Below are 224,379 nucleotides of genomic sequence, written 5' to 3' on the forward strand. Positions count from 1 at the left end.
TACCTGGCTGGGCTGGTGCTGGGGAACCGGCCGGTGCGGGCCATCGCCTCCATCACCTCTTTCCTCGATACCGTCACCTGGCTGTGCCAGATCGTCATGTTCGTGATGCTGGGCATGCTGGTATCGCCGCACAAGATCCTCCAGTACATCCTGCCGGCGCTCGGGGTGGCGGGCTTCCTCATCGCCGTGGGGCGGCCGGCGGCAGTGTTCGCCTGCCTGGCGCCGTTCCATTTCTCCCTCAAGGAAAAGCTCTTCATCTCCTGGGCGGGCCTGCGCGGGGCGGTGTCCATCTTCCTCGCCACCATCCCCATGCTGGCGCACCTGCCGCAGGCGGAGGTGTATTTCAACGTGGCCTTCGCGGTGGTGCTGGTCTCCCTCATTCTCCACGGCTGGACCATGGTGGCGGCGGCGCGTCGGCTCGACGTGGCGCTCGCCGATCCCGCGCCCGGAGTCCGGCGCTTCGAGATCGACCTGCCGGGGCAGACTGACATGGAGCTCGTCGCCTATCCGGTCATGGCGGGGACGCCGGTGGCCGGCCAGATGCTGCTGCCGGACTGGGCGCGGCTCATCATGGTGGTGCGCGGCGGCCAGATGCTCACCCCGGAAGAGGCCGGCGCGCTGAAGGAGGGGGACTATGGCTATATCCTCTCGCCGCCGAAGCGGGTGCACCACCTGGACCGCCTGTTCCGTCCGCAGGAGGCGACGCCGCTGGACGACAGCGCCGCCTTTCCCTTCGTGGGCGAGGTGAAGCTCGGCGACCTCGCCGTCTTCTACGGCCTCGCGGTGCCGGTTGCGGAGCATGGCCTGACCATCGCCGACGCGTTTGCCGACCGCTCGGACGACCATCCCGCCCGCGGCATGCGGATCGCCTTCGGCGAGGGGGTGATCGAGGTGCGCGAGGTGGTGGACGGGCGGGTGACCTGGGCCGTGCTGCGGCTGGAGGCCGGGCGGCTGAAGCGCGGCATCGCCCGCGTGCGCGGCTTCTTCGGCCTCTCCTCGGCGGCTGGCGACGAGGAGGACTGAAGCCCCTTCACGCGGCATGCGGGCCTCAACGCGCGATCAGCGCGCCTGCCGGCACCCTCTGCCACGATACCGCCGCGAGAAGGCGGCACACACGCGCGTCCCGTTTCCGGCGGCGGAGGATCAGGATGAGGCTGTTCATGCGCAGGCGCGGCGAGGCGGGACCCGCCCGCGACGCGGCCCGTACCCTTGCGGACATGGTGCGCGCCACCCTCGGCCTGGAGGAGGAGGCGACCGTCTCCGTCTCCGAGATCTCCTGCGGCGATCCCGCCTGCGGGGGGGCGGAGACGGTGGTGCTGGTGATGCGGCCGGGCCGTCGCACGGAAGCGGCCAAGGTGCTCATGCCCATCGCCCAGGTGACCCCGGAGGCGCTGCTCGCCGCCCTCGCGCCCCTCGGCGCGCCGGCCCCGGCGCCCGCCGCTCTTCCGCAGGCGGGCGATAAGGGCTAAAGGGCGCGGGCCCATTCCCTTGTTCCGCGCTCCCGGCGCCCGTGTTGCGATCCTCCCATGCCCAAGCCGCTCAACCGCATCTATGCGGACCTTCCCACCACCATCTTCGAGGTGATGTCCCACCTCGCCCGCACCCACGAGGCGGTGAACCTCGGCCAGGGGTTCCCGGACGATCCGGGCCCGGAGGACGTGCGGCGCAAGGCGGCGGACGCGGTGGTGGACGGCTGGAACCAGTACCCGCCCATGATGGGCCTGCCGGAGCTGAGGCGGGCCGCCGCGGACCACTACCGGCGCTGGCAGGGGCTGGAGCTCGATCCCGACAGCGAGGTGATGGTCACCTCCGGCGCGACGGAAGCCCTTGCCGGCGCAATCTTTTCCCTGGTGGAGCCGGGGGACGAGGTGGTGCTGTTCCAGCCCCTCTACGATGCCTACCTGCCGCTGGTGCTGCGGGCCGGGGGGATACCCCGGCTGGTGCGGCTGGAGCCGCCGTCCTGGACCATCACCGCCGAGAAGCTGGAGGCGGCCTTTTCCGAGCGCACCAAGATGGTGCTGTTCAACAATCCGCAGAATCCCACCGGCATTGTGTATTCGCGCGCCGATCTGGCGCTGCTTGCAGACTATTGCGTGCGCTTCGACGCCTATGCCGTCTGTGACGAGGTGTGGGAACACGTGATCTTCGATGACGTGACCTTCACGCCGCTGATGTCCCTGCCGGGAATGCGCGAGCGCACGGTGAAGATCTCTTCCGCCGGGAAGATCTTCGGCATGACGGGCTGGAAGGTCGGCATGGTCTTTGCTGCCCCGCCGCTGATGAAAGTGCTTTCCAAGGCGCACCAGTTCCTCACCTTCACCACGCCGCCCAATTTGCAGGCGGCGGTGGCCTATGGGCTGGGGAAGGAGGACGGCTACTTCACCACTATGCGCGCCCAGCTCCAGCGCTCCCGCGACCGGCTGGCCCAAGGGCTTGCGGAGCTTGGATTTTCCGTCATCCCCTCCACCGGCACCTACTTCCTGTCCATCGATCTTGCCCCGCTCACCAACGCGCCCGACGACGAGGCCTTCTGCCTCGATCTGGTGCGCAACCAGGGGGTGGCGGCCATCCCCGTGTCGGCTTTCTATGCCGAGGATGCAGTGCGGAGCGTGGTGCGCTTCTGCTTCGCCAAGCACGATTCCACCATCGACCGGACCCTCGAACGCCTCGCGAAGATTCCGCACCTTCGGTGACATCGGTATCGGGGCCCCATTGTCGTTGCGGAAGAATTCGCCTGGGCGCCGCGAAATTTCGACGGGATCGATGAATTCGATCACGAATGCGTCAGGCGCCGTTGCCTGACGGACCGTGACGTGACCAATCGTTAATTGGACCTGGTCGTGGATTTCATGTTGCATCGCGATGCCGGCATGCGGCCCGCGTCCGACCTGGGGGACTGGTCGGGGGGCGCCCATGCCGGGGCAGCGACGCCACGCGGCGCTGCGAGGTGGGTCAAGTCCGACGTGTGAGGTGTCATGGCCGAGGGGAAGCCAGCGCGTTCCGGTCGCGTCGTCATTGCCGTCCTGATGCTCGCCGCCGTGGGCGGCGGGGCCTTCCTGTGGGAGCGCAAGCCCTGGGAAGGGACCCAGCCGAAGGCGGCGGCGCCCGCGCAAAGGGTGGTGGCGGTGCTGACCGGGCAGGCGGAGCGCACGGCGCTGCCGGTGCGGGTGGAGGCGCTCGGCACGGTGGAGGCCATCATCACCGTTCCCATCCGCTCGCGGGTCGCGGCGGCGGTGGAGAAGGTGGGCTTCGAGGACGGCGCCATCGTGCAGCAGGGCGACCTGCTCTTCTCCCTCGATGCCCGCGTGATCGATGCCGAGATCCGCCAGGCGGAAGCCACCCTCGAACGGGACAAGGCGCAGCTGGACAAGAGCCAGCGCGACGTGGACCGCTACGCCGGCCTCGCCACCCGCAATGCCGTGTCCCAGGTGCAGGTGGAGGACGCCCGCACCACCGTGGACGTGCAGAAGGCCACGGTGGCGCAGGACGAGGCCAACCTTAAATCGTTGCGGGTCCAGCGCGGCTATTACGACATCCGCTCCCCCGCCACCGGGCGCATCGGCGTTTCCTCGGTGCGGGCGGGGGCGGTGATCGGCCTCAACGAGACATTGGCGACGGTGCGGCAGCTCAAGCCCATCTATGTGGCCTTCGGCCTGCCGGAGCGCTACATCGCCGAGCTGCGGGCCGCCAAGGATGCGAAGGTCTCCTTTACCCTCCAGGGCTCGGGCGAGACCATCACCGGCGGCGCCGTCGCGGTGATCGACAACACGGTGGAAACCCAGACCGGCACGCTCACCGCCCGCGCCGTCTTCCCCAATGACGACGAGCGCCTGTGGCCCGGCACGCTGGGCGCCGTGACCGTGACGCTGCGGGTGGAGCAGAACGTGGTCGCCGTGCCCAGCGAGGCGGTGCAGACCGGACAGGCCGGCAATTTCGTATTCGTGGTGGCGGACAATGTGGCCAGGGTCCAGCCGGTGACGGTGGGCCGCACGGTGGACGGGCGCTCCATCATCACCAAGGGCCTCGAAGGGGGCGAGACCGTCGTCACCGACGGCCAGCTCTCCCTGCGCAACGGCATGAAGGTGAACGTGCGCAACCGCGCCGCGCCCGGCACGGGAGCCTGAGCCCATGCTTGCCGAACTGTGCATCCGCCGCCCGGTCATGACCACGCTGCTCATGCTGTCGCTGGTGGTGGCGGGCCTGTTCGCCTATCGCCAGCTGCCGGTGGCGGCCCTGCCGCGGGTGGACTTCCCCACCATCAACATCACCGCCACGCTGCCCGGCGCGAGCCCGGAGACCATGGCGACATCGGTGGCGACGCCCATCGAGCGCCAGCTGTCCACCATCGCCGGCATCACCTCGCTCACCTCGTCCTCGACGCAGGGCTCCACCTCCATCACGGTGCAGTTCGACCTCAACCGCAGCATCGATGCGGCCGCCCTCGACGTGCAGTCCGCCCTCTCCGTGGCGCAGCGCCAGCTGCCGGTGGAGATGACCACGCCGCCGTCCTTCCGAAAGGTCAATCCGGCCGATGCGCCGGTGCTGCTGCTGGTCATCTCCTCGCAGACCATGCCGCTCTCCAGCGTGAATGAATATGCGGACACGGTGATCGGCCAGCAGCTCTCCCAGCTGCCGGGCGTGGCCCAGGTGCAGATCTACGGCACCCAGAAATATGCGGTGCGCGTCCGCGTGGACCCCGCCGCCGCCGGCGCCCGCGGCATTTCGGCGGACGACATCCAGTCGGCGGTGCAGGCGGCCGCCTCCAACACGCCGCTGGGCATCATCTCCGGCCCCAAGCAGGCGCAGACCATCGACATGGGCACGCCCAAGGCCGATGCCGCCCAGTTCCGCCGGGTGGTGGTGAAGGCGCGGGACGGATCGGTGGTGCGGCTGGAGGAGATCGCCGCCGTCAGCGACGGCGTGGAGAACGAGCGCATCGCCAGCTGGTACAACGACACGCGCGCCGTGGTGCTGGCCATCGTCCGCCAGCCGGACGCCAACACCGTGACCGTGGTGGACGAGGTCCGCGACCGCCTGCCGGCGCTTCAGGCCCAGGTGCCGGGCTCCCTTGAGATCAACGTGCTGAACGACCGCTCCGTCTCCATCCGCGACGCGGTGGCGGACGTGCAGCGCACCCTGTTCGAGGCGGTGGTGCTGGTGGTGCTGGTGATCTTCCTGTTCCTGAGGAACATCCGCGCCACCCTCATCCCGTCGCTGGCGCTGCCGCTCTCCATCATCGCCACCTTCGCGGTGATGTGGCTGTTCGGCTATTCCATCAACAACATGACGCTGCTGGCGCTCACCTTGTGCGTGGGCTTCGTGGTGGATGACGCCATCGTGGTGCTGGAGAACATCTACCGCCACGTGGAGAATGGCGAGAAGCCGTTCCGCGCCGCCCTGCGCGGCTCGCGGGAGATCGGCTTCACCATCATCTCCATGACCATCTCGCTGGTGGCGGTGTTCATCCCCGTGCTGTTCATGGGCGGGGTGGTGGGGCGCGTGTTCCGCGAGTTCGCGGTGACCATCTCGGTGGCCATCCTGGTCTCCGGCCTCGTCTCCCTCACCCTCACGCCCATGCTCTGTGCCCGGGTGATGAAGGCGCCGGACCACCACAAGGCGCCCTCGCTGTTCTTCCGCATCACCGAGCGCATGTTCGACGCCTGGCTCGCCGCCTACCGGGTGAGCCTCGATTTCGTGCTCCGGCACCGGCCCTTCATGCTGCTGGTGACGCTCGGCACCATCGGCCTGTCGGTCTACCTCTACATCGTCATTCCCAAGGGCTTCTTCCCGCAGGAGGACAACGGCTTCATCACCGGCACGGTGGAGGCGGCCACCGACAGTTCCTTCGACGCCATGGTGGAGCGGCAGAAGCAGGTGGCGGCGGTGGTGCGCGCCGATCCGGACGTGGACTATCTGGTCTCCACCGCCGGCGCCACGGGCATCAGCCGCACCACCAACACCGGGCGGCTGTTCATCGCCCTGAAGCCGAAGGGCTCGGGCGAAGGGGAGCGCCGGCATTCCGCCAACGAGGTGATCCAGAACCTGCGCCAGCGCGTGGCGCAGGTTCCGGGGGTCAACGTCTTCTTCCAGCCGGTGCAGAACATCTCGGTGGGCGGCGTCGCCTCCAAGAGCCAGTTCCAGTACACGCTGCAGAGCGCGGATACGGCGGCCCTCTTCGCCGCCGCCCCGGACATGGAGCAGCGCCTCGCCAGGCTGCCGGGCCTTCGGGACGTGACCAGCGACCTTCAGGTCTCCAACCCGCAGCTCACCATCGAGCTCGACCGGGACAAGGCGGCCGCCCTCGGCATCTCCGAGCAGAAGCTGCGCGACGCGCTCTACAGCCAGTTCGGCACCCGGCAGGTGGCGACCCTCTCCACCTCCACCAACCAGTACCAGATCATCCTGGAGGCCCAGCCGCGCTTCCAGCGCGACCCCAACGACGTGGGTCGCGTCTACCTGCGCACCTCCTCCGGGGCGGTGGTGCCGCTGGAGACGGTGGCCAACATCCGCCGCACGGTGGGGCCGCTCTCCATCCAGCACCAGCAGCAGCAGCCGTCCGTGACCATCTCCTTCAACCTCGCGCCGGGCACCTCGCTGGGCCAGGCGGTGGAGGAGATCGAGGGCGCGGCGCGGGAGGCGGGGCTGCCGGTGTCCATCAGCACCGGCTTCCAGGGCACCGCCCAGGTGTTCCAGGATTCCCTCTCCAACCAGCCCTTGCTCATCGTCGCCGCGGTGCTGGTCATCTACATCGTGCTGGGCGTCCTCTACGAGAGCTTCATCCACCCCATCACCATCCTCTCGGGCCTGCCCTCCGCCGGCATCGGCGCGCTCATCACGCTGATGGTGGCGGGGATGGAGCTGTCGGTGATCGCCATCATCGGCATCATCATGCTGGTGGGCATCGTGAAGAAGAACGCCATCATGATGATCGACGTCGCCCTGGAGCGGCGGCGCGCCGGCGCGCCGGCGCTGGATGCGATCCGCGAGGCGGCGCTGCTGCGCTTCCGTCCCATCATGATGACCACGCTCGCCGCCATCTTCGGTGTGCTGCCCATCGCGCTCGGCGCCGGGGCCGGCTCGGAGCTGCGCCAGCCCCTGGGCGTGGCGGTGGTGGGCGGGCTGCTGGTGTCGCAGCTGCTGACGCTGTTCATCACGCCGGTGATCTATCTCTATCTCGACCGGCTGGACCGCATCGTCCACCACGCGGTCTCCGGCAAACATGAGGAGCCGGCGGCCAAGGCTCTTCCCGCGCCGGAGCGGCTCGCGGCCGAATGAGGGCAGGCCCCTCGCGCCCCGACCGGATCGGAGGGCCGCGAAAAGGGGGCGCCCAGCCCCTGGGAGACCATCCCCTGGGAGACACGGCTGCGCCCGCGCCTACCGCGCGGCGGCGCCGGCGCCGCGCATCACCAGCTTGTCGCCGCGGAACTCGAAGCCTTCGAGGCGCGAGAGGAAGCTCATGCCCAGGAGGCTGGTGCGCAGCATGCCGGGCGGGGAGACGAGGGCGCGCACCCGCCGCTCGGTGATGCCGCCCACCACCACCGCGTCGAGCACCACGGAGGCGGCCTTGGTGCGTCCGCCGGCGGTGTCCACCGGCACGTCGTATTTCAGGAAGTCCACCGGCAGGCCCGCCGCCTGCGCCGCCTCGTGGGTCAGCACCACGGAGGAGGCCCCGGTATCCACCAGCATGCTGAGCGCCGTGCCGTTCACCGAGGCGCGCACGCCGAAATCCCCGGACGAGGAGCGCGAGACCTCGACCGTGGCGGTGGAGCCGATCTGCGCGAGGTTCACGGCATAGCCGGGCGCGACTTCCGCCAGCACCTTGCGGCCCACCTGCTGCAGCGGCTCGCGATAGGTGTAGCCCACCGCCAGGAACCCGGCGAGCACCAGCCAGAACAAGGCCGCGAGCACGGATTCCCCGATTCGCCCGCGGACGATGGACCAGGCCGAGGCCCCCACGAACACGGCGATGGCGAGCGTGCCCAGCAGCGGCGCCGCCTGGTTGATGTCGAGGCCGGCGAACTGTCCCTGCTCGTGATGCACGGCCAGCACCACCACGCCCCCGAAGAGGCCCAGCAGGAGGATCCAGAGGAGGCCGTCGCCGCGCATGGCTTACTCCGGCTCGTGGTCGAGATAGGCCTCCGGCGCCATGGCCTTCAGCCGCTGGAGGCGTGCGGGAAGCGTGGCCATGATGGCGGCGCGGTCCTGCGGCGTATAGGAGGCCCAGGCGCCGATCTCCCGCAGGGAGCGCCCGCAGCCGATGCACAGGGAGCTCAGGGGCTCCACCACGCACAACTTGATGCAGGGCGTCGCGATGGCGGGCGCGGCCCCGGTCGGAACGGTATCGGACGGCGGCGGCTCGTTCGTCACGAGCGGGTTCGGCTTGGACATCAGGGCGCGGCACCGCGTCTTCGGGTTCGGCACGGTGAGGGGACGGGGCGACTCGCCGCCGCTCTCACCGTCCCGCGAAGATAAGCACGCCGATGAGGAAGACAATCTCCGCCACCTGCTGGGTGGCGCCGGCCACGTCCCCCGTCGCCCCGCCGATGAGCCGACCGGACAGGCGCGCCATCAGCGCCAGCGCGGCCACGGGGCCGATCAATCCGGCGAAGGCCGCGCCCACGCCGAAGCTGGGGACGAGGATGACCGCCACCGCCAGCGCCGCCACCAGGGCGCAGGAGAGCGCCGCGTCGGGAGAGGGCTGGCCGAAGGTCGCGCCGGCGCCGTCGGCCCGCGCCGGCGGCAGGGCCCGCAGCAGCAGGATGCCCGCGGCGCGGGAGATGGCGCCGGCGGCCATCAGCGTCAGCGCCGCCCGCAGCGGCCCGGCGGCCGTGACCAGCGCCGCAAGGGCGCCGATGCGCAGCAGCAGCGCCAGCATGAGGGCGGTGGCGCCATAGCTGCCGATCCGGCTGTCGCGCATGATGGCGAGCTTCTGCGCCCGGTCGCGTCCCCCGCCGAGGCCATCGGCGGTATCGGCGAGCCCGTCCTCGTGGAAGCCGCCGGTGGCGAGGGCGAGCGCCGTGACCGCCAGCGTGGCGGCGAGGAAGGCCGGCAGCTTCAACGCCAGCGCGGCCAGCAGGGCCAGCGCGCCCGCGAGGCCGATGACCAGCCCCGCCAGCGGAATGGCGTAGGCGATGCGGTCCAGGCTCGGCGCGGCATGAGCGTCCGCATCGCCGCCGGGCACCGGCAGGCGGGAGTAGAAGCGCAGGGCGCAGGCAATGTCCTTCGCGATCCGGTCGGTCTGCATCGGGCATCCGGTTGGTGGCAGGGGATCCCGCGCCGCGGCGGTTCCAGGTCGCCCTTGGGAGCCCGAATTGCCGCCCGGGTCAAGTGCGGGACCCGCCCCGCGCCAGAGCGCCCCACTGGCCAAACCGGGGGCGTTGCTCCTATATGCCCGCACGGACGGGCTTTTCGGCCCGGCCGACGCCGTGCTTTGGAGGCCTCCCGCTATGTCCGGCTCAACGAGGTCCAGCGACGGGCTGGACGAACGCCGCCGCCGCATCCTGTTCCGCGCCCGCCATCGCGGCATGCGGGAGATGGACCTGATCCTCGGCGGTTTCGCCGATGCGGAGATCGACAGCCTCTCGGATGCCGACCTCGCCGCCTTCGAGGACCTGCTGGAGCCCGAGGACCAGAAGGTCTTCTCCTGGGTGAGCGGCACCGAGCCCACCCCGCCGGAATTCGACACCCCGCTCTTTGCCAGGATCCGCGCCTTCCATTTCTCGGGCCGCGGCCTGCCGGGCTGACCGCGCCGCCGCCCTCCAAGCCGTTCTCCGGAGTTGTCTCGTGAAGCGTCCCTTGCCCCTCGCCGACGCGCTGGCCGAAGGCCGGCCGCTGACCCTCTCCCGTGTCGCGGACGGCATGGAGGGCCTGGTGGTGGCGGACCTCGCGCGGTCCATCGCCGCGCAGAAGAACGCGCCGTGGCCCAGCCTCACCGTGGTGTGCCGCGACGGGCAGCGCATGGCGGCGCTGGAGCGGGGCCTCGCCTTCTTCGCGCCGGAGCTGGAGGTGGTCTCCTTCCCCTCGTGGGACTGCCTGCCTTACGACCGCGCCTCGCCCAACGCCTCCATCTCGGCGCGGCGCATGGCGGCGTTGGCGAAGCTGGCGCGGGTGAAGGGCGGTGCGGCGAGCGTCCTCCTCACCACCGTCAATGCCAGCGTGCAGCGGGTGCCGGCCAAGGGGCTGGTGGCGGCGCAGTCGCTGGTGGCCGCGCCGGGCAACGCCATCGATCTCGACGGCGTGACCCAATGGGCGGAGCAGAACGGCTTCCTGCGCACCCCCACCGTGCGCGACACCGGTGAATATGCGGTGCGCGGCGGCCTCATCGACCTGTTCCCGCCGGGGCTCGACGCGCCCATCCGCCTCGATTTCTTCGGCGACACGCTGGAAAGCATCCGCGCCTTCGATCCCGAGACCCAGCGCACCACCGGGCAGCTCCGGTCGCTGGAGCTGGTGCCCATGGCCGAGTTCCAGCTGACCACCGACACCATGCGGCGCTTCCGCATGGCCTACGTGGCCGCCTTCGGCGCCGCCCGGAAGGGCGACACGCTCTATGAGGCCGTCAGCGAGGGCCGCCGCCACGCCGGCATGGAGCACTGGCTGCCCCTGTTCCACGAGCGGATGGACACGCTGTTCGATTATCTCGAAGGCGGCACCCTCCTGCTCGATCCGCTCGCGGAGGAGGCGGCGGGCGAGCGGATCGCCCAGATCGCCGATTATTACGACGCGCGAAAGCATGCGCAGGACCTGGCGGGCGGGCCCGTCTACAATCCCCTGCCGCCGGACAGGCTCTATCTCTCCGGCCCGGAATGGACCAAGCGCGTCGGCGCCATGCGCCGCGCCCGCCTCAGCCCCTTCGCCGTGCCGGACGGCGGGGAGGGGCGGGTGATCGACCTCGGCGGCGTGCAGGGGCGCTCCTTTGCCGCCGAGCGGGCGGACCAGGACGCCAATGTCTTCGATGCCGCCATCGCCCATGTGCGCGAGCTGCAAAAGGCGAAGAAGGTCATCCTCGCCGGCTGGTCGGAGGGCTCGCGCGAGCGGCTCGGCACGGTGCTCGCCGACCACGGGCTGAAGGGCGCCACCGCCATCTCCCGTTTCGACAGCCTCGCCGCGCTGGCGAAGACGCAGGTTGCCCTCGCCGTCTTCGGCGTGGAGGCGGGGTTCGAGACGCCGGACTTCGCCGTCATCGGCGAGCAGGACATTCTCGGCGACCGCCTCGTGCGCCCCAAGCGCAAGGCGCGCCGCGCCCAGGATGTGCTCACCGAGCTGACCGCCCTCACCGCCGGCGACCTGGTGGTGCATGTGGACCATGGCATCGGCCGCTTCATCGGCCTGAAGACCGTGGAGGCCATGGGCGCCCCCCACGATTGCCTGGAGCTGCACTATGCCGGCGGCGACAAGCTGTTCCTGCCGGTGGAAAATCTCGAGCTTCTGAGCCGCTACGGCTCGGAGGAGACCGAGGCCCAGCTCGACAAGCTGGGCGGTGGCGCCTGGCAGGCGCGCAAGTCGCGGATGAAGAAGCGCATCCGCGAGATGGCGTCCGAGCTGATCAAGATCGCCGCCCAGCGCCAGCTCGGCGAGGCGCCGAAGCTGGTGCCGGCCATGGGCCTCTACGACGAGTTCCGCGCCCGCTTCCCCTACGAGGAGACCGACGACCAGGAAGCCGCCATCGAGTCCGTTCTGGATGACCTCGCCTCCGGCCACCCCATGGACCGCCTGGTGTGTGGCGACGTGGGCTTCGGCAAGACCGAGGTGGCCCTGCGCGCCGCCTTCGCGGTGGCCCTCTCCGGCAAGCAGGTGGCGGTGGTGGTGCCCACGACGCTGCTCGCCCGCCAGCACTTCAAGACCTTCTCCGACCGCTTCAAGGGCCTGCCGGTGCATATCGCCCAGGCCTCGCGCATGGTGACGGGCAAGGACCTCACCGCCGTGAAGAAGGGCATTTCCGACGGCACGGTGGACATCGTGGTGGGCACCCATGCCCTGCTCGGCAAGGGCATCAGCTTCAAGGACCTCGGCCTCGTCATCGTGGACGAGGAGCAGCATTTCGGCGTCGCCCACAAGGAGCGGCTGAAGCAGATGCGCGCCGAGGTGCACGTGCTGACCCTCACCGCGACGCCCATCCCGCGCACCATGCAGCTCGCCATGACCGGGGTGCGCGAACTGTCCATCATCGCGACGCCGCCGGTGGATCGTCTGGCGGTGCGCACCTTCGTCACGCCGTTCGACCCGCTGGTGGTGCGCGAGGCGCTGCTGCGCGAGCGCTATCGCGGCGGCCAGAGCTTCTATGTGGTGCCGCGCATCGAGGATCTCGCCGAGGTGCGCGAGTTCCTCGCCGCCTCCGTGCCCGAGGTGAAGGTGGCGGTGGCGCACGGCCAGATGGCGGCGGGCGCTCTCGAAGACATCATGACCGCCTTCTATGACGGCCAGTACGATGTGCTGCTCTCCACCACCATCGTGGAATCGGGCCTCGACGTGCCCAATGCCAACACGCTGATCGTGCACCGGGCGGACATGTTCGGCCTCGCCCAGCTCTACCAGCTGCGCGGCCGCGTGGGCCGGGCCAAGGCGCGCGCCTATGCCATCTTCACCGTCCCGGCCAGCCGGCCGGTGACCACCCAGGCGGAGCGCCGGCTCAAGGTGCTGCAGTCGCTGGAGACGCTCGGCGCCGGCTTCCAGCTGGCGAGCCACGACCTCGACATCCGCGGCGCCGGCAATTTGCTGGGCGACGAGCAGTCGGGCCACATCAAGGAAGTGGGCTACGAGCTGTACCAGGAGATGCTCCACGAGGCGATCGCCCACATCAAGGCGGGCATCACCGACTTCGTGGACGACAAGTGGTCGCCCAACATCACCATCGGCACGCCGGTGCTGATCCCCGAGGACTATGTGGGCGACCTGCACGTGCGCCTCGCCCTCTACCGCCGCCTCGCGGACATCAAGGACGATGCCGAGCTCGACGCCTTCGGGGCGGAGATGGTGGACCGCTTCGGCCCCACGCCGGAAGAGGTGGGCCAGCTCCTGAAGCTCACCCAGATCAAGGCGCTCGCCCGCAAGGCCAATGTGGAGAAGGTGGACGCCGGCCCCAAGGGGGTGGTGCTGGGCTTCCGCGACAACGAGTTCGTCGATCCCTCGGGCCTCGTGAAGTTCATCGGCCAGGAGGGCCCGCAGGCCAAGGTGCGGCCGGACTTCAAGGTGGTGTTCCTGCGCGACTGGCCCACCGCCGAAGCGCGCCTGAAGGGCACGCTCACCATCCTGAAGAAGCTCGCGGCGCTGGCGGAAAAGAAAGCGCTCTGAGGGGCCGTTCCGGTGCCCGCGCCTGGATGCGAAAGACCCGCCGGGGTTCTGCCCCGGCGGGTCGTGTTGTTCTGCCGCTCCGGCGAGGCCGGTGGAGTCGAGGGGGATTCGTCCGGGCCTACTTGACGCCCAGCACGCCACCGACCGCGCCGCCCACGGCGCCGACCGTGCCGCCCACCACGGCGCCGACGGGGCCCGCGGCCTTCTCGCCGGCCCGGGCGCCTTCCTTCGCGCCTTCGCCGGTGCCCTTGACGCCGCCGGCCACGCCGCCGGTGACCGCGCCGCCCACGCCGCCGACGGTGCCGCCCACGGCGGTCCCGACCGGTCCGGCGGCCTTGTCACCGACTTCCGCGCCCTTGTTGGCACCCTGCTCGGCACCCTTGACCACGCCCTGCGCGAAACCCGCCGCCGGGACGAAAGCCAGCAGAAGGGCTGCCGCTACAATGGTCTTCCTCATGGCCGATCCTTTCTCGTGTTTCACCGATCCGTACCGGCGGACGCGGAACCCGCGTCGCTGCCGGTCCGCGATCCTCCAGAGATCAACGCCTCAACCATAGCGTGCCCGAAGGGGAGCCGCCATGGTGTCAGAGGAGGGATCAGCGGGAGTTGAAAAGGGGTGGGGCGGCGTCCCAGCACCGTTCCCGCAAACGAAAACGGCCGGGCGCTGGCCCGGCCGTTTCCAATTTCCGCTCCATTCGCCGGCCCAGCAAACCCGCTGTTGCCGGTTTGCGTTGCCCAGGGAGGCCGGGCGGCGTCGGGGGGTTCTATTTACCTCAGAAGTCCATGCCGCCGCCCGAGCAAACCGGCTGTTGCCGGTTTGCGTTTGCTCCAGAAAGCCGGGCGGCGTCGGAGGGTTCTACTTACCTCAGAAGTCCATGCCGCCGCCCGGCATGGCCGGGGCCGCGGGGCCGGACTTCTTCGGCAGCTCGGCGATGAGCGCCTCGGTGGTGATCAGCAGGCCGGACACGGAGGCCGCGTCCTGCAGGGCGGTGCGCACCACCTTGGTGGGGTCGATGATGCCGGACTTCACCATGTCCACATATTCGCCGGTCTGGGCGTTGTAGCCGAAGGCGTAGTCGGCATTCTCGAGGATCTTGCCCACCACCACGGAGCCGTCGTCGCCCGCGTTCTGGACGATCTGGCGGGCCGGAGCCTGGATGGCGCGGCGGACGATCTCGATGCCGGTCTTCTGGTCGGCATTGTCGACCTTCAGGCCTTCGAGGGCCGCGATGGCGCGCAGCAGGGCCACGCCGCCGCCGGGGACGATGCCTTCTTCCACCGCGGCGCGGGTGGCATGCAGGGCGTCGTCCACGCGGTCCTTCTTCTCCTTGACTTCCACTTCCGTGGAGCCGCCCACGCGCACCACGGCGACGCCGCCGGCGAGCTTGGCGAGGCGCTCCTGCGCCTTCTCACGGTCGTAGTCGGAGGTGGTGGACTCGATCTGCGCGCGGATCTGGGAGATGCGGGCCTCGATGTCGGCCTTCTCGCCAGCGCCGTCGACGATGGTGGTGTTCTCCTTCTCGATCACCACCTTCTTGGCGCGGCCGAGCATGGAGAGGTTCACGCTGTCGAGCTTGATGCCGAGGTCGTCGGAGATCACCGTGCCGCCGGTCAGGATGGCGATGTCCTGCAGCATGGCCTTGCGGCGATCGCCGAAGCCGGGGGCCTTCACGGCCGCGACCTTCAGGCCGCCGCGCAGCTTGTTCACCACGAGGGTGGCGAGGGCCTCGCCTTCCACGTCCTCGGCGATGATCAGCAGCGGACGGGCGGACTGCACCACCGCCTCGAGGACGGGCAGGAGCTCCTGCAGGCCGGTCAGCTTCTTCTCGTTGATGAGGATGTAGGGCTCCTCGAACTCAACGCGCATCTTCTCCGCATTGGTGACGAAATAGGGAGACAGATAGCCGCGGTCGAACTGCATGCCCTCGACCACGTCGAGCTCGGTCTCGGCGGTCTTGGCTTCCTCGACGGTGATGACACCCTCGTTGCCGACCTTCTTCATCGCCTCGGCGAGGAACTTGCCGACCTCGGCGTCGCCGTTGGCGGAGATGGTGCCGACCTGGGCGATCTCCTCGTTGGACGTGACCTTGCGCGAGTTGGCGGCCAGGTCCTTGACGATGGCGTCCACCGCCACGTCGATGCCGCGCTTGAGGTCCATCGGGTTCATGCCGGCGGCAACCGCCTTGGCGCCTTCCTTCACGATGGCCTGGGCCAGCACGGTGGCGGTGGTGGTGCCGTCGCCGGCGAGGTCGTTGGTCTTGGAGGCGACCTCACGCACCAGCTGGGCGCCGAGGTTCTCGAACCGGTCCTCGAGCTCGATCTCCTTGGCCACCGACACACCGTCCTTGGTGATGCGGGGGGCGCCGAAGCTCTTCTCGATCACCACGTTGCGGCCCTTGGGGCCGAGGGTGACCTTCACCGCGTTGGCGAGGATGTCGACGCCGCGAAGCACCTTGTCGCGCGCATCGATGGAGAATTTTACGTCCTTGGCAGCCATGTGGCCTGCTCCTTCAGATTGGGACGAAAGACTGGGTGTTGAGGTCGAAAGCCGCTAGGCCGCCTGCGCTCAGGCCGCCTTCTTGGCGCCGGCCGCGCCCTCGATCACGCCGAGGATGTCGCTCTCCTTCATGATCAGGAGATCCTGGCCGTCGATCTTGACCTCGGTGCCCGACCACTTGCCGAACAGCACGATGTCGCCGGCCTTCACGTCGAGGGCGACGATCTCGCCCTTCTCGTTGCGGGCGCCCGGGCCCACCGCGACGACTTCACCCTGCTGCGGCTTTTCCTTGGCGGTGTCGGGAATGATGATGCCGCCGGCCGACTTCTGCTCGGCCTCGATGCGCTTCACGACCACGCGGTCGTGCAGAGGACGGAAACCCATCGGGAAACCTCCGGTTTGTTGGTCTGGGGGGCAATGCTTCTTTTCAGGGCGCCGGGAGCCCCTCTGCCCGGCCCGATGGCGATCTAAGGGCCGCGTTTTCGTCCCGCAAGGGGGGCGGGTAAAAAATTTGGCACTCGACAGGATGGAGTGCCAGAAGCGCGAATACTTCTGGAAAATCAAGGACCCATCCGGATCGGCCAGTTCCGCGCGCGTTCGCGGCGGCTGGGATGCCCGTTGTCAGCAGTCTGCGGAGAAGGCTGCTAGCGCTTTGTTTTTGCAGGCGGAAACCAATCTTTAGCCTTGGCGGCGGGAAACTCTGGAGCCGACAATGGATTTGTCCGGTCCCCGATATCCCCCCTCGCCGGGGAAGCCTCGGGCGGCCGCGGATTGGAGGTGTGACCCATGGTATCCCAGTCGTCCAGGGTGTCGCGTGACTTCGTCCTGCAGATGGAGGGCTACGGCCTCGCCACGGCCGAGATCCTCTATCGGATGCCCGATCATCCGAGCTTTCTTCAGACCTATCTCTGGCAGGAATACGACCTCTGCCCGCGGTTTCCGGAGCTGAACAAGTTCCTGGAATTCTGGCAGCGGGAGCTGGACGGGCGGCTGCATTCGGTGCGTGTCGCCCATTCCGGCCTCATCAAGCCGGCCGAGCTGCGGTCGGTGGATGGGATGTTCCTGCTCAACTGAGGCCGCTGAAGCTCCCGGCCGTCCCTGTCGCAACCGGATAACACCCGGCGCGCGCCCGGCGTGCCTAGACTTTCCCCTCCATGCCGGCGGCCCCGCGCCACCGGCCAGCTGGGAGAGGACGGATGGCGGGCAAGCGCATTTTGATGATCGTCGGGGATTTCGGCGAGGACTACGAGATCATGGTGCCGTTCCAGGCCCTGCTGGCGGTGGGGCATGGGGTGGATGCCGTCTGCCCGGGCAGGAAGGCCGGGGACAAGGTGGCCACCGCCATCCATGATTTCGAGGGGCACCAGACCTATACGGAGAAGCCGGGCCACCTGTTCGCCCTCAACGCCACGTTCGCGGACGTGACGGCGGCGGACTACGACGCCCTGCTGGTTCCCGGCGGCCGGGCGCCGGAATATCTGCGGCTCGATCCGGCGGTGATCGCTGTGGTGCGCCATTTCTTCGAGGCTGGAAAGCCGGTGGCCGCCATCTGCCACGGGGCCCAGCTGCTCGCCGCCGCGCGCGTTCTGGAGGGGCGGACCTGCTCGGCCTATCCCGCGTGCCGCCCGGAAGTGGAGCTGGCGGGCGGCACCTATGCCGACATTCCGGTGGATGCCGCGGTCACCGAGGGCAACCTCGTGAGCGCCCCGGCGTGGCCCGCCCACCCGGCCTTCGTCGCGCAGTTCCTGGCCCTGCTGGGCACGCGCATCTCCCATTGAGGGGCGTTCTGCGGTATTGGGACGAAGGGGTGGCCACGGCATCTGCGCCTGCAAACGGCGCATATGCCCTTCGGTCGCGCCGGCGCGGACGCCGCCGGCGCGTGGACGCGAGGGTTGAAGATGTGCCGCTTGTTCATCGAGGCGGACCCGGCCCTGTGGGCCTGTGAGACGCGCGCGGTCCGCCTCAACGGCTTTTCCACCTCGGTGCGCCTGGAGGCTTTCTTCTGGACCGTGCTGGAGGACATCGCCGCGCGCGACGGGCTTTCCGTCGGCCGGCTGCTGGCGCGTCTCCACGACGAATTGACCCATGCGGGCGCGGACATCGAGAATTTCACCTCGTTCCTGCGGGTCTGCTGCGGCCGCTTCCTCGACCTGCAGGCCAGGGGGCTGCTGCCGGATGCGGGGGCGCTCGGAGGCCTCGACGTCAACGCCATCCTCGATGCGGAGGGGCGCTCGCGTCTCGGCCCGCAGCCGGCGAAGATGTCCGGCCGCCATCGCGGGGCGCGGCCGGCGGCATGACGATGGGGCAGGCCTATGCCCTGACACCGCCGCTTTCCCAGTGCTATGAGTGGGCGACCACCCAACGAGGTCGCCTTGGATCACCGAACGCCCCGAACGTCCGAACTGCTCGCCGCCGTCCTTGCCGCGCAGGAGGCGGACAAGGTTGCCATCGGCGATCTCGTGAACGCTTTGCGCAATCGTGCGTTCGGCATCCTGTTCCTGATCTTCGGCATTCCCAACTGCATCCCCATGCCGCCGGGCATCCCGGTGATCTGCGGCATCATCCTCGGCCTCATCGGCTTGCAGATGGCGCTCGGCCGGCAGGAGCTGTGGCTGCCGGAGATGATCGCGCGGCGCACCTTCTCCCGCTCCATGCTGGAGGCCATCGTCACCAGGTCGCGGCCCTGGATCGAGCGATTCGAGGGCTGGTCGAGCCCGCGCTATGAGCAGTTCGCCGGGCCCATGGCGCGGCGCATCGTGGGCGCCACGGTGGTGCTGCTGGGCTTCATCCTGCTGCTGCCCATCCCGTTTCTCGGGAATTTGCCGCCGGGCTTCGCGGTGTGCATCTTCGGCCTCGGCCTGGTGGAACGCGACGGCCTCGTGATCCTCGCGGGCTTCGGCGCCACCCTTCTCGGCCTGCTCGTCACCGCGCTGATGAGCTATGCCATCTGGTATGGCGCCGTCGCCATCTTCTGAGCGGTTCCTGCCCTTCCATGCGTGTCGACGCCTTCGATTTCGAGCTCCCCGAGGAGCGCATCGCGCTTCGTCCCGTCGAGCCGCGCGATCTCGCGCGCCTGCTCGTCATCCGCCCCGGCGGCGCTCCGGAGCTGGAGGACCGGCAGGTCCGCGACCTGCCAACCTTTCTGAAGCCCGGCGATGCGATGGTGGTGAACGACACCCGCGTCATCCCTGCCGCGCTCGAGGGCGTGCGCACCCGCCCCGGCGGCACGGACGTCCACGTGGAGGCGACACTGGTGAAGCGCCTCGACGCCTCCCGCTGGCGCGCCTTCGCCAAGCCCGGCAAGCGGCTGAAGGAGGGCGACCGCATCCGCTTCGGCGGGGAGGGGCGGGCCTGCCTCCTCGGCACCCTCGACGCGACCGTGGCCGGGAAGGAGGAGGACGGCTCGGTGCTCCTCGCCTTCGACCTTTCCGGTCCGGCGCTGGACGAGGCGGTGGCGGCGGTGGGGCACATGCCCATTCCGCCCTATATCGCCGCCCGCCGCGCCGAGGACGTCCGCGACCGCACCGACTACCAGACCCTGTTCGCCCGCGTGGACGGCTCGGTGGCCGCGCCCACCGCGAGCCTGCATTTCACCCCGGACCTGATGGCGCGGGTGAAGGGGCAGGGGGTCTCGGTGCACACCGTCACGCTGCACGTGGGCCCCGGCACCTTCCTGCCGGTGAAGGCGGACGACACCTCCGGCCACCGCATGCACGCCGAATGGGGCGAGGTGACGCGCGAGACCGCCGACGCCCTCAACGCCGTGAAGGCGAGCGGCGGGCGCATCCTCACCGTGGGCTCCACCTCCACCCGGCTCATCGAGAGCGCGGCGGGCGGGGACGGCACCATCCGCCCGTTCGTGGGCGAGACGGACATCTTCATCACCCCCGGCTACCGCTTCAAGGCGGTGGGCGGCATGCTCACCAACTTCCATCTGCCGCGCTCGACGCTGGTGATGCTGGTGGCGGCCTTCGTCGGCCACGAGGTGCAGAAGCGCGCCTATGCCCATGCCATCGAGGCGGGCTACCGCTTCTATTCCTATGGCGACGCGTGCCTGCTTCTGCCAGAAGGCGGGGCATGACCGTTCACACACCCGCCGACACCTTCTCCTTCGCCCTTTCCGCCACGGACGGCGCCGCCCGCACCGGCTTCGTCTCGACCCCGCGCGGCGTCATCCGCACGCCGGCCTTCATGCCGGTGGGCACGGTGGCGACGGTGAAGGGGCTCTATTTCGACCAGGTGAAGGCGGCGGGCGCGGACATCGTGCTGGCCAACACCTACCATCTCATGCTGCGCCCCGGGGCGGAGCGGGTGGCGAAGCTCGGCGGCCTGCACAAATTCATGCGCTGGGACGGGCCGATCCTCACCGATTCCGGCGGCTTCCAGGTCATGTCCCTCTCCTCGCTGCGCAAAATGAGCGAGAACGGCGTCACCTTCCGCTCCCACGTGGATGGCGCCATCCATGAGATGAGCCCCGAGCGCTCGGTGGAGATCCAGGGCCTGCTGGGCGCCGACATCCAGATGCAGCTCGACGAGTGCGTGCGCCTGCCCTGCACCGAGGAGGAGGCCGCGCGCGCCATGCGCCTGTCCCTGCGCTGGGCGGAGCGCTCCAAGCGCGCGTTCGAGGCGCAGCCGAAGGGCAGGGCGCTGTTTGGCATCGTGCAGGGCGGGGCGGTGCCGGCGCTGCGGGTGGAATCCGCGCGCGAGCTCGCCGGCATGGACTTCCCCGGCTATTCCATCGGCGGCCTCGCCGTGGGCGAGCCCCAGGAGGTCATGCTCGCCATGATCGAGACGGTGGAGCCGCATCTGCCTACGGCCAAGCCGCGCTATTTGATGGGTGTCGGCACGCCGGACGACCTGCTGGAGAGCGTGGCGCGCGGCATCGACATGTTCGACTGCGTGATGCCCACCCGCTCCGGCCGCCACGCGCTGGCCTTCACCCGCTTCGGCCGCATCAACCTGAAGAACGCCCGCCACGCGGAGGATCCCCGCCCCCTCGACGAGGAGAGCGACTGCCCGGCCCTGCGCGACTATTCCCGCGCCTATCTGCACCACCTCGTGCGCTGCCAGGAGATGCTGGGATCCATGCTCATCTCCTGGGCCAACATCCATTATTACCAGCAGCTCATGGCCGGGGCGCGAAAGGCCATCGCCGAGGGGCGGTATGGGGATTATGTGGCGCAGGTGAAGGACGGCTGGGCGCGGGGGGATCTGCCCGTGTGGGCGGGGTAGGGGAGCGGCGTTCAGGCGACCACCTGCGGCGGAGTCTTGGCGCTGGGTCCCGGCTCTCCTTCCACTGCGCTTTGCTCCGTTCCAGTCGGCCGGGACACGCGGGCACCATCACCCCATTGAATAAACGGACAACCGTTTTATTCTAACGCCGCCTCCCCGCGCCGCCCAAGGGCGCGACGAAGACAATCGGGGAGCGTGGGAGGGAAAACAAGATGCTGCCGAACAGCCAGGCCGGTTTCGATTTCGACCTCGGCGAGACCGCCGGGATGTTGCGCGACACCGTGCGCGATTTCTCGCAGGCCGAGATCGCCCCGCGCGCCGACGAGATCGACAAGACCAACACCTTCCCCCGCGATCTGTGGCCCAAGCTCGGCGCGCTCGGCCTGCTCGGCGTCACGGCGGAGGAGGAATATGGCGGCTCCGGCCTCGGCTATCTCGAGCACGTCATCGCCATGGAGGAGATCTCCCGCGCCTCCGCCTCGGTGGGCCTGTCCTACGGCGCGCACTCCAACCTCTGCGTCAACCAGATCAGCCGCAACGGCTCTCCCGCGCAGAAGGCGAAATACCTGCCGAAGCTGATTTCCGGGGAGCATGTGGGCGCGCTCGCCATGTCGGAGCCGGGCGCCGGCTCGGACGTGGTCTCCATGCGCACCCGCGCGGAGAAGAAGGGCGACCGCTACGTCCTCAACGGCTCGAAGATGTGGATCACCAACGGCCCCATCGCCGAGACGCTGGTGGTCTACGCCAAGACCGACCCCGCCGCCGGCCCGCGCGGGATGACCGCCTTCCTCGTGGAGAAGGGCTTCAAGGGTTTCTCCACCGCCCAGAAGCTGGACAAGCTGGGCATGCGCGGCTCCGACACCGGCGAGCTGGTGTTCGAGGATTGCGAGGTGCCGGAGGAGAACGTGCTGGGCGCCGTGGGCAAGGGCGTCAACGTGCTCATGAGCGGGCTCGATTATGAGCGCGCGGTGCTGGCCGGCGGGCCCACGGGCATCATGCAGGCGTGCATGGACATCGTCCTGCCCTATGTCCACGAGCGCAAGCAGTTCGGCCAGCCCATCGGCACCTTCCAGCTGATGCAGGGCAAGATCGCCGACATGTACGTGACCATGAACGCCACCAAGGCCTACGTCTACGCAGTGGCCAAGGCCTGCGACCGTGGCGCCACCACCCGCGAGGACGCCGCGGGCGCCATTCTCTACGCGGCGGAGAAGGCCACCTGGATGGCGCTCGAAGCCATCCAGACCCTGGGCGGCAACGGCTACATCAACGACTACCCGACGGGCCGGCTGCTGCGCGACGCCAAGCTCTACGAGATCGGCGCCGGCACCAGCGAGATCCGCCGCATGCTCATCGGCCGCCAGCTGTTCGACAAGACGGCGTGAGGGCAGGCGGGCCAGGTCGTGCCCCGGTCCATCCGGGGCCGCGATCTGCCCGCGATTCCTGCGCATGCGCGGCCGGGTCCCGATACCGGGCGACAATCGCCCGGGCGGGCCCCGCCGATGCCGCGCGCAGCAAGACCGGCCTGCCGCTGCGACATGCCGCCGCCTCCCGGGTGCCGTGTCGGCGGGGGTTCGCGCGCACGCCAAATGGGGCTATAAGAAGTGAGCCAGCCAATTCCGCATCGCGGGATCGCCCGCGGATACAGAACATTTTGATTGGTGACGCGAAATGCACTCCTGCTTTTCTTCGCGTGCACCGCTGCGGCGTGTCGGCATTCGCGCGTCCTCCGGTGTCGCTCTGGCTGGTCTTTTCATCCTTGCTTCCGCCGCCGGCGCATTTGCCCAGGGGGGAGATGCCTCCCCGGCCCCCGCCGCGTCTCCCGCGCTGACCGCGCCCGCCGCTGCCGTCCCCGCGGTGCCTGCGGCTGTTCCTGCGCTATCGGCCGTCAGCCCGGCGCCTGCGGATTCCGCGAGCGTGGCCGTCCCCGCCGTGCCTGCGGGCGAACCGGTATTGGCCGAGCCGCCGGCCGCCAATGCGCTGCTGCCCCATGACCTCTCCCCCTGGGGCATGTTCATGGCGGCGGACGTGGTGGTGAAGGCGGTGATGATCGGCCTCGCCTTCGCCTCCTTCATCACCTGGACCGTGTGGCTCGCCAAGTCGCTGGAGCTGCTGCTCGCCCGCCGCGCGGTGTCGCGCACCCTGAAAGCCCTGCGCGCCGCGCCGACGCTGGCCGACGCCGCGGATGCCCTGCCGGACGCCAGGGGCGCCTCCGCCGCCACCCTGAAGGCCGCTCTCGCCGAATGGCGGGCATCCGAGGGACTGCCGGTGGACGGCATCAAGGAGCGCGTGGCCGTGGCCCTCGGCCGGATCGAGGCCAAGGCCGGCCGGCGCATGATGGGCGGTACCGGCGTGCTCGCCACCATCGGCGCGACGGCGCCCTTCGTCGGCCTGTTCGGCACGGTGTGGGGCATCATGAATTCCTTCATCGGCATCTCGAAGGCCCACACCACCAACCTCGCGGTGGTGGCCCCCGGCATCGCCGAGGCGCTGCTCGCCACCGCCCTCGGGCTGGTGGCGGCGATCCCGGCCGTGGTCATCTACAATCTGTTCGCCCGCGCCATCTCTGCCTACAAGGCGAGCCTGTCCGACACCTCGGCGGAGGTGATGCGGCACCTGTCCCGCGATCTCGACCGCGCGGCCCAGGGCCACGACGTGCGCACGCTCAGGGCTGCGGCGGAGTAGGGCCGTGGCGGCGAAGCTCGACACCGGTGGCGGGGACGACCTCGCCGAGAATCACGAGATCAACGTCACGCCGTTCATCGACGTGATGCTGGTGCTTCTCATCATCTTCATGGTGGCGGCGCCGCTTGCCACCGTGGACGTGAAGGTGGATCTGCCCACCTCCAACGCCCAGCCCCAGCCGCGGCCCGACAAGCCGCTGTTCCTGACGGTGAAGAAGGACCTGACCCTCTCCCTCGGGGACGAGACGGTGCCGCGCCCCGCCCTTGGCGCGGCGCTGGACGGCGCCACCGGCGTCGACCGGCAGCAGCGCGTGTTCGTGCGCGCCGACAAGGCGGTGCCGTATGGCGACGTGATGGAGGTGATGAACCTCCTGCGCGGCGCCGGCTATCTCAAGGTCGCGCTGGTGGGACTGGAGGGTGAGGCGCCTGCGCAGGCCACGCTTCCCCAGGCGGCGCCTGTCGCCGGGACCGGTGCGGCAGCTCCGGCTGCGCCGGTGGCGGGAGCTGTGCGGTGAGTGCGGTTCATTGGCATGACTTCGACCGCACCCATGGGCGGGATACGGCTTTGCGCCTTGGCGTGGCGGTGGTGCTGATTCTCGCCGTGTATTCGGCGGGGGCCTATTTGTATCTGCACCTGCGCCAGGTGGATCCGGGCGATACGTCTCCGCCCGCCGCCGTCATGATCGAGCTGGCGCCCCTCGCCGTGAGCCAGGCGGCGCAGGACGACAACACCCCGGCGCCGCCCATGGCCTTCTCGCCGGAATCCGTGCCGGACGCCCCCGACATCCCCACCGAGGATGCCCCGCCGCCTGAGCCTGTGGTGGAGCAGATCGTGGAGAAGATGCCCGAGGTCGCGCCCGCTCCGGCCGAGGCCGAGGTGGTGCTGCCCAAGGCCGAGCCCGAGAAGAAGAAGGAGGTGAAGGAGCCTCCGAAGCCGGTGGAGCGGCCGAAGAAGGACGCCCAGCCTACCCGCCGCAAGCAGGCCCCCGCCACCGCCGCGCCGCCCCGCTCCGAGGCGCCGCGGTCGGAGACCACCAGGGCGCCGTCGGCGGGTGCTTCGGCGGAGCGCTCCGCCGCCATCGCCGACTGGAGCTCCAGGCTCAAGGGCCACATCGACCGGTTCAAGCGCCCGCAGAGCGGGCACTCGGGCTTGGCAAACATCCAGATTTCTCTTTCCGGGTCCGGAGCCGTGCTGTCCGTGAGTCTCACCGGCTCCAGCGGCGACGAGGTGCTGGACCGCGAGGCGGTGGCCATGGCCCGCCGGGCCTCGCCCTTTCCGGCACCGCCGAGCGGGCAGGCAACCAGCGTGCGGATTCCCATCCGTTTCTCCAGCCGGTGACCCGGGACGGGCGTGAGCATGTAGCCGGCGCAGCACTGCGCCGCTCATGCCGCATGCCCGCCCTTTGGACTTCATCTTCGCCCTGTGATAAGCGCAGGGTCCGCCCCGGCAGGCCGCCTCCAAAACCGCGTTCCGCCGGGGTCCCCGACATCACCGGAGACCTGTCATGGCCTCGCAGGACGCGAACCGCGCCTCCGTCACGGAGGAAATGAACCGCTTCTTCACCGCCCCTCTCGCCGAGACCGATCCCGAGATCGCCGGTGCGGTGACAGCGGAGCTGGGTCGCCAGCGGGACGAGATCGAGCTCATCGCGTCCGAGAACATCGTTTCGCGCGCCGTGCTCGAGGCGCAGGGCTCCGTGCTCACCAACAAGTATGCCGAGGGCTATCCGGGCAAGCGCTACTACGGCGGCTGCCAGTTCGTGGACGTGGCCGAGAACCTCGCCATCGAGCGCGCCAAGAAGCTGTTCGGCTGCGCCTTCGCCAACGTGCAGCCCAACTCCGGCAGCCAGGCCAACCAGGGCGTGTTCTTCGCCGTCATGCAGCCGGGCGATACCTACCTCGGCCTCAATCTCGCGGCGGGCGGGCATCTCACCCACGGCTCGCCGGTCAACATGTCCGGCAAGTGGTTCAAGCCGGTGCCCTATACGGTGCGCGAGGACGACCAGCGCATCGACTATGAGGCGGTGGCCCAGCTCGCCGACCAGCACAAGCCCAAACTCATCGTGGCCGGCGGCTCGGCCTACCCGCGCGTCATCGATTTCCCGAAGATGCGCGCCATCGCCGATTCCGTGGGCGCCCTGCTGATGGTGGACATGGCCCACTTCGCGGGCCTCGTGGCCGGCGGCGCGCACCCGAGCCCGTTCCCCCACGCCCACGTGGTGACCACCACCACCCACAAGACCCTGCGCGGCCCGCGCGGCGGCATGATCCTCACCAACGACGAGGATCTCGCCAAGAAGATCAACTCGGCCATCTTCCCCGGCATCCAGGGCGGCCCGCTGATGCACGTCATCGCCGCCAAGGCGGTGGCCTTCGGCGAGGCGCTGCGTCCCGAGTTCAAGATCTACGCGAAGAACGTGGTGGAGAACGCCAAGGCGCTCGCCGAGACCCTGAAGGGCCACGGCTTCGCCATCGTCTCCGGCGGCACGGACACCCACCTGATGCTGGTGGACCTCCGGCCCAAGCGCCTCACCGGCAAGACGTCGGAGGCCGCGCTCGGCCGCTCGCACATCACCACCAACAAGAACGGCATCCCGTTCGACCCCGAGAAGCCGTTCGTGACCTCCGGCATCCGCCTCGGCACGCCGGCCTGCACCACGCGCGGTTTCGGCGTGGCGGAGTTCCAGCAGGTGGGCGACATGATCGCCGAGGTGCTCGACGTGCTCTCCCAGAAGGGTGCGGACGAGGATTCGCTGGTGGAGGCCGCGGTCCGCGAGAAGGTGTCGAGCCTCCTCGGCCGCTTCCCCATCTATCCCTGAAAGGGATCGCCGAAGGGGTGAAGCATGCGGTGTCCCTACTGCGGCGGCCTTGAGACGCAGGTGCGCGATTCGCGGCCGACCGAGGACAACACCGCCATTCGCCGCCGCCGCATCTGTCCGGATTGCGGCGGCCGCTTCACCACCTTCGAGCGGGTGCAGCTGCGCGAGCTGATGGTGCTCAAGCGCTCCGGCCGGCGCGTGCCGTTCGAGCGGGAGAAGCTGGAGAAGTCGGTCAGCGTCGCCCTGCGCAAGCGTCCGGCGGACCACGAGCGGGTGGAGCGCATGATCAACGGCATCGTGCGCCAGCTGGAAAGCATGGGCGACGGCGACATCACCTCCGAGACCATCGGCGAGATGGTGATGGACGGCCTGAAGCAGATCGACGACGTGGCCTATGTGCGGTTCGCCTCGGTCTATCGCAATTTCCGCGAGGCCAAGGATTTCGAGCACGCCTTGGCCGAGCTTTCCAGCGAGGGTGACGTCCGGCCCGAGGGCGAGGACGGCGAAGCCCCGGAGGCGCCGGCGCGGGGGAAGGCCCCGCGGCCGCGGGGCAGCGAATGAACGTGTCCTCCTTGTCCGCACATCCCGTCGCCTCCCCCGAGGAAGACGAGTTTTTCATGGCCGAGGCCCTGAAGGTGGGCCAGTCCGGCCTCGGGCGCACCTGGCCCAATCCCTCCGTGGGCGCCGTGGTGGTGAGCCACGGGGACGGCCGCCCCCGCGTGGTGGGCGCCGCCGCCACCGCCGCCACCGGCCGCCCCCATGCCGAGCCGGTCGCCCTGGCCCAGGCCGGCGAGGCGGCGCGGGGCGCGACCCTCTACGTCACGCTGGAGCCCTGCTCGCACCATGGCCGCACGCCCCCCTGCGCCGATGCCGTGATCGCCGCCGGTGTGCGCCGGGTGGTGGCGGCCATCGAGGATCCCGACCACCGGGTGAAGGGCAGGGGCGTCGCCCGCCTGCGCGCCGCGGGCATCTGGGTCACGGTGGGCGTGGGCGCCGAGCAGGCCTTCGCCGACCATGCCGGCCACATCCGCCGCGTCACGGCGGGCCGGCCGCACGTGCTGCTGAAGATGGCGGTGTCGGCGGACGGCAAGGCCGCCCTGCCCGGGCCCCGGCCCGCCGTGATCACCGGCGCCGAGGCGCGGGCGCGCGTCCACCTCATGCGGGCCCATGCCGATGCCCTCCTCGTCGGCCTCGGCACGGTGAAGGCGGACGACCCCATGCTCACCACCCGGCTGGAGGGGTATGAAGGCCGCTCGCCGGTGCGCCTCGTGCTCGACAGCGGGCTCGACATTCCCCTCGACTGCGCCCTGGTGCGCACCGCCTGTGACGTGCCGGTGTGGGTGATCGCGGCGGAGGACGCTTCGGCGGAGCGCGCCGCCGCCCTCAACGAGCGCGGCGTCGAGGTGCTGCGCGCGCCGCGCGGCGGCGTGGAGGGGCGCCTGCATTTGCCCGCCGTGCTGAAGCTGCTGGGCCTTCTCGGCGTCACCCGCCTGATGGTGGAGGGCGGGCCAACGGTCGCCGCCGCTTTCCTCGACGCGGGGCTGGTGGACGAGGTGGCCATCTTCCGCAGCCCGGTCCTGCTGGGTCCGGACGCCTATGACGTGCTGGCCGGCCGCCCCATCGGCCGCCTGTTCGCCCCCGTGGGCTTCGCCGAGGTGGAGCGGGCCGAGCTCGGCGCCGACCATCTCGTGCGGCTCTGGCGGCGATAGACGGCGGCGGCCAGGTTCCGCCCTGCCGGAAGCATCGGAGGACGTGCCGCCGCGCGGCGGAGCGCCATCTTCCTGCGCGAGCGGGATGGCAGTCCCTCTCGCAGCGGGGAGCTTGCGGCGCCCGATCCGCTGGGCATGCCCGCGCTCCAGCGCTAAGGAGAAGGCGACAGGCCTTCCGCCCGGCGCGGATCGGCTGACCCCTGACTGAGGCCACCGGCGCCCGGACCTTTCCGCCGCCCGAGGAGAAGACAATGTTCACCGGCATCGTCACCGACATGGGCGATCTCGTCTCCGTGGAGACGAGGGGTGAGGTGAAGACCCTCACGGTCGCCACCGCCTACGAGGCCGCGGGCATCGATATCGGCGCCTCCATCGCCCATGCGGGCGTGTGCCTGACGGTCACCTCCGTCACTGCCGGCGGGCCGCGCGGCGCGCTCTACACGGTGGATGCGGCCCCCGAGACGCTGGCCATCACCACCATCGCCGGCTGGAAGCCGGGCCGGCGCATCAATCTGGAGCGCTCGCTCAAGATCGGCGACGAGCTGGGCGGCCACATGGTGTCCGGCCATGTGGACGCGAAGGCCCGCATCGTCTCGCGGGAGGATCTCGGCGTCACCACGCGCTTCGTGTTCGAGGTGCCGGAAGAGCTGGCCCGCTTCGTGGCGGTGAAGGGCTCGGTGGCGCTCGACGGCACCTCGCTCACGGTCAATACGGTGGAGGGCAACACCTTCTCCTGCCTGCTCATTCCCCACACCCTCGCGGTCACCAGCTGGGGCGGGGTGAAGGCGGGGGACGAGGTGAATTTCGAGGTGGACCTGATGGCCCGCTACGCCGCCCGGCTTGCGGAGTTCCCCCGGGCCTAGTACGCCTCGCGGCCAATTCAGGCGCCATCCGGCGCCGCATGCTTCTGGAGACTTCCCATGGTCACGACGCGCAAGGAAAGCGCGAGCGCGGACAACACGTCCCTCGAAGGGGCGCGGGTCCTCATCGTCGAAGGCCGCTATTACGAGGCGCTCGCCGACGAGCTGCTGGCCGGCGCCCGCGCGGTGCTGACGGCGGCCGGGGTGGAGGTGGAGGTGATCACCGTGCCCGGCGCCCTGGAAGTGTCGGTGGCGGCGGAGATCGCCCTCGATGCGGCGGAGTTCAACGGCACGGCGGTGGACGCCGTGGTCGGCCTCGGCGTGGTGATCCGCGGCGAGACCTATCATTTCGAGATCGTGGCGGGCGAGAGCGCGCGCGGCCTCATGGACCTGGGCATGGCCCATGCCCTGCCGGTGGGCAACGGCATCCTCACCGTGGACACCGAGGCCCAGGCCTGGGAGCGCGCCCGCATCACCGAGGGCAACAAGGGCGGCGGCGCGGCCGAGGCGGCGCTTTCGCTGCTGCGCCTCAAGCGGCGGCTCGAAGCATGAAGGATCAGAACGCCCCGGCCAAGCCCATGAAGAAGAGCGCGGCCCGCCTCGGCGCGGTGCAGGCGCTCTACCAGATGGACCTGGCCCAGACGCCGGTGAACGACATCTTCGCCGAGTTCGAGAGCCACTGGCTCGGCCAGGAAGTGGAAGGCATCGAGCTGCCGGAGGCGGACGTGAAGCTGTTCCGCTCGGTGGTGGAGGGCGTGCTCAAGGAGCAGCGCCGCATCGATCCGATGGTGGATGGCGCCCTCTCCAAGGGCTGGCCGCTGAAGCGGGTGGAGGCGGTGCTGCGCGCCGTGCTGCGCGCCGGCGCCTTCGAGCTGGCCGCCCGGCCGGACGTGCCGGCCCGCGTGGTGATCGCCGAATATGTGAACGTCGCCGGCGCCTTTCTCGACCGCGACGAAACGGGCATGGTGAATGCCGTGCTCGACACGCTCGCCCACGAGCTGCGGCCGGACGAGTTCTGACGCCGCACCACGCGGCAGGACCGGGGAGGGGCGGATGGAGGGCGGCGGATCGGCGGAGGATCGCTTCATCGCCCGGTTCTTCCGCCCCATTGCGCGCTCCGGCGCCGCCCTCGGCCTGCTGGACGACGCCGCGCTGCTCTCCCCGACACCGGGCACCGATCTGGTGCTGACCAAGGACGCGGTGGTGGCCGGCGTCCATTTCTTCCCCGATGATTCGCCCGCCTCCATCGCCCGCAAGGCGCTGCGGGTGAACCTCTCCGACCTCGCGGCCAAGGGGGCGGCGCCGGTGGGCGCGCTCCTCGCCATCGCCTTGCCCAAGGGCACGCCCGACGCCTGGATGGCGGCGTTCGCCGAGGCGCTGGGGGCGGATTCCCTCGCCTTCGGCTGCCCCATTCTCGGCGGCGACACCGTGTCCACCCCCGGCCCCGTCACCATCACCATCACGGCCCTGGGCGAGGTACCCAAGGGCACCTTCGTGCCCCGCACCGGGGCGCGGCCAGGGCAGGCCATCCTGGTCTCCGGCACCATCGGCGATGCGGCGCTGGGGCTGAGGCTGCGGCAGGACGCGCATCATCCCGCCTTTGCCGGCCTCGGCGAGGCGCAGCGCGCGCACCTGCTGGACAGGTATCTGCATCCGCAGCCGCGGCTCGCGCTGGCGCCGGTGCTGCGCGCCTGTGCCGCCGCCGCCATGGACGTGTCCGATGGCCTTGCGGGCGACGTGGCGAAGATGCTGAAGGCCTCAGGCTGCGGCGGGCATGTGGAGGCGCGCCGCGTGCCGCTCTCGGCCGCCGCCGCTGCGGTGGTGAAGGCGGACCCGTCCCTGTTCGCCGTGGCCCTTTCGGGCGGGGATGATTACGAGATCGCCGCCTGCGTCCCCCATGGCAGGGTCGCCGTTTTCACCGCCGAGGCCGCGCGGGCCGGCGTGCCCGTGGCCCTCATCGGCGAAACGCGGGATGAGGACGGACTGAGCGTGGTGGATGCCGGCGGCAATACCCTGGAGCTGGGCGCCGGGAGCTACAGCCACTTCTAGGGGCGGTCATTCCCCGAGCCCGCTCACCTTCCGCAGGGGCCCTTCCGTGGCCGGCCGGCGTTCGGCCGTGAGGCGTATCGCATCCACGCAGGCCGTTAATGTTCCGACGTTCCCCGAGTCACGCGGGCATCTACCTTGGCATGCCGGGGGCAGGGCCTGCGGAAGGGACGCGCAAAGGGGCCCGTCGCATCATGACCTGAAGCCGGACGGGGGCACGCCCGGAGAGGTGCCGGGCGCGGGCCCCCGGATGACCTGCCTCAGGCCGTCACCTCATAGGTGGCGGCGGCGACCACTTCGCCATCCCCGCCGCGCTGGGCGGTGACGGACCATGTGCCGGGCGTGTCGGCCTGGAAGGCGACACGCACCGTCGTCTTGGCCGGGACCGGAACGGTGTCGTGCCACCAGGGCTTCCAGCCATCGTCGAGCCCGTCGAGCAGGCGCGCGGGATGGCCGGCGATGTTCACCGAGACCGGCGCATCGAGGCTGTTGGCGAGCGCGAGCACCACGCTCCTGCCCACCTTCACCTTGCCGAGGGACGGCACCGGCTTCGCCGGCTTGTCACCGATGGGCAGCTCCACACGCAGCGCGTCCTTCAGGGGGATCTGCGCCGGCAGGGCATTGGCCGGCAGCGGCGCCGGTGGGCCGGATGGGGCTGGGCCGGCCGGGCCGACCGGCGTCACCACGGCGAGGCGGATGGGGTCCTGCGTGGTCTCGATCTCGATGATGGTGGCATCGGCATCATCCAGGGTTGCGGCCACGTCCGCCCGCCCGCCGGGGGCGAGCTGGATGCGCCCATCCTTCAGCTCGAACGGCTCGGACACCGGCTGGCCGTCCACTGCGATGGCATAGCTGGCCGGCCCCTTGAGGCGCAGGCGCAGGAACACCGGCGTCGCGTTCACGAAGCGCAGCCGCGTGCGGCCGCTGGCCGGCCCCTGGAGGGTGGGCGAGATGGAGCCGTTCACCGGGAAGATGGGCACCCCGCTCTCGGGCGGGAAGGACTGGATGAAGAGCACATGGTCCGAGGCATAGGCCGAGGACCCGGCCTCCTCCACCACCAGGGCCCCGGCCAGAGCCCGGCGGGCGAGGGCGGGGCTGGTCGCGTGGTACCAGAAAGTCCCGGCATCCTTGGCCGTGAAGCGGATGCTGGCGGTCTTGCCCGGCGCCACGGCGGCACCGGCGGCGGCGGCCGCGGCTGCCGGAAGGCGCACGCCCTGGAAGGCGAGGGAGACGCTCTCCGACAAGGCGTTGCTGACCGCGAGCGAGAGGTCCGCGCCCTTTTTCACCCGCAGCACCGGGCCGGGCAGGGCGCCGTTGAACAGGGCGAGCGGGCCCTGGCCGGCAAGCTCCGGCATGGTGCCCGGCGCCGCCGAAAGGGCGATGGGCGCAGGCGCGGCCGGGGCCTGGGCGAAGGCGGGTGCCATCGCAGCCGCCACGGCATCCGCCGCGCCGGCGAGGGAGAGGGCGGCAGCGCCCTTGAGAACGGTGCGGCGGGAGGGAATCGGCGTGGTCACGCGGCGTCTCCAGGCAAGCTCACCGGACCATCCAACGCCACTCGCAAAAGGGCAAGCGGGTTCCCGCGGGAGGGTGAAGGGCCGGTTCTCCGGCGAAGCGCGCGGGCGGTTCCCCCGGCGACGAGCGGAAGCGGGGCGCTTGCGTCCATGTGCCGGCTAAGGTTTTGCGCCCCTGCGCCGCCATGCCTCACGCCCCGGCCTGTTCCGGGCGTCGTCGAGGGCACCGCGAGCGGCCGGGGGACACCGGCCCGCCACGCCATTTTCTTGCTGCACGCGGGCGCGAGCGTGATATAAGCCGCGACCCGACCGATGTGTGCCGTCGCGTGCGCCAATGGTCGTGCCCGATGGCTCGTGCGGCCCGCGCCTTTTGGCGCAGGCGGCATGAAGGCGTTGCGGCGAGCGCCCTGCGGGCGTGGCGGAACTGGTAGACGCGCGGGATTTAGGTTCCCGTGACGCAAGTCGTGGGGGTTCGAAACCCTCCGCCCGCACCATGTCGCCAGCTCTGCGGGTCGTCGGTGCGCCAAGGCCCCGCAGCCCCATGTCCCCGGCGGACCGTGGCGCGGATGCCGGGCGCGGGGCACAGGTTTTTCAGGAAATTCCGCCGAGCGCGGGACAGGATGTGAAGGCAAGACGATGCAGGTGACCGAGACCCAGGCCGATGGCCTCAAGCGCGCGTTCCGTGTGGTGGTGTCCGCCGCCGACCTCGACGCCAAGGCCGACGCCCGGCTGAACGAGCTCAAGGGCCAGGTGAAGCTCAACGGCTTCCGCCCCGGCAAGGTGCCCACCGCGCACCTGAAGCGGGTCTACGGCAAGTCCGTCTATTCCGAGGTGATCGAGCAGACGGTCAACGAGACCAACGGCAAGATCGTCGAGGAGCGCGGCTTTAAGCTTGCCCTCCAGCCCAAGGTGAAGCTCTCCGACGGCCAGCAGGGTGAGACCCTGCTCGACGGCGGCAAGGACCTCGCCTACGACGTGGAACTGGAGATCCTGCCGAAGATCGAGCTCGGCAACTTCAAGGAAATCTCGGTCGAGAAGCCGGTGGTCGAGGTGACCGACGCGGAGGTCGACGAGACCGTCCAGCGCATCGCCGACGCCAACCGCCCCTTCTCCCCCAAGGAGGGCCCGGCCGCCGAGGGCGACCGCGTCACCATCGACTTCACCGGCTATGTGGACGGTGAGAAGTTCCAGGGCGGCGAGGGCCAGGACATCGACGTCCTCATCGGCTCCAAGGGCTTCATCCCCGGCTTCGAGGAGCAGCTGGTCGGCGCGTCCGCCGGCGAGAACCGCACCCTCTCCGTGACCTTCCCCGAGGCCTATGCGGCCAAGGAGCTGGCCGGCAAGGCGGCCAGCTTCGAGGTGACCGTGAAGTCCGTGGACGCCGCCGGCGCGGTGGCGCTGGACGACGAATTCGCCAAGACCCTCGGCCAGGAGAGCCTCGAGCAGCTCAAGGAGACGGTGAAGGGCCGCATCGTTCAGGAGCATGCCGGCGCCGCCCGCCAGAAGGTGAAGCGCGCCCTGCTCGACGCCCTCGATGCCCAGCACCAGTTCGAGGTGCCGGCGGGTCTCGTGGAGCAGGAGTTCAACGGCGTGTGGAGCCGGGTGAACGAGGATCTCGCAGGCCAGGGTCGCACCTTCGCCGACGAGGGCACCTCCGAGGAGGAAGCCCGCAACGACTACCTCAAGATCGCCGAGCGTCGCGTCCGTCTCGGCCTGGTGCTTGCGGAAATCGGTGAGCGCAACAATATCCAGGTTTCCGACGAGGAAGTGACCCGCGCGGTGGTGGAACGGGCCCGCCAGTTCCCCGGCCAGGAGCAGCAGGTGTGGGAGTATTACCGCCGCACCCCCGAAGCCCTGGCGTCCGTGCGTGCGCCTCTCTTTGAGGAGAAGGTCGTCGATTTCCTCCTGGAGCTCGCCAACGTGACCGAGAAGAAGGTCACCAAGGAAGAGCTCTACAAGGAGGAGGAAGACGAGAAGGCGGCCTGAGGCCCGGGTCGCTTTCGTCCTGCGACGATATCGCGCGGCACGCCGGGGACGGCGTGCCTTCACCCGCGCCCTGAGGACTGAAGATGCGTGATCCTGTTGATACTTATATGAATTACCTCATCCCCATGGTGGTCGAGCAGACCAACCGTGGCGAGCGCTCCTACGACATCTTTTCCCGCCTCCTGAAGGAGCGCATCCTGTTCCTTACCGGTCCGGTCGAGGACGGCATGGCCACCCTGGCGGTGGCCCAGCTGCTGTTCCTTGAGGCGGACAATCCCAAGAAGGAAATCTCGATGTACATCAACTCCCCCGGGGGAGTGGTGACGTCGGGCCTCGCCATCTACGACACCATGCAGTTCATCAAGCCTGCGGTGTCCACGCTCTGCATCGGCCAGGCGGCCTCCATGGGCTCGCTGCTGCTGACCGCGGGCGAGAAGGGCATGCGCTTCGCCCTGCCGAACGCCCGAATCATGGTCCACCAGCCGTCGGGCGGCTTCCAGGGCCAGGTGACGGACATCATGCTGCACGCGCAGGAGATCCTGAACCTGAAGAAGCGGCTGAATGAAATCTATGTGAAGCACACCGGCCAGCCGCTGAAGGCCATCGAGGATGCGCTCGAGCGCGACAATTTCCTCACCTCCGATGCGGCCAAGGAGTTCGGGTTGATCGATTCCGTGATCGACAAGCGTCCCACGGACGAGGCCTCCAAGGCGGCGTGATCGGGCACGCTGCGGGGGGCGTTCTCGAAATTCCCCCCCTTGCGTGCGGTGCAAGATCGCGCTTGCATGTCATTAAGCCGGCATCGGATGCCGCGTTGTCGGCCCCGCCCAAAAGGCGGGGCCGTGGCGTTTAAGGGGTCTTCACCTTCTGGGCGGACCCTGTGGCAGGCGAGACGGCGGACGGCGCGGTTAAGGCGCGGGTTTTTTGCCGGATGGTCATGTTTCCGGCACATCGGCCCTGGGGAATGTCGCTTCCCCGCCTTGATCGTGACGCCTAGGGGTGGTTGGCTCGCATGAACCGATCACCAATTCGGGATTGGCGAGCTTTTTGCTTAGCCTAATCCCCATATGTGATCCTAGCGAAACGGGGTCCGTAGCGGGTCCGCTTCGGTAGATCGTAGGAGACGAAGATGAGCAAGACCGGCGGCAGCGACAGCAAGAACACGCTTTATTGCTCGTTCTGCGGCAAAAGCCAGCATGAGGTCAGGAAGCTCATCGCCGGACCGACCGTGTTCATCTGCGACGAGTGCGTCGAGCTGTGCATGGACATCATCCGGGAAGAGTCCAAGTCCTCTCTGGTGAAGTCGCGGGATGGCATCCCGACCCCGAAGGAGATCCGCAAGGTTCTCGATGACTATGTCATCGGCCAGGACCACGCGAAGAAGGTCCTCTCGGTGGCCGTGCACAACCACTACAAGCGCCTCAACCACGCCACCAAGCACGGCGACGTGGAGCTCGCGAAGTCCAACATCCTGCTGATCGGCCCCACCGGCTCCGGCAAGACGCTGCTCGCGCAGACCCTGGCGCGCATCCTCGACGTGCCCTTCACCATGGCCGACGCCACCACGCTGACCGAAGCCGGCTACGTGGGCGAGGACGTGGAGAACATCATCCTCAAGCTGCTCCAGGCCGCCGACTACAATGTGGAGCGGGCGCAGCGCGGCATCGTCTATATCGACGAGATCGACAAGATCAGTCGCAAATCCGACAATCCGTCCATCACCCGCGACGTGTCGGGCGAGGGCGTGCAGCAGGCGCTGCTGAAGATCATGGAAGGCACGGTGGCCTCGGTCCCGCCCCAGGGTGGCCGCAAGCATCCCCAGCAGGAGTTCCTGCAGGTGGACACCACCAACATCCTGTTCATCTGCGGCGGCGCCTTCGCCGGCCTCGACAAGATCATCTCGTCGCGCTCGAAGGGGTCCACCTCCATCGGCTTCCAGGCCAAGGTGGCCCCGCCCGAGGATCGCCGTCCCGGCGAGGTCTTCCGCGAGGTGGAGCCCGAGGATCTGCTGAAGTACGGCCTCATCCCCGAGTTCATCGGCCGCCTGCCCGTGCTGGCGACGCTGGGTGACCTGGACGAGGAGGCCCTGAAGAAGATCCTCTCCGAGCCGAAGAACGCCTTGGTCAAGCAGTACCAGCGGCTGTTCGAGATGGAGAATGTGGACCTGACCATCCACGAGGAGGCCCTCGGCGCCATCGCCCGCAAGGCGATCGAGCGCAAGACCGGCGCCCGTGGCCTGAGGTCCATCATGGAGGGCATCCTGCTCGACACCATGTTCGACCTCCCCGGTCTGGAAGGGGTCGAGGAAGTGGTGATCTCGCGGGAGGTCGTCGAGCAGAATGCGCGTCCGCTGTATATTTATGCGGATCGCGTCGGCGACGCCGGCGCCAGTGCGTGACGGATCCGGCTCCACGCCTCTCCCCCGGCCTCAGGGTTCGGGGGACGGCGGGAGCTTGGTCCGACCAGGGGGGAAGACGGCCGGCGCCGCCGCATCGGTCCGCCCTCTCCCGAACTCCGTAAACGGGTTGCCCTTGAAACGGGCAGGTTGCGTGTCCATCTACTTTTCGAAAGCTCCGGTCTCGGGGGGCGGACTTCGTGTCTCCTGCGGCATCTGCCGCTTCAGCATTGACAATCCACGCCCGTCTCCGGCCGCGTGCACGCGCGGCAGCGTACAATTGCGTCCTGTTCCGGCGCGTGCACTTCTTGAAAGGATTGCGTCATGACGAGCCAGAAGCCGCGCCCGCCGCTCGTTGCCGGAGTATCCCAGACCTTCCCGGTTCTGCCCCTTCGGGACATTGTGGTGTTTCCCCACATGATCGTCCCCCTCTTCGTCGGCCGCGAGAAGTCCATCCGCGCGCTGGAAGAGGTGATGCGCGGCGACACCTATATCCTGCTCGCGACCCAGGAGAACGCCTCGGATGACGATCCGGCGCCGGAGGCCATCTTCTCCGTGGGCACGCTCGCCACTGTCCTGCAGCTGCTGAAGCTGCCCGACGGCACCGTGAAGGTGCTGGTGGAAGGCGTGAGCCGGGCCCAGGTGACCCACTACACCGAGCGTACCGACCTTTATGAAGCCGAGGCCATCTCCCTCTCCGACGAGGTGGGCGACGTGGTCGAGGGCGAGGCGCTCGCCCGCTCGGTGGTCAACGAGTTCGAGAATTATGTGAAGCTCAACAAGAAGGTGTCGCCGGAGGTGGTGGGCGTCGTCGGCCAGATCGACGACCACTCCAAGCTCGCCGACACGATTGCCTCGCACCTCGCCGTGAAGATCCCGGAGAAGCAGGCCGTGCTGGAGACCCTCAAGGTTTCCGACCGCCTGGAGAAGGTGCTCGGCCTGATGGAGAGCGAGATCTCCGTCCTGCAGGTGGAAAAGCGCATCCGGACCCGCGTGAAGCGGCAGATGGAGAAGACCCAGCGCGAGTACTACCTGAACGAGCAGATGAAGGCGATCCAGAAGGAGCTGGGCGACGAGGACGGCAAGGACGACCTGCAGGAGCTGGAAGACCGCATCAAGCGCACCAAGCTCACCAAGGAAGCCCGCGAGAAGGCCGCCCACGAGCTGAAGAAGCTCCGGCAGATGTCGCCCATGTCCGCGGAAGCGACCGTGGTGCGCAACTATCTCGACTGGCTGCTCTCCATCCCGTGGGGCGTGAAGAGCAAGGTCAAGAAGGACCTGCCGTTCGCCCAGGAGATCCTCGACGCCGACCACTTCGGCCTCGACAAGGTCAAGGAGCGCATCGTCGAGTATTTGGCGGTGCAGAGCCGCGCCAACAAGCTCACGGGTCCCATCCTGTGCCTCGTCGGCCCGCCCGGCGTCGGCAAGACCTCGCTCGGCAAGTCCATCGCCAAGGCGACGGGCCGTGAGTTCGTGCGCGTGGCCCTGGGCGGCGTGCGCGACGAGGCGGAGATCCGTGGTCACCGGCGGACCTACATCGGGTCCATGCCGGGCAAGATCATTCAGTCCATGCGCAAGGCCAAGAAGTCGAACCCGCTCTTCCTGCTGGACGAGATCGACAAGATGGGCGCCGATTTCCGCGGCGACCCGTCCTCGGCCCTGCTCGAGGTGCTGGACCCGGAGCAGAACCACACCTTCAACGACCACTATCTCGAGGTGGACTACGACCTCTCGAATGTCATGTTCGTGACGACGGCGAACACGCTGAACATCCCGCCGGCCCTTCTGGACCGCATGGAGGTGATCCGCATCGCCGGCTACACGGAGGACGAGAAGGTGGAGATCGCGCGCAAGCATCTCCTGCCCAACTCGCTCCAGAAGCACGGGCTGACGCCGAAGGAGTTCACCATCGACGATGCCGCGCTGATGCAGCTCATCCGCCGTTACACGCGGGAAGCCGGCGTGCGCAACCTGGAGCGTGAGGTGTCCACCCTCGCCCGGAAGGCGGTGAAGGAGCTGGTGCTCACCAAGAAGAAGTCGGTGAAGGTGACGGCGAAGAACCTCGAGGACTTCCTCGGCGTGCCGCGCTACCGGTACGGCGAGATGGAGACCGAGGACCAGGTGGGTGTCGTCACCGGCCTCGCCTGGACCGAGGTGGGCGGCGAGCTGCTCACCATCGAGGGCCTCATGATGCCCGGCAAGGGCAAGATGACGGTCACCGGCAACCTGCGCGACGTGATGAAGGAGAGCATCTCGGCGGCGGCGTCCTACGTCCGCTCGCGGGCGGTGGACTTCGGTATCGAGCCGCCGCTGTTCGAGCGTCGCGACATCCACGTGCACGTTCCCGAGGGCGCGACCCCGAAGGACGGCCCGTCGGCGGGCGTCGCCATGGCCACCGCCATCGTCTCCGTGATGACGGGCATTCCCGTCCGCCGGGACGTGGCGATGACCGGCGAGATCACCCTGCGCGGCCGGGTGCTGCCCATCGGCGGCCTGAAGGAGAAGCTGCTCGCGGCCCTGCGCGGCGGCATCAAGAAGGTGCTGATCCCGGGCGAGAACGCCAAGGATCTGGCGGACATTCCGGCCAACGTGAAGAACGCGCTGGAGATCGTGCCCGTCAGCCGCATGGACGAGGTGCTGGCGAACGCCCTGGTTCGCAAGCCGGAGCCCATCACCTGGGAAGAGCGCCCGGTGAATGCTCCGGTGGCCGGGGAGGAGACCCCCGGCGTCGTCGCCCACTGAGGCGAGGGGCGGACGGAAAGCGGGGGACATCCCCCGCGATTCCGCCCAAACCGGCACCAGACCTGAAAAAGTGAGGGCGTGCTGCCGCTTTTCCCCATCACGGCGGGGAAGCGGCGCACGCCCTCAGCGTTTTCAAAGACTTAAGCTTTCTTCCGATGCGCCGCCGCGGTCCGCCTGTTCGCAGGCGCACATGCGGAAATCGTGCATTGGTGCGGGTTTGACCCCGATCGCGCTTGCAAAAGCCGTATTTTCCGTGATGCTCGCGCCGTTCGTCGGGGCTTATCCCTCAACGATTCGCGTTCTGACAACGGAAGGAAAGGTCAGATGACCACCAAGAACGAACTGATCGCCGCGGTGGCCGAGGAAGCGAAGCTGACGAAGACGGCAGCCGCTGCGGCCGTGGACGCCACCTTCGACATCATCGCCAAGGCGCTGAAGCAGGGCGAGGAAGTCAAGCTGATCGGCTTCGGCAGCTTCTCCGTGGTGACGCGCGCTGCCCGTGAAGGCCGCAACCCGCGCACCGGCAAGCCGGTGAAGATCAAGGCCTCCAAGGCTCCGAAGTTCACGCCCGGCAAGGGTCTCAAGGAAGCGGTCAACGACTGATCGCATTTCCAGCGCGCTTCGCGGACGCTCCCGGCCTGCCCAAGATGCGGGCGGAGCGTCCACGGGGCAGCGCTCGCTCGATGCCGGTGCCCGCCTGTCGAGCCCGGATCGACGGTGTGGGCGGGACACAAGGCGGTCCATGCCACTCCCTTCAAGACCACGCCGCCGGGCACAAGGCCGGCCGCGCCCCTGAAGCGGCGGCCCCGGGAGGCCGAAGTCAGCGGCCGAAGTCAGCGCCCGCGTGAGCGCTCCTGACAGGTGCCTTTCCGCTTCCGCCGAATGGATGCGCCCGCGCCGTCGCGGACCGGCTCCACCCAGCCGCAGGGCGCGCCATGATCGCCGCGCGCTGATTCCCGCCGCGGCGGCGGGGCATTCTCCGCCACGCCCTTGCAGTGCGCGACAGCGCAGATTATAGCCCCAGCGCGCCGGGCCGGATCCAGACCGCACGGCGTGCGCGGCCGGCGGAACGACGCGGTCCGCTGATGGTTCGGGCGGTTAGCTCAGTTGGTAGAGCATCTCGTTTACACCGAGAGGGTCGGCGGTTCGAGCCCGTCACCGCCCACCAGATTCCCTCCCTTTCAGATGATCCGAATGCTCTTGAGGGGCGCGGCGGATTCGCCCGTTGCAGGGGGCGATGACCGGTCGTCCGCGTCCCCCGGGGCGGGCGGCCTGTGGATTGCGCGAGGCCTTGGCAGCACTTGATTTGCGAGCGGCTGTGGACAAATTCCCGGCAAAATATGCCGGTGTTGCTTGACTTGCGAAGAGGGGAACCGTATCACGCGGCTCTCTTCGGCGGCACGGTTCGCTCCGACGCCGGGTCCGAGGGGGTGTAGCTCAGTTGGTTAGAGCGCCGGCCTGTCACGCCGGAGGTCGCGGGTTCGAGCCCCGTCACTCCCGCCATCCAATCAAAGACATCTCAAAAATCGCTGCGCATGCGAGGTCCCTTGTCGAAGGGGTCCTGACGCTTTGCGTCGCCGCGCGGCGTGCGCGGGCATGGGCGTCTGTCGCCGTGCGCCTGGCTTGAGAGAGGCAGGGGCTCGCCGTCCCTGCGGCCTCCAACTGGATCGATGCCCCTCTCGGTCGCGGAGACGCTGTTCAGGCGCCCCCGAGGACAACCCGGTTTGGCCTGCTGGAATCAGGTGGGGAAAGACTGCGAAGCGCAGATGCGCGCCCGTGGCGGCGCGCCGCCAGGAGATGTGTTGGGGGATGTAGAATAGGAAGTCAGCGGGGCGTGAATGTAAGCTGGCTATATAAACCTATACATCGCCGCAGCCTGACAATGACTACGTACACAGGTTTCTTGTCACTGGTATGACAGTATGACTGTTTGAACTGTTGCCGCAAGGATACAGCCGCCGCCGGGGAGGTAAGCTATGAACCTCGCCTGAGAGTCTTCCCATAAGGGCGGGGGTTTGCCATGAAAAAGCGTTTGCTGGTTCTCAACGTTCTCGGCGCGGTCGCGCTGGCGGGTGCGGCGCAGGCCGCGGATCTCGCGACCAAGCCGATGGTCACCAAGGCTCCGGTGGCGCCGGCCTTCAGCTGGACCGGCTTCTACATCGGCGCCAATGCCGGCTACGGCTGGGGCCAGACCACCTTCTCCAATTCCTACGATCCGCTGAACCCGAGCACCCTGGTGAACGCGGATGCCGACTTCGGCACCGACGGCGCCGTGGTGGGCGGCCAGATCGGCTACAACTGGCAGATCAACCAGGTGGTGCTCGGCGTCGAGGCGGATGCGGCCTGGTCCGACATCTCCGGCTCCGGCTCCTATTTCAACGGCGTGGCGTCGAGCTGCGTGCAGAGCAATGACGCCTGCACCGCCAAGACCGAAGCTTTCGGCACCATCGCCGCCCGCCTCGGCGTCGCCTTCGACCGCGTGCTGGTCTACGCCAAGGGCGGCGCGGCCTGGGCTGTCACCAAGTACACCGCCGGCAACACCGACTTCGTGACGCCTGCCTTCTCCTACCAGGCGAGCGTGGACGAGACCCGCTGGGGCTGGACCATCGGCGGCGGCGTGGAATGGGCCTTCACCAACAATTGGTCGGCCAAGGTCGAGTACAATTACATGGACTTCGGCAGCAGCGACGTGACGTTCAACTTCGTGCCGAACACCTTCATCCACCCCTATGCCGCCACCGTGGGCCAGTCGCTCCAGGTGCTGAAGGGTGGCGTGAACTATCGCTTCTGAGAGCCAACGCGCCGCTGCGGCCGGTTCTTCCGCCGCAGCGGCGCCTCTTCGATCTCGCAGGCCCCGGCATCGTCCGGGGCCTTTTCTTTTGGCGGAGGGCGGGTCCACAGCGGCCGCGCAAGCTCCGGCGCCAAAGCCGGGCTCCAAAGCCGGCCCTTCACGTCCCGCGCGAAGGGCCGCTTCCCCGCTCCCGCCCGCTCTGGTGCACCGTCCCGGGGCGTCGGTGGCTGTGTCGCGCCGGCTGGCCCGGAAGGCGTCGGATGCGCCGGGAGCCGCGCCTCCACCAATGACCTCCGCCAATGAAAAGCGCCGCGCCCGATGTTCCGGACGCGGCGCTTTTCGTTCCTGGCTCTTTCCTGGAGCTCAAGCCGGCTCCACCTGCTCCGGTCTCACCGCTCCGCTCTCGGCGCGCCGTGGGGCCGATCCGCGGCGCCTGCCGGCGTCAGTGCACCACCGGCGTCACGAACTGCAGGCCCAGCACCATCAGCCCCACCGCCGCCACCCAGCTGCCGCTGGCGCGCAGGGCGATGGGGCGCCAGCCGCCCACCCCGCCCAGGAAGGCGATGGCGCCGCCCGTGCCCAGCGTGAGCGCCGCATAGCCCACCGCGGTCATGCCGGAGAGGAACAGGAGGCGGTCGGTGTTGGCCGCCATGGCCTCGCCATTCTGGAAGCCGTGCAGCAGCCCCATCACCGCCACCAGGGCGATGAGGGCGGGCAGCGGCAGCCGTGCCGCCGCGGCCAGCGCCAGCCCGGTCACGGCCACCAGCCCCACGTCCAGAACCGAGGCGCCGGGCAACGCCGTCACCACTTGCGACAGCAGCCCCCCGCACAGCAGCGCCAGCGGGAACACCGGCACCACCCAGCGCGCCCGCTGCGGCCCCTGGAAGGCCGCCAGCGCGGCGAGGGCGGCCCAGGGCAGCATCTGCTTCAGGTCCGTCAGCGGATGCAGCATGCCGCCGTAGAAATCGCCCAGCCGCGTCTCCACCAGATGGGCGTGGGCGGCCGTCGGCGCGACGACAGCGAAGGCCGCCGCCGCGAAAGTGCGGAAGGTCCGGCGCTTCATTCCACCACGCCCACCGCCGCCAGCAGGAAATAGACGCCGGCGCAGCCGATGGCGGCGCCGCAGCCGCGCACCAGCTTCGCGCCGGCCGGCCACTTGATGAGCTCGCCGATGAGGATGCCGACGAGGTGCAGCAGGCCGGTGGCCACCACGAAGCCCACCGCATAGGCCACCGGGTCCGCCGCTTCAGGCAGTTCCCGGCCGTGGGCGTAGCCGTGGAAGATGGCGAACACGCCGACGATGCAGGCGGCGATCGCCAGCGGCAGGCGCACGTTCATGAACACGAACAGGCCGAGGGCGATGCCGGAGACGGCCACGCCCTGCTCGATGAAGGGCAGGGGCACGTTCATCACGCCGAGCAGGCCGCCGAACGCCATCACCAGCGGGAAGGTGATGGGCAGCACCCAGATGGCCGGGGCGCCGAGCTGGGCGCCCCACAGGCCCACGGCCACCATGGCGATGATGTGGTCCGGGCCGAGCATGGGGTGCATGAAGCCGCTGGTGAGGCCGCCGGCCACGCCGACGCCGGTATGGGCGAGGGCGGAGCTGAGCGGCAGCGCCGCGAGGAGAAGGGCTAGGGGCAGGCGGAGCGCCGAATTGCCAGATGTCATGGCGGGTCTCTCGTGCTTGCGTTCAGAAGGGAGCGGGCGTCACACCCGCGACAGGAACCAGAAGGCGGCGACGCTGCCGACGGCATAGGCGGGCAGCGCCGCGCCCCAGCGCGGCAGCAGCGCCCCGGCCCGGCGTTGGGCCCAGATGAGCGCCAGCACCACGGCGACGAAGGTCAGCTGGCCGATCTCGACCCCCACGTTGAAGAACAGGAGGGCGATGGGCAGCGTCGCCTGCGGGATCCCCAGCGTGGTCAGGGCGGTGGCGAAGCCGATGCCGTGGAGGAGGCCGAAGGCGAAGGCCACGATCCACGGATAGCGCGCGCTCCAGCCGATCTGGCCGCGCTGCTTCTTCACGATCTCCACGCCGACGAAGACGATGGAGAGGGCGATGGTGGCGTTGAGCGGCCCGGGCGGGATGCCCACCCAGCCGAAGGTGGCGGCGGCGAGCGAGAGGCTGTGGCCCACGGTGAAGGCGGTGATGGTCTTCACCAGCGGCCAGCCGCCGCCCACCAGCCAGATGAGGCCGAGCACGAACAGCAGGTGGTCGATGCCCAGCAGGATGTGGTCGATGCCGAGGTTGGTGTAGGTCTGGGCCAGGTCGAGCCAGGCGGCGAGGTCGTGGCCCGGATCGCGCGCCACGGTCACGAAGGGGGTGGTCGCGCTCACCGTATAGGCCTGGGCCGGCCCCTCCCGCGGGATGATCCGGAAGGTGGCCACCGATTGCTTGCTGCCGAGCCCCATGAAGCTGATGCGCCCGGCCAGCCCCTTCTCGCCGCAGTTCAGCTCCGGCTGGCTCCAGGTGCAGTGGGCGGGGAAGATGGGCTGCAGCCGCATGTCCACCGGCGGCATGGTCCACTGGCCCATGTACCGGCCGGGACCGATCTCGCGCAGGGTGATCACCGCCATGGAGGCTTCGTGGGCGGCCGCCGGCCGGGGCCCGGAGGCGAGCACGCCGGCGAGAAGGAGGAGCAGCCCGGCGAGGGCCCGGCGCGCGGAGAGCGGGAACAGGGCGCTCATTTCGCCGCGTCCGCTTCGTCGCGGCGGATCACGTAGGCCTTGCCCAGCTCACGCGTGGCGGCGATGGCGAGCACGCGGCGCCGCTCGTCCTTCCACGCCTGCTCCACCTGCGAGCCGACCTCTTCCAGGGGCACCTTCCGGCCGGGCGTGAAGGTGTCGAGCCGCACGATGTGCCAGCCGGCGGTGGACGGCACCACGCGCCACGTGCCGGCGGGGCCGGCCATCAGCGCCGTCACGAAATCCTTGCCGAAGGAGGGCTCCAGCGTGGGGCTCGGGCGCTGGGCGTAGATATGCGCCCGGTTCTGGAGGTCCTCCGATTCGGTGCCGGCCTCGATCTGGGCGAGCGCGGCGCGGGCCGCCGCTTCGGCGTCGGGGCCGGAGAAGGGCACCTCGATGAAGCTGACCTGCTCCGGGATGTCATATTGCACGCGGCGCTTCTCGTACCAGGCGGCAAGCTCCTGCTGCTTGGGCTGGGGCACGTCCACGCCGCCGAAGATCAGCAGCCGCATCTTGTGGGTGACGCGGTCGCGAATCATCTCGTCGCCCTTGTCGAGGCCCTGGGCGAGCCCCTCGCGGAAGGTGATCTCGTTGAGCAGCCAGAGGTCGACCAGGCGGGCATATTCGTCCGCGCCCGGCTCGCGCTGCTCATGCGCGTTCTTGAAGGCGTCGACGATGGACTGGCGGACCTCCGGCGTCACCTCGATCAGCCGCTCCTTGCTCACGGACGGGGTGACGGCCGCGTGCACCGCGAAGATCAGCGCGCCGAGCGCCATGAACTGCACCAGCGGCTCGCGCACGATGGTCCAGACGAGCCCTTTCTTCCCCGGAGCCTCAGGGGCCGTCCGGCCGGCATCCGCCGACCCGCCCGCCGGCGTCTCACTCGACGACGTCACTTGCCCAACCCTCCTGCGAAAACCCGCGCGACCGGGGCGCCACGATCCGGGGTGCCCCGGGGCGCTTCCGATACCGCCGAAGCGGATCCACTAGTCGTTGGGCGGTGTCGCGATCATGACAGCCGATGCGGAATGCTGCGCCGGCGGAAGAAGAGAGGTCGGAAGGCGGGAGGACGCGAGCCGCGCCTGCCGTCCGCGGGGCCCCGGAACCGCCCTCATGTCCCCCCCTTGCACCCGCGTCACCGCCTTCCGGTTGATGGTTCGCCGGCTGAGCGCGCATGGGTCCCCAAAGGTCACAAAACTTTCACCTCCGTTTGGGAACGCGGTCACATAACACCGCTAAGTGCACCTCCTCCGCAGGATCACCACCAGAATCGGGGGTTGGGAAATGAAGGGCGGGAGTCTCTCGCAACAGATCGTTGCAGGTGCATCGGTCCTGGCCGTGGCGGCCGGGTCCGTGATGGTGTCGTCGGTGCCTTCGGTCGCCGACAGCTACATGGCCGGTGATTTCCATAATCACACGCCGTGCTCGGACGGCCGTTCGTCGGTCGCGACGATGGTGAACAAGGCCATCCAGAACTATGGCCTCGAGTGGCTCGGCGCTGCCGATCACGGCGGCTCCAGCCCGCGCGACTGCCGCGTGGACGATCCGGAAGGCGACGGCTCCACCACCGGAACCGGCAAGTTCTGGGACGTGGCCCCGGTCACCGAGGTGAAGGGCAACGTGGCCACCTCGCAGGGCCACCGCTCCATGTGGCGCTGGCAGAGCGCCGAGGAGATCATCTATCCGGAGCTCGTGCGGCTCGCGAAGAGCCTCAACAAGCCGATGCTCTATGCCGGCATCGAGACCAACGTGCCCGGCCACGAGCACACCTCCATGACCGTCATCGGCAACCAGAAGCCGGAGAGCTTCACGGTCGGCACCGGTGACGCCAGCGCGCTCGCCGAGTTCGAGTATCGCTTCGACCGCTCGGACACCGACACCAGCCTCGGCGCGCCGAACCACAACTGGACCGGCAAGGTGGCGACCGCCTCCGGCACCGGCTCGGGCACCGCGAACCACAACAACAAGGCCGTGCCCTCGGTGCAGTGGCTGCAGAAGTACTACCCGCTCGACAGCTACTACGTGCCTGCGCACGTGGAGCGTGCCGGCGTGTTCAACCCGAACGGCAACAACGGCTTCAACATCGAGCACTTCCGCGACTTCAACAACGCGGGCCCGACCGTCGCCGTCGGCTTCGAGAGCCAGCCGGGCCACCAGGCCTCCAACAACCGCGGCGAATACCGCGCCGGCTTCTGCGGCACGGGCTGCGACTCGGTGGGCGTGACCACCTTCGGCGGCACCGGCATCTATGCCGCCAAGGTCGGCGGCGTGTGGGACGCGCTGCTCGGCGAAGGCCGCAACTGGTTCTTCTTCGCCAGCTCCGACTGGCACAACCGCGGCCAGTTCTCCATCTACGAGGCCAGCTCCACCAACGACTTCTACCCGGGCGAGTTCCAGAAGCTCTACATCCCGCGCCCGGCGGCCGGCACCACCCTGCGCCCGCAGGTGGTCGTGGACGGCGTGCGCTCCGGCAACTCGTTCTCGGTGCAGGGTGACCTGATCACCGGCGAGCTGTCCTACAAGGCCGAGGTCATCGGCTATGCGGCCGCCGGCACGGCCAAGATGGGCCAGACCCTGGTGGTCCCGCGCGGCCGCTCGGTGAAGCTGACCCTCGAGGTGAACCTGCCCACCGGCACCAACAACTCGCCCTACAGCTTCGCCAATCCCTCCCTGAAGCAGATCGGCGTCACCGAGCCGCTCAACAAGCCGACCCTGCGTCACGTGGACTTCATCCGCGGCGACGTGACCGGCCTGGTGGCGTCCTCCAGCGCCGACTACACCAAGGGCACCAACAGCTCCGCCCAGATCATCAACTCGTTCAGCCCCAGCAACTGGACCGTGAGCGGGCAGAAGCGGACGATGGTCGTCACCATCACGAACGTGCAGAAGAACATGTACGTTCGCGCCCGTGGCTCCAACCTGCCGCCCTCCACTCCGGCCGAGACGGATGCCCAGGGCAACCCGCTCAACGACTGGGATCCGGAGAACACCGCGCAGGGTCCGTTCGTGCCCTGCACCGACGCCGCGTGCCCCTCGCACATGGCGGTGGTGAACGGCGCCAAGGTGTCGAGCTACGACGTCGCCGCCTGGTCGGACCTGTGGTTCTACGCCAACCCCATCTTCATCCGCGTCGCCGACCAGCCGAAGCTGCTGGTGGAGACCAACGGCGCCCTCGCGGTCGCCCTGAAGAAGTGAGACTGCCGGCCGGCGCGTCCAGCGCCGGCCGTTCCTCCGGTGGTTCCGCCGGATTGCTGCCGGGGGTCGAAACGACCTCCGGCTCTTTTTGCTTCAGGGTCCAGGTTTCATGATGTCCGAAGCGCGCGCGCGCCCCGCCGCCGAATCCGTCCTCGCCGCCGCTCCGGTCGAAGCCCCGCCGTCGCGCATCCGCGCCATCACCGCCGTGGCCTGCCTCTCGGGCTTCGCCGGGCTGGGCTACGAGATCGTCTGGTCGCGCATGCTGGCGGTGGCGCTGGGGCACGAGATCGTCGCCGTCCTCGGGGTGGTGTCGGCGCTGTTCGCCGGCCTGGCGCTCGGCAGCCTGACGCCGGGCCGCCGCATCGCCGCCAGCCCGCATCCCGCCCGCTGGTATGCGGGCCTCGAGCTCACCATCGGCCTGTGGGCGCTCGCCCTCATCCCGCTGACGCCGCTGGCCGCCGATCTCATGCCCTCTCTGGTGCCGGTGGACGCGGGCACGGCACGGCAATGGCTGGTCGCGTTCGCGCTGCCCTTCGTGCTGCTGCTGCCGGCGACCATGGCCATGGGCGCCACGCTGCCGGCGCTGGAGGCGGTGCTGGCGCCGCGCCTCGCGGCCGGCGGGGCGGTGGGGCGCGTCTATGCGGCCAACACCTTCGGCGCCGTGGCCGGCACGCTCGCCACCACCTTCCTCGTCATTCCCGCCCTCGGGCTTTCCGCGACCCTCGCCATCTGCGCCGCTCTCAACCTCGCCTGCGCCGCCGCCATGTGGGCGGGCGAGGGGCGCGCGCCCCGCGCCGTGCCGAAACCGAAGGGGCAGGGGCTCCCCGCGCTGGCACCGCTGTTCGTCACCGGCCTTCTGGGCATCGGCTATGAGGTTCTGACCATCCGCGTGGTCAGCCAGATCCTCGAGAACACCATCTACACCTTCGCCTTGCTGCTTGCCGCCTATCTGGCCGGAACCGCCATCGGCGCCGCCCTGTGGACGCGCTTCGGCCGCCGGGGAGCAGGCGAGGCGGCCACCACCGCCCTCGTCGCGGCCACCGCCCTGGCGTGTCTGGGGGGCGCGGCGGTGCTGGCAGGCTCGGATGGCCTCCTCCGTCTGGCGAAAGGCGCGCTGCCCGCCACCATGGCGGGGCGCCTGGGGGCGGAGCTGGCCATCGGCGCGCTGGCCTTCCTGCCGCCGACGCTCGCCATGGGCGCGCTCTTCACCCGGCTGGCGCAGCGGGCCAGCGACGCGGCGGGCGGCATGGGGGCGGGGCTCGCGGCCAACACCTTCGGCGCGGCGCTGGCGCCCATCCTGTTCGGGCCGGTGATGGTGCCCCACCTCGGCGCCAAGCTCGGCTTCGTGGCGGTGGCGCTGGGCTATCTGCTGGTGCTGCCGAACCTGCGGCGGGGCGCGCTGGCGGCGGGGGCGGTGGTCGTGGCGGCGACGGTGGCGCTGGTGGCCTCGCCCCTCTCCCTGCGCTTCGTGTGGGTGCCGCCGGGCGGGGCGCTGCTGTTCCACCGCGACGGCGTGATGGCGGCGGTGAGCGTGGTGCGCAACAGCGCCGGCGACCAGCATCTGCAGGTGAACAACCATTTCCGCATGGGCGGCAGCGCCTCCATTCGCTCCGACCACCGGCAGGCGCACATTCCGCTGCTGCTGCACCCGGATCCCCACCGCGCCCTGTTCCTGGGCCTCGGCACGGGCGCCACCCTCTCCGCCGCCGGGGATCATCCCGGCCTTCAGGCGGACGGGGTGGAACTGGTGCCCGAGGTGGTGGAGACCTTCCCGTTGTTCGCCGCCTCGGCGCCGCAGCTCGGCACGAATCCGGATATTCGCGTGCACATGGCCGATGCGCGACGCTTCGTGCGCAGCCCCGGTGCGCCTTATGACGTGATCGTCGCCGACCTCTACCACCCCTCCGTGGACGGCTCCGGAGCGCTCTATGCGCGGGAGCATTTCGCCGCCATCCGCGCGCGCCTCGCGCCGGGCGGGGTGTTCTGCCAGTGGCTGCCGCTGCACCAGCTGGACATCGAGACGCTGCGGGTCATCGTCCGCACCTTCCTCGAGGTGTTTCCCGAGGCGGATGCCTATCTCGCGCAATTGAGCGTGGAGACGCCGCTGGTCGCGCTCGTCGGCCGGGCGGCACCGCGCAGCTATCCCGCCGCCTGGATGGCGGCGCGCGTGCAGGACCGGGCGCTCCGCACCCGCCTCGCGACGCTGGATCTTGCGGACGACCTCTCCCTCTTCGGCCTCTATCTCGCCGGGCCGCAGGGGCTTGCCGCCTTCGCCGGCGCCGCCCCGCTCAACACGGACGACCGGCCCCATGTGGCCGCCCGCGCGCCGCGCGTCGCCTATGCGGCGGGCGATCGCCCCGCCGACCGGCTGGTCGCGCTGCTCCAGGCGCTGCCGCGCCGGCCCGAGGACGTGCTGGCCGGGGCCGACGCGCCCGCGCGCCGCCGCCTCGCCGCATATTGGCAGGCGCGCGACCGTTATCTGGAGATCGGTGCCGACATGCTGGCGGCCAAGGGTCCGCGGGACGTGGCCCGCACCCTGGCGCCGCAGCTGGTGGAGCTGGTGCGCACCAGCCCGGACTTCGCGCCGGCCTATCTGCCGGCGCTTGCCATGGCGCGGCAGCTGGCCGTCACGGACCCGGCTTCTGCACGACGGATCCTAGAAGCGCTGGATAGCGCAGCCCCTGGGAGGCCCGAAGCCCGGCAGGCGCTTGCGGGGCTTCCGCGGGGGTAGGGCCGGCGGCGGCCACCTTGAAGGGGATGGAGCCGCCGTCCGCGTGATAGTGGCGGCGAATGTAGCCGTTCCACTCGATCATGTAGTCGCCGGGGGGCAGGGGCTTGGTGGCGCGGAAGGCCACGTCCCGCACCTCGCCGGCGCTGCGCACCCAGTCGATGGGCCATTCGGCCTTGTCGGGGCCGAGCAGGCGCACCTCCTTCAGCTCCACCTCCACCATGAACTGGATGCTCATGGCCGGTTCCTGCTCGGTCACCACGTCATTGGCGTTGGGCGAGGACTGGTCGAAGGCGCACTGGGCGAAGGCCGGGGCCGCGAACAGGGCGAACGCGCCGGAAAGGGCGAGCGCGGCAAGGATGCGCGCGGAAGGGGCGGTGCGAAGGAGCATGGTCCGGTTCCGGATCAGGAGAAGCGCACGGCATAGCCGTGATTGTCGAGGCGGTCGGGGATGGCGTTGAAGGCGATGGAGATGCGCCGTTCCCCGTGGTTGGGCGGCACCTCGTGAAGCAGGTAGCTCGGGAACATCACGAGGTCGCCGGCGGAGGTCTGCGGCATCATCCATTTGCCGCCGTTGAAGGCGTTCACCCGCGCATTGGGGTTGGAATTGCCGAAGATGAAGCCCGCCCCGCCCAGCGCCTTGTGGAAGATGATGTTGGCGGAGGGGTGCGCGTCGGTGAGATAGACGACGCCGGAAATGAAGCTGTTGGCGTGGGTGTGGATGGCCTGCCGCCCGCCGGGCTCCAGCACGTTCACCCAGATTTCCTTGATCTGCCATGCGAGCGCCTCGCCGAACAGGACCTCGCCGAAGGCCGTCACGTGTGGCATCACCAAGGTGCCGAGCCGGGCGAAGGCGTCGTTGGCGCCGACGCCTGCCACCGGGGTGTGGGAGAGGTGGTCCGAGAAGGCATTGGCCAGGTTGGCGGAGCCGGTGACCTCGTCGGTCACCATGGCGACCGTCTCGGCATCCAGCAGCTTCTCGACGCGCATGACCGGGGTCGGAAAGAGGGGAATGACCTGGCTGGCGACCTGGCTCACGGCAATGCCCATCCGGAGAGAGAAACGACGCGGCCGCCCGCGGTAGTGGGCGTGACCTGCGGCCGGCACTCTCCCGGCCGCCCATGACCGGCCCATGACGGTCGGGTGAAGTGTCGATGACCGGTCGCGCGCATCTGCCGGCTCGGGCCCCGTGCTCGCGCTCAGTGGGAGGAGGGGTCGGGCTCGTTGGGGAAGGGCCGCTCGGCCGTGCGCCGCCGCCCGCCGCTCTGGGCCGGCACCGCGCCCTTCTCCGGCGGGGGCAGGGCCAGCTCGGCGCTGCGGCGGTCCATCTGAAGGAGCACCCCGCGCACGGTCACCTGCTTCAGGGTCCAGCCCCGGTGCACGTCGCCGGTGCGCAGCCGCATCACCGTGTTGGACGTCTGGTCGAGGAAGATGCCGAAGCCTTCCTTCGCCCCCACCACCGTGCCGATGAGGGCGAGGGGCGGGCGGGGTGCCGGGGCCGGCGCAGTCTCGGCCAAGGGCGCCACCGCCGCCGGGGCCGGCGCGGCCGAGGGCGGCGGCCGGCGCGACGGGGAGAACAGCGGCCGCTCACGGGTGGCGGTGAGGCTCTGCAATGGGATCCCCCACAGCGGATTGCCCCGCGGCGCGGCGGGCGCCGTCTGCGCCGGAGGCTCCCCGTCGAGGGATTGCGCCATCACGGGGCCGGCGAGGGCCGCCGCAAGACCGAGCATGGCGGCGGGAAGGGCGAGGGGAGACCGGGGGCGTCTCATCGCGTGCCCTGCCATTGGCCATAGACCGTGAGAAGCACGCGCAGGCGCGTATCGTCGTCGCCTCCGCCGGCGGAGGTGGAGGGGCCCTGCACCACCAGCTGGTCCACGAACAGGAAGGGCATGCCGGCCTCGATGTCATAGAGCAGCTTCTGCATCTCGCCCTGGGGGATCTCGAAATTGGCCGTGACGCCAAGGAAGCCGGGGCCGAATTCGCTGCCCTGCAGCTCCACGCGGGACGACATGATGCGTCCGTCATAGCGCGTCACGGCGGCGCCGACGCGCTGCATCAGGTTCGCGCCCGCGACCGTGACGGTGGGGCCTTCGAGGAAGGGCGAGCCGGCGGGCGGCCCGGCGGGCGCGGCCGTGCCGTCCGCCGCCGGCGGGCGGCGGCCCTGGAGACGGCCGAGGATCTCATCCGCCGTGGCCACCGCCTCCCGCTTCTCCAGGAGGCCGCCCACGGCGGAGACGGCCATGTGGGCGAGCAGCAGCACCGCGGCCCCGTAGCCGAGCGCGGCGAGCAGCGCGGGGCGGCGGGGCCAGGCCGCGCGAAGGGGCATGCTGCGCGGGGACGCGTGGCGCAGCGCGCGGGCGCGCCGCAGGAGCAGGGCGGGCAGGCGTCCGGCGTGGGTCGCCAGCCCGGACAAACGCTCCCGCAGCGGACCGAGGTGCGCGGGCTTCATGGCGTGCCTCCGAACGGCGTGCGGATCTGCGCCTCGATGTGGAAGCGCTCGCCCGCCTCCTCCGCCGCGCGGGTGGTGGGGGCGAAGAAGGTGGCGCGGGTGAAGCGCCGCGACTGCTCCATCAGCCGGATCAGGGCCGGGGCATCCTGCGATACGCCCATCACCTGCAGCTTCAGGCCTTCCACATGCATCTCCGTGACGAAGGTGTGGTCCGGCAGCACCTCGGCGAGGGCGTCCAGCACCAGCACGGTGGGGGCTCCTTCGTGCTTGCGCCGCTCCAGCGTGGCGAGGGCGCGGCCGGCCTCCCCGCCGTTCGAGGTGGTGAGGACGAGGCGGCGGGCGGCGATCTGCCGGTTGAGGTCGTCCAGCTCCCGGTCGAGGCTGCCGCCCGCCACGTCCGCCAGCAGCAAGGCGAGGAGGGCGGCAAGGCCGGCCCCGGCCAGCGTGCCGGTGAGGATGCGCCGCACCCGCGCCGGCTTGGGGGTGCCCGCGGTCGTGTGCGCATGCACCCGGATCGGCGCGTCGGCTCCCACGGGAAGGGTGGAGACGGCGATGGTCTTGGCGCCCAGCGTCTTCACCGCCTCCACCAGCGGCGCGATGCGCCCGCGGGCGGTGGCGGCGACGGTGAGGGCGATCCGGTCGTCGCCGAGGGGCGCGGGGGCGGTCCAGCCGAACACGGCGTCCGCCGCGTTCCAGGGGGTGAGGCGGTCGATCTGCGCGCGCACGATGCCGTCCAGGAACTCGCCGGCGCGCCGGGGCAGCTCCAGCGGGCGGAACAGGAAATGGCCGGGCTGGAGCGCAAGCTCCACCTCCTGCTCCTTCAAGGCCGCGGCGAGACCGGGCGGAAGGGGGCTTGCGTCCAGCCGGAACGGGGGCGGGGCGGGGGTGTCGCCGGCGCCTTCGAGGGTGAAGCTGCCGTCCGGCCCCTCCACCAGCCGCGTGGTGCCGGAGGCGTGGAGCAGGGCGCCGAGCGCCAGCACCGCCTCGGCCACGAGGTCGATGAATGTGGAAAAGGCGTCCGTGATGCGCTTGAGGGTCATCGCCGCGCCTCCGCGCGTGGGGGTGGGGGCGGCAGGTCGGGCGCGGCCGCGTCCGCCCGCCAGGAGAGGATGCGGTACGGGTCCTCGCCGAAGTCGCGCAGGAGGAGCACGGCCTCCGCCGTCCGGGTCCGCCCGCTGTCGAAGGTGACGCGGACGGTGACGCGCACGCTCTCCCCCGGCTCGGTGGTGGTGCCCGGCGGCACGGGGGGCGTCCCCTCCTGCGCGCCGTTGCCCGCGTCGGCGGCGGCGCCGGGCAGAGCGGCGAGGACGAGGGGGGAGGCCTCCCGCGCATTCACCTCGCCCCGGCCGCTGTAGACGGTGAGGAAGGGCATGGCCTGCGCCAGCAGCGCCGCGGGCAGGCCGGGCACGCGCCACACCTCGTCCACATGCACATAGGCCGCGCCGCGCGGGCCGTAGTCCAGGCCGGCGTCGCGATAGGCCTCGGGCAGCTCCTCCGAGCCGCCCGCCGGCGCGGTGCGCCAGCCGACGATGCGTCCGGCATAGTCCGCGGCCGCCTCCGGCTTCGCGCCGAGGGCGACGAAGAGGCCGGCGATGATGTCCTTGGAGGCGGCATTGAGGTCGATGCGCGCGCTCTCGTCCCGGAACAGCGCGAGCACCTGCGCCCGCCCCCGGCGGAAGCCGATCTCGCCCGAGGTGGGGCGGACCTCCTTCGGGGTGGCGATGAGCCGGTAGGCGGCAAGCTCCACCGCCCCTGCGGCGAGGCCGTCCGCCAGGATGTCCTCCTCCCGCGCCACGGCGGCCATGGCGCTCGCCGAGACATAGGTGGCGTAGATGCCCACGAGGGTGGCCAGCGCCGCCAGGATCCATAGCACCGCCACCAGGATGAAGCCGTCCTGCGCCTGCGGGCGGGCGGGCGGTTCGGGCGTGAGAGGCGCCGTCATTGGGCCGGGGTCTCCACGGTCTGGCCGGGCGGCGGGGCGCTGGAGCAGCCCTTCTCGGTCTTCTCGGAGACGCAGAGCTGCGGCACCTGCGCCCGCACCATCGCGGCGGTGGAAGCGGCGAGCGCGCGCCCGCTGGTGCCATCGCGCACCACGAGGCGCACCGCCCGGGGCAGCTCCTCCGCATCGCTCCAGTCGGGCCGCCATGTGCCGTCCCGCCCGGCATAGGAGAAGGAGACGTGGTAGGGCGCGTCCAGCAGCGGCACCGGCGGCCCGAACGCCCGGGGCGGGGCTTCCGGCGTGCGGGGCACGAACGGCACGGTGCTGCGCGCCAGCGCCGCGCCCTTCAGCCCGGAGGCCGGCGCCAGCTGCACGATCTCCAGCCCGGGCCGCGCATTGGGGCCGAGCGCCGTGCGCACGAAGATGACGGCGCTTTCCCCGCCTGCGAAGAAGGGTTTCTTGCTCTTGGTGTTCGCCGGCACGAATTCCGCCGCCGCGAGGTCCGCCGCCATGCGGTCGATGGCGAGGGCGAGGCGCTCCGTCTGCTGCACCCGGGCAAGGCCCCGGCTCCAGCCCGGCAGCCACTGGCCGGTGAGGAGGGCCAGGCCGGTGAGCACCAGCCCCATGAGCGTCATGGCGACCAGGGCTTCCACGAGGGTGAAGCCGGCCTGCGGGCGGGAGCGGGGGAAAGGGCGGGCGCGCGGGGTCATTGCGCCGTGCCTTTCGCGTCGGCGCGGGCGATGCGGATGGTTTCGAGCGTGAGGGTGGCGCCCGAGGGCGCGCGCACGCGGATGGTCACCGCCTGCGGCACCCAGTGCGGGTTGGCCGGCACGCCTTCCACCGCCAGCGGCCGCACGTCCATCTGCCAGCGGTGGCCGGAAATCTCCCCCTCGCTCTGGCCCGGCACGAGGGCCGCGCGGCCGGGAATGCCGGTCTCCACCGCCCGTGCGGTCTCCATGAGGGCGACGCGGTGGTCGAGGCTGCGCGAGGCCCGGGCGTTGGAGGCCACCAGGGCACCGATGGCGGCCAGCGAGCTTGCCAGCACCGCGAGCGCCACCAGCACCTCGATGAGGGTGAAGCCGGCGGTGGCGCGGGCCTCAGGAGGTGCGGCGCTGGACAATCTCCACCCCTCCCGTCAGCCAGTTGACCTTCACCTCGTAGCCCGCCCCGTTGCGGGTGAAGGCGACGACCCCGCCGCAGGAGAGGCCGCTCGGAAAGAAGGCGATGGCGCTGCCCGCCGGCCGGTCGTTGCAGAACTGGGGCAGGACGGCCTTCATCGTCACGTCCTTCGGCAGGCGCACCTCGCGCCGGCCGTCGCCGGAGCGCAGCACCCGGCCGGGGGCGTCAACGGTCGTCGCCACCGGGCGGCCGCGGCGCAGGGCGGCGGTGCGGTCCGCCTTCAGCAGCGCCGCCGCCTCCACCGCATAGGCTTCGAGCCGCGCGCGGGAGGTGCCCAATGGCAGGCGCGGCAAGGCGATGGCCGCCAGAGCCGCGACGATGGCGATCACGCACACCATCTCCACCAGGCTGAAGCCCGCGGCGGAAGAAGCGTCCATGTGCGTGGGGCGGGCCATGGGGCGGGCCTCAGCGCGCCCAGCTGGTGATGTCGGCCGCGGTGCCGCTGCCGCCCTCCTGCCCGTCCGAGCCGAGGGAAATGATTTCGTAGGGGCCGTGCTCGCTGGGGGAACGGTAGATGTAGGGCTTGCCCCAGGGGTCCGCGGGCAGGGTGCCGCCCTTCAGGTAGGGTCCGCTCCAGCTGGGGGCGCCGGCCGGGCGCTGCACCAGCGCGGCGAGGCCCTCGGCCGTCATGGGGTAGCGGCCCACGTCGAGATAATAGAGGTCGAGGGCGCTGGAGAAGCCCTGGATCTGGATGCGCGCCGTCTTCACCTTGCTGTCGCCCAGATAGCCGAGCACCCGCGGGCCCACCAGGGCGACGATGAGGCCGATGATGGTGATGACCACCAGAAGCTCCACCAGGGTGTAGCCCGCCTGCGCCCGCCGTCTGGCGTGGCGCCGGCGGAGGGAGGCGGCAAGGCTGGGCGAACAGCTTGGCGAACGCATGGAAACCCCTGTCTGATGCATGTCACTGGATGGATTGGCTGACGGACAGCAACGCCGTCATGACCGAGACGATGAGCCCGCCCACCACCACCGAGATGGTGACGATGGCGAGCGGCCCGATGATGCCCACCACCCGTGTCAGGGCGCGCTGGAGCTTGGTCTCGTAGAAATCGGCGATGCGGCCGGCGAGCATTGCGAGCTGGCCGGTCTCCTCGCCAAGGCGCAGCATGCGGATGGCCATGGGCGGCAGCACCGCGCCGGCCGCCAGCGCCTCCGACAGGCGCCCGCCGTGGCGCACCTTGTCGGCGGTCACGGCCCACACCGCCGAGCCGTCGGACACCGCCATCACCTCCACCACGATGCGCAGGGTGTTGGTGAGGGTCACGCCGTTGCCGAGGAGGATGGAGAGGTTGCGGCAGAACACGCCGGTGCGGTGGAACATGAGCATGCTCTTCAGCAGCGGCAGCTTCGCCAGCGCGTCGCGCAGCCTGCCGCGCGTCGCCGGCCGCCGCAGCACCAGCCAGCCGAGGACGGGGACGACGAGCGCGCCGGCGCCGATCTCCACCGCATGGGCCTGCATGAGGTCCGAGAGGTTGAGCAGCAGCTCCACCGAGGGGTCGAGCTTCGCCCCCATGTCCCGCAGGATGACCGAGAACTGCGGCAGCACGAACATGAGGAAGAACACCAGCACTGCCCCCGCCGCGGCGAGAATGAAGGCGGGGTATTGCAGCGCCTCGGTGAGCTTGCGCTTCAGCTCCTGCGACCGGGTGCGCTCGGCGGCGAGCAGCTCCAGGGTGCGGTCGAGGGTGCCGGAGGCCTCGCCCACCCGCACCAGCGCCACGAACACCTGCGGGAACAAGGTGGGATGGGCGGCGATGGCGTCGGCGAAGCTCTCGCCGGAGAGCACGCCGGCGCGGATCTTGCGCACCACCGCCCGCATGCGCCCCAGGTCGCCGTCGCCGGAGAGCAGCTCCAGCGCATCGTCGAGCCGGGCGCCGGCCTTCAGCAGCAGGGCGAGGTCGCGGGTGAAGACGGTGACGTCCTCCGCCTTCGGCCGGTTGAGGAAGGCGAGGTCCATCTGGAGCGGGGAGGTCTTCTCCGCCGCCGGCTTGGTCTCCACCGGCACGAGGCCGAGGAACTCGATGCGCTCGGCCACCTCGGCCGCGGAGGCCGCGGCGATGGAGCCAGTGACGAGCTCGCCCCCCTGGGTCAGCGCGCGATAATGGAAATGGGCCATGGCTCTCAGCGCACCGTGGTGACGCGGAGCACTTCCGCCGCCGAAGTGAGGCCGGCGCGGCACTTGGCGATGCCGTCGTCCAGCATGGTGGTCATGCCGGCCTTCACCGCCGCCTTGTCGAGCACGGTGGCGCCCGCCCGCTCGCCCATCAGGGCGCGGATGTCGTCATTGAGTGTCAGGATCTCGAACACCCCGAGGCGCCCGCGATAGCCCGCCCCGCTGCAGCGCTCGCATCCCACCGGCTCGTGCACGCTCTCGCCGGGGCGCAGGCCGAGGGCGGCATAGCGCGGGTCGTCGTCGATGTCGCGGCGGGTAAGGGTGCGCGGGCGCTTGCAGCGGTCGCACAGCTGGCGGACGAGGCGCTGGGCGATCACCGCCCGCAGGGTCGATTGCAGGAGGAAGCCCTCCACCCCGAGGTCGATCATGCGCGGCACGGCGGCGGCGGCGGTGTCGGTGTGGAGGGTGGTGAGCACCAGATGGCCGGTGAGGGCGGCGTGGACGGCGATGTGCGCCGTCTCCGGGTCGCGCACCTCGCCCACCATGATCACGTCCGGGTCCTGGCGCAGGAACGAGCGCAGGGCGGCGGCGAAGGTGAGGCCGATGGCAGGCTTCACCTGCGACTGGTAGACGCCGCGGATCTCGTATTCCACCGGGTCCTCGATGGTGAGGATCTTGCGCGTCGGCTCGTTGAGGATCGACAGGATGGTGGCGAGCGTGGTGGTCTTGCCCGACCCGGTGGGCCCGGTGACGACGATCATCCCGTGGGGCATGGCGAGCAGGCGCTTCAGCGTCGCGGCATCGGCGGCACCGAAGCCCAGCTTGTCCATGGTGAGCAGGCCGCGGTCCCGCGGCAGCAGGCGGATGACGGCGCTTTCCCCGTGCTGGGTGGGCATGATGGCGACGCGGATGTCCAGCTCCGTGCGCCCCACCTTCAGCCGCGCCGCGCCGTCCTGGGGCAGGCGGCGCTCGGCGATGTCCAGGCCGGCGAGGATCTTGATGCGGGAGATCACCGCCTGCGGCAGCACGCCGGCCGGCGCCGGCACCGGGCGCAGCAGGCCGTCCACCCGCATGCGCACCTCCAGCCCGGTGCGGAACGGGCCGATGTGGATGTCGCTGGCGCGCAGCTCCACCGCGCGCTCCATCAGGTCGTTCACCGCCCGCACCACCGGGGCGCCCGAGGCAAGGTCGCGCAGGCTGTCGATGTCGTCGGCGGCGCGGGCGGCGTCCGCCGCGCTGATCTCGGAAACGGCCGCCTCCTCGTCGCCGAGGCGCTCGGTGAGCGCGGTGGCGATGTCCTCGAAGGAGGCGATGGCGATGGCCACCGGTGCGCCGAGCACGATTTCCGCCGCGCGCAGGCCGGCGGCGTCCGTGGGGTCGCCCACGGCGAGGCGCGCCGTGCCGTCCGCCGCCACGTAGGGGAACACCCCCATCTCGCGCAGGAAGCGGGGGGAGAAGCGCTTGACCAGCGCCGGCGCCGCCATCAGCTGCGGCAGCCGGATGCGCTCCATGCCGAAGAAGAGCGCCACCTGGTCGGCGAAATCGCCGGCGGGCAGCTCGCTCGCCTCCCAGATGCGGCGCAGGGCATTGGCGCCGCCCGGCGCCTCCGCGCGCAGGGCCGCGGAGTCGGCATGGCCGGCCTCGGCGAGGTGCCTCAAGAAGTCGCCGGCACGATCGGCAGTCATCGGCGCTTTCCCGTCGTCGCTGGCCCGTGGTCGCAGGCCCGTGGTTGCGGGTCCGCGGTCGCTTCTGCGCGATCCTCCGCCCACGCCTCATGCATCCCGTCCGACATGCCGCCCCGCCCCGCGCCCCTTGCCGGGGGCGGGAACCGGGCGATGCCTCGGGCTGTGTTCTGGGCGCGCCACGACAGGCGCCGCGACCGACGCCCCGCTGCGGCACGGCGGGCGGTATATTTATCGCGGTCCATGAAGGTTTAGCGGCAGTTCGATGACGATCCCGCGACGCGGGGCAATACGTCCGGACGTTGAATTCCAACGCCCGTCCAACTTCCGGCAGGGCCTAATATTTGTGTCACATGATACCGTTATCTAGGCCCACCTCGCCGTTTGCCGGCGGACCTTTTCCTCGGCCTCCGGTCGAGCGGAATTCGAGACGTCAGGTGGGGTGTGGGCAGAGAACGGCGCGACTGGTCCGGATCCGTGCGGACCAGCATGAGACTTTTGGGCACGATGCTGGTCGCGGCCCTGCCGGTGGCATGCGGTGGCGTGCTGCCCGATGACACACGCCCGCCGGGCGTGTTCGACCAGGTGCGCCAGCTTGACCTGATGCCGCGCCAGACCAGCGCCGTCCCGCCGCCTGCCTCGCCCGAGGACAGCCGCGCCGCGGTGGAATATGTGGCGCCGGCCGCCGCGCCTGCGGTGGCCACCGGCAGCCTCGATGCTGCAGGGGCCGTGGCCGGCGTCGGCGGCGACGGCTACGATCTCAATTTCGACAATGCGCCGCTGCCCACCGTGGCCAAGGTGGTGCTGGGGGACATTCTCTCCCAGGCCTATGTCATCGACCCGCGGGTGCAGGGCACCATCAGCCTGTCCTCCGGCCGGCCGGTGCCGAGGTCCGAGCTGCTCTACGTGCTGGAGACGGCCCTGCGCACGTCCGGCAACGCCTTGGTGCGCGACGCCTCCGGCTACCGGATCATCCCCCTCAACGAGGCCGTGGGCACGGGCGCGACCGATTCCGCCGCCGCGCGGGCCGAGGCGGGCTACGGCCTGTCGGTGGTGCCGTTGCGCTACGTCTCGGCGCAGACGCTGCTGCCGCTGCTCGACGGCTTCGGCGTGCGCACCGGCGCGGTGCGGGTGGATCCCGGCCGCAACATCCTGCTCATCCAGGGCCCGGGGACGGAACGGCGCAGCCTCATCGACACGGTGCTGAAGTTCGATGCGGACTGGATGCGCGGCCAGTCCGTGGGCATCTATCCGGTGAAGAACAGCGCCCCGGAGCCGCTCATCGCGGAGCTGGAGAAGCTGATGGATTCCGGCGAGGGCGGCCTCAGCGCCAACCTCGTGAAGCTGCAGGCGATCAATCGGCTCAACGCCATCATGGTGATCACCGGCAAGCCCGAGATGCTGCGCACCGCCGCCACCTGGATCGCGCGCCTCGACCGGGCCGACACCACCACCGCCGTGCGCGTCTATCGCCTGCGCTACGGGGAGGCGAAGCAGATCGCCAAGGTGCTGAACGACCTGTTCCTCGGCCAGGGCTCCGCCGGCCTCGACCAGGCGTCGAGCCAGATCGCGCCGGGCTCCGGCGCCCAGGCCTCGGCGAGCGCGGACGGCGGCGGCCAGGGCCTCAGCGTGCAGCAGAAGCTGGGCGCTGCGCCCCTCAACACCGGGCAGAACGGCGGCGGCGCCAAGCCCGCGGCCTCCGAGCAGGATGCGCCGAGCCCGGCCGCGGCCGGCGGCGGCGGGGGGGCGCTGCTGTCGGGCGTGCGGATCACCGCCGACCAGGTGAACAACTCCCTGCTCATCTATGCGAGCCAGGAGAACTACCGCGTCATCGAGCGCACCATCGCCCAGCTCGACCAGCAGCAGTTGCAGGTGGCCATCGAGGCGACGGTGGCGGAGGTGACGCTGAACGACACGCTGGCCTACGGCGTGCAGTTCTACCTCACCTCCAAGGACCTGGGCCTCGGCCGCAACAACGGCTCGGCGCTCAACACCCTGTCCTCCGACATCACCGACCAGGCCATCAACCGGGTGCTGCCCGGCTTCAACCTGCTGGTGGGCCGGGAGAACCAGCCGAAGATGATCCTCGACGCCCTCCACACGGTCACCGATGTGAAGGTGCTCTCCAACCCGTCGCTGGTGGTGGTGGACAACCAGCCGGCCACCCTGCAGGTGGGCGACGAGGTGCCGGTCTCCACCGGCAGCGCCACCGTGCTCTCCTCGTCCAACACGGTAGTGAACACCATCGAGTACAAGAACACCGGCATCATCCTGCGGGTGGTGCCGCGGGTGAACGTGAACGGGCAGGTGCGCCTGGAGGTGGAGCAGGAGATCAGCAACGTCACGCAGGACACCACCACCAGCAGCTCCTCCAGCGGCTCCAGCTCCTCCACGACGCTCACGCCCACCGTCTCCCAGCGCAAGGTGAAGAGCACCATCGTCGTCACCAGCGGGCAGACGGTGCTGCTCGCCGGCCTCATCAACGAGCGCCACAACGGCAACCGCCAGGGCGTGCCGGGGCTGGACCAGATTCCCGTGGTGGGCGACGCCTTCTCCCACCGCACGGGCACCATCAAGCGGACGGAGCTCATCATCTTCATCCGCCCGCAGATCATCCGCGACGGCTTCGATGCGCACACGGTGGCGGAGGAGGTGCGCTCGAAGCTGCGCGGCTCCATCGCCGTCGCCCCCGGCGGGCCTCCAGCCCTGCCGCCCAATTTCCCGCGCAACTAGGAGCCGTCCATGGAGGCCATGCCGCTCCCCTCCCGCGCGCCGCAGCCGCATCTCGCCCGGCTGCGCGGCCATGCGGTGCCGGCGTTCGCCGCCGGCCTCGGCATCGCCGCGAGCCTTGCCACGGAAGCAGGGCCCGGCGGCATCCTGGCGGCGGGGCTGGCGGTGGCGACGGTGGCCATCGCCACCATCGATGCGCGACGCTTCCTCATCCCGGACGGGCTGAACGCGCTGGGCGTGGGGCTCGGCCTCGCCCATGCGGCGGCGCTGGCCCTGCCCGGCGAGGCCGTGCCGGCGGTGGCGCTGGCGGGACTGCGCGGGGTGGTCACCGCGCTCGCCTTCCTCGCCTTGCGCTCCGCCTATTTCCGCCTGCGCGGGCGGGAGGGGCTGGGCCTGGGCGATGTGAAGCTGGCGGCGGTGGCGGGCGTCTGGCTCGACTGGACGACCCTTCCCCTTGCCATCGACCTCGCCGCCCTCGCGGCTCTTGCGGCCATCGGCATCCGGCAGGTGGCGACGGGGCGGACGATGCGGGCGACGGGACGGCTGCCGTTCGGCCTGTTCCTCGCGCCGGCGATCTTCATCGGCTGGCTGGGCGAGCGCTGGCTCGCCGCCGGCATCTGAGGCGGGGCGGACAGATGGAGCATTATTTCCGGAACCCGGGCCGCCCCACCCGTCGCACGCTGCTGCGCGCCGGCGCCTTCGGCCTGATCGGCGTCGCGGTCCGCCCGGCGGCGGCGCGCGATCCCTTCGCGGAGGCCGCGGCGCTCTATGGCCGCAAGGATTATGTGGCCGCCGCGCAGATCATCGTGCCCCTCGCCGCTTCCGGCGACGCGCGGGCGCAGGGCCTGCTCGGCCTGATGTACGAATACGGCCAGGGCGTGCCGCAGGATTTCGCCCTCGCCGTGGAATGGTACAGCTGCGCCGCCAACCAGGGGGACGCGACGGCGCAATATCTGCTCGGCCTCATGTACGACCTGGGGCGCGGGGTACGCGTGGACGTGGTGCAGGCCCAGAAATGGCTCATCCTCGCCGCGTCGCGGGCCGGCAAGCGCGAGCGCGACGCCTATGCCCGGGTGCGGGATGCCATGGCCTCGAAGATGAGCCGGGCGCAGATCGGCGAGGCGCAGACCCTCGCGCGGGATTTCGTGCCGGTGGGGTTGCTGCCGCCGCGCTGACATCATGCCGTGCTTGCATTCCATGGGTAAAGCAACGCACCTTGCGTCACCTCATCTCCACCTCAGCTGAAGCTTGCCGCCGTCATGTTCCTGAAGATTCGCATGTTTGCCGCCGCGCGCCGGATCGCGTGGCTGTTCGCCGTCTCCGTCGTCACCGTGTCGTCGGCTGAGGCCGCGGGATGCTCCGCCTCGGCCGGGCCGTCACCGGCCCTCTCCATGCCCCGCGGCGCCCAGGCCCTGCGCGAGGGACGGGCCGTGCGCATCCTGGCCATCGGCTCGTCGAGCACGTCGGGGGTCGGCGCCTCGGCCGGCGGCAATTATCCCAGCCAGCTGGCCGGGCGCCTCGGCGAGGCCCTCGGCGAGGGCAAGGTGGAGATCACCAACGCGGGCGTGGGCGGCGAGAGCGCGCCCTCGACCCTCAGCCGCCTCAAGAGCTTCCTGGCCCAGCCGGCCGGCCCGGATCTGGTGATCTGGCAGGTGGGCACCAACGATGTGATCTTCGGCGGCAACCCCGCCTCGCTCAACGCTCTGGTTCTCGACGGGCTTGGCGCCATCCAGGCGGCCGGGGCGGCGGCCCTCGTGGTCGACCAGCAATATTTCCCCGGTATCGCCAATGTGGAGCGCTACGAGGAGTTCGTGGCAGCCGTGGACGGCGCGGCGCGGGCGCGGGGCGTGCCCCTGCTGAAGCGCTACGCCATGACCAAGGCGTGGGCGGCGCAGGACCCCCAGGGATTCCGCGCCACCCTGTCGTGGGACAGCTTCCATTCCAACGACGCCGGCTATTCCTGCCTTGCCGACCTGCTGGCGCCGCCCATCCTCTCGGCCGTGCGGGGGGCGGGCAAGCCCGCGTCGCCGCCCGCCAAGCCGGCGGCGACCAAACCGGCGGCAGCGCCGGCCAAGCCCGCCCCGGACCAGCCGGCGCGCTGACCCCTTCTCACGCGGCCGGGCGCGGGGTGTTCGCCTGGAACCAGGCGCGGGCCGCCGCCACGTCGGCCGGCGTCAGGCCGTGTCCGCCGGATAGCACCTTGTGCTCCACCTGGCCGCCGCGCCGGGTGAGCTCATCGGCGAGCCGCTCCGCATTGCCGCGGGGCACGATGGGATCCGCGGCGCCGGAGAGGATGAGCACCGGCGTGCCCGGCAGCGTTCCCGCCGGAGGGGCGGCCAGCGGCACCATGGCCCGCAGCAGGATGGCGCCGGAGAGCGCCTCCGGCCGCAGCATCAGCAGCGCGGCGGCGATGTTCGCGCCGTTGGAGAAGCCCACCGCCACCGGGGCGGGAAGGCCGTAAGCGGCCCGCGCCTCGGCGATGAAGTCGGCCAGCTCGTTGGCCCGGCGCACCACGTCCTGTTCGTCGAACACGCCTTCGGCAAGGCGGCGGAAGAAGCGTGGCATGCCGCCTTCACTCACCTTCCCGCGCGGGGAGAGGAGGGCGGCCCCGGGGGCCAGCATGCGGCCGATGGGCAGGAGGTCGTTCTCATCCCCGCCGGTGCCGTGCAGCAGCAGCAGCGGGGGGGCCGCCGGATCGGTGGCCGGGACGAAGCGATGGGTGAAGGCGAGCGCAGCCGCGCCCGCCACAGAGGCAGGGGCAGACATTTCAGATCTCCTGAAGAAGGCCCCGGCCGCGGGTGCGGCCGGGGGAATATTCCAACGGCCCGCGAGCCTCACTCACGGGCACCTGGTCGAGCCCGAGCGGCCCTTGGGCGTGCCCCCGGCTTCGGTCGGCGACCGGGGCCGGGGGACTGGGGGTCAGGCGACGGCGGGCAGCACCGCCTCGATCTCGGCCCGGTGCGGCTCGTACTGGGCCGGCAGCTTCAGCGCCTCGCCCAGATGCTCGGGCGCCTCGTCCACCGCGAAGCCGGGATCGTCGGTGGCGATCTCGAACAGCACGCCGCCGGGCTCGCGGAAGTAGACCGAGCGGAAGTAGTTGCGGTCCCGCTGCTCGGTCACGCGCATGCCGTGCCGGGTGACGAGGCGCTCCACCATCGCCGCCTGCTCGGCGTCGTCCGCCGCCCGGAAGGCGATGTGGTGGACGCTGCCCCGGCCCTGCCGGCCGGAGAGGAAACCACCGGCTTCCCTGATATCCACAAAGGTGCCGAAGCTTCCGCCGGACGCCGCGTAGCGGATGCGGGTGCCCTCGCGGCCGATCTCGGTGAAGCCGAACACGTCGGTGAGGATGGCGGCGGTGGCGCCGGCCTCCTTCAGCAGCAGCGTGACGGAATGCATGCCGCGGATGGCATGCTCTTCCGGCACCTCTCCGCCGGCCCAGGCGGCCTCGGATTCGATGCCCGGCACGCCGATGAGGGCGATCCGCATGCCGTCAGGATCCTTGAAGGACAACACGGTTGCGCCGAAGCGCTTCTCCGGCAGGTCCGGCGACAGGCCCAGGGAGACGAGCCGCTCGGTCCAGTAGGCGACGGACGCCTCCGGGATGCGGAAGGCCGTCTCCTGCGTCTCGCCCACGCCGGCGCGGCCGGTGCCCGCCTGCTCCCAGGGGAAGAAGGTGAGGATGCTGCCGGGGCTGCCGGCGGCATCGCCGAAATAGAAGTGGTAGGTGCCGGGGTCGTCGAAGTTCACCGTCTTCTTCACCAGCCGGAGCCCGAGGGTGCGGGTGTAGAAGGCAAGGTTCCGCGCAGCCGGGCCGGCGATGGCAGTGACGTGATGAAGGCCGTTGCTGGTCATCTCTGGATCCTCCTCGCCGGGGTGGTGACCGGCGTTGAGGTGAATTTAGGCAAGCAAACTGGAACTTGAAGTCCAAGTTTATTGCGTTAGTGCAAGCCAGAAATGCGCCTGCGTTTGTCCTGCCGGCGGGTGTGTTTTTTTCTTGAGCAGGAAAACCGCCGAGCGGTAGCGAGGTGGCGCACGAATGAAAATCCTGTGGCAAAAATGCTCTTAAGGTCAGGAAATATTCAGCATTCCGACGCTTTCCCAACGGAAGCGGATGCATTTTCCTTCGGTGAGATGTTAAGGAGGCCTTAAGGGCAAGGGGCGGGGCCTTGCCAGCAAACGCCGGAACATCAGGCATGCTGGTAAAGCGAGACATTTCTTCTTCATTCAACGCGGACCGCCGGGCGCGACAGGCGCTGCGGGTGGGATGGCGCGCGCTGCTGCTTGCAGGTGCGCTCGCGCTGTCGGGCGTCGGCGGCGCACAGGCGGCCGAGGCCACGGCGCTTGCCGATAGCGACGCGGAATTCAACGCACTTTTCCAGCAGTCCCTGAAGCGGCCTGCGGACGTGGACCTCGCCTTTCGCCTCGCCCGCCGGGCCATCGAGGTGGGAGATTACGAGGCGGCCATCGGCGTCTACGAGCGCATCCTCTTCTACGATCCGAAGCTGGTGCGGGTGAAGCTGGAGCTGGGGCGGCTCTACTACCGGCTCGGCGCCTATGAATCCGCCCGCGCCTACTTCCAGCCCATCTCCGACGCGGCGGCTCTGACGCCTGCGGAGAGGGAGAACATCGCCGCCTATCTCGTCGAGATCGACCGCCGGCTCTCGACCACCCAGTGGAGCATCTACGGACAGGTGGGCGTGCGCTACCAGTCCAATGCCAATTACGGCCCCTCCAACCGCCTGGTCATCGGCCAGGACGTGGGCGCGCTGCTGCCCCCGAGCTATGCCGCACAGGCGGACGGCAACGCCTTCGCCCTCGCCTCGATCCGCCATGTCTACGACTTCGGCAACCAGCGCGGCGATGTCTGGGAAAGCAACCTCAACCTCTATTATTCGCAGCAGTTCCAGCTGGAGCAGCTGAACCTCGGCTTCGTGGAGTTCAACACCGGACCCCGCTTCGCCCTGCTGCCGGACGCGCTGCCCGGCTCCTCCGTCCGCGCCTATGTGATCGCCGGCGGCGTGGCGCTGGGCGGGGAAGGCTATCTCGGCACCTATGGCGCCGGCGCTTCCATCTACGCGCCGTTCAGCCGCTGGTTCGGGCTGGAGCCTTTCGTGGAAATCCGCCAGCGCGACTACCAGAACACGGCCGATTATCCTACCGCCGGCTTCCAGACCGGCGAGATGTGGACCGTCGGCGCCAACGTGTTCGGCCGTGTGACCGACGACATCGGCTGGCGCGCGCGTCTTTCCTATAACGATGCGTCCGGCCAGCTGCCCTGGTATTCCTACAATACCTTCGCGGTGGACGTGGCCCTGCCCATCGAGTTCCAGGGCCTGTGGGGCGTGAAGCGCTGGGTGGCGATCCCGAGCGCAGGCTACACGCGCTACAGCTATGACGCGCCCAATCCGTTCATCTCCAAGTTCACCGCGCAGGTGGACAACCAGTATCGCGTCGGCCTCGCGCTCGACGTGCCGGTCCATGAGCAGTGGGGGCTGCTGACGCAAATCCAGTACAGCTGGTCGGACTCGACGTTGCCGAACTACGCCTTCGACAACTTCAGTGTCTCTGTCGGCCCGAACGTGCGGTTCTGAGGAGCGAAAACCCATGCCCATCAGCACCACCGCCCGGCTCCTCGCCTCCGTCGCCTCCCTCGCCATTCTGGCGGCGTCAGGCCCCGCCCTCGCCCAGCAGGGCCCGGCCGTCGGCACCGCTGCCGCCGTCAACCCGCGTTCCACCGGCTCGGCCGGCGGGGGCGCCCGTGTGCTGGAGCTCGGCGCCAGCATCATCCATCGCGAACGCATCGAGACCAGCGCCTCCGGCAGCGTGCAGGTGATGTTCGTGGACAAGACCACGCTCAACATCGGCCCCGGCTCGAGCCTGGTGATCGACGAGTTCGTCTACGACCCCAATGCCAAGACCGGCTCCATGGCCGTGTCGCTCACCAAGGGCGCAGTGCGCTTCGTGGGCGGCAACGCCAGCCATACCGGCGGGGCCGAGGTGAAGACGCCCGTCGCCACCATCGGCATCCGTGGCGGCGTGGCGGCCGTCATCCATCGGGACGGGGAGACGCAGGCCATCCTCCAGTTCGGCACCCTGACCATCGTGGGGCCGGGCGGGGAGACGGTGGTGGTGCGGCGCCCCGGCTTCATGGTCACGGTCGGCCGCGCCGGCATCGCCGGACCCTTGCGGGTGTCGCAGGCGCAGATCGACGCCATCATCGCCCAGACCCGCAGCCGCACGGGCCAGAACGGCGGCCGGCCGGACCACACACCGGACGTCACCGGGCTCGACAAGGCTGCGAGCCATCCCTGCGCTCTCCCGGTGCAGGGCCAGACGACCATGGACCTGTCCTCCGTCACCTGCCGCTATGTGAATACGGAGCTCCAGGGCGAGGCGGACACCATCGCCCAGCAGGCGGCGCAGCAGAACCAGCAGAATGTGCTCATCCCCGTCACACCGCCGCCCTATGGCTATGGCGGCGGAGGACCGGGCGGGTACGGCGGCTTCCCGGGCTTTCCGAATTTGCCGGGCCTGCCCGGTGGGCCGGGCAGCTACGGCGGCGGCGGGCTCCCGCACTTCCCCGGCTTCCCGAACCTTCCGGGCTTGCCCGGCGGTCTGCGCCAGTGACGCACGCGCCGGCGATGGCCGGCGCGTAGGCTTACCTTACATCAGTGCGCGGCAGCGCCGTGTCAGCTCGTCCAGGGGATCCATCGCGAGGGATGCCCTGTGCATGCGTCCGGCCGCGCCGGCGAGCAGCAGGGTGTCCTCGTCCGCGAGCATGTCCAGCACCTGCTCCAGGTCCGCGCGCGCGGCCGGATCGAACAGCGGGACATTGCGGCCCACGCCCGCCGCGGCAAGGGCCTCGCCGTTGAGGTAGTGCTCCACATGGACGCTGAGGGTGAATTGCGGCACCCCGGCGAGCAGCGCATCCGTGGCGACGCCGGCACTGCCCTGATGCAGCACCAGACGCGCGCGCGGAAGGACCTCGGCCATGCTGGCCGGGCGCTCGTGGACGCGGGCGCCGGTCGCCAGCAGGGGCTCGATGAAGCCCGGGCCGCCACCGGGAATGTGGATCTCCAGCTGCGGCCCAAGGGAAAGCAGGATGCGGGCGACCTCTGGCCGTGCGGCGACGTCGGGGTGGACGTAGGCGAAGATGCCGCGCGCGTCCGGCCGCTGTTCGGGAATGGGCGCCGCGAGGATGGGCCCCTCCGCTTCCCGCTCCCGGAGGTCGGCATAGGGATCGATGAGGGGGAAGGTGCGCACGAACACGTCGTCGCCCGCGAACAGGCTCCCCATGCCCGCGATCTCCGCCATGCCCTCCGCGCGGAGGGCGGTGTTGATGGCCCCCACGACATCCGCATCGGCGTGGAGCCGGGGCGCGAAGGCGTGGAGCTCCGGCATGTCGACGAGGTGGGCCGGAGGCAGGCAATAGGCCGTCCCTGCCTGCATCACCGGGCAGACACCCTGCGCTGCCGGGGCGGCAAGGGGGGCGTAGTCACACACCATGAGGTCCGGGCGCTCGGCATGAAGGATCTCGCGCCATGCGCGCAGGACCGTGCCGACGCTTTCGGGATCCCGCAGGCCGGCGCGGGCGAGGGTGTCAGTGAGGGTCACCGAGGCGGGAATGGCATCTTCAGGGCGGGGTGGCGGAGCGGGCCAGGGCGGTGCCTGAACCAGCCGGACGCCCACCTCCACCAGAGGACGCGACAGCTCGGGGTAGCGCACCGCGGCCACCACCTCCGCTCCGCCTTCCATGAGCCGGACGGCGAGCCGGGCAAGCTGCGTCGTATGCCCGAAGCCGGCACCCTGCTCCCAGGCCAGCAGCACACGCCGCTTTCCCATCACGCCTCCTCATCGGCTGAGCTTCGTTGCGTTTCGGATGGCGGACCCATCGCGGCTTGTCCAGCATCGGCGCATCGTTGCCGAGCACAATGCTCATAAAATGATCGAACTGCTCGTATCATCAGCAGTTTAATATGCCTTTTGGAGAGGCAATGCCGTCGCCAGGGACGTCCCGCAACGGGTACCTCGTCGGGGCCTCGTGGCATGGCGGTTGCAGCTGCCGGAGCGACACACAGTGACCGGCCCCGCACGGAGGTTCCACCCGATGAAGCTGATGCGTTGTGTCTTCGCTGCTGTGACCCTCGCGCTGGCTGCCGTGCCGGCCCTGGCGGAAACGGATGTGAAGTTCGCTCTCGACTGGAAGTTCGAGGGGCCGTCCGCCCCTTATTTCCTGGCGCTCGACAAGGGCTACTACAAGCAGGAGGGCCTGAACGTCACCATCGATTCCGGTCCCGGATCGGTGGCGGGCATCGCCCGGGTGGCCGCGGGCACCTATCCCATCGGCTTTTTCGACATCAACTCGCTGATGAAGTTCCGTGACCAGAACCCGGACAAGAAGGTCATGGCGGTGCTCATGGTCTATGACGAGCCGCCGTTTTCCATCGTCACCCTGAAGAAGACCGGGATTTCCAAGCCGAAGGACCTGGAAGGCAAGATCCTGGGCGCGCCCGCGCCGGATGGCGCCTTCGCCCAGTGGAAGGCCTTCGTGAAGGAGAACGGCATCGACGCCGAGAAGGTGAAGGCGGAGAACGTGGGCTTCCCGGTGCGCGAGCCCATGCTGGCGGACGGCAAGGTGGATGCCATCACCGGCTTCTCCTTCTCCTCCTACTTCAACCTGCGCCAGAAGGGCGTGCCGGCGGACGATATCGCGGTGATGCTCATGTCCAAGTACGGCCTCGTGCTCTACGGCAACGCCATCATGGTGAACCCGGACTTCGCCAAGGCTCATCCGGATGTGGTGAAGGGCTTCGTGAAGGCCACCGTCAAGGGCCTCATCGACACGGCGAAGGACCCGAAGGCCGCCATCCAATCGGTGATGAAGCGCAACGAGACCGCCGACGAGGCCATCGAGCTCGCGCGCCTCGAAATGGCGCTCCGGGACAACATCGTCACCGACTGGGTGAAGGCCAACGGCATCGGCGACGTGGACCCCGCGCGGCTGGCGAAGTCCATCGACCAGGTGGCCGTCACCTACGACTTCAAGGTGAAGCCCACGGCGGCCGACGTTTTCACCGGCGAGTATCTGCCGCCGGCGGCTGACCGGAAGATGTGAGGGGCGGGCCCTCTCCATCGAGCGCCACGAGATCCCCCTCCCGCGTCCGGGGGAGGGGGACCTTTCCGCACGAGGGGTGACCTCGAACCCAAAGGCAAGCCCCCAAAGCGCCCTCGGCCCCCCTCCAGCCTTTCCCGCACGCGGGAGTGGGGGTCCATGGCGAAGGCCCCCTTCAGGCAGGCTCAACCGAAAGGCCTCTCCAGTGATCGCCCTCGATGACGTGACCCTCACCTATCCCGGTCGCACCGGCCCCGTGACGGCGCTGGCGGGCACGACGATGCATGTGGCGAAGGGCGAGTTCGCAGCGGTGGTGGGCCCCTCCGGCTGTGGCAAGTCCACGCTCATGAAGCTGGTGACGGGCCTCATCCGCCCAACGGCCGGCAGCGTCAGCGTGGAGGGGCAAAAGGTGACCGGGCCTGTGAAGGTCGCCGGAATGGCCTTCCAGCACGCCAACATGCTGCCCTGGCGCACCGTGCTTCAGAACGTGATGCTGCCGCTGGAGATCGTGGAGCCCTACCGCAGGCGCTTCTCCCGCGAGAAGGGAGCATTCCGGGACAAGGCCATGGCGCTCCTCAACGTGGTCGGCCTCGGCGCGTTCGCCGATCGCTTTCCGTGGGAGATGTCCGGCGGCATGCAGCAGCGCGCCTCGCTTTGCCGCGCGCTGATCCATGAGCCGCGCCTGCTGATGCTGGACGAGCCCTTTGCCGCGCTCGACGCCTTCACCCGCGAGGAGCTGTGGGGCGTGCTCCGCGACCTCTGGCAGAAGCTGGGCTTTACCGTGATCCTCGTGACCCACGATTTGCGCGAGGCGGGCTTCCTCGCCGACACCATCCATGTGATGAGCGCGCGCCCCGGCCGCATCGTCGAAACCCGGCGGGTGCCGTTCCCGAGGCCGCGCGCGCTCGATGTCTGCTACCTGCCGGAATTCACCGCTCTGGTGCACGAGCTGCGCAACAAGATCGCCGAAGTGCGGCAGGCGGCATGATGATAGGGCACAAGGCACAGCTTCGCGAGCAGGCGCATCCGGCTCGCGGGCGGGGTGTTGCTGATTGCTCCCGGTCGTCCTTTGATGGCCCCGCTCCGGGCCGCATGGGGAGTCGGCAAGGGTCGTGGCGCTGGTGCGCCGTCCTTGTGCGGCGACCTTCCCCGTCCGACCGGATGCAGGGAGGCCCGATGAGCGATCTTTCTCTGTCCAGATACTTCGACCGGATCGGTTACGGGGGCTCGCCCCGCCCGGACCTGCCGACCCTCACCGAGCTGCAGGAGCGGCACGTGCGCTCGATCCCCTTCGAGGGGCTCGACCCGCTGGTCGGGCGCCCGGTGGAGCTGGACCTCCCGGTGATCGAGGAAAAGCTGATCGGAAGCCGGCGCGGAGGCTATTGCTTCGAGCACAGCCTGCTCTTCAAGGCGGTGCTGGAGCAGATCGGCTTTCCGGTGACCGGGCTGACCGCCCGGGTGCGCTGGATGTCGCCCCCCGACAGTCCGCTGGGGCCACGCAACCACATGCTTCTCAGCGTCGAGGCGGAGGGCGAGGCGCGCCTCGTGGACGTGGGCTTCGGCGCCTGCCTGATCGACCAGCCGCTCCGTTTCCTGCCCGATGTAGAGCAGCGAACCGAACTTGGCACGTTCCGCCTCGCTGAGGTGGACGGCCTGTTCCATCTGGCCGCACGGCAGCCCGCCGGCTGGCGCACCATGTATGCGTTCGATCTGGCGCCACAGATCCATGCTGACTACGAGCTGGGCAACTGGCACGCATCCACCAGCCCGCAGGTGCCGTTCGTCCACATCCTGATCCTTGAGCGCCTGTCTGGCGACCACCGCCACAAGATCATCGCCGACCGCTACATCATCGAGGCCCGTGACGGGCAAATTCTGGAAGAGCAGGCGATCTCGAGCGCGGCCCAGCTCGAGCGGCTGCTCGATGACGTCTTTGGAATATCTCCGCCGATCCCGGCCGCCGAACTCTACGCGCGCGTCTCCGGCCGGGGATGAGCGTGAGCGCGGGTGCGGTCGTCGGCCTGTCCGATGCGAGGTCATGACATGAAGTTCTCGAATGAAGACCTCGCCCCCGTCTATTTCACCGTAGGCCTCTTCGTCATCTGGGAGGCAGCCTGCCGCCTGTTCAGGATCGACACCTTCATCCTGCCGGCACCCACCGAAATTTTCGCGGCCATGGCGAAATACTGGTGGCCGCTCCTGAAGAATTCGTTCGTCACGCTCTGGACGACGATGGCGGGGTTCGCCATCGCCGTAGTGTTCGGCATCGCGCTGGGCATCGTGGTGGGCTGGTCACGCACCATCTACCGCGGCCTCTATCCGGTGATGATCGGCTTCAACTCCGTGCCCAAGGTGGCGGTGGTGCCGATCCTCATCATGTGGTTCGGCATCGGCGAGATCCCGGCCATCCTCACCGCCTTCCTCATCTCCTTCTTCCCCATCGTGGTGAACGTGGCCACCGGCCTCGCCACCACCGAGCCGGAGCTGGAGGACGTGCTGCGGGCGCTGGGCGCCTCCAAGCTCGACATCATGCGCAAGGTAGGAATTCCCCGCACGGGGCCCTATCTTTTCGGGGCGTTGAAGGTGGGTATCACCCTGGCATTCGTCGGGGCGGTGGTGTCCGAGACCATCGGCGCCAACGCAGGCGTGGGGCATCTCATGGTGCAGGCGGGCTCCAATTTCCAGATGCCGCTGGTGTTCGCGGGGCTGCTCGCGCTCGCCATCGAGGGCATCCTCATGTACGCCGTCTTCGCCGCCTTCGAGCGGCGCATGGTGGCCTGGGCCTTCCGCTCCACCAACAGCGCGGGGGGCTGACGGCGTGGCCGTCACCTTCGTGTTGAACGGGGAGTGGATCGCGGAGGAGGGGGCCGCCCCCTCCATGACGGTGCTCGACTATCTGCGCACCCGCCGCCGCCTCACCGGCACCAAGGAAGGCTGCGCCGAGGGCGATTGCGGCGCCTGCACCATCGCTATCGGCCGGCCGGAGCCGAGCGGCGCGGACGCCGGGGCGATGCGCTGGCAGGCGGCCAATTCCTGCCTGATGCTGCTCTCCCAGCTTGATGGCGCGGCGGTGAAGACAGTGGAGGGGCTGGCGCAGGGCGATGCGCTCCATCCGGTCCAGCGCGTGCTGGCGGAGAGCGACGGCACCCAATGCGGCTTTTGTACCCCCGGCATCGTCATGTCGCTCTATGTGCTGCAGCAGGAACGCGCGGCAGAGGCCGGTCCCCCGGATGACGGGGACATCCACGAGGCGCTGGCCGGCAATCTCTGCCGCTGCACGGGCTATCGCCCCATCGTCGATGCCGCCCGCATCCTGTGCGCCGAGCCGCCGCCCGCCGAGCCGCAGCTTGCGGTGCCGCGCGGCGGCGCGCGGCTGGAGGCGGCGGGTGAACTGCATCTCCTGCCCCCCACCCTCGCGGAGCTGGTGCGCCTGCGTGCCGTCTATCCGGACGCCGTGCTCATCGCCGGGGCGACCGATCTCGGCCTCATCCCGGCGAAGCAGCGGCGGGGCTTCCCGCGCGCCATCTCGACCCGCCGCGTCGCGGAGCTGAAGCGTATCGAGGTGGCGGAGGACAGCCTCATCCTCGGTGCCGCCGTCACTTATGCCGAGGGGCTTGCCGCCGTGGAGGAGGCGTTTCCGGCCTTCGGCGCCCTCGTCCGGCGCATCGGTTCGCGGCAGATCCGGGCCATGGGCACGTTCGGCGGCAATCTCGCCACCGCCTCGCCCATCGGCGACACGCTGCCGGTGCTCCTCGCTCTCGATGCCGAGGTGGAGCTGGCAGGTCCGGCGGGCCTGCGGCGGATGAAGGTGGCGGATTTCATCACCGGCTACCGCAAGACGGCGCTTGCCCCCGACGAGGTGATCGCCGCGCTGCGCCTGTCTTTGCTCACGGCGGGCGAAGGCCTCTTCGCCTGGAAGCTCTCCCGGCGCTTCGACCAGGACATCTCCACGCTCCTCGGCGCGTTCCGGGTGCGGATCGCGGATGGGGTGCTCACCTCCCTCCAGGCGGCGTTCGGCGGCATGGCGGAGCGGGCGAAGCGGGCGCCGGCCCTGGAGGGAGCCCTTGTCGGCCAGCGGTGGGAGGCCCACGCGCCCACGGGCATCGAGGCAGCGCTGGCGGCCGACTTCTCGCCGGTCGGCGACCACCGCGCCAGCGCGGCCTATCGCCTGAAGGCAGCAGCCAACCTGGTGCGCCGGCTGCATCTCGCCAGCACCCGGCCCGACGTGCCTCTGACCCTGGAGGCCCTATGAGCCGCGCGGTCCATGTTCCCGCCCGCCATGAGAGCGCCAACGCGCATGTGAGCGGGCGCGCCATCTACCTCGATGACATGCCGGAGCCCCTGGGCCTGCTGCACGCGACGCTGGTGCTGAGCCCCCATGCGCATGCGCGCATCGTCTCCATCGACCTGTCCGCCGCCCGCGCCCTGCCGGGCGTGGTGGCGGTTGCGGCGGCGGATGTTCCCGGCGTCAACGATATCGCGCCCATCCGTCCGGGAGAGCCGGCTCTGGCCGAGGGCGAGGTGGAGTATGTGGGCCATCCGGTGGTGGCGGTCGCCGCGCCGACCCTCGATGCCGCCCGCGCTGCGGCGGCGCTGGTGAAGATCGAATACGAGCCGTTGCCGGCGCTGCTGGACCTTGATGCCGCCATAGCGGCCGGCGCTCGCGTCGCCCCGGACCAGACGGTCGGTCGCGGCGACGTGGCCGCGGCGCTCGACGGCGCCCCCCGGCGTGTGACGGGGGAGGTGCGCTGCGGCGGGCAGGACCATTTCTATCTGGAAGGACAGATCGCCATCGCCGTGCCGGGGGAGGACCGCGACATACAGGTCTATTCCTCCACCCAGCACCCTACCGAGGCCCAGCATGGCGTCGCCCACGTGCTGGGCCTGCCGTTCGCCGCCGTGACAGTGGAGGTGCGGCGCATGGGCGGGGCGTTCGGCGGCAAGGAGAGTCAGGCGACGATCATCGCCGCCATCGCGGCCCTTCTCGCCCACCATGCCCGCAAGCCCGTGAAGCTGCGCCTTCCCCGCGACGTGGACATGGAGGCCACCGGCAAGCGCCATCCCTTCCGCATCCGCTGGGACGCGGGGTTCGACGACGAGGGCCGCATCGCCGGTCTCGACATGGAGCTGGCGGCGGACTGCGGGAATGTGGCGGACCTCTCCACCGCCGTGGTTTCCCGCGCCCTGTGCCATGCGGACAATTGCTATTTCATCCCGGCGACACGGTTTCGCGGCGTGCTGGCGAAGACCAATACCGTCTCCAACACCGCCTTCCGGGGCTTCGGCGCACCGCAGGGCATGCTCGCCATCGAATGCGTGATGGAAAGCATCGCCCGCCATCTCCGCCGGCCCCTGGAGGCGGTGCGGGCGGCGAACTACTATGGGGAGGTGCCGCGCAACGTCACGCCCTACGGGCAGGAGGTGGAGGACAACATCATCGCCGAGACGATGGCCGTCCTCGACGCGAAAGCGGACCTTGCCGCATGGCGACGCGACATCGCGGCCTTCAATGGCGCGAGCCCGGTGATCCGGAAGGGCCTCGCCACCATGCCCATCAAGTTCGGCGTCTCCTTCAACCTCACCACGCTGAACCAGGCCGGCGCGCTGGTGCATGTCTATACGGACGGCTCCGTGCACCTGAACCACGGCGGCACGGAGATGGGGCAGGGGCTGTTCGTGAAAGTGGCGCAGGTGGTGGCGGATGCCTTCGGCATCGGGCTCGACCAAGTGCATGTCTCCGCCACGAGCACGGCCAAGGTTCCGAACACCTCTCCCACCGCAGCCTCCTCCGGCTCGGACCTCAACGGCATGGCGGCGCTTGTCGCCGCGCGCGAGATCAAGGGCCGCATGGCGGGGGCGGTCGCGGAACATTTCGGCGTGCCGGTGGAGGAGATCGCCTTCGCGGACGGGCAGGTGACGGCCGGCAACCGGAGCCTCTCCTTCGGCGAGGCGGCGAAGCTCTCCTGGCAGAAGCGCGTGCAGCTCTCTGCCGCCGGCTTCTACAAGACGCCGAAGATCCACTTCGACCTCGCGAAGTCGGAAGGGCGGCCCTTTTACTATTATACCTATGGGGCCGCGGCGGCCGAGGTGGCGGTGGATACGCTCACCGGCGCCGTGCGCGTGCTCCGCGCCGAGATCGTGCAGGATTGCGGGCGCTCCCTGAACCCGGCCATCGATCTCGGGCAGGTGGAAGGCGCCTTCGTCCAGGGCATCGGCTGGCTGACCTGCGAGGAGCTGAAATGGGACGCGGCGGGCCGCCTCGCCACCCGCGGTCCCTCCACCTACAAGATCCCCGGCTCGCGCGACGTGCCGCCGGTCCTCCGCGTGCACCTCATGGACCAGCCCAACCGGGAGGAGACGGTGCTGCGCTCCAAGGCGGTGGGGGAGCCACCGCTGATGCTGGCCATCTGCGTGTTCCTCGCCATCCGCGATGCCGTCGCGAGCCTTGAAGGGCAGGGCCCCATCCACCTCGATGCCCCAGCCTCCCCGGAGCGCGTGCTCGACGCGGTGGCCCTGCGGGCCGGCACACGCGACGTGGGCTGACGCTGCGACCGGCGCAATTCCCGTTGCCACCTCCGGCCCGGGTCGGATATGTCCCCGACGACGTGCGGGGACAGGTCGCGACCCCTGCGGGTTGGCGCGGCCGTTCGGGCTGGCGAGAAGACGAGACGCAAAGGACGAAACAGATGGCGCTTTCCAGTCTCTTCCTGTCCCTTCCTTCCTTCCGCGTTCCCGCCTTGCCGGCGCTTGCCCTTTCCCTGACCTGCGCCCTGCCGGCCGCGGCCCAGACGGCGCCCGAGCCGCCCACCGAGACCAAGTCCGTCCATGACGACTGGACCGTGCGCTGCAAGGGCCAGGATGAGAAGCGCGCTTGCGAGGCGGTGCAGACCCTCCAGCCGGCGGATGGCAAGGGCATCCTCGCCCACATTGCCGTGCGGGCGGAGAAGAGCGGCCCGGTGCGCCTCATCGTCCTCACCCCGCCCGGCGTGTGGCTGCCGTCCAACGTCAGCCTGAAGGTGCCGGGCGTGGCGGACGTTGTGCTCACCTTCAAGCGCTGCGGCCAGCATTGCGTCGCTTCCACGGAGCTGAAGCCGGAGGAGCTTTCCGCTCTGAAGGCGAGCGCGGGAACGGGTGACCTGGTGTTCGAGGACGGCTCGCGCCGCCCCGTGGTCCTGCCGCTCTCCTTCAGGGGGCTGGGCGCCGCCATGCAGGCGAGCCTGAAGGGCTGACCGGGCTTTCCACCCGGAGGACCATACGCTGCCGACGACAGGCGTCCGTCCGCCCGTATCGCGGACGGACGGGAAATAGCCGTATCGATCGCAAGTCAGCGCCCCATTCCTGAAGCTGCCACGTAGACCGGGAGCCCTCAGTTCGCCGCCGGCGGCCGAGGCGCAGACGGCGCGGCGGCGGGTGCATCCGTCACCGTGTTGAGGGGCGGCTGGGCCGCGCCGGTGCGGCTCTTCACCGATTCGATCAGCGACTGCGCCGCCCCGGACCGCTCGATGAGGCTCAGCGGGTCCGCCATGATCGTGGGCGCGTCCCACGCGCCCTTGACGCTGAACGGCAGGGCCACAGGATCAGCCGGCTTCTGGTGCTCCGCGCCGGCGTCGGCTCCCGCCGCATCGGCACCCTTGGCCGGGGAGGGCGGGACGAGGGAGGCCTGGCCGGACAGATCGAGGCTGCGCCCGGCGATGGACACCTCGCCCTCGGCCGTGACGCGGACCTGCTGTCCCTCCAGCCGCATCTCCTCGACGGTGCCGATGCCGTCCTTGACGGCGAGACTGGTTTCCAGCGTGCTGAAGGCGGTGCGCCCCCAGCGCGCGTCCTGGCCGGCAGACAGGGGCCTGCGCTCGATGCGGTGCAGCAGTTGCGCCACGTCCAACCCGGAGAGATAGCCGTCGGTGCAGGAGAGGTCCGCCGCGCCCGAGAGGGTGCGGGCAATGTCGTGTACGGAGCGTCCGCTGCCTGCCACGTCGAGCTGGATGGAGCCCGTGCCCTCGAGGCGGCGCATGCCGGCCACTTCCTCCAGGGTCCGGGAGAGGTCGAGGTCGGTGGCGTCCAGCTGAAGGCGCACCTGCGCGCCGGTGGGCGCCGCCCCGGCAGCTGCCGCCGGAGCGAGGGTGAGGGACGCCTGAATCAGCCCGCCCCAGCCCCTCGCCTCACCGAGGGCGAGCACCAGCCGCCCGTCGGCGAGCACCGCGCTGGCGGCCACGGTCGAGAGCACGCTCTGGTCGGCCACCACCTTGCTGGCCGAAAGGCGCAGGTCCAGGTTCACGCTGCGCAGGAAGGCGAGGTCGAGAGGGCTGCGGTTCCACTCCCGCCCGCCGTCGGTGGTCAGCCGCAGGCCGCCGTAGGGGGTGAGGACGATCCGCTCGGCCGCGAAGGTGCCCTGCACGGTTGGCCGCCCGCCGTCCATCTTCACCAGCAGCCCGCCATCCCCGCGGTTGCCGTCGAGATCGAGCGAGGCGTCGTCCAGCGAGACCGCGCCGTCGGCCATCTTGAGCCGGGACGAAAGGGAGAAGGGCCCGAACCCACCCCGCCCCGGCAGCTCGGTCCCCATCCAGGCGGCGAGGTCGCGCAGGGAATCCGCCTCCGCGGTGACATCGCCGTCGAGCTCCAGCCCGTCTTCCCGGGCTGCCCGCCCCTGGAAGCGCGCCTTCGCGCCTTCGGTGGACACGACGAAGCGCGCCGGCGTGGGCGTTCCCGCAAGGAAGGCCGCGGCATCGTCGAGGAACAGGTTGGAGGACACCCGCTCGTCCCGCCAGTCGAAGGCGATGGATACGGCGATGCCATGCCCCTGCTTGATCCGGTCGAGGTTGGCGTCGAGGTCGCTGACCAGCTCGCGGGTCAGCCCCTCTTCCGTGCGCCAGGCGATGGTGCCGCCGCTGATGCGCAGCTCGGGAAGGTCCTTCACCGCGAGGAGGGGCGCCACGGCCAGCGCGGGCATGAGGCCGCCGTCTGCCAGCACCAGCGTCGGCCGCTCCACGACCACCTCGGTCACCTCCACCCGGCCGGTGAGCAGATGCCAGAGGTCGAGGCGCGCCACCACGTTTTCCGCATCCAGCGACTGGCCGGAGGGCAGCGGGAAGGAGACCTTGCCGAGGTGGACGCGCGGGGAGGGGAAGACGCTGAACGAGGGCTCGTCGAGGATGACCACCGGCTGGCCGGTGGTGCCCGCAAGGGCGTGGACCGCGGCACGGCGCAGGTCCGCCGGCGAAACCATCCGCGGCGCCGCGAGCATCAGGACCAGCGCCAGGACGACGCTTGCCCCGAAGAACGCGGCGGCTGCCACCCCGGCCCGTCGAGCATTGTCCCCGAAACGCACCATCGAGTTCCAGATCGCTCCGATCGTGAAGGGCCGCACGCCTGAGCCGACGCGAGGCTCCGAAGGCCTTCAGGCCGGCCAGCGAGGGTCGACTTCAGCCAGGAATTGGGTCCAGGACCAATCGGGAGGGGTCGGCGACCCCGCCGGCGACGCGTCTCCTCATGCACATGAGGCTGGCGCACCTCCGCCCGGACATTTCGTGCGGATTCGGCGGCACGCCTGGGAAGCGGCACCATTGCGGGGCTCTGTGTCGCTTTGATGGCTGGGGACGGGCCGCCGGGGGACGGCTCAGGCGCGGTTTGATCCGCGCGCGGAAAGGGGGGAATTGCGGATGGCCGAGGCGGACATGCGCGCCAGCAGAATCACCGGTCCAAGGCCCACCAGCAGGATGACCAAGGCGGCGAGCGCGCCATCCTCATAGGTGCCGCGGGCGGCTTCCCCATAGACGTGGGTGGCGAGCGTCTCCAGGCCGAGGGGGCGCAGCAGCAGCGTCGCCGGCAGCTCCTTCATGGCATCGACGAAGACCAGCAGGGCAGCCGTGGCCAGCGCAGGCCGCAGCAGGGGCAGAAGCACCCGGCTCACCGTGCCCGGCCCGGAGCAGCCGAGACTGCGGGCCGCCATGTCGAGGTGCGGGGAGAGCTTGGCGAAGCCGGCCTCGATCCCACCCACGGGAATGGCCATGAAGCGGATGGTGAGGGCCACGACCAGCGCGATCCCGGAGCCGGAGAGAAGGAGCCCGGTGGACAGGTCGAACGTCCGCCGCATGGCCGCGTCGATCATGTTGTCGAACCCGGCCAGCGGGCTGAGCAGGCCCACCGCCAGCACCGTTCCCGGCACCGCATAGCCGAGGCTGGAGATGCGGGCGAAGCCGGTCGCGAGCGGCGAGCGGCCGAGCCGCTGGGCCAGGGTCACCACGAGGCCGAGGCTGAGGGTGACGAGGGTCGCGGCCAAAGCGATGCCCGCCGTCGTCGCCGCCTCGCCGAGGATCCGCACGGGCAGGCCGGTCTCACTCATCCGCCGGAAGGCGGAGATGGACAGATGCAGGAAGGGCACGAGGAAGCCGGCGGTGACCGGAACCAGGCAGAACAGCATGGCTGCAACGCCGGCGAACCCGGATAGCCGGGTCGGCGCCTGGGGCCGGGCCGAGCCGGTGGCGACGAAGCGCTTCGCCCGCCGCGCCCAGCGCTCCACCAGGATCAGCCCCAGCACGAGGGCCAGCATCACCAGGGCGATCTGCGCCGCGCCGGGCAGGTTGGAGCGGTTCACCCAGGTGGCATAGATGGAGACTGTGAGGGTGCGCACGCCGAGGAATTCGGAGGCGCCGATATCGCCCAGCGTCTCCAGCAGCACCAGTGTCAGCCCGGCGACGATCGCCGGCCGCGCCAAAGGCAAGGCGACGCCGAGAAAGGCGCGGCCGCGTCCGGCCCCCAGGGTGCGCGCCACCTCCATGGCGGCGGCGGACTGCAGGGCGAAGCTCGCCCGGGCTGACAGGTAGACATAAGGGTAGAGCACCGACGACAGCACCAGGATGCAGCCGCCGGTGGAACGAATGTCGGGCAGGCGGAAATCGCGGGGGCTGGCGATGCCGAGCACGGCGCGCAGCGCCTCCTGCACCGGGCCGAGGGGATGCAGCACCTCGAGATAGGAGAAGGCGACGATGTAGCCCGGCACAGCCAGCGGCAGCAGCAGCGCCCACTCCAGCACACCTCGGCCGGGGAAGCTGCAGGTGGCGACGAGAAAGGCGCAGGGCACGGCCACCGCCAGCGTCAGCAGGCCGACGCCCAGGAGCAGCGTCCCGGTCTGCAGCAGGGCCGAGGGCAGCACCGTCTCGATGAGGTGGGGCCACATATCGCCGGAGCCCTTGGCGGCGATACCGAGGAGGGTGATGAGCGGGAGCAGGACGAAGAGCGCGACGAGCCCGGCCGCGGCGAGCAGCGGCGTCACCCCGGCCGGACGGAAGAGGCGCGACATCAGGTGGCGCAGGGGCAGGTGGCGCTGCCCGAGCACGGGGCGTGGGGGCAGGGCTGCATCGGCCACAGGCGGTGCCTCAGTTGTCGAAGCCCACCTTGTCCACCAGCTCGCTGGCGCGCTTGCGGTTCTTGGCGATGGCCACCAGCGAGGCGGGGTCCACCTTCAGCGGGCCGAGGTCGGCGATGATGGGGTCGATGCTCGCCTCAGCGATCACCGGATACTCCATGTTCTCCTTGGCGTAGACCGCCTGCATGGCGGGCGACACGGCGAATTCCAGGAACTTGATAGCGGCGTCCCTGTGCGGGGCGTTCTTCGCCACCGCGGCGCCGGAGACGTTCACATGGGTGCCGCCGCCCTCGAAGGTGGGCAGCAGCACGCCGATGCCGTCGCCCCACTTCTTCTGGTCCGCCCCGCCCTTTCCAGAGCGCATGAGGCCGACGTAATAGGAATTGCCCACCGCGATGTCGCAGATGCCGCCGAGGATATCGCGCGCGCCCTCGCGGTCGCCGCCGGCCGCCTTGCGGGCGAGGTTCGCCTTCACCCCGCGCAGCCAGGCCTCGGCCTTCTCCTCGCCGTGGTGGACGATGAAGGCGGCGACGAGGCCGATGTTGTAGGGGTGCTGGCCGGAGCGGATGCACACCTTGCCCTTCCACTTGGGATCCGCCAGCTCCTCGTAGGTGATGGCATCCTGCTTCACCACGTCCTTCGCGGTGTAGACGAGGCGGGCGCGCAGGGAGAGGGCGTACCAGTTGCCGTCCGGATCGCGCAGGTTGGCCGGGATGGCGGCCTTGAGGGCCGGCGTCTCCACCGGCTGGGTGACGCCGGCGTCCACCACGTCCAAAAGGTTGCCCACGTCCACGGTCATCAGCACGTCGGCGGGCGAGGTGGCGCCTTCCGCCTTCACCCGCTCGGCAAGGCCGTCCTTGATGAAGACGCTCTTCACCTCGATGCCGGTGGCCTTGGTGAAGGCCTCGAACAGCGGGGCGGCGAGGCCCGGCTCGCGGGTGGTGTAGATGTTCACCACCTGCTGCGCCTGGGCGGTCGTGGCGGGAAGTAGACCCGAAGCGAGAAGCAGCATGCCGCCGGCGACAAGACGGCGCGAAACGCGAGACTGGGCCATTCCTCTTCCCCCGCAATGAGGTGAGCCCGGTGCGGCCGAGACCTTGGTCTCGCCTCCGCCGCCCGAGACGCAGAAACAATCAGCATTGTGGCTAGCTGTTCGCCCACCGGCGCGTCAACGCATAAGCCGTTGAGCGGAAAACATTGGAAGGCGTCTAATTTTACTTTGAAATATCTCTAAACGATGCGGCCGGTCCGAAGAGATGGACCGGCAAGGTCGCCGGGAATGGGCCAGGAGCCATGGGCCAGGAGCCATGGGCCAGGAGCCATGGGCCAGGAGCCATGGGCCAGGAGCCATGGGCCAGGAGCCATGGGCCAGGAGCCATGGGCCAGGAGCCATGGGCCAGGAGCCATGGGCCAGGAGCCGCGGAAAGCAAAAAGCCCGGCGCTGGGCCGGGCTTCCTTTGTCGGTGCGATCGAAAGCGCGCGCTGCTCAGTCCTCGAGCTCACCGATGTGGTGCTGCGCGTAGAGCTGCAGGCCAAGCTTGGAGACGAGGTCGAGCTGCGTCTCGAGGAAGTCGATGTGGCCTTCCTCGTCCGCCATCAGCTCCTCGAAGAGGTCGCGGCTCGGATAGTCCTTCACCGAGTGGCAGTAGGTGGCCGCTTCCTGGTAGAGCGCGCGGGCGTCGAGCTCCGCGGCGAGGTCGCACTCCAGGATTTCCTTCACGTCCTGGCCGATCCGCAGCGGATCCAGCACCTGCATGTTCGGGAAACCGTCGAGGAAGAGGATGCGGTCGGTGAACTTGTCCGCGTGCACCATCTCTTCGATCGACTCGGCGCGCCACTTCTTGGCAAGCGCCTTGTAGCCCCAGTTGTCGAGCATGCGGTAGTGCAGCCAGTACTGGTTGATCGCGGTAAGCTCCGAGCGCAGGCCACGATTGAGGAATTCGATGACCTTAGGGTCGCCCTTCATTTTGTGCTCCTGATGCCCGTTGGCATAAACGCTAGTTTGGAAGCAGGATTAGACGAATTCTAACTCTCTCGCAACACTGGTCCTCTGATACCCCCGTCACCATTCCGTTGGGGCGCCTTCCGAAACGGAGTGTGGAGGACCTATTCGGCGGCCACCATGCCGGTGATGGCGGCGACGGGGCAATCCTCCGCGCAGCCGCCACAGTCGTGGGCCTGGGCCTGGTTCATGAGGTTGCGAATGGTCCGCGCGCACCGGCCGCACTGGGGAGAGCAGCCGAGGCAGCGATAGACCTCACTGGGGGAACGAAGACCCTGTGTGCCCGCAAGGGCGTCGAGGACCTGACGGTCTGAAAAGACATTGCATGAGCAAACGATCATGGCGAAGGTCCGCAACGCTAAATTGGAAGACTTCTAAAAACTTGTTTCTACTGCATTTTTTGTCATTAGAGCGGTCTTCGTCAACTCCGTGAAAACGCGACATGGTGGCTTTGCCGCTGTCTTCAAAGACATTCGGCGTCACATTCGAGCAATTCCATTTTGAAAAACGGCCTCAGGAGGTGCGCCAGCACCGAAACCGGCCGATGGGGTCACGCCAGCGGCAGTGTCAGCCGTGCGATCATGCCGCGGGTGACGTCCGGCCTGATCTCGAAAGCGCCGCCGAGGGCCTGCGCGTCGGCGGCGAGTCGCGCCGCGAGCAGGGGCTGGCCGGAAGCGCTGAAGCGATCCGCATCCGCTCCAGCCTCCACCGAAAGCGGTGCCAGCGCCGTGGCGCGAGAGACCTCGTCCAGGGACGCGCCGCCGTCGCACACCAGGAGGCAGGCGTGACCGGCCTCCTCGAACAGCGAGATGGCGACGGAGCCGCCGGCCGGGGTAGCGCGCAGCCCTTCCTCGATCATCAGCCGAACCAGGCGTGTCAGCCGCGGCGCGTGGGACGGGACTGAAAGGCGATCCGCAAGATCGGGGCGCAGGACCACCCGCCGCCGGCACGCTTCCGGCTGGAGGGCGGCGACGGCCGCGCGCGCCAGCGCGGCGAGATCACACGGGACGGGGGCTGCCTCCTCCGGGGGGGCCGTCAGGGCCGAAAGGTCGTCGAGGGAGCGCTGAAGGGTGGACAGCGCCTCGCGCACCTCGACGGGCATGGGCGAGGGCGGGGTTTCGCTCCGGGCATAGCCGAGGGCAGTGGCGACAGGCCGGCCGAGGCTCTCCATCAGCCGGCGGGCGAGGCGGGGAAGCTGGTCCGGCGGCTCCGCCACCGCGACAGGAGCGAGAGGAGCAGGCGAGGCCATGGGGGCGGGGGGTGGAAGGGCAGGGCCCACCACCACACAGAGCATCTGCAGGTCGGCGCCGGCCCGGGCGATGCCGATGCGCGTGGCGAAGGTTTCGCCGCTGCGGTCGCGCAGGCGCACATCGAGTTCTTCGGTCGCGGCGGCCGCCGCCACCCGGTCGAGCGCGGCCACGGCGGCGGCCCGGTCCTCCGGGGCAATGGCGAGGGTGAAGGGCTCGCCCGCAAGATCGAGGGGGGAGAAGCCGAAACGCGCCTCCGCTGCCGTGTTGCACAGGCGGATGGTGCCTTCCTTCTCGAGCAGGAAGACGGGCCAGGGCACCATGTCGAGCGCTGCCCGGCGGGCGGCAGCGCGGCTTTCGCGGGCATCCGCCGCATCGAAGGGGCGGATGACATGCAGCAAGGCGGGCCGGCCCATGAAGGGCGAGGCCACGAGGCGCACCTCCACCGGCAGGCGCCGGTCGTCGGCGGTCACAAGGAAAAGGCTGCCGTCCGCCTCCCGCTCCAGCATGCGGCCGAGGCCGCCCGCGGTGCGCAGGTCGTCGAGGCTGTCCCAGCCGGCAAGGGCGAGAAGGGTGCGGTTGGCATAGGTCAGCTCGCCTTCCTGCTGGACCACGAGGCCTACGGGCAGGCGGTCGAGCAGGCTCGCCTCGCGGCGGCCCTCCGCCTCTTCCGCATCCGCCGGGGCGGCGGGCGTCTCGTCGAGGCGGGGCTTGGGCCAATCCTCGATGGCGGCGGCCAGGGTCCGGGCGATCTCCCGGAAGGCGGAGCGCTCCTGCGGCGAGAGGGTCCCGCCGCGCAGCGGCACCACATTCTCCGCGAGATGGTGGTCTGGGGCCAGGTCGGGGATGAGCGGGAGGGCCGGCCTCGCCGCGCGGGCGCGCCTGGGCAGGGCGCGCAGCACGCCGAAGCCGCGCAGGAAGCGCCGCCGCCGCGCCGCATCGAGCACGGGCACGCCGCCGAGGTCGAGCTCCAGGGCCGCGTCCTCTGGCGTCCGCGGGGCAACGGTGGCCTTGACGTCGCTGAAGCTGCCGCCCGAGGCGAAGGCGGTTGCAAGCGCACCGCCGGATGTCAGGAGCCCGGCCTCCTCCAGCTGCGCGAAGGTGCGGCCGAGGAAGGTCTCGGCGCGCTGCCCCAGCGCCGCGGCAAACGGCGGGGAGAGGCGGGACAGGCGATCGTCCACATCCGTCTCGAAGGTGATGCGGACGGGTTGGAGGGCGGACGGACCCGGATCCATCGCCATTGGCGTCATCCCGGTCGGCGGCGGGACGGCCGGCACGGGGCGCGTGGCCGGGGCCTCAGCCGAGGTGGCCGGATCGGCGAACAGCACGGCCGCGCCGCGGGGCAGGGTCATGTGCTCATAGCGGAACAGGCGTGGCACGAAGGCGCCGGGCAGGCGCAGCCGGACGAGGCCGGACCGGCCGGAGAGCGCAAGCGCGGCCCGGGCGACATCCGCCGGCGCGCCGGTGCCCGCGATCAGGCCGCGTGCGGCGGCGGCGGGCGTCGCCTCGATGATGGTGCCGGCGGGGAGGGCGACAAGGAAGGACGGGAGGTCGGTCCTCCCCAGGGGCGAAAGATCCGCCGGAGGCAGAGCAACGGGGCGGGCGCTCGACTGCGACATGTCTTCGGTTTGATCCATACCACCCCGGCGTGCCGGACCTACGGCGGATGTTGGGACGTTCCTATGGGCTGTTATCGTCCGGATTGATTAACGTCAGTGCAATCCGGGCGATTTTTTGCCTTTCATATTGCCGAAGCGTCCCTGAGCGATACTAAGATCATCCCCGGTGCGGTCGCCTGCGCCGCCCCGACAACCCGAGGAGTGACGGCCATGACGACGAAATTCGGTCCGGACCTGGAGTTGCCTGCGGAGATGCGTGCCATCGCGGAGAAGAACGTGGCGCAGGCGCGCCAGGCGTTTGAAACGCTGTTCCATAACGCCCGCGAAGCCGTCGGCGACACCGAGGGACGCATCGAGGAAGTGCGCTCCGGCATCAACGACCTGCGCCAGAAGGCCATCGGCCTGATGGAGGCCAATGTGGAGGCCAGCTTCGACTTCCTGCACAAGCTGGTGTCCGCCAAGAACCCCCAGGAAATGCTGAGCGCGCAGGCTGAATTCCTGACCAGCCAGATGAAGTCGGTGGCCGAGCAGGCCAAGTCCTTCGGGGAAGAAGCCAAGTCGCTGGGCGAATCCACCGTCCGCACCTTTGACGAGCATGCCCGCGCCCTTGGCGAGCGCCTGAAGACCCTCGCTGCCTCCGCGGCCCAGAGCGCCCAGAGCGCCGCCCAGGACTTCAAGAACGTGAGTGAAACCGCCGTGCGCGACGCCAAGGCCACCGCCGACCATGCGGCAACCACGGCCGCGCAGGTCACGGACCCCAGCCAGGGCCACTGACACAACTTTTGTACAGTTGTGCAGCGCAAGATTTTCATTTTGCGCTGCATGCTTCCTGGGATATAAACAGAAAAGTCGGGGATACACGCTTACCAATTCATCGGTTTTTCCGCTGGGCGAAGGCGCGTTCGCAACCTGGCGGGAGACGGATGAGGTGGCGTGACTCGGCGCACGGACTGGCTCGCCCGCTTCACCGAGGAAGACATGAACGACACCTTCATCAAGGCCTACCAAGACCAGATCGAAGCCGCGAAAAAGGCGTTCACCACGAGTGCCGGTTCCGGCCTGGAGGTGCCCACGGCCGTCCGCGAGATCGCGGAGAAGGGCCTCGCCACCTGCCGCGAGAACTACGCCAAGCTGAAGGGCACCGCCGATCAGGTGAATGCCGCCCTCGAGGACACCTACACCACCGCCTCCAAGGGCGTGGCGCAGTACAATGCGAAGGTGCTCGAGGCCGTTCAGTCGAACGTGAACTCCTCCTTCGACTATTTCAACTCGCTGCTGACGGCCAAGTCCCTGGGCGAGGCGGTGGAGCTGTCCACTGGCCATGCCCGCAAGCAGTTCGAGGCCCTGACCGCCCAGGCGAAGGACCTGTCCGCCTTCGCTCAGAAGGTGGCCGCGGATTCCTCCGAGCCGCTGAAGTCCTCGGTGGAAAAGACCATCAAGCCGGCCGCCTGACAGCGCCATTTCCGGTCGATTTGCCCATGATCCGCCGCCGCGTCTTGCGTGAACACGCTTGACGCGGCGGTTTCGCCTTGCAATGACGCGGGCGTTTCTCCCCGCGAGCTTTTGCATGCGTGCCCTTGGTTCCGTTTCGCCCATCCTGCTCGTCGGCCCGTCCTGGGTCGGCGACATGGTCATGGCGGCGAGCCTGGTGGAAGTGCTGCGGATGCGCGAGCCCGGCCGGCCCATCGACGTGCTGGCCCCTCCGGCCGCCCTTCCCGTCGCTCGCATGATCCCCGGGGTGCGCCGCACCATCCCTCTCGGTTTCGGCCATGGGGAGTTGGGCCTTGTCGCCCGCTGGAAGGCCGGGAGGGCCCTGCGCGCCGAGGGCTACGGCAAAGCCATCATCCTGCCCCGCGCCTTCAAGGCCGCTATCGTCCCGCTTGCCGCCGGCATTCCCGAGCGCGTGGGCTACAAGGCGGAAGGCCGCAGCCCCCTGCTCACCGATGCGCGGCCCGATCCCAACCGCAAGACCGCCCGCACGCTGGACCGCTTCGTCGCGCTCGCCTTGCCGGCGGGCTCCATCGCCCGCGCGCCGCGCCCGCGGCTGATGCTGCCGGATGGTGCGGTGGACCAGGCGACGGCCAGGTTCCCGCTCTCCGGCGAGGGGCCGGTGATGGTGCTCTGCCCGGGCGCCGAATACGGGCCCGCCAAGCGCTGGCCGGCGGAGAAGTTCGCCGCCCTCGCCGCAATGGCGGTGAAGGAGGGCTACCGCATCCGTGTCCTCGGCTCGCCCAAGGATGCGGAGGCCGCACAGGCCATCGAGGCGGGAGCGGGGGTGCCGGTGGATAATCTGGTGGGCCGCACCACGCTCATCGACGCGGCGGCCATCCTCGCCACGGCCGACGTGGTGATCTCCAACGATTCCGGCCTGATGCACGTGGCCGGCGCCTTCGACCGGCGTCTGGTGGTGCTCTATGGCGCCTCGTCCGAGAAGATGACGCCGCCGGCCTCTCCCTTTGCCCGCGTGCTGGCGCGGGACCTGCCCTGCCGGCCCTGTCACCAGCGGGAATGCCCGCTGAAGACCCTCGCCTGCCTGGAAGGCATCGCCCCCGAAGAGGTTCTGGCCGCAGCCGAGCAGATGCGCCGATGAAGGTGCTTGTGGTCAAGCTGTCCTCGCTGGGCGACGTGGTGCACACGTTCCCGGCGCTGACGGACGCCATGGCCGCCGTCCCCCACCTCGAGTTGGACTGGGCGGTGGAGGAAGCCTTCGCGCCCGTGGCGCGGTTGCACCCGGCGGTGCGGCGGGTGATCGAGGTGCCGTTGCGGCGCCTGCTGCGCAAGCCGGTCCAGGCCCTGCGCGGCGCCGAGGCCGCCATGGTGCGCGCGGCGCTTCAGGCGGAACGCTACGAGGTGGTGATCGACGCCCAGGGCTTGCTGAAGAGCGCGGGCGTGGCGCTTCTCGCCTCCGGAGCGCGCCACGGCTTCGACCGGACGAGCGCGCGGGAAGGTCTTGCCGCCGTCAGCTACCACCAGCGGCACCATGTGCCGGAGGTGGAGCATATGGCGGTGCGAATCCGCAAGCTGTTCGCCGCGGCCCTCGGCTATCGGCTGGAGGGGCGTGCGGCGGATTCCGGGCTGCGGCCGGCGCCGGTGGCGGGGGCTGCGCCCTATCTCGTCTATCTGCACGGCACCACCTGGCCCACCAAGACCTGGACGCTCGCCGGCTGGCGGGCGTTGGCGGAACGCGCGGGCGGGCAGGGGCAGGAGGTTCTGCTCTTCTCCCATGGGGACGGGGAGCTGGCCCGCGCGGAGGCCATCGCCGAGGGGCTGCCGCAGGTGCGCCTGCTGCCGCCGCAGACGCTGGAGACCCTTGCCCCCGTGCTGGCCGGCGCCGCCGGGGTGGTGAGCGTGGATACCGGGCTCGGCCATCTGGCGGCGGCCTATGGGGTGGCGACGGTGGGCCTCTACGGCCCCACCAACCCGCGCCTTACCGGCCTGTTCGGCGCCCGCGCGGTGGAGCTTAAGGCCCGCCGGGCCTGCGCTCCCTGCGAGAAGGCCACCTGCCGCATCGCTCCGGAAACGCGGGAGGGGCCGCCGTGCCTCGCCGACCATTCCGCCGCCGAGGTCTGGCAGGCGCTGGAGCGGCTTCGGAGCTAGCGTCCGGTCCGGGCTGCGCGGTTAGGCTGCGTCCCTGAAGATGGACAAGAGGCGCAGGTGCGTGGCACACCGGGCCCGACAAACGGATGGGATGAGAGCGAGATGACGCGATCGGTGGCCATGAGCCGCGACCTCCTCCTCGTGACCGGCGGAGCAGGCTTCATCGGCTCCAACATCGCCCGCGCCGCAGCCGAGGACGGCTACCGCGTGGTGGTGGCCGACTGGCTGGAAGACGGCCCCAAGTGGCGCAACATCGCCGACATCGCCCTTCACGACGTGATCCGGCCGGAGACCGTGAACACCTTCGTGGAGCAGGAGGGCGGGCGGCTCGCCGCCGTGGTGCACATGGGCGCCATCTCCGCCACCACCGAACGGGACGCCGACAAGATCGTCGCCCGCAACATCCGCGCGACGCTGGACCTGTGGGACCTGTGCGCGCGCAAGGCGTTGGGCCTCGTCTACGCCTCCTCCGCCGCCACCTATGGGGACGGCACCAGCGGCTTCACCGATTCCGAGGAGGCCGCCGACCTCGCGGCACTGGCACCCCTCAACCCCTATGGCTGGTCCAAGCTGTTCGTGGACCGGCGGGTGATGGCGGATGTAACGGAAGGCCGGCCCCGGCCGCCGCAGTTCGCGGGCCTGCGCTTCTTCAACGTCTATGGCCCGGGCGAGGCCCACAAGGGTGACATGCGCTCGGTGGTGCACAAGATCTATCCGGCCGCCGAGGCGGGGGAGAGCGTGACGCTCTTCAAGTCCCACGATCCGCGCTACGCGGACGGCGGGCAGCTGCGCGACTTCGTCTATGTGCAGGATTGCGTGGAGGTGGTGCGCTGGCTTCTGGAGAGCCCGGACGTCTCCGGCATCTTCAACGTGGGCACCGGCGAGGCGCGCTCCTTCGCGGACCTGGCGAAGGCGGTGTTCTCCGCCCTCGGCAAGGATGCCGACATCGCTTACGTGGACATGCCGGAAAGCCTCCAGAAGGCCTACCAGTATTTCACGCAGGCGGATGTCTCCAAGCTGCGGGCGGCAGGCTACACGCGGCCCTTCACCTCGCTGGAGGATGGCGTCTCGGCCTATGTGAACGGCCACCTGAAGCCGCGCAACGCGGGGTGAGGACGAACCAACATGGGGAGTGAAGGCCTGGCGGGACCCATCGCCGTCATCGGCGACGTGATGGTGGACCGCTATATCGTCGGCTCGGTCAACCGCATCTCGCCCGAGGCGCCGGTGCCGGTGCTGGTGCACGGCAACGAGCGCATCGTGCCCGGCGGCGCGGCCAATGTGGCGGCCAATGCGGCGGCGCTGGGCGCCCGCGTGGTGCTGGTCGGCCTCGTGGGGGCGGATGCGGAGGCGGCCCAGCTCGCCGGGACGCTCGCCGCCTATCCTGGCATCGACCTCTCCTGCCTTGTGGCGGACGGGGAGCGGCCCACCATCACCAAGACCCGCGTCATGAGCGGGCGGCAGCAGATCGTCCGCATCGATGCCGAGACGCTGGCGCCGCCGGCGGAGGAGACGGTCGCGCGCCTGCTTGCGGCAGTGGAGGCGGCGGTGGCCGCGAGCACGGTGGTGGTGCTCTCCGATTATGCCAAGGGCGTGCTGTCCGATGCCGTCATCGCGGCGGCGGTCTCGGCGGCGAACGCGAAGGGCGTGCCGGTGATCGTCGATCCCAAGCGCCGCACCTTCGAGGCCTACCGGGGCGCCACCCTCGTCACCCCCAACCGGCAGGAGCTCGCCGCCGCCACCGGCCTGCCGGACACCACCGATGCGGAAGCCGCCATCGCGGCCGAGGCGGCGGGGCGGCAGTTCGGCGGCGATGTGCTCGTCACCCGCGCCGAGAAGGGCATGACCCTGTGGCGGCGCGACGGGCGGGTGAGCCATGTGCCGGCCCAGGCCCGGGAGGTGTTCGACGTTTCCGGCGCGGGCGATACGGCGCTGGCGGCGCTGGCGGTGTCGCTGGCATCCGGCCATTCGCTCGAGACGTCCATGCATTTCGCCAATGCGGCGGCGGCGGTGGCGGTGGGCAAGATCGGCACCGCGGTCGTGACGCGGGCCGAATTGAACGCCGCGCTCGACGCCAGCGTGCCCACGGGGGCCGAGCCCGGCGCGCTGCTCGATCCGGACCGGGCGGCCACCGTCATCGCTTCCTGGCAGGCGGCCGGGGCGAGGGTGGTGTTCACCAACGGCTGTTTCGATCTGGTGCACCCCGGCCATGTCTCCTTGCTGGAGGCGGCGGCGCGGGAGGGCGACCGGCTGGTGGTGGCGCTGAACACTGACGCATCGGTGCGGCGCCTGAAGGGTGAGAGCCGCCCGGTGCAGGACGAGGCGGCGCGCGCCCGTGTCATCGGCGCGCTGCGCTGCGTGGACCTGGTGGTGCTGTTCGAGGAGGACACGCCGCTTCAGATCATCACCGCCCTCGGCCCGGACGTGCTGGTGAAGGGCGCGGACTATCGCGAGGACCAGGTGGTGGGCGCGGAGGTGGTGAAGGCCCGTGGCGGGCGTGTCGCGCTCATCCCGCTGGTGGAGGGGCGCTCCACCACGGCGCTGGTGAAGAAGGCGAGGGGCTAGGTGAGCCTTGCGCAGTACTTGAAGTGCGCGCCGAAAGATGAGTCGGTGCAGAGTCTTGCGTGGATCTGCTGAAGTGATGCGCGAATCGCGGATCGAGCTGCCGGAGGCACAAGCCTCCTGCGTTTGCGCCGCGGCTGCCGCTGGGGGCGCAAGGGGGTGCCCCACCCGTGGGAAGACAACGATGGCAAACCTTTGTGCTGGCCTCTTCCGGACCGTTCCGGAGCCGGTCGCTTGAACGGCGGCCTCGTCCTCGTGCTCGGTGGCGCGCGCTCCGGCAAGAGCCGGTTTGCGGAAGCACTGCTGGAGCGTGAGCCGGAACCGCGGGCCTATATCGCCACGGCGGAGAAAGCCTTCGGCGGCATTCCGGATCCGGAGATGGAAGCGCGCATCGCGCTGCATCGCGCCCGCCGCGGCGCCGGCTGGGAGACGTTCGAGGCGCCGCTCGACCTCGCCGGCCTCCTCGCCACCCTGCCGCCCGAGCGGCCGGTGCTGGTGGATTGCCTGACGCTCTGGCTCACCAACCACCTCCTCGCCGAAAATGATCTCGACGCCGAGGTGGACGCCTTCGAAGCCGCACTGGCGGCGCGGCCGGGCCTTACCGTTTGCGTCGCCAACGAGGTGGGCTTCGGCATCGTGCCGGACAATGCGCTGGCCCGGCGCTTCCGCGACGCGGCGGGGCTCCTCAACCAGCGCCTCGCCCGCAAGGCGCGCCGGGTGGTGCTGGTGGTGGCCGGCCTGCCCCTGACCTTGAAGGACGAGACACCATGAGCGGCCCTGCCGACACCCCACCCGCAGCCGGCACCGTGGACGAGGCGGAGGCCGCCCGCCACCGCGCCAAGATGGAGAAGCGCAAGGCGGTGCAGGACCGGGAGGTGGCGGAGAAGACCATGGAGAAAGGCCTTCTCATCGTCCACACCGGCCCCGGCAAGGGCAAGAGCACCGCCGCCTTCGGCCTCGCCCTGCGCATGCTGGGGCGGGGCGGGCGCGTGGGTGTCGTGCAGTTCATCAAGGGCGCGTGGCAGACCGGCGAGCAGGAGGCCTTCCGGGCCTTCGGCGACCGGGTGTCCTGGCACACCATGGGCGAGGGCTTCACCTGGGAGACGCAGGACCTCGTGCGCGACAAGGCCGCCGCCGCCCGCGCCTTCGCCAAGGCCTGTGACCTGATGGCGGACGAGAGCATCGACCTGCTCGTGCTCGACGAGCTGAACATCGCGCTTCGCTACGATTACCTCGATCTCGCCGAGGTGGTGGCGGTCCTCCAGGCGCGCCGGCCCGGTCTGCACGTGGTGGTCACGGGCCGCAATGCCAAGCCGGAACTTCTGGCCGCAGCCGATCTCGTCACAGAGATGGGCCTGGTGAAGCACCATTTCTCGGCCGGCGTGAAGGCGCAGGCCGGCATCGAGTTCTAAGGCGGGGGGCGGGGGGAATGGCGCGCGCGCTCATGTTCCAGGGCACGGGGTCGGACGTGGGCAAGTCGCTCCTCGTCGCCGGGCTCGCCCGCGCCTTCACGCTGCGCGGGCTGAAGGTGCGGCCGTTCAAGCCGCAGAACATGTCCAACAACGCGGCGGTGACGGCGGACGGCGGCGAGATCGGCCGGGCCCAGGCGCTGCAGGCGCGGGCGGCGAAGGTGCTCCTCAGCGTCCATATGAACCCGGTGCTGCTGAAGCCCCAGGGTGAGACCGGAGCCCAGGTGGTGGTGCAGGGGCGCGTCCACGCCACTGCGAAGGCTGCGGCCTACCAGGGGATGAAGCCTTCGCTGATGCCCTATGTGCTGGACAGCTTCGGCCGGCTCAGGGACGAGGCCGACTTGGTGCTGGTGGAAGGGGCGGGCAGCGCCTCCGAGGTGAATTTGCGGGCCGGCGATATCGCCAACATGGGCTTCGCCCGTGCGGCGGGCGTGCCGGTGGTGCTGATCGGCGACATCGACCGGGGCGGCGTCATCGCCAGCCTCGTGGGCACCAAGGCGGTGGTGGACCCGGAGGATGCCGCCCTGATCCGCGGCTTCGTGGTGAACCGCTTCCGCGGCGACCCGTCCTTGTTCGCCGCCGGCATGGAGACGATCGCGCGGGCGACCGGATGGACGGCGCTGGGCCTCGTGCCCCATTTCGCCGAGGCCGTGCGCCTGCCGGCGGAGGATGCGCTGGCGCTGGCGGCCTCGCCGCCGGCGAAGGCAGGGGCGCGGATCACCATCGCCGTGCCGATCCTGCCCCACGTGTCCAATTTCGATGATCTTGATCCGCTGGACGCCGAGCCCGCCGTGGAGGTGCGCCGCATCCGCCCCCACGAGACCCTGCCGCAGCAGACCGACCTGGTGCTGCTCCTCGGCTCCAAGGCCACCATCGCGGATCTGGCGGCGCTGAAGGCGCAGGGGCTGCATCACGACATCCTCGCCTTCGCCCGGCGCGGGGGGCGGGTGCTGGGCCTGTGCGGCGGCTACCAGATGCTGGGCGAGACCATCGCCGACCCGGATGGCATCGAGGGAGAGCCGAAGATCGCCCGCGGGCTGGGGCTGCTGAAGGTGCACACCGTGCTCTCCGGCGAGAAGCGGCTGGAGGAGGTGAGCGGCACGGCCGCCGGCGCGCCGGTCTCGGGCTACGAGATGCACATGGGCGTCACGCAGGGGGCCGATTGCGCGCGCCCCTTCCTCTCCATCGGCGCGCGCGCAGAAGGCGCCCGGTCCACTGACGGGCGCATCGCCGGCACCTACGTGCACGGGCTGTTCGCCTCCGATGCCTTCAGGAGCGCGTTCCTGCGCAGCCTCGGCGGCGCGGACGCAGAGACCACCTACGAGGCCCGCGTGGAGGAGACGCTGGACCGCCTGGCCGCCCATCTCGAGGCCCACCTGGACCTCGACCTTCTGCTCACGCTGGCCAGATGAAGGGCACGGCCGCCCCGGCCAGGACGATGAGGACCAGCAGCGCATCGGCGCGCCGGTAGAGGCGCAGGGCGGCGCGGATGTCCGCCGCGGTCGCCTCGCGCCGGCCGTTCCCCATGTAGGCGTCCTCGGTGAAGACGCCGCCATAGACCTTCGGGCCGTTGAGCTTCAGCCCCAGCGCCCCGGCCATGGCCGCTTCCGACCAGCCGGCATTGGGCGAGCGGTGGCGCGGCGCATCGCGCAGCATGGCGGTGTGTGCGGCGCGCGCGTCGGCGCCGGGGGAAAGGGCGGCGGCGGTGATCAGCAGCATGCCGGCGAGGCGGGAGGCTGGCAGGTTGACGTAATCGTCGGCGCGCGCCGACGCCCAGCCGAAGGCGGCGTGGCGCTCGTTGAGGTGGCCGATCATGCTGTCGGCGGTGTTCAGCGCCTTGTAGGCGGCGCCACCTGCGAGACCGCCCACGCACATCCACAGCACCGGCGCGACCACGCCGTCGGAGAAATTCTCGGCGAGGCTCTCGATGGCGGCACGGGCGACGCCCGCCTCGTCCAGCGTCTCCGGGTCCCGCCCGACGATATGGCTGACGGCGGTGCGGGCCGCGGGAAGGCTGCCGGTGTCCAGAGCATCGGCGACCCGGGCCACATGCCAATGGAGCGAGCGCTGGGCAACGAGCGTGCTGCCGATGAGGCCGACGGCGAGGAGGCCGAAGGGCAGGGGCCGCAGCAGCGCCTCGATGGCGAAGGCGGGCACGGCCGCCGCCAGCACGATGACGCAGGCGGCGAGAACGCCCAGCACACGGCGCCGTCCGGCGGAAAATCCGGGCCGGTTGAGCCCGTGGTCGAGGAGGACGATGAGGCGGCCGATCCAGATCACCGGATGGCCGATGCGCCGCACCAGCGCGGCCGGATAGCCCAGCAGCGCCTCCAGAACCATGGCGAGCGCCGCAACCTCGAACGCCATCCTGCCGCCCCCTTCTTCGTCCACGCTTATTCTGAAGACGCGCCGGCCGGCCCGCGCCGGGCTGAGGGCCGAACAAGGCGTTCTCCGCCTTGGCGGTCACGCCGAAAGCCCCGGCTCCCGAGAGCCCTTCCGGCGGGTATGGGCTCTAGGGGAAAACCGCTCCGGCCTTTGATCACAGAACCGTGATCGGAGGTCCGGGAACCCAATTGGTCCCTGCGATAGACCTTGCTGCAATGCAATATTCATTTCGCAGGAATCAAAAAAGCATGTTAGCGTAATGTCTTCTAGCGGCTTGCCTAATGTGCGGGCAATTCGGGAAAGTGCATTGATGACGCTGCTGAAGCCTCGCCCCCCTGTGTTCGACGACGTGCTGCATGAGCCCGTGGCGCCCGTCGTGCCCGAGAACATGCGTGTCTATGCGATCGGGGATGTGCACGGCCGGCTGGATCTTCTGACCACGCTTCAGGAGCATATCGACGAGGACATGGGGACCAATCCGGGGCCCAACTGCATCGAGGTCTATCTCGGCGACTACGTGGACCGCGGGGCCCAGTCCGCCGGCGTGATCGACGCGCTCAGGGAGCGGATGCGGAAGCGCCGGGTGGTCTGCCTTTCCGGCAACCACGAATCAATGATGCTGGACGCGTTTGTCTCGCAGGACGCCTTCCCCCACTGGCTCCGCGTCGGTGGGCTGGAGACGGTGTTCTCCTACATCACGCCGACTCCGGGGCTCGACGAGGCCCAGATGTGGAAGAGCTGGCGCGAGGCGGTTCCCCCCGCGCATGTCGCCTTCCTGCAGCAGCTCCACTCCCATTTCGTCTGCGGCAACTATGCCTTCGTGCACGCCGGGCTGCGGCCGGGCGTGCCGCTGGAGCTGCAGCGGCGCGAGGACATGATGTGGATCCGCCGGGAGTTCCTGGATTGCCCGGACTGGTTCGGCCACTGCGTGGTGCACGGCCACACGCCCATTCGGGAAGCCGAGGTGCTGAGCAACCGGATCAACATCGACACCGGTGCCTATGCGACAGGTCATCTCACCTGCCTGATTCTCGAAGGCGCGGACCGGTACCTGATCGCCACGTGATGCGGCGCACAAACGCAAACTTCTGAAAATGCATCCATTTTGAAACGGATATGGCCCGGCCCCAGATTTTACCGCCGGACCAAAATCATTAACACATAGTAAATTGAGGTATTTTAGTACGATACCACCTGTTGCGAAGATGATACAAGGCCCCGCAAATGCCGATGGGCGCGTGATTCCCCAAGGTTTGCGAATTCCCCACTGAGCCGCCGCATGGTAATGCCGTGGGTGTGATTTAGCTGGGGTTAATCTTGTGCATACTTCACGGAAGACCTGGCTCTCGGGCCTAAAGATCGCTGGTTGCATTGCGGTGGCCGCGGTTCTTTCAGGCTGCAATCTGCTGCCCGCCTCGGGGCCCTATAGCGTCGAAGTACGCAATCCCCAGACGCAGGACACGGACGGGGTCGGCTACAAGCTGGTGCCGATGACGTCGAACGTCGTGAAGGTTCTCGCCCAGCTGGACTCGCAGGGCCTGATCGGCACCTTCCGCAACGACCGCGGGCCCATTCCGGACGTGAAGATCGGCATCGGCGACCTCGTCGGCGTGTCCATCTTCGAGGCCTCGTCGGGCGGTCTGTTCATCCCGGCCGAGGCGGCCTCCCGCGCCGGTAACTTCGTCGACATCCCGGTCCAGCAGGTGGACAGCAACGGCAACATCTCCGTGCCCTATGCGGGGCAGGTGAAGGCCGCGGGCCTGCGGCCCTCCCAGGTGCAGGACACCATCGTCGAGCGCCTGCGCAACCGCGCCATCGAGCCCCAGGCCGTGGTGACGGTGAAGGATCAGCGCTCGAACTCGGTGACCGTGCTCGGCGAGGTGAGCGCGCCCATCAAGTTCCCGCTCACCTCCAACGGCGAGCGCGTGCTCGACGCCATCAGCCGCGCCGGCGCCACGCCGAACAAGGATTACGACATGTTCGTGACCCTGCAGCGCGGCGGGCGCGATGCCACCATCAGCTTCCGCCGCCTGGTGCGCGAGCCGGCCAACAACATCTACCTGCAGCCCAACGACATCCTCTACATCTACGCCCGCGCCCGCACCTACCTGGCGTTCGGCGCGTCCGGCAAGCAGGGCCAGTTCCCCTTCAACGACGACTCCATCAGCCTGAGCGAAGCCATCGGCAAGGCCGAGGGCCTCAACGACGGGCAGGCGGACCCGCAGTCGGTGTTCCTGTTCCGCATCGAGACCCGCGAGACCCTGCGGCGCATGGGCGTGGACGTGGCGGACGTGCAGGAAGAGCGCGTGCCGACCATCTACACCCTCAACCTGCGCGAGCCGACCGGCTTCCTGCTGGCCACCAAGGTGCCCATGCGGAACAAGGACGTGGTCTACATCGCCAACGCCGGTTCCGTGGAGCTCACCAAGTTCCTCAATCTGGTGCTGCTGGGCGCCACGACCGTGGAATCCATGGCCAGCACCAATACCTACCTCTACGGGGCGAACTGACCCGGACGGCGTCCGCCCTCGCATAAGGTACAAGAGGCTCGAAACCGCCCCGGGTGCTCCGGGGCGGTTTTCTTTTTTCGGCCAGCGCGGCCTGCCCGGGGGCGGAGCCGCATGCCCAGGCGTTGGCGCCAGAGCGCGGAGGGGTGCGATGGCCCCGGCCTTTGCGCCGGAGGCCGGGCGCGCTATCGTTTCGGCCTCGCCATATCCACCCGCGTGCGCGCGGAAGAGGTTCGGGCTCGCATGTTCATCGCCTTCTTCGAGGCGCTCAAATCGGCCGGCGTTCCCGTGTCGGTGCGCGAATATCTCACCCTCATGGAGGCCATGGACAAGGACGTGGCCGGCCGGCAGGTGGATGCCTTCTATTATCTGGCCCGCGCCTGCCTGGTGAAGGACGAGCGCCACCTCGACCGCTTCGACCAGGTGTTCGGCCACTGCTTCAAGGGGCTGGAGGCGGTGGCGGCGGACGGACACGCCATCCCCGAGGATTGGCTGCGCAAGCTTGCCGAGAAGCACCTCACCGAGGAGGAGAAGCGGCAGATCGAGGCCCTGGGCGGCCTCGACAAGCTGCTGGAGACCCTGAAGAAGCGCCTCGAGGAGCAGAAGGGACGGCACCAGGGCGGCTCGAAATGGATCGGCACCGCCGGCACCTCGCCCTTCGGCGCCTATGGCTACAATCCCGAGGGCGTCCGCATCGGCCAGGACGGCAACCGCAACTTCCGCGCCGTGAAGGTGTGGGACAAGCGCGAGTTCCGCGACCTCGACGACCAGGTGGACCTCGGCACCCGCAACATCAAGGTGGCCCTGCGCCGCCTGCGCAAGTTCGCCCGCACCGGCGCGGCGGACGAGCTGGACCTCGACGGCACCATCCGCGAGACCGCGCGTCAGGGCTATCTCGACGTGAAGCTGCGCCCGGAGCGGCGCAATGCGGTGAAGGTGCTGCTGTTCCTCGACGTGGGCGGCTCCATGGACTGGCACATCGGCCAGTGCGAGGAGCTGTTCTCCGCCGCGCGCTCCGAGTTCAAGCACCTGGAGCATTTCTACTTCCACAACTGCGTCTATGAGAGCGTGTGGAAATCCAATGCCCGCCGCGCCTCCGAGCGCATCCCGCTCCATGACGTGCTGCACACCTTCGGCAGCGACTACAAGCTGATCTTCGTGGGCGACGCCTCCATGAGCCCTTACGAGATCACCTATGCCAACGGCTCGGTGGAGCATAACAACGAGGAGCCGGGCAAGGTGTGGCTCTCCCGCCTGCTGGCCACCTATCCCCATGCCGTCTGGCTCAATCCGGTGCAGGAAGCGAACTGGGGCTACACCGATTCCATCCGTCTCATCCGCCACATCATGGAAGAGCGCATGTTCCCGCTGACGGTCCAGGGCATCGACGCGGCCATGCGGGAGCTGACGTGAATTCTGCGGAAGGCGGGGCCTCCTATTCCTATCTGCCGCGGCTCGGCGGGGCGGGCGTGCGCCTCACTCTGGGGCCGGGGGTGCTGCTGTTCGCCGTGGGGGCGAAGGAGGGGCGGCTGAGCCTTGCCGATATCATCGAGGTGCGCCTGCGATTCCAGGCGGCCAAGTTCGCCGGCACCGCCTTCGAGATGGAGCTGAGGGGCCGCGACGGAACCCAGCTGAAGATCGGCTCCGCCTCGCGCACCTCGCTCACCGCCGTGCGCGACCAGGGGTCGGCTTATGCCGCCTTCGTGCGCGCCTTCCACGCGGCGCGGGGCGGGGCGGGCGGTGAATGCCGCTACATCGGCGGCTTTCCCGCCTGGCGCTTCCGGCTGATGGCGGTGCTGGGCGTGGCCACGGTCGCCGGGCTCGTCGCGGTGATCGGCTTCGCGCTGTCCGAGCGGCAGTGGAACGCGGCGGTGCTGCTCGCTGCCCTGTCCGCCGCCCTCGCCTGGCCCACGGGACAGATGGTGTGGCGCAACCGGCCCGTGCGCTACAGGCCTGAGGCCGTGCCCGCCCACCTATTGCCGGCGTGAGGCGGCCTCCTTCTCCTCCTCCTCGGCCTTTCGCAGCAGGCCCGTGGCCACGTCCGCGAGGCGGGGCGCGGGCAATGCGGTGAAGGGCAGGGGCCGCGTCACCGCGATGGCGGCAAGGCCGAGCCGCGCGGTGAGCAGCCCGTTCACCACCCCCTCGCCCAGCCGGGCGGACAGGCGGGCGGCGAGGCCCTGGCCGACGATCTGCTGCACCAGCGTATCCCCCGCCGCCATGCCGCCGGTGATGGCGAGATGGCCCACCACGTGCCGCACCAGCCGCAGCATGCCGAGCGCCCCCGGCCGCCCCCCATAAAGCTGGGCGAGGCGGCGCATGAGCGAGACCGCGCTGAACAGCACGAAGGCAAGGTCTACCAGCGCGCGTGGCGACACGGCGGTGACCACGGAGACGTTGCGGGCCGCGTCCGATACCATCTGCCGGGCGCGGGCATCGAGGCCGGCGAGCAGGGTACGCTCGGTGAGCCGCACCAGGTCCGCCCCGTCGATGATGCCGGAGAGATGGCCTTCGAGGTCGGCGCGGGCGCGGGCCAGCGTCGGAGCCGCGGCGGTCAGGCGCAGCATGTCCCGCGCCACGGCCTCGGCCGAGGCGCGGTCGTCGTCGGCGAGGGCGTCGGCGGCGCGTCGGCGGATGTCGTCGAGCTTCGCCAGCCGGGCGAGCCCTCCGAGCTCGCGGCCGAGGATGACCACGCCGGCCAGCACCAGCGCAGCCGTCACCGCGAGGCCCACGTAGCCGAGCCATTCGGCCCGAGCGAACAAATCGTCGATCAGGCGGGAGAGGCCCACATAGGCGGCAAGGCTGGTGACGCCACCCAGCGCCGACCAGAACAGCGCGCCCCAGGACAGGCCGGTGCGCCGGCGCGGCTCCAGCGGCACCGGCAGGGCGGCCTCGGCCTCCACCGGCTCGGGCGGGGCGAGGGTGATGGCCGCCTCGTCGAGGCGGAACACCTGCGGGCGTCGGGGAGAGATGCGCTCGTCGCTCATGGCTGGCACATGGCCCTCAAAAGTGGCGCCGGCAAGCCCTGCTGCCTATGCCAGCCGGTCGCCGAGGAGGAATTGCAGCGCCCGGTCCAGCCGGATGTGCGGCAGCGGGCCGGCGCCGATGCCGGCCGGCGGCCGGAACCGCAGGAAGCGGAAGTCCACGTCCCCGTCGGCCGCCGAGGCAAGGCCGCGGAAGCCCGCGCCGGAGGGATCGAACAGGCTGTCCGGGTCCGCCGGCAGGTCGCCGGGGAAGACGGCCATCTCCTCGGTTCCGTCGAAGACATGGCCGCTGGCCTCCTGCCCGGCTTCCGGGGTGCCGACGATGGCGTCGAGCTCATGGCCGTCGCGCCGCACCCGCGCCTCGCGGGTGGCGCGGATGGCGGCCAGCGCCACCACGTCGAGGGCCGCGCCGCGATCCTGCGCCCGGGCCTTCGCCCGCTCCACCAGGCGGGCGAGGATCGCCTCCAGCCGGTCGTGGCTCTGGCGGTGCAGATGGTCGGCCTTGGTGGCGGCGAACAGCACCTTCTCGATGCGCGGGCGGAAGAGCGTGCTGACGAGGCTGTTCCGCCCGGTGCGGAAGGCGGCGAGGATGCCGTCCAGCGCCCGCTCCAGGTCCGCCAGCGCGGCGGGGCCGGCATTCAGCGCGGCAAGGGTGTCCACCAGCACGATCTGCCGGTCCAGCCGGGCGAAATGGTTGCGGAAGAAGGGCCGTACCACCGCGTTCTTGTAGGCCTCGAACCGTCGCTCCATCATCGCCCCCAGCGTGCCGGCGCGGGGCGCATCCTCGGCCATGTCGAGGGGGGCGAAGGTGAGCGCCGGGGAGCCTTCGAGGTCGCCCGGCATGAGGAAGCGGCCCGGCGGCAGCAGGCTCATGGCCAGCTTCTCGGTCCGGCAGGCGGAAAGATACGCCGTGAAAAGCGCCGCCACCTCCCGTGCCTTCGCTTCGTCGGCGGGGCCGTTCGGCGGGGCGGCGTCGAGCGCCGCCAGCCAGGGCGCGGCCACCAAGGCGCGGGCCGGGGCGCGGGCCAGGGCGAGGCTCTGGCGGGCGAACGCGGCATAGCTCATGTCCAGGAGCGGCAGGTCCAGCAGCCACTCGCCGGGATAGTCCACGAGATCGAGGGTGAGGGTGCGCACGCTGCCGCGGGCCGTCGCGTAACGGATGGCGAGGCGCAGCTCGCTGACCCGCGTGGTGGAGGATGGCCACGCTCGCGCCTGCGCCAGCGTTCGCAGGTGGTCCTCATAGGCGAAGCGCGGCACCGCATCGTCAGGCTGGGGTTGGAGCTCGGCGCTGGCGATGCGGCCGGACTGCATGGCCTCGAACACCGGCAGCCGCCCGCCGCGGGTGAGGGCATGGATCAAGGCGGTTGTGAAGATGGTCTTGCCCGCCCGCGACAGGCCGGTGACGCCGAGGCGCAGGGTGGGATGGGCGAGGCCCTCCACGCGGTCGGCCAAGGTCTTCAGCGCGATGCGCGCATCGTCCACGGCGTCGGCGAAGAGCGCCATTCCTAGTCGCTTCCCGGCAGGTCGCGCGGGGTGACGAAGCGGTCGAGCCGCCCGCTCTCGGGGACGATCGCGCTCCAGTCGTCGATGGGAAGGTCGATGACGGCGAGGCTGCCGGTGGGAAATTTCTCGGCCATCTTCGCAAGATGGGGCGGGGGCCCGCCGGCTGCAAGCAGGTGCGCGATGTCCTCAAGGCCCGGGTTGTGCCCCACCAGCATCACCGAATGGGCCTCGCGCGGCTGGTCCCGCAGCACGGAGAGGAGGCGAGCGGCGGAGGCATCGTAGATGCGCGGCTCGCTTGCCACCACCTTGATCGGAGGCAGCTGGGCGGCCACGAGGTCCCAGGTCTCCCGCGTGCGGCGGGCGGGGGAGACGAGCACCCGGTCCGCCACCAGCTGCTCGCGGGCAATGTAGGCGCCGATCCGTGGCGCCGCGCTGCGGCCACGCGGCGCGAGGGGCCGTTCGGGATCGGCGACCCCGTCCGGCCAGTCGGACTTGGCGTGGCGCAGCAAAATGAGACGGCGCATGGAATCCAAACCGATCAGCGAAAAATGTGCGCCCTTATCGCAGAGGCCGTGTGTGCGGTGCAACGGGCCCGCCCCGCGCCCCAGCGTCACGCCAGGCCGGCCACCGCCGCGGCCGATGCCACGAGAGTGCCGCAAATAAACGGTTTCTCAAGGGCCAGGGGAGACGCTACCGGCGGCGCTGGCGGGATATTTTGGATGAGCGAACAGTTTTCTTCCCGCTCGGGGGCGCAGCAGCTGCCCGCCGAGGGACGGCAGAATGCGGTATCGAAGCGCACGCTCGACTGCGACATCTGCGTGGTCGGCAACGACGTGGCAGGTCTGGTGATGGCCGGCGACCTGGCCTCGCGCGGGCGGGACGTGGTGCTGCTTACCACCGGCGAAGGTGCCCGGCTCTCTCTCGACGGCACGCTGGCGCCCGGCTTCGCCATGCCCACGGAAGAGCTCGTGGCGCGGGTGGGGGAGGCGGATGCGCAGGAGCTGCTCATCCTGTCCGACCATGCGGCCGAGCGCGGGCTGCTGTTCGCGCAGAAGGCGGGCGTCACCGCCGGTCCGCGCGGGCGCCTGACCGTCGCGCGGCCCCATGAGGCTGAAGGCCTGCTGCGCGAGCACGAGCTGCGCCAGAAGCTCGCCCCCGATTCCACGGTGCTGGTGCAGGCTGAGGACGTCGCCGCCCTGCTCGGCACCTCGGCCTACGCGCTGGCGCTGGGCGTGGTGCCGGCGGAGCGCATCGACGCCCAGGCCCTGCGCGCCGCCCTGGAGGAGGCCGCCCGCTCCGCCGGCGTGCGCTTCGTCCCGGCTGACGGCACCGTCGCGGCCGATCTCAACGGCCTGCGCAAATATCTCGATTTCGGCCGTGTCCGCGTGCGGGCGTTCCAGGTGGTGGTCTCCGGCGCGCCGGCCTTCGCGCGGGTTGGCACCGTCCCGTTCCAGACCATTCCCTGGGTGTGCGGCACCTTCCGCGTGCCGGGGCCGGAAGTGCCCTACGCCGGGCTGGTGGACGAGGCGGGGCCCGCCGGGGCGCGCTTCCACTGGACCGGGGACCGCCTCACCTTCGCCGCCATGACCGCGACCACCGCCTTCACCCGCGTGGGCGCGGCGCGGGTCGTGCGCCGGCACGCCAGCGAGATCTACCCGGAGGTGGGCCACAACCTGGTGGAGGGCACCCGGGCGCGCCTGCGCCTGCCGCAGACCGGCGGCATGCCGTTGATCCACGAGGGCGAGCGCGGGGTGTGGTACGCCCTTGCCGCATCGGGCGACGAGCTGACCCATGGCCTGATGGCTGCCGCCCTCATCGTGGGCGCCATCGCCGAGCGCGACGACCGCATCGTGCTGCTCCAGCCGTTCGCCGCCGCCGCCCGCCGCAGCTGGGCCTCGCGGATCGCGCGGTTCGCCGGCTTCTGGCATGCCCGGCTCGCGGCCAAGCTGCAGGGCGAGGCCGCCTCCGCCGCCCCGGAACCTGCCATTGTCGAACCGGCCCCGGCAGACACACCGCCGCAGGAGGCGGCCGCGCCGGAGCCCGTCACGCCCCTTGCGCCTCCTGCCCCGCCGCGCCGCCGGGTGGCGGCGGCCACCGCCGCCTCGCGTCACGCGGCCCGGGCGGCGCTGCACAAGGCGTCGGGCTGGGCTTCGGACGTCGCGGCCCGCGCCGCGGCCGAATCCGCCCGCCGCCGCCGTCCCCGCCGGGAGATGGACGAGGACGGCACCCAGCGCCAGTGAGGTCGGACCCGCGCGGAACCCGAAGCCCCACGGATCCCAGCCCGCGCGGCGCCCGTCAGAGACCGGAGCCGCGGGTGTAGTAGGCCTGCGGCCGCTGGCCTTCCTTGAAATAGCCGAAGAAGGCGGCCGCCAGCCCGGCCTGGGCGAGCAGGCCCGGCATCAGCGCCGCGAAGGCGGAGAGGTCGGCCCCGTCCGGCGAGATGGCGTCGCGGATGGCGAACTGGCTGTAGGTGGAGGCGATCACCCACACAATCAGGAGCCAGGGCGACAGCGAGAGGGCGGCGCGCGCCTTCATCACCGTCAGCAGCACCAGGCTCGCCGCCCACACGAACAGGATGACCTGCGGCACGAGGCCGAGGCGCAGCACCTGCTGGGGCAGACCGGCCCCCGCGAAGGAATCGAACAGCACCGCCTTCGCCCCGCCGACGCCGAGCCCCGCCACCAGCGAGAACAGCCCGGCCAGCGGCAGCGCGGTGATGCCGCAGGCGCACCAGAAGATGATGGCGAGCGGCCCGCCGAGGCGCGCCGGCGCTGGGGCCGCGGGACGATGGGGCGTCGTGGGAACGGTCATTCGGCAAGTCCTGGGTCGGCCGCACCGGCGGCGGAAGGGGAAGCGAAGCGGGCACCGAAATGGTCTTGCCAGCTCAGTTGGCCTTCGGGGAAGGGCAGGCGGCGCGCGGCATGGATGGCCCGCGCCACGGCTCGCGCCAGAACGATGGATGCCAGCCCGCCGAGGCGGGCGAGGTCCGGCAGCGGCGCCTCCAGCGGCCGGCGGCCGGTGGCGAGGGCGAACACCACGTCTCCGTCGAGGGGCGTGTGCACCGGATAAAGCGAGAGGGCGAGCCCATTCTGCGCCATGATGGCGAGCCGGCGCGCCTGCACGGTGGAGAGGATGGCATCGGTGGCCACCACCGCGAGGGTGGTGGCAAAACGCGCGACGCCGCCCTTCAGGTGGGGGTGGGCCGCCTCCTCCTCCGGCAGGGCGGAAGGCAGGCCGAGGCCGCCGAATTCCCCGTGCCGCTCATAGGGCCCGGCGCGGAAATGCGGGCCGGCGCCGAACAGCGGGCTGCCGGCGGCATTCACCGCCACCACCGCGCCCACCACGTGGCCGTCGGCGCCGAGGGCGGAGGCGGAGCCGAGCCCGCCCTTCACCGTCGCCGTGGTGCAGCCGGTGCCCGCGCCCACGGAGCCGAGGGGGAAGTGGAGGCCGTTCGCCTCCGCATCCTCCAGCGCCGTGCGGCCGAGGCGGTGGTAGGGCGGGTGCTCCTCCCAGCCCTTGTCGCCGCCATTGAGCAGGTCGAACAGGATGGCGCCCGGCACGATGGGCACCCGGGCGGGCCCCACCGCAAAGCCGCGCCCGCGCTTCGCCAGGCCTGCCATCACCCCCGAGGCGGCATCGAGGCCGAAGGCGGAGCCGCCGGACAGGCAGACGGCATCCACCCGCTCCACCGTGGCCGCGGGGTCCAGGAGGTCGGTCTCGCGGGTGCCGGGCCCGCCGCCGCGCACATCCACGGCCGCCACCGCCGGCTCCTCGCACAGCACCACCGTCACGCCGGTGCCGATGGCAAGGTCGGTGGCGTTGCCCACGTGGATGCCGGGCACGTCGGTGATGAGATTGCGCACGCTCGGGCCTCCCAGGCGCCCCTTTTAGGCGCAAACGGGGGGCGAAGGCGATGGGGAAGGCAGCGGCGCGGAAGCGGCAGGCCGCGGGGACACCCGGACGGCGCTGCGGCCGTGCCGTCGCGGGTCCGGGGACAGGGGCCTCTCGCCGCGCTCACAAGCCGGCGAGCGCGGCGAAGTGTGGCTTGCCCCACGGCGTCCGCCGGCCCATGAGGGGCAGGCAATTGAGCCCGCGCGCCCACCGAACCCGAGACCCAGCAAGAGAGCCGATCCCCTTCCATGGCCGATGTGACCCTGCCCGCCGCCTTCCTCGCCGGCCTTGTGAGCTTCGCCTCGCCCTGCGTCCTGCCGCTGGTTCCGCCCTATCTCTGCTTCCTCGGCGGCAGCACCCTGGACGACCTCGCCGGCGCCGAGCCGGTGAAGGAGGTGGCGCGGCGGGCCATGGCGGGGGCGGTGCTGTTCGTGGCCGGCTTCTCGGTGGTGTTCGTGCTGCTGGGGGCGGGCGCCTCGGCCATGGGCGACCTGCTGCGCGCCCATCTCGACATTCTCTCCATCATCGCCGGGCTGGCCATCATCGTGATGGGGCTGAACTTCCTCGGCGTGTTCCGCATCCATCTGCTCCACCGCACGGCGCGCGCCCATGTGCACGACACCACCGGCCTGTGGGGCGCCTTCGTGATGGGTCTCGCCTTCGCCTTCGGCTGGACGCCCTGCCTCGGCCCGGTGCTGGGGGCGATCCTCGCCGTGGCGGGATCGGAAGCCACCGTCTCCAAGGGGGCGGGCCTGCTCGCGGTGTATTCGCTGGGCCTCGGCGTGCCGTTTCTGCTCGCCGCTTTCGCGGTGCGGCCCTTCCTGAAGGGCCTCGTGCACGTGCGCCGGTTCCTGCCGGTGATCGAGAAGGCCATGGGCGCCATGCTCGTGCTCACCGGCGTCGCCTTCATGTCCGGCTGGATCGCCAATGTCAGCTATTGGCTGATCGAGACATTCCCCGCGCTCTCCACCTTGGGATAGAGCCGCGGCCCGCGGCCGGTGGCATCCTCCGACCTATTGAGTGGAGGCGGGCAGGGCGCGCGGTGGCTTCATGCTCCCGCGAAGATTCGACCCGTCACGCCCCGGCTTGTCCGGGGGCATCCACCGGGCCGCTTGCCCGTCTTTGAACACGCAGACACCGGCCGGCCCGCAGAGCGGGGCCTCCGGACAGGCCGGAGGATGGCGGCAGGAGGAAGCAGCGGGGGCCTCGCTTGAGGACCCCGGCTTCACAAAAGCCTCGAGGCCTCAGGCCTCCCGGTGGACGGCGGGCGGGTCGCTCGCCGGGAAGCTCTCCTCCAGCGCCTCGTCGAGGCGGTCGCTGTCTTCCTTCTGCTCGGCCTCCGTGTCGTAGGCGTGCTTCAGCGCCACGAGGCGGGTGAGGAGCGTGTCGCGCCGCTGGGCGAGGTCGGCGATGGAGCGGCCGTCCGCCTCGGCGAGCACGCCTTCCACCAGAGCCTTCTGCAACTCCGGCGTCATCTTCGGCGTGCCGAGGTCGGCCCACCAGGTCTCGATGGCCGGCAGCAGGTGGTGGATGAAGTGCTCCAGCCCGCCGGTGCCGCCGCCGAGGTGGAAGGTCATGTGCGAGCCCATGAGCGCCCAGCGCAGGCCCGGCCCCTCGGAGACCGCGGCATCCACGTCCGCCACCGAGCACACGCCGTCGGCGACGAGGTGGATCGCCTCGCGCCACAGGGCCGCCTGCAGGCGGTTCGCCACGTGGCCGGGCACTTCCTTGCGGATCTCGATGGGGTGCTTGCCCATGGCCTTGTAGAAGGCCATCGCCGTCGCGATCGCGGCGGGGCTGCCCTTCTCGCCGCCCACCACCTCCACCAGCGGGATGAGGTGGGGCGGGTTGAAGGGATGGCCGATGATGCAGCGCTCGGGATGGGCGCAGCCTTCGGAGATGCGGCTCACCAGAAGGCCGGAGGAGGAGGAGGCGATGACCACCTCCGGGGGCAGCACCGCGTCGATGGCGGGGAAGAGCTTCTTCTTCACCTCATAGCGCTCGGGCGCATTCTCCTGGACGAACTGCACGCCCTCCACGGCCTTCACCGGGTCCGGCTCGAAACGCCAGCTCTTCGGATCGATCCTGCCCCCGCCGCCGAGCTCGGTGAGGATGGGCCAGGCGGCGTCGATGAGCTTCTGGGTGGCCTCCGCCGCGCCCGGGGCGGGGTCGCTCACCACCACCTCCAGCCCGCGCGAGAGGAACAGCGCCGCCCAGCTCGCGCCGATGGTCCCGGACCCGATCACGGCGACTTTGCGGATTTCCGGACTCGGATGACTGGACATGGCTTTCTCTCCTCGGGCCCGAGAGCGCGCGCCGAGCCGGCCGCACCGCGACCCGCCCGGACAACGCGTTCTCTTTCTTCATGTTCGGAGGGCGATTCACCGATCAAGCGGAATCAATTTGATCGGATCGCGCTCCAAGGATGTCGTCGGGGTACATAGCAGGCGGAGCCGCGCAGCGGCATACCTTTCAAGGTAGGGCTGGGCTGCGAGGGGCGCGCTCCCATGGGGCTCATGGGCCGGATGGCCACCTGTTCCTAGCCGCGCGGGACACTGGCGAGAAGGTCGTGCAGGCCGAGCCACATGATCTGCACGCCGATGGCGAAGAGGATGAAGGCGAACAGGCGCACCAGAACGCTGGTGCCGTTCTTGCCCAGCACCCGTTCGATGGTGGCCGCCTCGCGGAAGGCGAAATAGACGGTCATCGCGATGACGACCAGCCCGGCCACCGCGCCGATCAGCGAGGAGAGGGACTGGATCAGGTCCACCCGCCAGGTGGGCTGGTGGCTGGCCGCCAGCGCTATGGTGGTGGCGATGGAGCCGGGGCCCACCGTGAGCGGCAAGGTGAGGGGATAGAAGGCCTGGTTCCTGGCGCGGCTGTCGTCCAGCTCCTCGCTGTCGGTGCGGTCGGAGGGCTCGTCGCCCTGGTGCAGCATGGTCCACCCGACCGCGGTGACCACCGCGCCGCCGGCCACCCGCAGCACCGGCAGGCTGATGCCGAAGAACAGGAGCACCTGCGCGCCCACCATCAGCGAGCCCAGCAGCAGCAGGAAGCCGTAGACCGCGACGCTGCGCGCCAGCTGCTCGCGCGTGGCGGGAGAGCAGCGGCGGACGAAATTCAGGAAGATCGGCGCCCCGCCGAGGGGGTTCACAATGGGGAAGAGGGCGGCGAAGACCGTAATGAAGATGTTGAACGCGTTGGTCGCGTAGCTCATGCGGTGCCCCCCGGCGCACGGATGGGCGGGGGTTATTTGTCCTCCCGCTCCCAGCCGTGGGGCGACAGGCGCTCCTGCGGCAGGAACCGGCGTTTATAGTCCATCTTGCGCGAGCCCTGAACCCAATAGCCCAGATAGACGTAGGGCAGTCCCATCTGCTTGGCCCGCGCCACATGGTCGAGGATGAGGAAGGTGCCCAGCGAGCGATGCTCCGCCTGGGGATTGTAGAAGGAATAGACCATCGACAGCCCGTCGGAGAGGATGTCGGTGAGCGCCACGGCCATCAGGTCTCCCGCGGCGCGGGGGATGATCCGCGTGTCCGGCCCGCGCTTGCGATATTCCACGAGACGGGTGTGGACGTGGGTGTCCTCCACCATCATGGCGTAGTCGAGCACGCTCATGTCGGCCATGCCGCCGGTGCCGTGGCGGCTGGTGACGTAGGAGCGGAACAGGGCGTATTGCTCGGACGTGGGGGTGGGCGGCTTCAGCTGGCCGATCAGGTCCGCATTCTCGGCCCGGACGCGGCGGAAGCTGCGCCCCTCCCTGAACTCGTCCACCACGATCCGCACCGAGACGCAGGCCTTGCAGCCCTCGCAGGCGGGCCGGTAGGCGATGGACTGGCTGCGCCGGAACCCGCCCTGGGTAAGCACGTCGTTGAGCACGGCCGCGCGGTCGCCGACGAGGTGGGTGAACACCTTCCGTTCCTCCCGCCCCGGAAGGTAGGGGCAGGGGGAGGGCGCGGTAAGATAGAATTGCGGTGTATCGCGCGGGTGCTCGCTCACGATGCTCTTGCCTCAGGTGACACCAGCATCGCCGCAGCGGGCGGGCGCGTCAAAGGCGAAGGCGGCGGGCGCACCGAAAATTCAGGTCCGCCGCCTGAGCGCATCGGCCCGCTGGGGGGCGTTCACCACCACCGTGCCGGCGAGGAAATCGTGCAGCAGCCGGCGCCGGTCGTTGAACAGGGGCACCAGCAGCACGAACGGCGTGAGAGCCGAAATGGACACCCAGAACAGCACCGCATGCACCGCGCCGAGGAGCGAATAGCAGGGCGCGCCGTACCAGGTGCGCATCTCCAGCTCCATGAGTCGCATGCCCAGCGTCGCCGAGGCCGGGGAGCCGAGGGTGAGGGCGTTGTAGAGGATGGCCCACACGAAGAAGGCGGGGCTGAGCAGGAAGAACAGCATCCAGCCCAGGCCCAGCGTCAGCAGCCCGAACACGAAGATGAACACGGCGGCGAGCGCGATGGGGCCGATGATCATCAGCACGTCCACCAGGCAGGCGAGCAGCCGGCGGGAGAGCACGCCCTCGAAATATTCCGGCTGCGTCACCGGATCGAACGCATGCGGACGCGGCTCATCCGACCACCCAAGGCGCGGGGGCTCGCGGGACGTGTCGCTCTCGTAGCTCATGGCACAGGGCTCCTTCCGCATCTTCAGGTGGTGGGAGACAGCGGGCATCGCAAGGGGAGGAGGCCTATGCGGCGGTCGCGATGGGGCGCGCACGCTCGATCCGCGCTCGCTCCTCGGGCGAGTTCATCACCTGCCACAGGTCGGTGCGTCGCTGCACGTTGAGCCAGAAGTCCGGGCTATTGCCGAACACGCGGGCAAGAATGAGCGCCGTGGCGGCGGTGACGGCGCGCCGGTCGTTGCATAGCTCGTTCACATGCTTGCGCGGCACGCCCATGGCCTCCGCCAGCGCCGCCTGCGTGAGCCCGAGCGGCTGCATGAACTCTTCCACGAGGATCTCGCCGACGCCTGCCGGCTTGCGCTTGGTCATCAGCATGCATCACCTACCGGTAGCCGTGGTCATCAAGATAGACATCGGACGCCTCGCCGCGCGCACCATTCCAGCGAAACACCAGACGCCACTCATGGTTCACGCGGATGGAATGAAGCCCTTCCACCGCGCCGCGCAGCTTCTCGAAATGATTGCTCGGCGGCACGCGAAGGTCTTGATCTGTAGTGGCGTGGTCGATCACCTGAAGCTTGCGGAAAAGGCGATCCTCCAAGTCTGCTGGAATATGCCGGGAATAGGCATCGTCCACGAAAAAGGACCTCAGCCACGCATCGCGAAAGCTGAATTCAAACCCAACCCAATGTACTACCCAATGGCTCTCCCGGGTAATGGCCTGCGCCCTACCAGTCCGCCCCGCCCGCCCCCAGCCGCTGCACGGGCAGGCCCTCGCTCTCCAGCGCCTTCTGGATGAGCTCGGCATGGGCCTGGTCGCGGGTTTCCACCGTGAGGTCGAGGCGGGTGCCCTTGGCCGGCACGTCGAGGAAGGTGCGGCGGTGGTGCACCTCCAGGATGTTGGCGCCAAGCTTGCCCAGCAGCGTGGCGATGCGCCCCAGCATGCCCGGCCGGTCGAGGATGGTGAGGCGGAAGGAGACGATCCGCTCCTCGCGCTCCAGCTCGCGCAGCAGGATGCCGGCGATCATGCGCGGGTCGATGTTGCCGCCGGAGACGACGAGGCCCACCGTCTTGCCGCGGAAGCGCTCCGGCTCGCTGAGCAGGGCGGCGAGGCCGGCGGCGCCGGCGCCTTCCGCAAGGGTCTTCTGGTGCATGAGGAAGGCGTTGACGGCGCGCTCCAGCGCCGTCTCGTCCACCAGCACCACATTGGAGACGAGCCGCCGCACGATCTGCACCGTGATCTCGCCCACGTTGCGCACGGCGATGCCCTCGGCCAGCGTCGGCCCGCCGCAGGGGCGCGCCTCGCCGGTCATGGCGCTCCACATGGCGGGGTAGAGCTGGGTCTCCACGCCCACCACCTCGGTCTGCGGCGCGCGGCCGGCGAAGGCCACCGCCATGCCGGCGATGAGCCCGCCGCCGCCGATGGGCACCAGCACGGCGTCGAAGGCCGGCCCGTCCTCGATCATCTCCAGCGCCAGCGAGCCCTGGCCGGCGATCACGTCCACATCGTCATAGGGATGGACGAAGATGCGCCCCTGGGCCTGGGCGATGCGCTGGGCCTCCTCATAGGCATCGGCCACCGTCTCGCCGAACAGCACCACCTCGGCGCCGAAGGCCTGGGTGGCCGACACCTTCACCTGCGGCGTCGTCTCCGGCATGACGATGACGGTGGAGATGCCGAGCCGCGCGCCGTGGTGCGCCACCGCCTGGGCATGGTTGCCGGCCGACATGGCGATGACGCCGCGGCGCGCTTCCTCCGGCGTCAGGCGGGCGAGCTTCACCAGCGCGCCGCGCTCCTTGAAGGAGGCGGTGACCTGGAAATTCTCGTATTTCACATGCACATCCGCCCCGGTGAGGGCGGACAGGCGCGGCGCCGGCAGCAGCGGGGTGCGCAGCACGGCGGCCGAAACCAGCGGCCGCGCCGCCTCCACCATGGCGAGGGTGACGGGCAGATCGCCGGACGGGGCGTCCCCGATGGCGCCCCGGGGGAGGGCCGACGCTGGCTCGGTCATGGATGCTCCTTGGTCGCCGGCCGTCGACCGGGCTTCTTGTCGGCTGCTCTGAGCCCTTTGGGACCGGCCACGCGCGCGCCGGCCCGCCTGCCGTTCCATGGCGGGGGGCGCTCGGCCGTCCCCCGTTTCCCGGTCCGCGGGGAGCCTCAGCCGGCGGCGAGGCGCTCGGCGACGCGCGGGGCGAAATAGGTGAGGATGCCGTCCGCCCCCGCGCGCTTGAAGGCGAGCAGGCTCTCCGGAACGATGCGGTCCCCGTCCACCCAGCCGTTGCGGATGGCGCCCTCGATCATCGCGTACTCGCCGGACACCTGATAGGCGAAGGTGGGCAGGCCAAAGGCCTCCTTCAGCCGCCACACGATGTCGAGATAGGGCAGGCCGGGCTTCACCATGAGCATGTCGGCGCCCTCCTCCACGTCGAGGGCGGCCTCGCGGATGGCTTCCAGCCCGTTGCCGGGGTCCATCTGGTAGGTGCGCTTGTCGCCGGAGAGGGTCTTGGCGGTGCCGATGGCGTCGCGGAACGGGCCGTAGAAGGCGGAGGCGTACTTGGCCGCATAGGACATGATCTGCACGTCCTGGAAGCCGGCGGCGTCGAGCCCGGCGCGGATGGCGCCCACCCGGCCGTCCATCATGTCGGAGGGGGCGATCACGTCGGCCCCCGCCTCGGCCTGTACCAGGGCCTGGCGCACCAGGATGTCCACCGTCTCGTCGTTGAGGATGCGGCCGTCCTCCTCCAGCAGGCCGTCGTGGCCGTGGCTGGTGAAGGGGTCGAGGGCCACGTCGGTGATGAGGCCGATCTCCGGGATCTCCGCCTTGATGGCGCGCAGGGCCTGGCAGACGAGGTTGTTGTTGTTCAGCGCCTCGCTGCCGGTGGGGTCGCGCAGGGTCGGGTCCACGTAGGGGAAGATGGCGAGGGCGGGGATCTTGAGCTTCGCCGCCCCCTCGGCCGCGCGCACCGCCTCGTCCACGCTGAGGCGCTCCACGCCCGGCATGGAGGCGATGGCCTGCCGCTCACCTTTTCCGTTCATGATGAAGATCGGCCAGATGAGGTCGTCGACGGTCAGCGTCGTCTCGCGCACCAGCCGGCGGGCCCAGTCCGTCTTGCGGTTGCGACGCGGGCGATGCACGAGCCCAAGCCCCTCGCCGCGGCCCTGGGCGCGGGCTTCGGCGTCGGAAACGGGGCGGATGCGGGGCGTCGAAAAGGGCATGATGCGCTCGTTCTTCTGTGGGGGCCGGGGGGAAGGGGCCGGCGCCGAGCCTGTTTATAGACCCGCCGCGCGCCGCGCGGGAGGCCGGCGGGCCAAAAGGTCGCTGGCGGGCGTTCCCACGCGCCGGCGCGTCAGGGCGCGTCGGGAGGCCGGCGCCGTTGACGCTCGCCGGAGGCGCGTCTAACCCTGCCCGGGGCGCTCCGCTCAGCGGCACCATCGGGAACGGGGGAAACGGCAGACCATGGAGAGCGAGGTTCTTCTCGAGGTGAAGGGCGCCGCAGGCGTCATCACCCTCAACCGGCCGAAGGCGCTCAATGCGCTGAACCTCCCCATGGTGCGCGAGATCCTGCCCCGCCTGCGCGAATGGGCGAAGGACCCCGCCGTCACCCGCGTCATCATCAAGGGCGCGGGCGAGAAGGCCTTCTGCGCCGGCGGCGACGTGCGCGCCCTCTATGATCTCGGCCGCAGCGGGCGGGTGGGCGAGGCGCTGGACTTCTGGCGCGAGGAATATGTCCTCAACGACTACATCGGCTCCTTCCCCAAGCCCTATGTGGCGCTGATCGACGGCATCTGCATGGGCGGCGGCTTCGGGCTTTCGGCCCACGGCGGCCACCGGGTGGTGGGCGACCGCTACCTGTTCGCCATGCCGGAGGTGAACATCGGCCTGTTCCCGGACGTGGGCGGCACCCATGTGCTGCCGCGCCTGCCGGGGGCCTTCGGGGTGTTCCTGGCGCTCACCGGCACCCGCGTCCGCGCCGCCGAGGCCTATGCCTGCGGCCTCGCCACCGACGTGGTGCCCTCGGCCGCCTTCCCGGCGCTGGAGGAGGCCCTCGTCGCCGGCGCCGAGGTGGAGCGCACCATCGCCGACCATCGCATCGAGCCCGGCCCGTCGAGCTTCGCCGACCGGGCGGACTTCATCGCCGACGTGTTCGGCCGCCCCGACCTTGCCGCCATTCTCGCGGCGCTGGCGGCTGCGGCCGGGGCGGGCGGCGCCCATGCGGAATTCGCCGCGGCACTGCTCGCCGACATGCGCACCAAGTCGCCCACCAGCCTCTCCATCGCCATGGAGCAGATGCGGCGGGGACCCCATCTCACCCTCGGCCAGTGCCTGACGCTGGAATTCCGGGTGGTGACGCGGGTCGCGGCAGGGCATGATTTCTACGAGGGCGTGCGCGCGGTGCTGGTGGACCGCGACAACGCCCCCAAATGGCAGCCCGCCCACCTCGCAGAGGTGGATCCCGCCGCGATCGCGGCGCATTTCGATCCCATCGCGGACGAACTGGAACTTCTGGCCCCCGGCGCATGAGCCATTACGACCCCATCGACGCCAGCGCCCGCGCCCAGTGGGAGAACATGACGCCCTGGCGGCGTCGGCTCTTCCTGTTCCTGCGCGGGGTGGCCGCCTTCCTCATCCTCGAGGGGATCATCCACTGGGCGGTGATTCTCGGCATTGGCGACGGGCCGGAGAGCCGGTTCGAGGCCATGCCCATGGCGGCGCAGGCGGCGGTGATCTGGGCGGCCATCATCGATCCCATCGCCGGCGTCGGCCTGTGGCTCAGGGCGGGATGGGCGGTGGTGCTGTGGCTGCTGGCGACGCTGACGCAGGTGGCGTTCGGCGCCTGGGCGCCGGCGGGGATGACGCGGCTGCTGCTCTTCACCCTCGTGGAGCTGGCGCTGGTGGTGGGCTATGCGGTGCTCTCCATCCGCGCGGCGCGGGAGAGCGACCAGGACTGAGCGGCAACGACTGACCGTGACAGCGGGAGAGACCCATGGGCGCGACGCAGTGGACGCAGGTGGACGACTATCTGGTGGAGCGCCTCCTGCCGGCCGATCCGGTGCTGGAGAACGTGCTCGCCGAGAGCACGAAGGCGGGACTTCCGGCCATCAACGTCTCGCCGGCGCAGGGGCAGATGCTGAACCTGTTCGCCCGCATGGCGGGGGCGCGGCGCATCCTGGAGATCGGCACGCTCGGCGGCTATTCCACCATCTTCCTCGCCCGCGCCGTGCCGGCCGACGGCACGGTGGTGACGCTGGAGGCGGACGCCCACCATGCGCAGGTCGCGGGCGCCAATTTCCAGCGCGCGGGCGTCGCCGGGAAGGTGGACCTGCGCGTCGGCCGCGCCATCGACACCTTGCCGAAGCTGGAGGCGGAGGGCCTTGGCCCGTTCGACTTCATCTTCATCGATGCCGACAAGCCGTCCAATCCCGATTATCTCGCCTGGGCGCTGCGCCTGTCGCGGCCGGGCACGGTGATCGTGTGCGACAACGTGGTGCGCGACGGCAAGGTGGTGAATGCGGACGGGGCCGACGCCAATGTGGCGGGGGTGCGCCGCATGCTGGACCTTGCCGGCGCCGACCCGCGCCTCACCGCCACCGCCGTGCAGACGGTGGGCGCCAAGGGCTATGACGGCTTCGCGCTGATGATGGTGGAGTGAGGCGGCGCCTCTCGCGGTGGCTCGACGCCTCGTGTCGTCGCGGCCGGGCTTGCCCGGTGCTCCGTAGGCTCGAGCCGGGCCCGGCCTGCCGGCCCCTATGCCCGGCACCCGGCCGGGCATAGGCGAGAACGCGACGGAAATCGTGCCGCAGGTTCGAAAGATGCTGCTCCGGAAGGCGCCGCGCCGTCACCGGTGCGGGCTGCGGGGCGAGTTCACGACCAGGAGCCGAGATAGGCCAGCACCGCGACGATGAGGATGATGGCCACGACGACATAGTGCCGGGCCGCGATCTTGTGGAGAATCATGGGGTCTCTCAGTCGTCGTTGGAGGCGTTGAGGTCTTCCGGGCGCAGGCCCTCTTCCCTGGGCACCACCTGCACGCCGACCGAGCCGCCATTCAGGAAGGTGATGCCCGCCGTTTCCAGCACCCGGCACAACAGCGCCCGGGTGGAGGCGAGGGCCTCCAGCACCACGTCGTCCTTCTCCACCACCTTGACCGTCTGCGCCGTGACGCCGGCCTTTTCCGCGAGCTCGTCGCGGGTCCAGGCCACGAGCGCCCGCGCGGCCTTGATCTGGCGGCCTGTTACCAGGGAATTCGGCAAGTTCTTCCTCCCGTCCTCAGGGACGGGAGAATGGCACGCCGCCTCAAGGGCTTCAATGGAGGGGCGAGGCGGGAGGCGGGGGCCGGTCCCGCACCTCCGCGGCCGGGGAGAGGAAGGGTAAGCCTCCCCCATCCACGTCTCGCGCCCGGGCGCGCCGCTTCGGGCCGGCGGCGCAGCCGCCCGGCGTCACGCTTCCGGCCGTGCCGTCCGCTTCAGAACTTCTCCACCCACGGGCGCAGCTCCATCTCCCAGGTCCAGGCGGAGCGGTGCTGGCGGTGCAGGGCGAGGTAGGCGTCGGCGATGGCGTCGGGATCGAGCCACTTGTCCTGCGGCCCCGGCTCGCCGGCGGTGGCCCAGGAGGAGGAGATGCCGCCATCGATGATGAAGTGCGCCACATGGATGCCGCGCGGCGACAATTCGCGGGCGAGGCCCTGGGCGAGGGCGCGCAGGGCGAACTTGGCCATGGCGAAGGGCACCGAATGGGGCATGGACTTCACGCTCGCCGTGGCGCCGGTGAAGAAGATGGAGCCCGAGCCGCGCTGGAGCATGCGCCGGGCCGCCGCCTGGGCGGTGAGGAAGCCGGCGAAGGCGCCCACCGCATAGCTGTCCATCACGTCCGCCGGGTCCAGCACCTCGATGGGCCCGCGGTAGCGCATGGCGGCGTTGAACACCACCAGGTCCGGGGTGCCGAAGGCGGCATCCACCTCGGCGAACACCGCCTCCATGGCCTGCGGGTTCTGGGCGTCGGCGGCGATGGCGCGCGCTCCGGTCTCCTTCACCAGAGGCGCGAGCTTCTCCACGTCCCGGGCCACGAGGGCGACGCGGAATCCCTCCTTCACGAGGCGGCGGGCGAGGGCGGCGCTGAGGCCCTTTCCGGCCCCGACGATCATGGCTGTCTGTTCGGTCACGGCATGGCTCCGGCTCGGGCGGGGGCAAGGCGCGGCGGAACACCGCGCTGCGCCTTGCGCCGCCCCTGAAAGGGATATTCGCGGCATGCGGCGGCAAGGTTTCAGGACCGGGCGTCGATCCGGCAAGACCGGCGCGCGCCCGCCCCATACGCCCGCCCGCCGCGCAGTGTTCGCGCCGAGCGTGGCGATCAGGGGGCGGCGAAGAGGGGCGTGACGCCTTCCGTGTCGATATAGACGACGCCGTCCTCGATCTTCACGGGATATTCGGCGAGGGCGCTCTCCTGCGGCTCCACCGGGGCGCCGGACGAGAGGTCCCATTTCCAATTGTGCAGCGGGCAGGTGAGCACCGTGCCGTCGAAGTCTGCCTCGTTGAGCGGCGCATTGGAATGAGGGCACACGCCCTGGAAGGCCTTCACCTCGCCATTGTCCGGCCAGGCGAGCACGATGAGGTGACTGTCGGCGATGACCAGCCGGAAGCACCCTTCAGCCAGGGTCTCGGCTTTGCAGACGCGGGTGAACATCTCGAAAAATCTCGTGTGCGAAAAATATCCCCCATGATCACCGCAACCGGCCGCAAGAGAAAGGGGGAAGGAGGCGAAAACCGCAGGTGCGCCGGGACGCGGGGGAGGGGGCGCCGTCCGGCGCGTTTCTTGCGTCGGGCATCTCCCGTACCAAACCCCGGACATTCGTTTCATGATCCTGCCAGAGGGAAGCCGGCTCAAGCCGTTCATCGCCCAGCGTCTCGACCAGATCGCCAAGGCCAAGGCCCGCCGCTCGCTCGGCCAGATCCAGGGCAAGGTGGGCGACATGCCCCGCACCCTGGGCTTCCACGGCGCCCTCGCCGCCGCCTACAAGACCGCCGGGGCGCCGGCCGTGATCGCCGAGCTGAAGGGCGGCTCTCCCTTCGATCCCTCCTTCCGCACCATGGTGCCCTACAAGCCGCTGGCCGAGGATTTCGAGGCGGTGGGGGCGGCGGCCCTCTCGGTGGCGGTGGAGCGGCAGGCGTTCCGCGGCTCCTATTCGGACCTCGCCACCGTGCGCGGGGCGGTGGGCATCCCCCTGCTTGCCCGCGACATCATCTTCGACATCTACCAGATCCTCGAGGCGCGACTATCGGGCGCGGACGCGGTGGTGCTCTCTGCGGCGCTGCTCGGACCTGAGCTTGCCGAATTCCGCGAACGTTCAGCGTCCATCGCCATGGATGCGCTGGTGGAGGTCCATACGCCGGAGGAGGTGGAAGCGGCCCTCGCCGCCGGCGCGGACCTTCTGTGCGTCACCGGCCGCGACCTCCACACTTTCGAGCTAACCCCTGGAACATGCGAGGCTTTGCTGCCGCTGATCCCGCCGGAGAAGGCGTTCGCCGTCGCCGAGGGCGGGCTTTCCACGGCGCAGGACCGCGACCGCCTGGGTGCGGCCGGGGCCAAGGCCATGCTGGTGGGCACCGTGATGATGAAGGATGCCGATCCTGCCGGAGTTCTGGAACAGATCCTGGGCATCGAGACCCTCGCCGAGGGGGCCTGACCGGGCTGGCCCGGTTCCTGCTTGGGAGAGGGGCGCGGCCGTCCCGGGCGACGACGGGGCAGCCGCGCAAGCGCGGTCCGGCGCCGGATTGCCGCGGCTTTCCAGGGAGCTGCGGCGCCGTGCCGGGGAAGATGTGGCAGCAACGGAGGCTTGGCGGTGCCGCTTTTCAGCTATCATTGTCCAGATTGCGACAATAACGTCGAACTGCTTGTCGGGGCGTCGGAAAGCCCCGCCTGCCCCGGCTGCGGCGGCACCCGGATGGAGCGGCAGATGTCGCGAATCGCCCCGGAAGGAAAGTCCCGGGCCATCATCCAGTCGGCCCGCGCCCAGGCGGGGCGGGAGGGGCACCTGAGCAACTTCAGCGCGGCCGAACGCAAGCGTTGACGAGGCCATGAACCGGCAGCCCCGGCCGTCCCCGCGGCGGCCTGTCACAAAACTGTAAAGCAGGAGTGGGAAGAGAGCGCACGACATGGCGGATGCGCCCGTCCGCATGATGCCTGCCCTCCCTTCTCCAGAGAACCGCCGCGACCATGAAGCTCGAAACCGCGACCCTCGCTCCCGGCCAGATTCTCCTCACCCTGGAGGGCCGCCTCGATATCGCCGGCGCGGCGGAGATCGAGACCGCCTTCACCGCCCACGCCAGCCACGCCACCCATGCGCTGGTGGACATGGCGGGCGTGCCCTACATCGCCTCCATCGGCATCCGCCTGCTGCTGGCCAATGCCAAGGCGCTCTATCGCCGGGGCGGCAAGCTGGTCCTGTTCGGCACCGACCCGCAGGTGGAGAAGGTGCTGCTGACCACCGGGGTCGGCGAGCTCACCTCCATCGTCGCCACGCGCGCGGACGCCCTCGCGCTGGCGGGTCTTCCGGCGGACGCGGCGGGCTGAGCCCCCTTCTTCCGGAAACACTGCATCCTGAAAGGCCGGGCCGGGCGCCAACTGCCCCGCCCCGGCCTTTCGTGCGTCCGGTCAGGCGGGCCTGGCGGCCGGGGCCAGGGTGATGAGCAGCTCGCGGAGCACCTTGTAGAGCGGGTCGGCGGACGGGCGGATGAGGCCCTGCGATGGCGAGCCCAGCTCCAGGATGATGAACACGCACCCGGCGATGGCCGAGGCGCCGAGGAGCAGGAAGATCATCACCGTGGCATTCTTCGGCGCGAACAGGCCGAAGCTCGCGAACAGCAACGACAGCCACGCCACCAGCATCACGAAGAAGGGCGCGGGCATCACCATCCGGCTCTTCTCCACCAGGGACCAGCGGGCATCCACCATGTTCTCGAGAAGGGTGAGGGCACGGGCCTGGATATAGCGCTCGCGGTCGGTCCTGGGGGTGAGGCGCAGGATCTCCTCAGTGAGGGCTTCGAGCCGGTGGAGCGTGTCCACGCCCACTTCGTCCACCTCCGAGGCGGGCCTGGCGATCTCGTCGGCCTTGGCCTTGGCGTAGGCCATGAGGTGGCCCCGCGCCTCGGCCGTCTCCGAGCCGTAGGACAACAGCACCCGGTTGAGCTTGATGATGTCGGCCGCCAGCGCCTCGATGGCCGTGGTGCGCGCGCTGAAGGAGGAGCTGGCGCTGTTCACCATGAGGCCGAGCACGAGCGCCGCCAGCGTGCCGACCACCGCCATGGAGACCGACACGGCTGTTCCCGTCTCGCCGGTGAGGTGATGCTCCGGCAGCTTGGGCGCGAGCCAGAGGCCGATCACCGCACCGCCGCAGATGGCGAGGAGGGACAGGAAGCCTGCGAGGATGGAACTCATGGAACACCCGCTTCCGAAGACGTGCCGGACCACGACGGCAAGCGCCGCCCTGGACGCGCTGCCTCGCATCCCTGGTCCGACGTGGCAAGCGGCATCGGCCTGATGCCGCGACGGTGCATGGCGCCGCGCGACAAGAGGCCAGCCGCGCCGTCACATCCCGTATAGGCGCAGCGCAACCTTGGTGCCGAGCCAGATGCCGAAGCCGATGGAGAGATGGCTGGTGAAGTCCTGCGCCATCACCCTGGTGCGAATATCGGCGGGAACCCGGCTTGCCAGCGCGCCGGCGCCGAGCACCGGCTCCATGACGAACCAGGTCACGCTCACCGAAAGCGCGCCGAAAAGCAGCGCGGACGCAAGGCTCGGCGGTGCGTGGAACACGAAGCGCATGAGGATGAGGTAGACGGCGGCATAGCCGATGCCCACCACATAATGGACCAGCCAGCCGAGAGGCACCTCGTTCGGCACCGGGGCGGCCTTGCCGATGTCAGGCTGGGTGAACTCGCCCTCTGGGAAATGGCCGACCCACCGCCCGATCATGCCCCAGTTGGACGGCGGCAGGCCGGCGATGCGCTCGTAGATGCGCTGCCAGATGTCCAGGACGGCTGTCCCGATCAGGCCGACCACGAGGATTTCGAGCGCGAGCATCTCAGCTTTCCTTGCGGTGGGGCAGGGGCACGTCGAAGCAGGCGTTCACCATGCCCATCATGGTGTAGAACCCGCAGAGGGTGACGAGCTCCAGCAGCCCGGTCACGCCGAAGCGGGAAATGGCCTGGGCCTGCAATGCCTCCGGGATGGAGCGGAAGGCGAAGGCCGCGTCCGCAAGGCCTGCGACGGTGTCGAACGGCGCCGGCAGGGGGGCGGAGGGCGCGCCGCCGGCGGTCTTCACGGCGTCGATGACGGCTTCCGGCAGCCCGGCCGCGCGCGCCGCCGCCACATGGTCGTCCCACACGAAGGTGACGCCGGAGCGGGCGGCGAGGATCAGCACCACCAGCTGGTAGGCGTCGCGGGGCAAAGCGGAGTCATATTTGTAGAAATAGCCCAGCTGCTCGATGAGGCGGGCCAACTGCGGATGGTTCAGCAAGGGAATGTAGGGGCCGAGATGGTCCACCCCCTTGGCCTGCCGGCGGGCGAGGATGTCCTCATAGATGGCCCGGCCGGCGCCGGTGAGCGTCGCGGTGGGATCGGGAAGGCTGGCCATGCGCTCGGCTCCCTCACGCGTGGTAGGAATAGGCTGCGGCGGCGGCGGCATAAGGCTCGATGGGGGTGGGCGCGGCGCGCTCGGTCTTCACGTCGATCACCGTGGTGCGGCCGGAGGCCAGGGCCTTTTGCAGGGCAGGGCCGATGGCGTCGGCGGTGCGCACCGTCTCCCCCTCCGCCCCGAGGGCGCGGGCGAAGGCGGCCCAGTCCTGGTCCGGCGCCTCGGTGACGCGGGCGGGGGTCGGCCCCTCGCCGTGGACGCGCAGCCACACGTTGCCGAGGGCCTGGTTGTTGCTCACCACGTAGATCACCGGCAGGCCGTTGCGCGCGGCGCTCTGCACCTCCATGCCGTGCATGCGCATGCAGCCGTCCCCGGTGAAGACCACCACCGGGGCGTCCGGCCGCGCGGCCTTGGCGCCGATGCCGGCGGGGATCGCCCAGCCCATGGGGCCGAGGCCGGAGGCGGTGAGGAAGGTGCGCGGCGCGTAGCTCTCCCAATAATGCACGGCGAAGGCGCGGTGGGCGCCGCTGTCCACCAGGGCGATGGTGTCGCGCGGCATGGCCTTGCGCGTCTCGCGGATCAGGCGGGCCGGATGGATGGGCACCTGCGCGCTGGCGGCATTGGCCTCGTCATAGAAGCGGGGCTTGGTCCGCACGGCGCTCATCCAGGCCCGGCGGGCCTCGACGCCGGCGGCCAGCGGCGCGGCCTCCGCCTCGCCGGCCCGGGCGAGCCAGCGGGCGAAAGCGCCGCCGTGCCCGCCCACGAACGTCTCGTCGCCGTCGTGGCACCCCACATGGACCGCGGAGACATTCACCGAGAGCACGCCCAGCCGGGGGTTCAGCTGGCCCGACCAGTACATGGAATCGCGCACGTTCAGCGTCGCGCCCAGCACGATGAGGAGGTCGAGGTCGCTGGCAAGCAGCGCGTCGGTCGCCTGCGGGCTGCCGGCATAGCCGAACACGCCGAGGGAGAGGGGATGATCCTCCGGGAACAGGCCCTTGGAATGCTCGGTGGTGGCGACCGGGATGTGGAACCGCTCCGCCGCCTCCACCAGGGCCGCCGCCGCGTCGTCGGCGATGATGCCGCCGCCCGCCAGGATCGCGACGCGCGGCGCCGGCCCGGCGCTCCCCAGCAGCCTCCACAGCCCGGCCGCCGCCTCGATGTCCAGCGGTTGGGAGCGGAGGATGCCGGCGGAAAGGGCGGCAGGCTCCGCGTCCACGGTGCCCACCTGCACGTCGTGGGGAATGGAGAGGTGCACCGGCGCGCGGGCGCCGTCGAGCATGCGCTTCACCGCGCCGCTCAGGGCGCGCGGCAGGGCGCGTACATCCGGAACGCTGTAGGATTCGGCGGTCACCGGTGCCAGCACGAGGCTGTCGTTGAAGGTGCCGGCGGTGGCATCCTGGAACAGGCCGAGGCCCTGCGCATAGTTCGCCACCTCGCCGCTCAGCAGCAGGACGGGGGAGAGGTCCGACTGCGCGGCGGAAAGCGCCGTGACCGTGTTGGTGGCGCCCGGCCCGCCGATGCACATGCAGGCGCCGAACGTGCCGCTGGCGCGGGCGTAGCCGTCCGCCATATAGGCCGCGCCCCCCTCGTGCGCGGCGACCACCGGCACGAGGCCGGGGGTTCGGTCGAGCGCCGGCAGGAAGGGATCGACGAGCCCGCCCGGCACCATGAACAGGTGGCCGATGCCGTCGGCGACAAGCGCGCGCAGGATGTAGTCGGTGCCAATCATGTCTGTCGCATTCCGTGTCTGGACGGTGGCGGAGAGCGAGTCCCCAAGGGGAAGCTAAGCCTGCCGGGCAGCGGGCTTCAACCGGCGATGATGGCTCGCCAACAGGTTCGCGCGTGTGACGCCGGAGCGCGGTCCGATCATCGGGACCGCAGCGCGGCTCCCCGGGATGGGTGAAACGCCCTCCAGCCTGTTCAGGGCTGGCTCGATGCCGCGGCCGCCGCGGCGATGTCGTCCGCCAACGCATCCACGTTGCGCAGGTCCGCGTCCCAGCCGAACATGAAGCGCGCCGCGTCGCCGATGAAGGTGTAGAAGCGCCAGCCCCTGGCGCGCAGGGCGTCGGTCACGGCCGCCGGCAGGCGCAGGAACACGGCATTGGCGCAGACCGGGAACACCAGCTCCACGCGCGGCAGCGATGCCGCCCGTCCGGCGAAATGGCGGGCGCAGGCGTTGGCGTGGGCGGCATTGCGCAGCCACGCACCGCTCTCCAGCATCCGCACCCAGGGCGCGGACAGGAAGCGCATCTTGGAGGCGAGCTGCCCCGCCTGCTTGCAGCGGTAGTCGAAATCCTCCGCCTGGGCGCGGTTGAAGAACAGGATGGCCTCGCCCACGGCCATGCCGTTCTTGGTGCCGCCGAAGCACAGCACATCCACGCCCGCCCGCCAGGTGAGGTCCGCCGGGCTGGCGCCGAGGGCCGCGCAGGCGTTGGCGAAGCGGGCGCCATCCATGTGCAGGCTGAGGCCGAGGTCCCTGCACACGGCGGAAATCGCCAGGATCTCGTCGCGGCTGTAGAGCTGGCCGGTCTCGGTGGGCTGGGTGATGGTGACCACCCGCGGCTTGGGGAAATGGATGTCCCGCCGGTTGGCGGTGAGGGCGTGAATCGCCTCGGGCGTCAGCTTGCCGTCCTCGGTGGCGGCGGTGAGCAGCTTCGAGCCGTTGGAGAAGAACTCCGGCGCGCCGCATTCATCGGTCTCCACATGGGCGAGGGCCGAGCAGATCACGCTGTGATAGGACTGGCAGAGCGAGGCGAGGGCGAGCGAATTGGCCGCCGTGCCGTTGAAGGCGAAGAACACCTCGCAATCCGTCTCGAATAGGGCGCGGAAGGCGTCGGCGGCACGCTCGGTCCAGATGTCGTCGCCATAGGCGGGGGCGGAGCCGGGATTGGCCTCCGCCATGGCCTGCCACGCCTCGGGGCATACGCCGGCGTAATTGTCGCTCGCGAACTGCTGGGCGGGGGCAGGCATGGCGGGGGCGGGGGGCAGAGTGGAGCTCATGGGCGCAGGTTCCGGTTCAGGGCGCATCGGGCGCGGAATCTGACGCATGGCTTTGCCCGATGTTTGCCGGTTCGGCCACATCCCCCTCGCCGGGGCCGCCACCTTGCCCGGGAGAGCAGGTTGGCGTTGGGCGTCAGCCCAACTCTTGATGCTGCCCATCCTTAGGCCCGAGGTGGAAAAGGCGCAACCCGGCGGGCCGGCTTCGGGGGCGCGGTCCGGACATCGCGGATCATCCCCGCGCAAGCGCCGCCCCACGCCGCGCGGCGGATGGCCGGCCTGATGATGCCTTCACGCTGGATGCTCGCCCTGAAGCTGCGCCCCCGTCTCCTTGCCGCCGCCGTCGCCGGGGCTCGGCCCGCCTGCGGTGCCATGGGCGAGAGTGTCGTCGCCCTGTCATAGAACCCGTGGACACCTCCGCGCAGACCAGAGGCGATCCGCCCGCATCCAGGGGGAATCGCGCTCTAACGCGGGTGGCCCATGGACTATTTCCGACGCTTCACCTTCCTCTTCGCGACGCCGGCCTTCGACGCGGACGACCTGGAGGGGGCGCGCCTCAACCAGATCGTCACGGAGATCGAGCGCTCCGGCTTCGAGGTGGTGCGCGCCCGCAATCTGGAAGACGCGGAAATCTCGGTCCAGACCGACGCCGCCATCGGCTGCATGATGGTGGACTGGGGCAAGAAGGGGCTCGAGGGCAAGACCGCCTCCCTCATCAACCTGATGCGCCGGCGCGGCCTCGACTTCCCCATCATCCTCCTCATCCGCAGGAAGCGCCTCGAGGACGTGCCGGTGGAGGTGCTGGACTTCATCGACGGCTACGTCTTCCTTTCCGAGGAGACGCCCACCTTCATCGCCCGCAACCTCATCAGCCGCCTCAAGCAATATGCCGAGACGCTGAAGACACCCTTCTTCGGCGCGCTGGTGGACTATGCCGAGGAAGGCAACCAGCTGTGGACCTGCCCGGGGCACAACGGCGGCGTCTTCTACTCCCGCAGCCCCATCGGCCGGGTGTTCATGGAGCATCTGGGCGAGGCGGTGTTCCGCGACGACCTGGACAATTCCGTGCTCGACCTCGGCGACCTCCTGACCCACGAGGGCCCGGCGCTGGCGGCGCAGAAGGAGGCGGCGAAGATCTTCGGCGCCGAGAAGACCTATTTCGTGCTCAACGGCACCTCCACCTCCAACAAGGTGGCGCTCTCCGCCCTCGTCACCGACGGCGACCTCGTGCTGTTCGACCGCAACAACCACAAGGCCGCCCATCACGGCGCGCTGATGATCTCCGGCGGCATCCCGCTCTATCTGCCCACCGTGCGCAATGCCTATGGCCTCATCGGCCCCATGGACTACGCCGCGTTCGATGAGCAGGCGCTGCGCGAGCGCATCCGCACCCATCCGCTCGTGAAGGACCCGGAGGCGTGGAAGAAGCCGCGCCCGTTCCGCGTGGCGGTGGTGGAGCAGTGCACCTATGACGGCACCATCCACAGCGCCGACATGATCCTGAGTGCCATCGGGCACCTTGCCGATTACATCCTGTTCGACGAGGCCTGGGCCGGCTTCATGAAGTTCCACCCGCTTTATGCCGGGCGCTTCGCCATGGGGCTGAAGGACCTCGGCCCCGATGCCCCCGGCATCATCGCCACCCAGTCCACCCATAAGCAGCTGGCGAGCTTCTCCCAGGCCTCGCAGATCCACATGAAGGACCGGCACATCACCGGCCAGAAGCGGCGCGTGGAGCACCGGCGCTTCAACGAGAGCTTCATGCAGCACGCCTCCACCTCGCCCTTCTATCCCCTGTTCGCCTCCCTCGACGTGGGCGCGCAGATGATGAAGGGCCGCTCGGGCGAGGTGCTGTGGGACGACACCATCCGTCTTGGCATCGAGCTGAGGAAGAAGATCCGCGCGGTGCGGCGCGAGTTCGAGGAGAAGGAGCTCAGGCCCGAGCGGCGCTGGTTCTTCGAGCCGTTCGTGCCCGACCGGGTGGCGATCCCCGATGTGTCGAGCCCCGGCGCGGTGCACGAGGTGCCGTGGGAAAGCGTCTCCACCGACCAGCTCGCCACCAATCCCGCCTTCTGGCATCTCACGCCGGGGGCGGCATGGCACGGCTTTGACCGCATGGAGCCGGGCTTCGCCATGACCGACCCCAACAAGCTGACGCTCCTCACCCCCGGCTTCGACCGGGCGAGCGGCGGCTATGGGGAGCACGGCATTCCGGCCCCCGTGGTGGCGCAATATCTGCGCGAGAACCGCATCGTGGCGGAGAAGAACGACCTCAACTCCCTGCTCTTCCTGCTCACCCCGGGGGTCGAGGCGTCGAAGGCCGGCACGCTCATCTCGGGCCTCGTCGCCTTCAAGAAGCTGCACGACGACAATGCGCTGCTGGAGGAGGCCATTCCGGAATTCTATCGCCGGCGGCCGGCGCGCTATGCCGGGGTGCGGCTGCGCGATCTGTGCGGCGACATGCACCGCTTCTTCCGCGCCGCGAATGTCAGCGCGCTGCAGGCCATGCAGTTCTCCGCGGAGCACCTGCCGGACATCGCGCTGTCGCCCCACGACGCGGCGCGCTGCCTGGTGCGCAACGACGTGGACTATCTGCCCATCGACGCCATCGCCGGCCGCATCGCCACCACCCCCTTCGTGGTCTATCCGCCGGGCATCGCCACCATCGTCCCGGGCGAGCGCCTGACCGAGCGGGCCAAGCCCATGATCGACTATCTCAAGATGTTCGAGGCGTGCTTCAACACCTTCCCCGGCTTTGACGTGGAAATCCAGGGCGTCTATCGCGAGACGGACGAGGCGGGCCGCGTGCGGCTCCACACCTACGTGGTCGCGGAATAGGACGGGGACGTTCGGATCAGGTCATGGAACAGGAGAGCATGCAGGACAGCAGGGTCGTCATCCGCCCCTCGCGGGACACGGATGTGGACGCCATGCTGGCGATCTATCGCCGGCACATCCGCCGCGGGGTGGAGGAGGGGGTGGACGACGATGGCACTCCCGAGCCGGACGACCTGCGCGAGCGCCGCAAGAACCTGAAGAGCCGTCGCCTCCCCCACATCGTCGCAACCCTGGACGATGAGGTGGTGGGCTATGCCTATGTGGTGCTGTTCCGCAAGCGCCCCGCCTACCGCTACAGCGTGAAGCACTCCATCTACGTGCATCACGCTTATGTGGGGCGGGGGGTGGGCAGCCGGCTCATGCGCGGGCTCATCGACGCCTGCGCCGCGGCCGGGTTCCGGCAGATGATCGGCTACATCGATGCCGACAACGCCGCCTCCCTCGCCCTGCACGAGCGCTTCGGCTTCGTGCGGGTGGGGCTTCTGCCCGGTGTCGCCTACCGCTACGGGCGCTGGTCCGACAGCGTGATGGTCCAGCGCTCCCTCGGCCCCGGCGCCACCACGCCGCCGCCCCCGCCGCCCCTGTCCACCCGCTGAGGGCGCGGGGAAGGGGGCGTGAAGGCCCGGTCAATCGCGGCGGGGCTCGACCGCTCCTCATGGAACGCCCGCGCGGCCGCCATCGCCCGGCGCGTCCGGGCGATCCACTCAGCGGCCGGGCCGGTGGCTGGGCTTGGAGCGCACCGGCACGGCGGAGTGGATGCCCCGGACCAGGCGGAGCATGACGGCAGGATTGGATCCGAGCGCCGCAATCTCCGCGCAGATCGCCCAAATCATGCTCCTTCGTGCGCGACAGGCACATCCTCGGCATGGAGGTCACGGCCCCGGAGAACAGGCCGGCCCTCGCCGCGGCGGTCGAGCTGCTGCGCGGGGCGGAGGGCATCGGCCTGTTCGGCATCGGTGCCCCGGCCATCCTGGCCGACTAGGCGGCCCGCCTCTTCATGGGCAACGGACGCCATTCCCAGACCCCCAACCGCACGGGCATAGCCTTGGGCGAGCAGCTTCTCGCCTTGCGTCGCGTCTGCTCGCTTCCACCTCGCTCATCGCCATCACGGTTGGCGCCGATTGAAGCGGGGGAGGGGGCTGAGGTCACCCGACATGGCTGGTGAGGACCACCACGCTGAACATGACCACCGCCACGACCACGCACAGGCCGATCAATCCCGCCATGACCAGCCGGTCACCATCCGTCGCGTTTGCGTCGGCCGACGGTCGTGCGCGGGGGGCGCCGGCCTGCAGGACAGGTCCCGCGGGAATCGAGGTCGCGGCCGCCTCGATCTTCCGAGGGGGGGACGCGACGGGCGCGGTGACCGGGGGGCTCTCGAGAGGCTGCGCCCCGCGTTTCAGCGGAACCGGAGCCGCCCCCCCGCCGGCAAGGGCATGTCTTGCCTCCGCCGTGATCCGAGCTTCGACCACGACGAAGAACGCGGCTGCAAGCGGCAACAGCACGGTGAGGGCTTCGGCATTCGTGTTGATCCACCCGGACCACAGGGGATCGGACGCGATCAGGCTTCCTGAGATCCAGCCTAGAAAGGCGGCACCCATCAGGATGAGCGCGGGAAATTGCTTCATCGCCTGGGCCATCACGAAGCTTCCGAAGAAGATCAGCGGCACCGAGAACAGCACCCCGCCCACGAGATAAGTCAGGTGACCCTCCGAGACCGCCGCGAGGGCCACCACGTTGTCGAGGCTCATGATCGCATCGGCGATCAGGATGAGCAGGGCGGCGCCGAGGAAGCCGGTGCCGTCGGCAATGGCCGGGTCGAGCTCGATCCGCCGGTCTTCTCCCTCGCCCTCCCGTCGTCGCCGATACTCCCCGGCAAGGAGGTTGATCGCGATGATCAGCAGCAGCACCCCGCCGGCGATCTTCAACATGGGGATGACCAGCAGCGTCCCCGCAAGGGCCGCGATGATCAGCCGGAAGAAGATCGCCCCCGCGGCGCCGAGCGCAACCGCCCGCGGCACCTGGGATGCCGGCAGGCTGCGGCAGGCGAGGGCGATGAGCAAAGCGTTATCGCCGCTGAGCAGGATGTCGATGAAGAAGATCTTCAGACTAGTGCCGAACCATGAGAGGTCAGCGCCGAGATCCATTGAGATGCGTCCTCTAAGATCGGATTGCGGTGTGGCCGGCCACGGCGATCAACGCTTCACATCGCCGTCGCCCTGCCCGGCCACCCTGGTCTTCTCGCCAGCCGCGGCCGCGAGGGCGGGCCCATGTGTCAAGGCGCCGAGAAAATCCACGTCCGGCGACAGCAGCAGCATGGGAGAGGCCCCGGCCAGCGTCTGGCGATAGGTCTGCTGGGTCCGCAGGAAGGTGTAGAACGTGGGACTGCGATCATAGGCGTCGCCGAGGATCTGGGATGCCGTCGCGTCCGCCTCGCCTCTGGCGATCTTGGCCTTCTGCTGCGCTTCCGCGAGGATGACCGTCTTCTGGCGGTCAGCGCGGGCCTGGATCTCCTGCGCCCATTCAAAGCCCTGCGCGCGCAGCTCCTTGGCCTCGCGCTGGCGCTCCGACTTCATGCGGTCGTAGATGGCCTGGCTGGTCTCGGCCGGCAGGTCCGCCCTCAGCAGGCGCACCTCCACCACATCCACGCCGAGCGACAGGCTGCGCTCGATCACCTGGGCGCGGATCTGGTCGATGATCCGGTCCCGCTCGGCCGAAAGGAGATCCACCAGCTTCGCCTGGCCGAGTTGCCGGCGCACCGCCGAGTTGACGATCTGCGCGAGACGCGACTGGCCCTGCTCGATGCCGCCCACCGCCCGGTAGAAGGCGAGGGGATCGCTGATGCGGAACCGCGTGTAGGTGCTCGCCTCGATGCGCTTCTGGTCGCCCATGATGATCTGCTCGGCCGGCGGTTCCAGGGAGATGAGCCGCCGCTCGAAGAAGATCACCGTGTCGATGAACGGAACCTTGAAGTAGAGGCCGGGATCGTCATGGACCGCGAGCGGCATGCCGAGACGCACCACCAGCGCCCTCTGCGTTTCCTCCACCGTGAAGGCGAAGGAGGTAGCCACCGCGACCAGCACGGCGACGGCGGCCAGCGCGATGAGACCGACGCGCCTCACTTTGCAGCTCCTGCGACGGGGGGCTCCGGGGTGGCGGCCGGGGCCGGCTTCGATGCGGCCTCGGCGAGGGGCAGATAGGGCACGATGCTGCTCCCGTGGGCGGACATGTCCACGATCACCCGGCCGGAATGCTTCAGCACCTCGTCCACGCTTTCGAGATAGAGCCGTCGCATGGTCACGTCCTTGTGCCGTTCATAGGCGGCCTCCACGGCGAGAAAGCTCTGGGCCTCGCCGCGCGCCAGGTCCACCACCTGCTCGCCGTAGGCTTCCGCCTCCTGCACGATGTGCTCGGCCTCGCCGCGGGCGCGGGGAAGAATGTCGTTGCGATAGGCCTCGGCCTCATTCCGCGCCCGCTCCTGGTCGGCACGGGCGCGCTGCACGTCGTTGAAGGCGTCGATCACGGCGGAAGGCGGATCTATGCGCAGCAGCTGCACCTGGGTGATGATGATGCCGGCCTCATACTTGTCCAGCAGGCGCTGCAGGACGACCTCTGTCTGCTGGGCGATCTGCTGGCGCTTGTCCGAGAGTGCCGCCTGGATGGGATTCTGCCCGATGACCTCACGCAGGGCGCTTTCGGCAGCCACCCGGAGCGTGCCTTCCGCGTCCGCGACCTTGAACAGATACTGCCCCGCATCGCGGATGCGCCAGAACACCACGCAGTCCGCCTCGACGATGTTCTCGTCCCCGGTCAGGATCTGGCTGCGTTCGCGCCGGCCGTCCCGCGTGCCGAGGACCAGCTGATTCACTTGCGTCGTCTTGGGGAGGAGGATCGTCTCGATGGGATAGGGCCAGTGATAGTGAATGCCGGACGCCTGCGTTGAAACCCATTTGCCAAAGCGCAGCACGATCCCCTGCTCGTCGGGCTGGACCCTGTAGAAGCCGCTCGCCGCCCAGAGGAAAACGAGAAGGCCTGCGGCCACCAAGACGCCCTTGGGCCCGAAATGCGGCAGGCGCAGCATCTCGGAGACCTGGTCCCGTGCCAATCCCTCGAAAGGTTCCGCCCCTCCGGCGCGCCGGCCGCTGTTTTCGCCGCGCGATTCGGCGTCGATGTTCGCCATGCAGGCTGACCTCAGGTCAGGTAATTTTCTAGATTACCGTAAGTAATGTATGCTTCGCCTTGGTGCGAAGATGAATAATATTATTAGAGCTAGGTCTCTATCGGCAATTTTTCCAATTTGAACGGAGTGCGACATGTCGCGCATCGTCGCCGGGCTCAGAGAATTTTGAAATTATCTCGTGTATTCAGCGCGTTATGGGTGGAGCGGCTGTGGATTAAATGTTCGTGACGCGGCTCGTGTCGAGTGGGTGCCGCTCCGCAAGGTCCTGCATCTCGAAGGGCATCACGGCGGTGCCTTGCCCAGCTGCCGCAACGCTACTGCGCTGACAACGCGCACCCTGCGCGGTTCCGGCGACGGCGCGAAACGGATACTCAGGGATGCCATGTCGCACCGCGCCGCAGCGTGAGGGCACATCGGCAGGCGGAACGCCTCCTTCTCACTGAAATTGGAATTCGACATCATGGCCAGCGTCTGCACGAGCGGGGTGGACACGGGGTTCGTCGCCCTCGGCTCCACCAAGGTTGCGGTCCTCGGCGTCGTTCAGGGCATCACCGAGCTTTTGCCCATCTCCTCGACGGCGCACATGCGCATCGTCCCGGCGGTGCTCGGGTGGCCGGACCCCGGCTCCGCTTTCTCGGCAGCCATGCAGCTCGCGGCCTTGTTCGCGGTGGTGACCTATTTCTGGAGTGATCTGCGCGCGCTCGCATGCGGCTCGGTGCAGGCCATCCGGACGAGGGACTTCGGCGCCCATGCCCCAAGAACGGTGCTGGGCATCATTCTCGGCACGCTTCCGATCGTCATCGCCGGCGTGTTGCTGAAGGACAAGCTGAACGCGTGCGGGTCCTCGTTCCGCGAACTGTGGGTGATCGGCGCCGCCAGCCTCGTCATGGGCCTGCTCCTCGCCGTCGCCGAGCTGACCAGCCGCCACATCCGCACGTTCGCGCAGATCGGCCTGCCCGACGCCATGGTGGTCGGCCTTGCCCAGGTGGGCGCGCTGATCCCCGGCGTTTCGCGTTCCGGCTCCACGCTCACCGCAGCCATGTTCCTGGGGCTGAAGCGCGAGGATGCGGCCCGGTTTTCCTTCCTGCTCGGCCTGCCGGCGATCTTCGCCGCCGGCGTGAAGGAATTGCTGGTGCTGCATCAGGCCGGCCTTGACGCCCAGGGCTGGGAAGTGCTCGGCGCCGGGCTGGTGACGGCCTCCCTGTCCGCCTTCGTCGCCATCTGGGCCTTGATGAAGGTGATGGAGCGGCTGTCGGCCTGGCCCTTCGTCATCTACCGTATCGCCATGGGCGCCTTCCTGCTCGTCGCAGTGGCGACCGGGGTGATGTCCTGAGCGGGATCCTCACGCGCCCGGAGCTTCCCCTCATCTCATGCTGTCAGGTGAAGGGTTGCCCCGTGAGGGCGCGAGAGTGGTGGCGGCGAGGGGATACGCCCCGCCGTGGATTTCCAATCCCGTTCTGAGGCATGGCATGATGCGCCTGCCCCGGTGATCACTTCCGGTCACCGGGGCGGTTTTTTGACGTGTCCCGGTTTGGTCACACCGCTGCGGGACACTTCCGCTCTTGCCATCTGGAACCCGCACCACATGTCCGTCGCCTTCACGCGCGAAAACGACCTCGAAGCGACCGCCGCCGACCTGCCGGACCGGCCGATCTCGCCCCATCCCAATCTGGTGACGGCGACTGGCCTTGCTGCGCTGGATGCCGCCCTGGCGGAGGCGCGGGCGGCCTATGGGGCGGCGCAGACGGGCGATGTGCAGGCCGACCGCACCGCGATGGCGCGGGCAACACGGGACCTGCGCTATTACAGCGCCCGCCGGGCCACCGCCCAATTGATCGAGAGCCTTCCCAACCCTCGCACGGTGCAGTTCGGCGTTACCGTTACCCTCGACCGTGCGGATGGCCGCCGCCAGACGTTCCGCATTGTCGGCGAGGATGAGGCAGACCCGGCCACGGGTTCGGTCTCCTATGTCTCGCCGCTGGCCATCGCCGTCATGGGCAAGGAGATCGGCGACGTGGCGCTGGTGGCCGGTCGCGAGGTGGAAGTGGTGGAGATCACCTGAAGCCTCATTCTCCCCAAGCCGCCGGGGCTGGGGGACGGTGCACGAGTCAACGTCAGAGAGCCCTCTCGAGGTCCGCCTTTCTGGCGTTGTGGTTCGCCAGAAAGGCTCCAAGCCACCGTTTGACGGCAATTCCGGACGCAAAATTGTGTCACGCGTCTGCCGGGAGTGATCTAGCCACGCACCACGCTCCGGAAGGCGGCGGAAAGGGCCACAAGCGCATCGCGCGGCCGGCCGTCCTTGACCCTCGTGTGCAGCAAGACGGGCAAGCGCGGTAAATCGGGAAGCCCGAGCTTGCGGCCGACGTCGAGGGCGCCGAAGGGGAGCATGCGCGGTGCCAACGCAGCAACGCCAAGCCCGGCCATGACGGCGGCTGCGACCGCTGCAACCCCACCGCCGACGAAGACTTCCGTCCAGGGCACCCCTGCCGCATCCAGGAGCTGCCCGGCCATCGCGCGGACGCCGCAGGGCTCGGCCATGGTGGCAAGGGGCAGGGGCTCGCCCGCGCGATGTTGCCAGGTCGGCGCCGCGAACCAGCCGAATTTCTCTTGAGTCAGAAACTCCCCATCACTGCGCCCGGCATGCAGGCGGACGATCACCGTGTCGAGTTCGCGTCGGTCGAAGCTCTGAAGCAGGTCTCCGGACGATCCTATCCGGATTTCGATCAGCAGTTGAGGGTCTTGCGCGTTCATGCGGGCAATGAGCGCGGGAAGCTCCGGGCCCGCCACATGGTCGCTGATGCCGATGGTGAGGCGCTGCCGGGCTTCGACAAACACCGACAGGGCGCGGTCGTGCGCGTCCAGCAGTTCGCGGGCATGTTCGAGGAAGACTTCGCCCCGCGCTGACAGCTGCACATACCGGGGCGTCCGCTCAACGAGCCGACAGCCGAGGCGCTCTTCCAGCCGCTTCAGCTTCAGGCTGACCGCCGCTTGCGTCGTCCGCATGGCTTCCGCGGCGCGCGTGAAACTGCCGAGCTCCGCGATGCGGGTGAAAGCCCGGACGGCATCCAGGTCGAGGGGAGGCTGTATCATTTTCAAATGTTATCATTGATATCCACGATGATAGAATATCAGAATGATGAGGTGAGGCCTAAATTCCAGCCAGGACAAACTGGAAAGGCCCCGCGATGCCGCTCGTTCACATCTCCCTGCGCGCCGGAAAGTCGGATGCCTACCGCCAGGCGATCTTCGACAGCCTGTACCGCGCGATGCGCGAAACGTTCAACGTTCCGGAAGACGACCAGTTCATGACCATCCGGGAGCACGACGCGGCGAACTTCCGCTACGGCGCGTCGTATCTTGGCATCGCCCGGAGCGATGATCTCGTGCTGATCCAGATCAGCGTGATGAACACCCGCACCGTGGAGCAGAAGAAGGCTCTGTTCCGGCGCATCGCGGAGCTGCTTGGCGAAGATCCTGGCGTCCGGCCGGAGGACGTATTCGTGAATCTTGTCGAGGGGACGAAGGAGAATTGGTCGCTCGGCAACGGCCTCGCTCAATACGCCTGAAGCGAGCGGGCGACGCGCCGAATTCCGCGCGTTCGAGGTGGTCGGGGAGAGCCACAACCTTCAGGCGGGGCTGCAGCTGGAGCAGCTTTGCTATCTTGGGCCAGGGGTGAAACGCTTTCCGGCGTCAGCTGGGCCTTGTCGAAGTCGAAAGAGATTCAGCAGAACGCTGGGCCAGCACCCGCGTCGAGCCGGTCTTCATCTCAGATGCGTCGAGAAAGGCGATCTTGTCGCCATCGACTGGCTCACCTCGACGACCGGGCCCGCCATGATCGACGTCCCCGCCTTCGCACGGGCAGCGAACATGGTTTAATGCGGCAACCATCGCTCGCCCCACGAGCCTTCGACATGCATGATTCCGCCGTCATCGCCTGGATGCTGTTTGCCACCCAGGCGGGTTTCCAGCTCATATTCATCATCCGCGCGCTGCTGCGACCGCACCGCGAGCCGTCTTCGCGGTTTGCCTGGGTGCTGGTGATCGCGTTGGCGCCGGGTATCGGCGTGCTCGCATATGTTCTGTTGGGCGAAGCCAATCTGGGGCGCAGCCGGGTCGGGCGGATGCGCGCGGCGTTGGATGCCCTTCCGCGCGCCGAACAGGTGGCCGGCGCGTCCGCCGAGGCGGCGATCCCCGAACGGTGTGTGCCGTTGTTCCGGGTCGGATATTCGGTGAACCACTATCTGCCGGTCTCCGGCAACCGGGCAATTCTGCTGCCGGATTCCGCGTCCACCATCGCCGCCATGGTCGCGGACATCGATGCGGCCCGCCACAGCGTGCACGTGCTGTTCTATATCTGGCTCACCGACGAGAGCGGGCTGAAGGTGATGGCGGCGCTGAAGCGCGCCGCCGCGCGCGGCGTCGTCTGCCGGGCGATCGTAGATGATCTCGGCTCGCGGGCGCTGATCCGTTCTGCCCACTGGCGCGACATGGCCTTGAGCGGAGTGAGGCTCGCGGCGGCGCTGCCGGTGGGCAATCTGCTGCTACGGCCCCTCAAGGGCCGGATCGACATGCGCAATCACCGCAAGATCGTGGTGATCGACAATGCCATCACCTATTGCGGCAGCCAGAATTGCGCGGATGCCGCCTTTGCGGTGAAGGCCAAATTCGCGCCCTGGGTCGACGTGATGGCGCGGTTCGAGGGGCCTGTGGTTCGGCAGAACCAGCATCTCTTTGCCAGCAGCTGGATGGCCCAGACGGATGAGGACCTGACTTCCCTGTTCTCTGAAGCGCTGCCCACACCCGTGCCGGGATTTATCGCTCAGGTGATCGGCTCCGGAGCGGGGGTGCGCTACTCGGCCATGCCGGAGACCTTCGTCGCGCTCATGAACGCGGCACGGCGCGAGCTTGTGATTACCACGCCCTATTATGTCCCGGACGAGCCGATCCAGGCGGCCCTGTGCGCCAGCGCCCGGCGGGGGGTGGCAACCACCATCGTGTTTCCCCACCGCAATGATTCCTGGATCGTGGCGGCAGCGAGCCGGAGCTATTATCGCGATCTGCTGGAGGCTGGCGTAGAGATCCGTGAATATGTGGGAGGCCTGCTGCATGCCAAGACGCTCACCTTCGACGGCGAGACGACGCTGATCGGCTCCGCCAACATCGACCGCCGGAGCTTTGAGTTGAATGCGGAGAACAACATCCTGCTCCATGATGAGTTCTTCACCCGCGCGATGCGGGCGCGTCAGCAGGTGTTCATCGACGCTGCAACGCCGGTGACGCGGGCGCAGGTGGAGGCCTACAGCCTTTGGCGGCAGCTCTGGAACAATTCCATCGCGATGCTCGGTCCGGTGCTCTGAGCCTTTCGACGGCAGGGCGCGCCGGCGCCTCGAACTCCCCTCGAAGAATGGCAAGAGGAGAAAGCTCCAGAGGCCATTGACGGGCCGTGCCATCTGCCAGCCTGCCAAACAATCCGCACACGAAAGGCTTCCGTCACGGGCTTTCAGCACGCGCAATTTCTCTAGAAGTAAAATAATGCAGCCTTAAGTATTTTCTGATCCGGACTCTATCGCTTTGACGGTCCTGCGAATTGCATCAAGGTAGCGAGACGCCGCGGTCGCTGTGGTCATGGCTGAGGCGACGTAGACGAGGCTGAGGCAGCCCAGGAGCCCTTGCCGGCCGTGGATGGGAATCGCGATCCCGGCCATCTTCGGTTCGTCCGTCCAGTTCATGTGGTTATCGCCATAGCCTCGCTGCACGACCCGGGCCAGGAGGTCGTCCAGGGCGGGCCGGTCACGGGCCAGCCGGCATTCCATCCTCGGTTGCCTTGCCAGGAAATCGATGATGCTCTCGCGCTCCTCCTCCGGGCAGAACGCCAGGTAGGCCGTGCCGCTCGCGGTCTGCAGCATCGGCAGGCGACGGCCGATCATGGACCGATGAAACGACAGCTTGCTGAAGCGATGCGTCGTCTCCCGGACCACCATGGCGTCGACATCGAAGGTGCACAGGTCGGTCGGCCAGACGACCTCTTTCAGCAACTGCCCCAGCAGGGGGGAGGCGAGCGCGGAAATCCAGTGTTCGTCGCGGAAACCTTCACTGAGCTCGCGCACCCGAAGGTTCAGGCAGTACCGATCGTCGGATTCGCTGCGACGAACATAGCCTTCCTCCTGCAAGGTCTCCAGAAGACGGTGCACGGTGGTGCGGTGCAGCTTTGTCTGCTCCGCGAGGCGCGCGACGCTGGCGCCTCCGTCGATGCGATTGAGGACATTGAGCAGAACAAGGCCGCGGCTCAGTCCCCGAACGCTCTTGTAGCGGTTTGCACCCGCCATGACGTTTCGCTCCCATGTTTTTCGCAAGCATAGCGCAAAAATCCCGATGCCTTGCACGGGGCAGGGGGCTCCTCCTTTGTTGCGGGAGTGGCTGGAAACGCTCGCAATCGCTGAATCTCGGGGCTCGGAGGTGCCGAGCGGCCGTTCGGCCACAACATGAAAATGCGTTTATAATCAAGCATGTGCACTGAGTGCACGCACGGGCGGTTTGATATTCCTTCCTCGCCGCCGCGGCCCCTAGAGTGACCTCGCTCAAAACGAAGAACGCGACCGGGAAGGGAGGAGCGAGCCACGCGCAGTCGATGGCACGCAGCTTCCATGGTCGAGGGAGCCGCCATGAACATCAAGCTCAAGTGCCTTTCGCACACGCCCTTGCGTGGCCTCAACGATCCCGCGCCGGAAGTGACCGCCGAAGTCGACGCTGTCCTCGCCCACGCCCGCGCCGATGTGGAAGCGTTCGATCCGGAACTGATCGTGATCTTTGCTCCGGATCACTATAACGGCCTCTTCTACGACCTGATGCCGCCGTTCGTCATTGCGACAGCTGCGGAATCTGTCGGCGATTACATGACATTGCCTGGCCCGCTCTCGGTGGCGCGCGACCTGGCGCTCCAGATGGCGCGCTTCATCCTGGACCGCGACGTGGACATCTCGGTGTCTCACCGCCTGCAGGTCGACCACGGCTGCACACAGACCCTGGAGGAGCTTACCGGCAGCCTTATGCGCTACCCGGTGATCCCCATCATCATCAATTCCGTTGCGCCGCCCTTCGCCCCCTATCGGCGGGTTCGCCGGCTCGGGGAAGTGGTCGGGCAATTCATCGCCACGCTCGATAAGCGCGTCCTCGTAGTGGGGACGGGAGGGCTGTCCCACGAGCCGCCTGTGCCGTTGCTGGACGGGGCCTCCGATGCCATCAGCGAATTCCTGATCTGCGGGCGCAATCCGACCCCTGAGGCACGCGCGGCGCGGCAGGAACGCACCATCGCGGCCGGCAAGATCTACGGCTCGGCGCTTTCCACGCAGACGCCCCTCAATGTCGAATGGGATCAAGCCTTTATCGATCTTCTACTGGATGGGCGCCTCGACACCGTGGACGATTTCAGCATCGAGGAGATCTCGAAGGAAGCCGGCCGCTCCACCCACGAGGTGCGCACCTGGGTGGCCGCGTTCGCTGCCCTCGCCGCGGCGCAGGGCGGCTACAGCGCCCGGCGCGACTACTACCGCCCGATCAACGAATGGATCGCCGGCTACGGCGTCATGAGCGCCGAGCCACGCTGACAGCGTGCACGCGAAGCCCAGCGAGGAACGCCAGGAGAATCAGCATGTTGGACAGATCGAGATGCACACCCACGGAAGCCGAGATCGTGGCCCGCGCGGAGGCCATGGTTCCCTGGCTGCGTGAGCAGGCCGAGGCGGTCGAGAAGGCCCGCATGGTTCCGCCGGCCACCATCCAGGCCTTCCAGGATGCGGGCTTTTTCCGCATCCTCCAGCCGCGTCGCTGGGGTGGCTATGAGATGAGCCCCAACGTGCTCAACAAGGTGCTGATGGAACTCGCCCGGGGTTGCCCGTCGAGCGCCTGGAACGTCATGGTCCTTGGCGTGCACCCGTTCGAGGTGGGGCTGCTCGACCCGCGCTGCGGCGACGAATTGTGGGGCGAGGATACCAGCCGCCTCGTCTCCTCCTCCTATGCCCCGTTCGGTACCGTGACGGCGGTGGAAGGCGGCTACGTGCTCAAGGGCGAGTGGCTCACCTCCAGCGGTTGCGACCACGCCGACGGCGGCGCCTTCCTCGGCGGCCGCGTCGTGGAAAATGGCGAGCAGGTGTTTCGCTCCTTCTGGGCGCAAAAGGGTGATTTCGAGATCGTCGACGACTGGTTCGTCGTGGGGCTTGCGGGCACCGGCAGCAAGAAGCTGGTGGTTACGAATGCATTTGTTCCCTCCCACCGTAGCCATGTCATTGCCGCCTATGGCGAGAACACACATGGTCACGTGGAAAATCTATACAAGATGCCGTTTTTCTATGTGTTCTATGCGGCCGTGTCGTCCGTTCTCGTCGGCATGGCCCGCGGCATGGCCGATCTCTACATCGAGCACATGCGGCCGCGGCAGAACCTGAACCAGGCCATCGGTGCGGCAGTAAACGACCCCTTCATCAAGGGCCGGCTGGGCGAGGCCTCAGCCAAGATCCTGGGGGCGGCCGCCCGCATCCTGCATAACACGGACGAGGCCTGGAGCTATGCCGAGCGCGGCGAGCTGGTACCCCTCGATGTGCGCGTGCGCCATTTCGCCACCAACCAGTTCACCGGTGGCGAATGCTTCGAGGCCGCGCACATGATCTTCAAGAAGACGTCGACGCGAGGTGTCTGGCTGAACAACCCCATGCAACGGCAGCTGCGCGACATCCTCGTGGGTGCCAATCACATCACCCAGAACCAGGACAATATCGGCGACCTCCTCGGCGGTCAGATGCTCGGCAATCCCATGCCGGCGGCAAACCCCTTCGGTGTGCGGCCGTGAGCGCCCGGGAGATCGTGCGATGACATCGAACATCAACCAGCGGCTCGATTGGGCGTCGAACGAAGCGCTGCGCCACCTGCCCACCGTCAATGCGGACGACCACCGCGCCGGCATGCGGCACCTGGCATCCGGCGTGTCCATCATCACCAGCCGGGATGGCGGGACCGCGGTGGGGCTCACTGCCACGGCGGTGTGCTCGGTCACCGTCGATCCGCCCCGCATGGTGGTGCTGGTCAACAAGAAGGTGGCCGCCGCGGAGTCCATCCTTGCCAGCGGCGCCTTGTGCATCAACGTGCTGGCGGCAAGCCAGGCGCACCTCGCCAAGGTGTTCGCCGGAATGGTGGAGGGGGTGTTCGGCCCCGCCCGCTTCGAGCACGGCACCTGGCACAGCCGCGTCTCCGGGGCGCCCGTGCTGGAGGGCGCCCTCGCCACCTTCGACTGCCGGGTGGTCAAGGTGTTCGACGAGAGCACCCATCACGCGTTGCTGTGTGAGGTGCTGGATGCCTCCGAGCCCGCCGGCGGCGAGCCCCTGATCTATGTGAACGGCGCCTTCTGCCGCATCAGCCCCCTGGAGGTGTGAGATGAGCCAGCCCTTCACTGAATCCGAAACCAGCCGCTTCGTCCGCATCCGCGAGGGTGAGGGCGAGCTCAACATCCACTACAACGATTGCGACCCCGGCAACGCCCGCGAGACAGTGGTGATGCTGCACGGCTCCGGCCCCGGCGCCTCGGGCTGGGCCAACTTCAACCGTAACATCACGCCGTTGGTGGACGCCGGCTTCCGGATCCTACTCGTGGATTGCCCCGGCTGGAGCAAGAGCGACAGCATCGTCAACACCGGCTCTCGCTCGAACCTCAATGCCCGCGTGCTCGCCGGCGTCGTCGATGCGCTCGGCCTCGGGCGCATCCATATCCTGGGCAATTCCATGGGCGGCCACAGCGCGGTGGCCTTTGCCCTCGACCATCCGGACCGGGTCGGCAAGCTGGTGCTCATGGGCGGCGGCACCGGCGGGGTGAGCCCGTTCACCCCCATGCCCACGGAAGGCATCAAGCTGCTCAACGGGCTGTATCGCGCGCCCACCATCGAAAACCTGAAGGCGATGATGAACGTCTTCGTCTTCGACCCCGGGGACCTCACCGAAGAGCTGTTCCAGGCGCGGCTCGACAACATGCTGAAGCGCCGGGACCATCTGGAGAACTTCGTCGCGAGCCTTGTGGCCAATCCGAAGCCGTATCCCGATTTCGGCCCCCGCCTCGGCGAGATCGGCGCGCCGACCCTCGTCATCTGGGGCCGCAACGACCGCTTCGTGCCCATGGATGCGGGGCTCCGCCTCCTCGCCGGCATCCCCAATTCGGAGCTGCACGTCTTCAACAATTGCGGGCATTGGGCCCAGTGGGAGCACTGGAAGGCGTTCAACGCCCTCGTGCTCGAATTTCTTTCAAGGTGATTTCCGATGAGCGCAGAGCAGATACTTGAAGCGGCGGACCGCCTGTCCGACGCGGCGCGCGCCGGCACGCCATGCGAGCCGGTCAGGGACCTGATCGGTCTCGATCTTCAGGCCGCCTACCAGGTCCAGTTCATCAACACCCGAAGGGCAGTCGAGGGCGGCCGGCGCCTGGTCGGCCGCAAGATCGGCCTCACCTCCCGTGCGGTCCAGCAACAGCTCGGCGTCGACCAGCCGGACTTCGGCGTGCTGTTCGCCGACATGGAGTATTGCGACGGCGAGGAGGTTCCCTTCGCCCGTCTGCTCCAGCCGAAGGCCGAGGCGGAGGTGGCGTTCGTCCTGAAATCGGACCTGACCGCGCGGGACGTCACGCCTACCGAGGTGTGCCGCGCCATCGACCATGTGGCACCGGCCATCGAGATCGTGGGCAGCCGGGTGAAGAACTGGGATATCCGCATCTCCGACACCGTCGCCGACAACGCTTCCAGCGGATGCTACGTGGTGGGCGGCCCCATCCGCCGGCTGGATGACGTCGACCTTGCCGGCCTCGGCATGGCGCTTGAGCGCAACGGCGTCGCCGCATCCTTCGGCAGCGGGGCGGCTTGCCTCGGCAATCCGCTGACGGCGGTGCTGTGGCTCGCCCGCACCTGCGCAGCGCTGGACACACCGCTCAGGGCCGGAGACGTGGTTCTGAGCGGCGCGCTCGGCCCCATGGTTCCGGTTGCGCCGAGCGATGTGCTCGAGGCGCGCATCTCGGGCCTCGGCTCTGTCAAGGTTTCCATCGGGACGTCCGGCACCTTGGAGAAGAAGGCATGAGCACGCCCAGGATCAAAGCCGCCATCATCGGCTCGGGCAATATCGGCACCGACCTGATGATCAAGATCATGCGCACCGCGCGGCACCTGGAGATGGGGGCCATGGTGGGTATCGATCCGGCTTCGGACGGCCTCGCCCGTGCGGCCCGCCTCAGCGTTCCGGTAACCCACGAGGGCATCGACGGCCTTAGGCGACTGCCGGGATATGCCGAGATCGGCGTGGTGTTCGACGCCACTTCCGCCAAGGCGCACCTCACCAACAACGCGCTGCTCCAGAAGGACGGCAAGAAGGTCATCGACCTCACCCCGGCGGCGGTCGGCCCCTTCACCATCCCCGCCATCAACGGCGAGGCCAATCTCGACGCCCCCAACGTCAACATGGTCACGTGCGGCGGACAGGCCACCATCCCCATGGTCCATGCCGTGCGCCGCGCCACCGACCGGGTAGTCTGGGGCGAGATCGTCGCCTCCATCTCCTCGAAATCCGCCGGCCCCGGCACGCGGGCGAACATCGACGAGTTCACCGAGACCACCTCGAAGGCCATCGAGGTGCTGGGCGGGGCCGAGCGAGGCAAGGCGGTGATCATCCTCAATCCCGCCGAGCCGCCGCTCATCATGCGCGACACGGTGTTCACCCTCAGCCAGGGCGGCGACCGGGAGGCGATCGAGGCATCCATCCTCGACATGGTGGCGACCGTCCAGGCCTATGTCCCCGGCTACCGGCTGAAGCAGAAGGTGCAGTTCGAGGTCATCGGCGACAACGCGCCGGTGCGCATCCCCGGCATCGGCAATGTCTCGGGCCTGAAGACCACCATCCTGCTGGAGGTGGAGGGCGCCGCGCACTACCTGCCGGCCTATGCCGGCAATCTCGACATCATGACATCGGCTGCGCTGGTGACTGCGGACCGCTGGGCCGCCCGCGCGCTTGCGAAGGAGGCCGCGTGATGGCTCGCCCGAACACGGACAAGCTCTACATCCAGGACGTCACCCTGCGCGACGGCATGCACGCGCTGCGGCACCAGTACGACCTCGCCTCCACGCGGGCCATCGCCCGGGCCCTCGACCGGGCCAAGGTGGACGCCATCGAGATCAGCCACGGAGACGGTCTCACCGGCTCCACCTTCAACTACGGTTTCGGCGCCCATGATGATGCCGAATGGATCGCCGCGGTGGCCGAGGAATGCACCCACGCGGTGGTCACCGTGCTGCTCATTCCGGGCATCGGCACGGTGCACGACCTGAAGGCCGCCTATGACGCCGGTGCGCGCTCGGTGCGCGTGTGCACCCACTGCACCGAGGCGGATGTGGCGCGCCAGCATATCGAGGCCGCCCGTGCGCTGGGCATGGACACGGCGAGCTTCCTGATGATGGCGCACATGATCCCGGCCGGGCCCCTGGCCGAGCAGGCGAAGCTGATGGAAAGCTATGGGGCGGAATGCGTCTACGTGACGGATTCCGCCGGGGCCCTCCTGCCCGAGGACTATACTGAACGCGTCAAGGTGCTGAGGGATGCGCTCAAGCCCGAGACCGAAATCGGCGTTCACACCCACCACAACCTCACCCTTGGAATTGCCAATGCGGTGGCCGGCATCGAGGCGGGGGCGGTGCGCGTGGACGCCTCCCTCGCCGGAATGGGCGCGGGGGCCGGCAACGCGCCATTGGAGGCGCTCATCGCCGTGCTGAACCGCAAGGGCATCGAGACCGGCTGCGACCTCCATGCCCTGATGGACGCTGCCGACGACCTCGTCCGGCCGCTGCAGGATCGCCCGGTGCGGGTGGACCGCGAGAGCCTCTCGCTCGGCTATGCGGGGGTCTATTCGAGCTTCCTGCGCCACGCGGAGAACGCCGCGAAGCTCTACGGCGTCGACACCCGCGAGATCCTCGCCGAGCTCGGTCGCCGCCGCATGGTGGGCGGCCAGGAGGACATGATCGTCGACGTCGCTCTCGACCTCGCCCAGGCGAGGGGCGCCGTCGCCTGACGGGTCGGATCCCGACAATCGGCCAAGCCCGCCGGTCGCCCACGCGGCTTGTGATGCGCGTGACGGGCGATGTGCACCGAAACCGAACCGCCGGGCGAGCCTGCCATCGGCGGAACCATAACACAGCGGCCGCAACAGGCCGCGCCAGACGGGAGGAAAAGCAAATGACGACTGCCTTGAAATCGGCCTCTGCGGGAAGCAGGGCGCTCCTTTACGTGTCTCTCGCCGCCGTGATCGAAGGCTTCGATCTGCAGGCGGCGGGCATCGCCGCACCGAAGATCGGCCCGGCCTTCCACATGACGCCCCAGCAGATGGGACTGTTCTTCTCAGCCGCCACCTTGGGGCTGATGTTCGGTGCCCTCGTCGGCGGCTATACGGCCGATCGCTGGGGCCGGCGTGCCGGCCTCGTCATAGCGCTCGTGGCGTTCGGGATCGCCTCCCTCGCCACCATCCTCGCCACCTCTGTCGAGACGCTGATCGCGCTCCGCTTCCTCACCGGGGTCGGGCTCGGCGGCGCCTTGCCGAACCTCGTGTCCATCGCCTCGGAAGCGGTTGGCCCGGACCGGAAGGGGAGGGCGGTCGCCCTCATGTATGCCGGGATGCCGCTGGGCGCGGCGGTGGCGAGCCTCGTCGCCCTGCTGGACCTCCACGGCGGCGACTGGCGCTCCATCTTCCTTGTGGGCGGCATCCTGCCGTTGCTTCTCGTGCCCTTCATCTACGCCGGCCTGCCGCCCCTGAAGATGGCGCCGAGCCTCTCCGGGCGGAAGACACCGTGGACCGAGGTGTTCCGCCCCGACGCCATGGTCGCCACGCTGCTGCTCTGGAGCGCCTTCTTCCTGGGCCTGATGGTGGTCTACCTGCTGATGAACTGGCTGCCGCAACTGCTGGTGGCGCAGGGCTTCTCGCGTAGCCAGGCCTCGCTGGCGCTGATCCTCTACAGCCTCGGCGGCACCGTGGGCAGCCTCATCGGCGGGCGGGTTCTTGACGGCCGCCAGCGCATCGTCGCCATCGGCGCCAGCTTCGCCTTCGTGGCTGCCGCTCTCGCGATGCTGGGCCTGCTTCCGCCAGCGCCCGCGACCATGCTCGTCACCGTGACTCTGGCGGGCGTGGGCGTGCTGTGCGTGCAGTCGATCCTCTATGGCATCGCCCCCCAATGCTATCCGGCGGAGATCCGGGGAACCGGCGTGGGCGTGGTGGTTGCCGTCGGCCGTCTGGGCTCCATGGCCGGCCCCCTGCTCGCCGGGGTGCTGGTGGCGCAAGGCAGCACGCCGGCGGATGTCATGCTGTTGCTGGTGCCCATCATCATGGTCTGCGGCCTGGGCACCCTCGCCCTGGTGGGCAAACGGTTTCGCCCGGCCCTCGCCTGAGCCGCGCACCCGAGCCTCCGGGTGTCACGGGGGCTCGGGGCCGAGGAGCGGAAGGCGTTGGCTCGCACGGAGGGAACATGAAATGAAGTTCTTGCGCTTTGGACCCGCCGGAGAGGAAAAGCCGGGCGTGCTTGATGGCAACGGGCGTATCCGCGACCTCTCGGGGGAGGTCGGGGACATCTCGGGCGATGTCCTGTCGGCGGCGGGCATTGCGCGGCTGTCCGCCCTCGATCTTTCCATGCTGCCCCTTGTGGAGGGGGAGCCTCGCCTGGGATGCCCGGTCGCCGGTATCGGCAAGTTCATCGCCGTCGGTCTGAACTATGCGGATCACGCGGCCGAGGCGAACATGGCCCTGCCGAGCGAACCCGTCATCTTTTCCAAGGCCACGAGCTGCATCGTGGGGCCGAACGACGACGTTGTCCTTCCGCCGGCTTCCACCAAAGGTGATTGGGAAGTCGAATTGGGCATCGTCATTGGAAAGACCGCGCGATACGTCTCCAGGGAAGACGCATTTTCCCACGTGGCAGGATACTGCCTGGTGAACGACGTCTCCGAACGCGAATACCAGCTGGAGCGCGGTGGCACCTGGGACAAGGGGAAGGGCTTCGACACCTTCGGTCCGATCGGCCCGTATCTCGTCACCGCCGAGGAGGTCCCTGACCCGCACGCGCTGGACATGTGGCTCGACCTGAACGGTCAGCGCATGCAGAGCGGCAGCACGCGGACGATGATCTTCGACGTGGCGTCGCTGGTGAGCTACATCAGCCGGATCATGACCCTGTTTCCAGGCGACGTGATCACGACCGGCACGCCACCAGGCGTGGGCATGGGGCAAAGGCCGGAGCCGATCTACCTGAAGGCCGGCGACGTGATGGAACTCGGCATCGACAAGCTCGGGCGCCAGAGACAACGGGTGCGGGCTTGGGCCTGACACGGTCGTTTTGAAGCCGCCAATCTGGCGAGGTCATCGACCCCGCCAAGTGCGCATCACCGCAGCAAAGCGTCGACCTTGTCGCATTCCGACGCGCTCAGGCGAAAATCGAAGATGGCGAGATCCTGCGCCATATGGTCAGGCGAGGAAGTGCCGGTCAGGCAAACGATGTTCTGCTGGGTCAGAAAGCGAAAGAAGATCTGGGCGGGCGTTCGCCCATGTCTTTCGGCCATCTTCATGAGAACGGGCTGGGACAGGACACCGGGATTGGCGGTCAGGGTCCAGAAGCTCTGGTACAGCATCCCGCTTTCCCGGCAGAAGGCGCGGATGTCCCGATCGTAGCCGGTCTTGCCGTAGAACCGGTTCTGGATCACCGCAGGCTTGATGCGGGCCTGCCCATGTATGGCCTTCAGCCGGCTCGGCTCATAGCAGTTGCTGATGCCCAGCTGCCGCGCGCCGCCCTGCTCAAAGAGGCCCTCCATGGCCCGCCACACTTCCAAGGTATCCGCGTCGTCCGGATAGGGAGAGTGGAGGACGAGGCAATCCAGGTACGAGGTGCCGAGGTTCATGAGCGACGCCGCGAAGGACTGGCGCACCTGCTCTCCAAGGCCGGCGGCGGGGTCGTAGGGAAGGTGGTCCGGGTCCTGCCCCTTGACCGGAGTGAACTTGGTCTGAAGATAGATGTCCGCGCGGCTCAGCCCCTGGCCAAGGGCGGCCGCGAGCCCTGCGCCGACCCCCGGCTCATGGTAATGCTTGGGCTGGCAGGCGGTGTCGATGCCCCGGAAGCCGGAACGCACGGCAAGCTCCACCAGCTCCGCGGTGCGCTCCTTCTTCCAGGCGGTGCCGTAGATGATGCGGGGCATCCTCACACCACAGGCGGAAACGATGTGGCGCGGGTCCTCGCCGCCAGGCATTCCGGCCCGATCCGGCGCTGACATCGCTCAGGACTCCGCGGCCGCCGCGGCACCCCGCCCGAGTGGGGCGCGGGTCATCGGCGGAAGAGGCAAGCTGGCAAAGCTATGGGAAAGAAGCGGGGCTCGGTGCATCGCGCTTTTGTCCTGTCTCAGGCTGCTTCGGTGAAGACCGTCAACACCCCGGTGTATCCGTAAAGATGGTGCCGGGCGATTTCGCCACCGGCGAAGAAGCCGACCAGCGGCACCGGGCCGAGGCCTTCGCTCACCATTTGGAATTCGGCATTGGCCTTGCCGAAATGGGGGCCGCCCCGCCCGGAGCAGCTGATGTAAAGTGCGCCCCGGATGCCGCCGGCCGCCTCGGCCTGGGCTCGCACCTCGGAGACGATGCGCCGCAGATCGGCCTTCGCCGCCTCGGCGTTGCGCTTGCAGAACGCGAGCTGCATGCCGGCCTTGATCTGCTCCGCCACCACAAGCACCCCGGCCTTGCGCCCGACGCCGAGCAGGTGGCGCACCTCCGTGTTGGTGCCGAACTGTCCGGGCTTGGCGGACACGTCCTCGCCGGGGGTGCTCAGCCCCGCGAGGGTCTGGGCAAGCTCCTGGCGCAGCTCCGGATCGGGGATCTCCTCGCCGAGGCCCAGGTCCGCCAGCGCGCAAGCCAGGGCGGGGCGATTGTCGAGGGACACCAGATAATTGCCCTCGGCACGGGTGATGATGCGCTGGGGTCCGATGGGCTGGCACCCCTGGGTGACGCGCGACAGAGCGGGCACCTCATGCGCGAAGGCCACACCGGAAAGACCGCCCAGCAGAACCTCGTCGGCGAAGAGCAAAGGCTGGTTCCGCGCTGAGGACAGCCCGCCGAAAAGGTAGCCGGTGGCGGTCCTCCCGCTCAGGGCCTTGAGCTGATCGGGCAGGTCCGGGCTTGTTCCGTCGGCGTGCACCAGGGCGGTGAAAGCCTCGAAACCGTGGGCGTCCAGCGGGCTGGGGCTGGAGAAGAGCCTGAAGGAGCCATCCGGCAGGTCGGCGAGCATCAGCACCATGCCCGGCGCGTCGAAATATTCCACCGCCTCGGCGGCCACTCCGATCCCGACCGTGCCGACCCAATGAACCTCGGGCAGGCGCTCCCGGAGCGCCTCCATGATGTTTCCCGCGGCGGAGGTGTGGTGGTCGGTAAGGTAGCACCAACCCAGGTTGGGCGTGGACGCGTCCTGCCGCTGGTGCCGGATCTGGGCCCAGCAGGAGCCAAGCGCCATCTGCCAGTTGGCATCACCGGCATGGGCATAGATGAATTTGCTCATGTGAGGAGATCTGCATGAAAGGTGTGGCTATGAACACGGATGCGTACAGTTCCCGCCACGAGGGCAGGCAAGGAGCGGGCCTGGCCTGCTCCGGAAAGGATGCGCTCGCCCGGCCAGCGGCCTTTGTGATCCATTGATGGACCGCCTTTGTTGAAGAATGACGGCATTGAAATCGACAGTTCTTCGATGCAATCGCCATGCCGCGGGTTCCGGTTCGGCCGGCTGACCCTTCAGGGGGATCGCGGCCTTCAGTTTCAGATCCCGCGTCGCCCCGATCATGCCCATCCTTGGGCTCCGCCGCTCCACGGGTCCTTGAATTGGCCCGCCAGCGGCCTTGCAGGGGGGGATCCAGCCCCGAATGGAGAACGATGCTGAATGCGTCACAGCCGCGTGGAAACCTTGAGAAGATCAGCTTTCCGATGGCTATTCCGAGTTCTTCCCGCAAAATGACGCAGCGTTCCCGAATGCCTTGACAGGCCGCGGATCCTGATGCTTCTCATGGCTCATGCTTCGCGCACTGGCAAAAGCCCTCGAGTCGATCAAAGCCCCGGCCTTCCGGCGGGCGCTGTCGGTCGTCTTGATGGCGTGCCTCATCGCCGGGCCGATTGCAGGCACGCTGGCATCGCATCACATGCAAGATGCCGATGGCGCCGCGAAGATGCAGTCCCGGGAGGTCGCGTCCTCGACAGGAACGTCTGTCGCCGAATTGGATGCGAAGGCCTTCGGTCAGGTGCACGATCCCGCTCAGCCCCAGCCCTCCGCCGATCATGACTGCCATGGCTGCTCCATGGTGGTGCTGCATGCTCCGGCCGGGAGCGAGGCCCTGCGCCTGCGGTCCACGCCGGAGGCGGCGCCCGCACGCCTGAGCGCCGGCCGCTCCGTTCCAGCAGACATCCGCCCCCCGCGCGCCTGATCCGACTTCTGCTCGCGCGCTGACGCTCCGCGTCGGCGATCCGCCATCAGACTCCGGATCAGATCATGTCGCCTCGTGCCCTCGCGCTTGCGCTTGGGGCAGCGCTCGCGCTGCTTCACGCGTCGCAGACGCGCGCCGAAACCGCCCGTCCGCTGACCCTGACCAGCGCCCTCGCCAGCGCCCTTGCCGCCAATCCGCGCCTCACGGCGGCGGAGCGCGACATCGGGATGGCGGCGGGCCGCCACACCCAGGCCGGTGCCCTGCCCAACCCCAACCTGTCCCTCGAGGTGGACAATGCGGCGGGCTCCGGCTCCTACCAGGGGCTGGACCTCGCCGAGCAGACCATCCAGATCAGCCAGCTGGTGGAACTGGGCGGCAAGCGCGAGGCGCGGATGGCCGCGGCCGGCGCCGGGGTCGGCGTTGCCCGCTGGGAACGGGAGGCGATCCGCCTCCAGGTGCTGGCGGAGACCGCCTCCACCTTCGCCGCCGTGCTCGGGGCCCAGCAGCGCGCCCAGATCCTTGAGTCTCAGGTGGCGGCCATCCAGCGGCTGGCGCCGCTGCTGCAGAACCGCGTCCAGGCCGGCGCCTCCTCTCCGGCCGAGATTTCGCGCGCCCGCGTCGCCGCCGACTTCGCCAGGGTGGAGCTGGACCGCGCCCGGGCCGCGCTCGGTACCGCAAGGCGGGAACTCGCGCTGCTCATGGGCCTTCAGGAGGCGAGGTTCGGGCGGGTGACCGGCAACCTGGTCAAGGTCAGCGCCCCGCCGCCCTTGCCGCGCCTCATCAAGGAGGCGCTGGGCAATCCGCAGCTCACCCGCTTCACCGCCTTGCGGGCGCAGCGCCAGGCGGACCTGCGATCCGCACAGGTCAAGTCGGTGCCGGACGTGACCCTCGGGGTCGGCTACCGGCACTACAACGAGACCGCCGACAGCGGCATGCGCTTCACCCTGTCCATGCCGATCCCGCTGTTCGACCGCAACGACGGCGGCATCAGCGAGGCGAACGAGCAGCTTCTGCGGGCGGAGGCGGAGGAGGCCATCGCCCGCAGCGCCCTCATCTCCCAGCTTGGCCGCGCCCATGACGGGATGAAGGCAGCCTTCGACGAAATCACGCTGCTGCGCGGCAGCACCATTCCGGGGGCGCGCGCCGCCTTCGAGGGGGTCGAGACCGGCTATTCCGAAGGCCGCTACACCCTTCTGGAGCTGCTCGACGCCCAGTCCACCCTCACCGACGCCACCCTGCGCGAGCTCGATGCGCTGGTCTCGTTCCACACCGCCCTCGCGACCCTGGAAGGACTGACAGGGCGACCGGTGACCCTCACCAAAGGAAAAGCCAAATGAGCCGCACGGCGCGACGCGACGTGGCGATGCTTTTCGTCGGCCTGCTGGCCGGCGCGGGAGCGCTGTACACGTTTCAGGACCAGGCCCTCCCCGTTTCCGGCGGCCTCGCCGCCGAGCGCGGACATGGTGGGGAAGGGGCCCATGGCGCGGAAGGGGGCGGCCATGCCGAAGGCGGGGTGGAGCTGGATGACACCCGGCTCGCCGCCGCCGGCATCGGGCTGGAGACGGCCGGCCCCGAAATGTTGCGCCAGAAGCTGCGCCTCAACGGGCTGGTCCAGCCCAACCAGGAAAACGTGGTCCAGGTGACCCCGCGCTTTCCCGGCATCGTCCGGGAGATCCGCAAGCGGATCGGCGACACCGTGGCCAAGGGCGACATGCTCGCGGTGGTCGAGAGCAACCAGAGCCTGACCACCTACGACATGAAGGCGCCGCTCTCCGGCACCGTGGTGGACCGGCAGGTGGGCCTCGGCGAATACGCCTCGGAGCAGAAGCCGGCGTTCGTGGTGGCCGACCTGTCGACCCTGTGGGTGGACCTCTCCGTCTATCGTCGCGATTTTCCGCGGGTGCGGGCCGGCGACAAGGTCGCCATCGATCCGGAGGACGGCGGACCGGTCATCGACGGCCGGGTGGCCTATGTCTCCCCCATCGGCTCGGCCGACACCCAGACCGCGCTGGCGCGGGCGGTCATTCCCAACGACGGCATGCGGCTGCGGCCCGGCCTGTTCGCGGTGGGCACCATCACCCTTGCGGAGAAGCCGGTGGACCTCGCGGTCCGCACCAGCGCGCTCCAGACCATCGACAACCGCACGGTGGTGTTCGTGCGCGACGGCGACGCCTTCACCCCCCGCGACGTGGAGATCGGCGCGCGCGACGCCGAATGGGCCGAGGTGCTGTTCGGACTGATGCCGGGCGATGTCTACGCCGCCAGGAACAGCTTCGTGGTGAAGGCCGAGCTCGCCAAGGGGAGCGCCAGCCATGAGCACTGAACACAACGGCACTGAACAGATCGGCACCGCGCCGGCCGGCGCCCTCAGGCTCGTCACCGCCCTGATCCATCCCCACCTCGAGGCGCGCGTCGTCAAGGCGCTCCAGGAGCTGCCGGAGTTTCCGGGTTTCTCCCTCGTGGAGGTGCGGGGCCAGGGCCGCGGGCGCGGGGCGGGCGGCACTTATGTGGCCACCGAATACGACCTCGTCTACCAGCGCCACCTGCGCCTGGAGATCGTCTGCCGCGCCGATGCGGTGGACGCGATCACGGACGTGATCGCCCGTGCCGGCTGGACCGGCCGCAGGGGCGACGGGGTGATGTTCATCACCGCAGTGGAGCGCCTGATGCGCATCCGCGAGGCCGGCGCCCCCGCGCGTGAAGGGGAGGGCGCGCGATGATCGACGCCATCCTCGCCTTCTCCATCCGCCAGCGCTGGCTGGTGGTCATGGCCTGTCTCGCCATCGGCGCCTTCGGGGCGTGGAACTTCACGCGCCTGCCCATCGATGCGGTGCCGGACATCACCAACGTGCAGGTGCAGATCAACACCTCCGCGCCGGGCTTCTCGCCGCTGGAGACCGAGCAGCGCATCACCTTTCCCATCGAGACCGCCATGGGCGGCCTGCCGGGCCTGCAATACACCCGCTCGCTGTCCCGCTACGGCCTCAGCCAGGTGACGGTGGTGTTCCGCGACGGGACCGACATCTACTTCGCCCGCCAACTGGTGAACGAGCGCATCCAGCAGGCGCGGGACCAGCTTCCGCCGGGAGTGGAAACCGCCATGGGGCCGGTCTCCACGGGCCTCGGCGAGATCTACATGTACACGGTGGAGGCGAAGGACGGGGCGAGGAAGCCCGATGGCCAGCCCTTCAGCCCCACCGACCTGCGCACCATCCAGGACTGGATCATCAAGCCGCAGCTGCGCACCGTGCCGGGCGTGGTGGAGGTGAACACCATCGGCGGCTTCGAGCGGCAGTTCCATGTGCTGCCCGATCCGGCGCGCCTCATGGCCTACCGCATCTCGTTCCGTGACGTGATGACGGCCCTGGCCGCCAACAACGCCAACGTGGGCGCCGGCTATATCGAGCGCAACGGCGAGCAGTATCTGGTACGTACCCCGGGCCAGGTGGCGGACGCGGCCGACATCCGCGAGATCGTCATCGGCAGCCGGGGCGGCACGCCGCTGCGCATCGGCGACATCGCCGAGGTGCGCGAGGGGCGCGATCTGCGCACCGGCGCGGCGACCCTGAACGGGGAAGAGGTGGTGCTGGGCACCACCATGCTCCTCATCGGCGAGAACAGCCGCACGGTGGCCCAGCGCGTCGCCGCGCGCCTCGAGGAGATTTCCCGCTCGCTGCCCGAAGGCGTCATCGCCCGCGCGGTCTACGACCGCTCGCACCTCGTGGAAGCCACCATCGCCACGGTGGAGAAGAACCTGCTGGAAGGCGCGCTGCTGGTGGTGGTGGTGCTGTTCGTGCTGCTCGGCAATTTCCGCGCGGCGCTGGTGACCGCCTTCGTCATCCCGCTCGCCATGCTGTTCACCATCACCGGCATGGTGGAGAACCGCGTCAGCGCCAACCTGATGAGCCTCGGCGCCATCGACTTCGGCATCATCATCGACGGGGCGGTGATCATCGTCGAGAACTGCCTGCGCCTGCTGGCGGAGGAGCAGCACCGGCGCGGCCGGCTCCTGAGCCGTGCCGAGCGGTTCGAGACCATCCTCGCCGGCTCCAGGGAGGTGATCCGGCCGAGCCTGTTCGGCACCATGATCATCGCCGTGGTCTACCTGCCGGTGCTCACCCTCACCGGGGTGGAGGGCAAGATGTTCACGCCCATGGCCATCACCGTCCTGATGGCGCTGGCCGGCGCGGCGCTGTTCTCCATGACCTTCATCCCGGCGGCGGTGGCGCTGCTGGTGACGGGCAAGGTCTCCGAGCACGAGAACGTCATCATGCGCGGGGCGCGGCGCCTCTACACGCCGCTGCTCGACGCCGCCATCAACTACCGGGCCGTGGTGGCGGTGGCCGCAGCCGGCCTCGTGGTGGCGAGCGGCCTTGCGGCATCGCGCATGGGCGGCGAGTTCATCCCGAGCCTCGACGAGGGGGATGCGGCGATCCAGGCGCTGCGCGTGCCCGGCACCAGCCTCACCCAGTCGCTGGAGATGCAGCAGGCGCTGGAGAAGAGCCTGCTCAAGGTGCCCGAGGTGAAGGAGGTCTTCGCCCGCACCGGCACCGCGGAGGTCGCCACCGACCCCATGCCGCCTTCCATCTCCGATGGCTACGTGATGCTGAAGCCACGCGCGGAATGGCCGGATTCCGGCAAGTCCAAGAGCGAGGTGATGACCGACATCGAGAAGGCGGCCGAGGGGGTGGCGGGGAGCAATTACGAGCTCTCCCAGCCGATCCAGCTGCGCTTCAACGAGCTGATCTCGGGTATCCGCAGCGACGTGGGCGTCAAGATCTTCGGCGACAACCTCGACGTCCTGCTGCAGGTGGCGGGGCAGGTGCAAGGCGTGCTCCAGACCGTGCCCGGCGCCGCCGACGTGAAGACCGAGCAGGTCTCTGGCCTGCCCATGCTGACGGTTGCCCTCAATCGCGCGGCCATGGCGCGCTACGGGGTGAGCGTCGCCGAGGTGCAGGAGCTGGTGGAGATCGCGGTGGGGGGCCGGGAAGCCGGCGCCCTGTTCGAGGGCGACCGCCGCTTCGACATCGTGGTGCGCCTGCCCGAGGAGCTGCGCACCGACATCGAGGCCCTGCGTGCGCTGCCGGTGCCGCTTCCCCCTCCGGCCAACGAGGAGGCGAAGCCGGTGCGCGCGGCCTGGGGGCCGGGTACGGCGGCGCAGATCCGTTACGTGCCGCTCTCCGCCATCGCCAGCCTCACGGTCTCCCCCGGCCCCAACCAGATCAGCCGGGAGAATGGCAAGAGGCGCATCGTGGTGAGCGCCAACGTGCGTGACCGCGACCTCGGCTCCTTCGTCGCCGACGCCCAGCGCCAGGTGGCGGAGAAGGTGAAACTGCCCGAGGGCTACTGGATCGGCTGGGGTGGCCAGTTCGAGCAGCTGGTCTCGGCCACCCAGCGGCTCGCCATCGTGGTGCCCATCGCGCTGGCGCTCATCTTCCTGCTGCTGTTCATGAGCTTCGGCTCGGTGGCGGATGCGCTGCTGGTGTTCTCCGGCGTGCCGCTGGCGCTCACCGGGGGCATCGCGGCGCTGGTCCTGCGCGACCTGCCGCTCTCCATCAGCGCCGGCATCGGTTTCATCGCGCTGTCGGGCGTGGCGGTGCTGAACGGCCTCGTCATCATCGCCTTCATCCAGCGCCTGCGGGCCGAAGGACGGGACGTGGCGGCGGCGGTGCGCGAGGGCGCCCTCACGCGCCTGCGCCCGGTGCTGATGACGGCGCTGGTCGCCTCCCTCGGCTTCGTGCCCATGGCGATCGCCACCGGCCCGGGCGCGGAGGTGCAACGCCCGCTGGCCACCGTGGTCATCGGGGGCATCGTCTCCTCAACCATCCTCACCCTGCTCGTGCTGCCGGCGCTCTACGTGCTGTTCCGCCGCGAGACCAAGCCCGCCGCGACGCCTCTGCCTGTGGCGGAACGACCCCACCCCTAGAACCAAGGAGAACATCCCGTGCTGAAACGCCTTACCCTCGCCATTGGGCTGCTCATCGCCGGCCCTGCGCTCGCGCAGCATGCCCACGGCATCCAAAAGGGCCCCAACGGCGGTCCCCTGGAGGACCTCGCGGGTGTCCATGCCGAACTCGTCGTCTCGGGCGAGAAGCTCAACATCCATGTCTTCGACGAAGCCGGAAAACCCGTGGACACCGCCGGCTTCACCGGCTCCGCGATGCTCGTGTCCGGCAGCGAGAAAAGGACCATCCAGCTTTCCCCTGCCGGCCAGACGCTCGCCGGGCAGGCTCCCGCGGCCATCCCCAAGGGCACGGCGGTCACGCTCCTGATCAAGACCGCCGCCGGCAAGTCGGGCCAAGCGAAATTCACCACGCCGTAATGCGGGAGACGACCATGACCAACACCTCTTTCCGGCGCCGCATTGCGCTTTGGAGCCCGCGCGCCCTGCTCAGCCTCGTTGTTCTCGCAGCATCCCCCGCCCTGGCGCTCGATCCTGTGCCAAAGGGCTATCGTGAGAAGCAGCGACATGATTTCCGGGACGTGCAGCTGGGTCTCAGCCATTCCTCCGGCTCCGACCGCAGCGTACCGAACGGGGGCACCATTCCGCCTGCGGCGCCCGCCGACGCGGCAGGCAAGGCCGATGACCGCTCGAAGCGGATAAAACAATAGGAAAGCCGAACAGCCGCGATGGCAGCTCCGCGGCGATCACCCGCGGCAGATGCAGTGCTGCGTCTTCACGCCCGATGCTCATCGCGCGGCAGGAGCGGGATCGAGAGAATGAAGGTGGCGCCATTCCCCGCGCCATCGTCGTCTCCCAGCACGATGCTGCCGCCATGGGCCTCCAGCATGGCCCTCACGATGGGCAGGCCCATGCCGGTTCCGCCGGTGTCCCGTCGCGTGGTGAAGAAGCTGTCGAAGACCTTCGCCCGGTTGGCGGCGGAGATGCCGGTTCCGTCATCGCGCATGCTCACGTGCAGTCGGTCTCGCTCCTGACGGGCCGAGACCGCGAGGGACCGCGCCCCGTGGCGCAGCGCATTGTCCGCAAGGTGGGAGAGGACAATGCGGGCGTTCTCCGGCGAGATGCGGATCGGCTCGGACAATGCGCCGTCCGCCTCGATCCTCAGCGAGGCGAAGGCCGTGCGCAGGTCGGCGACGGCGGCGGCGAGGGTGGTGGCTCCGGCGATCGGGACGCCTTCCGCCCGCGCCAGCTCCCTCAGCCGCTGGACGATGGCGGTGAGCCGGCCGGTGTCCGAGATGATGTGGTCGAGGAAGCGGCGCTGGTCGGCACGGTCCATGCCGCTTGAGCCCGCGTCGAGATCGTCCCGCAGCAGTTCGGCCGCGCCCTTGATGGCGGTGAGCGGCGACTTCAACTCGTGCGAGACATGCGCGGCGAAGGTGGTGATGAAGTCCGATCGATCCTGCAGGGCGTGCGCGGTATCGAGGAAGCCCTGGGACAGGGCTGCGAATTCCGCGGTGCCGTGATGCGCCAGCGGCGTGAGGGCGCTGCGGTCGCCCCGTCCGATGGCCACCGTCCGCAGCATCAGCTCGCGGATGGGCCGGGTGATCGTCCGCTGGAAGATGAAGCCGATGAGCGCGGCGAGGGCGAGGATGGTGAGCCCCGCCGCCGCCAGCTTGCCGCGCTCGTCGTGAAGGCTCTTGAACACGTTGCTGGGTGTGCGCGAGGCGTAGACGACGCCGGCGACACGCCCATTCACGATGACCGGCATGGCCACGAACAGCCGCACCGACGTGCCGCGGCTCAGCGAGTAGAGCGGCGGTGGCTCGTGCTTGGAGACGCGCAGGCGCATGACAGCCTGGAACCGGCCGTCGAGCGCCGCCGCCACCTCCTCCACATGGGCGAGGGAGAGGCCCAGCTCCTCGCGCCCGGCGATCACGACGCCGCGCGGGTCCAGCAGCCGGAAGCCCGCGAGGGTGATCTTCTGCGTCGCCGCAAGGTCGGGCGCGAGCCGCGCCCCGAGGGCGACGAACGCCGGGTCGGCCGGCACCGGCGCCGCCTCGGCGGCGGGCCTGCGGCCCAGGATGGCATCGTGCGCGAGGTCGAGCGCGGGCAGGATCGGCCGGTAGGGCATCTCCGCCTCGGCCGGCGCGGGCGGCACGGCGGCGCCGAGGGGCACAGCCGGGGGCAAGGCCTCGATTTCCCTGGCCATGACGGTGGCAAGCACCGCGCTCTGGCCGATCAGGTCCGCCTCCGTCTGGTGGATCAGCTGGTTCTCGTAGATGCGGAAGAAGAACAGCCCGGCGAGCGGCAGCGCCAGGGCGGTGAGGATGACCAGCCCGACAATGAGGCCCATGGTCGGGCGCCATTTCCGCGCGACCTTCGGCGTCGGCGCGCGGCTGCTCACGGCTCGGCCCGGCAGCGGCCGATCCGGAAGCCCACGCCATGCACCGTATCGATGACGCTGTCGCAGCCGGCGGTGGCGAGCTTCGCGCGGATGTTGCGCACATGGCTGTCGATGGTGCGGTCCGCCACATGGATCGCACCGCCATAGGCCGCATCGAGGATCTGGGTGCGGCTGAACACCTGTCCCGGCCGGGCGATGAGCGTCCTGAGGATCGCGAACTCGATGGCGGTGAGGGCGATGGCATCGGCGCTGAAGGTCACCGTGTGCGCATCGGGATCGAGCGTGAGCGCGCCTTGCGACAGGAGGGCCGGGCCGGGCCCGGGCCTTGCCTGCACCCGCTTCAGGATGGCGTTGACCCGCGCCACCAGCTCGCGCGGGCTGAACGGCTTGGTCACATAATCGTCGCCGCCGATCTCCAGGCCGATCACGCGGTCGATCTCCTCGTCCCGCGCGGAGAGGAACAGCACCGGCACCTCGGAGGTCTTGCGGATGCGGCGGCACACCTCCAGCCCGTCCATCTCCGGCATGCCCACGTCGAGCACCACGAGATCCGGCGCACCTGCGCCGAACCGGCTCAGAGTCTCGGCGCCATCGCGGGCGGGGAGGGCGATCATGCCTGCCTTCTCCAGCGCAAAGCAGATGATGTCGCGGATGTGCGGATCGTCGTCGGCCACGAGGATGCGGTAGGCCACGGGTCGGCGGCCTAGTTCGCCGCAGCGGGCGCGATGCCCGCCGGTGCCACATCGAGGGGGTGGGCCGCGAGAACCTGCTTCAGCCGCCAGTTGCGGAAGGTCCAGCTGCGCCAGTCCGCCTGCTCGATCATGCGCGCGGCGGAGCGCTGCTCACACTGAAGCAGGGCAACCTGCCGCTGCGTGAGAACATACGGCTTGCCGTCCATCTTTATCCCGACGTAGGCCGGCAGCGCATCCGGACCCAGCGAGACCAGATAGGCGACGTCGAAATCGCTCCCCATGCCAATCCTCGTCTGCCAGTGCGTCAGGTTGTAACGCGCGACGATATACGGAAAGTTGGCGAAGCAGCACAGATAGAGCGTGGCCGCGACCGCAATCGCATTGGCCGTGAGCAGCCACGCGTTCGACCTGCCGTGGAGGATCTGGACCACGATCAGCATCAGGCCGAGCCCCACCAGCCCCATCCAGATGAACGCCGCAAGCCGCAGCTGGGTCAGCCCGTAGGTCTCCACATAGAGCGCCGTGCGCAGGATGGAGGAGGTCACCAGCGCCACGTTCTGCGCCACGAAGACGAGCACCAGCGGCCGGATCCAGCGCGATGCCGCGGCGGGGCCTCCCGGGCGCATGGCGGCGAGCACGAAGGCCGCGGCCAGCAATGCGGTAACGATCAGCGGATAGGCCCCGCGATGGGCATAGGCCGCATGGCTCATGCCGTCCGGCAGCGCGCGTCCGCCCCAGAGATAGGCCGCATCCAGCCCGGTCTGGACAGCGAACAGCGCATTGAACAGCACCAGCGAGCGCAGCACCGCCGCCGGGCCGAGAAGGGCCTGCATCTCCGGCAGATCCTCCTGGCGCTGCGGGGGCAGGGGGGCGGCGCGCCTGCGGCCACGCCTGAGGCGCACCAGCGGCCAGACGAGGCAAAGTGCTGCGAGCCAGAAGCCCAGTCGTGGCAGGGAGATCAGGTTGGGAAGGCGCTGGAGGTCAAGCGTGCTTAGCCAGGCGTGGATGAGCGGGTTCGCGGTATCGAACAGCCCCAGGAACACCAGAGTCAGCAACACCGGGGCAATCCAGGCCGCCAGGGATGCGGCGCCCTTGAAGCCCTTGGGGCCACGAGCCGAGAGGCGGCGCACGCGGGTCAGGTCGTTCGCAAGCCGGAATGGCCCGACGAACGGCAGGCCCATGGCCCGTGCCAGCCCCGCAGGCCAGCCCTCCCCGGCACCGTTCGCGAGCAGACGAACGAGATAGAGCGCCGTGACGCCGGCCACGAGCACCGACAACCAGGACACATCCTCGACCAGAGCCGCGAGCGCCAGGAAAAACGCCAGCGCGCAGAAGAGCCTGAGCCGGGCCGACGCCCGGATGGGGTTCGCCGCCACCACCAGCACGCCGCAGGCGCCGAGGAAGAGTGGCAGCGCAAGGCCGATGGCGTGCGTGTTGAAGAACAGCCCGTCGGCCAGTGCGACGGCGGCGAGGGCGAAGCCGGTCGGCCGGGCCAGCCAGCGGTGAGCCCTTCTGGGGGCGCGGTGCGCGTCGGGCATCATGGGACATCCCGGAGCGGGAGAGCGGGAAGGGGAAACGGCGGCGTGGCCGGGGCGTCGGAGCCGGGCCGGAGGGCGTCGCCGGCGGGATGCATGGGCGCAGGCACGAGCCACCAGCCATCCCGGGTCAGGCGGCGGGGCAAAAGGATTGGTCTGAGGGGGAGAGCGATGAGGTTTTGCATGCCGCGCAGGATGAGCCGCGGCTGTGCAGTGCCCTTGAGGGGCGCGGGGAGATTTCGAGGATTGCTGTGCAGGTTATGTGCAGGCCGGAGCGGTCGGCACCCCTGCCGACGAGGCGCTGGATGATCCCGCGCGAGACATTCTGAGGGATTGCAGCTCAGGACTTCGTCGGTCCAGGTCGGCCTCCGCATTTGCGGGCGAGGCGGGAGGGGCGGGCTTGCCCATTCGCCAGGAATGCCTCCGAATGTGGCGACGTCTGCCGCTGTCTTTCATGAAGCCTGAGCATGACTGCGTACAATTCATGACGGCTAATCCCGAGCCCGGGGGGCGCTTATCCTGCGTCCTCGGCGAAGACCTCTACCGGGTCTCTTGACGACGCTGGAACGTGCCATCGGAGGAGGATGAACGATGCGGAAGCGCACACTCGGCAAGTCGGGCCTCGAAGTGTCCGCCATCGGCTTCGGCTGCATGGGCCTCAACTTCAGCTATGACCATGCGCTCGGGAAGGAGGACGCCGTCGCGCTGATCCGCGAGGCGGTCGATCTGGGCGTGACCTTCTTCGATACGGCCGAAGTCTATGGCCCCTTCACCAACGAGGAGATCGTCGGTGAGGCGCTTCGGCCGGTGCGGGACAAGGTGGTGATCGCCACCAAGTTCGGGTTCAACATTGCCGATGGCAAGATGGCCGGGATGAACAGCAGGCCCGAGCACATCAAGCAGGTGGCGGACGCCTCGCTGAAGCGGCTCGGCATCGATGCAATCGACCTTTTCTACCAGCACCGCGTCGATCCGGATGTTCCGATCGAGGACGTGGCGGGCGCAGTCAAGGATCTGATCGCCGAGGGCAAGGTCCGCCACTTCGGGCTGTCGGAGCCCGGGGCCCGGACCGTCCGGCGCGCCCACGCCGTCCAGCCGGTCTCGGCCCTGCAGAATGAATATTCGCTGTGGACCCGCGGCCCCGAGACCAACGGCATCATCGAGGTCTGCGAGGAGCTCGGCATCGGCCTCGTGCCCTACAGCCCGCTCGGCAAGGGCTTCCTGACGGGGGCGATCCGCAAGGACACGAAGATCGGCGACACCGACTTCCGCAAGACCCTGCCACGCTTCACGCCCGAAGCGATCGAGAAGAACCTGGCGCTCGTTGATCTTTTGACACGCGTCGCAGCGGAGAAGAAGGCGACGGCGGCGCAGATCGCGCTCGCCTGGCTGCTGGCGCAGAAGCCGTGGATCGTGCCGATCCCGGGCACCACGAAGCTGCATCGGCTCAAGGAAAATATCGCGGCCGCCGACGTGGCGCTGACCGCCGCCGACCTTGCCGAGATCGCGCATGCCGCCGCTGCGATCGAGGTGGAAGGCGACCGCTATCCGCCCCACCTCATGGCCACCACCGGCCGCTGAGCCCGCGGACCGGGACGGTGCGGGTGATCCACGAAATGGAGAAACAGATGGGCAACAACATCGAAGGCAAGGTCGTCGTCATCACCGGCGCCAGCAGCGGGCTGGGCGAGGCCACGGCGCGCCATCTCGCGGCGGAGGGCGCGAAGGTCGTGCTGGGCGCCCGCCGGCTCGACCGGCTCCAGTCCCTCGCGCAGGAGCTCGGCCTCGATGAAGCGGCGGCGGTCCAGACCGACGTGACCGACAGTGAAGCCGTCAAGCGCCTCGTGGACAAGGCGGTTGAAGTGCACGGCCGGATCGACGTCATTCTCAACAATGCAGGGCTGATGCCGCACTCGCCGTTGGAGCGCGGCAAGATCGCGGACTGGGACCGGATGATCGACGTGAACCTCAAGGGCGTGCTCTACGGCATCGCCGCCGCGCTCCCGCACATGCAGCGCCAGAAGAGCGGGCACATCATCAATGTGTCGTCAGTGGCCGGCCACAAGGTGCGCCCGGGCAGCGCCGTCTATGCTGCGACCAAGGCGGCCGTGCGTATGCTCTCGGAGGGGCTGCGGCAGGAGGTGAAGCCCTACAACATCCGGACCACCATCATCTCCCCCGGCGCCGTGCGCAGTGAACTGCCGCAGAGCATCACCGAGGCCGACGTGGCCAAGGGGATCCACGACTTCTACGAGGCCTACGCCATTCCCGCGGAGAGCTTCGCGCGCATGGTGGCCTTCGCCATCGGCCAGCCCGACGAGGTGGACGTGAACGAGATCCTGTTCCGCCCCACGGCCCAGGAGTTGTGACACGGCTTCGCGATGAGCACGTGAAGCGCCGTCTCGAAGCCGGTCTGCATTGGGCCTCCCAGGTGAAAGGCAGGACGACGGGGCGGACGGCCCCGTTCGCTCTTCCTGAGATTTCGAGGGCCGGCAAGATGATGCAGCCGGCGATCGATCGTGCGCACTTCGGCTAGACCCGCAGCAGTGTCTTGATGGCGCGGCGCTCATCCATGGCCCGGTAGCCCTCGGCGACATCGGCCAGCGGCAGGGTGAGGTCGAAGACCTTGCCGGGATTGATCTTGCGCTGAAGGACGAGGTCGAGCAGGTGCGGCAGGAAACGCCGGACTGGCGCCGGGCCGCCGAGCATGCCGGTCTGCGAGAAGAACAGCCGCTGCCCGTCCAGCTGGACCCCGTGCGGGACGCCGACGTAGCCGATCATGGCGCCGGGTCGCGCGCTTGCGATCGCCTGATCCATGGACTGGGCGGTGCCGACGCATTCCAGCACCGCATCCGCTCCGATGCCGTCCGTGAGGTCCTTGATCACGGCGATGCCCGCCTCGCCGCGCTCGGACACGATGTGGGTCGCGCCGAATTCCAGGGCGAGGTCCTGCCGGCTCTTGTGGCGGCTCATGGCGATGATGCGCGCGGCACCCATCTGGCTGGCGGCCAGCACGCCCATCAGCCCGACGGCGCCATCGCCGACCACGACGACGGACGACCCCTCGCTCACCCGCACCGCATCGGCCGCGTACCAGCCGGTGCCGAGCACGTCGGAGGTCGCGAGCAGGCTCGGGATGAGGTCATCAGGCGGCAGCTCGGGGGTCGCCACCAGCGTGCCGTCGGCGAGCGGCACGCGGGCCAGCGGTGCCTGCGCTCCGGTCATGAACTCGCGCTGCCGGCACGACGACTGGAAGCCGAACCGGCAATGGGGGCAGGTGTTATCCGAGAGGCAGAACGAACCGACCACGAACTGGCCCGGTCGCACCGTCGTCACGGCGCTGCCGACCTCCTCGACGATGCCGCAATATTCGTGGCCCATCGCCCTGGGCTCGGTCACCTCATTGAGGCCGCGATAGGGCCAGAGGTCGGAGCCGCAGACGCAACTCGCGGAGAGCCGGATGATCGCATCCGTGGGCCGCAGGATCTTCGGTTCCGGCACCTCCTCGCAGCGCACGTCGCGCGTGCCGTAGAGCATGGTTCCCAGCATGGCATGTCCTCTCGCAATCTGGTGTCGCAGGACCCGCGAACGCTCAGCTCCCGCCGGTGCGCGCGGGGTGACGTAGCGTCAGGGGTCACGATCCGCGTTGGCCCGAGCGCAAACCGGGCAGGTCGCGCCGCAGGGCGGTGGTCGGTTTCTCAGGCGGGAGCGAGATCGCCGTACCAGTAGGAAGCGGTCACGCCGCCATCCATCAGGACGTCGCTCCCGGTGATGAAGGCCCCGTCCGGCCCCATCAGGAGCGCTCCCACGCTGCCGACCTCGTCGGGTGTTCCGGCTCGGCCGACCGGGCACAGATCGATCATGCGCCGGTAGCCTTCGGCTCGCGGCCCGCTCAGCTCGTCCTTGGCCAGAGGCGTGATGATGATGCCCGGACTGATGGCGTTGATCCGCGCTCCGCGCTTGCCCCAGCGCACAGCCTCCGCCATGACCCGCAACGCGTTCCCCCGCTTGGAGAGCTGGTATGCGTGGAGCGTGTCCTTCACCTGGGCGGGCTGGAGGAAGGGAAGCGCGAGCAGCTCGTCGGCCGGCGTCGACGCCAGCGCAGCGTTCTGCTCCGGCGTCAGCGCGCCGAGCCGGTGGCCTGACTGGGAGGAGATGACAACGCCCGCGCCGCCGCGGGCGATGATCTTGCCGAATTCCTCGAGCAGCACGGCCGTTCCATAAAGATCGACCGAGAGGATCATTTCCGGCGTCGCCTGCGATGGCGAGACGCCGGCGGCATGGATGACGCCCGTGACGTCGCCGAGCGCCCCGGCCTGCGCCACGAGGGCTTGGACGGACTGCCGCGAAGAGATGTTCACGGTGGTGGCGCTGACCTCGAACCCGGCGTTGCCGAGCACCGTGGCAGCGGCTTCGGCATTCTCCTGCCGGAGATCCGCCAACAGGACGCGCTTGCCGGCACTGACCCGCCGCGCAATCGCCTGGCCGATCGATCCCGGACCGATCACCACGATGACTTCACTCATTGCAAGCTCCTTCGACGGATGGCGCCTCGGATTGGCTCGCAGGACCGGAAAAGCCCGAACCGGCCACGGTGCCGTCTACGGCCTCGCGCGCTCAGGTGACGCCGCCGCCATAGTCTTCGTCGGCGACCTTCCCCATCCAGCTGACGGCCGAGCCGTCCTGCATCTCCGCGATTGCCACGTGCGACATGGCGCAATCGGGCGCGGCGCCGTGCCAATGCTTCTCGCCTGGCGCGAACCAGACGATGTCGCCAGGCCGGATGATCTCGATGGCGCCGCCCTGGCGCTGAGCGCGACCGATGCCGGAGAGAACGAGCAGCGTCTGGCCCTTGGGGTGCGTGTGCCAGGCAGTACGGGCGCCGGGCTCGAAGGTGACTGTCGCCCCGCTCAGCGCGCCGCTTCCGCTGAACGGCGCATCAATCCTCACGGTACCCGTGAAATATTCCTCCGGCCCCGTCCTCGACGGTTGCGATCCACTGCGCTTGATGTCCATGGCTGCGGCTTTCGTGCCTTCGGCGCCGGCCCGCCCGGCCACCACGTCCTTGATGTGGCATTCAGGATAGCGGGAGGACATTCGTGGCATAAGCCGCTATAGATTGCATAAAGCCATATCGGGATTTCATGAATGAGGCGGGAAGAGCTCGTCGATCTCAATGCATTCCTTACGGTTGCCGAAGAGCAGAGCTTCACCCGCGCCGCCGCCAAGCTCGGCACGTCGCAATCCTCGCTGAGCCATACGGTGCGACGCCTGGAAACGCGGCTTGGGGTCCGTCTCCTGACGCGAACCACACGCAGCGTGGCACCCACCGCGGCGGGCGAACGACTTTTGAGCACGCTTCGGCCGGCGCTGGACAGCATCGGGGCGGAGCTCCAGTCGCTGAACGAGCTGCGAGAAAAGCCCATCGGCACGATCCGCATCACCACCTCGGACCATGCGGCGAATACCGTCCTCTGGCCGGTGCTGGAGCGGTTCCTGCCGAGCTATCCCGACATCCATGTCGAGCTGAGCATCGATTCCAGCTTCACCGACATCGTGACGGAACGCTTCGATGCCGGCGTCCGTCTCGGCGAGGCCCTTGCGAAGGACATGGTGGCGGTGCGGATTGGCCCGGACCTGCGCATGGCGGTGGTGGGCGCGCCGGCCTATTTCGCGACCAATCCCGCGCCGCGCATGCCGCATGATCTGGCGGCCCACAACTGCATCAACCTGCGCATGCTGAGCGGTGGCGGCCTCTACGCCTGGGAGCTGGAGAAGAAGGGCCGCGAGGTGCGCGTGCGCGTCGACGGCCAGCTCGCCTTCAACACCACGATCATGATCGCCCGCGCCGCGGAAGCTGGCCTCGGTCTCGGCTTCGTCATGGAGGACCAGGTGCGTGAGCAGCTCGCGGACGGCCGCCTGGTGCGGGTGCTCGATGACTGGTCACCGTCCTTCTCGGGCTATCACCTCTATTACCCGAGCCGCCGCCAGCCATCGGCGGCGTTCGCGCTTCTCGTGGAAGCGCTGCGCTATCGCAAGTGAATGCGGAGAACACAGGCGATCGGCTGACGGCTCGGATCACGCCGTTCTTTCCGCCGGCCCATGGGGTGCTGCGGGTCGATGATCGGCGAGCGCCATCGCTGAGGTGATCGGCGGTCGTGCGAATAAACGGGACGGCGGTCGCCGCCGGCCCCCGATCAGAGCACGTTGGCCTTTTGCCATCATCGACCTAGCTTCGGCGTGTCAGCATTGGTCCGTAAATGGCCAGAAACCCGGCAAAGGCGACGCACCAGGCCGTGACTGCTGCGAGCATGAATGGCGTTCCCCAGGACGGCAGGAATGCCATGCCCACCCGCGCCGCCAAGGCTACCACCACCAGAAGATAGACCGCCTGGGTGCCCCTGGAGGCCGCCAGCGCGTGGCCCGTATGTCCCAATGTCGCGCGCGTCATCATCGCCAGCGTCATCCCGCCGACGCCACCGATGGCCCAGACGTGAATGCCGACGGCGGCCGGCAAGTCCGCGCGGAAGCACGAGGCGCCAGCCGCGAGAAAGCCGAGGGCGGTCAGCAGGAAGGCCCCGTGGAGCACGAGCACGAGCGGGTCCGGGAGCGTGCGCCATCCCCGCCAGCGGGCAAGCCGCAGGAGGTTGGCGACGCCAGCCGCGAGGAGCGCCGCGCCGGTGAGGCGGGTGTCCGGCGCGGCCACCCATCCGGCGAGGCCGACGGCGGAGACCGCGAGGGCCATGGCGTCCCAGTGGTCGAGGGGGGCCGGCCGGCGCGCCTCGCCGCGCTTCGCCAGCCAGTTGCCGGTGAAGCTCGGCACCACGCGTCCGCCGAACAGGAGGATGAGGAACACGATCAAGGCGAGTGCGGCCCGCGCCGCGTGGTCCGCCGTGCCGGTCATGTGCGCCTCCAGGTGAAAGCCAAGATTCGCGAGCGCCAGCAGCAGCACCACCGCGGCGACCTTCAGGTTGCGGGTGTTGCGCCCGGCGATGATCTCGCGCGCCACCACCGCGGTGAAGACCGCCAGGAACGCCACGTCGACGGCGGCCGCGACCGCCCAGCCGACCAGCCCCGACACCAGCACGGCGCAACGCCCCATGAGCCAGAGCAGGGCGAGGCTGCCCAGCCCGGCGCCAGCCACCGGCAGCCGTCCGGTCCAGTTGGGGATCGCCGTCAGCAGGAAGCCGGCGATGACCGCACTGCCATAGCCGAACAGCATCTCGTGGGCGTGCCAGTCGATGGCCGAGAACGCCGTAGGCAGGGCGAGCGTGCCGGAGAAGACGGCCGGCCATATGGCGATCGCCGCGAGCGCGAACACGCCCGCGCCCAGGAAAAATGGGCGGAAGCCGCGGCTGAGCAGGGCGCTTCCGCTGAAGGCCCTGAGGGTTTGCGCGGTGCGCATGTCGATCACTCCTCCCCCGACGTGTTTCCGCATGGGGGGCCTACAGGAAGAACAGGCCGTGGGCGCCGGCGGTCGCGCCGAAAACGGTTGTCGCGGCAACTCCCAGCAGCACCAGATGGATGCGCAGTGCGCGCGCCAGGGCGGTGTCCGGCGCCGCGCGGGCGGCCGCCTCGAAGCGGCGCTTCGACAACGGCTCCACGATGAAGACCGCGGCCATGAAGACAAGCCAGAGCGCGACCATGGCGCTCATCCACCAGAAGGAGGGACTGGCGAACCGGTCCCACAGATCGAGCCGCCACGTCATCCAGAAGCCCGCCAGGCCGGCGAGCGGAATGGAAATGCGCACCTGCGACGAGAAGCACCGCTCCACCCGTGCGAACAGTGCCGCGCCCTCCACGCCGGCACCGCGGGCGATCGGGAGGATGACCAGGGTGACGAAGGACACGCCGCCGATCCAGTGCACCAGGGCCAGCACATGCAGGGCACGGGCCAGGGCCACGTCATCCATTCTCGTGTCCTCTCGTGTCAGCCGCCCAAGGCGGACATGTGCCGCGCCAGGGCCGGAGTCCCGTCTCGGGCGATGACGAAGTCGTGCCCGCGGGGCTTGGCCCGGATGGCCTCGGCGATCGCCGCGCGCAGGGCGCCGCCGTCCGCGCCGGCGCGCAGCGGCGTCCTGAGGTCGAAGGCGTCCTCCTGCCCGAGGCAGGTGTGAAGCACGCCGGTCGCGCTCACGCGCACGCGGTTGCAGCTCTCGCAGAAGGAATGGCTCATGGGGGTGATGAAGCCGAGGCGCCCGCCGGTCTCCAGGATGCGGGTGTAGCGCGCGGGCCCGCCCGTGCGTTCCGGCGTGTCGGTGAGCGTCAGGCGGGTCTCGATCAGCCGGCGCAGCGCATCAAGCGGGAAATACTGGTCGATGCGGTCGCCCCCCACGTCGCCCAGCGGCATGGTTTCGATGAAGGTGAGGTCCATCCCGCGGCCATGGGCGAAATGGATGAGATCAAACACCTCGTCCGGCGTGACGCCCGCAAGGGCCACCGCGTTGAGCTTGACCTTCAGCCCGGCCTCCAGCGCGGCCAGGATGCCGTCCATCACCACGCCCAGGCTGCCCCGGCGGGTGATGGCGCGGAAACGCGTGGCGTCGAGCGTGTCGAGGGAGACGTTCACCCGCTTCACACCCGCACGGGCGAGGTCGTCCGCATGGCGCGCGAGCTGGGTGCCGTTGGTGGTGAGCGTGAGCTCCTTCAGCGCGCCGGTCGTCAGATGCCGGGAGAGGCCGCCGAACAGGTCCATGACGCCCTTGCGCACCAGGGGCTCGCCGCCGGTGATGCGCAGCTTGGTGACGCCGGCCGCCACGAAGGCGGAGGCCAGCTTGTCCAGTTCCTCGATGGACAGCACCTGGTCGCGCGGCAGGAAGGTCATGTCCTCCGCCATGCAATACACGCAGCGCAGGTCGCAGCGATCGGTCACCGACAGGCGCAGATAGGTGATGCGGCGGCCGAACAGGTCGACCATGGCGCAGGTGGAGGAGGCCGCAGGGGACACAGCGCTGGGCATCAGAGGGTCTCCTGCGGCGGCGCGAAGGATCGTGCCGCGCCTGCGCCCAGGCCGAACGCACCGCAGGTGCAGCCGGCGCCACAGGGGGCGACCTCTTCCACGTCCATTTCGAGGAAGGCCGCGATGGCATGGCGGCGGGCCGCCGTCATGGGCTCCACGGGCACCGCCATCAGCGCATCGAGCGTGGGCAGGGCGGCAAATTCGGCGGGCGAGGAGACGGTGGTGCCGAGGTCGCGCAGCAGGCCGTCGCCGATCCCGTAGATCCAGCCGTGCACGGTCACCTCGGTCCCCCGCGCCCATGCGCTCTTGAGCACCGGCGTTGCCGCGAGGCGACGGATCTGCATCTCGACATTCAGCTCGCACAGGCGGTCCAGCCGGTTCTCGGCTGAGGCGTCGATGGTGGCGCGGTGGCGGACATAGAGATCGACGACAGGGGCGAGCCAATGGTCCACGAGGCTGCTTCCGCCCGTGCCATCGGCATTTTCCAGCGCCCGCCGCACGCCGCCGCAGCCATAGTGGCCGCAGACGATGATGTGCCGCACCCGCAGTATCTCCACGGCGAATTCCAGCACCGCCAGCATGTTCATGTCGCTGGAATGGATTACGTTGGCGATGTTGCGATGGACGAAGATCTCGCCGGGATCGAGCCCCACCACGTCGTTGGCCGGCACCCGGCTGTCCGAGCAGCCCACCCAAAGGAAGCGGGGTGCCTGCTGCTCGGCGAGGCGGCGGAAGAAGGTGGGGTCCTCCGCGGTCTTCCGGCCGGCCCAGGCGAAGTTCTTGTCGAACAGCTCGTCAAGAACGGTTTCAGCCCGGCCCATGGTCGTGCCCTCCGCAGCCGCCTCCGCCGCACCCGCAGCCTGCTTCCTCGGGAGAAGGTGCGGCATCCTGCTTCAGCGACCAGTCGATCATGGCGCGCAGGCAGGTGGCGGCGGGGTCCGAGCCGCGCTCCAGCGCGGTCATGAGCGCAAGCCAGTCCTCGTCGCTCGCGCCATCGCTGAAGCGGGCGCAGGCGCCCGCGGCATAGTCGGCCGCGCTCTCGCCGAACCGCGCGCCGGCCTGCGCCACGCGCGCTGCGAGCGTCACGTCGCCGAGGGCGAACAGGGTTTCCTGCGCGAACCGCTGATCCTGCAAGTGCCGCAGGAGGACGCCAAGCAGCATCTTTTCCTCCTATTGCACGAGCGGCGTGGCAGCGCCCTCGAGGGTCACGCCGCGAATGTCGGCCTTCCCTGCGAGCAGACTGAGATACTGGCGCACCGCGATGTGCCAGGAGGTCACCTCCAGATGCGCCGCGATGGCCGCCTCGGCCGCTTCGAACGGCATCTCCGCGCCGGCGATGCGTTGGGCGACCCGCACGATATGGAAGCCGTAACGCGTGGAAACCAGTTCCGGATGGACCGGGCCCGGTACGATGGCGGGCAGCGCCGCCTCGAATTCCGGCGCTGTCTGTCCCGGGCCGATCTGGCCCAGGCTGCCGCCCACGTCGCGTGATGGGCAGGCGGAATGCGCCCGGGCCATGTCTTCGAATGCGGCTCCGTCCGAGATCAGGCAGCGCAGCACCGCCTCGGCCTCGGCCCGTGCCGCCGAACGGCGCGTCTCGTCCGTCGCTGGGGCAGGGATGAGGATGTGCGACACCTCGTAGAGGTCGTCCGAGCGGAAGGCCGTGCGGTTGCGCTCGAAATAGCGGCGGCACGTGGCGGTGTCGGCGTTCGGTACCATCACCTCGCGTTCGAGAAGGGCGCGTATGAGCGCCTCTTCGTCGGTTTCGCGCGTGCCGTCCGCGTCGGTCGCCGGCTTCGGGTCGATGCCGAGGCGTCGCGCCTCGGCGAGGAGGAGCTCGCGCACGACGAGGGCGCGCGCGGCGGCGCGCCAGGCGTCCACCGGTGTCTTCGCCGAGTGGTGCTGGATCTCGCGGGCGATGGCGCTGCGCGGGATGACCACGCCGTCCACGCGCACCTCGTCCGGGCGTTGGAGCGGGCGAGGGGAGGAGGAGGTGCCGATGATCTCGGTCATTGCGCCTACTCCGCCGGGCGGCCGAGGGGACGGGTCGCCGCCGGCCGGACCGCGGCCAGCGTGCGGCCCGGCACGGCGGGTCGGGCTGTGGGCCGGGGGAGGCGCGTGCGCACCACCTGATAGCCCTGGCGACCGAGATACCAGACCGGCGCGCTCCACACGTGCACGAGGCGGGTGAAGGGGAAGACGAGGAAGATCGTCATGCCCAGCAGCAGGTGCGCCTTGAACAGGGGGCTGACGTCCGCCACGAAGGCGGCGGCCGAGGGCTGGAGGGTGAGGATGCCCTGCGCCCAGTTCATGAACTTCACCATCTCGTGCCCGTCCATATGGTGGAGCGAGACGAAGATGGTGGAGAGCCCGAGGGTGAGCTGCACCCACAGGAGCAGCAGGATGGCGGTGTCGCCGAAGCTCGAATTGGCGCGGATGCGCGGATCGAGCAGGCGGCGGTGAGCCAGCAGCGCGATGCCCACGAAGCACATCACCCCGGCGATGCCACCCACCGTGATGGCGAGGCCCTGCTTGAACGAATGGGAGATGCCGAGCGCATCGAACACCCAGATGGGCGTCAGCAGCCCGCCGGCGTGGCCGATAAAGATCACCAGGATGCCCACATGGAACAGGTTCGATCCCAGGCGCAGCTGCCGGCGGCGCAGGAGCTGGGAGGAACCGGTCTTCCAGGTGTACTGCTCGCGGTCGAAGCGGATCAGGCTGCCGAGCAGGAACACGGTCAGGCAGAGGTAGGGGTACCAGCCGAACAAGGCGGCGTTGATGGTGTCGGACATGGGCGTCCTCCCTCAAGCTGCGGTATGGCGCGCGTCGCGCTGGGCGGCACGCAACTGGGTTCTGAAGCGGTCCACGGAGCAGCCACCCATGCCCTCGCCCGGTCCGAAGGTGACGGCGGTCTCCTCCCAGGCCGCATCGAGGGCGGCGAGGTCGTCCGCCGGTTCCTCGTGCGCCGGGGCCGGGGACGAGACAGTCACCGCGCCGTCCGTCGCCAGCGTCCGCAACGCCGCGAACACCGCAGCGTAGGCGGAGCCTCGGGCCGCGAGCCGCTCCTCCAGATCCGAGAGGATGTGGGCGATGTCGGCGATGAGCCCTCGCGCCTCGGCCAGCGGCCGTGTCGAGAGGAACTCCAGGAACAGGGGCAGGTAGTCCGGCAGCTCGTTGGCGATGAGGACCAGCCCGCCCTTCTCGTAGAGCGCGGCGAGATCCACCATGGCCTGCCCGCGATCGCGGCTTTCCCCATGCACGTGCTCGAACAGGTGCAGCGACAGGCGTCGCGTGCGGTCGAACAGGCCGACATAGGCCTCCTGCAAGGCAAACAGGTCGTCCTGCGCCAGTTCCTCGATGAGGGGAGCAAGACCGGCACGTGCCGGCTCGCCCACAAGACCCTCCAGCGCCAGCACGTCGGCGATGGCCGGCGCGGTGGCCACCAGATCCTCCCCCGGATAGGTGAGGAGTGCGGAAAGCGCCTTGAACGTCAGGTTCGGGGATGCGTTCGCCATCACTCCACCTCCATGGGGGTGCGGGCCTTCTTGGTCGAAGGACCACCGAACAGGTTGACCTCGCTGTCGCCGCCGGAGCAGCCGTTGCCGAAGGAGAAGCCGCAGGAGCCGCGCAGATCGTAGGCGTCCTCGCTCCATTCCCGGTGGGCGGTGGGGATGACGAAGCGATCCTCGTAATTGGCGATGGCCATCACCTGGTACATGTCGTCGATGGCTGCGCCGGTGAGCCCCACCTTGGTGGCGATGCGCTCGTCGATGCGCCCGTCCACGGTCTTCGCACGCATGTAGGCGCGCATGGCCAGCATGCGTTCCAGCGCCAGGGCGACCGGCTCCTCGTTGCCGGCGGTGAGGAGATTAGCGAGATACTTCAGGGGGATGCGCAGGGAGCGCACGTCCGGCATCTCGCCGTCGAGCCCCATCTTGCCGGAGGCCGCCGCCGACTGGATGGGCGAGAGCGGCGGCACGTACCACACCATGGGCAGGGTGCGGTATTCGGGATGAAGCGGGAAGGCCACCTTCCACTCCATGGCCATCTTCCAGATGGGCGACTGGCGCGCCGCCTCGAGCCAGGCATCGGGCACGCCATCGGCGCGGGCCTGCGCGATGACGGCGGGGTCCTTCGGGTCGAGGAAGAGGTCGAGCTGGGCCTGGTAGAGCTTCTTCTCGTCGGCGACGGACGCCGCCTCCTCGATGCGGTCGGCGTCATAGAGCAGCACGCCGAGATAGCGGATGCGCCCGACGCAGGTCTCCGAGCACACGGTGGGCTGGCCCACCTCGATGCGCGGATAGCAGAAGATGCACTTCTCCGACTTTCCCGAAGACCAGTTGTAGTAGATCTTCTTGTAGGGGCAGCCGGACACGCACATGCGCCAGCCCCGGCACTTGTCCTGGTCGATGAGGACGATGCCGTCCTCTTCCCGCTTGTAGATGGCGCCCGAGGGGCAGGCCGCCGCGCAGGCGGGATTGAGGCAATGCTCGCACAGGCGCGGCAGGTACATCATGAAGGTGTTTTCGAACTGGCCGTAGATGTCCGCCTGGACACCCTCGAAGTTCACGTCCTTCCGGCGCTTCTCGAACTCGCCGCCGAGGATCTCCTCCCAGTTCGGCCCCCATTCGATCTTCTCCATCCGCTCGCCGGAGACGAGGGAGCGCGGGCGCGCGGTGGGGAAGGCCTTGGACTCCTTTGCCGTGTGCAGGTGTTCGTAGTCGAAGGTGAAGGGCTCGTAATAGTCGTCGATCTCCGGCAGGTCCGGATTGGCGAAGATGTTGGCGAGGATGCGCCACTTGGCGCCCATCTTCGGCTCGATCTTGCCGTTGGCCTTGCGGCGCCAGCCGCCGTTCCACTTCTTCTGGTTCTCCCATTCGCGCGGATAGCCCACGCCGGGCTTGGTCTCCACGTTGTTGAACCATGCGTACTCGACACCCTGGCGGCTGGTCCACACGTTCTTGCAGGTGACCGAGCAGGTGTGGCACCCGATGCACTTGTCGAGGTTCAGCACCATCGCGATCTGGGCACGGATCTTCATTGGGCCATCTCCTTCGCCGGAGCGGTCGAGAGAGGCTCTTCCAGCCAGTCGACCTTGTTCATCTTGCGGATGACCACGAACTCGTCGCGGTTCGATCCCACGGTGCCGTAGTAGTTGAAGCCGTAGGACTGCTGGGCGTAGCCGCCGATCATGTGGGTCGGCTTCAACACCGTGCGGGTGACCGAGTTGTGGATGCCGCCGCGGTTGCCGGTGAGCTCGGAGCCGGGCGTGTTCACGATCTTTTCCTGGGCGTGGTACATCATCATCATGCCCGGCATGACGCGCTGGGAGACCACCGCGCGGGCGGTGAGCGCGCCGTTGGCGTTGAACACCTCCACCCAGTCGTTGTCGACGATGCCGGCCGCGCGGGCGTCATCCTCCGACACCCACACCACCGGGCCGCCGCGGTTCAGCGTCAGCATGAGGAGGTTGTCGGTGTAGGTGGAGTGGATGCCCCACTTCTGGTGCGGGGTGATGAAGTTGAGAACGATCTCCTTGTGCCCGTTGGGCTGCGCGCCCTTGATGCCGGGGATGGTCTTGAGATCCACCGGCGGCTTCCAGGTGACGAGGCCCTCGCCGAAGGCCCGCATCCACAGGTGGTCCTGGTAGAGCTGCTGGCGGCCCGAGAGGGTGCGCCAGGGGATCAGCTCGTGCACGTTGGTGTAGCCGGCGCTGTAGCAGACCTTCTCGCTCTCGATCCCCGACCAGGTGGGGGAGGAGATGATCTTGCGCGGCTGGGCCTGCACGTCGCGGAAGCGGATCTTCTCGTCCTCCTTCGCCAGCGCCAGGTGGGCGTGCTCGCGCCCGGTGGCCTTGGACAGGGCGTCCCACGCCTTCACCGCCACCTCGCCATTGGTCTCCGGCGCCAGCATCAGGATGACCTCGGTGGCGTCGATGTCGGTCTCGATCTTCGGCAGGCCCTTGGCCGGCCCGTCGCGATGCACGCCGTTGAGGGCGCGCAGGGCGTCCACCTCGTGCCCAGTCTTCCAGGCGATGCCCTTGCCGCCGTTGCCGATGCTCTCCATCAGCGGGCCAAGAGCGGTGAAGCGGGCATAAGTCGCGGGATAGTCGCGGGTCACCACGGTGACCTGGGGCATGGTCTTGCCGGGGATCGGCTCCACCTCGCCCTTCTTCCAGTCCTTCACGTCGACGGCCTGCGCCAGCTCGCCCGCCGTGTCGTGGAGGATGGGGGTGAGGACCGTGTCCTCCTCGACGCCCAGCACCTCGGGCGCGGCCTGCGAGAAGGCCTTGGCGATGCCCTTGTAGATGTCCCAGTCGGAGCGGGCCTCCCACGCCGGATCCACCGCCGCGGACAGCGGATGGATGAAGGGGTGCATGTCCGAGGTGTTGAGGTCGTTCTTCTCGTACCAGGTGGCGGTGGGCAGCACGATGTCCGAGTAGACGCAGGTGGTGGACATGCGGAAGTCCAGAGTCACCAGCAGGTCGAGCTTTCCCTTCGGCGCCTCCTCGTGCCAAACGACTTCCCTGGTGCGCACTGCGCCTTCCGCGCCGAGATCCTTGCCCATGACACCGTTCTCGGTGCCGAGCAGGTGCTTCAGGAAGTATTCGTGGCCCTTGCCGGACGAGCCGAGCAGGTTGGAGCGCCAGACGAACAGGTTGCGCGGCCAGTTGGCCTCGTCGTCCGGATCGTGGCAGGACAATTCCAGCTCTCCGGACTTCAGGGCGGAGGCCACATAGTCCTTCACCTCCCGGCCCGCCGCCTTGGCGCGCGCGGCGATATCGAGCGGGTTCTGCTTGAGCTGCGGCGCCGAGGGCAGCCAGCCCATGCGCTCGGCCTTCACGTTGTAGTCGATGAAGGTCTGGTTCCAGTCCCCCTCGGGCGCGGTGGGCGAGAGGATCTCGCCGGCGGTCAGGGTTTCATAGCGCCACTGGTCGGTGTGGGCGTACCAGAAGGACGTGGCGTTCTGCTGGCGCGGCGGGCGGCACCAGTCGAGGCCGAAGGCCAAGGGCTGCCAGCCGGTCTGCGGCCGCAGCTTCTCCTGCCCCACATAATGCGACCAGCCGCCGCCGGACTGGCCGATGCAGCCGCAGAACACCAGGAGGTTGATCACCCCCCGGTAGCTCATGTCCATGTGGTACCAATGGTTCATGGCGGCGCCGATGATCACCATGGAGCGGCCGTTGGTCTTCTCGGCGTTGGTGGCGAACTCGCGCGCCACGGTGATGATGGCCTCGCGCTTCACCCCGGTGATGCGCTCCGCCCAGGCGGGAGTGAAGGGCACATCCTCGTCATAGGAGGTGGCGACATGGTCGCCGCCGAAGCCGCGGTCGAGGCCGTAGTTCGCCAGCATCAGGTCGTAGACGGTGGCGACCTTCATCTCCCGGCCGTCAGCGTCGATCAGGGTGCGCACCGGCAGGTTGCGGGTGAGGATCTCCCCGTGCTGGGTGGCGACGAAATGCTCCGTGGCTCGCCCGCCGAAATAGGGGAAGTCCACCGCCGCGACCTCGGCCCCATCGCCGGCCAGGGTCAGTTTCAGGCGGATGTCGCGGCCCTGCCCGTCCTTTTCCTCCAGGTTCCACTTGGCCTGCTCGCCCCAGCGATGGCCGATGGAGCCGAGCGGCGCCACGAGGTCGCCGGAGGCCTCGTCCAGCGCCACCGTCTTCCAGTCGGGATTGTTAGCTTCGCCCAGCGCTCCCGGCAGGTCCGAGGCGCGCAGCATGCGCTCGGGCACGAGCTTCCCATTCCGCTCAACCAGGCGGACCAGGAAGGGCATGTCCGAGTAGCGCCGCAGGTAGTCGTCGAAATAGGGCACCTGCCGGTCGAGGTGATATTCCTTCAGGATCACGTGGCCCATGGCCAGCGCGAGGGCCGCGTCGGTGCCCTGCTTGGGGTTCAGCCAGATGTCGGCGAACTTGGTGGCCTCGGCATAATCCGGCGAGACCACGGCGCTCTTGGTGCCCTTGTAGCGGACCTCGGTGTAGAAATGGGCGTCCGGCGTGCGGGTCTGCGGCACGTTGGAGCCCCACACGATGATGAAGCCGGCATTGTACCAGTCGGCGCTCTCCGGCACGTCGGTCTGCTCGCCCCAGGTCTGGGGCGAGGCGGGCGGCAGGTCGCAATACCAGTCGTAGAAGGACAGGCACACGCCGCCGATGAGCGAGAGATAGCGGGCCCCCGCCGCATAGGAGACCATGGACATGGCGGGGATCGGCGAGAAGCCCGCCACCCGGTCCGGCCCGTGCTTGCGCACGGTGTAGGCGTTGGCGGCGCCGATCAGCTCGTTCACCTCGTCCCAGGTGGAGCGCACCAGGCCGCCATGGCCGCGGATGGAGGTGTAGGACGCGCGCGCCTCGGGATTCTCCACGATGGAGGCCCAAGCCGCCACCGGCGGCAGCTTCGCCCGCGCCGCCCGCCACAGCTTGAGCAGCCGACCGCGGATCATCGGGTACTTCACCCGCGCGCCGGAATAGAGGTACCAGCTGTAGGACGCCCCGCGGGCGCAGCCGCGCGGCTCGTGGTTGGGCAGGTCCGGCCGCGTGCGCGGATAGTCCGTCTGCTGGGTTTCCCAGGTGACGATGCCGCCCTTCACGTAGATCTTCCACGAGCAGGAGCCGGTGCAGTTCACGCCGTGGGTGGAGCGCACGATCTTGTCGTGCTGCCAGCGCTTGCGGTAGCCGTCCTCCCACGAGCGGTCCTCGTGGGTGACGATGCCGTGGCCGTCGGAAAAGGGCTCGGTCTCGCGGCGGAAGAAGGTGAGCCGGTCGAGGAAATGGGACATGGGTCCTGCGCCTCCGCTTACTCGGCCGCAGCCGGACGGGGAGTGGTACGCGGGGCGATCCCGCGCTCGATGTCGTGGAGCAATCCGCCCTTGCGGGTGTAGACGGCCCATGTGAGTACGAGGCAGCTCACGTAGAAGATGAGGAAGGCCCACAGCGCCGCCTCGGGGGAGCCCGTCAGCGCGATGGAGGTGCCGTAGCCCTTGGGGATGAAGAAGGCCCCGAAGGCGGCGATCGCGGAGGTGAAGCCGGTGATGGCCGCCGCCTCCTTCTCGGCCTGCCGGCGGCGCGTCTCGGCATCGGCGGCAGGCATCAGGCGATCCATCTCCTTCGCCATGATGGCGGGGATCATCTGGAAGGTGGAGGCGTTGCCCACCCCGGTGGCGAAGAACAGCACCAGGAAGCAGCCGAAGAAGGCCCAGAACGCCCAGGGCTCGGAGCGCATGCCGATGGACCACAGCACGCCGGACACGCCCGCCATCATCAGCAGGAAGACGAAGACGGTGACGCGCCCTCCGCCGAAGCGGTCCGCCAGCCAGCCCGTGCCGGAGCGCGCCAGCGCGCCGACGAGCGGACCGAGGAAGGCATAAGTGAGGGCATTCACCTCCGGGAAGAGGATGTTGGTGAGCAGCGGAAAGCCCGCCGAATAGCCGATGAAGGAGCCGAAGGTGCCGGTGTAGAGCCAGCACATGATCCAGTTGTGCTTGCGCTGGAAGATCACCGCCTGCTCGCGGAAGGAGGCCTTGGCGGAGGCGATGTCGTTCATGCCGAACCACGCCGCGAAAGCGGACAGGACGATGAAGGGCACGAAGACGAAGCCCGCATTCTGCAACCACAGGGGTGCAGGTCCAGCCGCCGCCTTCACCATGGCCGGGTCGCCGCCCAGCTTGCCGAACAGACCCATGGTGATGACCAGCGGCACCACGAACTGCACCACGCTGACCCCGAGGTTGCCGAGGCCGGCATTGAGCGCCAGCGCGTTGCCCTTCTCCGCCTTCGGGAAGAAGAAGGAGATGTTGGCCATGGAGGAGGCGAAGTTGCCGCCGCCGAAGCCGCACAGCAGCGCGAGGATCAGCAGCACCACATAGGGCGTGTCCGGGTTCTGCACCGCATAGCCGATGCCGAGGGCGGGAATGATGAGCGACCAGGTGGTGAGGGTCGTCCACAGCCGCCCGCCGAAGATGGGCACCATGAAGGAGTAGAAGATGCGCAGCGTCGCCCCGGTCAGCCCCGGCAAAGCGGCGAGCCAGAACAGCTGGTCGGTGGTGAACTTGAAGCCCACCAGCGGCAGCTTGGCCACCACCACCGACCAGACCTGCCAGATGGCGAAGGAGAGCAGCAGCGCCGGGATGGAGAGCCACAGATTGCGCCGGGCGATGGCGCGGCCGGTGGAGGTCCAGAAGCCCGGGTCCTCCGGCCGCCAGTCGGTGAGGACGGCGCCCTTGACCGGCGCCGGGGTGGCGACGGCGGCCGGCATGCCCTGCATTTCCGGCAGCTCGGGCAGCGTCTCCAGCGTCTGGCTCGTGGCCTCCCGCTCCATCTGGCGGATGGCGAAGTGCATCCACGCGAGCGCGCCCGTGGCGAGGATGAACAGCAGCATGAAGCAGCTGGTCCACAGTCCGGTCAGGTCGTTGAGCACGCCGAACATGAGCGGCAGGACGAAGCCGCCGAGACCGCCGATCATGCCCACGAGGCCGCCCACGGCGCCCACGTTGTTCGGGTAATAGACCGGGATGTGCTTGTAGACGGCGGCCTTGCCCAGCGCCATGAAGAAGCCGAGGACGAAGATGGTGACGGTGAAGCCCACCACGCCCATCTGCATGTGGAAGGCGATGGGGCCGTTGATGCCCTGCACCACATAGTCAGTCGGCGGATAGGACAGGATGAAGGTGGCCGCCACCGAGACCAGGAAGGTCCAGTACATCACCCGCCGCGCGCCATAGACGTCGGAGAGGTGGCCGCCATAGGCGCGGAACAGGCTGGCCGGCACCGAGAAGAAGGCTGCGATCATGCCGGCGGTTTTGATGTCGAGGCCGTAGACCTTCACCAGATACTGGGGCAGCCACAGCGCCAGCGCGACGAAGGCGCCGAAGACGAAGAAATAATAGAGCGAGAAGCGCCACACCTGGACGTTCTTGAGCGGCTCCAGCTCGAGCCACGCGCTCTTCGGCTTGATGCCGAGGCGACGGCGCTCCACGAGCACCGGATCGTCCTTGGTGGTGACGAAGAAGATGATGGCCATGACCACCAGCGCCGCCGCCCACACCTGCGCCACCATCTGCCAGCCGAAGGCGACGAGGACGAAGGGGGCGAAGAACTTGGTGACCGCGGCGCCCACGTTGCCGGCGCCGAAGATGCCCAGCGCCGTGCCCTGCTTCTGCGGCGGGTACCAGCGCGAGACATAGGCGACGCCCACAGCGAACGAGCCGCCGGCGATGCCGACACCGAGGGCGGCGATCAGGAACTGCGGGTAGGTGGTGGCGTAGGTCAGAAGGAACGTGGCCACCGCCGCCGCGAGCATGGTCAGGGTGAAGACGATGCGCCCGCCGTAGAGGTCGGTCCAGATGCCGAGCGCCACGCGGATGAGCGAGCCGGTGAGGATGGGCGTGCCCACCAGCAGGCCGAACTGCGTGTCCGAAAGCCCCAGATCCTGGCGGATGCGGATGCCGATGATGGAGAAGATCGTCCACACCGCAAAGCATACGGTGAAGGCGACGGTGCTCATGGCGAGGGAGGTCCGCTGATCGGCGGCGCTCACGTCTCGAGTGGGTTGCATGGCTTGATCTCGCCCGTTTCAGGCGCACGCCTACGTCGTGCGGACCGCAAACTGCTGGAAACGGTAGGGATCATCTTTGACTTATATCAGTATCACCAAACGGATCATTGGAATATTCGATCACTTGTGTGATTTATATATATCGAATGCTGATTTATGTCTGCGTTCTTGGCATGCGCATCTGCATCGATTGACATTTGTCAAGTTTGATCCTTTATTCGGGTGCTGGCTTTAGATCGAGGACTCCCGATGCGGCCTGAAGATGCCGCGGCTATCCGCACCCTGCCGCTGTTCCGCGACGCGCGGGAGGAAACGTTCTCGGAATTGGTGCGCGCCGGCTTTCTCCAGCGTTTCCCGCCCGGCGTCACGCTGATCAACGAGAATGAAACCGCGGATTTCCTGCACGTGGTGGTGGAGGGGCTGGTGGAGCTGTTCGCTACCGCCGGCGACCGCGAGACCACGATGAGCATCGTCGAGCCGGTGGGCACCTTCATCCTCGCCGCCGTGCTGAGCGATCAGGTCTATCTCCAGTCCGCCCGCACGCTGGAGAAGGCGCAGGTCCTGATGATTCCGGCAGAGAAGGTGCGGGAGGCGCTGGGGACTGACCTCGCCTTCACCAGCGCTGTGGTCGGCGAGCTCGCGCGCGGCTACCGGCGCGCCATCAAGGAGGTGAAGGGCCAAAAGCTGCGGACCGGGGCGGAGCGGCTCGCCAACTGGCTGCTACGGCAAGCCGTTTCGAGCGGTGCGGAGGCTCGGGTCAAGCTCAGGTTCGAGAAGCGGGTATTGTCCTCTCTGCTCGGCATGACGCCAGAAAACCTGTCGCGCGCCCTTTCCACCCTCAAGCAGCATGGCGTTGTTATTCGGGGTCCGGAAATCCTCATCCAGGATCAAGGGGCGCTGCTCCGCTTCGCCAATCCCAGTCCGCTTATCGACGCGCCGGAATGAGGCGCGCGGGCGTGCGGCAGGGCGGCTGCAGCGACGCGTTGAAATGTGAAAGGCCGGGGCACGATCACCAACGCAACCGTGCCTGCCGCGCCAAGCCACGGGAGCGAAGCTGTGATCCCTGCAAGTGTGAGGGCGCCGCAGGGTCGCGCCGAGCCTTGAGGGTTGTCTTCGCCTCGTCACGGATGCGACGGCTCTCGACGAGCCCAACACCAAGGTAGGCTCCGAATGAAAGCGTCTTCTCCCGCCCGCGGATCTCGTAACGCATCCGCCACAGGCGCGCGCCAGTCGGCGAGACCACCAAATGGAGGCTTTTTCCATCGGCGAGCTTGAAGGGTTTATCACCTTTCGGCTTGGCAGCACGAAGGGCCGCATCCGTAAGCTATCCGGCAGCCACCCGATACCCGGTTTTCATTGAAATTCCCGGGTATCGGGTACCCGGTAGGCAGAGGATGGGATATTTTTGAGTTGGAATACAATAGCCCTCAACGGAAACAAGCCGCCGGAACGAGTTGTTCTACAAATTCGAGAGTTGGAAACGGTTGGACTTAGTTGAAGTGGCGGAAGGGGTGTCGGTCTAACGATCGAAATATGCTATTGAAATTTAAGCAACAAAATTTGTGGATAACCGATAGGCCCTAATCTTGGCCCCAATTTCTAGCATGAGATCGGGAGGGGTTGGGGCCCGCGATATTTCTTTAGCCGGGCTTCCTCTCATCCATCCGCTGCGCAATCAGATAGCGGAGAAAATCACGTCCGACCTCTGTTATTCGCAGTACGCCTCCATCATTTTCAATAAAGTTTTGCCCTTCAAGAAATCCTATCCAAACATCGAATGAAAAATTGTCATATATCTCGGGATATAGTTCGCTGGCCCGGTCATAAAGAAGCTTTGCGTCTTTCATTGTTGCAGTTATTCTTATATTTAGGATCTTCAACCCCTCGATTTGACTACCTAATATCAGTCTATAAGAGCGTTCAAAATGGAAAAGTAATCGTGTCTCAGCCAACGCGATCACCAATTTAAGTTGACGCTCTTCAGGTGCAACTTTTTCCAAGTCTCCATCAATGCTGCTTCGAACGAAAGTGACGGCAGGGCTTAAATCTGCATTTTGAGCTGTTGTCGTAACCGAAGGTGTCGGAGTTGGAAGCTTTTCGGTTTCTCGTTGCTGCTCAGCCACCTCAAACTCGAAGCCTGTTGCGCTCGCGCGCTTCATCCTGGGGAAGAGTGCTCGAAACTCGGGGCCATATTGGCGCAGAAGAAAAACAATAAGGGCAGGCCAAATTACCGCCTGCACCAACTGCACGAATGTCGAGAACACGTCACCCTCCCAACCCTGGACTGCACCATAACCGAGCACACGCAGTCCGATTTGGGAAGGGATCGTTCGTCGGGGCGCTTCTCACAAAGAAGCATCCCAATAGGGGGATAACGCCGGAACGACAGATGCAAAAAAGCGGGGCCAGCCCTGATGAGGCCAGCCCCTGCGGCTCCAGGCGGTTCGCAGCTCCGCCCTTCGCCTCCCGCCTTCTCGCGGCGGTCGCGTCCCGTGGTGCCATTGTCCGGAGGAAACCGAGGGGGCCGGATGGCGCCTTTCGCGGCGAGAGGGAAACCCGCCTGACAACCCCCCTCGTATCTAGAAGCCCTTCTGGGCCGCGATGTAGGTGACGCGCGTGCGGGCGCCGCGCATCTGGGCCTCGACGGCCGCGATCGCGGAGGCAAGTTCCGCGTCGCTGCGGAACTGCACCTCCTTGCGGACCCCGGCCGTCTGAGTGACCACCCGGAGCACCCCGGAGGCGCGAGCCTCCTGAAGCGCTTCCCACCGGGCTTGAAGCTCGGTCAGGTCCGCCATGGTCACGCCCCGGCGTTCCGATGCCAGCCGCGCCAGTCCACGAAGCCGGCGCCGAAATCGAGCCTCACCTTCGTCTCCACCCCGTCGATCTCGAAGCCCGCGCGGGTCTCGATCTGCGGCCCTTCGGCGCCCTGAAGGTAGGCGTATTCGAGGCCCGGCACGCTCGCCGGATCGGCGATCAGGTACCAGCCGGTCGTACTGGCAAGGCGGGGCTCCACCAACAGCGTGAGCTTGCCCACGAAGGGGTTCACGTCGCCCGTGGCGGTCGGCTGGATGGCCGCCAGAAGGGCCTCGCCCTTCGTCTCCAGCTCGGGCGGCACCAGAAGGAACTTCGGGCTCGGGGCCACCGGCCGGCCGTTCATGGTGGTCTGCTTGCGCATCATGAGCCGGGCCGCCGCGAGGTTGTCCCAGGCGTTCCCCGTCGCAGCATAGAGAGCCGCAGCGGTCCCGAGGTTCGCGTGGGTGGCGTGAAAGAGGTACTGCCCGTCGTCCATAACGGGACCGGCACCACTACTCTGCTGGATGAGGTCCACGAGGAACTGTGCCTCGAAGTCCGAGGCCGCCCGGCCCATCAGGCCCGCGAGGTCCGTGAAGGCCGCAAGGTCATCATTCACGAGGGCCTTGCGGGTGAGCGGGATGATCTTCCCGAAGGTGTCGATCGCATAGCTCTCCTTGGCGTCCGCGAGGGCGCCATAGTGGTACTCGCCATGCTCGTTCACCTTCTCCAGCTCAGGGGCTTCGGAAAGCTGGATGGAGGACTTCGCCTTGAAATCCTTCACCGTGCTCTGACGCGCCACCACCTTGAGAGCGGACGGCACTTGCGCGTACTGCTCGCGCAGCACCCGTTCGCCCACGCCACCCAGCACGGCCGGGAAGTCCGAGGTGGTGAGTGCGCGGCCGATCGTGTCAGCCGCCGACAAGCCGGTGTGCGAGATGCCCCGGAGCGTCAGCGCCTCGCGGGCGAGGTCCAGGGTGGTCATGTGGGCGAACCGGCGGGCCGCCTCCGGCATCTCGGCGCGCGGGTTCACGCGAGCCACGTAGAGGGCCGCGGAGGCGTTCCGGGTGAAGGCCGCCGGGTCGCCCTCGTGCTGCGCCGTGATGCTCACGCGGGGCGTGTGGCTCGGGGTGGTGCGCACCGCCTCGATCGCGCGGGCGCGGGCCTGTTCTTCGGTCGCGTTGGCGTCGATCAGCTCATTGGCCCAGGTGGCGCCCAAGTTGAAGGTTTGGGCGAGCGCCCTGATCTCCGCATTGATGCTCGCGCGGCTCACCGGAGCCGGCAGAGCCGCAGGGGTGGTGACGGCCGGATCGGCCGGGGTGTTGGTCGGCATGTCGGAATTCCTCGTTTTGGCGGCGGGATCGGCACCCACCGCGACCAAGCTCACTTCGTGGAGCTGCCACTTCGTCAGGGTGCGGGTCCGGCCGTTCGGGCCGTCCGCGTCGCGCCATTCAATCGGCTGGTAGCCCACCGAGACGTTGGCGATGATCCCAGTCCGCACGTCCTGCCAAACGGCTTCCGCGCGAGGGGAGAACTCAACTTTCACGATGAGATTTCCGGCCTCGAACCGGATACCCCGGACGACGCCAAGCACCCGGTCCAGGCCGTCCTGACGGTGACTGTCCAGGAGCGGCATCCCCTCGGCACGGGTGAGGTCCACCGCCTTGGCGGACACCTCCAGCACCTCCAGGAAGTCGCCCTCCAGGTCGCGGCGCATCACACCCGCACCCGTGGAGGCGATCAGCTCCACGGTGCGGCTCTTCTCGTCCACGGACGAGGGCTTGAACGGGTGCGCGGCGCGCACCAGCGTGGGCGCGTTCATTGCGCGGGCTCCTTGGTGGTGGAGGTGGAGGGGGCGGGCTGGAGCACCACCCCGAGCTTGGCGAGCCGGGCCGCGTCGGCCGCGATCTGGCGGTCAACGTCCTCGGCATCCAGGCCGCGTTCCGCGATCGCCTCCGAACGGGACTTCAGGCCCGCGTTGATGGCCGCGACCGTGGCCTCGATTTCCTTCTGGGGGTCCACCTGAGGCCAACCGGGCGGGAGCCAGTCCACCGCGAGCGCCGGCTGATACAGGGTAGCCGGAAGTCCACCCATGAGCACCTGCCAGCGGGCGAACCTGTTCCACACCGGCCGGAGAAGCTGGAAAGCGACCGTGTGGTGCTGCACCGTCTCGATGAACTTCCGGTGCTCCAGGAGGCCCGCGCGGGCGGAGCTATAGTTCGTGTGCGAATAGTCGCCCGACGCCTGCTCATAGGTGACACCGGCACCGGACGCGATCAGGCGCATGGTGCTCACCATGAGGCCCGCGGCCCCGCCCTGGTCGGGCACGTCCGCAAACTCCACGGACTTGCCGGGCGGCAGGCTCACGAGCGCGCCGGGCTCCAGGCTTGCGGTCACGGTGCCGTCGCTGCCCTCGCCCTGGAGGAGGCCGGAGCCATCCGCGTCCATGACGACGCCCGCGAAGAGCGCGGCCACCTTCGCGCGCACCAGCATCGCGTCGGCGAGGGCGTCCAGTTCCTTCGCAGGCACAAGCACGGCAGTGAACCAGCTCAGGCCGCGGACCTGCCCAGGCATCAGGGGGCGGAAGAGGTGGATCACCTCGCTCGCCGGCATGCGGATCGGCGCGGACGGCATGCCGAAGGGCGAGCCGGGCGCGTCCTCGCGGATGTGATACGCGACCACCCGGCCGCCCCGATCCATCTCAACACCCAGGTGCACGATACCCCCGCCTTCGGCGGGCCGGGTCACGGATCGGTCAAGCTGTTCGGGGTGGAGGCGGCGAAGCTGCGGCGCGCCAGAGGGCGAGGTGGTGAACACTGCCAGCCCCTCACCCGTGACCACCATGTCGCGCACCAGCGCGGCCTGGAGGGCGAAGAAGTCCATGCGGCCGTCCGCGTCCGCCTCGTCGGTCCAAGCGCGGAACCGCGCGTGCAGCCGGCGCCGCACCGGCTCGCTCTCCAAAAGCGAGCGCGGCTTGATCCCGACACCGACAATGTTGCTGGTCAGGCTCTCGACGATGCGCGAGCCCAAGGCGTCATTCGCGGCGAAGTGCGCGGCCCGCGCCGCGATCGTGGCTGCGCCCGCCTGGAGCGCGCCGGGCGAGGTGACACGACGGTCATCCGCCCACCGCCGGCCGCCGGCTGCGGCGTCGAGGGAGCGCTTGGGGAAGCCCAGCATCCGGGCGAGACGAGCGAGCATCAGTGCATCCCGGCTTTCCAGCGCGCCGCCGCGGCTTCTCCGAGGCGCTGCACCTCCGCGAGGAGCATGGAGCCGATAAGCCGGCGCGCCCACTCGACCGGGTCCGCCCCGGCGGCGTTCGCGCAATCCCGCAGCGTCACGTCCGGCCCCACGGCGTCGATAAGCTCCACCAGCGCCCGGAGCTTCGGATCAAAGCCGGGAAGCTCCAGCACGTCCTCGACGCGCATGACGGAAATAGTTTCAGCATCCATCTCAGGTGCTCCAAATGTTCCGCACGCCCTCCGGAAGGTCGCGGGTCAGTTTCACGAGGTCGATCACGAGGGAGGCCGGGCAAGAGATGCGGGCTAGCCCAAGCATGTCTTCAATGCGGGCCACGCTGATTTCCCCATCCTGATCGGGGAACACCACCGCAAGGTCGGGTTTGTCATCAAGGGGAAGCTCAAGGCGCCCGGTGACAAAGCAAGAGATGCCGAAGGCCGCGTCAATCGCACTTTCGATCCTCAGTCCTTCGGCCAGAAGAGCCTTAAGAATGCTCAAGATCAGAAGGTCAACGCGGTCGTAATACCAAGCCTCGCCCTTTCGGACCCCGATGTCCGCGAGGAGGCCGCGCCGTCGCCAATCCCGAAGCACGTCCGGCCGGACGCCAACGATGCGCTCAAGCTCTCGTGCTCCCACCTGCATCGCGGCCCCATGATCATTCCAAATCAGAATGAAACGATCATAATCCATGCCGCGTGAGATTGGAACACAAGGGGAACAAAATCGGAAGCCGACCCGGTAACCGGGAGCGATGTAAGGTGACATAGGGGGCAAAAATGCCCCCGTGCCTAAGCTGGAGAGCAACCTTGGGGACCAGATCGGAGCGGCCACGAAGCCGAAAGAAAGCTCGGGAAGGCAAGCTCCAGCGGACGACGCAAGTCGCTAAAGATGGCCTTCGCCCCAACAAGGCCCGTAAGAGCAAGCGCCTCCAGGCTATGAGAGATAGCCCGGCGGGCGATTGGTCGATTGAGGATGTTGCGGCCGTGTGCCGTGAGCACGATGTGAGTTGCGAGCCGTCCCGTGGTGGCAGTTCGCATTACAAAGTGTCTCATCCCTCGCAGCACGAGATTTTGACGGTGCCCTTCAAACGCCCCATTAAGCCGGTGTATATTCGCCGCTTAACCGCGTTCATTGACGCGGTGGAGAGCACCCGATGCACCGCCTCGAATATCCCGTGATCGTCGAGCCGTTGTCCCCCGAGGATGGCGGGGGGTTCATCGCTCGCGTGCCTGATCTTCCCGGATGCATGTCCGATGGGGAGACGCCTGAGGAAGCTATCACGAACGTGCAGGACGCGATTTCGACTTGGATCGAAGCGGCGGAGGATATGGGGCGGACGGTGCCCAAGCCGACGCTGCACACGACTGTTGCCGCTTAATTACCCCGCCATCCACGTGCTGCGGATCACCCGCGGCGCGGGCTTCGGGATGGGCGCGCCTTTAAGCTCGTCAGCCCGGCCTGCCCAGTTCGTGGCGAGCATATGCCGGGCAGCGAGGGCGTAAATCACGCAATCCAACGCCTCGGCTCGCCGGCCGGGGATGCGCTCGAAGCGGGACTTAGGCTGCCCCCCGACCGTGCGCACGACACGGCGCTCACTGCACAACTGCTCGAACCAATGCGGCTCAAGATCGCGGCTGAAGCGGATGCTCGTGCCTCGCGCGAGACGGTCGAACACCATGCCCTTGAGGGTGTCGGCGCCAACGATCCAGAGCGCGTTGCCGGGCAGTTTCGCTTTACTGCGAATGATGGGCGGACGGTTCCCGGCCGCGCCCTTGATGGGCAGGATGCGCCGGCCCGCCCGAGGGGCGCAGAAGGCCGCCACCCGGTTCATCATGTTGCCGTCGCCGGCATCCACCGCCGCCGCGTCGATCCCGATCAGACCGCCCGCGGGGTGCCGCCACCGGGTCCGCAAGAGCCCGTCTAGATCCTGCCACACCCCATCACGTTCCGGATCGCCCCAGATGACGCCATGGTGCAAGGCGAAGATATCGCCGGAAGGCGCGTGACCAAGGAAGCAGGCTTCCAATCTGTCCTTCTGAACGTCCACGCCGCACGTGAGATAGAGAACTTCCTCGGGGATGGCATCGAGTGAGAACGTTTCGGCGCGCGCCATCAGGGCTGCCTCGCTCTGCACTTCGCCCTCGTCATCCCAGGGTTGCCCGACCACAGTGTTCACGAACGCCATGAGGCTTTCGGGCGTCTTCACCGCCTCCTGATATTCCGCCGCCAGGACGGCCCATGCGGCGTTCGGCAAGAGGCTGATAAGGGCGCTCAGCCTATATCCATGGTGCCCCTGCACGTCCGGCGCGGTGGCGCGCCAGCGCCCAGCGGTGACCATCGCGGGCTTGTCCTGCTCGGTCGCGAGCACCCCGCAGGAGGGGCACGCCCACGCGGCCGTCTCGGGCCTGCCGGGCGTCCATGTCATGTCCTTCCACTGCAATTCATGGAAGGCGCCGCAGGAGGGGCACGGGCACTCGTAAACCCGGCGGTCAGACTGGGCGTAGAGCCGAGAGATCCGGGACGTGCTCGCCCGCGTGGGCGTGCTTCCGGCCACAATCTTGCGGTTGGAGAACGTCTGCGTCCGGCGCATCGCGAGGTCGAGGGCGTCGCCTTCCTGCGTCGGTTCGTAACCGTCCACCTCATCGGCGAAGTACACGCGGGCCGTGCGGCCACGGAGGTTGCGGGGGGACCGAGCGGACACGAGGGTAAGCGAGCCGCCGGCAAAGCGACGGGCGTAGAGGGTCTGGCGCCGACCGTCCTCTCCGAGCGCCCCCCGCAGAGCGGGGCTCTCCTGGAAGGTCGGTTCGATGGCCTGCACCATGAGCGTCCTGGCGTCGTCATCCACCGGGACCGTCACCAACACGGGGCACGGGTCGTTTGCCGTGTAGCTGCCCATAGCCGCCACCAACAGGGACGTGAAGCCAGTGCGGGCGGCCTTCAGGACCGTCACGCGCTCAACGTCCGGGTCCCCGATGGACCGAGCAAGTTCCACCTGATGGGGCCACAGACGCATGCGGCCGGGGTGAGCGGCGAGCGAGGCCGGCAGGAAGACATGATCCTGCACCCAGGCGGCCAAATCGATGTGTGGCGGTGGCTGCAAAGCAGCCATAGCGCGAGCCCGCAAGTCAAGCATTCTTCGCAAGCCCCTCTAATGCTTGGCGGATTTCCTCATCAACGCGCCGCGCCATCGTCTTCGGAAGCTCGGGGATGCGGGTCGGCACCGCCAACAGGGCGGCCCGCACGTCCACGACGATGGCAGTCCACGTCCGGGCCACGTCCTCCCGGCTCACGAGGTCGCCTCTGGACTTGGCGTTGTGAAGCTCGACCTTCTCCGCGCGGGCGCGCGCCTCGCGGCGCCGCTCTGTCAGGACCTCAGCGTCACCGCCCCGGCCGGCGGCCTGTTCGCGAAGGTGGGCGCAATAGGCCAGCGTCGCCTTCCGGCGGTCGTACCGGCCCCGTCCGGTCCGCTGGATCACGCCACGCTGTGCGAGGTCACGAACGAGGCGTTCCGTGACCCCCCAAAGGGCGGCCAATTCTACGGCGGAAGCCTGTTCATCTGCCATAACGGAACCCCAGAAATTTTGAGTGAAAATAGCCTTAGGCCGGGGGGCTGCGATCCCGCACTGAGACGCGGCAGGAAGGACCCATAATCACACCCCATGGATGTGGTTAGCCGACCCCCGCCTCAAACCACTGCGTCGCGGTGTGATTATGCCGTGCCGCAGAGGTTCGCGGAAGCAGATGTTCCGATTTTGTTCACGCGGCGTCAGGGCCGTGCTGGTGGGCTTGCCTCGGCCGGCGCGAGGGCGTGCCATTGCAGTGGATGCAGGCCACCACGAACCCGTCGTAGCGCTGCCAGTAGCTCGCGCGAGCGACCATCCATCCCAACTTCAACACCTTTCCCTCGGCGACAAGGTCCTGAATGGCGGGCCGGACCGCACCAACCCTCATGTCCAGGACGCCAGCCAGGACGCTCAGGTGCATCGGCCCATGCTCGGATAGAATTTCCAAGATCGCCGCATGGGGCGTCGGGACGGACGCCAGGGCGCGCTCACGGATGGTCATGGGGGTAGTCCCTCAGGTTGATGATGGTGGCGGCCCGCCCGAGCCGTCGAAGATCGGGGGCGATGTTCAGGAGCGGGGTGGTGATCCGGGCGAGGCGCGCCGTGAGGGCGCGCACCCGCTCGCCGAGAAGAACCGCCGCCGGGACGTGGGGGAGCCGGATCGTAGGCGCCGGATAGGGCGGCTTCCGCCTCGTGAGACAAATCGCGTCCGCAGTACCATTTTCTCTATATCTACTGCGGACGGATTTCGTCTCACGCGTCATGGGGGCGGCTTGCTGGCGCCTGTACCACGTCGCCCGGCTAATGCCCGCGGCCTTCCAGGGCTCGGCGTCCGTGATGGTCTCGCGCTTGGGCATTGCCGCGCGGGTGGCGCGCTTGGCATCTCGGTTCTTCCGCTTCCTTTCGGTCGCGCGGGCCGCGGCGCCGTGATCCGTCGCACCGATCGTGCGGAGCCCGAGGTGGTCGCGCTCGGCCCGCCTCACACCCAGCGCCTTCGCGGCCGCGTCCGCCGTGAAGCGGCGCGACTTCGCAAGAGCGGCGTCGATAACCTCTTCCAGTTCGTCGGCCAGGACGCCAGGGGTGAACCGGCGGGCGAAGGTCCTGATGGCCGGCGCGTCGGGCAAGTGGTGGGCGGCGAACGCGAGATAGATCGAGGCATCGTCTGTGTCGGCGCCGCCGGCCCCGTGGCGGTTGCGGATGATCCTCCGAAGCTCAGCGAGCCGGAGGGGGCGGAGGTCGCCCCGGCGGCTCTTGTGGGCGGGCTTGGTGTAGCCCAGCACAACGGCGCCGAACTTCACCGCCTTCGCTCCGCGTGGCACCACGCGCGCCGCCTCTCCGGCGCGTGGGTCGTCTTCGGTCAGGACAGCGGCAGGCAAATGATTGACACGCATGTGTGAAGCGGCCTCTTTGGAGTTGAAGAGGCGGCGGGACTGCGCTACCAAGGCGCTGCTATATTGATCCGCCGCGAATAGAAGCCGCCCTACGGGGCGGCTTTTTCTTTATTCCGGCTAGGGGAGGTCCTCGAAAGGAATGCCGGCGCCACGCGCCGCCACAATGGCTTCGGCCCGCGCATCGGCAATATCTTTGGTCCGGTACACTTCCCACGTCGATACGGGCGAAACAGCGACCACAAGAAATGTTGGCGCTGATGGCAAGACCTGCCCATCGGGCTGGCGGTCCAAGTTGATCAAGAGGCTGAGCCTGACAGCGCGGTTCACCCGGAGACGGTCAACATTGATCTTGCCCATCACGCCACCTCGCCTTTGGCGGTGACGAGACGCGGGAGGTCGGATTTGAAACGCCGAAGCTCGCCCCGGCGAATGAAAGTCCGGGCGCCGATCTTCACGGCTTCAAGTTCGCCCGACTTGATAAGGCCATAGACTTTGCTGTCGCTAACAGGGAACTCGCGCTTCCGTTCCTCAGAACGGATGGCGAGCAAGTCGTCGTCGTGGGAGTTGGTCATAAGTGGCCTCGTGGTCTTGGTGATCCACGAGGCCGCAGTCGCACGACGGCAGGCACAGGATCACCCGTGTTGGTGATGCTCGCCGAGCCTCAATGGCTCATGCCGCCGCGAGTGAACGCGACCCGGATACTATGGTGATGCTACCTGTATGGCGCAATAGCCCGCTGCACAAATCTGTGCATTCGGTATTTATGGATGCATGTCGTTGGAAAAATCCAACGACTACTTGCGGTCGGCAGAGGCTCCGACCTCAAGATAGGTATCCCAGGCGTCCATGAGCTTCCTGCGCTTCTCCAGCGCGTCGCTGCGGCGATATGCTTGTTCGGTCTCGTCTCCTTCGATGTGCGATAGCGCGGCTTCCGCGACCTCGGTCTGAAATTCGGTCGCGTCTCCAACCCAATCCCGGAAGCTGGAGCGGAACCCGTGCACGGTCGGCTCGTCTCCTCCGATTACACGATATCCCGACCCGTGCCGGCGCAGCACCATTTCCATGCTCATCCCGCTAAGGGGCTGGCGGTGCTTCTGGCCGGGGAAAATGAAGTCGTCTGCCTCGTGCCTGATCTGCCCCACCAGCCGCAGGATATCGACTGCACGGGCGGGGAGAGGGACGCGATGGGGCCGGGCTCCCTTCATTCTCTCGGGCGGTACAGTCCAGACCTTTTCCGCGAGGTCGATTTCGCCCCAGCGCGCAAGCAAGGTCTCGGACGTTCGCGTCGCTGCCAGGATGGTGAATTCAAGGGCGAGCGCGGCCATGCCGCGCACCAACCGGAGCTTTCCCACGAAAGTTGGCACGTCCCGGTAGTCCATTGCGGGATGGTGGCCGCGCTGGAGCTTTTTCCGCTTGTTCAGAAGGTGCTCCATATGCCCCTTCCACTGAGCAGGGTTCGGACCATCCCGCAGGCCCCTGACCTTCGCGGCGTCCAAGATGGCTTCAATCCGGCCCCTCAGCCGGGCTGCCGTCTCGGATTTGGTGGTCCAGATGGGTGATAGGATCGCCAGCACGTCTTCGGTCGTGATGTCGGCCGGCCGCTTATCTCTAATGGAGGTGCAATAGCCAGTTTCGCGCCACCCCCCGTCATCGTCCTTCTGGACCGAGAGGGTCATTCGCCATTGCGCGAGGTGCTTGGGATTTTTCCATCCCGACCTGTGAGCCTCGATATAGGCGAGGGCGGCCTCGCCGAACGTGATGGGCGCCGTCTCCTTCTCGGCCTGCACCTCAAGCGGGTCGCGGCCTTCCCGCAGAGCCGCGCGCATCGCATCCGCCTTCCGGCGCGCCTCAGCGAGGCTAACCTCGCTCACCGCCCCTAGGCCAGCTTCGCGCCTCTTGCCGTTCAGGATGAACAGGAAGGTCCACCGCTTCCGCGTTCCCGTGGGGTCAACACTCAGATAGAGGCCGGCTCCATCCGCGTGGCGACCCGGCTTCTTGAGGGTCTGCACCTCTCGTGCGGTCAATCTGTTGATCGCCCTCGCCATTCTGTCCTCGCAATCCTGGGAAATCCCGGCCCCAATTTCGGGCCCTAATTTCCGGAGTTGGGGCCCGGTATCCATGGCTGGGGCCCTAAGATGGGCCCCAATCCGAATGCCTGGATTGTACGGAACAGCGGCGTACACCGGAAGACGCTAGAAAACGCCATCCGGCCTCAACCTGCTGGGATTACGTTATTTTCTGGATAGCAGTGAACGCAAAAAATCATGGGAAAACAATGGGATGGCGGAAGGGGTGGGATTCGAACCCACGGTGGGTTTGCACCCACGCCGGTTTTCAAGACCGGTGCCTTAAACCGCTCGGCCACCCTTCCGCGGGTCTTCCGCGAGCGCATGTGCGACCGCGGGCGCATGCATATGCGATGGGGAGCGGCTCAGCGGCTCCCGCCTTGCCTCATCTAGCCCACCCGGGACGGGCCGTCGAGGGGCCCGAAACAGGGGAGGGCTGGGGTGTCCGGGAAGGCGCCGAGGAGGTATCGGGAAGTCATTCCGTTAACCATCGCCATGACGTCGCCGCATTTTAGCCGTCATTCCCCGTCCTCTTGGTCCACAGTGCCCGTGTTCGGCTTGCCGGCAGACGTGGCTGTTTGCGCCGCCCGGGCAACCGTGGTCGGCCGTTGCGAGGGAAAGGGAACGGATGAAGCGAACCGCGTCGCCCATGCTTCGCCGCAGCCGCGGTCGCCGCGCCGGACTTTCCGTCGGCGTGCGCCATGTGGCGGGTGGGGCGGTCCTCGCGGGGTGCCTTGCGCTCGGCGCCTGCAGCTCCATCGAATCCCTCGACGGCAAGATCGATCCCGTCTACGGCGTCGCCGCCAGCCCCCGCGTGGTGGCGGAGGGCGAGCCGGTGCCGCCCGGCGGCGGCTCCTACAAGGTGGGCAAGCCGTATACCATCGCCGGCCGCACCTATGTGCCGGCCGAGAATCCCAATTACGCAGCCGAGGGCATGGCCTCCTGGTACGGCAGGGATTTCCACGGGCGCCTGACGGCGAACGGGGAGGTGTTCGACATGAACTCCATCTCCGCCGCCCACAAGACCCTACCCATGCCGTCCTATGTGCGCGTGACCAACCTGTCCAACAGGCGCTCCGTGGTCGTGCGCGTGAACAACCGCGGTCCCTATGTGGGCGACCGCCTGATCGACGTCTCGTTCCACACTGCCGAACTCTTGGGCTTCGCCGGTCGGGGCATGACGAAGGTGCGGGTGGAATATCTCGGCCGCGCGCCGCTCAACGGTTCGGACGACGTGAAGCTCGCCCAGAGCCTGCGGCAGGATGGCAGCCCGGCCGAAGTGCCGGCCGGCTCGTCGCCGGTCATGGTGGCGTCCGCTCGTCCCTTCGTGCCGGACGTGCCGGCTACGCGCACGGTGGCCGCGACCACGCCGAGGCAGGATGAGGCGCCCCTGCCGCCGAGCCGGCCGTATGACCTCGGCGCGCCCTCCGCCGGGTCGGGCGGCGTGAGCGTGGCGAGCGCGGGCTGGTCCGCGGGGCCTTCGGCGGTCAGCGGCCTCGGCTATGCTGGCGTGCCGGCCGACGCCGCGCGCTGAACACCTTCCGTCTTTCCGGTCCTCCCATCGCCTGAGACCACCGCTGCGGGGAAACCGCGCATGCTGCGGGATGCGGCGCGTGAATCATGCTATTCGTTCCGGCGATCGTCCAAGATTCCAGGTGGTGCCTCATGTCGCCCAAGGTCCGCTGCGCCCGTGACGGCAGGCCGCGTCCGCGCGGTGCGGGGCAGGGCTGGGGCCTGCGTGTTCGCGCCCTGCGGGCGGCCGCCGGCGCCGGACTGGCGGCGGCGCTCATTCTCGGCGCGACCGCGCTCCGCGCCGCGGACTTCCAGACCTCCATCCCCTCCGCCATCCTGATCGACTACGAGACCGGGACCATCCTTTTCGAGAAGGATGCGGACAAGAAGATCGCCCCCGGCACCCTCGCCAAGGTGATGACGGCGGACGTGGTGTTCAGCCAGCTGAATGCGGGCAAGATCGCCATCGACACCCCCTTCGTGGTGAGCGTGAACGCGTGGCGGCGCGGCGGCGGCCCGTCCGGCGGCGCCGCCATGTTCGCGGAGGTGAACAAGCCGGCGCCCGTGGGCGAGCTTCTGGCCGGGGCGCTGGTGGTCTCGGGCAACGATGCGGCCATCGCCCTGGCGGAAGGCGTCGGCGGCACGGAGAGCCAGTTCGCGCAGATGATGAACGCCGAGGCCCAGGCGATCGGCATGACCAATTCCGATTTCCGCAACGCCACGGGCTTCGCGGATCCTGGGCAGGTCTCCTCCGCGCGGGACCTCGCGGTGCTTGCCGCCCACATCATCCGCACCTATCCGAGCTATTATCCGGTCTTCGCCCGGCCCAACATCGACTGGAACCACATCAAGCAGCGCAACCGTAACGTGCTGCTCGACGCCGGCATCGGCGCGGACGGCCTGCAGGTGGGCTGGCTGAAGGATGCGGGCTACCACGCGCTCGGCTCGTCCGTGCAGAACGGGCAGCGCGTTGTCGTCGCCACCCTTGGTGCCAAGAGCGAGAAGGAGCGGCTGGAGGAGACGCGCAAGCTGGTGGAGTGGGGCTTCCAGTCCTTCCGCCAGCGCCAGATCTTCGCCGCCGACCAGGAGGTCGGCCGGGCGCAGGTGTTCGGCGGGGCGGAGACCTCGGTGGGGCTGGTGGGCAAGGGGCCCGTCACCATGCTCACCCCGCGCGCGGGAGGGGAGCGGGTGTCCGCCCGCGTGATCTATACCGGCCCCCTGCGCGCACCGGTGACCAAGGGCGCCGAGGTCGGCCGGCTGGAGGTGACGCGCGGCCAGGTGAAGGTGCTGGACGTGCCGCTCTACACCGCCGCCGACGTGCCGGTGGGCACGCTGATGGAACGGGCGCTGGACGGCGGTCTCACCCTGATGGGCGATTCGATCCGCGATCTCGCCCGACGCGCCCTGGCGAAGCTGCACAAATGACGTCCGGCCGTTTCATCACGCTGGAAGGCGGGGAGGGCACCGGCAAGTCCACCCAGGCGCGCCGCCTCGCAGCATACCTGCGCACCCTCGGCCACGAGGTGGTGGAGACGCGCGAGCCCGGCGGGTCGCCGGGGGCGGAGGCGGTGCGCCACGTGCTGCTCTCGGGGGCGGCGGAGCCGTTCGGGGCGGAAGCCGAGGCGCTGTTGTTTGCTGCCGCCCGGGCCGATCATCTGGAGATCGTCATCCGCCCGGCTCTGGCGGCGGGGCGGATCGTGGTGTGCGACCGCTTCGTGGATTCGACCCGGGTCTACCAGGGCGCGGTGGGGCAGGTGCCCGCTGCGCTGCTCGACACGCTGGAGGCGGCCACCGTCGGCGGGACCCTGCCGGACCTCACCCTGATACTCGATGTTCCGCCGGAGCTCGGTCTCGCCCGTGCCGCCGAGCGGGGCAAGGGGGCCGTGGCCGACCGGTTCGAGAGGGAAGGGACGGATTACCACGCCCAGGTGCGCGAGGCCTTCCTTGCCCGCGCCGCCGCGGCGCCCGAGCGCTGCGTGGTGGTGGATGCCCGCGGGGGGGTGGACGAGGTGGCCGCGGCCATCGCCCGCATCGTCGACGCGCGCCTCGGCCTCGCGGCCCCCGCCGCGGCTTCCGCCTGAGTGGCGGCGGGATGAGCGAGATCCTGTCCGGCGATGTCCTGCCCGGCGCGCCCCATCCGCGGGAGCAGACGCAGCTGTTCGGCCATGCCGCGGTGGAGGCGGACCTCATCGGCGATTTCCGCGCCGGGCGGCTGCCCCATGCGCTGCTCATCGGCGGGCTGGAGGGCATCGGCAAGGCGACGCTGGCCTATCGCCTTGCCCGGATGGCGCTGGCCGGGGGTGTCGCGCCGGGCGTGCATACCCTCGACATGCCGGCGAGCCATCCCGTGTTCCGGCAGGTGGCGTCCATGAGCCATCCGGACCTCCTGGTGCTGCGCCGCGCGCCGGAGGCGGGGGAGGAGAAGATCCCCACCGTGATCCCGGCGGAGATGGTGCGGCGGGTGCGGACCTTCTTCGGCGCCACGGCGGCGGCCGGCGGCTGGCGCGTGTGCATCGTCGATTCCGTGGACGACCTCAACGCCTTTGGCGCCAATGCGCTGCTCAAGACGCTGGAGGAGCCGCCGCCGCGCGCCCTGTTCCTGCTCATCACCCATGCGCCCGGCCGGGTGCTGCCCACCATCCGCTCCCGCACGCGGCTGCTGCGCCTGCGGCCGCTGGCCACCGGCGACGTGCTCGCCGCCCTCGACCACCTGAAGGGCGAGGTGGAGGGGCTCGACGACGCGGCCCTTCCTGCGGCGGCGGAGGCCTCCGGCGGCAGCGTGCGCCGGGCGCTGGTGCTGGCGCGCGGGGAGGGGATGGAGGTGCGCATGGCCACCCTCCGGGCGCTGGAGCAACTGCCCCGCCCGCGTCCGGAAGACCTGCACGCGCTGGGCGCCCGCCTCCAGGGCGACCGCACCGACGGCCTCGACCTCTTCATCGAGGCGGTGAGCGACTATGTGGCGGAGCGGGCGACGCGGGAGGGCGAGGCCCGCCATCGCCTTGTCCGCCTCGGCGAGGTGTGGGAGAAGGTGCGACGCAGCGCGGCCGAGGCGGATGTCTTCAACCTCGATCGCAAGGCGCTGGTGTTTCGTATCTTTGCCGATCTCGCGGAAGCCGTGCGCTGAGAAGCCGCCGCCGGCGCGGGGCCGGACCCACCGTTCGAGCCGAGCATGTCCGCCAAGCCCCATTTCTACATCACCACCGCCATTGCCTATCCCAACGGCGTGCCGCACATGGGCCACGCCTACGAGGCGATCGCGACGGACTGCATCGCGCGGTTCAAGCGGCTCGACGGCTATGACGTGCGCTTTCTCACCGGCACCGACGAGCACGGCATCAAGATGCTGCAGACCGCCCAGAAGGCCGGCCTGACCCCGCGGGAGCTGCTGGAGCGCAACGTGCCGCGCTTCAAGGCGATGGTGGAGACGTTCAACCTCTCCAACGACGACTTCATCCGCACCACCGAGGCCCGGCATCACGCGTCGAGCCAGGCCATCTGGGAGAAGATGGCGGCCAGGGGCGACATCTACAAATCCACCTATGCCGGCTGGTACTCGGTCCGCGACGAGGCCTATTACGCCGAGGACGAGACCACGCTGAACGAGCAAGGCGTGCGCCTCGGCCCACAGGGCACGCCGGTGGAATGGGTGGAGGAGGAGAGCTACTTCTTCCGCCTCTCCGCCTATCAGGATCGGCTTCTGGCCTATTATGCCGAGAACCCCGGCTTCATCATGCCGGAGGCGCGCAGGAACGAGGTGACGAGCTTCGTCTCGGGCGGGCTCCAGGACCTGTCAATCTCCCGCACCACGTTCGACTGGGGCATTCCCGTGCCGGGGGACCCCAAGCACATCATGTACGTGTGGGTGGACGCGCTCACCAACTACATCACCGCGCTGGGCTATCCGGATGAGGGCGCGGACCTCTTCAAGCGCTTCTGGCCGGCGGACGTGCACGTCATCGGCAAGGACATCATTCGCTTCCACGCGGTCTACTGGCCAGCCTTCCTGTGGTCGGCGGGGCTCGAGCCGCCCAGGCGCGTGTTCGGCCACGGCTTCCTGTTCAACCGCGGGGAGAAGATGTCCAAGTCGGTGGGCAACGTGATCGACCCGTTCGATCTCGCCGCCACCTACGGTGTCGACGCCATCCGCTACTTCTTCCTGCGCGAGGTGTCGTTCGGACAGGACGGCTCCTACAGCCACGAGGCGATCGTCGCGCGGATGAACGCGGACCTCGCCAATGACCTCGGCAACCTCGCCCAGCGCTCCCTCTCCATGATTTCCAAGAATCTCGACGGCGTTGTGCCGGAGCCCGGCCCCCTCTCGGCGGAGGACGAGGCCATCCTCGCGCTTGCCGACGGCATGCTGGAGAAGAGCCGGGAGGCGATGGAGGGGCAGGCCATCCACCACTACCTCAACGCAGTGTGGGCGGTGGTGGCCGAGGCGAACCGCTATTTCGCCGCCCAGGCCCCCTGGGCCCTGCGCAAGACCGACCCGGCCCGCATGGCCACCGTGCTGTGGACCACCGCCGAGGTGATCCGCGAGGTGGGCATCCTGGTGCAGCCGGTGATGCCGGAAAGCGCCGCGAAGCTGCTCGACCTGGTCGCGGTCCCGGCGGACGAGCGCGGCTTCGACCGGCTCGGCGCCGGCCACCGCCTGCCCGCCGGGCGCACGCTGCCGACACCTGTGGGCGTCTTCCCCCGCTATGTGGAGCCGGAAACCGCTGCTTGACCCCGGCCCTGTCTTGGTCGAGGGATGGCGCTGCCATCAAACTGTCTTAACCTTGTTCTGTTTCTTTTCGGGATACTGCACGCGGCTCCAGCGTGCGCGAGCGGAGGCGAGTGAGCCGTGGGCAAAAGAGCCGTGGGCATGACGGGCGGAAGACTGGTCTCGGCAATCGCCGTCGCGCTGGTGCTCGCGGGGTGTTCCTCGGAACGGTATGACCGCCCTGCGCCGGCGGCGATCGATCCGGTGCCGCCGCTGATGCCGACGGACGTCCCCCCGGTGCAGGAGGGACCGGCGGTCCCGCGCATCGAGGTCCGGCTCCAGGGCGCCGATTCGACGCTGGTGCGCGCGCGCATCGCCACCGCCCGCCGCGCCCGGCAGTACAACATCACGGTGGACCAGCCCGCCCACCTCGTGGCCGAGAAGCGCCTGACGCCAGACGAGGCCATGAAGCGCACCAATGGCCAGAGCCAGGATGCATCCTTCCGGCTGGACTACATCTTCAACACCTCCGGCGGCGTGGTGACGGTGGCGCTGGAAGCGGCCATCGTCACCAATCCGGGCCGGCCGGGCGAGCAGGTGCGCGCCATCACCATGCCGGCACCCGACGCCGATGCCCTGAAGGAAGAGATTTCCGCCTCGGGCTGATTCCTCGGGGGCCCTACTTGAAAGAGGGGCCCCTCCTTGGCTAAAAGCGGCGCCGGTCGGCAGTTCACCGAGGCGTCGCTGTCCCGCAAGGGGAGCTAAACCTGCCGCATTCCTTCGACAGACACCTTTCCCGTGCCGCGTCGTAAGCCAGCGACCAACGACAATCCCTTCGGCACATTGAGGGATAGGTCATGTCCAGAACCCAACTGCCCTTCGCGGTGGAGGATGTCTCCGCGCTCGCCCGCGCCCTGAAGCGGGAAATCGCCTCGGCGCCCGAAAAGCCGGGCCACGTGGAGCTCCTCAACATGCTGGCCCGCGCCGGCGGCTACCGGAACTTCCAGCATTTCCGCGCCCAGATGTCGGCCGAGGCGCGCCTTGCCCGCGTGCCGGCGCCGCCCCAGCCGGGGCTGGTGGACCTGAAGCGGGTGGAGCACGCCGCCAAGCATTTCGATGCCGCGGGCCGGCTGGCCCGCTGGCCCGGCAAGGAGAGCCGGCGGCAGCTGTGCCTGTGGGTCATGTGGTCGCGCATTCCGGCCGGGGAGACCTTCACCGAGGCCGGCGTCAACGCCTTGCTGCGGGCGGAGCACCTGTTCGACGACCCGGCGCTTCTGCGCCGCGCCATGTTCGATGCCGGCATGGTCTGGCGCACCACGGACGGCCGCAGCTACCGGCGCATCGAGCAGCGCCCGCCGGAGGAGGCCCTCGCCCTCATCCGGCATCTGGGCCGTCGCGCCCTCCATTGAGGGGCGGGGCTCAGCGTGGCCGCCCGGTGCCCGCGAGGCGTTCCACGAGGATGACGGTGGCGAGGGCCGCGACGGTCTTCACCACCGCCCCGGGCACATAGGGCAGGAACGCCGTCTCGAAGGCGCGGGCAGGGCCGGCCATGGTCGCGATCCAGCCCGCGCCCATGGTCATGAGCACCAGATGCCCGAGCGCGAGCACCCCGAACAGGGGCAGGGGACGCAGCCGCGCCCATCTCTCCTGCAGCACGGCCACCAGCACGGCGGAGACGAAAAAGCCGACGATGAAGCCCGCCTTCGGCGTCTTCATCACCGCAAGGCCGCCGCTCAGGCCGGAGAAGACGCCCAGGCCCATGAGCCCCACGGCGATGTAGGCCGCCACGGTCAGCGCGGTGAACCGCCACCCCATGAGGGCGGCCATGGTGAGCAGCACGTAGCTCTGGAGGGTGATGGGCACGGGCTCGAGCGGAATGCTCACCTGCGCGCTCCACGCCAGCAGGGCGACGCCGGCCACCGGCAGGGCAAGGGCCCACATGGGCGCGTAGGAGGCGAGGCGGGCAAACGCCGGCTTGAAGGTGGGCGCGGTCGGCATGGACACCCCATGAAAGCGAGGCGTGCAGAAAAAGAGCGTGGCGCGCTCCGCGTCAATGCCCGCGTCACCCCTCCGGCTCGACGCGGGCGGCCGATGCGCTTATGTGAGGCCTCATTCCACGGCGCCTTCGGCCCGGCAGCGACCGGCGCGCGGCAGAGGGCGCCTCAACGCAAGGACCCGGAGCGCCCTGCCGCCCGCACGAAGCGGCGCCGGGCCCCGGAATGTGACCGTCATGCTTGTCGACAGCCATTGCCACCTCGATTTTCCCGATTTTTCCGCCGAGCTGCCCGATGTGGTCGCCCGCGCCGTCGCGGCGGGCGTGTCCCACATGGTGACCATCTCCACCCGGGTGCGCCGCTTTCCCGAGATTCTCGCCATCGCCGAGCGGTTCGATTGCGTGAGCTGCTCCGTGGGTACCCATCCGCACCAGGCGGCGGAAGAGCCGGACGTGACGACCGCCGAACTCGTCGCCCTCTCGCGCCATCCCAAGGTCGTGGCCATCGGCGAGGTCGGGCTGGACTATCACTACGACACCAGCCCGCGGGAAGCGCAGGCGCACGGCTTCCGCACCCATATCGCCGCCGCGCGGGAGACCGGCCTGCCGCTCGTCATCCATGCCCGCGAGGCGGACGAGGACACCGCCGCCATGCTGGAGGAGGAGACGGCGAAGGGGGCCTTTCCCTTCCTGCTCCACTGCTTCACCGCCGGGCCCGAGCTGGCGCGCCGGGCGCTGGCGCTGGGGGGGTACATCTCCTTCTCGGGGGTCGTGACCTTCAAGAAGAGCGAGGATCTGCGGGCCATCGCGGCGAGCGTGCCGGGCGACCGCATCCTGGTGGAGACGGATTCGCCCTTCCTCGCGCCCACCCCTTATCGCGGCAAGCGCAATGAGCCTTCCTTCGTGCGCGAGACGGCGAAGGTGCTGGCGGAGGCCCGCGGCGAGGCGTTCGAGGACTTCGCCGCCGCCACCACGCGCAATTTCTACACGCTGTTTTCCAAGGCCAAGGGGCTTACCGGCGACGCCAGCTGAGGCGCCGCGGGCCGCAAGGGAGAAGCCGGTGGACCACGACCGTTACGACGACGCCTACATTCGCTCCATCCTGTCGCAGGTGCGCACCATCGCCATCGTCGGTGCCAGCGCCAATGCGGCCCGCCCCTCCTATCTTGTCATGAAGTACCTGTCCGAGCGGGGCTATGCCGTCTATCCGGTCAATCCCGGCCAGGCCGGCAAGACCGTGGTGGGCCTGACCTTCGTCGCCACGCTGAAGGACGTGCCCGTGGCCATCGACATGGTGGACGTGTTCCGCGCGCCGGAGCATGTGCCGGCGGTGCTGGACGAGGTGCTGGCGCTGGAGCCCCGCCCCAAGGTGCTGTGGACCCAGCTCGGCGTGCGCAACGACGAGGCCGCCGCCCGGGCCGAGGCCGCCGGCCTCAGCGTGGTGATGAACCGCTGCCCCAAGATCGAATACGGCCGCCTCTCCGGCGAGATCGGCTGGACCGGGGTGAATTCCCGCACCATCTCGGCCCGCAAGCCGGTGCGGCTGGGGCAGGGGGTGCAGCGGCTTTCCATCGCACCGCGCGGTCCGAAAGTTTAACAAAAATCATCGAATATATGTGCTTAACTGATTTCCACGCGACACCCATGGTGTTGATGCGGAACAACCGGGAGAGAGCGTCATGACCGACAGCACCGCGCGCGAGCCGGGCTTTTCCACCCTCGCCATCCACGCCGGCGCGCAGCCCGACCCCACCACCGGCGCGCGGGCGACGCCCATTTACCAGACCACCTCGTTCGTGTTCGACGACGTGGACCATGCGGCGTCCCTGTTCGGCCTGCAGGCCTTCGGCAACATCTATTCGCGCATCACCAACCCCACCAATGCGGTGCTGGAGGAGCGCGTCGCCGCTCTGGAAGGCGGCACGGCCGCGCTGGCGGTGGCCTCGGGCCATGCGGCGCAGCACCTGGTGTTCCACACCCTTCTGACCCCCGGCGACGAATTCGTCGCCTCCCGCAAGCTCTACGGCGGGTCCATCAACCAGTTCAGCCACTCCTTCAAGAGCTTCGGCTGGAACGTGGTGTGGGCCGATCCGGACGACATCTCCTCGTTCGAGAAGGCGATATCGCCGAAGACCAAGGCGATCTTCATCGAATCCATCGCCAATCCCGGCGGCGTGGTGACCGACGTCAGGGCCATCGCGGCGATCGCCAAGAAGGCCGGGGTGCCGCTCATCGTCGACAACACGCTGGCGACCCCCTACCTGTGGCAGCCCATCAAGGACGGCGCCGACATCGTCGTGCATTCGGCCACCAAGTTCCTGGGCGGCCACGGCAATTCCATCGGCGGCGTGATCGTGGACGCGGGCACCTTCGACTGGTCGGCCACCGACCGCTACCCCTTCCTGTCCAAGCCCCGGCCGGAATATTCCGGCATGGTGCTGCACGAGACCTTCGGGAATTTCGCATTCGCCATCGCGGCCCGGGTGCTGGGCCTGCGCGACCTCGGCCCGGCCCTGTCGCCGTTCAACGCCTTCCTCATCCTCACCGGCATCGAGACGCTGGCCCTGCGCATGCAGCGGCACAGCCAGAACGCCTTGGCGGTGGCGGAGTATCTCGCCGCCCATCCCAAGGTGGCGTGGGTGAGCTATCCGGGCCTGAAGAACGACAAGTACCACGCCCTTGCCCAGCAATACCTGCCGAAGGGCGCGGGCGCGGTGTTCACCTTCGGCCTCAAGGGCGGGTACGAGGCGGGCATCAAGCTGGTGTCGAGCGTGGAGCTGTTCTCCCACCTCGCCAACATCGGCGACACGCGGTCCCTCATCATCCACCCGGCCTCCACCACCCACCGCCAGCTGACCGACGAGGCCAAGACGGCTGCCGGCGCGGGGCCGGAGGTGGTGCGCCTTTCCGTGGGCATCGAGGAGGTGGCGGACATCATCGCCGACCTGGAACAGGCCCTCTCCAAGGCCTGAGCCTCAGGCCGACACGGCGCCGGCCCCGTACACCTCCCGCGTCAGGTCCAGCCAGGCGCGGGCGGCGTGGGAAAGGTAGCTGCCCTGCCGCCAGACGATGGCCATGTGCCATTCGGTGCCCGGCTCGTCCAGCCGCGTGAGCGTGACCGAAGGCGTCGCCCGCTGCTCCGCAATGGTGCGGGGCAGGAAGGCGACGCCCAGGCCCGCCCCCGCCAGTTCCACGATGAAGTCGATCTGCCCGCTGCGCGCCGCCACCTGGGGCGAGAAGCCGTTGCGGGCGCAGGCATCCTCCAGCACCTGGTTGAGGGCGAAGCCGCCCTCGAACAGGATGAAGGGGAAATCCCGCAGCGCGCCGATGCCGATGCGCTCCGAGCCGGCGAGCGGATGCGTGCGCGGCAGCACCGCCATCAGCGGCTCCAGCCGCACCGGCTGGCCGTCGAACCCGGCCTTGGCCGGCAGCAGCGAGCCGGCGAGCTCCAGCTCGCCTTCCAGCAGCATTTCCTCCAGCCGCTTGGAGCCATGCTCCGTCAGCCGGATCTCGATGCCGGGATAACGGGCTCGGTAGATGGCGAAGAGCGGGGCGAACAGGGTCGAGGCGCCAAGCGGCGGCAGGCCGAGCCGGAGGCTGCCGCGGCGCAGGCCGCGCAGGTCGTCCAGCTCCGCCACCAGCCCCTCCCGCTCGGCCAGGAGGGTGAGCGCCCGGCGATAGACGATCTCCCCCGCCGCCGTCAGCTGGCTGCGATGGCCGATGCGGTCGAGCAGGGGCACGCCCAGCTCGTCCTCCAGCTGCTTCACCGCCTTGGAAACCGTGGGCTGGGTGGCGAACAGCGCCTTGGCCGCGGCCGAAAAGCCGCCCTGCCGCACCACTTCCACGAAGGCCCTGAGCGTGCGTAATTCCATATCATGCCAATATGGAATACTAAGAATTCAGTCAATTCATTTTCATCATGTTGCGCCGCATACTATATTGCCGGCATCGGCACTGGAGGTGCCAGCGATGTCTGCCAAGAAGCCTGCCCCCGTCACCCATTCCGCATTCATGCTGCGCAATATGCTGCGCACAATGCGATCCATGCTGCATCGCAGCATGATCCTTCAGGTCGCCACCCTCGCCGGCTTCTGGGCGGTGGGCGAGGCGGCGGTGCGGCTTCTTCATCTGCCGTTGCCGGGGGGCATCGTGGGCATGGCGGTGGTGCTCGCGCTCCTCTCCAGCGGCCATATCCGGCCCGCCGCGGTGCGGCGCGGGGCCGGCTGGCTGCTGGCGGAGATGCTCCTGTTCTTCGTCCCGGCGGTGATGGCGGTGCTGGACCACGGCGAGCTGGTGGGCCTTCTGGGCCTCAAGGTCGCGGCGGTCATCGTTTCGGGCACCGTCATGGTGATGGGCGGCACGGCGCTGGCCGTGGATCTCTGCTACCGGTGGCGCATGCGCCTCGCCGGAGAGGGGGCAGGCCATGCCGACGCATGATCCCATCTTCGCGACGCTGTTCTGGTCGGCGGTCACCATCGGCAGCTACGCGGCGGCGCGGATCATCGCCCGGCGCTGGCGCTTCTGGTGGACCTCGCCGCTGGTGCTGACCCCGCTGGTGGTGGGCGTGGTCGCCCTCAGCCTGCATACGGGCTATGGCGAATACATCCGCGGCACCCACTGGCTGGTGCTGATGATGGGCCCGGCGACGGTCGCCTTTGCCATTCCCATCTATGAGCAGCGGGCCCTCATCCGCCGCCACTGGCCGGTGCTGCTGGTGGGCGTGCTGGTGGGCTCCACCCTCGCCATGGTGACGGCCTTCATCCTGGCCGATCTCATGGGCCTGTCCCAGTCGCTGCAGCTCAGCCTGATGCCGCGCTCCACCTCCACGCCCTTCGCCATGACGGTGTCCGGCGACATCGGCGGCGTGCCGGATCTCACCGCCGTGTTCGTGATCCTCACCGGCATCTGCGGCGCGGCGCTGGGCGAGCTGGTGATGAAGGTGGTGCCGCTGTCCTCGTCGCTCGCCCGTGGCGCCCTGTTCGGCATGGGCGCCCACGGCGCCGGGGTGGCGAAGGCGCACCAGATCGGCGGGGAGGAGGGCTCCATCGCCGGCCTCGTGATGGTGCTCGCCGGACTGTTCAACGTGCTGGCGGCGCCGCTGGTGGCCCACCTGCTGCGCTGATCTATGAGAGGGCTCAAGCTGCACTCGACTTATAGATTTCAGGCTGACACTATTCAACCTGAGGATGGTCTGGGGGCAGCCATGAACTGGTGGGATGTTTGGAAGGACAGGATCGCTTTACCGCTGATTGGGATAGTCATCACCCTGATCGGGGGTGCGCTCCTCAATTTCTTTACGGGTGGCCTGGTGATCGCCTCCCTCGGCGGCGTGACGCGATCCGAAATAGCCCGGGTTGTCGACTTCGACACCGACACGAGTTGCGGCAAAGTCTTCAACCGGCGGAGAATCGGCCCGCCTGACAAGTTTTTTTGTTCCCTGACCGACGTTTCGGTGCGTGGTCGCTCGGATGCCGGCTGGCGCGCATGCCGCTTCGGTACGGAGGAGGGAGCCCGGTGGCTGATAGCCGATTTGCACGGTACGGATTGCCCCACGCCGGATGCCGTCGAAATCTATTGCAAGGCCCAATGCATCAACTGGAACTGAAGCTCCAGGCGCGAACGCCGCCGGGTGTCGATGTCATCCCTCCTGCGGCCTTATGCGGGCCGGGACGGTAGGCCGACGTTCGCATTTGGAACCCGCAGCCCCGCCCGGTGCACCACGGCGGCGATGAGCACGATGGTGGCGCCGAACTGGTGGGTGAGGGCGAGGTCGAGGGGCACCTGGTGCACCAGCGTCAGGATGCCCAGCAGCGCCTGCGCCGAGACCAAAGCGAACAGCACCCACGCCCGCCGCGCCACCGTACCGCCGATCCGGCTGGCATCGAGGGCATGCAGCAAGGTGAGCGCCCACAGGGCGTAGGCGATCATCCGGTGGTCGAACTGCACCGTCAGAGCATTCTCGAACAGGTTGCGCCAGAAGGGCTCCGCCGCGGCGAGCTGGGTGGACGGGGGGATGAGATGGCCGTCCATGAGCGGCCATGTGTTGTAGGCCATGCCGGCATCGAGCCCCGCCACCAGCCCGCCGGCGAAGATCTGCAGCAGCACCACGCCCAGGATCAGCCCCGCCGTGCCGCGGATGCGGCCGGGCGCGGCCCGCATGGCCTCCGGCACCAGGGAGCGGGCCACCGCCACGATGGCGGCAAGGATGATGCAGGCGAGCGTCAGGTGGATGGCGAGGCGATACTGGCTCACCGAGACCCGCTCCGTGAGTCCGGAGGCCACCATCCACCAGCCGACGGCGCCCTGGAGCCCGCCCAGCACGAACAGCCCGAGGCAGCGGGCCAGCAGCCGCCCCTTCAGCACCCCGCGGACCGCGAACCACAGGAACGGCAGGAGGAAGGCGAAGCCGATGAGCCGGCCCAGCAGGCGATGGCCCCATTCCCACCAGAAGATGCGCTTGAAGCCCTCCAGCCCCATGCCCTTGTTCAGGATCTCGTATTGCGGAATGGCCTTGTACTTGTCGAACTCGGCCTGCCAGTCGGCCTGCGAGAGCGGGGGCAGGGCGCCGGTGACGGGCTTCCACTCGGTGATGGAGAGGCCGGACTCGGTGAGGCGCGTGGCGCCGCCCACCACGACCATGGCGACGATCATGGCCGCCACCACGTAGAGCCACAGGCGCACGGGGGCGAGGGCACCGGTGGAGCGGGCGTGGGGGAGCGGCATGGCTTGGGCCTGCGACATGTCTGCCTCGTCCGGCGCCTGGGGCGCGATGAATGCGTCACGCCACGCCGGCCCGGCGCGGCAATCTCGTAAGTGGCCCCCGGAGCCGATCCGTTATAGAGGGCAGATGCGCCGCGCAAGGGAGCGTGTGCCGCACGCGAGCCGGATCCGGCCGGAGTGAGCTCCGGTCGCAGGATCCGTCTCCCAACGCCAGCGGGAGCGGGCAGGGGCTTTCCCGTCTGTCCGAACGTCAGGTCCAGGAGGTCCGTCCGCCCCATGCCCCAGCGCATCCGAAAGCTCATCGGCACCGTGCTTCTGCTGCTGCTCGTCGTGGTGTGGGCCTTGATGGCCATGGTCATCGCCCAGGGCCGCGTGACCGGGCTGCACTGGGCGTGGCAGACCGTCTGCTACGTGCTGCTGGGCGGTCTCTGGACCATTCCCGCAGCCCTGCTGATCCGCTGGATGGAGCGGGCAGACAAGCCTCGCCAAGGCTGAAACTCTAGTCCTATCAAATAGATATTGGCATAGCCTCAAGTCACGGATGAAGCGATTCGCGACGCGGCTCTGCGCGCGTGCGCATGCCCCAGCGCAATATAGTGCGCCGGCTAATGTAAAATGATATCCGGCTAATGAGTGGCGTCGCTCAGGCGGCGCCGGCCAGGCGTGGCGGCAGGGCAGCCGGGGGCGGCACGGGAATGGTGGCAGCGTCCGCCGCCTCGGCATCGAGGCTCGGGACCTGCTTGTCATCCGCATCCGCCAGGGCCTCCTTCGGCCCGGTGGCCATGCTGAGCATCACCACCCGGGCGAATCGCTTCGCTGCCAGCGCGTCGAAGCTCTCGACGACGGAGGTGGCGGGCGCGGCGTCCGGGTTCAGGAACACCACCAGCGGGTCGAGCGCCGCCAGCCGGTGGCCGCTGCGGGCGGAAGCAAGGTCCGGGGCGGCCACCACCACGTGGTCATAGGTGCGGCGCAGCGCCTCCAGCACCAGGGCGAGCCGCTCCGCGCCGATCACCGCCGGCCCGCCGCGGGCGTCGCGGCCGGGCGGAATCACATGGGCGCGGGACCGGGCGTCGCGGTGGATGGTTTCGCCAAAGCCGGCCACGCCGAACAGCAGCTCGCTCATGCCCGGCGCCCAGGGATCGGAGACGAGGGCGGCAAGGCTCTCCGCCTCGCCATCCAGGGCCACCAGCGCCACCCGCGCCTCATCCGAGAGGCGGCGGGCAAGGGAAATGGCGCACCGGGCCGAAAGGTCCGGCAGTTCCTCGGAGGTGAGGAGGATGAGGTGGCCGCCGCATCCGCCCGCGGCCGCCACCTGGGCGGCAAGCCGCTCCACCGCCTCATCCGGCGCCAGCCCGGCATTGGCCCCGCCGAGCCAGGCGATCCGATGGGTGGCGGCAAGCTCCACGGGCAGCTCGGCGCGGTCCACCCGCCCCTCCGCCACCGGCTCGGAAGACATCTGGCGGCGGGCGATGAAGAGGAGAAGGGCGGCCGCCAGCAGCAGCGCGATGGCCAGCGGCCGCGGCGGATCGGGCACCAAAGAGGCCTCGGGCGGCATGCCACGCTTGAGGGTGGGCAGGGCCTGAGCCTCCTCGGCCCCCTCCCGCGCGGCCGCATCGAGGGCAAGGAAGGCGGCCACATAGGCATCCGCCGCCCGCTCGGCCAGAGCCGGCGTGGGCGCCGAAAGGGACAGGCTGAGCCCGCGCCCGCCGTTGACGGGCGTGATGACGAGGTCGTCCATCAGCCGCCAGGCGGCGCGCATGACATCCGAGCGCCCCTCCGCCGAGGCACGGGGACGCACGCCGAGCCGCGCGGCAAGGCTGCCGCCGGCGATCTGCGCCGCGTCCGCCGGACCCAGGCGCTGGACGGCATCGTAGGCCATCTCGCGGGAGGCGATGACCTGCGCCACCCCACGCACCGCCGACGGCCGCGGCTGCGTGGCTACGTCGAAATCGAGCGTCACGGTGGCGGCGAAGCGAAGGGGGAAGAAGCTGGCAATGGCGGCAAGCACCAGCACCACGACGGCGGCCTGCCACACGGTGGGACGCAGCGCGCGCGCCATCCCCCACCCTGCGGTGCTGGCCTGAGACACGTCGAGGTGCGCCATGCCGCCCTCCTTCCGAATCTGGCGCAGGACGCGCCAGAGTGAACGGAGGTAAGCGCAACTATGGTTTATGGATCGTAAACGGGCTGTTCACAGTCCGCCGCGCCGCCGCCTCTCGCCCCTGAGGGCGGGCGCGATGAAGCCGATATCGGCGATGCCCTTGCCGATGCTCCCCGCCGAAAGGGCGAGGGAGACGGCGAAGGCGAGCCCGCCCCCCAAGGCCGGCAGCAGCCCCGGGTGCGCGCACAGGGCGGACAGGGCCGGGATGCCGGATGAAGCGGCGCAGGCGGACCCATCGAACCGGTCGCCGATGGCCAGCACCGCCGCCGCATTGCCGAGGGCCAGCACGGCGGCGGCGAAGGCGAGCCCATGCCGAAGGGAAAGAAGCAGGTCGACAGCCTTTGCCACGACAACGAGGGCAAGGACGAAGATGGCCGCCGGCAGCGCGAGCCCCGCCGGCGTGTACGACACCGGCGGCAGGACCGGGGCCACGGCGAGCGGCGCGGCGATGGCGAGAATCAGAAGGTTGAGCTTCAGCGGTTCGGGGAACTTGCAGGTGAGCAGGCGCGCATTGCCCCGCTCCAGCAGATCGATGACGGCACAGGCCAGCAGGCCCGCGGTGAAGCCGCCGAGATGCGCCCCCCAGTCTATGCCCCGCGTGCTCAGGGAGAGCGCGATGTTGAGGCCGATGTTGATGACGAAGAAGCTCGCCGAAAGCCCCACCTTGCCGAGGATCCAGAGGGAGAACAGGGCCCCCAGCACGCCCGACACCGCGCCCGATGCGCCCACCGACAGGAACAGCTCCTTGTGGGTGGAAAGGCTGACGAGGCCCCCCGCCACCAGCGCCAATCCATAGATGATGATGAAGTAGGTGGCGCCCACCCGCCGTTCCAGATGCCCGCCCCACAGGGCGAGGCAGAACATGTTGGTCAAAAGGTGCAGGGGATTCGCATGCAGGAAGCCATAGGCGAGCAGCCGCCAGTATTCCCCCCGCTGCAGGGCGAGGGGATAGATGGCCCCCGCCTGCCACAAGTCGCGCCCGCCGGGCGCGGCTGCGCCGGTGCGCAGCACCATCATGCCGAACACGGCCACGTTCACGGCAATCAGCAGGTAGGTGGCCGCATGGGGCTGCTCGAAAAAGCCCTGCCTTTGTCCGCGCATCTCTCATCTTCCACGTGAGGAATGCCCCCGATGGACGGGCGCTCCGGCAATTTCTACCGGTCTTCCCACATCGGCGCACGTTTGGCGAGCACCGCCGAGATGCCTTCGTCCGCATCGCGGGCGAGCATGTTCTCGGCCATCACGCGGGAGGCATAGGCATAGGCATCGTCGAGGCCGAGCTCCATCTGGGCGTAGAAGGCCGCCTTGCCCAGCTTCACCGGCACCTGCGATTTCTCGGCGATGCGCCGCGCCAGCGTCTGCGCCCCGGCAAGGGCCCCGCCCTCCGGCATCACGCGGTTCACGAGGCCCATGCGCAGCGCGTCCTCCGCCTCGGTCCATTCGCCCAGTAGCAGCATCTCCATGGCGTGCTTGCGCGAGAGGTTGCGGGAGAGCGCCACCATGGGGGTGTGGCAGAACAGGCCGATGTTCACCCCGGGCGTGCAGAAGCGGGCCTTCGCCCCGGCCACGGCGAGGTCGCAGCTCGCCACCAGCTGGCAGCCGGCGGCGGTCGCCATGCCTTCCACGGCGGCGATGACGGGCTGCGGCAGGCGGACGATGGCGGTCATCAGCGTGGCGCAGCGCTTCAGCACCTCCTCGAAATAGGCGCGACCGCGGTCGGCGTCGCCGCGATGGGCCTGGATCTCCTTCAGGTCATGCCCGGCGGAATAGACCGGCCCTTCCGCCGTCAGCACCACGGCGCGCACGGAAGCGTCGTCCGCGATCTCGGCCAGCGCCTGCGTGAGCGCGGCCATCATCCCTTCCGAGAGGCTGTTGCGCTGCGCCGGGCGGGCGAGGGCGAGGGTGGCGACGCCCCCCTCCTGGCTCCGCGCGACGAAAGGCGCTTCAGCCGGATCGCAGGCCGGGGAAGCGGCGGCGGGGGACGCTGCAGGCATGGGGGTCTTCCACCCTTCTGGTTTCGGCATTGGCGGGTTTGACGTTTCCGCCGCTATCCTATTCACAGAACGGCAAGCGGCGCGAGCCGGTATAAAGGCGGGAGAGAGACGAGGATGGACGCGGTGCGCGAGGCGGTGATGTCCGTGGCGGAGCTGGAAACGTTCCTGGCGCGGGAGTTTCCCCAGGCCTTCGGGCCCGGCAAGCCCCACCACGTGGTGGGCGTGGGGCACAACACCGCAAGCGTGCGCCTCGATGCCGACGACAGCCACCTGCGCCCCGGCGGCACCATCTCCGGCCCGGCCATGATGGCGCTGGCGGACGTGGCGGTCTATGTGGCCCTGCTGGGCCAGATCGGGCCGGTGGGGCTCGCGGTCACCACCAACCTCTCCATCAATTTCCTGCGCAAGCCGGCGCCGGGACCGCTGCTGGCGGAGGCGCGGCTGATCAAGCTCGGCAAGCGCCTCGCCGTGGGCGACGTGGGGCTGACGGGGCAGGGCAGCGAGGAGCTGGTGGCCCACTGTGTCGCCACCTATTCTATTCCCGACCGACGCTGATCCCGCGCAAGGCGGCGCCGGCGGCCGGGGGCCTATTCTTGGCTGGTAAGGAGGAGTGGCCATGCCCGACACCGGATCCACCATCCTGATCCTTCAAGGTCACCCCGATCCCGCCGGCGGGCACCTGTGCCACGCGCTCGCGGACGCCTATGCGGAGGGGGCCGTGGCGGTGGGGCACAAGGTGCTGCGCCTGTCCGTCGCCGATCTGAATGTGCCGCTGCTGCGGTCCCAGGAGGATTTTCTCCATGCCCCGCCGCCCGACGCTCTCGCTCAGGCGCGGGCGGCGCTGCTGGAGGCCCGGCACCTCGTGGTGATCTTCCCGCTCTGGCTCGGCGGCGCCCCTGCGGCGTTGAAGGGGGTGCTGGAGCAGTTGCTGCGGCCCGGATTCGCCTTTGAATATGTCGAGGGCGGCGGCACGCGCGCCCTGCTGAAGGGCCGTTCCGCCCGGGTGGTGGTCACCATGGGCATGCCGGAGGTGGTGTTCCGCCTGTGGTATCTCGGCGCCGGGCTTTCGACGGTGACGCGAAACATCCTCGGACTGGCGGGATTCGCGCCGGTGCGCGGCACGGTGCTCGGCGGCGTGGAAGCGGCGGGAGAGCGGCGACGGCGGAAATGGCTGGCCCGGATGACGGTGCTGGGACGCCAGGCGCGCTGAGACGCCCGCCCGCCGCCAAAGCACGCGAAAATCAGCCGTTTTTTGATGGTGTTATAGCACCATTTTTTCAAGTATTTGTTTTTACAAGATAATTATCGGAACCCCCGCATTGACGGGGACAAGGGCCTCCTCTAGAAGCCCTTCATCGCCGGACAGCGCATGGCCCTCGGGTCGTCACGTCCGGCTTTCTCATTCGGAAACGATCCCATGAAGACGTATTCGGCCAAGCCTGCCGAAATCGAAAAGAAGTGGGTGGTGATCGACGCCAGCGGGCTGGTCGTCGGTCGTCTCGCCACCATCATTGCCATGCGCCTGAAGGGCAAGCATCTGCCCATCTACACCCCCCACGTGGACTGCGGCGACAACATCGTCGTGGTGAACGCGGAGAAGGCGGTGTTCACGGGCCGCAAGAAGGACCAGAAGGTGTACTACCACCACACCGGCTTCCCGGGTGGCATCAAGGAGCGCACCGCCAAGTTCGTCCTCGAAGGCCGCTTCCCCGAGCGTGTCATCGAGAAGGCTGTGGAGCGCATGCTCGCCCGTGGCCCGCTCGGCCGCAAGATCATGGGCAACCTGCGCGTCTACAAGGGCCCGACCCACCCGCACGAGGCCCAGCAGCCGGTCGCCCTCGACGTGGCGGCGCTCAACCGCAAGAACGTGAGGAACTGACATGGCCGAGGTTCTCCAGTCCCTCCAGTCCCTCGACGCTCTTGGCGCGATCACCGCTTCCGCCCAGCCCGAAGCCCCCGTCCATGTCCAGAAGCTGGACAAGTTCGGCCGCGCCTATGCCACCGGCAAGCGCAAGGACGCGGTCGCCCGCGTGTGGGTGCGTCCCGGCACCGGCAAGATCACCGTCAACGACCGCGACATCGAGGTGTACTTCGCCCGTCCGGTCCTGCGCCTCATGATCAACCAGCCCTTCCAGGTGGCTGCGCGTGAAGGCCAGTACGACGTGGTCTGCACCGTCTCCGGCGGCGGCCTCTCCGGCCAGGCCGGCGCGCTGCGCCACGGCATCTCCAAGGCGCTCACCTATTACGAGCCCGAGCTGCGCTCCCCCCTCAAGAAGGGCGGCTTCCTCACCCGCGACAGCCGCGTGGTCGAGCGCAAGAAGTACGGTCGCGCCAAGGCCCGTCGTTCGTTCCAGTTCTCCAAGCGCTGATCGCGCTTCGGTCGGAACTCCGAAAGTCTGGAAACGGCGGGGATTTCCCCGCCGTTTTCTTTTTGCGCGCCGCGTGCCGGGCGCGCGCGTCCACCTGCGCAAAAGCAAATGGCCGGGACGAGCCCGGCCATCGCAGGAAACTGGAATGGGGAAGATCGCCCCGCCGTCAGAAGCTCGGGGTGTCGCCGTCGAGCGGGCTCCACTGGCCGTTGACGGTGGGGTCGCCGGGCGGGCCGGAGCCGTAGCCGCCCGACAGGTCCGGCGGGAAGGCGTAGTCCTCGTTGCGGTCGTCGCCGATCTTCACGTCGGGCCGGATGGCGGGGCCGGGGCCGGGATCGAGATAATTGCCCTGCGGGATCACCGGCAGGTTGATCACCCGCTTGGACAGGGTGACGGAGGTCTGCGCGACCGCCACCATCCCGGCCGTCGCCACAAGCCACAGGAGCAGCGTGCCGCTGGTGCCGCCCACTCTCCACATCACCCGCGTCATGGCTTCGCCTCGCATCGGCGCCGGGCATCGGTGTGCCGGCGCAGGCCTTGAAGCATGTTCGCGGCACAGTGTGAAGGGGGACTGTCACGCTCTGGCCGCGGAGCGCGGGCCGTGGTTCAGTTCGACCCTGGGGGGAGGGCGCATGATGAGTCGATCCGGCCGCAGGGGAATTCGCTTCGCCATCGCGCTGCTTTCGGCCGCGACGCTTCTATGGAGCGGCATCGCCTCCGCCGTGCCGGCGCGCATCGTGCTGCTGCGGCACGGCGAGAAGGGCGGGCCATGGACCCTCTGCCAAGTGGGACGGGACCGGGCCCAGGCGCTCGTGTCCTATTACGTGGGGAAGGGCGCGCGGAAATCCGTGTTCCGCCCCGGCGAGACGCCCAGGGCCATCCTCGCCCTCTCGCTCCACACGCTCGAGACCATCTATCCGGTGGCCGATTCCTGGGATCTGCCGGTGGTGTTCTACGCGGTGATGCCGGAGCTGGTGGACGGCCGCTTCCTCATTCGCGACAGCCGGCTGAACGCCCGCACCCGCGAGGCCGTGAAGGACATCATGGAAAAGCCCGAGTGGGCGGGCCAGACGCTGCTCGTCAACTGGGAGCACGACCACATCGCCCGCACCGAGCCCGACCCCACCCTCGCGGCCTCCGAGCAGGACCGGACCAATTTCCACATCACCTCCCCGGAGGAGAAGGCGACGCTCTACGCCCTGCTGGGGCTCGATCAATTGCCCGGCGTGCCGCGGACGTGGCCGGACAACACCTACGACTACATCTGGATCATCGATTTCGACCAGAAGACCGGCAAGCCCATCGCCTTTTCCTCCATGAAGGAGGAGTTCGGCCCGCCGTTCGAGCAGGTGCCGCAGAACGACTGGGGCAAGTCCGAGGGGCTCACCGCCGCCAGCGGCTGCGTCTTGCCTTAGGCGCGCCCGGGCTGTCCGCCGATGGCTTTACCTGTCCATGCGAAGGCCAGCGGGGCAGGGCGCGCCCGTGTCGGCCTTCGCACGCAATGTTGGAACCGTGACAGGCGGTCTACTTCTTGTATTTGCGAAGCATCATCTCAATGGCCGTGACAGATTCCGACACATTCAGCCAGTTCTCGGCCTGTTCATCGTTCTTGAATTCACGCCCGAGGTTGATGGGCTCTTCCTGGCCCTCGACGTGCAGGAAGCACGCCCATTTCCCGTTCGGGAGTTGGTCGACAGTGACCTTGTGGTCAGACATGCTGCGGTCCTCGCCTGCGCTGTGTTTTTTGGCGGACACACGACACGCTTGCGCATCGCCCTGCATCCACGCCCTATGATGCAATTGGTCTGCCAAGGCACGCCGCCGAGCAGGCTCGCGCGCAGGGGGAAGACGATGGACAAGGACGAGGCGCCGCAGGCGCTGGAGGCGCGGTTCGGCATCACCCTCCACATTCTCATCCGCATCGCGGCGCTGGTGCTGCTGCTCGGCTGGTGCGTCGCCATCGTCCGGCCGTTCCTGACGCCGATCCTGTGGGGGGTCATCATCGCCATCTCGACCTACCCGGCCTTTGTGTCCCTGCGCGCGGCGGTGAGCGGGCGCACGGCGGTGGCAGCGGTGATCTACACGCTCCTCGGGCTGCTCGTCCTCGTGGTGCCGGCCATCCTGCTTGCCGACACGCTGTTCTCGGGCCTGAAGCTCCTCGCCCACAACCTGGCCGACGGCACCTTCCATGTGCCGCCGCCGCCCCAGGTGGTGCGCACCTGGGTCCTGGTGGGCGATCCGCTCCACCGCTTCTGGATGCTCGCCTCCACCAATCTCGACCAGGCGCTCGGCACCATCACGCCGGAGCTGACCAAGGCCGGTCGCTGGCTGCTGGGCATGGCCAGCGACATGCTGGTGGGCTTCGCCCAGTTCATCGTCGCCATCTTCGTGGCCGCCGCGCTGCTGATGAACGCGGCCGGCGGGCAGCGCATCGCGGGCGACGTGGCGCGCCGGCTCGCCGGGGAGGAGGGGCACCACCACGCGACCCTCGCGGTGCGGACCATCCGCTCCGTCACCAAGGGCATCATCGGCGTCGCCCTCATCCAGGCCATCCTCGCCGGCCTCGGCTTCCTGGTGGCGGGGATCCCGGCCGCGGGCCTGCTGGCGCTGCTGTGCCTCATCGTGTGTGTCATGCAGCTGCCGCTGGTGGTGGTGCTGCTGCCGGTGGTGATCTACGCCTTCACCATCCTGTCCCCGGTCGCCGCCCTGCTGTTCGCGCTCTGGTGCACCGGCATCACCCTTCTCGACAACGTGCTGAAGCCCATCTTCCTCGGCCGGGGCGTGGACGTGCCCATGCTGGTCATCTTCATCGGCGCCATCGGCGGGGTCCTGTCCTCGGGCATGCTGGGACTGTTCGTGGGGCCGGTCGTGCTGGCGCTCGGCTACACCCTGGTGCTAGCTTGGTTGCATACCTCCGCACCGGACACGCCCGGAGCCTGAGAATTTTTGCCGGGGACTGGTTTCACTCGCCGGGACTCCCTTATGGTCAATGAAGGGAAAGGGACGTCCGGGCGTCAATGAAGAATACCATAAGGCGAACCACTCGAAGGTCGCTCCTTAAAGTTGCTGTCGGGTTGATGATTCTCGTCATCGGCGGGCTTCAGACCTACGATCTCTGGCAAGCTCGCTCGGAGGTCTGGCGAAGTGGCGTGCAATCCATCGAAAATGTGTTGCACGCCCTCTCCAGCGGCATGGAACGCAACCTGGCCACCGTCGATCTCTCGCTCCTCGGGGCGACCGAGGCGCTGCAGGAGCCGGGACTGTCCCAGATCAGCGCGGCGCTGCGCGACCGCATCCTCTTCGACCGGTCGCTGAGCGTCGACTTCCTCGGCGCCATGCTCGTGCTCGACAAGGACGGGGACGTGCTGTTCCTGTCCCAGAGCATGCCCCAGGCCCCCGGAAACTTCTCCGACCGCGAGTATTTCCGAATCCTCAAGGCCGATCCGCAGATCACGCATTATCTGAGCAAGCCGTTCTTGAGCCGCATCCAGCATGGGGACCCGGTCGTGGTCCTCTGCCGTCGCGTGAACGGGCCGGACGGAGCGTTCAACGGGGCGGTGATCGCGGTCATCCGCATCAGCTACTTCCAGTCCCTGTTCGAGGGGGTGGACCTGGGGTCGGGCGGCCTGATCGCCCTCACCCGCACCGACGGCACGATCCTCTACCGCCGGCCATCCACCGATGGCGCGGGCAATATCGGGGTGAACAGGGGCGATACGGTACAGTTCAAGAAGGCCCTCGCCTCGAACGGCGGGCCCTATGTGCAGCGCGGAGCGCTGGATGGGGTCGAGCGCCTGCTCGTGTCCGCGCCGGTGGGCGATTTCGGCCTGATTCTCACCGTCGGCGAGCCCCTGTCCGTGCTGTTCGAGGAGTGGAACCGCCGCGCGCTGGTGACCGGGGCCATCACCCTCAGCATCTGCCTGATGCTCGCCGTCACCGTGCGCGCCCTCGCGACCGCCCTGCGGCGCAGCGAGGAGATGGAAGAGGAGTTCGAGAAGCTCGCCGTCACGGACGCCCTCACCGGGCTTTCCAACCGTCGGGCCATCGACCTGGTGCTCGATACGGAATTCCGCCGGGCCCGGCGGGAACGAACCAGCCTCTGCGTGCTGATGATCGACATCGACCACTTCAAGTCCGTCAACGACCGGCTGGGCCACGATGCCGGTGACGAGGTGCTGCGCCGGATCGGCCACCTGCTGCCGCAACTGGTGCGCCGCCCCGGCGATTTCGTGGGCCGCTTCGGAGGCGAGGAGTTCATCGCGCTCCTGCCGTCCATCTCCATCGAGGGCGCCCGCCATGTGGCGGAGCGGATCCGCACCGGGGTGGAGCAGATGTCCCACGCCACCAGCGGCCCGCCCCTGACGGTGACCGTCAGCATCGGCATTGCCGCGGCCGACGGGGGCGACACGCCGGATAGCGTCGTCCACCGGGCGGATGAAGCGCTCTACCGGGCCAAGAGCGAGGGGCGCAACCGCGTCGCCAACGCCACCCTCGCCGTGGCCTGAGAGCCTGCTTGAAATGGTCCGGCCGCGCGGGGCCGGACCTGCAAAGATCC

213 protein-coding genes, 4 tRNA genes, 2 pseudogenes and 1 riboswitch (1 of these 220 cut by a window edge) are annotated in these 224,379 nt (G+C 69.0%); of the genes and pseudogenes, 118 read left to right on the top strand and 101 right to left on the bottom strand.

The annotated features are described in order from the left end of the window. From V5F59_RS10170 to V5F59_RS10190, 5 genes are all read left to right on the top strand, one after another. Positions 1-1,023, top strand: the 3' portion of a protein-coding gene (locus V5F59_RS10170; RefSeq protein ID WP_393981206.1) for a potassium/proton antiporter. The gene continues 756 nt to the left of window position 1, outside the view; 1,023 of the gene's 1,779 nt are visible here — the last part of the coding sequence; its start codon lies off the left edge, out of view; it ends in the stop codon at positions 1,021-1,023. Between the two features lie 125 nt (positions 1,024-1,148). Next, a complete protein-coding gene (locus V5F59_RS10175; RefSeq protein WP_393981204.1) occupies positions 1,149-1,469 on the top strand; it encodes a hypothetical protein in 321 nt (106 codons plus the stop codon). A 57-nt stretch (positions 1,470-1,526) separates the two neighbouring features. Then, on the top strand, positions 1,527-2,693 hold the full coding sequence (locus V5F59_RS10180; RefSeq protein WP_393981202.1) for an aminotransferase: 1,167 nt from the start codon (positions 1,527-1,529) through the stop codon (positions 2,691-2,693). Between the two features lie 282 nt (positions 2,694-2,975). Beyond that, entirely contained in the window at positions 2,976-4,124 is a 1,149-nt protein-coding gene (locus V5F59_RS10185; protein WP_393981200.1) for an efflux RND transporter periplasmic adaptor subunit, read from the top strand. Positions 4,125-4,128: 4 nt separating this feature from the next. Continuing rightward, a complete protein-coding gene (locus V5F59_RS10190) occupies positions 4,129-7,275 on the top strand; it encodes an efflux RND transporter permease subunit (protein ID WP_393981198.1) in 3,147 nt (1,048 codons plus the stop codon). 99 nt (positions 7,276-7,374) lie between these two features. Here the strand turns inward: V5F59_RS10190 and V5F59_RS10195 are convergent, their stop codons facing one another. The 3 genes from V5F59_RS10195 to cobS form a co-directional block, all read right to left on the bottom strand. Beyond that, a complete protein-coding gene (locus tag V5F59_RS10195) occupies positions 7,375-8,106 on the bottom strand; it encodes a TIGR02281 family clan AA aspartic protease (RefSeq protein WP_393981196.1) in 732 nt (243 codons plus the stop codon). A 3-nt stretch (positions 8,107-8,109) separates the two neighbouring features. Beyond that, positions 8,110-8,388 carry a DUF1289 domain-containing protein gene (locus V5F59_RS10200; RefSeq protein ID WP_393981194.1) on the bottom strand — a complete coding sequence of 93 codons (279 nt, stop codon included), beginning with the start codon at positions 8,386-8,388 and terminating at the stop codon, positions 8,110-8,112. Positions 8,389-8,452: 64 nt separating this feature from the next. Further along, entirely contained in the window at positions 8,453-9,244 is a 792-nt protein-coding gene (gene cobS, locus V5F59_RS10205) for an adenosylcobinamide-GDP ribazoletransferase (protein WP_393981192.1), read from the bottom strand. A 202-nt stretch (positions 9,245-9,446) separates the two neighbouring features. Between cobS and V5F59_RS10210 the strand changes: the two genes are divergently transcribed. Together V5F59_RS10210 and mfd are read left to right on the top strand one after the other, a co-directional pair. Further along, the gene (locus V5F59_RS10210) at positions 9,447-9,743 is read left to right on the top strand and encodes an FAD assembly factor SdhE (protein WP_393981190.1); all 297 of its coding nucleotides are present in this window, start codon (positions 9,447-9,449) and stop codon (positions 9,741-9,743) included. Positions 9,744-9,783: 40 nt separating this feature from the next. Continuing rightward, positions 9,784-13,290 (top strand): transcription-repair coupling factor, encoded by a 3,507-nt coding sequence (mfd, locus tag V5F59_RS10215; protein WP_393981188.1) that lies wholly within the window; start codon positions 9,784-9,786, stop codon positions 13,288-13,290. 118 nt (positions 13,291-13,408) lie between these two features. Here the strand turns inward: mfd and V5F59_RS10220 are convergent, their stop codons facing one another. The 3 genes from V5F59_RS10220 to groES all read right to left on the bottom strand — a co-directional run bounded on the left by V5F59_RS10220 (position 13,409) and on the right by groES (position 16,171). Next, positions 13,409-13,747: a hypothetical protein gene (locus V5F59_RS10220; RefSeq protein ID WP_393981785.1), complete on the bottom strand. Its 339-nt coding sequence runs from the start codon at positions 13,745-13,747 to the stop codon at positions 13,409-13,411. A gap of 408 nt (positions 13,748-14,155) precedes the next feature. Continuing rightward, on the bottom strand, positions 14,156-15,787 hold the full coding sequence (gene groL, locus V5F59_RS10225) for a chaperonin GroEL (protein WP_509211216.1): 1,632 nt from the start codon (positions 15,785-15,787) through the stop codon (positions 14,156-14,158). 69 nt (positions 15,788-15,856) lie between these two features. Beyond that, the gene (groES, locus tag V5F59_RS10230; RefSeq protein WP_393982364.1) at positions 15,857-16,171 is read right to left on the bottom strand and encodes a co-chaperone GroES; all 315 of its coding nucleotides are present in this window, start codon (positions 16,169-16,171) and stop codon (positions 15,857-15,859) included. 402 nt (positions 16,172-16,573) lie between these two features. On the opposite strand from groES, the gene V5F59_RS10235 reads away from it, so the two are divergent. The 17 genes from V5F59_RS10235 to thiL all read left to right on the top strand — a co-directional run bounded on the left by V5F59_RS10235 (position 16,574) and on the right by thiL (position 31,140). Beyond that, on the top strand, positions 16,574-16,861 hold the full coding sequence (locus V5F59_RS10235; RefSeq protein ID WP_393982363.1) for an usg protein: 288 nt from the start codon (positions 16,574-16,576) through the stop codon (positions 16,859-16,861). 122 nt (positions 16,862-16,983) lie between these two features. Further along, positions 16,984-17,565, top strand: a complete 582-nt coding sequence (locus V5F59_RS10240; RefSeq protein WP_393982362.1) for a DJ-1/PfpI family protein — start codon at positions 16,984-16,986, stop codon at positions 17,563-17,565. 120 nt (positions 17,566-17,685) lie between these two features. Then, positions 17,686-18,084 (top strand): ribbon-helix-helix domain-containing protein, encoded by a 399-nt coding sequence (locus tag V5F59_RS10245; RefSeq protein WP_393982361.1) that lies wholly within the window; start codon positions 17,686-17,688, stop codon positions 18,082-18,084. Between the two features lie 75 nt (positions 18,085-18,159). Next, complete coding sequence (locus V5F59_RS10250) at positions 18,160-18,762, top strand: exopolysaccharide biosynthesis protein (RefSeq protein ID WP_393982360.1); 603 nt, start codon at positions 18,160-18,162, stop codon at positions 18,760-18,762. A 17-nt stretch (positions 18,763-18,779) separates the two neighbouring features. Next, the gene (queA, locus tag V5F59_RS10255) at positions 18,780-19,868 is read left to right on the top strand and encodes a tRNA preQ1(34) S-adenosylmethionine ribosyltransferase-isomerase QueA (protein ID WP_393982359.1); all 1,089 of its coding nucleotides are present in this window, start codon (positions 18,780-18,782) and stop codon (positions 19,866-19,868) included. Further along, complete coding sequence (tgt, locus tag V5F59_RS10260) at positions 19,865-21,019, top strand: tRNA guanosine(34) transglycosylase Tgt (protein WP_393982358.1); 1,155 nt, start codon at positions 19,865-19,867, stop codon at positions 21,017-21,019. Before queA ends, tgt begins: the two co-directional genes overlap by 4 nt. 212 nt (positions 21,020-21,231) lie before the next feature. After that, entirely contained in the window at positions 21,232-22,404 is a 1,173-nt protein-coding gene (locus V5F59_RS10265) for an isovaleryl-CoA dehydrogenase (RefSeq protein ID WP_393982357.1), read from the top strand. 286 nt (positions 22,405-22,690) lie between these two features. Further along, on the top strand, positions 22,691-23,704 hold the full coding sequence (gene exbB / locus V5F59_RS10270) for a tonB-system energizer ExbB (protein WP_393982356.1): 1,014 nt from the start codon (positions 22,691-22,693) through the stop codon (positions 23,702-23,704). 4 nt (positions 23,705-23,708) lie between these two features. Next, the gene (gene exbD, locus V5F59_RS10275) at positions 23,709-24,218 is read left to right on the top strand and encodes a TonB system transport protein ExbD (RefSeq protein ID WP_393982355.1); all 510 of its coding nucleotides are present in this window, start codon (positions 23,709-23,711) and stop codon (positions 24,216-24,218) included. Next, positions 24,215-25,042, top strand: a complete 828-nt coding sequence (gene tolA / locus V5F59_RS10280) for a cell envelope integrity protein TolA (protein WP_393982354.1) — start codon at positions 24,215-24,217, stop codon at positions 25,040-25,042. The genes exbD and tolA overlap by 4 nt, the downstream gene beginning before the upstream one ends. Before the next feature lie 166 nt (positions 25,043-25,208). Then, complete coding sequence (glyA, locus tag V5F59_RS10285; RefSeq protein WP_393982353.1) at positions 25,209-26,522, top strand: serine hydroxymethyltransferase; 1,314 nt, start codon at positions 25,209-25,211, stop codon at positions 26,520-26,522. A gap of 24 nt (positions 26,523-26,546) precedes the next feature. Beyond that, complete coding sequence (gene nrdR, locus V5F59_RS10290; RefSeq protein WP_393982352.1) at positions 26,547-27,083, top strand: transcriptional regulator NrdR; 537 nt, start codon at positions 26,547-26,549, stop codon at positions 27,081-27,083. Further along, positions 27,080-28,231: a bifunctional diaminohydroxyphosphoribosylaminopyrimidine deaminase/5-amino-6-(5-phosphoribosylamino)uracil reductase RibD gene (ribD, locus tag V5F59_RS10295; RefSeq protein WP_393982351.1), complete on the top strand. Its 1,152-nt coding sequence runs from the start codon at positions 27,080-27,082 to the stop codon at positions 28,229-28,231. The genes nrdR and ribD overlap by 4 nt, the downstream gene beginning before the upstream one ends. A gap of 251 nt (positions 28,232-28,482) precedes the next feature. Then, positions 28,483-29,094 carry a riboflavin synthase gene (locus V5F59_RS10300; RefSeq protein ID WP_393982350.1) on the top strand — a complete coding sequence of 204 codons (612 nt, stop codon included), beginning with the start codon at positions 28,483-28,485 and terminating at the stop codon, positions 29,092-29,094. A 57-nt stretch (positions 29,095-29,151) separates the two neighbouring features. Then, positions 29,152-29,643 carry a 6,7-dimethyl-8-ribityllumazine synthase gene (gene ribH / locus V5F59_RS10305; RefSeq protein ID WP_393982349.1) on the top strand — a complete coding sequence of 164 codons (492 nt, stop codon included), beginning with the start codon at positions 29,152-29,154 and terminating at the stop codon, positions 29,641-29,643. Then, positions 29,640-30,110, top strand: coding sequence for a transcription antitermination factor NusB (gene nusB, locus V5F59_RS10310; protein WP_393982348.1), 471 nt, complete (start codon positions 29,640-29,642; stop codon positions 30,108-30,110). The genes ribH and nusB overlap by 4 nt, the downstream gene beginning before the upstream one ends. A gap of 34 nt (positions 30,111-30,144) precedes the next feature. Further along, positions 30,145-31,140: a thiamine-phosphate kinase gene (thiL, locus tag V5F59_RS10315; RefSeq protein WP_393982347.1), complete on the top strand. Its 996-nt coding sequence runs from the start codon at positions 30,145-30,147 to the stop codon at positions 31,138-31,140. A gap of 257 nt (positions 31,141-31,397) precedes the next feature. Here thiL and V5F59_RS10320 read toward each other — a convergent pair whose 3' ends face one another. Continuing rightward, positions 31,398-32,651, bottom strand: coding sequence for a multicopper oxidase family protein (locus tag V5F59_RS10320; protein WP_393982346.1), 1,254 nt, complete (start codon positions 32,649-32,651; stop codon positions 31,398-31,400). A 406-nt stretch (positions 32,652-33,057) separates the two neighbouring features. Between V5F59_RS10320 and V5F59_RS10325 the strand changes: the two genes are divergently transcribed. The 9 genes from V5F59_RS10325 to V5F59_RS10365 all read left to right on the top strand — a co-directional run bounded on the left by V5F59_RS10325 (position 33,058) and on the right by V5F59_RS10365 (position 42,562). Further along, a tRNA-Leu gene (locus tag V5F59_RS10325) sits at positions 33,058-33,142 on the top strand. 142 nt (positions 33,143-33,284) lie between these two features. After that, complete coding sequence (tig, locus tag V5F59_RS10330) at positions 33,285-34,634, top strand: trigger factor (protein WP_393982345.1); 1,350 nt, start codon at positions 33,285-33,287, stop codon at positions 34,632-34,634. 83 nt (positions 34,635-34,717) lie between these two features. Beyond that, positions 34,718-35,353, top strand: coding sequence for an ATP-dependent Clp protease proteolytic subunit (locus tag V5F59_RS10335; RefSeq protein WP_393982344.1), 636 nt, complete (start codon positions 34,718-34,720; stop codon positions 35,351-35,353). A 410-nt stretch (positions 35,354-35,763) separates the two neighbouring features. After that, positions 35,764-37,032 (top strand): ATP-dependent Clp protease ATP-binding subunit ClpX, encoded by a 1,269-nt coding sequence (gene clpX / locus V5F59_RS10340; protein ID WP_393982343.1) that lies wholly within the window; start codon positions 35,764-35,766, stop codon positions 37,030-37,032. Between the two features lie 321 nt (positions 37,033-37,353). Beyond that, complete coding sequence (gene lon / locus V5F59_RS10345) at positions 37,354-39,771, top strand: endopeptidase La (RefSeq protein WP_393982342.1); 2,418 nt, start codon at positions 37,354-37,356, stop codon at positions 39,769-39,771. Positions 39,772-40,095: 324 nt separating this feature from the next. Further along, complete coding sequence (locus V5F59_RS10350; RefSeq protein ID WP_393982341.1) at positions 40,096-40,374, top strand: HU family DNA-binding protein; 279 nt, start codon at positions 40,096-40,098, stop codon at positions 40,372-40,374. Between the two features lie 489 nt (positions 40,375-40,863). Continuing rightward, positions 40,864-40,939 (top strand) — tRNA-Val (locus tag V5F59_RS10355). A gap of 258 nt (positions 40,940-41,197) precedes the next feature. Then, positions 41,198-41,274: transfer RNA gene (locus V5F59_RS10360), tRNA-Asp, on the top strand. Between the two features lie 517 nt (positions 41,275-41,791). Further along, positions 41,792-42,562, top strand: a complete 771-nt coding sequence (locus V5F59_RS10365; RefSeq protein WP_393982340.1) for an outer membrane protein — start codon at positions 41,792-41,794, stop codon at positions 42,560-42,562. A gap of 442 nt (positions 42,563-43,004) precedes the next feature. Here the strand turns inward: V5F59_RS10365 and V5F59_RS10370 are convergent, their stop codons facing one another. The 4 genes from V5F59_RS10370 to V5F59_RS10385 are packed head-to-tail and all read right to left on the bottom strand — an operon-like array spanning position 43,005 to position 46,143. Then, a complete protein-coding gene (locus V5F59_RS10370; RefSeq protein ID WP_393982339.1) occupies positions 43,005-43,625 on the bottom strand; it encodes a HupE/UreJ family protein in 621 nt (206 codons plus the stop codon). Next, entirely contained in the window at positions 43,622-44,233 is a 612-nt protein-coding gene (locus tag V5F59_RS10375; protein ID WP_393982338.1) for a HupE/UreJ family protein, read from the bottom strand. The genes V5F59_RS10370 and V5F59_RS10375 overlap by 4 nt, the downstream gene beginning before the upstream one ends. 39 nt (positions 44,234-44,272) lie before the next feature. After that, positions 44,273-45,250, bottom strand: a complete 978-nt coding sequence (locus V5F59_RS10380) for a HupE/UreJ family protein (protein ID WP_393982337.1) — start codon at positions 45,248-45,250, stop codon at positions 44,273-44,275. After that, positions 45,247-46,143 (bottom strand): peptidylprolyl isomerase, encoded by an 897-nt coding sequence (locus V5F59_RS10385; protein WP_393982336.1) that lies wholly within the window; start codon positions 46,141-46,143, stop codon positions 45,247-45,249. The genes V5F59_RS10380 and V5F59_RS10385 overlap by 4 nt, the downstream gene beginning before the upstream one ends. A gap of 442 nt (positions 46,144-46,585) precedes the next feature. On the opposite strand from V5F59_RS10385, the gene V5F59_RS10390 reads away from it, so the two are divergent. Both V5F59_RS10390 and V5F59_RS10395 read left to right on the top strand, forming a co-directional pair. Further along, on the top strand, positions 46,586-48,442 hold the full coding sequence (locus tag V5F59_RS10390) for a hypothetical protein (protein WP_509211217.1): 1,857 nt from the start codon (positions 46,586-46,588) through the stop codon (positions 48,440-48,442). A gap of 109 nt (positions 48,443-48,551) precedes the next feature. Next, on the top strand, positions 48,552-51,173 hold the full coding sequence (locus V5F59_RS10395) for a fused MFS/spermidine synthase (protein WP_393982334.1): 2,622 nt from the start codon (positions 48,552-48,554) through the stop codon (positions 51,171-51,173). On the opposite strand, the gene V5F59_RS10400 is transcribed toward V5F59_RS10395, so the two are convergent. From V5F59_RS10400 to V5F59_RS10455, 12 genes are all read right to left on the bottom strand, one after another. Then, positions 51,070-51,561, bottom strand: a complete 492-nt coding sequence (locus tag V5F59_RS10400) for a copper resistance protein CopC (RefSeq protein WP_393982333.1) — start codon at positions 51,559-51,561, stop codon at positions 51,070-51,072. The two genes, V5F59_RS10395 and V5F59_RS10400, sit on opposite strands and share 104 nt — an antisense overlap. Before the next feature lie 14 nt (positions 51,562-51,575). Next, on the bottom strand, positions 51,576-52,208 hold the full coding sequence (locus V5F59_RS10405; RefSeq protein ID WP_393982332.1) for a TIGR02466 family protein: 633 nt from the start codon (positions 52,206-52,208) through the stop codon (positions 51,576-51,578). Between the two features lie 161 nt (positions 52,209-52,369). Next, positions 52,370-52,939 carry a hypothetical protein gene (locus tag V5F59_RS10410; protein ID WP_393982331.1) on the bottom strand — a complete coding sequence of 190 codons (570 nt, stop codon included), beginning with the start codon at positions 52,937-52,939 and terminating at the stop codon, positions 52,370-52,372. Further along, entirely contained in the window at positions 52,936-53,619 is a 684-nt protein-coding gene (gene gspM / locus V5F59_RS10415) for a type II secretion system protein GspM (protein ID WP_393982330.1), read from the bottom strand. The genes V5F59_RS10410 and gspM overlap by 4 nt, the downstream gene beginning before the upstream one ends. Continuing rightward, positions 53,616-54,659 carry a PilN domain-containing protein gene (locus tag V5F59_RS10420; RefSeq protein WP_393982329.1) on the bottom strand — a complete coding sequence of 348 codons (1,044 nt, stop codon included), beginning with the start codon at positions 54,657-54,659 and terminating at the stop codon, positions 53,616-53,618. The genes gspM and V5F59_RS10420 overlap by 4 nt, the downstream gene beginning before the upstream one ends. Next, positions 54,656-55,561 (bottom strand): type II secretion system minor pseudopilin, encoded by a 906-nt coding sequence (locus V5F59_RS10425; RefSeq protein WP_393982328.1) that lies wholly within the window; start codon positions 55,559-55,561, stop codon positions 54,656-54,658. The genes V5F59_RS10420 and V5F59_RS10425 overlap by 4 nt, the downstream gene beginning before the upstream one ends. Continuing rightward, positions 55,558-56,268: a PulJ/GspJ family protein gene (locus V5F59_RS10430; protein WP_393982327.1), complete on the bottom strand. Its 711-nt coding sequence runs from the start codon at positions 56,266-56,268 to the stop codon at positions 55,558-55,560. Before V5F59_RS10430 ends, V5F59_RS10425 begins: the two co-directional genes overlap by 4 nt. After that, entirely contained in the window at positions 56,265-56,678 is a 414-nt protein-coding gene (locus tag V5F59_RS10435; RefSeq protein ID WP_393982326.1) for a prepilin-type N-terminal cleavage/methylation domain-containing protein, read from the bottom strand. Before V5F59_RS10435 ends, V5F59_RS10430 begins: the two co-directional genes overlap by 4 nt. Continuing rightward, a complete protein-coding gene (locus V5F59_RS10440) occupies positions 56,656-57,132 on the bottom strand; it encodes a prepilin-type N-terminal cleavage/methylation domain-containing protein (RefSeq protein WP_393982325.1) in 477 nt (158 codons plus the stop codon). The genes V5F59_RS10435 and V5F59_RS10440 overlap by 23 nt, the downstream gene beginning before the upstream one ends. 10 nt (positions 57,133-57,142) lie before the next feature. Beyond that, the gene (gene gspG / locus V5F59_RS10445; RefSeq protein ID WP_393982324.1) at positions 57,143-57,619 is read right to left on the bottom strand and encodes a type II secretion system major pseudopilin GspG; all 477 of its coding nucleotides are present in this window, start codon (positions 57,617-57,619) and stop codon (positions 57,143-57,145) included. Between the two features lie 22 nt (positions 57,620-57,641). After that, the gene (locus tag V5F59_RS10450; RefSeq protein WP_393982323.1) at positions 57,642-58,856 is read right to left on the bottom strand and encodes a type II secretion system F family protein; all 1,215 of its coding nucleotides are present in this window, start codon (positions 58,854-58,856) and stop codon (positions 57,642-57,644) included. 5 nt (positions 58,857-58,861) lie between these two features. Then, a complete protein-coding gene (locus V5F59_RS10455; protein ID WP_393982322.1) occupies positions 58,862-60,538 on the bottom strand; it encodes a GspE/PulE family protein in 1,677 nt (558 codons plus the stop codon). Between the two features lie 486 nt (positions 60,539-61,024). On the opposite strand from V5F59_RS10455, the gene gspD reads away from it, so the two are divergent. From gspD to V5F59_RS10475, 4 genes are all read left to right on the top strand, one after another. Further along, a complete protein-coding gene (gene gspD, locus V5F59_RS10460) occupies positions 61,025-63,268 on the top strand; it encodes a type II secretion system secretin GspD (protein WP_393982321.1) in 2,244 nt (747 codons plus the stop codon). 9 nt (positions 63,269-63,277) lie between these two features. Then, positions 63,278-63,886: a prepilin peptidase gene (locus V5F59_RS10465; RefSeq protein WP_393982320.1), complete on the top strand. Its 609-nt coding sequence runs from the start codon at positions 63,278-63,280 to the stop codon at positions 63,884-63,886. A gap of 14 nt (positions 63,887-63,900) precedes the next feature. Further along, entirely contained in the window at positions 63,901-64,440 is a 540-nt protein-coding gene (locus tag V5F59_RS10470) for a tetratricopeptide repeat protein (RefSeq protein WP_393982319.1), read from the top strand. An 84-nt stretch (positions 64,441-64,524) separates the two neighbouring features. Continuing rightward, on the top strand, positions 64,525-65,367 hold the full coding sequence (locus V5F59_RS10475; protein ID WP_509211218.1) for a GDSL-type esterase/lipase family protein: 843 nt from the start codon (positions 64,525-64,527) through the stop codon (positions 65,365-65,367). Positions 65,368-65,374: 7 nt separating this feature from the next. On the opposite strand, the gene V5F59_RS10480 is transcribed toward V5F59_RS10475, so the two are convergent. Together V5F59_RS10480 and V5F59_RS10485 are read right to left on the bottom strand one after the other, a co-directional pair. Continuing rightward, positions 65,375-66,031, bottom strand: coding sequence for an alpha/beta hydrolase (locus V5F59_RS10480; RefSeq protein WP_393982317.1), 657 nt, complete (start codon positions 66,029-66,031; stop codon positions 65,375-65,377). 153 nt (positions 66,032-66,184) lie between these two features. Beyond that, positions 66,185-67,117 carry a ring-cleaving dioxygenase gene (locus V5F59_RS10485; RefSeq protein WP_393982316.1) on the bottom strand — a complete coding sequence of 311 codons (933 nt, stop codon included), beginning with the start codon at positions 67,115-67,117 and terminating at the stop codon, positions 66,185-66,187. 341 nt (positions 67,118-67,458) lie between these two features. Between V5F59_RS10485 and V5F59_RS10490 the strand changes: the two genes are divergently transcribed. Next, positions 67,459-68,856 (top strand): tetratricopeptide repeat protein, encoded by a 1,398-nt coding sequence (locus V5F59_RS10490; protein WP_393982315.1) that lies wholly within the window; start codon positions 67,459-67,461, stop codon positions 68,854-68,856. A gap of 13 nt (positions 68,857-68,869) precedes the next feature. Next, on the top strand, positions 68,870-69,892 hold the full coding sequence (locus tag V5F59_RS10495) for a FecR family protein (RefSeq protein ID WP_393982314.1): 1,023 nt from the start codon (positions 68,870-68,872) through the stop codon (positions 69,890-69,892). Positions 69,893-69,928: 36 nt separating this feature from the next. On the opposite strand, the gene V5F59_RS10500 is transcribed toward V5F59_RS10495, so the two are convergent. Beyond that, positions 69,929-71,107, bottom strand: coding sequence for a glycosyltransferase (locus V5F59_RS10500; protein WP_393982313.1), 1,179 nt, complete (start codon positions 71,105-71,107; stop codon positions 69,929-69,931). A gap of 265 nt (positions 71,108-71,372) precedes the next feature. On the opposite strand from V5F59_RS10500, the gene V5F59_RS10505 reads away from it, so the two are divergent. The 7 genes from V5F59_RS10505 to V5F59_RS10535 all read left to right on the top strand — a co-directional run bounded on the left by V5F59_RS10505 (position 71,373) and on the right by V5F59_RS10535 (position 79,606). Continuing rightward, the gene (locus V5F59_RS10505) at positions 71,373-72,380 is read left to right on the top strand and encodes an ABC transporter substrate-binding protein (protein WP_393982312.1); all 1,008 of its coding nucleotides are present in this window, start codon (positions 71,373-71,375) and stop codon (positions 72,378-72,380) included. Positions 72,381-72,582: 202 nt separating this feature from the next. Next, positions 72,583-73,365, top strand: a complete 783-nt coding sequence (locus tag V5F59_RS10510; RefSeq protein ID WP_393982311.1) for an ABC transporter ATP-binding protein — start codon at positions 72,583-72,585, stop codon at positions 73,363-73,365. Positions 73,366-73,553: 188 nt separating this feature from the next. Next, entirely contained in the window at positions 73,554-74,372 is an 819-nt protein-coding gene (locus V5F59_RS10515) for an arylamine N-acetyltransferase family protein (protein ID WP_393982310.1), read from the top strand. Positions 74,373-74,420: 48 nt separating this feature from the next. After that, positions 74,421-75,191, top strand: a complete 771-nt coding sequence (locus tag V5F59_RS10520; RefSeq protein ID WP_393982309.1) for an ABC transporter permease — start codon at positions 74,421-74,423, stop codon at positions 75,189-75,191. A gap of 4 nt (positions 75,192-75,195) precedes the next feature. After that, positions 75,196-76,629: a xanthine dehydrogenase small subunit gene (xdhA, locus tag V5F59_RS10525; RefSeq protein ID WP_393982308.1), complete on the top strand. Its 1,434-nt coding sequence runs from the start codon at positions 75,196-75,198 to the stop codon at positions 76,627-76,629. Next, positions 76,626-78,920: a xanthine dehydrogenase molybdopterin binding subunit gene (gene xdhB, locus V5F59_RS10530; protein ID WP_393982307.1), complete on the top strand. Its 2,295-nt coding sequence runs from the start codon at positions 76,626-76,628 to the stop codon at positions 78,918-78,920. Before xdhA ends, xdhB begins: the two co-directional genes overlap by 4 nt. A gap of 143 nt (positions 78,921-79,063) precedes the next feature. Continuing rightward, positions 79,064-79,606 carry an invasion associated locus B family protein gene (locus V5F59_RS10535; protein ID WP_393982306.1) on the top strand — a complete coding sequence of 181 codons (543 nt, stop codon included), beginning with the start codon at positions 79,064-79,066 and terminating at the stop codon, positions 79,604-79,606. A 137-nt stretch (positions 79,607-79,743) separates the two neighbouring features. On the opposite strand, the gene V5F59_RS10540 is transcribed toward V5F59_RS10535, so the two are convergent. The 6 genes from V5F59_RS10540 to V5F59_RS10565 form a co-directional block, all read right to left on the bottom strand. Further along, positions 79,744-81,705 carry an AsmA family protein gene (locus V5F59_RS10540; RefSeq protein ID WP_393982305.1) on the bottom strand — a complete coding sequence of 654 codons (1,962 nt, stop codon included), beginning with the start codon at positions 81,703-81,705 and terminating at the stop codon, positions 79,744-79,746. Between the two features lie 285 nt (positions 81,706-81,990). Continuing rightward, the gene (locus tag V5F59_RS10545; protein ID WP_393982304.1) at positions 81,991-83,739 is read right to left on the bottom strand and encodes an ABC transporter permease; all 1,749 of its coding nucleotides are present in this window, start codon (positions 83,737-83,739) and stop codon (positions 81,991-81,993) included. A gap of 10 nt (positions 83,740-83,749) precedes the next feature. Then, positions 83,750-84,751 (bottom strand): extracellular solute-binding protein, encoded by a 1,002-nt coding sequence (locus V5F59_RS10550; protein ID WP_393982449.1) that lies wholly within the window; start codon positions 84,749-84,751, stop codon positions 83,750-83,752. A 474-nt stretch (positions 84,752-85,225) separates the two neighbouring features. Then, a complete protein-coding gene (bfr, locus tag V5F59_RS10555; protein ID WP_393977101.1) occupies positions 85,226-85,705 on the bottom strand; it encodes a bacterioferritin in 480 nt (159 codons plus the stop codon). Between the two features lie 140 nt (positions 85,706-85,845). Next, the gene (locus V5F59_RS10560; protein ID WP_393977103.1) at positions 85,846-86,082 is read right to left on the bottom strand and encodes a (2Fe-2S)-binding protein; all 237 of its coding nucleotides are present in this window, start codon (positions 86,080-86,082) and stop codon (positions 85,846-85,848) included. Between the two features lie 209 nt (positions 86,083-86,291). After that, on the bottom strand, positions 86,292-88,607 hold the full coding sequence (locus V5F59_RS10565; protein ID WP_393977105.1) for a PAS domain S-box protein: 2,316 nt from the start codon (positions 88,605-88,607) through the stop codon (positions 86,292-86,294). 210 nt (positions 88,608-88,817) lie between these two features. Here V5F59_RS10565 and V5F59_RS10570 point away from each other — a divergent pair, with 210 nt between their 5' ends. From V5F59_RS10570 to V5F59_RS10610, 9 genes are all read left to right on the top strand, one after another. Then, the gene (locus V5F59_RS10570; protein ID WP_393977107.1) at positions 88,818-89,381 is read left to right on the top strand and encodes a phasin family protein; all 564 of its coding nucleotides are present in this window, start codon (positions 88,818-88,820) and stop codon (positions 89,379-89,381) included. A gap of 159 nt (positions 89,382-89,540) precedes the next feature. Continuing rightward, positions 89,541-90,059, top strand: coding sequence for a phasin (locus tag V5F59_RS10575; RefSeq protein ID WP_393977109.1), 519 nt, complete (start codon positions 89,541-89,543; stop codon positions 90,057-90,059). 115 nt (positions 90,060-90,174) lie between these two features. After that, entirely contained in the window at positions 90,175-91,197 is a 1,023-nt protein-coding gene (gene waaF / locus V5F59_RS10580) for a lipopolysaccharide heptosyltransferase II (protein ID WP_393977111.1), read from the top strand. Then, positions 91,194-92,204, top strand: a complete 1,011-nt coding sequence (gene waaC / locus V5F59_RS10585) for a lipopolysaccharide heptosyltransferase I (RefSeq protein ID WP_393977113.1) — start codon at positions 91,194-91,196, stop codon at positions 92,202-92,204. Before waaF ends, waaC begins: the two co-directional genes overlap by 4 nt. 102 nt (positions 92,205-92,306) lie before the next feature. Then, the gene (gene rfaD, locus V5F59_RS10590) at positions 92,307-93,317 is read left to right on the top strand and encodes an ADP-glyceromanno-heptose 6-epimerase (RefSeq protein WP_393977115.1); all 1,011 of its coding nucleotides are present in this window, start codon (positions 92,307-92,309) and stop codon (positions 93,315-93,317) included. A 12-nt stretch (positions 93,318-93,329) separates the two neighbouring features. Further along, entirely contained in the window at positions 93,330-94,769 is a 1,440-nt protein-coding gene (gene rfaE1, locus V5F59_RS10595) for a D-glycero-beta-D-manno-heptose-7-phosphate kinase (RefSeq protein ID WP_393977117.1), read from the top strand. Positions 94,770-95,000: 231 nt separating this feature from the next. After that, on the top strand, positions 95,001-95,537 hold the full coding sequence (gene cobU, locus V5F59_RS10600) for a bifunctional adenosylcobinamide kinase/adenosylcobinamide-phosphate guanylyltransferase (protein WP_393977119.1): 537 nt from the start codon (positions 95,001-95,003) through the stop codon (positions 95,535-95,537). Then, positions 95,534-96,178, top strand: coding sequence for a cob(I)yrinic acid a,c-diamide adenosyltransferase (gene cobO / locus V5F59_RS10605; RefSeq protein WP_393977121.1), 645 nt, complete (start codon positions 95,534-95,536; stop codon positions 96,176-96,178). The genes cobU and cobO overlap by 4 nt, the downstream gene beginning before the upstream one ends. A 17-nt stretch (positions 96,179-96,195) precedes the next feature. Further along, a complete protein-coding gene (locus V5F59_RS10610) occupies positions 96,196-97,647 on the top strand; it encodes a cobyric acid synthase (RefSeq protein ID WP_393977123.1) in 1,452 nt (483 codons plus the stop codon). On the opposite strand, the gene cbiB is transcribed toward V5F59_RS10610, so the two are convergent. Continuing rightward, positions 97,631-98,602 carry an adenosylcobinamide-phosphate synthase CbiB gene (gene cbiB / locus V5F59_RS10615; RefSeq protein WP_393977125.1) on the bottom strand — a complete coding sequence of 324 codons (972 nt, stop codon included), beginning with the start codon at positions 98,600-98,602 and terminating at the stop codon, positions 97,631-97,633. The genes V5F59_RS10610 and cbiB overlap by 17 nt on opposite strands. Positions 98,603-98,930: 328 nt before the next feature. Between cbiB and V5F59_RS10620 the strand changes: the two genes are divergently transcribed. From V5F59_RS10620 to V5F59_RS10635, 4 genes are all read left to right on the top strand, one after another. Then, positions 98,931-99,686, top strand: a complete 756-nt coding sequence (locus V5F59_RS10620; protein ID WP_393977127.1) for a metallophosphoesterase family protein — start codon at positions 98,931-98,933, stop codon at positions 99,684-99,686. A gap of 310 nt (positions 99,687-99,996) precedes the next feature. Beyond that, a complete protein-coding gene (locus tag V5F59_RS10625) occupies positions 99,997-101,130 on the top strand; it encodes a polysaccharide biosynthesis/export family protein (protein WP_393977129.1) in 1,134 nt (377 codons plus the stop codon). Positions 101,131-101,370: 240 nt separating this feature from the next. Continuing rightward, positions 101,371-102,540, top strand: a complete 1,170-nt coding sequence (locus V5F59_RS10630; protein WP_393977131.1) for a vWA domain-containing protein — start codon at positions 101,371-101,373, stop codon at positions 102,538-102,540. After that, the gene (locus tag V5F59_RS10635) at positions 102,537-103,115 is read left to right on the top strand and encodes a hypothetical protein (protein ID WP_393977133.1); all 579 of its coding nucleotides are present in this window, start codon (positions 102,537-102,539) and stop codon (positions 103,113-103,115) included. Before V5F59_RS10630 ends, V5F59_RS10635 begins: the two co-directional genes overlap by 4 nt. Here V5F59_RS10635 and V5F59_RS10640 read toward each other — a convergent pair. The 3 genes from V5F59_RS10640 to V5F59_RS10650 are packed head-to-tail and all read right to left on the bottom strand — an operon-like array spanning position 103,101 to position 106,135. Next, positions 103,101-104,111: a YcjF family protein gene (locus tag V5F59_RS10640; RefSeq protein ID WP_393977135.1), complete on the bottom strand. Its 1,011-nt coding sequence runs from the start codon at positions 104,109-104,111 to the stop codon at positions 103,101-103,103. The two genes, V5F59_RS10635 and V5F59_RS10640, sit on opposite strands and share 15 nt — an antisense overlap. A 45-nt stretch (positions 104,112-104,156) precedes the next feature. Beyond that, positions 104,157-105,611 carry a YcjX family GTP-binding protein gene (locus V5F59_RS10645; RefSeq protein WP_393977137.1) on the bottom strand — a complete coding sequence of 485 codons (1,455 nt, stop codon included), beginning with the start codon at positions 105,609-105,611 and terminating at the stop codon, positions 104,157-104,159. Between the two features lie 2 nt (positions 105,612-105,613). After that, entirely contained in the window at positions 105,614-106,135 is a 522-nt protein-coding gene (locus V5F59_RS10650; RefSeq protein ID WP_393977139.1) for a SixA phosphatase family protein, read from the bottom strand. Positions 106,136-106,330: 195 nt separating this feature from the next. Between V5F59_RS10650 and V5F59_RS10655 the strand changes: the two genes are divergently transcribed. Further along, a complete protein-coding gene (locus V5F59_RS10655) occupies positions 106,331-107,851 on the top strand; it encodes an FAD-binding oxidoreductase/lyase (protein ID WP_393977141.1) in 1,521 nt (506 codons plus the stop codon). A gap of 55 nt (positions 107,852-107,906) precedes the next feature. Here the strand turns inward: V5F59_RS10655 and V5F59_RS10660 are convergent, their stop codons facing one another. Further along, positions 107,907-108,422 (bottom strand): hypothetical protein, encoded by a 516-nt coding sequence (locus V5F59_RS10660; RefSeq protein ID WP_393977143.1) that lies wholly within the window; start codon positions 108,420-108,422, stop codon positions 107,907-107,909. After that, complete coding sequence (locus tag V5F59_RS10665; protein WP_393977145.1) at positions 108,419-109,474, bottom strand: P1 family peptidase; 1,056 nt, start codon at positions 109,472-109,474, stop codon at positions 108,419-108,421. The genes V5F59_RS10660 and V5F59_RS10665 overlap by 4 nt, the downstream gene beginning before the upstream one ends. A 276-nt stretch (positions 109,475-109,750) precedes the next feature. On the opposite strand from V5F59_RS10665, the gene V5F59_RS10670 reads away from it, so the two are divergent. Further along, positions 109,751-110,482, top strand: coding sequence for a cytochrome c biogenesis CcdA family protein (locus V5F59_RS10670; protein WP_393977147.1), 732 nt, complete (start codon positions 109,751-109,753; stop codon positions 110,480-110,482). Between the two features lie 264 nt (positions 110,483-110,746). Here V5F59_RS10670 and V5F59_RS10675 read toward each other — a convergent pair whose 3' ends face one another. The 8 genes from V5F59_RS10675 to hemB form a co-directional block, all read right to left on the bottom strand. Next, positions 110,747-111,787 (bottom strand): 3-hydroxyacyl-CoA dehydrogenase NAD-binding domain-containing protein, encoded by a 1,041-nt coding sequence (locus V5F59_RS10675; protein WP_393977149.1) that lies wholly within the window; start codon positions 111,785-111,787, stop codon positions 110,747-110,749. A gap of 254 nt (positions 111,788-112,041) precedes the next feature. Further along, positions 112,042-112,719 carry a MarC family protein gene (locus tag V5F59_RS10680; RefSeq protein WP_393977151.1) on the bottom strand — a complete coding sequence of 226 codons (678 nt, stop codon included), beginning with the start codon at positions 112,717-112,719 and terminating at the stop codon, positions 112,042-112,044. Positions 112,720-112,751: 32 nt separating this feature from the next. Further along, on the bottom strand, positions 112,752-113,501 hold the full coding sequence (locus V5F59_RS10685) for an arginyltransferase (RefSeq protein WP_393977153.1): 750 nt from the start codon (positions 113,499-113,501) through the stop codon (positions 112,752-112,754). Positions 113,502-113,582: 81 nt separating this feature from the next. Continuing rightward, positions 113,583-114,128: an RDD family protein gene (locus tag V5F59_RS10690; protein ID WP_393977155.1), complete on the bottom strand. Its 546-nt coding sequence runs from the start codon at positions 114,126-114,128 to the stop codon at positions 113,583-113,585. Between the two features lie 64 nt (positions 114,129-114,192). Further along, positions 114,193-114,501: a HigA family addiction module antitoxin gene (locus tag V5F59_RS10695; protein WP_393977157.1), complete on the bottom strand. Its 309-nt coding sequence runs from the start codon at positions 114,499-114,501 to the stop codon at positions 114,193-114,195. A gap of 7 nt (positions 114,502-114,508) precedes the next feature. Beyond that, positions 114,509-114,763: a type II toxin-antitoxin system RelE/ParE family toxin gene (locus tag V5F59_RS10700; RefSeq protein ID WP_509211219.1), complete on the bottom strand. Its 255-nt coding sequence runs from the start codon at positions 114,761-114,763 to the stop codon at positions 114,509-114,511. Positions 114,764-114,854: 91 nt separating this feature from the next. Next, positions 114,855-116,138, bottom strand: coding sequence for a threonine ammonia-lyase (locus tag V5F59_RS10705; protein ID WP_393977159.1), 1,284 nt, complete (start codon positions 116,136-116,138; stop codon positions 114,855-114,857). A 146-nt stretch (positions 116,139-116,284) separates the two neighbouring features. Beyond that, complete coding sequence (hemB, locus tag V5F59_RS10710) at positions 116,285-117,343, bottom strand: porphobilinogen synthase (RefSeq protein WP_393977161.1); 1,059 nt, start codon at positions 117,341-117,343, stop codon at positions 116,285-116,287. 241 nt (positions 117,344-117,584) lie between these two features. Here hemB and V5F59_RS10715 point away from each other — a divergent pair, with 241 nt between their 5' ends. The 3 genes from V5F59_RS10715 to V5F59_RS10725 are packed head-to-tail and all read left to right on the top strand — an operon-like array spanning position 117,585 to position 119,778. After that, positions 117,585-118,649 carry an enoyl-CoA hydratase/isomerase family protein gene (locus tag V5F59_RS10715; RefSeq protein ID WP_393977163.1) on the top strand — a complete coding sequence of 355 codons (1,065 nt, stop codon included), beginning with the start codon at positions 117,585-117,587 and terminating at the stop codon, positions 118,647-118,649. Next, positions 118,646-119,077, top strand: coding sequence for a DUF6163 family protein (locus tag V5F59_RS10720; protein ID WP_393977165.1), 432 nt, complete (start codon positions 118,646-118,648; stop codon positions 119,075-119,077). The genes V5F59_RS10715 and V5F59_RS10720 overlap by 4 nt, the downstream gene beginning before the upstream one ends. 35 nt (positions 119,078-119,112) lie before the next feature. After that, positions 119,113-119,778, top strand: coding sequence for an O-methyltransferase (locus V5F59_RS10725; protein ID WP_393977167.1), 666 nt, complete (start codon positions 119,113-119,115; stop codon positions 119,776-119,778). Positions 119,779-120,091: 313 nt separating this feature from the next. On the opposite strand, the gene V5F59_RS10730 is transcribed toward V5F59_RS10725, so the two are convergent. The 3 genes from V5F59_RS10730 to V5F59_RS10740 all read right to left on the bottom strand — a co-directional run bounded on the left by V5F59_RS10730 (position 120,092) and on the right by V5F59_RS10740 (position 121,808). Next, the gene (locus tag V5F59_RS10730) at positions 120,092-120,379 is read right to left on the bottom strand and encodes a transcriptional regulator (protein WP_393977169.1); all 288 of its coding nucleotides are present in this window, start codon (positions 120,377-120,379) and stop codon (positions 120,092-120,094) included. Between the two features lie 212 nt (positions 120,380-120,591). After that, the gene (locus V5F59_RS10735) at positions 120,592-121,269 is read right to left on the bottom strand and encodes an SDR family NAD(P)-dependent oxidoreductase (RefSeq protein WP_393978563.1); all 678 of its coding nucleotides are present in this window, start codon (positions 121,267-121,269) and stop codon (positions 120,592-120,594) included. Positions 121,270-121,475: 206 nt separating this feature from the next. Then, a complete protein-coding gene (locus V5F59_RS10740; RefSeq protein WP_393977171.1) occupies positions 121,476-121,808 on the bottom strand; it encodes a monooxygenase system ferredoxin subunit in 333 nt (110 codons plus the stop codon). 172 nt (positions 121,809-121,980) lie between these two features. Between V5F59_RS10740 and V5F59_RS10745 the strand changes: the two genes are divergently transcribed. The 3 genes from V5F59_RS10745 to V5F59_RS10755 all read left to right on the top strand — a co-directional run bounded on the left by V5F59_RS10745 (position 121,981) and on the right by V5F59_RS10755 (position 123,695). Next, positions 121,981-122,808 carry an indole-3-glycerol phosphate synthase TrpC gene (locus V5F59_RS10745; RefSeq protein WP_393977173.1) on the top strand — a complete coding sequence of 276 codons (828 nt, stop codon included), beginning with the start codon at positions 121,981-121,983 and terminating at the stop codon, positions 122,806-122,808. Between the two features lie 156 nt (positions 122,809-122,964). After that, positions 122,965-123,192: an FmdB family zinc ribbon protein gene (locus V5F59_RS10750; protein WP_393977175.1), complete on the top strand. Its 228-nt coding sequence runs from the start codon at positions 122,965-122,967 to the stop codon at positions 123,190-123,192. 146 nt (positions 123,193-123,338) lie between these two features. After that, complete coding sequence (locus V5F59_RS10755; RefSeq protein ID WP_393977177.1) at positions 123,339-123,695, top strand: STAS domain-containing protein; 357 nt, start codon at positions 123,339-123,341, stop codon at positions 123,693-123,695. Positions 123,696-123,776: 81 nt separating this feature from the next. Here the strand turns inward: V5F59_RS10755 and V5F59_RS10760 are convergent, their stop codons facing one another. The 5 genes from V5F59_RS10760 to V5F59_RS10780 all read right to left on the bottom strand — a co-directional run bounded on the left by V5F59_RS10760 (position 123,777) and on the right by V5F59_RS10780 (position 128,760). After that, positions 123,777-124,559, bottom strand: a complete 783-nt coding sequence (locus V5F59_RS10760) for a bestrophin-like domain (protein ID WP_393977179.1) — start codon at positions 124,557-124,559, stop codon at positions 123,777-123,779. 150 nt (positions 124,560-124,709) lie between these two features. Beyond that, the gene (locus V5F59_RS10765; RefSeq protein ID WP_393977181.1) at positions 124,710-125,204 is read right to left on the bottom strand and encodes a DUF2938 family protein; all 495 of its coding nucleotides are present in this window, start codon (positions 125,202-125,204) and stop codon (positions 124,710-124,712) included. A 1-nt stretch (position 125,205) separates the two neighbouring features. Further along, positions 125,206-125,757 carry a carboxymuconolactone decarboxylase family protein gene (locus V5F59_RS10770; RefSeq protein ID WP_393977183.1) on the bottom strand — a complete coding sequence of 184 codons (552 nt, stop codon included), beginning with the start codon at positions 125,755-125,757 and terminating at the stop codon, positions 125,206-125,208. 13 nt (positions 125,758-125,770) lie between these two features. After that, a complete protein-coding gene (locus V5F59_RS10775) occupies positions 125,771-127,489 on the bottom strand; it encodes a thiamine pyrophosphate-binding protein (protein ID WP_393977185.1) in 1,719 nt (572 codons plus the stop codon). A gap of 191 nt (positions 127,490-127,680) precedes the next feature. Beyond that, the gene (locus tag V5F59_RS10780; protein WP_393977187.1) at positions 127,681-128,760 is read right to left on the bottom strand and encodes a threonine aldolase family protein; all 1,080 of its coding nucleotides are present in this window, start codon (positions 128,758-128,760) and stop codon (positions 127,681-127,683) included. A gap of 49 nt (positions 128,761-128,809) precedes the next feature. Next, a riboswitch (SAM-I-IV-variant riboswitch) is annotated at positions 128,810-128,917 on the bottom strand. Positions 128,918-129,237: 320 nt separating this feature from the next. Here V5F59_RS10780 and V5F59_RS10785 point away from each other — a divergent pair. The 3 genes from V5F59_RS10785 to V5F59_RS10795 all read left to right on the top strand — a co-directional run bounded on the left by V5F59_RS10785 (position 129,238) and on the right by V5F59_RS10795 (position 132,577). Beyond that, a complete protein-coding gene (locus tag V5F59_RS10785) occupies positions 129,238-131,595 on the top strand; it encodes an Orn/Lys/Arg family decarboxylase (RefSeq protein WP_393977189.1) in 2,358 nt (785 codons plus the stop codon). Between the two features lie 23 nt (positions 131,596-131,618). Next, positions 131,619-132,191: a GNAT family N-acetyltransferase gene (locus tag V5F59_RS10790; protein WP_393977191.1), complete on the top strand. Its 573-nt coding sequence runs from the start codon at positions 131,619-131,621 to the stop codon at positions 132,189-132,191. Between the two features lie 245 nt (positions 132,192-132,436). After that, positions 132,437-132,577, top strand: a complete 141-nt coding sequence (locus V5F59_RS10795) for a hypothetical protein (protein ID WP_393977193.1) — start codon at positions 132,437-132,439, stop codon at positions 132,575-132,577. Between the two features lie 163 nt (positions 132,578-132,740). On the opposite strand, the gene V5F59_RS10800 is transcribed toward V5F59_RS10795, so the two are convergent. The 3 genes from V5F59_RS10800 to hflK are packed head-to-tail and all read right to left on the bottom strand — an operon-like array spanning position 132,741 to position 135,775. After that, positions 132,741-133,742 carry a YjbE family putative metal transport protein gene (locus tag V5F59_RS10800; RefSeq protein ID WP_393977195.1) on the bottom strand — a complete coding sequence of 334 codons (1,002 nt, stop codon included), beginning with the start codon at positions 133,740-133,742 and terminating at the stop codon, positions 132,741-132,743. A gap of 48 nt (positions 133,743-133,790) precedes the next feature. Next, positions 133,791-134,717, bottom strand: a complete 927-nt coding sequence (gene hflC / locus V5F59_RS10805) for a protease modulator HflC (RefSeq protein ID WP_393977197.1) — start codon at positions 134,715-134,717, stop codon at positions 133,791-133,793. Next, entirely contained in the window at positions 134,714-135,775 is a 1,062-nt protein-coding gene (hflK, locus tag V5F59_RS10810) for an FtsH protease activity modulator HflK (protein ID WP_393977199.1), read from the bottom strand. The genes hflC and hflK overlap by 4 nt, the downstream gene beginning before the upstream one ends. 460 nt (positions 135,776-136,235) lie before the next feature. On the opposite strand from hflK, the gene uppP reads away from it, so the two are divergent. Beyond that, entirely contained in the window at positions 136,236-137,108 is an 873-nt protein-coding gene (gene uppP / locus V5F59_RS10815; RefSeq protein WP_393977201.1) for an undecaprenyl-diphosphatase UppP, read from the top strand. A gap of 252 nt (positions 137,109-137,360) precedes the next feature. Next, on the top strand, positions 137,361-137,837 hold the full coding sequence (gene greA, locus V5F59_RS10820; protein ID WP_393977203.1) for a transcription elongation factor GreA: 477 nt from the start codon (positions 137,361-137,363) through the stop codon (positions 137,835-137,837). Between the two features lie 170 nt (positions 137,838-138,007). On the opposite strand, the gene V5F59_RS10825 is transcribed toward greA, so the two are convergent. Next, entirely contained in the window at positions 138,008-138,865 is an 858-nt protein-coding gene (locus V5F59_RS10825) for a LysR family transcriptional regulator (protein ID WP_393977205.1), read from the bottom strand. A 95-nt stretch (positions 138,866-138,960) separates the two neighbouring features. Here V5F59_RS10825 and V5F59_RS10830 point away from each other — a divergent pair, with 95 nt between their 5' ends. Beyond that, positions 138,961-139,341 carry a tautomerase family protein gene (locus tag V5F59_RS10830; RefSeq protein ID WP_393977207.1) on the top strand — a complete coding sequence of 127 codons (381 nt, stop codon included), beginning with the start codon at positions 138,961-138,963 and terminating at the stop codon, positions 139,339-139,341. 345 nt (positions 139,342-139,686) lie between these two features. Beyond that, positions 139,687-141,132: a cardiolipin synthase gene (cls, locus tag V5F59_RS10835; RefSeq protein ID WP_393977209.1), complete on the top strand. Its 1,446-nt coding sequence runs from the start codon at positions 139,687-139,689 to the stop codon at positions 141,130-141,132. Between the two features lie 183 nt (positions 141,133-141,315). Here cls and V5F59_RS10840 read toward each other — a convergent pair whose 3' ends face one another. Beyond that, a complete protein-coding gene (locus V5F59_RS10840) occupies positions 141,316-142,101 on the bottom strand; it encodes a DNA-binding transcriptional regulator (protein WP_393977211.1) in 786 nt (261 codons plus the stop codon). Positions 142,102-142,437: 336 nt separating this feature from the next. On the opposite strand from V5F59_RS10840, the gene V5F59_RS10845 reads away from it, so the two are divergent. The 9 genes from V5F59_RS10845 (at position 142,438) to V5F59_RS10885 (ending at position 151,154) form a co-directional block, all read left to right on the top strand. Next, a complete protein-coding gene (locus tag V5F59_RS10845) occupies positions 142,438-143,379 on the top strand; it encodes a 3-carboxyethylcatechol 2,3-dioxygenase (protein ID WP_393977213.1) in 942 nt (313 codons plus the stop codon). Between the two features lie 44 nt (positions 143,380-143,423). Next, the gene (locus tag V5F59_RS10850) at positions 143,424-144,617 is read left to right on the top strand and encodes an acyl-CoA dehydrogenase family protein (RefSeq protein WP_393977215.1); all 1,194 of its coding nucleotides are present in this window, start codon (positions 143,424-143,426) and stop codon (positions 144,615-144,617) included. Between the two features lie 19 nt (positions 144,618-144,636). After that, positions 144,637-145,197: a flavin reductase family protein gene (locus tag V5F59_RS10855; RefSeq protein WP_393977217.1), complete on the top strand. Its 561-nt coding sequence runs from the start codon at positions 144,637-144,639 to the stop codon at positions 145,195-145,197. A 1-nt stretch (position 145,198) separates the two neighbouring features. After that, positions 145,199-146,065, top strand: a complete 867-nt coding sequence (locus tag V5F59_RS10860; RefSeq protein ID WP_393977219.1) for an alpha/beta fold hydrolase — start codon at positions 145,199-145,201, stop codon at positions 146,063-146,065. Between the two features lie 6 nt (positions 146,066-146,071). Beyond that, complete coding sequence (locus V5F59_RS10865; protein ID WP_393977221.1) at positions 146,072-146,878, top strand: 2-keto-4-pentenoate hydratase; 807 nt, start codon at positions 146,072-146,074, stop codon at positions 146,876-146,878. After that, positions 146,875-147,822 (top strand): acetaldehyde dehydrogenase (acetylating), encoded by a 948-nt coding sequence (locus tag V5F59_RS10870; RefSeq protein WP_393977223.1) that lies wholly within the window; start codon positions 146,875-146,877, stop codon positions 147,820-147,822. The genes V5F59_RS10865 and V5F59_RS10870 overlap by 4 nt, the downstream gene beginning before the upstream one ends. Beyond that, positions 147,822-148,856 (top strand): 4-hydroxy-2-oxovalerate aldolase, encoded by a 1,035-nt coding sequence (dmpG, locus tag V5F59_RS10875; protein ID WP_393977225.1) that lies wholly within the window; start codon positions 147,822-147,824, stop codon positions 148,854-148,856. Before V5F59_RS10870 ends, dmpG begins: the two co-directional genes overlap by 1 nt. Positions 148,857-149,071: 215 nt before the next feature. Next, positions 149,072-150,223, top strand: a complete 1,152-nt coding sequence (locus tag V5F59_RS10880) for an MFS transporter (protein WP_393977227.1) — start codon at positions 149,072-149,074, stop codon at positions 150,221-150,223. 82 nt (positions 150,224-150,305) lie between these two features. Then, positions 150,306-151,154 carry a fumarylacetoacetate hydrolase family protein gene (locus V5F59_RS10885; protein WP_393977229.1) on the top strand — a complete coding sequence of 283 codons (849 nt, stop codon included), beginning with the start codon at positions 150,306-150,308 and terminating at the stop codon, positions 151,152-151,154. Positions 151,155-151,210: 56 nt separating this feature from the next. Here the strand turns inward: V5F59_RS10885 and V5F59_RS10890 are convergent, their stop codons facing one another. Together V5F59_RS10890 and V5F59_RS10895 are read right to left on the bottom strand one after the other, a co-directional pair. Continuing rightward, complete coding sequence (locus V5F59_RS10890) at positions 151,211-152,068, bottom strand: aldo/keto reductase family protein (protein ID WP_393977231.1); 858 nt, start codon at positions 152,066-152,068, stop codon at positions 151,211-151,213. A 149-nt stretch (positions 152,069-152,217) separates the two neighbouring features. Further along, on the bottom strand, positions 152,218-153,363 hold the full coding sequence (locus V5F59_RS10895) for an FIST signal transduction protein (protein ID WP_393977233.1): 1,146 nt from the start codon (positions 153,361-153,363) through the stop codon (positions 152,218-152,220). A gap of 505 nt (positions 153,364-153,868) precedes the next feature. Between V5F59_RS10895 and V5F59_RS10900 the strand changes: the two genes are divergently transcribed. The 7 genes from V5F59_RS10900 (at position 153,869) to V5F59_RS10930 (ending at position 160,888) form a co-directional block, all read left to right on the top strand. Then, complete coding sequence (locus V5F59_RS10900; protein WP_393977235.1) at positions 153,869-154,276, top strand: hypothetical protein; 408 nt, start codon at positions 153,869-153,871, stop codon at positions 154,274-154,276. A gap of 65 nt (positions 154,277-154,341) precedes the next feature. After that, complete coding sequence (locus tag V5F59_RS10905; RefSeq protein ID WP_393977237.1) at positions 154,342-155,613, top strand: TolC family protein; 1,272 nt, start codon at positions 154,342-154,344, stop codon at positions 155,611-155,613. Continuing rightward, positions 155,610-156,599, top strand: a complete 990-nt coding sequence (gene ihpB, locus V5F59_RS10910) for a divalent metal ion exporter adaptor subunit IhpB (RefSeq protein WP_393977239.1) — start codon at positions 155,610-155,612, stop codon at positions 156,597-156,599. The genes V5F59_RS10905 and ihpB overlap by 4 nt, the downstream gene beginning before the upstream one ends. Continuing rightward, positions 156,589-156,996 carry a P-II family nitrogen regulator gene (locus V5F59_RS10915; protein ID WP_393977241.1) on the top strand — a complete coding sequence of 136 codons (408 nt, stop codon included), beginning with the start codon at positions 156,589-156,591 and terminating at the stop codon, positions 156,994-156,996. Before ihpB ends, V5F59_RS10915 begins: the two co-directional genes overlap by 11 nt. Then, positions 156,993-160,202: an efflux RND transporter permease subunit gene (locus V5F59_RS10920; protein ID WP_393977243.1), complete on the top strand. Its 3,210-nt coding sequence runs from the start codon at positions 156,993-156,995 to the stop codon at positions 160,200-160,202. Before V5F59_RS10915 ends, V5F59_RS10920 begins: the two co-directional genes overlap by 4 nt. Positions 160,203-160,220: 18 nt before the next feature. Then, positions 160,221-160,598: a hypothetical protein gene (locus V5F59_RS10925; RefSeq protein WP_393977245.1), complete on the top strand. Its 378-nt coding sequence runs from the start codon at positions 160,221-160,223 to the stop codon at positions 160,596-160,598. Positions 160,599-160,612: 14 nt separating this feature from the next. Then, complete coding sequence (locus V5F59_RS10930; RefSeq protein ID WP_393977247.1) at positions 160,613-160,888, top strand: hypothetical protein; 276 nt, start codon at positions 160,613-160,615, stop codon at positions 160,886-160,888. A 65-nt stretch (positions 160,889-160,953) separates the two neighbouring features. Here V5F59_RS10930 and V5F59_RS10935 read toward each other — a convergent pair whose 3' ends face one another. Genes V5F59_RS10935 through V5F59_RS10945 form a run of 3 tightly spaced genes read right to left on the bottom strand, consistent with a single transcriptional unit; the run spans position 160,954 to position 164,815 of the window. Continuing rightward, complete coding sequence (locus tag V5F59_RS10935) at positions 160,954-162,531, bottom strand: sensor histidine kinase (protein WP_393977249.1); 1,578 nt, start codon at positions 162,529-162,531, stop codon at positions 160,954-160,956. Between the two features lie 47 nt (positions 162,532-162,578). Continuing rightward, positions 162,579-163,274, bottom strand: coding sequence for a response regulator (locus tag V5F59_RS10940; RefSeq protein ID WP_393977251.1), 696 nt, complete (start codon positions 163,272-163,274; stop codon positions 162,579-162,581). A gap of 11 nt (positions 163,275-163,285) precedes the next feature. Then, positions 163,286-164,815: a DUF4153 domain-containing protein gene (locus V5F59_RS10945; protein WP_509211220.1), complete on the bottom strand. Its 1,530-nt coding sequence runs from the start codon at positions 164,813-164,815 to the stop codon at positions 163,286-163,288. 585 nt (positions 164,816-165,400) lie between these two features. Between V5F59_RS10945 and V5F59_RS10950 the strand changes: the two genes are divergently transcribed. Continuing rightward, positions 165,401-166,390 carry an aldo/keto reductase gene (locus V5F59_RS10950; protein ID WP_393977255.1) on the top strand — a complete coding sequence of 330 codons (990 nt, stop codon included), beginning with the start codon at positions 165,401-165,403 and terminating at the stop codon, positions 166,388-166,390. 47 nt (positions 166,391-166,437) lie between these two features. Continuing rightward, the gene (locus tag V5F59_RS10955) at positions 166,438-167,178 is read left to right on the top strand and encodes an SDR family oxidoreductase (protein WP_393977257.1); all 741 of its coding nucleotides are present in this window, start codon (positions 166,438-166,440) and stop codon (positions 167,176-167,178) included. A 163-nt stretch (positions 167,179-167,341) separates the two neighbouring features. Here V5F59_RS10955 and V5F59_RS10960 read toward each other — a convergent pair whose 3' ends face one another. From V5F59_RS10960 to V5F59_RS10970, 3 genes are all read right to left on the bottom strand, one after another. Further along, complete coding sequence (locus V5F59_RS10960; RefSeq protein ID WP_393977259.1) at positions 167,342-168,358, bottom strand: zinc-dependent alcohol dehydrogenase family protein; 1,017 nt, start codon at positions 168,356-168,358, stop codon at positions 167,342-167,344. Positions 168,359-168,507: 149 nt separating this feature from the next. After that, the gene (locus V5F59_RS10965) at positions 168,508-169,335 is read right to left on the bottom strand and encodes an SDR family oxidoreductase (protein WP_393977261.1); all 828 of its coding nucleotides are present in this window, start codon (positions 169,333-169,335) and stop codon (positions 168,508-168,510) included. A gap of 91 nt (positions 169,336-169,426) precedes the next feature. Continuing rightward, complete coding sequence (locus tag V5F59_RS10970) at positions 169,427-169,825, bottom strand: (R)-mandelonitrile lyase (RefSeq protein ID WP_393978565.1); 399 nt, start codon at positions 169,823-169,825, stop codon at positions 169,427-169,429. A 132-nt stretch (positions 169,826-169,957) separates the two neighbouring features. Here V5F59_RS10970 and V5F59_RS10975 point away from each other — a divergent pair, with 132 nt between their 5' ends. Next, on the top strand, positions 169,958-170,851 hold the full coding sequence (locus tag V5F59_RS10975) for a LysR family transcriptional regulator (protein ID WP_393977263.1): 894 nt from the start codon (positions 169,958-169,960) through the stop codon (positions 170,849-170,851). A gap of 187 nt (positions 170,852-171,038) precedes the next feature. Here the strand turns inward: V5F59_RS10975 and V5F59_RS10980 are convergent, their stop codons facing one another. From V5F59_RS10980 to V5F59_RS11030, 11 genes and pseudogenes are all read right to left on the bottom strand, one after another. Beyond that, positions 171,039-172,214 carry an NnrS family protein gene (locus V5F59_RS10980; protein WP_393977265.1) on the bottom strand — a complete coding sequence of 392 codons (1,176 nt, stop codon included), beginning with the start codon at positions 172,212-172,214 and terminating at the stop codon, positions 171,039-171,041. Positions 172,215-172,254: 40 nt separating this feature from the next. Beyond that, positions 172,255-172,722 carry a hypothetical protein gene (locus V5F59_RS10985; protein WP_393977267.1) on the bottom strand — a complete coding sequence of 156 codons (468 nt, stop codon included), beginning with the start codon at positions 172,720-172,722 and terminating at the stop codon, positions 172,255-172,257. 17 nt (positions 172,723-172,739) lie between these two features. After that, the gene (moaA, locus tag V5F59_RS10990; RefSeq protein WP_393977269.1) at positions 172,740-173,768 is read right to left on the bottom strand and encodes a GTP 3',8-cyclase MoaA; all 1,029 of its coding nucleotides are present in this window, start codon (positions 173,766-173,768) and stop codon (positions 172,740-172,742) included. Positions 173,769-173,953: 185 nt separating this feature from the next. Beyond that, positions 173,954-174,589, bottom strand: a pseudogene (locus V5F59_RS10995) (carbonic anhydrase); the annotation flags it as partial. After that, complete coding sequence (locus V5F59_RS11000) at positions 174,576-174,929, bottom strand: hypothetical protein (RefSeq protein ID WP_393977271.1); 354 nt, start codon at positions 174,927-174,929, stop codon at positions 174,576-174,578. The pseudogene V5F59_RS10995 and the gene V5F59_RS11000, both read right to left, overlap by 14 nt. A gap of 9 nt (positions 174,930-174,938) precedes the next feature. After that, positions 174,939-175,781, bottom strand: a complete 843-nt coding sequence (locus V5F59_RS11005) for a peptidylprolyl isomerase (RefSeq protein ID WP_393977273.1) — start codon at positions 175,779-175,781, stop codon at positions 174,939-174,941. Positions 175,782-175,786: 5 nt separating this feature from the next. Continuing rightward, positions 175,787-176,563 carry a respiratory nitrate reductase subunit gamma gene (gene narI, locus V5F59_RS11010; RefSeq protein WP_393977275.1) on the bottom strand — a complete coding sequence of 259 codons (777 nt, stop codon included), beginning with the start codon at positions 176,561-176,563 and terminating at the stop codon, positions 175,787-175,789. Positions 176,564-176,575: 12 nt separating this feature from the next. Beyond that, positions 176,576-177,286 carry a nitrate reductase molybdenum cofactor assembly chaperone gene (gene narJ / locus V5F59_RS11015; protein ID WP_393977277.1) on the bottom strand — a complete coding sequence of 237 codons (711 nt, stop codon included), beginning with the start codon at positions 177,284-177,286 and terminating at the stop codon, positions 176,576-176,578. Next, entirely contained in the window at positions 177,286-178,812 is a 1,527-nt protein-coding gene (narH, locus tag V5F59_RS11020) for a nitrate reductase subunit beta (protein WP_393977279.1), read from the bottom strand. Before narH ends, narJ begins: the two co-directional genes overlap by 1 nt. Next, positions 178,809-182,552 carry a nitrate reductase subunit alpha gene (locus V5F59_RS11025; protein ID WP_393977281.1) on the bottom strand — a complete coding sequence of 1,248 codons (3,744 nt, stop codon included), beginning with the start codon at positions 182,550-182,552 and terminating at the stop codon, positions 178,809-178,811. Before V5F59_RS11025 ends, narH begins: the two co-directional genes overlap by 4 nt. Positions 182,553-182,569: 17 nt before the next feature. Beyond that, positions 182,570-185,326 (bottom strand): nitrate/nitrite transporter, encoded by a 2,757-nt coding sequence (locus V5F59_RS11030; protein WP_393977283.1) that lies wholly within the window; start codon positions 185,324-185,326, stop codon positions 182,570-182,572. Between the two features lie 249 nt (positions 185,327-185,575). On the opposite strand from V5F59_RS11030, the gene V5F59_RS11035 reads away from it, so the two are divergent. Beyond that, entirely contained in the window at positions 185,576-186,271 is a 696-nt protein-coding gene (locus V5F59_RS11035) for a helix-turn-helix domain-containing protein (RefSeq protein WP_393977285.1), read from the top strand. A gap of 64 nt (positions 186,272-186,335) precedes the next feature. On the opposite strand, the pseudogene V5F59_RS11040 reads toward V5F59_RS11035, so the two are convergent. The 7 genes and pseudogenes from V5F59_RS11040 to V5F59_RS11070 form a co-directional block, all read right to left on the bottom strand. Continuing rightward, positions 186,336-186,590, bottom strand: a pseudogene (locus V5F59_RS11040) (Arm DNA-binding domain-containing protein); the annotation flags it as partial. Between the two features lie 376 nt (positions 186,591-186,966). Further along, positions 186,967-187,590, bottom strand: a complete 624-nt coding sequence (locus V5F59_RS11045; RefSeq protein ID WP_393977287.1) for a hypothetical protein — start codon at positions 187,588-187,590, stop codon at positions 186,967-186,969. Positions 187,591-187,905: 315 nt separating this feature from the next. Then, a complete protein-coding gene (locus tag V5F59_RS11050) occupies positions 187,906-188,121 on the bottom strand; it encodes a phage head-tail joining protein (RefSeq protein WP_393977289.1) in 216 nt (71 codons plus the stop codon). A gap of 2 nt (positions 188,122-188,123) precedes the next feature. Next, positions 188,124-189,938, bottom strand: coding sequence for a prohead protease/major capsid protein fusion protein (locus V5F59_RS11055; protein WP_393977291.1), 1,815 nt, complete (start codon positions 189,936-189,938; stop codon positions 188,124-188,126). Further along, complete coding sequence (locus V5F59_RS11060) at positions 189,935-191,314, bottom strand: phage portal protein (protein WP_393977293.1); 1,380 nt, start codon at positions 191,312-191,314, stop codon at positions 189,935-189,937. Before V5F59_RS11060 ends, V5F59_RS11055 begins: the two co-directional genes overlap by 4 nt. Continuing rightward, on the bottom strand, positions 191,314-191,565 hold the full coding sequence (locus V5F59_RS11065; RefSeq protein ID WP_393977295.1) for a hypothetical protein: 252 nt from the start codon (positions 191,563-191,565) through the stop codon (positions 191,314-191,316). The genes V5F59_RS11060 and V5F59_RS11065 overlap by 1 nt, the downstream gene beginning before the upstream one ends. A 1-nt stretch (position 191,566) precedes the next feature. Further along, the gene (locus V5F59_RS11070; RefSeq protein WP_393977297.1) at positions 191,567-192,043 is read right to left on the bottom strand and encodes a helix-turn-helix domain-containing protein; all 477 of its coding nucleotides are present in this window, start codon (positions 192,041-192,043) and stop codon (positions 191,567-191,569) included. Between the two features lie 463 nt (positions 192,044-192,506). Between V5F59_RS11070 and V5F59_RS11075 the strand changes: the two genes are divergently transcribed. Continuing rightward, entirely contained in the window at positions 192,507-192,731 is a 225-nt protein-coding gene (locus V5F59_RS11075) for a type II toxin-antitoxin system HicB family antitoxin (RefSeq protein ID WP_393977299.1), read from the top strand. Here the strand turns inward: V5F59_RS11075 and V5F59_RS11080 are convergent, their stop codons facing one another. From V5F59_RS11080 to V5F59_RS11115, 8 genes are all read right to left on the bottom strand, one after another. Next, complete coding sequence (locus V5F59_RS11080) at positions 192,732-194,462, bottom strand: phage terminase large subunit family protein (protein WP_393977301.1); 1,731 nt, start codon at positions 194,460-194,462, stop codon at positions 192,732-192,734. A 16-nt stretch (positions 194,463-194,478) separates the two neighbouring features. Next, positions 194,479-194,916, bottom strand: coding sequence for a hypothetical protein (locus V5F59_RS11085; RefSeq protein ID WP_393977302.1), 438 nt, complete (start codon positions 194,914-194,916; stop codon positions 194,479-194,481). A 193-nt stretch (positions 194,917-195,109) separates the two neighbouring features. Then, on the bottom strand, positions 195,110-195,418 hold the full coding sequence (locus V5F59_RS11090) for a helix-turn-helix domain-containing protein (RefSeq protein WP_393977303.1): 309 nt from the start codon (positions 195,416-195,418) through the stop codon (positions 195,110-195,112). Beyond that, a complete protein-coding gene (locus V5F59_RS11095) occupies positions 195,405-196,307 on the bottom strand; it encodes a hypothetical protein (RefSeq protein WP_393977305.1) in 903 nt (300 codons plus the stop codon). Before V5F59_RS11095 ends, V5F59_RS11090 begins: the two co-directional genes overlap by 14 nt. 117 nt (positions 196,308-196,424) lie before the next feature. Beyond that, positions 196,425-196,664, bottom strand: a complete 240-nt coding sequence (locus tag V5F59_RS11100; RefSeq protein WP_393977307.1) for a hypothetical protein — start codon at positions 196,662-196,664, stop codon at positions 196,425-196,427. Beyond that, positions 196,664-196,879, bottom strand: coding sequence for a helix-turn-helix domain-containing protein (locus tag V5F59_RS11105; RefSeq protein ID WP_393977309.1), 216 nt, complete (start codon positions 196,877-196,879; stop codon positions 196,664-196,666). The genes V5F59_RS11100 and V5F59_RS11105 overlap by 1 nt, the downstream gene beginning before the upstream one ends. A gap of 222 nt (positions 196,880-197,101) precedes the next feature. Further along, positions 197,102-198,352, bottom strand: coding sequence for a tyrosine-type recombinase/integrase (locus V5F59_RS11110; RefSeq protein WP_393977311.1), 1,251 nt, complete (start codon positions 198,350-198,352; stop codon positions 197,102-197,104). A gap of 236 nt (positions 198,353-198,588) precedes the next feature. After that, positions 198,589-198,678, bottom strand: a tRNA-Ser gene (locus V5F59_RS11115). A 323-nt stretch (positions 198,679-199,001) separates the two neighbouring features. Between V5F59_RS11115 and V5F59_RS11120 the strand changes: the two genes are divergently transcribed. The 7 genes from V5F59_RS11120 (at position 199,002) to V5F59_RS11150 (ending at position 205,996) form a co-directional block, all read left to right on the top strand. Next, positions 199,002-199,907, top strand: coding sequence for a septal ring lytic transglycosylase RlpA family protein (locus V5F59_RS11120; protein WP_393977313.1), 906 nt, complete (start codon positions 199,002-199,004; stop codon positions 199,905-199,907). Between the two features lie 131 nt (positions 199,908-200,038). Further along, positions 200,039-201,310, top strand: coding sequence for a D-alanyl-D-alanine carboxypeptidase family protein (locus V5F59_RS11125; RefSeq protein WP_393977315.1), 1,272 nt, complete (start codon positions 200,039-200,041; stop codon positions 201,308-201,310). Next, positions 201,307-201,966: a dTMP kinase gene (tmk, locus tag V5F59_RS11130; RefSeq protein WP_393977317.1), complete on the top strand. Its 660-nt coding sequence runs from the start codon at positions 201,307-201,309 to the stop codon at positions 201,964-201,966. Before V5F59_RS11125 ends, tmk begins: the two co-directional genes overlap by 4 nt. Positions 201,967-201,977: 11 nt before the next feature. Further along, positions 201,978-203,009: a DNA polymerase III subunit delta' gene (locus tag V5F59_RS11135; RefSeq protein WP_393977319.1), complete on the top strand. Its 1,032-nt coding sequence runs from the start codon at positions 201,978-201,980 to the stop codon at positions 203,007-203,009. A 45-nt stretch (positions 203,010-203,054) separates the two neighbouring features. Next, a complete protein-coding gene (gene metG / locus V5F59_RS11140) occupies positions 203,055-204,611 on the top strand; it encodes a methionine--tRNA ligase (RefSeq protein ID WP_393977321.1) in 1,557 nt (518 codons plus the stop codon). A gap of 138 nt (positions 204,612-204,749) precedes the next feature. Further along, positions 204,750-205,253 (top strand): hypothetical protein, encoded by a 504-nt coding sequence (locus tag V5F59_RS11145; protein WP_393977323.1) that lies wholly within the window; start codon positions 204,750-204,752, stop codon positions 205,251-205,253. A 191-nt stretch (positions 205,254-205,444) separates the two neighbouring features. Beyond that, complete coding sequence (locus tag V5F59_RS11150; RefSeq protein WP_393977325.1) at positions 205,445-205,996, top strand: DUF2087 domain-containing protein; 552 nt, start codon at positions 205,445-205,447, stop codon at positions 205,994-205,996. Between the two features lie 10 nt (positions 205,997-206,006). Here the strand turns inward: V5F59_RS11150 and V5F59_RS11155 are convergent, their stop codons facing one another. Further along, entirely contained in the window at positions 206,007-206,585 is a 579-nt protein-coding gene (locus V5F59_RS11155) for a biotin transporter BioY (protein WP_393977327.1), read from the bottom strand. Between the two features lie 232 nt (positions 206,586-206,817). On the opposite strand from V5F59_RS11155, the gene V5F59_RS11160 reads away from it, so the two are divergent. The 3 genes from V5F59_RS11160 (at position 206,818) to V5F59_RS11170 (ending at position 209,552) form a co-directional block, all read left to right on the top strand. Next, positions 206,818-207,612 carry a TatD family hydrolase gene (locus tag V5F59_RS11160; protein WP_393977329.1) on the top strand — a complete coding sequence of 265 codons (795 nt, stop codon included), beginning with the start codon at positions 206,818-206,820 and terminating at the stop codon, positions 207,610-207,612. A 28-nt stretch (positions 207,613-207,640) separates the two neighbouring features. Further along, complete coding sequence (locus V5F59_RS11165; protein WP_393977331.1) at positions 207,641-208,177, top strand: CoA-binding protein; 537 nt, start codon at positions 207,641-207,643, stop codon at positions 208,175-208,177. 82 nt (positions 208,178-208,259) lie between these two features. Next, positions 208,260-209,552 carry an O-acetylhomoserine aminocarboxypropyltransferase gene (locus V5F59_RS11170; RefSeq protein WP_393977333.1) on the top strand — a complete coding sequence of 431 codons (1,293 nt, stop codon included), beginning with the start codon at positions 208,260-208,262 and terminating at the stop codon, positions 209,550-209,552. Positions 209,553-209,555: 3 nt separating this feature from the next. On the opposite strand, the gene V5F59_RS11175 is transcribed toward V5F59_RS11170, so the two are convergent. Beyond that, entirely contained in the window at positions 209,556-210,452 is an 897-nt protein-coding gene (locus V5F59_RS11175; protein ID WP_393977335.1) for a LysR family transcriptional regulator, read from the bottom strand. A 139-nt stretch (positions 210,453-210,591) separates the two neighbouring features. Between V5F59_RS11175 and V5F59_RS11180 the strand changes: the two genes are divergently transcribed. The 3 genes from V5F59_RS11180 to V5F59_RS11190 all read left to right on the top strand — a co-directional run bounded on the left by V5F59_RS11180 (position 210,592) and on the right by V5F59_RS11190 (position 212,185). Beyond that, positions 210,592-211,017, top strand: coding sequence for a CidA/LrgA family protein (locus V5F59_RS11180; RefSeq protein WP_393978567.1), 426 nt, complete (start codon positions 210,592-210,594; stop codon positions 211,015-211,017). After that, on the top strand, positions 211,004-211,702 hold the full coding sequence (locus V5F59_RS11185; RefSeq protein ID WP_393977337.1) for an LrgB family protein: 699 nt from the start codon (positions 211,004-211,006) through the stop codon (positions 211,700-211,702). Before V5F59_RS11180 ends, V5F59_RS11185 begins: the two co-directional genes overlap by 14 nt. 81 nt (positions 211,703-211,783) lie before the next feature. Beyond that, a complete protein-coding gene (locus V5F59_RS11190) occupies positions 211,784-212,185 on the top strand; it encodes a hypothetical protein (protein ID WP_393977339.1) in 402 nt (133 codons plus the stop codon). A 50-nt stretch (positions 212,186-212,235) separates the two neighbouring features. Here the strand turns inward: V5F59_RS11190 and V5F59_RS11195 are convergent, their stop codons facing one another. After that, the gene (locus tag V5F59_RS11195; RefSeq protein WP_393977341.1) at positions 212,236-213,321 is read right to left on the bottom strand and encodes a COX15/CtaA family protein; all 1,086 of its coding nucleotides are present in this window, start codon (positions 213,319-213,321) and stop codon (positions 212,236-212,238) included. Between the two features lie 255 nt (positions 213,322-213,576). On the opposite strand from V5F59_RS11195, the gene V5F59_RS11200 reads away from it, so the two are divergent. Next, complete coding sequence (locus tag V5F59_RS11200) at positions 213,577-213,795, top strand: DUF2842 domain-containing protein (RefSeq protein ID WP_393977343.1); 219 nt, start codon at positions 213,577-213,579, stop codon at positions 213,793-213,795. A gap of 148 nt (positions 213,796-213,943) precedes the next feature. Here the strand turns inward: V5F59_RS11200 and V5F59_RS11205 are convergent, their stop codons facing one another. The 3 genes from V5F59_RS11205 to V5F59_RS11215 all read right to left on the bottom strand — a co-directional run bounded on the left by V5F59_RS11205 (position 213,944) and on the right by V5F59_RS11215 (position 217,455). Beyond that, complete coding sequence (locus V5F59_RS11205) at positions 213,944-215,404, bottom strand: P-loop NTPase family protein (RefSeq protein ID WP_393977345.1); 1,461 nt, start codon at positions 215,402-215,404, stop codon at positions 213,944-213,946. A gap of 87 nt (positions 215,405-215,491) precedes the next feature. After that, positions 215,492-216,562: a rhomboid family intramembrane serine protease gene (locus tag V5F59_RS11210; protein WP_393977347.1), complete on the bottom strand. Its 1,071-nt coding sequence runs from the start codon at positions 216,560-216,562 to the stop codon at positions 215,492-215,494. Between the two features lie 53 nt (positions 216,563-216,615). Next, positions 216,616-217,455, bottom strand: coding sequence for an enoyl-CoA hydratase (locus V5F59_RS11215; protein WP_393977349.1), 840 nt, complete (start codon positions 217,453-217,455; stop codon positions 216,616-216,618). Positions 217,456-217,569: 114 nt separating this feature from the next. Between V5F59_RS11215 and V5F59_RS11220 the strand changes: the two genes are divergently transcribed. The 4 genes from V5F59_RS11220 to rpsI all read left to right on the top strand — a co-directional run bounded on the left by V5F59_RS11220 (position 217,570) and on the right by rpsI (position 219,824). Beyond that, positions 217,570-218,010, top strand: a complete 441-nt coding sequence (locus tag V5F59_RS11220; protein ID WP_393977351.1) for a PaaI family thioesterase — start codon at positions 217,570-217,572, stop codon at positions 218,008-218,010. A 61-nt stretch (positions 218,011-218,071) separates the two neighbouring features. Beyond that, on the top strand, positions 218,072-218,665 hold the full coding sequence (locus V5F59_RS11225) for an NAD(P)H-dependent oxidoreductase (protein ID WP_393977353.1): 594 nt from the start codon (positions 218,072-218,074) through the stop codon (positions 218,663-218,665). A 207-nt stretch (positions 218,666-218,872) separates the two neighbouring features. Further along, entirely contained in the window at positions 218,873-219,334 is a 462-nt protein-coding gene (rplM, locus tag V5F59_RS11230; protein ID WP_393977355.1) for a 50S ribosomal protein L13, read from the top strand. 1 nt (position 219,335) lies between these two features. Continuing rightward, positions 219,336-219,824: a 30S ribosomal protein S9 gene (gene rpsI / locus V5F59_RS11235; RefSeq protein ID WP_393977357.1), complete on the top strand. Its 489-nt coding sequence runs from the start codon at positions 219,336-219,338 to the stop codon at positions 219,822-219,824. A gap of 166 nt (positions 219,825-219,990) precedes the next feature. Here the strand turns inward: rpsI and V5F59_RS11240 are convergent, their stop codons facing one another. Beyond that, complete coding sequence (locus V5F59_RS11240) at positions 219,991-220,314, bottom strand: hypothetical protein (RefSeq protein ID WP_393977359.1); 324 nt, start codon at positions 220,312-220,314, stop codon at positions 219,991-219,993. A gap of 142 nt (positions 220,315-220,456) precedes the next feature. On the opposite strand from V5F59_RS11240, the gene V5F59_RS11245 reads away from it, so the two are divergent. Further along, positions 220,457-221,239 (top strand): hypothetical protein, encoded by a 783-nt coding sequence (locus V5F59_RS11245; RefSeq protein ID WP_393977361.1) that lies wholly within the window; start codon positions 220,457-220,459, stop codon positions 221,237-221,239. A 109-nt stretch (positions 221,240-221,348) separates the two neighbouring features. Here V5F59_RS11245 and V5F59_RS11250 read toward each other — a convergent pair whose 3' ends face one another. Then, a complete protein-coding gene (locus V5F59_RS11250) occupies positions 221,349-221,540 on the bottom strand; it encodes a hypothetical protein (RefSeq protein ID WP_393977363.1) in 192 nt (63 codons plus the stop codon). A gap of 135 nt (positions 221,541-221,675) precedes the next feature. On the opposite strand from V5F59_RS11250, the gene V5F59_RS11255 reads away from it, so the two are divergent. Both V5F59_RS11255 and V5F59_RS11260 read left to right on the top strand, forming a co-directional pair. Further along, positions 221,676-222,764, top strand: coding sequence for an AI-2E family transporter (locus tag V5F59_RS11255; RefSeq protein ID WP_393977365.1), 1,089 nt, complete (start codon positions 221,676-221,678; stop codon positions 222,762-222,764). Positions 222,765-222,973: 209 nt separating this feature from the next. Beyond that, on the top strand, positions 222,974-224,329 hold the full coding sequence (locus tag V5F59_RS11260) for a sensor domain-containing diguanylate cyclase (RefSeq protein ID WP_393977367.1): 1,356 nt from the start codon (positions 222,974-222,976) through the stop codon (positions 224,327-224,329). Positions 224,330-224,379: the final 50 nt, after the last annotated feature.

The organism is Xanthobacter nonsaccharivorans (genome assembly GCF_043194755.2).
Taxonomy (GTDB): Bacteria; Pseudomonadota; Alphaproteobacteria; order Rhizobiales; family Xanthobacteraceae; genus Xanthobacter; species Xanthobacter autotrophicus_G.

Excerpts from the sequence above, each read along its gene's own strand:
- V5F59_RS11195 (WP_393977341.1), bottom strand. The coding sequence starts at position 213,321 with ATGTCGCAGGCCCAAGCCATGCCGCTCCCCCACGCCCGCTCCACCGGT.
- V5F59_RS10955 (WP_393977257.1), top strand. The coding sequence starts at position 166,438 with ATGGGCAACAACATCGAAGGCAAGGTCGTCGTCATCACCGGCGCCAGC.
- V5F59_RS11155 (WP_393977327.1), bottom strand. The coding sequence starts at position 206,585 with ATGCCGACCGCGCCCACCTTCAAGCCGGCGTTTGCCCGCCTCGCCTCC.
- waaC (WP_393977113.1), top strand. The coding sequence starts at position 91,194 with ATGAAGGTGCTTGTGGTCAAGCTGTCCTCGCTGGGCGACGTGGTGCAC.
- nrdR (WP_393982352.1), top strand. The coding sequence starts at position 26,547 with ATGCGGTGTCCCTACTGCGGCGGCCTTGAGACGCAGGTGCGCGATTCG.
- V5F59_RS10915 (WP_393977241.1), top strand. The coding sequence starts at position 156,589 with ATGAGCACTGAACACAACGGCACTGAACAGATCGGCACCGCGCCGGCC.
- V5F59_RS10180 (WP_393981202.1), top strand. The coding sequence starts at position 1,527 with ATGCCCAAGCCGCTCAACCGCATCTATGCGGACCTTCCCACCACCATC.
- V5F59_RS10890 (WP_393977231.1), bottom strand. The coding sequence starts at position 152,068 with ATGCCTGGCGGCGAGGACCCGCGCCACATCGTTTCCGCCTGTGGTGTG.
- V5F59_RS11190 (WP_393977339.1), top strand. The coding sequence starts at position 211,784 with ATGAACTGGTGGGATGTTTGGAAGGACAGGATCGCTTTACCGCTGATT.
- V5F59_RS10380 (WP_393982337.1), bottom strand. The coding sequence starts at position 45,250 with ATGAGCGCCCTGTTCCCGCTCTCCGCGCGCCGGGCCCTCGCCGGGCTG.
- gspD (WP_393982321.1), top strand. The coding sequence starts at position 61,025 with ATGAGACTTTTGGGCACGATGCTGGTCGCGGCCCTGCCGGTGGCATGC.
- V5F59_RS10500 (WP_393982313.1), bottom strand. The coding sequence starts at position 71,107 with ATGGGAAAGCGGCGTGTGCTGCTGGCCTGGGAGCAGGGTGCCGGCTTC.
- thiL (WP_393982347.1), top strand. The coding sequence starts at position 30,145 with ATGGAGGGCGGCGGATCGGCGGAGGATCGCTTCATCGCCCGGTTCTTC.
- V5F59_RS11050 (WP_393977289.1), bottom strand. The coding sequence starts at position 188,121 with ATGGCGGACCTGACCGAGCTTCAAGCCCGGTGGGAAGCGCTTCAGGAG.
- V5F59_RS11005 (WP_393977273.1), bottom strand. The coding sequence starts at position 175,781 with ATGACCGAGATCATCGGCACCTCCTCCTCCCCTCGCCCGCTCCAACGC.
- cbiB (WP_393977125.1), bottom strand. The coding sequence starts at position 98,602 with ATGGCGTTCGAGGTTGCGGCGCTCGCCATGGTTCTGGAGGCGCTGCTG.
- V5F59_RS10240 (WP_393982362.1), top strand. The coding sequence starts at position 16,984 with ATGGCGGGCAAGCGCATTTTGATGATCGTCGGGGATTTCGGCGAGGAC.
- V5F59_RS11225 (WP_393977353.1), top strand. The coding sequence starts at position 218,072 with ATGCCCGACACCGGATCCACCATCCTGATCCTTCAAGGTCACCCCGAT.
- V5F59_RS10770 (WP_393977183.1), bottom strand. The coding sequence starts at position 125,757 with ATGGCCAGCCTTCCCGATCCCACCGCGACGCTCACCGGCGCCGGCCGG.
- V5F59_RS10660 (WP_393977143.1), bottom strand. The coding sequence starts at position 108,422 with ATGACCGTTCCCACGACGCCCCATCGTCCCGCGGCCCCAGCGCCGGCG.
- V5F59_RS11065 (WP_393977295.1), bottom strand. The coding sequence starts at position 191,565 with ATGGATGCTGAAACTATTTCCGTCATGCGCGTCGAGGACGTGCTGGAG.
- V5F59_RS10655 (WP_393977141.1), top strand. The coding sequence starts at position 106,331 with ATGAGCGAACAGTTTTCTTCCCGCTCGGGGGCGCAGCAGCTGCCCGCC.
- V5F59_RS10300 (WP_393982350.1), top strand. The coding sequence starts at position 28,483 with ATGTTCACCGGCATCGTCACCGACATGGGCGATCTCGTCTCCGTGGAG.
- V5F59_RS10640 (WP_393977135.1), bottom strand. The coding sequence starts at position 104,111 with ATGAGCGACGAGCGCATCTCTCCCCGACGCCCGCAGGTGTTCCGCCTC.
- V5F59_RS10185 (WP_393981200.1), top strand. The coding sequence starts at position 2,976 with ATGGCCGAGGGGAAGCCAGCGCGTTCCGGTCGCGTCGTCATTGCCGTC.
- V5F59_RS10200 (WP_393981194.1), bottom strand. The coding sequence starts at position 8,388 with ATGTCCAAGCCGAACCCGCTCGTGACGAACGAGCCGCCGCCGTCCGAT.
- moaA (WP_393977269.1), bottom strand. The coding sequence starts at position 173,768 with ATGCCCAGCGCTGTGTCCCCTGCGGCCTCCTCCACCTGCGCCATGGTC.
- V5F59_RS10965 (WP_393977261.1), bottom strand. The coding sequence starts at position 169,335 with ATGAGTGAAGTCATCGTGGTGATCGGTCCGGGATCGATCGGCCAGGCG.
- V5F59_RS10475 (WP_509211218.1), top strand. The coding sequence starts at position 64,525 with ATGTTCCTGAAGATTCGCATGTTTGCCGCCGCGCGCCGGATCGCGTGG.
- V5F59_RS10450 (WP_393982323.1), bottom strand. The coding sequence starts at position 58,856 with ATGGCCCATTTCCATTATCGCGCGCTGACCCAGGGGGGCGAGCTCGTC.
- V5F59_RS10220 (WP_393981785.1), bottom strand. The coding sequence starts at position 13,747 with ATGAGGAAGACCATTGTAGCGGCAGCCCTTCTGCTGGCTTTCGTCCCG.
- ihpB (WP_393977239.1), top strand. The coding sequence starts at position 155,610 with ATGAGCCGCACGGCGCGACGCGACGTGGCGATGCTTTTCGTCGGCCTG.
- V5F59_RS10235 (WP_393982363.1), top strand. The coding sequence starts at position 16,574 with ATGGTATCCCAGTCGTCCAGGGTGTCGCGTGACTTCGTCCTGCAGATG.
- V5F59_RS10175 (WP_393981204.1), top strand. The coding sequence starts at position 1,149 with ATGAGGCTGTTCATGCGCAGGCGCGGCGAGGCGGGACCCGCCCGCGAC.
- V5F59_RS10535 (WP_393982306.1), top strand. The coding sequence starts at position 79,064 with ATGGCGCTTTCCAGTCTCTTCCTGTCCCTTCCTTCCTTCCGCGTTCCC.
- V5F59_RS10755 (WP_393977177.1), top strand. The coding sequence starts at position 123,339 with ATGAAGCTCGAAACCGCGACCCTCGCTCCCGGCCAGATTCTCCTCACC.
- V5F59_RS11025 (WP_393977281.1), bottom strand. The coding sequence starts at position 182,552 with ATGTCCCATTTCCTCGACCGGCTCACCTTCTTCCGCCGCGAGACCGAG.
- hflK (WP_393977199.1), bottom strand. The coding sequence starts at position 135,775 with ATGGCGAACATCGACGCCGAATCGCGCGGCGAAAACAGCGGCCGGCGC.
- V5F59_RS11030 (WP_393977283.1), bottom strand. The coding sequence starts at position 185,326 with ATGCAACCCACTCGAGACGTGAGCGCCGCCGATCAGCGGACCTCCCTC.
- V5F59_RS10705 (WP_393977159.1), bottom strand. The coding sequence starts at position 116,138 with ATGACCGAGCCAGCGTCGGCCCTCCCCCGGGGCGCCATCGGGGACGCC.
- V5F59_RS11240 (WP_393977359.1), bottom strand. The coding sequence starts at position 220,314 with ATGACGCGGGTGATGTGGAGAGTGGGCGGCACCAGCGGCACGCTGCTC.
- V5F59_RS10610 (WP_393977123.1), top strand. The coding sequence starts at position 96,196 with ATGGCGCGCGCGCTCATGTTCCAGGGCACGGGGTCGGACGTGGGCAAG.
- V5F59_RS11215 (WP_393977349.1), bottom strand. The coding sequence starts at position 217,455 with ATGCCTGCAGCGTCCCCCGCCGCCGCTTCCCCGGCCTGCGATCCGGCT.
- V5F59_RS11175 (WP_393977335.1), bottom strand. The coding sequence starts at position 210,452 with ATGGAATTACGCACGCTCAGGGCCTTCGTGGAAGTGGTGCGGCAGGGC.
- V5F59_RS10895 (WP_393977233.1), bottom strand. The coding sequence starts at position 153,363 with ATGAGCAAATTCATCTATGCCCATGCCGGTGATGCCAACTGGCAGATG.
- V5F59_RS10425 (WP_393982328.1), bottom strand. The coding sequence starts at position 55,561 with ATGACGGCGCCTCTCACGCCCGAACCGCCCGCCCGCCCGCAGGCGCAG.
- V5F59_RS10335 (WP_393982344.1), top strand. The coding sequence starts at position 34,718 with ATGCGTGATCCTGTTGATACTTATATGAATTACCTCATCCCCATGGTG.
- greA (WP_393977203.1), top strand. The coding sequence starts at position 137,361 with ATGTCCGTCGCCTTCACGCGCGAAAACGACCTCGAAGCGACCGCCGCC.
- cls (WP_393977209.1), top strand. The coding sequence starts at position 139,687 with ATGCATGATTCCGCCGTCATCGCCTGGATGCTGTTTGCCACCCAGGCG.
- V5F59_RS10560 (WP_393977103.1), bottom strand. The coding sequence starts at position 86,082 with ATGATCGTTTGCTCATGCAATGTCTTTTCAGACCGTCAGGTCCTCGAC.
- V5F59_RS10370 (WP_393982339.1), bottom strand. The coding sequence starts at position 43,625 with ATGAAGCGCCGGACCTTCCGCACTTTCGCGGCGGCGGCCTTCGCTGTC.
- V5F59_RS10550 (WP_393982449.1), bottom strand. The coding sequence starts at position 84,751 with ATGCTGCTTCTCGCTTCGGGTCTACTTCCCGCCACGACCGCCCAGGCG.
- V5F59_RS11055 (WP_393977291.1), bottom strand. The coding sequence starts at position 189,938 with ATGAACGCGCCCACGCTGGTGCGCGCCGCGCACCCGTTCAAGCCCTCG.
- narJ (WP_393977277.1), bottom strand. The coding sequence starts at position 177,286 with ATGGCGAACGCATCCCCGAACCTGACGTTCAAGGCGCTTTCCGCACTC.
- V5F59_RS11110 (WP_393977311.1), bottom strand. The coding sequence starts at position 198,352 with ATGGCGAGGGCGATCAACAGATTGACCGCACGAGAGGTGCAGACCCTC.
- clpX (WP_393982343.1), top strand. The coding sequence starts at position 35,764 with ATGAGCAAGACCGGCGGCAGCGACAGCAAGAACACGCTTTATTGCTCG.
- dmpG (WP_393977225.1), top strand. The coding sequence starts at position 147,822 with ATGGCTCGCCCGAACACGGACAAGCTCTACATCCAGGACGTCACCCTG.
- V5F59_RS10375 (WP_393982338.1), bottom strand. The coding sequence starts at position 44,233 with ATGACATCTGGCAATTCGGCGCTCCGCCTGCCCCTAGCCCTTCTCCTC.
- V5F59_RS10885 (WP_393977229.1), top strand. The coding sequence starts at position 150,306 with ATGAAGTTCTTGCGCTTTGGACCCGCCGGAGAGGAAAAGCCGGGCGTG.
- V5F59_RS10855 (WP_393977217.1), top strand. The coding sequence starts at position 144,637 with ATGACATCGAACATCAACCAGCGGCTCGATTGGGCGTCGAACGAAGCG.
- rfaD (WP_393977115.1), top strand. The coding sequence starts at position 92,307 with ATGACGCGATCGGTGGCCATGAGCCGCGACCTCCTCCTCGTGACCGGC.
- V5F59_RS10970 (WP_393978565.1), bottom strand. The coding sequence starts at position 169,825 with ATGGACATCAAGCGCAGTGGATCGCAACCGTCGAGGACGGGGCCGGAG.
- tig (WP_393982345.1), top strand. The coding sequence starts at position 33,285 with ATGCAGGTGACCGAGACCCAGGCCGATGGCCTCAAGCGCGCGTTCCGT.
- V5F59_RS11125 (WP_393977315.1), top strand. The coding sequence starts at position 200,039 with ATGTCGCCCAAGGTCCGCTGCGCCCGTGACGGCAGGCCGCGTCCGCGC.
- V5F59_RS10690 (WP_393977155.1), bottom strand. The coding sequence starts at position 114,128 with ATGAGCTACGAGAGCGACACGTCCCGCGAGCCCCCGCGCCTTGGGTGG.
- gspG (WP_393982324.1), bottom strand. The coding sequence starts at position 57,619 with ATGCGTTCGCCAAGCTGTTCGCCCAGCCTTGCCGCCTCCCTCCGCCGG.
- V5F59_RS10455 (WP_393982322.1), bottom strand. The coding sequence starts at position 60,538 with ATGACTGCCGATCGTGCCGGCGACTTCTTGAGGCACCTCGCCGAGGCC.
- V5F59_RS10670 (WP_393977147.1), top strand. The coding sequence starts at position 109,751 with ATGGCCGATGTGACCCTGCCCGCCGCCTTCCTCGCCGGCCTTGTGAGC.
- V5F59_RS11035 (WP_393977285.1), top strand. The coding sequence starts at position 185,576 with ATGCGGCCTGAAGATGCCGCGGCTATCCGCACCCTGCCGCTGTTCCGC.
- ribD (WP_393982351.1), top strand. The coding sequence starts at position 27,080 with ATGAACGTGTCCTCCTTGTCCGCACATCCCGTCGCCTCCCCCGAGGAA.
- V5F59_RS10930 (WP_393977247.1), top strand. The coding sequence starts at position 160,613 with ATGACCAACACCTCTTTCCGGCGCCGCATTGCGCTTTGGAGCCCGCGC.
- V5F59_RS10900 (WP_393977235.1), top strand. The coding sequence starts at position 153,869 with ATGCTTCGCGCACTGGCAAAAGCCCTCGAGTCGATCAAAGCCCCGGCC.
- V5F59_RS10715 (WP_393977163.1), top strand. The coding sequence starts at position 117,585 with ATGGAGAGCGAGGTTCTTCTCGAGGTGAAGGGCGCCGCAGGCGTCATC.
- V5F59_RS10725 (WP_393977167.1), top strand. The coding sequence starts at position 119,113 with ATGGGCGCGACGCAGTGGACGCAGGTGGACGACTATCTGGTGGAGCGC.
- V5F59_RS10790 (WP_393977191.1), top strand. The coding sequence starts at position 131,619 with ATGGAACAGGAGAGCATGCAGGACAGCAGGGTCGTCATCCGCCCCTCG.
- V5F59_RS10540 (WP_393982305.1), bottom strand. The coding sequence starts at position 81,705 with ATGGTGCGTTTCGGGGACAATGCTCGACGGGCCGGGGTGGCAGCCGCC.
- cobO (WP_393977121.1), top strand. The coding sequence starts at position 95,534 with ATGAGCGGCCCTGCCGACACCCCACCCGCAGCCGGCACCGTGGACGAG.
- V5F59_RS11090 (WP_393977303.1), bottom strand. The coding sequence starts at position 195,418 with ATGACCATCCGTGAGCGCGCCCTGGCGTCCGTCCCGACGCCCCATGCG.
- bfr (WP_393977101.1), bottom strand. The coding sequence starts at position 85,705 with ATGAAGGGCGACCCTAAGGTCATCGAATTCCTCAATCGTGGCCTGCGC.
- V5F59_RS10800 (WP_393977195.1), bottom strand. The coding sequence starts at position 133,742 with ATGGATCTCGGCGCTGACCTCTCATGGTTCGGCACTAGTCTGAAGATC.
- waaF (WP_393977111.1), top strand. The coding sequence starts at position 90,175 with ATGCGTGCCCTTGGTTCCGTTTCGCCCATCCTGCTCGTCGGCCCGTCC.
- V5F59_RS11205 (WP_393977345.1), bottom strand. The coding sequence starts at position 215,404 with ATGGCGCACCTCGACGTGTCTCAGGCCAGCACCGCAGGGTGGGGGATG.
- V5F59_RS10735 (WP_393978563.1), bottom strand. The coding sequence starts at position 121,269 with ATGATCGTCGGGGCCGGAAAGGGCCTCAGCGCCGCCCTCGCCCGCCGC.
- V5F59_RS10485 (WP_393982316.1), bottom strand. The coding sequence starts at position 67,117 with ATGACCAGCAACGGCCTTCATCACGTCACTGCCATCGCCGGCCCGGCT.
- V5F59_RS10350 (WP_393982341.1), top strand. The coding sequence starts at position 40,096 with ATGACCACCAAGAACGAACTGATCGCCGCGGTGGCCGAGGAAGCGAAG.
- V5F59_RS10765 (WP_393977181.1), bottom strand. The coding sequence starts at position 125,204 with ATGCTCGCGCTCGAAATCCTCGTGGTCGGCCTGATCGGGACAGCCGTC.
- V5F59_RS10850 (WP_393977215.1), top strand. The coding sequence starts at position 143,424 with ATGTTGGACAGATCGAGATGCACACCCACGGAAGCCGAGATCGTGGCC.
- rfaE1 (WP_393977117.1), top strand. The coding sequence starts at position 93,330 with ATGGGGAGTGAAGGCCTGGCGGGACCCATCGCCGTCATCGGCGACGTG.
- V5F59_RS10440 (WP_393982325.1), bottom strand. The coding sequence starts at position 57,132 with ATGGCCCGCCCCACGCACATGGACGCTTCTTCCGCCGCGGGCTTCAGC.
- V5F59_RS10870 (WP_393977223.1), top strand. The coding sequence starts at position 146,875 with ATGAGCACGCCCAGGATCAAAGCCGCCATCATCGGCTCGGGCAATATC.
- V5F59_RS10420 (WP_393982329.1), bottom strand. The coding sequence starts at position 54,659 with ATGACCCTCAAGCGCATCACGGACGCCTTTTCCACATTCATCGACCTC.
- V5F59_RS10195 (WP_393981196.1), bottom strand. The coding sequence starts at position 8,106 with ATGCGCGGCGACGGCCTCCTCTGGATCCTCCTGCTGGGCCTCTTCGGG.
- V5F59_RS10785 (WP_393977189.1), top strand. The coding sequence starts at position 129,238 with ATGGACTATTTCCGACGCTTCACCTTCCTCTTCGCGACGCCGGCCTTC.
- groES (WP_393982364.1), bottom strand. The coding sequence starts at position 16,171 with ATGGGTTTCCGTCCTCTGCACGACCGCGTGGTCGTGAAGCGCATCGAG.
- V5F59_RS10495 (WP_393982314.1), top strand. The coding sequence starts at position 68,870 with ATGCCCATCAGCACCACCGCCCGGCTCCTCGCCTCCGTCGCCTCCCTC.
- V5F59_RS10745 (WP_393977173.1), top strand. The coding sequence starts at position 121,981 with ATGATCCTGCCAGAGGGAAGCCGGCTCAAGCCGTTCATCGCCCAGCGT.
- V5F59_RS11150 (WP_393977325.1), top strand. The coding sequence starts at position 205,445 with ATGTCCAGAACCCAACTGCCCTTCGCGGTGGAGGATGTCTCCGCGCTC.
- V5F59_RS10400 (WP_393982333.1), bottom strand. The coding sequence starts at position 51,561 with ATGCTCCTTCGCACCGCCCCTTCCGCGCGCATCCTTGCCGCGCTCGCC.
- V5F59_RS10720 (WP_393977165.1), top strand. The coding sequence starts at position 118,646 with ATGAGCCATTACGACCCCATCGACGCCAGCGCCCGCGCCCAGTGGGAG.
- V5F59_RS11085 (WP_393977302.1), bottom strand. The coding sequence starts at position 194,916 with ATGGCAGATGAACAGGCTTCCGCCGTAGAATTGGCCGCCCTTTGGGGG.
- V5F59_RS11250 (WP_393977363.1), bottom strand. The coding sequence starts at position 221,540 with ATGTCTGACCACAAGGTCACTGTCGACCAACTCCCGAACGGGAAATGG.
- ribH (WP_393982349.1), top strand. The coding sequence starts at position 29,152 with ATGGTCACGACGCGCAAGGAAAGCGCGAGCGCGGACAACACGTCCCTC.
- V5F59_RS11000 (WP_393977271.1), bottom strand. The coding sequence starts at position 174,929 with ATGCTGCTTGGCGTCCTCCTGCGGCACTTGCAGGATCAGCGGTTCGCG.
- V5F59_RS10920 (WP_393977243.1), top strand. The coding sequence starts at position 156,993 with ATGATCGACGCCATCCTCGCCTTCTCCATCCGCCAGCGCTGGCTGGTG.
- exbB (WP_393982356.1), top strand. The coding sequence starts at position 22,691 with ATGCACTCCTGCTTTTCTTCGCGTGCACCGCTGCGGCGTGTCGGCATT.
- V5F59_RS10565 (WP_393977105.1), bottom strand. The coding sequence starts at position 88,607 with ATGTCGCAGTCGAGCGCCCGCCCCGTTGCTCTGCCTCCGGCGGATCTT.
- V5F59_RS10740 (WP_393977171.1), bottom strand. The coding sequence starts at position 121,808 with ATGTTCACCCGCGTCTGCAAAGCCGAGACCCTGGCTGAAGGGTGCTTC.
- V5F59_RS10825 (WP_393977205.1), bottom strand. The coding sequence starts at position 138,865 with ATGATACAGCCTCCCCTCGACCTGGATGCCGTCCGGGCTTTCACCCGC.
- V5F59_RS10760 (WP_393977179.1), bottom strand. The coding sequence starts at position 124,559 with ATGAGTTCCATCCTCGCAGGCTTCCTGTCCCTCCTCGCCATCTGCGGC.
- V5F59_RS10980 (WP_393977265.1), bottom strand. The coding sequence starts at position 172,214 with ATGCGCACCGCGCAAACCCTCAGGGCCTTCAGCGGAAGCGCCCTGCTC.
- V5F59_RS11220 (WP_393977351.1), top strand. The coding sequence starts at position 217,570 with ATGGACGCGGTGCGCGAGGCGGTGATGTCCGTGGCGGAGCTGGAAACG.
- uppP (WP_393977201.1), top strand. The coding sequence starts at position 136,236 with ATGGCCAGCGTCTGCACGAGCGGGGTGGACACGGGGTTCGTCGCCCTC.
- V5F59_RS10520 (WP_393982309.1), top strand. The coding sequence starts at position 74,421 with ATGAAGTTCTCGAATGAAGACCTCGCCCCCGTCTATTTCACCGTAGGC.
- queA (WP_393982359.1), top strand. The coding sequence starts at position 18,780 with ATGCGTGTCGACGCCTTCGATTTCGAGCTCCCCGAGGAGCGCATCGCG.
- V5F59_RS11105 (WP_393977309.1), bottom strand. The coding sequence starts at position 196,879 with ATGACCAACTCCCACGACGACGACTTGCTCGCCATCCGTTCTGAGGAA.
- V5F59_RS10860 (WP_393977219.1), top strand. The coding sequence starts at position 145,199 with ATGAGCCAGCCCTTCACTGAATCCGAAACCAGCCGCTTCGTCCGCATC.
- V5F59_RS10985 (WP_393977267.1), bottom strand. The coding sequence starts at position 172,722 with ATGGATGACGTGGCCCTGGCCCGTGCCCTGCATGTGCTGGCCCTGGTG.
- hemB (WP_393977161.1), bottom strand. The coding sequence starts at position 117,343 with ATGCCCTTTTCGACGCCCCGCATCCGCCCCGTTTCCGACGCCGAAGCC.
- V5F59_RS11075 (WP_393977299.1), top strand. The coding sequence starts at position 192,507 with ATGCACCGCCTCGAATATCCCGTGATCGTCGAGCCGTTGTCCCCCGAG.
- V5F59_RS10645 (WP_393977137.1), bottom strand. The coding sequence starts at position 105,611 with ATGGCGCTCTTCGCCGACGCCGTGGACGATGCGCGCATCGCGCTGAAG.
- V5F59_RS10775 (WP_393977185.1), bottom strand. The coding sequence starts at position 127,489 with ATGATTGGCACCGACTACATCCTGCGCGCGCTTGTCGCCGACGGCATC.
- V5F59_RS10505 (WP_393982312.1), top strand. The coding sequence starts at position 71,373 with ATGAAGCTGATGCGTTGTGTCTTCGCTGCTGTGACCCTCGCGCTGGCT.
- V5F59_RS11210 (WP_393977347.1), bottom strand. The coding sequence starts at position 216,562 with ATGCGCGGACAAAGGCAGGGCTTTTTCGAGCAGCCCCATGCGGCCACC.
- V5F59_RS11070 (WP_393977297.1), bottom strand. The coding sequence starts at position 192,043 with ATGGATTATGATCGTTTCATTCTGATTTGGAATGATCATGGGGCCGCG.
- V5F59_RS10695 (WP_393977157.1), bottom strand. The coding sequence starts at position 114,501 with ATGCTGATGACCAAGCGCAAGCCGGCAGGCGTCGGCGAGATCCTCGTG.
- glyA (WP_393982353.1), top strand. The coding sequence starts at position 25,209 with ATGGCCTCGCAGGACGCGAACCGCGCCTCCGTCACGGAGGAAATGAAC.
- V5F59_RS10470 (WP_393982319.1), top strand. The coding sequence starts at position 63,901 with ATGGAGCATTATTTCCGGAACCCGGGCCGCCCCACCCGTCGCACGCTG.
- V5F59_RS11160 (WP_393977329.1), top strand. The coding sequence starts at position 206,818 with ATGCTTGTCGACAGCCATTGCCACCTCGATTTTCCCGATTTTTCCGCC.
- V5F59_RS11180 (WP_393978567.1), top strand. The coding sequence starts at position 210,592 with ATGCTGCGCAATATGCTGCGCACAATGCGATCCATGCTGCATCGCAGC.
- V5F59_RS10950 (WP_393977255.1), top strand. The coding sequence starts at position 165,401 with ATGCGGAAGCGCACACTCGGCAAGTCGGGCCTCGAAGTGTCCGCCATC.
- V5F59_RS11080 (WP_393977301.1), bottom strand. The coding sequence starts at position 194,462 with ATGGCTGCTTTGCAGCCACCGCCACACATCGATTTGGCCGCCTGGGTG.
- V5F59_RS10960 (WP_393977259.1), bottom strand. The coding sequence starts at position 168,358 with ATGCTGGGAACCATGCTCTACGGCACGCGCGACGTGCGCTGCGAGGAG.
- V5F59_RS10830 (WP_393977207.1), top strand. The coding sequence starts at position 138,961 with ATGCCGCTCGTTCACATCTCCCTGCGCGCCGGAAAGTCGGATGCCTAC.
- V5F59_RS11145 (WP_393977323.1), top strand. The coding sequence starts at position 204,750 with ATGACGGGCGGAAGACTGGTCTCGGCAATCGCCGTCGCGCTGGTGCTC.
- nusB (WP_393982348.1), top strand. The coding sequence starts at position 29,640 with ATGAAGGATCAGAACGCCCCGGCCAAGCCCATGAAGAAGAGCGCGGCC.
- V5F59_RS10935 (WP_393977249.1), bottom strand. The coding sequence starts at position 162,531 with ATGGGCCTCATTGTCGGGCTGGTCATCCTCACCGCCCTGGCGCTGCCG.
- V5F59_RS10430 (WP_393982327.1), bottom strand. The coding sequence starts at position 56,268 with ATGACCCCGCGCGCCCGCCCTTTCCCCCGCTCCCGCCCGCAGGCCGGC.
- V5F59_RS10650 (WP_393977139.1), bottom strand. The coding sequence starts at position 106,135 with ATGCGCCGTCTCATTTTGCTGCGCCACGCCAAGTCCGACTGGCCGGAC.
- V5F59_RS10515 (WP_393982310.1), top strand. The coding sequence starts at position 73,554 with ATGAGCGATCTTTCTCTGTCCAGATACTTCGACCGGATCGGTTACGGG.
- V5F59_RS10845 (WP_393977213.1), top strand. The coding sequence starts at position 142,438 with ATGAACATCAAGCTCAAGTGCCTTTCGCACACGCCCTTGCGTGGCCTC.
- V5F59_RS10480 (WP_393982317.1), bottom strand. The coding sequence starts at position 66,031 with ATGTCTGCCCCTGCCTCTGTGGCGGGCGCGGCTGCGCTCGCCTTCACC.
- xdhB (WP_393982307.1), top strand. The coding sequence starts at position 76,626 with ATGAGCCGCGCGGTCCATGTTCCCGCCCGCCATGAGAGCGCCAACGCG.
- V5F59_RS11200 (WP_393977343.1), top strand. The coding sequence starts at position 213,577 with ATGCCCCAGCGCATCCGAAAGCTCATCGGCACCGTGCTTCTGCTGCTG.
- V5F59_RS10490 (WP_393982315.1), top strand. The coding sequence starts at position 67,459 with ATGCTGGTAAAGCGAGACATTTCTTCTTCATTCAACGCGGACCGCCGG.
- V5F59_RS10410 (WP_393982331.1), bottom strand. The coding sequence starts at position 52,939 with ATGAGACGCCCCCGGTCTCCCCTCGCCCTTCCCGCCGCCATGCTCGGT.
- V5F59_RS10245 (WP_393982361.1), top strand. The coding sequence starts at position 17,686 with ATGTGCCGCTTGTTCATCGAGGCGGACCCGGCCCTGTGGGCCTGTGAG.
- V5F59_RS10570 (WP_393977107.1), top strand. The coding sequence starts at position 88,818 with ATGACGACGAAATTCGGTCCGGACCTGGAGTTGCCTGCGGAGATGCGT.
- cobS (WP_393981192.1), bottom strand. The coding sequence starts at position 9,244 with ATGCAGACCGACCGGATCGCGAAGGACATTGCCTGCGCCCTGCGCTTC.
- V5F59_RS11120 (WP_393977313.1), top strand. The coding sequence starts at position 199,002 with ATGAAGCGAACCGCGTCGCCCATGCTTCGCCGCAGCCGCGGTCGCCGC.
- V5F59_RS10190 (WP_393981198.1), top strand. The coding sequence starts at position 4,129 with ATGCTTGCCGAACTGTGCATCCGCCGCCCGGTCATGACCACGCTGCTC.
- V5F59_RS10395 (WP_393982334.1), top strand. The coding sequence starts at position 48,552 with ATGATGTCCGAAGCGCGCGCGCGCCCCGCCGCCGAATCCGTCCTCGCC.
- V5F59_RS10905 (WP_393977237.1), top strand. The coding sequence starts at position 154,342 with ATGTCGCCTCGTGCCCTCGCGCTTGCGCTTGGGGCAGCGCTCGCGCTG.
- rplM (WP_393977355.1), top strand. The coding sequence starts at position 218,873 with ATGAAGACGTATTCGGCCAAGCCTGCCGAAATCGAAAAGAAGTGGGTG.
- V5F59_RS11245 (WP_393977361.1), top strand. The coding sequence starts at position 220,457 with ATGATGAGTCGATCCGGCCGCAGGGGAATTCGCTTCGCCATCGCGCTG.
- V5F59_RS11255 (WP_393977365.1), top strand. The coding sequence starts at position 221,676 with ATGGACAAGGACGAGGCGCCGCAGGCGCTGGAGGCGCGGTTCGGCATC.
- V5F59_RS11060 (WP_393977293.1), bottom strand. The coding sequence starts at position 191,314 with ATGCTCGCTCGTCTCGCCCGGATGCTGGGCTTCCCCAAGCGCTCCCTC.
- V5F59_RS11170 (WP_393977333.1), top strand. The coding sequence starts at position 208,260 with ATGACCGACAGCACCGCGCGCGAGCCGGGCTTTTCCACCCTCGCCATC.
- V5F59_RS10365 (WP_393982340.1), top strand. The coding sequence starts at position 41,792 with ATGAAAAAGCGTTTGCTGGTTCTCAACGTTCTCGGCGCGGTCGCGCTG.
- V5F59_RS10945 (WP_509211220.1), bottom strand. The coding sequence starts at position 164,815 with ATGATGCCCGACGCGCACCGCGCCCCCAGAAGGGCTCACCGCTGGCTG.
- V5F59_RS10465 (WP_393982320.1), top strand. The coding sequence starts at position 63,278 with ATGGAGGCCATGCCGCTCCCCTCCCGCGCGCCGCAGCCGCATCTCGCC.
- V5F59_RS10840 (WP_393977211.1), bottom strand. The coding sequence starts at position 142,101 with ATGGCGGGTGCAAACCGCTACAAGAGCGTTCGGGGACTGAGCCGCGGC.
- V5F59_RS10265 (WP_393982357.1), top strand. The coding sequence starts at position 21,232 with ATGCTGCCGAACAGCCAGGCCGGTTTCGATTTCGACCTCGGCGAGACC.
- V5F59_RS11095 (WP_393977305.1), bottom strand. The coding sequence starts at position 196,307 with ATGCGTGTCAATCATTTGCCTGCCGCTGTCCTGACCGAAGACGACCCA.
- V5F59_RS10865 (WP_393977221.1), top strand. The coding sequence starts at position 146,072 with ATGAGCGCAGAGCAGATACTTGAAGCGGCGGACCGCCTGTCCGACGCG.
- narI (WP_393977275.1), bottom strand. The coding sequence starts at position 176,563 with ATGTCCGACACCATCAACGCCGCCTTGTTCGGCTGGTACCCCTACCTC.
- V5F59_RS10680 (WP_393977151.1), bottom strand. The coding sequence starts at position 112,719 with ATGAGCTACGCGACCAACGCGTTCAACATCTTCATTACGGTCTTCGCC.
- V5F59_RS10675 (WP_393977149.1), bottom strand. The coding sequence starts at position 111,787 with ATGTCCAGTCATCCGAGTCCGGAAATCCGCAAAGTCGCCGTGATCGGG.
- metG (WP_393977321.1), top strand. The coding sequence starts at position 203,055 with ATGTCCGCCAAGCCCCATTTCTACATCACCACCGCCATTGCCTATCCC.
- V5F59_RS11100 (WP_393977307.1), bottom strand. The coding sequence starts at position 196,664 with ATGGGCAAGATCAATGTTGACCGTCTCCGGGTGAACCGCGCTGTCAGG.
- V5F59_RS10630 (WP_393977131.1), top strand. The coding sequence starts at position 101,371 with ATGTTCATCGCCTTCTTCGAGGCGCTCAAATCGGCCGGCGTTCCCGTG.
- narH (WP_393977279.1), bottom strand. The coding sequence starts at position 178,812 with ATGAAGATCCGTGCCCAGATCGCGATGGTGCTGAACCTCGACAAGTGC.
- V5F59_RS10620 (WP_393977127.1), top strand. The coding sequence starts at position 98,931 with ATGACGCTGCTGAAGCCTCGCCCCCCTGTGTTCGACGACGTGCTGCAT.
- rpsI (WP_393977357.1), top strand. The coding sequence starts at position 219,336 with ATGGCCGAGGTTCTCCAGTCCCTCCAGTCCCTCGACGCTCTTGGCGCG.
- tmk (WP_393977317.1), top strand. The coding sequence starts at position 201,307 with ATGACGTCCGGCCGTTTCATCACGCTGGAAGGCGGGGAGGGCACCGGC.
- V5F59_RS10780 (WP_393977187.1), bottom strand. The coding sequence starts at position 128,760 with ATGAGCTCCACTCTGCCCCCCGCCCCCGCCATGCCTGCCCCCGCCCAG.
- V5F59_RS11185 (WP_393977337.1), top strand. The coding sequence starts at position 211,004 with ATGCCGACGCATGATCCCATCTTCGCGACGCTGTTCTGGTCGGCGGTC.
- V5F59_RS10975 (WP_393977263.1), top strand. The coding sequence starts at position 169,958 with ATGAGGCGGGAAGAGCTCGTCGATCTCAATGCATTCCTTACGGTTGCC.
- V5F59_RS10210 (WP_393981190.1), top strand. The coding sequence starts at position 9,447 with ATGTCCGGCTCAACGAGGTCCAGCGACGGGCTGGACGAACGCCGCCGC.
- gspM (WP_393982330.1), bottom strand. The coding sequence starts at position 53,619 with ATGAAGCCCGCGCACCTCGGTCCGCTGCGGGAGCGTTTGTCCGGGCTG.
- groL (WP_509211216.1), bottom strand. The coding sequence starts at position 15,787 with ATGGCTGCCAAGGACGTAAAATTCTCCATCGATGCGCGCGACAAGGTG.
- lon (WP_393982342.1), top strand. The coding sequence starts at position 37,354 with ATGACGAGCCAGAAGCCGCGCCCGCCGCTCGTTGCCGGAGTATCCCAG.
- tgt (WP_393982358.1), top strand. The coding sequence starts at position 19,865 with ATGACCGTTCACACACCCGCCGACACCTTCTCCTTCGCCCTTTCCGCC.
- V5F59_RS11135 (WP_393977319.1), top strand. The coding sequence starts at position 201,978 with ATGAGCGAGATCCTGTCCGGCGATGTCCTGCCCGGCGCGCCCCATCCG.